Below are 217,354 nucleotides of genomic sequence, written 5' to 3' on the forward strand. Positions count from 1 at the left end.
GGGATGCTGGATTTTGAAGCGGCGCTGGTCCGCGCACAGGCATCCTGCGGCACCGTGCCGCAGGATGCTGTCGCCCCCATCGTCAGCGCCTGCCAGCATTCGGCCATCGATTTTCCGGCCCTCGGGCTGGCTGCCGCCAGCGCGGGCAACCTGGCGATTCCGCTGGTGAAGCAGCTCACCGCGCGGGTGAAGACGCAGGATGCCGGTGCGGCACGCTACGTTCACTGGGGGGCGACCAGCCAGGATGCCATCGACAGCGGGCTGGTCTTGCAGCTGCGCGGCGCGCTGGACGAAACGGAACGTCTGTTGCAACAGCTGATTGACGGCTTCGCCACCCAGGCTGAACGCTATCAGAACACGGTAATGCCCGGTCGTACCTGGATGCAGCACGCGCTGCCGGTCACCTTTGGCCTGAAGCTGGCGGGGACGCTTGATGCGCTGCTGCGCTGGCAGCAGCGTTTGCGGGAGATGCGTCCGCGGGTGCTGGTGCTGCAGTTTGGCGGCGCGGCGGGTACCCTGGATTCGCTAAAGGCCGATGCATCGCCGGTTGCGGCGGCGCTGGCCAGCCTGCTCGGGCTGACTCTGCCGGATACGCCGTGGCACAGTCAGCGTGACCGGTTGCTGGAAGTGGGGGCCTGGTTTGCGGGACTGTGCGGCACGCTGGGCAAATTTGCGAACGATTTTTCCCTGCTGATGCAAACCGAAGTGGCGGAAGTCAGCGAACCGGTTGCGGAAGGGCGCGGCGGATCGTCGACCATGCCGCACAAACGCAACCCAATCGCCTGTAGCGCGATTTTAACCGCGGCCCAGCGCACGCCTGGACTGGTGGCGACGCTTTACGCCGGCCAGATTCAGCAGCATGAACGCGCCCTTGGCGGCTGGCAGGCGGAATGGGAGACCCTCCCGGAGCTGATTATGCTGGTGGGTGGGGCACTGGCGCAAAGCGATGCGCTGGTTCGCGATATGCAGGTCTTCCCGCAGAAAATGCGGGCCGACCTGGAGATAACCCACGGACTGATTATGGCCGAGGCGGTGACGCTGGCGCTGGCGGCGTTTATTGGCAAAGCCGATGCCCATCACCGTATTGAGGCGCTGTGCCGCCAGGCGATCGACGAATCCCGCCCGCTGCAGGCGTTGCTGGAGAACGACCCGCTGGTCAGCCAGCATCTTTCGCCCCCCCGTTTAACGCAGCTGCTGGATCCGGCCACGGCCACCGGCAGCGCCGAACGTTTTGTGCGCCAGGTCGTGGCGCGTTACAAGGAGCAACGTAATGAACCTTGATTATCAGCTGGACGGGCCGGAAGGCGCGCCGGTCATTGTGCTTTCTAACTCGCTCGGGACCACCCGCGCAATGTGGCAGCCGCAGATGGCGGCCTTAACCCAACGGTTCCGCGTGCTGCGCTATGACACCCACGGCCATGGTAAAACCCAAAAGTCGGGCAAGGTCACGCTGGCGCAGCTTGGGGAAGATGTGATTGCGCTGCTCGATCATCTCAATATCGCCAAAGCCTGGTTTTGCGGCATCTCGATGGGCGGCCTGACCGGGCTATGGCTGGGGCGTTTTGCCGCGGATCGTTTCTACGGTATCGCGGTGGCCAACACGGCGGCGCGGATTGGCGATCAGGCCAGCTGGCTTTCCCGTTCGCGTGCCGTGCGCCAGGAGGGAATGGACGTGGTGGCCGCCGGTGCGGCGGACCGCTGGTTCACGCACGCCTTCCGTCAGAAGGCGCCGGAGGTGGTTGAGGCGCTGTGCCATCAGCTGACCCATAGCAATGCCGAAGGGTATGCCGAGTGCTGCGAAGCGCTGGCGGCAGCCGATTTGCGCAGCGAAGTCGGACAAATTAGCGTGCCGACGCTGATTATTGCCGGTGAAAGTGACCCTGTCACTACCGTTGCCGATGCGCATTTTTTACATCAGCAGATCCCCGCGTCGCAGGTGGTGGTGGTTTCCGCCTCACATCTGTCCAGCATCGAGTCGCCGGGGGCCTTTAGCGCGGCGCTGTTGGCTTTTTTGCAGGAGGGCGATCGTGGACGATAAAACCCGTTACCAGCAGGGCATGAACGTTCGGCGCAAAGTGCTGGGCGATGCCCATGTCGAGCGCACGCTGCACAATCTGACGCCGCTCAATGACGAGTTTCAGGATTTCATTACCCGCTATGCGTGGGGAGAAACCTGGACCCGACCGGGGCTGGATCACCATACCCGCAGCATGATAACTATCGCCATGCTGATTGCGCTGAACCGTGAAGCGGAGCTGAAAATGCATTTGCGCGCGGCGTTTAATAATGGCGTGACCCGCGATGAGCTGAAAGAGTTGATTATGCACTCGGCGCTGTACTGCGGGCTGCCTGCTGCCAATGCCACGATGCATCTTGCGCAGCAGGTGTTTGATGAGCTGGACGGGAAACCGGCCTGATGCGGCTCTGCTGGCCGGTCTTTACCGGCCAGCATCGTGATTTATCCCTCTGTTGTCTGCGGGTCTTGCGCCGCCGGCGCGGCGTACCAGTCCTCTTTCGCCACCATCACGGTTCCCTTCGGCTGCATGACAAAGTTCGGCGACATGATCTGCACGCCAAATTCATTAAATACATCCTGAATATTGCTGTGCAGTGCGGTACGCCCGTCGGCCAGCGAGGTTTCCGCCAGTAGCAGGACCTGCAGCTCATAGGAGACGTACCAGTCCATCAGGCCAAGCTGACGCACCAGCGGCGGCTGACGGTGGTCGATACCCGGCGCGCGGCGGGCCGCCAGTTCCAGCATCGCCTGAACCTGTCGCCACGGCGTGTCGTAGCCGATGGTGACGCCGGTGGTCAGGTTAAGGCCGGCTTCGCTGTTTTGGGCGCTGAGGTTGGTGATTTTTCCGCTGACTACTACGGCGTTTGGCACCGTCACGATATAGTTTTCCCGGGTGACGATTTTGGTGGCCAGCATCCCAATTTCACTGACCTTACCCTCATTATCGGCAATCCGAATCACATCGCCTTTGCGCAGCGCGCGCGAGTAAATCAGCACCAGACCGCTCATGGCATGGTTCATGACTCCCGCCGATCCCAGGGTTAACATCAGACCGAAAAAGACGCTAATGCCTTTAAAAGCCAGCGAGTTGGCGCCAGGCAAAAAGGGGTAAGCGGCGGAGAGGGCGAACAGCCAGATGACCACCGAGATAAGTTTACGCGTCGCGCCTACCGTTTCCGGATGCAGACCCGGAATTTGCAGACGACCGGCTTCCACCTGACTGAGCAGCAGTTTTACCAGACGGATAATAAACCAGGTGATCAGCAGGATAATCAGAACAATCAGCAGGCCGGGTAGCGCCGAGACTATCGACAGCGCAATCTCCTGCAGGACGCGGACCGACCACTCTCCCAGCGATTCGCTCCACACGCGCGTCCAGGGGAACAGGCCGAAGGCCCAGCTTAGCCAGGCATAGAGCGCCACCGTACCAAGCAAGACCATCAGCAGGGCATAGAGTCTGGTTTCGATATTGCCGAGAAACCGCCGCCAGCTCTGGGGGATCCAGCCGCGCTTTTGCAGAATCTGCAGCAGAAAATAGCGGCGAACCCGACGCCAGGAGCGCCAGGCGACGTAATAAAAGGCGGCCAACAGCAGCGCCCCGACCACCACTTTAACCACCGCCAGCGCCAGGTAGGGGGTGTTGTACTGTTCCCGAAGCGCACTGCGCTGTGCCTCCATACGGGCGAGAACCCGTTGGCTGGCCTGGTCGAGGGTCAGGTCGTCACCTTCGTCGAGGTCGGCCTGGCTCAGCAACATAATGGGTTTACCGTTCATAAGGAACAAACGACCCGGCAGGTTGTAGCGCGTGACCGGAACAACCTGCAGCGGCTGGCTGATATCCGCCTCGGTAAAAGCACGTAGCGTATTCCGAATCCGCAGCACCCGCTCTTCGGGCGTCGTCTGGCCGAAGGTCGCCTGTAACATCACAATCGGCTGGTGGAAAATTTTTACCGTACGGGCCTGTTCACGTTCTGTGGGCTGTTGGCGCGGTTCTGCCGCCGAAAGGGGGAACGCCAGGCATAGCGCGAGGGCGGCTAAAAAAAACGCCTGTATCTTGTTCATATGCAGCACCCAAAAAAAGAGAATTATCGTTATTTTTCAGGTGGTCAACGGCACTCCCTGACCAGGCCCTGCTTTGAGCATAGACCAGCGATAAGCGAATACAAGCGCGGCGGACAGGTCGCGAATATCGAGGATGAGGCCGGCAAACGGCGTCGGGGGCCGCGTCATAATGTACTGAGCGGTGGCCTTGGCGCTGACAAAATGTGCGATCTTCTTGACACTACGTTGACAAATAGATGCCTGGTCAGTAGTTTCAATTGTAATTACTGACCAGGCAAATATCATGAATAACCATCCGGGTATTATTAACAATAGATTTCACTTAGGTTTGTTGATCCATCTGGCTAACCAGTTCAAGGACCAGCTGATTAGCCAGCACTTCTCCGGCATGGACATTACCGCCGCGCAGTTCAAGGTGCTGATCAGTATTTATAAAGGCTTTAACAGCCCGGTCGAAATCAGTAAAAACCTGGTCATGGACGCCGGCGCCATGAGCCGAATGGTGGATCGAATGGTCAAGCGTGAGCTGATCAGCCGCTCCCCAAATCCACAGGATAAACGCCAGGTGATTCTGGCATTGACCGACAAAGGGCTGCTGATTTGCGAGCGCTTTGTCAATGAAGCGCTGGTGTCGATCATCAGCGAACTCACCGCCCGACTGACTCCCGATGAATCCCGACAGCTGGTCGATCTGATGACCAAAATGTTGCCAGACGAGATCGTCGCCCCTCATCGCTAATGCATTCAAAAAGGTCCTGACAAGATGGAAACCACTGCGGTACAACAGGCTGAGCGCGGCAGCAAGCGCAAACGAAACTTTATTATTTTATTGATTATTCTGCTTCTCGCCGCCGGAGGCGGGGTGGCGTGGTATTTGCTGTACGCCCGCTACTATGAAACGACCGACGATGCCTATGTCAATGGTAACCAGGTGACGCTCACCCCGCAGATTGGCGGTACGGTCACTCAGGTGACGGTGGATGAAGGCGACTTCGTGCAGAAGGGGCAGCCGCTGGTGCTGCTCGACCCCAGCGATACCGAAATTGCGCTGCAGCAGGCGGAGGCCAGTCTGGCGAATACCGTTCGCCAGGTTCGCGGCCTGTACAGCACCGCGGATAACTACCGCGCCCAGGTCGCCGCAAAAAAAGTGGCGTTGCAAACGGCGCAAAACGACTATGCGCGGCGGCAGAAAATCTTCCAGAGCGGGGCGATCGCCGCGGAAGACCTGGCGCATTACCGCGATGCGGTCACCAGCGCGCAAAGCGATCTTCTGGCCGCTCAGGAAGCGCTGCGCACCAATATGGCCATGGTGGATGACACCGTAATCGACAGCCACCCGGAAATTAAAAGTGCCGTCGCCACTTTCCGTCAGCGCTATCTCGACAACTCCCGCAGCACCATCGTGGCTCCGGTCAGCGGCTATGTGGCGAAGCGGGCGGTGCAGCTTGGCATGCGCGTTGATTCCGGCACGACGCTGATGGCTATCGTGCCGCTGAACGAAGTCTGGGTGGATGCCAACTTCAAAGAGAGCCAGATGAAGGGGATGCGCCTCGGACAAAAAGTCACGCTCAGCGCGGATCTGTACGGCGATGATGTTGAGTATCACGGCACCATCGAGAGCCTGGGTATTGGCACCGGCAGCGCTTTCTCGCTGCTGCCGGCACAGAACGCCAGCGGTAACTGGATCAAAATTGTCCAGCGTCTGCCGGTCCGTATCGTGCTCGATCCCCATGATATGCAGAAAAACCCGCTGCGCGTCGGCCTGTCGATGAACGTTAGCGTCGATATTCGCGACGCTGACGGGCACCTGCTGCCGCAGCAAACCGTTAGCAGCCCGCGTTTCACCACCGATGTGTATCAAAACCCGCTGGCAGAAGCGGACAAACTGGTGGCTAAAATCCTTCATGACAACAGCAAAACGATAGCCGCCGGCGCCCGTTAAGAGAGACGTTATGCACGATAAGGCTGCCTTTACACCGCCCAATATGTGGCTGGCGGTGCTCGCGCTGTCTCTGGCCACGTTTATGCAGGTGCTGGATTCCACTATCGCCAACGTGGCGTTGCCGACGATTGCCGGCAACCTCGGGGTCAGCGCGGATCAGGGGACATGGGTGATCACCTCATTTGCGGTGTGTAACGCTATCGCGCTGCCGCTGACCGGTTGGTTTACGCGCCGCTTCGGGCAGTTAAAGCTGTTTATTGGCTCGGTGATGATGTTTACGCTGACCTCATTCCTGTGCGGATTTGCCCACAGTATGACCGAGCTGATTATCTTCCGCGCGCTACAGGGCTTTTTCGCCGGCCCTATGTTCCCGATGTGTCAGACGCTGCTGCTGGTTATCTTCCCCGCCAGTAAACGCAGTATGGCCCTGGCGCTCCTGTCGATGGTGACCGTGGTGGCGCCGATTGTCGGGCCGATTACCGGCGGCTGGATAACGGACAACTACTCCTGGCCGTGGATCTTCTACATCAACGTACCGATCGGCATCTTCGCCACCATCGTCGTCTGGACGCAGATGCGTGAACGGGAAGAGACCACCACCCACGCCCCCATTGATTACATCGGGATTGCGCTGCTGGTGCTTGGGGTTGGGCTGCTGCAGGTGGTGCTTGATAAAGGTAACGATCTTGACTGGTTTGCCTCTTCGCAGATCGTTGTGATGTCGACGATTTCAGCCATCTCGCTGGTGTCTTTCGTTATCTGGGAGCTGGGCGAGCGTCATCCGATTGTTAATCTGCGCTTGTTCAAAGATCGCAATTTTGCGATTGGTACGCTCTCGCTGACTCTGGGCTACGCGGCTTTTTTTGCTATCAATATTATTCTGCCGCAGTGGCTGCAAACGCAGATGGGCTACACCGCGATCTGGGCCGGACTGGCCGCCGCGCCGATGGGGATCCTGCCGCTGATAATGACGCCGATTATTGGCCGCTACGCCAATAATTTCGACCTGCGTATTCTGGCTTCGCTCTCGTTCCTGACGATGGGGGCCTCCTGCCTTATTCGCGCGCAGTTCAATACCGATGTCGATTTCCGCACTATCGCCGAAGTGCAGCTGTTCATGGGAATCGGCGTGGCGTTTTTCTTCATGCCTATCACGACGATTGTGCTGTCAAACCTGAACGGCGCAGAAGTGGCGGAAGGCTCCGGTCTGGCGACCTTCTTCCGCGTGCTGGGCGGCTCGTTCGCGTCGTCGCTCACCACCTGGATCTGGTCGCGGCGGGAAGTTTTCCACCATGCCAACCTGACGGAAAGCGTCTCCGCCTACAATCCCGCTGCGGTGGACTACATCGACAAGATGGGCGGAGCCACGCAGCAGCATATGGCGCTGATTGATAAGAGCATTGAGCAGCAGGCCTACATGATGTCGACCATCGACTATTTTTGGGTGCTGGGCTGGGGCTTTATGGCGCTGATCGTGGTTATCTGGTTTGCCCGGCCGCCGTTCAGTCGTGCCGGAGCGCCGGGCGCCCCCTCGGCCGGTCACTAGCCGCGGGGTGATAAAAAACGAGCCCGAGCTGCGTCTGTTAATTCGATCGTTGCCTGCTTTTTCCTCGACCGTTGTTGCTCTCCGCAGTGATGGACATTTTGGGATGAAAAGGCGTGCAGCGGGGCCCTGGACCCCGCTGAAATCGGCGAACCGAAGGCCGGAAGACAAGGGCTGGCCGCCAGGGATGGCGGCAAGAGGCGAATCGAGACAGGAGCGAGCCCCGGAACGGGCGAGCAGGTCGAGTTGAGCCGACCGCAGGCTGCAGGCCGGGAGGTGAGCGCAGTGCGCAGCACCGATTTCCGTGCGGGACCGCGGGGATTGTTAAGGGGAAGACGGTTATCTTCCCCTTAACCCGGTCACCTCGCACTGAGGCCGCATGTTCTGCCTGACGTAGGGTGAACGGAATACCTCTTAGCTCAGCGCCCGGCTTTAGCCGGCAACACTACCGCTGGGCACAGCCGTTACACTGCTTGTTCTGAATCTGCTGGAAGAAATCATTGCCTTTGTCATCCACCAGGATGAAGGCCGGGAAATCTTCCACTTCGATTTTCCAGATAGCTTCCATCCCCAGTTCCGGATACGCCACGCACTCCAGGCTGCGGATACTCTGCTGCGCCAGCACCGCCGCCGGGCCGCCAATGCTGCCGAGATAGAATCCGCCGTGTTTGTGACAGGCGTCGGTCACCTGCTGGCTGCGGTTGCCTTTTGCCAGCATCACCATGCTGGCGCCGTGGGACTGCAGCAGATCAACATAGGAGTCCATGCGCCCTGCGGTGGTTGGGCCGAGTGAACCTGAGGCGTAACCTTCCGGAGTTTTCGCCGGACCGGCGTAGTAGATCGGGTGATCTTTCACGTACTGCGGCAGCGCTTCACCGTTATCCAGCAGCTCTTTCAGCTTCGCGTGGGCGATATCGCGCGCCACGATGATGGTGCCGTTCAGCGTCAGACGGGTGGAGACCGGATGGGCGGACAGCTGCGCCAGGATCTCGCTCATCGGCTGATTCAGATTAATGCTGACCACCTGGCCTTCACCTTGCTCACGCAGCGCTTCCGGGATGTACTGGCCCGGGTTGCTCTCCAGCTTTTCAATCCAGATACCGTGGCGGTTGATTTTGGCTTTGATATTGCGGTCAGCGGAGCAGGAGACGCCCATGCCGACCGGGCAGGAGGCCCCGTGACGCGGCAGGCGAATCACGCGGATATCGTGGGCAAAGTATTTGCCGCCGAACTGCGCGCCGAGGCCGAGATTCTGCGCTGCCAGCAGCAGCTCTTGCTCCAGCTGAACATCGCGGAACGCCTGGCCGTGCTCGTTACCTTCGGTGGGTAAACCATCGTAGTAGCGCGTGGAGGCCAGCTTCACGGTTTTCAGCGTCGATTCCGCCGAGGTGCCGCCGATCACAAAGGCGATATGGTACGGCGGACAGGCCGCGGTGCCGAGGGTGCGCATCTTCTCAACCAGGTAGTTTTTTAGTTTCGCCGGGGTAATCAGCGCTTTGGTTTCCTGATACAGATAGGTTTTGTTGGCTGAGCCGCCGCCTTTCGCCATGCACAGAAATTTGTACTCGTCGCCGTCGGTGGCATACAGATCGATCTGCGCCGGCAGGTTAGTCCCGGTGTTGACCTCTTTGTACATATCCAGCGGAGCATTTTGCGAGTAGCGCAGGTTATCTTCGGTATAGGTGTTGTAAACGCCGCGGGCCAGCGCCGCTTCATCGCCGCCGCCGGTCCAGACGCGCTGACCTTTTTTACCCATGATGATCGCGGTACCGGTATCCTGGCAGGTCGGCAGCACACCTTTCGCCGCAATTTCCGAATTGCGCAGGAACTGCAGGGCGACGTATTTGTCGTTTTCGCCGGCTTCCGGGTCGAGCAGGATTGACGCAACCTGCTTTTGATGGGAAACGCGCAGCATAAAGGCCGCATCGTGGAAGGCCTGCTGGGCCAGCAGGGTCAGGGCTTCAGGTTCAACCTTCAGGATCTCCTGGCCTTCAAATTCGGCCACGGAAACATGTTCTTTGCTCAGCAGATAGTATTCGGTCTCATCTTTTGCCAGCGGAAAGGCTTCCTGGTAAACAAACGGTTTAGTCGACATAGCTTTGCTCCCTAAGAGTAAAACCGCCGGAGGAGAACCTCCGGCGGTTATGAATCAGAACATCATAGACATCCACGGATAGCCAATCAGCAGCAGGGCGGCCAGGAAGATGGCGCCGAAGATGGTGCCGAGGCGCCAGTAGTCTTTGGTTGGCAGGTAGCCGCTGCCGTAGTAAATCGGGCTTGGACCGGTACCGTACGGGGTGATGATGCCCATCACGCCGAGCGAGGTGACCATCAGCAGGACGAAGACCTGCATATTCATACCCGGAATGGTGGAGGCGATAGTCAGCATCGCCGGCAGCAGCGCGGTGGTGTGCGCGGTGGTGCTGGCGAACAGGTAGTGCAGCAGGTAGAACGCCAGCAGCAGCACGATAGTGGCGACCCCCGGGGAGATGCCGCTCATCAACGCGCCACCTTCTTTACCCAGCCAGGCGATAAAACCGGTCGAGGAGAGGCCGTCGGCCAGCGCCACCAGCGTGGCGAACCAGACAAAGGTGTTCCATGCCGCTTTATTGTTGGTGATATCGCTCCACGAAAGTACGCCGGTCCACAGCATCAGCACAATCACCAGCAGGGCGGCCAGCGCCGGTTCAATCCACTCGGCGGCGAAAATCCACATGGTCAGGGCGAAGCAGACGAACACCAGCAGCAGGATCTCATTGCGCGACAGCTTGCCCAGTTTTTCCAGCTCACGAGCGGCCCACAGCGGCACTTCGTTGTTGACTTTCACTTCCGGCGGATAGAACCAGTAAGCCAGCAGCGGCATAGCCAGAATCAGCAGGATACCCAGCGGCAGGAAGGCGATAAACCAGGTGCCCCACGAGATATTGATGCCAACGATGCTTTTGACCAGCGCGAGGGCCAGCAGGTTTGGCGCCAGCGCGGAGAGGAACATCGAACTGGTGATACAGGCGGCGGTAATGGCCACCCACATCAGGTAGGAGCCGATTCGACGCGCGCTGGGATCGTTTGGTTTAGAACCGTACAGCGGCGGCAGGTTGGCGATAATCGGGTAGATTGTCCCGCCGCTGCGCGCGGTATTGGACGGGGTAAACGGTGCCAGCAGCAGGTCAGCAAAGGTAATGGCATAACCCAGCGTCAGGCTGCGGCGGCCCAGATACTTCACCAGGATCAGCGCCAGACGGCGACCAAACTGGGTTTTATCGTAGCCAGCGGCGAACATGAAGGCGCCGAAAATCAGCCAGACGGTGGAGTTACCAAAACCGCTGACCGCCCATTTAAACGAGGCGCCGGCCAGTTTGAATTTAGGGTCGGCCAGTTGCGCCGGGTTGAAGAGCAGCCACTGGCTGCACAGGGCGATGACCACCACCCCGGTGATACCGATCACGGCGCCCGGCAGGGGTTCAAAAATCAGCCCGACAATAACGCCAACGAAGATAGCAAAGTAGTGCCAGGCATAAGGCGGTAACCCGTCAGGCACCGGCACGAAGAGTAAAAGAACTGCAACAATAATGGGCAGCGCCATCATCAGCAGGCGGTTTTTATTTGCAGCCTTGGGACTGGCGGCACCGGCAGGCGGTATGGTTGTCTGTTTCTCTTTCATAATGAGTATCTGCGAGTAGTTGAAAATACGGTTGCGTCACGTCATAACCGGTGATTTTTTTAATTTCAAAACTTTCTTTACTTATTAATCTTTGGTTTTGATGATTTTCGTGACGGTTATTTAACGCCTTTTTCTGTGCGTTAAATTTAATTTGTTGGTTATTTATATATTGCGCTTTGTTGCTTTATTGCAATTGATCAAGATCAATAAACACGGTGTGTGAAGGTGTTTTTTTTATTTTCAAAATAACCCTGACGGATGAGGTGTTTATTTGTTTAAAATATAGATAAATGTTAATGGATAATTGATTTATAAACGTTCGTTAAAACAAAATCTATCCTATCTATATGATATTGATAAGTTTTATTTTGTGTCTGGTATGTTTTGTTATTTAACAAAAGTGGCGGGTATGTTATCGGTGTTTTGCTTTGTGTGAAAATTGTATTTTTAATTAATAATACAATGGAGGTACTGATGTTATTGGTGGTATTAAATAGTTTTTTAACTAACGTAATTGGTTTGGTAACTAAAAATAGCGCTATATTATGGGCATGACAACAGGAATTAAGAAACACAACCAAAAACAATTCCGTCACCCAATTCTGAATTTTCAATATTTAAAATCTGGAGTGTTAATATGACCAGTAACCCACGTATATTGCGTCCTTTTACCTTACCGAATGGTACTGAGTTAAAAAACCGTTTGTTAATGGCACCGATGACCACCTGCACCGGCTATTTTGACGGCAGCGTCACCAGCGAACTGGTGGAATACTATCGCGCTCGTGCCGGCAGCATTGGCACCATTATCGTTGAGTGCTGCTTTATTGATAATTACGGTCTGGCTTTCCCCGGCGCCATCGGCATCGACAATGACGAGAAAATTGCCGGTCTGGCTAAAATCGCCGACGCCATCAAAGCCGAAGGGTCAAAAGCGATTCTGCAGATCTATCACGGCGGGCGTATGGTCGATCCGCAGCTGATCGGCGGCCGTCAACCGGTGGCGCCGAGCGCGCTGGCGGCACCGCGTGAAGGTGCCGCGATGCCGCGTGAGCTGAGCGGTGAAGAAGTTGAGGGCATGATCGCCAAATTTGGCGACGGCGTACGTCGTGCCATTCTGGCCGGTTTTGATGGCGTGGAGATTCACGGCGCTAACACCTATCTTATCCAGCAGTTCTATTCCCCGAACTCCAACCAACGCGATGACCAGTGGGGCGGCAGCCGCGACAACCGCGCGCGTTTCCCGCTGGCGGTGCTGGACATTACCCACAAAATGGCGAGCCAGTACGCCGACGATGCCTTTATTATCGGCTATCGCTTCTCCCCGGAAGAGCTGGAAGAGCCGGGTATCCGTTTTGACGACACCATGTACCTGCTGGAAAAACTGGCGGCGCGCGGTCTCGACTATCTGCACTTCTCCGTCGGCGCGTCACTGCGTCCGTCGATTGTTGATACCCGCGATCCGACGCCGTTGATTGAAAAATATTGTGCGCTGCGCTCTGACACCCTGGCTCAAATCCCGGTGATGGGCGTTGGCGGCGTGGTGAACGCCGCGGATGCGGAGCAGGGGCTGGATCATGGTTACGATCTGATTGCCGTGGGCCGCGCCTGCATTGCCTATCCGGACTGGGCGGCGCGGATTGCTGCGGGAGAAAATCTCGAGCTGTTTATCGATAGCACCCAGCGCGAAGCGCTGAATATCCCGGAGCCGCTGTGGCGCTTCTCGCTGGTAGAAGCCATGATCCGCGACATGAGCATGGGCGATGCGAAGTTTAAACCCGGCCTTTTTGTGGAAACCGTTCAGGACGATGCCAACGAACTGGTCATCAACGTCAGTCTGGAAAATGACCGCATCGCCGATATTGAACTGGCTGCCGGCCCGGTCCAGAACGTGGAGTTCACCACCAGTTTCGAAGAGATCCGCGAGCGCATTTTGACCGCCAATACGCCGCACGTGGACGCGATTTCTGGCGCGACCAGCCAAAGTGAAGCGGTGAAAAAAGCGGTGTCGAAAGCGATGCTGAAATCAAGTAAAGCGCTGGCGCTGGAAGAGGGCGGCGCAGACCTGACGCCGAAAAGCTATGACGTGGTGGTGGTCGGGAGCGGCGGCGCCGGCCTGGCGGCAGCCATTCAGGCGCACGATGAAGGCGCAAGCGTCCTGATCGTAGAGAAAATGCCCACCATCGGCGGTAATACCATTAAAGCCTCTGCCGGAATGAACGCCGCGGAAACGCGCTTCCAGCGGGTAAAAGGTATTGAGGACAGCAAAGAGCTGTTCTATCAGGAAACCTTAAAAGGCGGGCAGAATAAAAACAATCCGCAATTGCTGCGTCGGTTCGTGGAAAACGCCCCGGAGGCCATCGAATGGCTGGCGCGTCGTGGGATCATGCTGAATGACATCACCACCACCGGCGGGATGAGTATCGACCGTACTCACCGTCCGCGTGACGGATCTGCGGTTGGTGGCTATCTGATCAGCGGTCTGGTGCGCAATATCACCCGACGCGGCATCGATGTGATGCTGGATACGTCGGTGGAAGAGATCCTGATGGCTCACGGCGAAGTGAGCGGCGTACGTCTGCTGAATGATGAGCAGGAAAGCATCGAGGTGCAGACCAAAAGTATCGTCATGGCGACCGGTGGCTTCAGCGCCAATAGCGCGATGGTGGTGAAATATCGCCCGGATCTGGCGGGTTTTGTCACCACCAACCATAAAGGGGCGACCGGCGGCGGCATTGCGCTGCTGGAACGGATTGGCGCCGGTACCGTTGATATGGGCGAAATTCAAATCCACCCGACCGTTGAGCAGAACACGTCGTATCTGATTTCTGAATCGATTCGCGGCGGCGGCGCCATTCTGGTCAATCAACGGGGTAACCGCTTCTTCAACGAAATGGAGACCCGCGATAAAGTGTCTGCGGCGATCATCGCGCTACCGGAGCATTATGCTTACATCGTCTTTGATGAACATGTCCGGGCAAAAAACAAAGCGGCCGACGAATATATCGCCAAAGGTCTGGTGACCAGCGCCAGCTCGCCGCGCGAACTGGCGGAGAAACTGGGGATGGATTACCATGCCTTCCTCGCCACGCTGGAACGCTACAACGGGTTTGTTGAAAATCAGCGTGATGAAGAGTTCGGTCGTACCACCGCGCTGCGCGCGCCGGTTAACCAGGGGCCGTTCCATGCGATTCGCATCGCGCCGGGGGTTCACCACACTATGGGCGGTGTGACCATTAATACTGACACCGCGGTCCTGGATACTCATCATCAGCCGATTGTCGGCGCTTATGCCGCGGGCGAAGTGGTCGGGGGTATCCACGGCGGCAACCGTATCGGCGGCAATGCCGTGGCGGATATTATTATCTTTGGCACCCTGGCGGGCCACCAGGCGGCAAAACGCGCCAGAGGCTAACGCTCAGTGATAACAGGCCGGGTCCGCCCGGCCGATTCCCGGCGGCGTCTGCCTGTCCGGGTGACACAGAGGAGCTTCAATGATGTCTGGTATCTCTGGCGATCAACGCCTCTATAGCTACTCCGCTGTTTTGATGGGGTCTCCCATCCTGCTCAAACTGTTCTCCCACGATGAAGCCCTGGCTTCCCGCACGTTTCAACTGATTAAACGCTACGAAGACCTGTTTACCGTCAACCGCGCACACTCGGAGGTGATGGGGATTAATCATGCCGCCGGCCGCCATCCGGTCAGCGTCAGCCGCCCGGTTTATCAGCTGATCAAATGCGCGAAAGCGGCCAGCATGGTGCAGGAGAGCGCCTTTAATCTGGCGATTGGCCCGCTGGTGAAGCTATGGCGCATCGGTTTTAACGGCCACAGCGTTCCGGCGGCGGCGGATATCGCCGCGCGCTTAGTGCTGACCCGCCCACAGGATGTGATCCTCGATGACGCCGCAGGCAGCGTTTTTCTCGCCCAGCCGGGAATGGAGATCGATCTTGGGGCGATTGCCAAAGGCTACATTGCCGACCGGGTGCGCGATGACCTGCAGCGCCAGGGCGTCGACGCGGCGCTGATTAACCTCGGCGGCAACGTGCATACCTTGGGGGCGTGGTCGATTGGGCTGAAAAAACCGTTCGCGGCCGATAATGCGCTGGTGGGAAGTATTGATGTCGTCGGCCAGTCGGTGGTGACGTCCGGCATTTACGAGCGCTATTTTGAGCAGGATGGTCGACGCTGGCACCATATTCTCGACCCGCGCACCGGCTATCCGCTTGATAACGAGCTGGAGAGCGTCACCATTATTGCCGATGATTCGCTCGACGGCGATATCTGGACCACGTTGATCTTCGGTCTTGGGGTGGAAAAAGGCTGTGCGGCGCTGCGCCATCGCGAAGACATTGAGGCGATTTTCGTCACCAAAAATCGCGACATTATCCTCTCATCACAGCGCCGCTTTCGTTTTCACTTACTCGACGACAGCTACCGGCTTACTGACTGTACTGCTTAAGCAGGCTGTACTGCTCGGCGACCAGCCGGTAGCGATAGACCGGCCGCCCGGTCGCGCCGTAGTGAATGCTGGTGTAGAGAATATTAATCTGTGCCAGCCAGATCAGGTATTTCCGGCAGGAGACGCGGGAAATATTGACGGCCACCGCCAGTTCATCGGTGGAAAACTCGGTACCCGGATGGGCATCAATCCACTGGCACAGCGTGCGCAGCGTCTGCGCGGTTAAGCCTTTCGGCAGCTTGCGCGCGTCGCTGGCTTCCGGCGCGTTGCCGTGGAGCAGGCGGTCAACATCGGCCTGTTCATAATAGGGCTGTCCGGTCATCAGTTTGCGTTTTTCGCGCCAGGCGGTCAGCGCCTCTTCGAAGCGCGGAAACTGGAACGGTTTGATCAGATAATCGACGACGCCGTAGTGCATCGAGGTTTGCACGGTGGCGGCATCGGCGGCGGAGGTAATCATAATCACGTCGATAGGGCGACCAGAGGCGCGGATGGTCGGCAGCAGATCCAGGCCGCTGTCATGCTGCATGTAGACATCCAGCAGCACCAGATCGATCTCCTGTGCGCTATCGTTAACCATCTCCTGGGCCTTGCTCAGCGTAGACGCGGTGCCACAGCAGCGGAAGCCGGGAATTCTCGCCACATACAGGCGATTCAGTTCGGCGACCATGGCATCATCGTCAACAATTAATACATTTATCACGCACGTTTCCTTTTACTATCCCAGGGAAGATGAACAAAAAATTGGGTAAAGACGCCAGGCTCAGACTCGACGGCCAGCGTGCCGCCCAGTTCACGGAGCTGCTGGCTGGCGAGAAACAGGCCAACGCCGCGATTCTCACCCTTGGTAGAGAAGCCTTTATTAAAGATGGCATCAATATTCGCCGGCGGGATGCCCGGTCCGTCATCGCTGACTTCGCCGCTCAGCCAGCCATTCTGATAGTGCAGCAGCAGGCCGACTTCCCCCTCGCTTTGGCCGCTCATGGCATCCAGCGCATTCTCAATCAAATTACCCAGCACGGTGACCAGCACGGTGACCTGCTTTTCATTTGGGCAATCGGGCACCAGGCTCTCTTCGGCTAAGTTAAGGGTGAAGCCGCGCTCTTTGGCGCGCTGGATTTTACCAATCAGGAAGCCCGCGACCACCGGTGATTTGATACGGTGCTGAATTTCGCCAATGTCCGCCTGATAAGTATGGGCGGTTTGCAGCACATACTCCTCCAGCTTGTCATAACTTTTCATGTTTAACAGGCCGAGGATCACATGCAGCTTATTCATAAATTCATGCGAGGTCGTGCGCAGCGCATCGACATAGTTAACCATACCGTCCAGCCGCTGCAACAGCTGGCTGACTTCCGTTTTATCACGGAAGGTACTGATGGCGCCGACGATAGCGTTCTGGCTGCGTACCGGCACGGTGTTGCTGATCAGCAGGAAGCCGTTGCAGCCGAGTTCGCGGTCGTAAATCGGCTCGCCGGTCTGCAAAACCTCCTGCAGATCCGCCAGCAGCGGGGTGTGGGCAATCTCTTTGCCGGGGCCGCTAAGCAGGATCTCGCTAGCGGCCGGGTTGATCAGCGTGACGCGACCCTCGACATCCACCGCGACAACCCCTTCTTTTAACGAATGGAGCATCGCCTGCCGCTGCTGAAACTGCGTAGAGATCTCCTGCGGTTCCAGTCCCAGCAGCACGCGCTTGAGTCCGCGCACCAGGCTCCAGGTACCGATTCCGCAGACCAGGGCGCTGAACAGCACGGTTAACAGCACATCCCAGCGGCCTTTGGCAATTTGCTCATCCACTTTACTCAGCGAAATCCCGACCACCACCACGCCAATTTGCTGCTGCTGGTCGTTGAATACCGGCGTAAAGACGCGCAGCGCCGGAGCCAGCACCCCGTGATTGACGGCGACATTCTCTTTGCCGTTAAAGGCGGGTTGAATATCCTCGCCGATAAACTGTTTACCAATAAGCCGGGCGTTGGGATGCGAATAGCGCACGCCATGCATATCGGTCACCACCGCATACAGCAGATCGTTCCGCCGGGTAATGGCCAGCGCCAGCGGCTGGATGAGTCCGCTCTGCGGCGGCAGCGTCAGGGCCTGTTTCACTTCCGGCATATCGGAGAACGTGCGAGCAACCGCCAGCGCCGTATCTTTTACGCCGTCGCGGGTGGTATCGCTGATCTGTATAAACCACAGCGCGTAGACCAGCAGCAGTACCGAACCAATCACGCTGCTAATCATGAGCGTCACGGCGGTACTCAGCTTCATACTCATCAGTCGTTTGCGCGCGGGCGGAATTGACTCCGCGATATCCTTCATACCATCCCCTGAACTGTTCGGCGAAGGGCTATTATCGCTGAAGGTAACCATTTCTTAAAGCTATGTAAAAAAGCAAAAAGACGCTGAAAGAACCGGGAAGCGTGACCTCACTCGCAGGACCTCGCAATAAATATCCTTATAGTGAATATGGAGTTATTTAAAAGGAGGTTTTTATGAGCAGTAAGCCAACCGCATCAATGATGGAACGACGCCACCCTGAAACTCACCACATCGACACTCTCGCCACCCTCGATATGCTGACCCTGCTGCATAAAGACAATCGGCAAATTGCCGACGCCGTCGGGGCCTGTTTACCGGAAGTTGCCCGTCTCGTCGATAATGCCGCCGCAGCCCTGAGCCGGGGAGGGCGGCTGGTGATTGTCGGCGCCGGAGCATCCGGCCGCGCGGCGCTACAGACGGTCAGCGAGTATACGCCGGAAGAGAAACATTCGCTGGTTGGCCTCATTGCCGGCGGCCCCGCAGCCGCGCTGCAGGAGATGGAGACGGCCGCTAACGATTACGATCTCGGGGCGCTTGAGCTGCAGGCTATCCGTTTCACCAGCAACGATATGCTGCTGGCGCTGACGGTTAGCGGACAAACGCCGTGGGTGTGGGGCGCGATGCGTCACGCCTGGTCGCTCGGTGCGCCAATTGCGGTACTGACGCAGCAAGCGGAGAGTGAAGCTGCCCAGCTGGCGGATATCATTATCGCGCCGCAAACCGGGCCAGAAGCGGTGGCGGGGTTCGGTAACCCGAAAGCGCAGCTGGCGCAGCGGCAGATCCTCACGATGCTGACTACCGGGCTGGCGATTCGCAGCGGCAGGGTTTACAGCAACCTGCGGGTCGATCTGCAGGCCATTAGCCCGCGCTGGACTGAGCGCCAGATTGCCATCGTCATGACGGCCACCGACTGCTCGCGCAGCGAGGCCAAAGCCGCGCTGGCCAGCTGTAATCAGCATGTGCGCACGGCAATCCTGATGCTGATGACCGGGCTCGACGCCTGGCAGGCGCGGGATCTGCTGGCGGAAAATAACGATCGTTTGCGCCTCGCGCTGCAGGAGACAAAGCGTTCGACGCTGAGCAGCGTAAATTGAATGATGCGGCGCGCAATCGCGCGCCGTAATGCCGCGAGGGCGACGGGATGATAAATAACTAAATAAACCGGCGGGAATTATTTAACCCCTTAATTGCCGCCGTTATTTTCTGATTTTTATTTTTTCGCGCGATATTTTACTTTTTTAAGTTAAAAAAGTATTTGTCAGAAATTGATTAACTGTGCGGAAAATGTAAATGATATTTTAAAATATAATAGAAATGCGTTAACATGTTTGCACTTATTTCATTGTGCTATGCGATAATTCTATTATGCCTGCAATAAAAAAATCTATCTTATCTGTGACTGCCCTGGCGATGTTTGTCAGCACCGCGTCGTATGCGAATACTGATACCGCTCAAAAAACCGATTTCCTGCTGATCGGCGGCGGAATTATGAGCGCCTCCCTTGGTACCTGGCTGCAGGAATTACAGCCGGACTGGAAACAGGTGATGGTCGAGAAGCTGGATGGCGTTGCGCTGGAATCCTCTAACGGCTGGAACAACGCCGGGACCGGCCACTCAGCGAATATGGAGCTGAACTATACGCCGGAGCGTGCGGACGGTTCCATTGATGTCAGCAAAGCGCTGGATATTAACGAGCAGTTTATGATCTCCCGCCAGTTCTGGACGGCGCAGGTCAAACGCGGCATTTTGCACGATCCGCACGCCTTTATTAATTCCACGCCGCATATGAGTTTCGTCTGGGGTGATAATGTGGAGTATCTGCAAAAGCGGTATACCGCATTGCAGCAGACGACGTTATTCCAGGGTATGAAATTCTCCACCGATCACGCGCAAATTAAACAGTGGGCGCCGCTGGTGATGGAAGGGCGCGATCCGCAACAAAAAGTGGCGGCGACCTGGACTCCGGTTGGCACCGACGTCAACTACGGCGAAATTACCCGTCAGCTGATCGGCAGCCTGAAGAAAAATAATAATTTCTCGCTGCAGACCTCTTCTGAAGTCACCGGGTTTAAACGCAATGCCGATAATTCATGGCACGTGACGATCAAAAACGTCAATAGCGGTCAGGAACAGGCGATCGATGCGAAATATGTCTTTATCGGTGCCGGCGGCGGCGCGCTGAAATTACTGCAAAAAACCGGCATTCCGGAAGCGGATAATTACGCGGGCTTCCCGGTCGGCGGCTCCTTCCTGATGACGGAAAATCCGGACGTGACGAAGCAACATCTGGAAAAAGTGTACGGTCAGGCCTCCGTTGGCGCACCGCCGATGTCGGTTCCGCACCTCGATGCCCGTTTCATCGATGGTAAGCGCGTGGTGCTGTTCGGGCCGTTTGCGACCTTCTCGACCAAATTCCTCAAAAATGGTTCCTTTATGGACCTGCTGAGCACCACCACTACCGATAACGTACTGCCGATGACCCACGTGGGGCTCGACAACTTCGATCTGGTGAAATACCTGATTAGCCAGGTGATGTTGAACGATGATGACCGTTTTGCGGCGCTGAAAGAGTACTATCCGGACGCGCGTAAAGAAGACTGGAAACTGATCCAGGCCGGCCAGCGCGTGCAGATTATCAAGAAAGATGCCGACAAGGGCGGAGTCCTGAAGCTGGGTACCGAAGTGGTGGTCGATCAACAGAAAACCATCTCGGCGCTGCTGGGGGCATCGCCGGGGGCATCCACCGCGGCACCGATCACCCTTAACGTCCTTAAGCAGATGTTCCCGGAGCAGTTTGCTTCTGCGCAGTGGCAGAACCGCATTCATGCTATCGTACCGAGCTACGGGCAGAAGCTGAACGATAACCCGGCGCTGACGCAGCAGGTGTGGGATGATACCGCCGCGACGCTGCAGCTGGTGAAACCGCCGGTCATCGACATGAGCAAGACTCAGCCAGCGGTGACCACCGCGAAGCCGGCCGAAGCAAAACCTGCGGAGTCAGCACAGCACGATATGGCGCTGTAATCTGACATAACGTCCGTCACAAAGCATGCCAGTTGGTCTGTCGCCAGCTGGCATTTTTTTGCGGATACGCCTGCCATCCACGCGGTGTACCCTCTGCGCGCCTATTCATGAATGCGGCTCATAACCTCGATACGGTGGCAGGGGATTATTCGTCGCTCCTTTCTCGTTAACATACCTCGCTCTGTATCACTCTCTCCTGACGGATATCTCACATGACTGTGCCGCAAAAAAACGCCGCCAGCGGACCGCTGTTTATTTTGATTTTAAGCGGGCTGATGGCGTTCGCTTCGTTATCCACCGATATTTATCTGCCCGCCATGCCGGTGATGGCGGCGGAATTGCAGGGTGACGCCGAACTGACGATTACCGGTTTTTTAATCGGTTTTGCTCTGGCGCAGCTCATCTGGGGGCCGGTGAGCGACCGTCTTGGTCGTCGCACGCCGCTGTTTATCGGTATGGTGCTGTTTATCATCGGCTCCGCGGGTTGCGCGCTCTCCGACAGCATCGATCGGATTATTTTCTGGCGCGTTTTTCAGGCTCTGGGGGCCTGTACCGGGCCCATGCTGGCGCGGGCGATGGTACGCGATCTCTTTGCCCGGACCCGCGCCGCGCAGATGCTCTCGACGCTGACCATTGTGATGGCCATTGCACCGATTATCGGGCCGCTGATGGGCGGGCAGATGATAAGAGTCACCAGCTGGCATGCCATTTTCTGGCTACTGGCGGGCATTGGTCTGGTGATGCTGCTGGCGCTACGCTGGCTGCCGGAGACGCTGCCGCCGGAGCGACGCCAGCAGGGATCGCCGCTGAAGGCGTTTCATCACTACGGGCAGCTGCTGCGCAATCGCATTTTCATGCGCTATACCCTGAGTCTGACCTGTTATTACGTCGCCGCTTACGCTTTTATTACCGGTTCGCCGGATGTCTATATTCGCTATTTCGGCGTTGAACCGCAGCACTATGGCTGGCTATTTGCGGTCAATATTCTCGGCGTGATGACCATGAGCCTGGTTAACCGCCGTCTGGTTCAGCGTTATGCATTGGGGGATCTGCTCAAAGCGGCGCTGGTTGTGGCCTCTCTGGCGATGGCGGCGATGGCGTTCAGCGTCAAATTGCATCACGGCGGTCTCGTTGGAATCGCCCTGTGCGTGTTTCTCTTTTTCTCCATGAACGGCGTGATTGCCGCCACCTCAACGGCGGCAGCGCTGGATGAGGCGGGGGCGTTTGCCGGTTCGGCATCGGCCTTCATCGGCTCGCTGCAATATGGCAGCGGAATCGTCTCTTCACTGCTGCTGGCCGGATTACATGATGGTACACCCTGGACGATGACGTGGATTATGGGGGCCTTTACGCTTGCCAGCCTGCTGCTGGCCTGGACGCCGTCGGCACCGTTGCCTGATGAATTAAACGCCTGATTTCAGGCCGGTTCAGGTTTATCACCGACGGCGGCAGCGGTTCTCGCCGCGAGGAGATGCGACAGGCCCTGAACTTGCGCCCCGTTAAAACTTTCGCCGCGGATTGTGGTTATACTGGCTTGAATTGACAAGAAAAAAGCGGAAATACGGGGCGAAAATAATGAAAGACGACATTAATCAGGAGATAACCTTCCGCAAACTGTCGATATTTATGATGTTTATGGTTAAGGGGAATATTGCCAGAACCGCCGAAGCCATGGAGCTCAGCGGGGTGAGCGTTCATCGGGCGCTGCATACCCTTGAAGAGGGGGTTGGCTGTTCGCTGTTTGTACATAAGGGGCGAAATTTACTGCCGCTGCCGGCGGCCTGGACACTGCTGGAGTATTGCCAGGATGTCACCAGTTTAATGACCCGCGGGCTGGAAGCGACGCGCAAGGTGGCCGGCGTCGGCCAGGGGCGTCTGCGCATTGGCACACTCTACTCGCTAACTCTTGAGACGGTGCCGCGAATTATTATGGGTATGAAGCTACGACGGCCCGAACTGGAGCTCGATCTGACCATGGGATCCAACCAGATGCTGCTGGATATGCTGGAAGACGATGCTCTCGACGCCATTCTGATCGCGACCAATGAAGGGGAGTTCAGTAATACTGCCTTTGATGTGGTCCTGCTGTTTGAAGACGATATTTTCCTCGCCGCACCGGCGGCGGAAAAACTCGACAGCGTGCTGCCTGCCGACCTGCGCGACTATGCAGACCGCAAATTTGTCTCGCTGGCCGAAGGATTTGCCACCTATGCCGGGTTCCAGGAAGCCTTTCAGGTAGCGGGATTCGAACCCGAAATTGTGACCCGGGTGAACGATATCTTCTCAATGATTAGCCTGGTGCAGGCCGGCGTCGGTTTTGCGCTGCTGCCAGGACGCATGAAGAAAGTGTATGAAAACGATGTGCAGCTGTTAAAGCTGGCGGAACCCTACCAGATGCGCCAACTGATCTCTATCGTCTATGCCCACCATCGTGAACGTGACGCCGATCTGCTGGCGCTGGCGGCAGAAGGGCGAATGTACGCCCGCAGTCTTAACCGTTAAGCCGCTGCGCCAGATGACGCACGACCGCCACGCCGCTACTCTCAAGCGCCAGACTCTCTCCCTGCCAGCCCGCCTGGCGGGTGAGGCAGGTGAGTACACCGCCGGGCGGCATCTCTATTGCCAGCCGGGCGTCGCGCTCCTGGGCGGCGACGACGGCATCCTGCCAGCGTACCGTCCGCGCCATATTCATCGCCAGATCGTCGGCGATCCGCTGCGGATCCCACAGTACCCGCGCGGTGGAACCGCTCAGGTAAGCGCAGCGCGGGCGCTGTAACGAGACCTGTGTGAAGGCTTGCGCCAGCGCGGCTGCCGGGGCGTCCAGCAGCGCGCAGTGCGAGGGAACGCTGACCGCCAGCCGCTGTGCTTTAGTGGCGCCGATGGCCAGCGCTTTCTGCGCTACGCGCGCCATCGCCTCATCGGTGCCGGCAATCACAATCTGCGTGTCGGCATTGAGGTTAGCGATGTAGGTCTCTCCCGCGATCAGCAGCGCCTCCACCCGATCCCGCGTCAGCCCCATAATCGCGGTCAGGCCGTAACCGTGCGGATAGGCCTGTTCCATTAAATCGCCGCGTCGCGCCACCAGGCGCAGTGCGCTGGCGAAATCCAGCGCCCCGGCGATGACTGCGGCAGGAAAGGCGCCGATCGACAACCCGCTGACGATATCCGGCTGGACCCCCTGGCGCTGTAGTTCCCGTGCCCAGGCGACGCCGGTGATAAGCAGGCACAGCTGCACGGCCCGGGTGTGCCTGAGCGCCTCGACGCTATCTAAGGTGACGATCTCTTCCCCGAGTACGCTGCGGGCCTCGGCGAGGATCGCCTCACGGTGAGGGATGACGCCGAGCATACCCGGGCGCTGGTTTCCCTGACCGGGAAAGGTAAAGAGAATTTTCATGCTTCCTCCCTGTGCCAGGGCGTAGTGGTCAGGCGCGCGCCCCGGGACGTTTTCAGCAATACGCGGCCATCGCGCAGCCATTCATTCAACGCAAAGGCGCCGAACGGCGTTTCAATCTGGGTGTCGGCCCGACACGGCAGTTTCGCAACCTGCGTCTGCCACTGCCGTAGCTCATCCCCGGTCAGCGGCATAGGGGCGCGGATCAGCAAATCGAGATCGCTGTCGGCGTGCAGAACGGGAATTTCGCTGGCAAGCGCATAGCCGGTGCTGCCGGTAATGCCCCACAGCCACGGCCACGCGAAGGTCGTCAGTAAAATAGCCGCCTGAACCGGCGGCTGGGAAACAAACGGTGAGTGCAGCAGGCGTTCGCGGTCGGTGAGCGCTTCCGGCGTCACCACCCGGGAAACCGCCTCTGCCTTCACCCATCCGGCGGCGCGCTGTTCGCGCTTCATGCCGCGCACGCCCACCGGAATATCATGGTTTTCATTTACATCGCGCCGCACCACCACCGGCAAACCGGGGTGCCACTGGGTGGCCACCCACGCCTCCTCAACGGTCAGTAAGGCGTTGGCGTTGTTCAGCCACAGTAAATCGTGCGGGCGCGGGGTAAAGGTCATATCAGAGTCCGGAAGTCAGAGTAATAAACAGCGGTAACGACAGGATACACAGAACGGAGCTCAACAGCAGCACGGCTTCGGCATCCGGTGACTGGACGCCAAAGCGGTTGCCGAACACCACGCCGAAGAAACCGGCAGACAGCGCAATCATCAGGATAGCGGTGATCGCCACCGAACCGTGCAGCCCGAATGCCAGAACGATACCCCAGGCGATAAACGGCTGGATCAGCAGCTTGGCGATGGTTGCGATGCCGACCATCGCGTTCAGCTTCAGCTTACGGGCAGACAGAATGACCCCGGTCAGGAACAGCGCGGCAGCCGTTGCTGAGAGGCCCAGCGGTTTGATCGCCGCCAGCAGCAGGTCTGGCATGGTGATGCCAATCGCCGAAAGGATCACGCCGAGCAGCGGGCCCATGACGATAGGTTTTTTCAGCGAGCGCCACATCAGCACCGGTAGCATCGCCAGGGTAGAACCGCTGTTTTCCCCGGCGGCGCGCGCTTTTTCACGTTCGAGGATCAGCAGGCAAAACGGGGTCATCAGTACCGAGCCGCAGGCAATGGATACCGCCACGGACAGCGAGGTGGCGGAGCTTTCGCCCAGCACGCTACCGAGTATTGGCAGGCCGAGTGCGGCATAGTTCGGCAGCGCCACGGTGAGGGTCAGCACCGCCGCGTCCTGCGGCGACTTTTTAAACATGCCGGTGGCCAGGAAGTAGATCGCCGCATAGGTCACCCACATGGCGCCGGTCAGCACCACAATCAGCGGGGATTGCGCGACGATTCCCGCCCACGGCGTCTGTACGGTGGCGCTGAACAGCGCGGCCGGCAGGGCAAAGTCCATCACGAAGATATTCAGCAGCGACACGTTTTTATTGTCGACCATTTTGGCTTTGCCGGCCCAGAAGCCCAGCAGCATGATGAGAAAAATCGGCGCCAGGGCATGAACAATTACATAAGTCATAGAGTACTCACCTGTAGATAAAAAAAGAGATACGCGTCGTCCTTCACGCTGCCTGTGCGTTGGCTGCCTTCCCGGCTCCCGGTCACTGACTCAACTCAGCTCATGGGGATTGACTCAGCTGCCGCCTTGGGCCAGCGTGAATGATTCAGCGTATTGGGCTAATTGCGATGTTTTTAGTTTTCTAAAAGCCGCGAGCCGTGGGCGCTATGCTGCGCCCGACGGTAGCCGCTTTCGGCAGGTCTTTTTTTACGTACTTCTGATGTTGCCCGTTACCAGCTGGCGCGCATCCGCTCGCGGACCAGGGCTGAGCTACGGCGATTTTCCGCGCCGAGACGGTTTTTCAGCGTTGGGTCTTTGCGCGCATCGGAAATGGCCTTTTGCACGCTGATCTCCACCAGTGCCAGGTCAGCATCAGACGGGGCATCCGGATTGCTGAGATTGAGCAGGTCGGAGAGCAGACCGAGCGTGGCGTAATTGCTGACGTCGTAGGCCATGGGGGGAATGGTCGCCGCCAGTTTTTCCAGCGCCTCGACGGTGCGTAGCGTGATCCGCGCGGCGGACGCTTTGCCCATCGCATGCACCAGCACGCCTTTGTCGTTGATGGCAATCAGGCGGTTAGCCTGGTAGCCGTGCGCCAGAAACGCGCCGGACATTGCCTTACCAACGATCAGGCCGATCACCGGATGACCCGCCAGGCGCGCCTTTGCATACGCGCCTGCGGCACCGGCCAGCGCCTGGTGGATACCGAACGCCTCTTCGCGGCGGCCATAGGCCTGGCTCGGGACGTCGATGACCGCCACTATCGGGCGTTTTACGTCGCTGTTGGCGTCGGCATCGATGGTTTCATTGACCACTTTCGCCAGCGTCCAGCCTTCCAGCAGACCCACTTCGCCTTTGGCGGCGCGCGGGTAGTGGTTGTTGGCATCCGGCACCACGGCGATGAAGCGCACGCTTGCGCCGTTCAGTTCACCGTCAGCGACCTGTACTGAAGGGCACAGGCCGTTCATGCGCGGCGCGTTCGGCGCCAGTTTTTCCAGCCATACGGCCCCACGGCTATTGGACTGAGTCATCATTTCACCTCCCGGGCAAAAAGCTGTTTGATCTGCGCGGTATCCGCCTGCTGGCGGGTATCGAAGTGGGTCAGGCGGGCCAGGTAATCCGCATATTTATCGCTGCGGTGTTGTGCCGGGACGCCTTTGGCAATGGCCTCATTCATTGCCGATTTCACCGCATCGATGCCGTCACCGACCAGCGCATCGACCAGCCCGCTTGCATAACGGATTTCGCCGCCGGTCATGCTCCAGATAAACGGGCGATCGCGGGAGTCGTACTCTTCGATTCCGGCTTCCTGCTCGATAACCTGCGGGCCGTTGAGACCCAGACGCGCCTCGCGGGTGACAATCAGATAGCTGCACAGGGCGGCGGCGATAGACATCCCGCCGAAACAGCCGACGGTGCCCGCGATAATGCCGACCACCGGGGTGTAGCGCCGCAGGTCCACAATCGCCGCATGAATGTCGGCAATCGCCGCGAGGCCGAGGTTGGCCTCCTGCAGGCGCACGCCGCCGGTTTCGAGGCACAGAACCGCCAGCGTCGGGATGCCGTTGCGGTTGTCTTCGGCCGCCAGTTCCAGTGCCGCCGCCATTTTCGCGCCGGAGACTTCACCCATGCTACCGCCCTGGAAGGTACCTTCGATGGCAATGACCACCGCAGACTGGCCGTTGATGGTGCCGCGAGCGACCACCATGCCGTCGTCGGACTGCGGTACCACGCCCTGCGGCGCGAGCCACGGCGACATCATGCCGGCGAACGGATCGATCAGTTCGCGGTAGCTGCCTTGATCAAGCAGCGTCCGGGCACGTTCACGGGCGCGTAATTCAATAAAGCTGCGGTCGTTACGCATGGGAAACCTCCTCAAAAACCTGTTCGATGCGAATGCGCGCCACGCCCGGCGTCGCGCCGAAGTCGTGAATAATCAGCGTGCCCGCAGGCAGGCCGTTGATCAGATTCAGACGGTCAAACAGCGCGTTCCAGCGGTGAGTGCTGTTGTCTACGGAGGTGGTGATATCGATGTTGAGCGTGTCGCCGATGGCCGCGGTGAACAGCACTTCCATATCACCGGAGCCTACGACGCCTGCCAGAGCTTTACCGCTGAGGGTACGGCTGGCAGGGAATGACAATGTAATGTGTTCCATAACATCCTCTTTAAATTGAGCAAGACGCGGGCTGGCTGACCCTGTCGAGAAACAGCGTGGCGGCGAGCAAATCGGCGGCGCCGCCGGGCGAAGCGTTGAGGGCGAGCATCTGCGCGTCGAGTTCGGCGAGCGCTTTGCTGCCCTGAACCGTGGCGCTGCCGCCGGCACGCAACACGGCGCGCGCGCCGGTCTGCATCGCGTTGAGACCGGCCATTCCGGCGCGTGAAAGCACGCAGGTATCGCTGAGCGAGGTCATGATTGCTATCAGCGCGTCAAGACGAGCGGCGTTTTCATCCGCGCCCTGTGCGCGGCTGCGCAACAGCTGGGGCAGCGCCAGTTTCATCACGTGCGGGAAGGCCTGCTGCGCCTCTTCACGCGCGCCCGGTACCCGGTAACGGTGCGTCGCCTTCAGCCCTTTGCTGAAGACCTTCGGCGCGGCGCTGTCCGGCAGACGGGCGAGCAGGGCGGCAGTGTCCGCAATCTGCTGCGCGCTGGCGTTGGCGCTTAACATCGCGTTCGCGCTCACCAGTAATCCCAGAGCCCAAATTGCGCCGCGATGGGTATTCACGCCGTCGGTGGCCGCCATCATCAGCCGTTCGCCTTCGCGTCCTAAACGGCCAATGGTTTCGCGCAGGGCGATGTCGGCCGGGCGCTGCCAGCTCTGCTGGGCCAGCTGCAGAAACGTCGGGGTCAGGCTGTGCGCCGAGCGCTCCATCAGATCTAACGACAGGTCGTGATGGGCGCCGTTTCCCCGGCTGTCCACCAGACCCGGCTTCGGGCTTAATCGCGCTTCGTCGATCAGGCAGTCGCGGGCGATCCACGCCAGCGTCTCGGCCTGCAGCCCGGTATGAGTCTGTGACAGGAGTTTCATTACCAGCTCCGGAATTTGGCAGGTGGGTTGTAAAGACCGTCGGACCATTCGACCAGATCGGCAACGCTGCCGGCGGCGAGCAGGGAACGGGTCGCATCGCTGCGGCGAATACCGATATCTTCCGGATAGACCACTTTGCCGCTGCGACGTAGTTCGGCGACGCGTCTGGCATCGACGCCCAGACCGATGTCGGTGATGCCGGCCACGGCGGCGACCATTGCCCGCCGCTCTTCGAGGCTTTCCGCGCGATAGAGATAGGCGATACCCTCTTCGGTCAGCACGTGGGTGACGTCATCGCCGTAGATCATTACCGGGGCTAAAGGCATGCCGGAGGTTTTCGCCACCTCTACCGCATCAAGTTTTTCCACAAAGGTCGGCTTCACGCCGGCCTGGAAGGTTTCGACCATCTGCACCACCAGCTTTTTGCCGCGCTGCATCGGGTCAGGTTCGGTGATCATGTTCAGCCAGGCCGGGGTCGCGTGGCGGCGACCGTGCGGGTCATGACCCATGTTCGGCGCACCGCCGAATCCGGAAAGCCGTCCGCGGGTGACGGTTGAGGAGTTTGCGAGGCCATCAACCTGTAGGGTGGAGCCGATAAACATATCGACCGCGTACTGACCCGCCAGCTGGCAGAAGGCGCGGTTAGAACGCATAGAGCCATCGGCGCCGGTAAAGAACACATCCGGGCGGGCGCGGATGTACTCTTCCATCCCCAGTTCGCCGCCGAAGCAGTGGACGCTTTCCACCCAGCCGCTTTCGATGGCCGGGATCAGCGTCGGATGCGGGTTAAGCGTCCAGTGCTTACAGATTTTGCCTTTCAGCCCCAGCTGTTCACCATAGGTCGGGAGCAGCAGCTCAATGGCGGCGGTGTTAAAGCCGATCCCGTGGTTGAGAGACTGCACCTGATGTTCCGCGTAGATGCCTTTAATCGCCATCATCGCCATCAGAATATGTTCTTGTTTAATCAGGCGCGGGTCGCGGGTAAAGAGAGGTTCAATAAAGAACGGCTTATCGGCCACCACCACGTAGTCTATCCACGAGCCGGGGATATCGACGCGCGGAAGATCGCACTCGTCGTCGACCAGTTCGTTCACCTGGGCGATAACGATCCCGTCGTGGAAGGCGGCGGCTTCGACCAGCGCCGGGGTATCTTCGGTGCTGGGTCCGGTGTAAAGGTTGCCTTTGCGGTCGGCTTTATACCCGGCGATTAACGCGACGTTGGGTGACAGGTCGACATACAGGCGAGAGTAAAGTTCGATGTAGGTGTGAATTGCGCCGATTTCCAGCAGACCATCTTCCAGCAGCTGCGAAATCCGCAGGCTTTGGGTACCGGAGAACGAGAAATCGAGCTTACGGGCAATCCCTTTTTCAAAGAGATCCAGATGTTCGCTGCGCCCGACGCTGGGCATGATCATATGCAGGTCGTGGATAGTTTGCGGGTTCACTTCCGCAAGCATGCGGGAGAGAAAATCGGCCTGTTTCTGGTTATTGCCCTCCAGTACGACGCGGTCGCCCGGTGCCAGCAGATGTTCCAGCGCCTCGACCAGCTGGTCGGTGGGGATAACCTTACCGGAGACGTTCGCGGCGGCCAGTCGCCGCTGCTTTTCCGTACGACGACGGTTCCAGACGCGCCCCGGCGATTGTTCGGCATTCATTATTAACCTCCTGATTCGACAGATCGTTTTGATTGTCCTGGTGTGGAAGTTAGTGTGCGACGCGCCGGGCAGCGCATCAATTAAGCCCGCTAAAGGATTGTTAGCCTGAGAGTAATAATTCTAAGGGAAATTATGTGACGGCGATCGAAGCAGAGGTTCAAGGTGTCGGCTAGAGGAGGACCCGAAGGAGAGGAATTAAAGGGCAAAATGCAGACATGCGAGGGCGTGCCAGCAGGAGATATCATGCGTTGCCGGGCGGAATCGAGCTGATTGCATGAGCGTGAACATCTTTGACAATGCGCAAATGCCGGGTGTCGGCAACGCTTTCCGTCGGCCGACGATGCTCCGCTCGTTTTGCCAGACAGCGCTAAGAAGAGGCGGGGGGCGGATGTCAGAAGCATGAGGTCGGGATCGTCTGGCATGAGAAATTCGCCAACAGCAGCGTGTTTACGCGTCGACGAAGGGAAATCTGCCGCTGGCGGCCTTGTACCGCCAGCGCGAACAAAATCTATTTACTTAAATCACTCAGCAGCACGGCGATACTCCGCCCGCCGGGGCTCTGCTCAAGCGCGATTTTGACAATGATTGTCAATGGGACGGAAAGCAGCATGCCTACCGGTCCGAGCAACCATCCCCAGAAAATCAACGACAGAAATACCACCAGCGTCGATAGCCCCAGACCGCGCCCCATGATCCGCGGCTCAAGAATATTCCCGAACACCAGGTTAATCACCAGGTAGCCTGTGAGTACCACCAGCGCGTCGTACAGTCCGCCGAACACCAGCACCTGCAAAATAGGCGGAATGGCGGCCAGGACCGAGCCAATATTTGGAATATAGTTGAGGGCAAAGGCCAGCAGCCCCCACATAAAGGCGAAGCGAACGTCCAGCAGTACCAGCATGCCCCAGACCACCATCCCGGTGACCAGACTGATGGCGGTTTTTAGCACCAGGTAGTGAGAGACGCTGTCGATCGCGCGCTGTATGGCGCCCATACCTTCCACCGGTCTGGACATCAATTGTTGCAGCTTGGCCGGCAGCTGGGGCACTTCCAGCAGCATAAAGACCACCGTCAGCAGCAAGAGAAAGATTGAGGACATTGCGTTCGACAGCTGGGTAAGCAGGCTGGTTACCATCGTCATGACCGCGTTGGGGTCGATGTATTTATTCAACTCGACAACGGAAACGGTAAACCCAAATCGCTGTAGCCAGGGCGTCACGGTTTGCACCGGCTCGCTGAGGGAGGTGCGGTATTGCGGCAGCGTGCGCGCCAGTTCATTCAGCGAGGTACCTAATGAGGCCAGCAAAACCACCGCCAGCATGACAATCGCGCTGATTAATAACGAAATGGCCAGCACGCGCGGTACCCGACAGCGCATCATCAGCCGGACCACCGGGTTAATGACCACGGCGAGGAACAGCGCAAGGATGAACGGGACGATGATATCCGCGGCGAAGCGAATACCGGTGAGGATGATGACCAGCATGCCCAGCATGATGACAATCTTTAATCCATTAAGCGTAATGATGGGTTTAGCCATGTGTGTCCCTGAAAAAATGACCGGTTTTCCTCACAGTGTAGACCCGAATGCCGGGGTAAAATCAGCAAAAACTGCCTCGCTCAGGCAGGATGACTGCGCCGGCTAAAACGTCTACGGTGGTGAAAACAATTCGGTGGCGAAAATAAAAAAGTGAAGCGCCATCATAATGGCGATTGCCATCAGTAAAAGCTAATCAAAATCAAATGTCAGACGTAAAGAAGTGCAAAGACTTTGAGTATAATGTAGCATTATGGTACAAATTTACTGTGTGTAACTACCGAGGACAATACTCATCCGCAATGACGAGAAGCAATACCGCGGATAATTGTAATTTTATGGACAATCAGTTCAGGATGTATATTTCGACTCACCCTGCCGTTTCCTTCCCTGGCTGCCGCTTTGCCGGCGAGCAACACTGGCGCTCCGCGCTTTAGTCCTTTCTCTCTGCCTGAGCTGGCGCCCTGCGCACGGCTAAACAATCTCAGAATTTTTCCGGTTTACCTTCGCTGTAAGCCGCGGTGGATTATATTCTCTAGCAGGAGAAGGATTATGTTTTATTGGATCTTATTAGCGTTAGCAATCGTTGCTGAAATTACCGGCACACTTTCTATGAAATGGGCCAGCGTCAGCGGTGGACACACCGGCTTTATTTTAATGCTGGTGATGATTGCGCTTTCCTATATATTTCTGGCTTTTGCCGTTAAAAAAATCGCCCTCGGTGTGGCCTATGCCCTGTGGGAGGGTATCGGTATTTTGCTGATCACTTTATTCAGCGTCCTGCTGTTTGATGAAGCGCTTTCGCCGATCAAAATGGCGGGGCTGGCGACGCTGGTGGTCGGGATCGTGTTAATTAAATCCGGTACCCAAAAAGCGGTGAAGCAGCCAACGGAGGCGGCCCATGCAACAGTTTGAGTGGATTCACGGTGCCTGGCTGGCGCTGGCCATCGTGCTGGAAATTGTCGCTAACGTCTTTTTGAAATTTTCAGACGGTTTTCGTCGTAAAGTATACGGCATACTGTCGCTGCTGGCGGTGCTGGGTGCCTTCAGCGCGCTCTCGCAGGCGGTGAAGGGCATTGACCTGTCGGTGGCCTATGCGCTGTGGGGCGGTTTCGGTATTGCCGCCACGATTGCCGCAGGATGGATTCTGTTCGGCCAACGCTTAAATCATAAAGGCTGGATTGGCGTGATATTGCTGGTGACCGGGATGGTGCTGATTAAACTGGCGTAATGTGATGCCGCCTGCTCCCGCGGGCGGCAAAATTTGTTCTCTGTATTATTCTTTAAAAAAGAGTACTGGCGGCGCGTTTACCTTTAGCCGTGATGAGGACAAAGAATGGTTAATTTGCCTGGCTGGCGCAATCTTCCCTCGGCCAAAACGCTTTCGGTCATGATCTTCCTCGCCGGTATCGGCCTCATTGTTTCTGTTATTTCTTTAATCTATCTTTCCCAGCATCTGATTAGTATTAAAACAAATGAAATCGACAGACATCGCTCCGTTCTTTCGGTGGATGGCGCGGTGCAGACATCGGTGAACCGCGTTCTCTCGCTGGTACTGGATAACTCGATTTGGGACGACGCGGTTAAACAAACCTACGCCCCGGTATTGAATACCGGCTGGCTGTATGACTCCTGGGGCTCGGGCTTCAAAATCAACAATCTTTACGACGGTACCTTTGTGCTCGATCAGCACTATCGCGTGCTGTGGGGATCGTTTCGCAGCCAGGCCTTTAACGAAACCGACATACGCTTTTTTGGCAGCGGTTTGCAATCGCTCATCGCCCGGCATGCTGAAGCATTGCGCAGCGGCAAAGGCGCCTACGCCGGTATTACCCGCACCCGTGAAGGCATCGCCTTTATTGGTATCGGACTGATTCGCCCGACGCTGGGGCGCTTACAGGTGCATGATGATACGCGTCGCTACCTGGTGGTCACCCGGCATATCAATGCCGAGATGCTGCAAAAACTGGGGAATACTTTTCAGATTAACGGCCTGCATGAGACGGAGGGCAGCGGTGAATATAGCATTCCGCTGCGTACCCATGGCGGGGAGATCATTGGCTATCTCAGCTGGCAGCCGCGTCTACCCGGCGCGGAGGCGGCGCATGCGGCGTCGAACAGTATCCGGCTTATCGCCCTGGTGGCCGCCAGCCTGATCCTGCTGTTTATTCTCTTCAGCTGCCTCGGGCTGTACAAACTCTCCTGTGGAGAGAAGCTGGCGCGTAAAATCGCGTTGACCGACTGGCTCAGCCAGTTGCCCAACCGCCGGGCGCTGATCGGGCGATTGAATCAGGAGTGCGATAAGTCGCAGCATGAGACCCAGTGCGTGGTGTTTATTGATCTCGACGGGTTTAAGGATGTCAACGACAACTATGGGCATGAGGTCGGCGACGCGCTGATTGCCCATATTGCGCGGGAGCTGCAGGAGCGGGTGCCGGGCGACGGTCTGCTGGCCCGTATGGGCGGCGATGAGTTTGCCATGACCATCAGCGGGGAGCAGGCGGTGGATCATGCATCGGCTTTTGCGTGGGCGGTGCTGGAGATGCTGAAGTCGCCGGTGAAGCTTAATGAGCGGAAAATTTACATCAGCGCCAGCATCGGTATTGCCAGCGGCACGCCCGCATCCTGTCCGAGTACCTAGCTGTTTCGCCGGGCCGATATTGCGATGTATCACTCGAAAAAATCGGGGAAAGGGCGTACCTCCTGGTATGACGAGACCCTCAACGATACCCGGCAGTATCAGCTGAATATCGAAAACGGCATTCGCCAGGGGCTGGAAAACGATGAATTTGATGTCTGGTACCAGCCGATTGTTAACGCCGATACCCTGGTGATGGAGGGGGTCGAAGCGCTGTTGCGCTGGCCGCGTCGGCCGGAAGGGCCGCTGCCGCCGGATGTCTTTATCGGCATCGCGGAAAGCAGCGGTCTGATTTATGCGCTGGGGCAGTTTGCGCTCTACCGGGCCTGCTGCGATCTTCAGTCCATCGGGGAATTGATGCTGTCGGTGAATATCTCGCCCGCACAGTTTCGCGACCCGGAGTTTGAAACGCGAGTCGTCCAGGTGCTCGCCCGCTGCCATTTTCCGGCCCGCCGTTTGCAAATCGAGGTAACCGAGAGCTATGTGATGGAAAATCCCGCCCGCGCCCTTGCGGCGATTGAAAATTTGAAAGCGCTGGGGGCCGCGGTTGCGCTGGATGATTTTGGCATTGGCTATTCCAGCATCGGCTATCTGCGCAGTTTTCGCTTCGACACGCTTAAAATTGATAAATCGTTGGCCGGGCTGGTGGATGTAGATGCCCAGGCCGCGGAACTGGTTCGCGGGACCGTGCGTATCGCCGGAGCGCTGGGAATGACGGTGGTGGCCGAAGGGGTTGAGAATCAGCAGCAGCTGGCTCTGCTGCGGCGGGCGGGATGCGATCGGTTGCAGGGTTTTTACTTCAGCGAACCGATGCCGATCACATCATTGCTACAGCTGCGCCAGCAGCAGGGCTGATCGTTTACTCACCGGCCAGCGCTTCCAGCTTGTCACGAAAACCGGTCACCGAAATCGCCCGGTTATCCGCCCGCCAGCGATCTTTCGGACCGGGCGCTGAACTCTGTACGGCAATGACCTGCCAGCCGGTATCGGTTTTCAACAGCAGCGGCGAACCGCTGTCGCCGGGTAGCGTATCGCACTGATGAGACAGCACCGTGGTCTGCGCCCAGCCGGTCACAATGCAGTCCTGATGGCTGTATAAATTATCCAGATGGTCTTCCGGGTAGCCGGACTGGGTGACTTTTCTCTCAGATACCTTCAGCGCGGCGGTGAGATCGGCTTTATCGCCGCTAAACAGCGGGATCGGCGTGATGCCGCCCGGCGCGTAGCGTAAAACGATTAAGCCAAAGTCCCAGGGCGCAGCGGCCGACGGGACAATCCAGCCGTCGCCATCGGCTTTGAGCCGCTTACCCAGCGACGGGTCGACGCGACCTTCAATGCCGTGAATCTCATACACCCAGCCGCCTTTGCGGGAAATAAAGCGCAGCGCAACGGGTTTATCCGGCTTGCCTTTTGGCGGCGTCAGCAGACAGTGACCGGCGGTCAGCGCCAGATGCGGCGAAATGAGCGTGGCGGTACACAGATTGCCGCTGGCCGTTTCTAATTGACCAATGGCATCCCAGGGTTCCTCGGCAGGATTGTTGACCGGTTTGCGATCGTCATGACCGAAAAAAAGCGTCTTGATATCTTTCGCACTCATGCTGTCATCATCAGCGTGAGCAAACGGGGACAACAAACAAAATGAACACAGCAATAACAGTACGTCTCTACGCATATCACTCTCTGGGGAGAAATTATGTTTCTACATTGCATCCTTTTGCGTACTTCATGCGAATGAAGCCGCCGGGATGATTTTGTCTATATTGACAGTAGCAGGAGATTTAAGTTTATGAAAGTTAAGAGTAATTTTAATCAAAGCCCACGGCGGACAAAATTACCTCAAAACGGCTCTTTTTGGCGGAAGAATGAAGATAACTCAACCGGTTAGCACGCATCTTTCCATCGCGTTATTTCCGCAGAAAGCGCTAGCGGAAGCAACATAAATCGGGTTACGGAAAGTACCAAATCAGACGAAAAACAGGCAAGCGGGCCGTGCGGAGGGATCGGGAGTGTCATGCGCAGACCGCGACGGCGAGCAGTAAAAACAGACATTTCTTCAGCGGAAAATGCACTTCTTTACAGCATTCTCAGTTGCTTTCAATGTGAAACATTTTCTCACCGCAAATATTGTTATTCCTCTCTGCCGTTGAACAAACAGAGATGTTACCCCGGCGATGATATCCGCTAATTCTTATCTCCGGTTTCGGGAGGATGTATGTCTAAAAAAGGTATTCGTGCGTTAGTTTATGTTTCTCTCGCGTCGGTTTTTATCTGGGGCGCGGCGGGATATCTGGTTGTGCAGGCGGTACATGTTATGTAAACCGCCAGGACCGCAGTCACTTTGGCGGCTGACCCAGGCGGGTTAATCCATCCGGGAACGGCGCCGGGATGTGTTCGAGTAAAAAGTGATACAGCAGGGCGACAGGCTGTGGATTAAGCCTCTTTTTGGGCCACACCAGGTAATAGCCCTCGCCGGTGGCAACGGCCTGCGGGAACGGAAGCGCCAGCAGGCCGCTGCGAATCGCTTGCAGACTCAAAAAGAGATCGCCCACCGAGACCCCGTGCCCGCTCATGGCCGCCATCGTGCCTTGTTCCAGACTATCAAAGACGATTCCCTGGTTTATCCCGGTCTGCGATAACGCTCCGGCATGCTGTAGCCAACGTCGCCAGTCCCGGCGATCGGTCGTCGGATGAATCAGCGGGCAGGCGGATAATCTCTGGCGAGCGGCCTCGACCATGGACGGGGCGCAGATCGGAACCAGCCATTCGGCAAACAACAGCCTGTGGCAGGTCTCTTCGCCGAAATGACCATCGCCGAGCAGAATCGCGCAATCGTAAGGCTCGCGGCTGAAGTCTACGCTGTCTCTGTCCATCCACACGCTGCTCATCTCTATGACCGGTCGCGGATGCTGCTGGCGAAAGCGCTGCAACACATCCAGCAGCCAGCGCATGGTGAGTGTCGACGGCGATTTCAGCCGCAGCTTGCCCGCCTGATGGCGCAAGGTCTGGCAGGCGCTGTCAATGGCAGCAAAGTTTTCCGCCAGCGCGCTGGCGAGCTGCCTTCCCGCGTCGGTGAGCACCACTTTTGGCCCCTGACGGGTAAACAGCTGGCAGTCAAACCAGGTCTCGAGCGTGCTGATATGGCGGCTGACCGCCCCGGGGGTAACGTGCAGCGCCGCAGCGGCTTTGCTAAAGGAGCCAAGGCGGGCGGCGGTTTCAAAAGCGCGGAGGGCATACAGCGGCGGCATCGACATATCGGTCAGCTTTCTATATTGAGTTAAACTCACATTCAAACTCACCATTTGTCGTTTTTCAATCCTGAAATCTAAATAGAAAATGCGCTGACCTGAAAAAAAAGAGTGAGTCAGTATCATGAACTATGCATTGATGGCGGGATACAGCATGACGGTGCTGGCGCTGATTGCTACGCCGGGGCCGGTGGTGCTACTGGTGACCGGCTGCGCCGCCAGAGACGGGGCTTCATCGGCAGTGCGTACGATGATAGGCAGCAATCTCGCGTCGCTGGTGTTGATGGCCGTTGCGGCGGCAATGTTGACCGGCGCCGTGGCGATCCATCCCGACATTCTGCTGCTGTTGGCGGCGCTGGGGTCCATCTATATTACGTGGCTTGCTCTGAGTATGCTGCGTCCGTCGCCTGTGACACCTGGCGCGGCGACCGCGCGAGGCGGCGTGTGGTCGGGGTTCGTGACCGCCCTGAGTAATCCCAAGGACATTCTGTTCTTTGCCGCGTTTTTCCCGCAGTTTATCCAGATTACCAGTGATGTTGGCCTGAGCCTTGGTCTGTTGAGCATCATCTGGGTGGCTATCGATCTTGGGGTGCTGTCGTTCTATATCCTCGCCATTCGGCGCTGGCTGGCCCCGGCGCATGCCCATCGCTTAACGACAATTGCCGCCTGCTTTTTGCTGATTCTTGGGGTGTATGGCGTGGGGTATCATTTCTGGCTGCTGGCAGGTCATTAGTGCTTTCTCGCTACGGGAGGAACAGCGGTCTGCTGGCGTGACCTTGTGATGAAAATCAGCGCATTGATGCGGTATTCACCGCGCAATCCGACGGGGCGGCAAGGAGGAGCAACGTAGACGGTGACAGCATGGTGAGATGTCGGGCCGGAGAGTCGCTGCGCAGAGTGATGAAGCGCCGTCTTATTCAGTAGAGGAAAAAGCGGGTCGCAATCAGCGCGCAGAGAATTAACAGGATCAGGATGAGCTCAAAACGATAGCGCCGCAGCATAAGTGCCCTCCAGAAAAAAACGGCGCTGAAACAGCGCCGGTTTATGATTAACCTGACTTGCCGGAAGAATTAAGCAGCCGGTTGTGCAGCAGGTTTAGCGGCCTGATGTTTAGTAGTTTTGTGGTGTTTTTTAGCAGCCTGAGCTTTCTGGGCTACTGGCTTGGTTGCCGCTTTGTGGTGTTTTTTAGCGGCCTGGGCTTTCTGGGCTACTGGTTTGGTTGCTGCTTTGTGGTGTTTTTTCGCGGCCTGGGCTTTCTGTTCAGCGGCCGGTTTGGCGGCGGCTTTGTGATGTTTTTTCGCGGCCTGAGCTTTCTGTTCGGCGGCCGGTTTGGCGGCGGCTTTGTGGTGTTTTTTCGCGGCCTGAGCTTTCTGCTCAGCGGCCGGTTTGGCAGCGGCTTTGTGATGTTTTTTATGATGAGTGGTTTTGGCAGTGGTGCTGTGAGTTGCAGCAGCCGGAGCCTGAGTGGTGCTTACTGCGTCAGCAGCGAAAGCAGCAGAAGACAGACCCATAGCAGCGGCAACGACCAGAGCTAATACTTTTTTCATTCTGATATCCTCGAAATTGTTTTTTCAGTGAACCCCACTGCGGGGCCGTTGAAAGAACTATATGCCTCTCTTTTCTGGCTTTCCGTGAGTGTTTGGTATCGGCGTGTAACGATATGTACAACCGAAACTGAGACGAGGATATTTCGGTGAGCGCCGGAGAGTGCCCCGGCGCGACGGAGGCATTTACAGGTAGCGTGCGCTGAGATGCTGGCGGAAATAGTCGCTGTTCAGATCTTCCCCGGTGGCGTTAATGATCAGCTGTGAGGTGCTGAACCGGCTGCCGTGCTGCCAGATATTCTGCTGTAGCCAGGCAAACAGCGTCGTGAAATCACCGTTGGCAATGTTGGCCTCCAGCTGCGGCAACGCGCGCTTCGCGGCAGCCATCAGCTGCGCGGCGTACATGGCGCCGAGGGTGTAGGAAGGGAAGTAACCAAACCCGCCATCGGTCCAGTGAATATCCTGCATACAGCCATTACGATAATTGCCGGTGGTAGAGAGTCCCAGCCAGCTTTGCATTTTCTCATCCCACAGCGCGGGAATATCGTCTACCTCGATGTCACCATCGATCAGCGCCCGTTCGATCTCATAGCGCAGGATAACATGGGCCGGATAGCTGACCTCGTCAGCATCCACGCGGATATAACCCGGCTTAACGCGCTGGTTCCAGGCAATGAAATTCTCAGTGCTGAAGGCCGGCTGTTCGCCAAAACGCTGACGCACGGCCGGCAGCAGGCGTTTCAGGAAGGCATCGCTGCGTCCGAGCTGCATTTCGAAGAACAGGCTTTGCGATTCGTGGATCGCCGTTGAGCGGGCCAGCGCCACCGGTTGATCGAGCCATTTACGCGGCAGGTTTTGTTCATAGCGCGCATGACCGGTTTCATGAATCACACCGAACAGGGCGCTGAGCAGATCCTCTTCGTTATAGCGCGTGGTGATGCGCACATCCTGCGGCACGCCGCCGCAGAACGGATGGGCGCTGATATCCAGACGCCCGCCATCAAAATCAAAACCCAGAATCCGCATGGCTTCCAGTCCCAGCTCACGCTGTTCAGCGATCGGGAACGGCCCCTGCGGCGCAACCGGCGGGTTCAGGGACTGCTTTTCGACGACGCTGGCGAGCAGAGCCGGCAGCCAGGATTTGAGATCGGCAAACAACACGTCAAGCCGCGCGCTGGTCATATCCGGTTCGAAAATATCCAACAGGGCATCATAGCGAGAGCACCCTTTCGCGCCGGCGCGAATCGCCGCTTCTTCACGGCTCAGCTTCACCACCTCGCGCAGGTTTTCGGCGAAACCTTCCCAGTCGTTCGCCGGGCGCTGGCTGCGCCAGGCATGTTCGCAGCGGCTGCCTGCCAGCGATTTGGCCTCAACCAGACTTTCCGGCAGCAGCGCCGCCTGTTCGTACTGGCGAGTCATTTCGCGCAGATTCGCTTGTTCAACGTCGTTCAGATTTTCCTGGCGTGCGTTGCGCAGCGCTTCAGCCACGCTCTTATCCGTCAGGATTTGATGCTGCAGCACGCCCAGTTCTGCCAGAGCCTCGCCTCGCGCGGCGCTGCCGCCCGGCGGCATCATGGCGAACATATCCCAGCCGGCGATAGCGCCGAGATGCGAGAAGCGGGAAAGACGCTGGAAAGTGCGGGTAAGCTGCTGATAGTTTTTGTTGTCAGTCATGTTTAGTTTGGCCTGTTGCGAGTGAACGAAAGGCGTTGCCCGTTGACCTCTACACTATCCTGATCCGCGCCAATCTTCCACACGAGACGCAAGGCTCGCCGGGCCGTCCGGCAGAGCGATCGGTGGGGACGGACTATCGCGCCAGTTTTTTCGCCTGGCCGGGAGCAGGATCGAAATATTGTCACATTGATGTGGTCAGAATAGCGGATTCTTTTTGAGCAGCGGCTAAACTTATTTTGGGCACAGGCCGTCGTTCGGGAGTCATTATGAATCCGTTCACTATGCTATTTATTGCACTGCTGTCTATCGATGCCGTCAGAGAGCTATTGGGGGCGTCGTCGGTACTGGGCATGTGGTGAAAGACGTGGCCGATAAAGGCCACGTGAAGAGAGATTATTGCAGACGTTTGTGCAGGCAAACGCCGGTAAGCAGTGCGGCCATTAGCATCAGCGCGATAAAGCCACCCACGCCGTTCCAGCCATAGTTATGCCAGAATACCCCGCCTAATGTCCCCGCAATACTGGAGCCGAGATAGTAGCTGAACAGGTACAGCGACGATGCCTGGCCGCGGGCGCGGCGCGCACGAGGACCAATCCAGCTGCTGGCGACCGAGTGGGCGGCAAAGAAGCCGGCGGAGAACAGCAGCATGCCCGCAAATATCAGCCACAGAGAGGAGAACAGGGTCAGCGTCAGCCCGGCCAGCATAACGGCGGTAAAGGCAAGCATCACCGGGCCGCGGCCGTAGCGTGCGGTCATTGCCCCGGCCTTCGGGGAACTCCAGGTCCCGGTCAGATATGCGACGGAGAGCAGGCCAACCACCGCCTGACTCAGCGACCAGGGCGACATCATCAGGCGATAGCCAATGTAGTTGAAGAGGGTGACAAAAGACCCCATCAGCAGGAATCCTTCGAGGAACAGCAGCGGCAGCCCGCGATCGCGCCAGTGCAGGTGCAGGTTAATCAGCAGGGTTTTGGGGCGCAGCGAACTCGGGCGGAAGTGTCGCGATTCCGGCAGGATTCGCCAGAACATAATGGCCGAGGCTAACGCGAAGCAGCTGATCACCGCCAGCGCCACGCGCCAGCCGAAAAAGTCGGTGAAAACCCCGGTCAGCAGACGGCCGCTCATTCCGCCAATCGAGTTGCCGCTGATGTACAGTCCCATGGAAAAGGCGACGACGCTGGGGTGGATCTCCTCACTCAGATAGGTCATCCCGACTGCCGCCACGCCGCTTAGCGACAGGCCAATCAGCGCCCGCATAATCAAAATGCCGTGCCAGCTCGACATCATCGTAGACAGTAAAGAACAGCATGAGGCCAGCACCAGCGCGGTGACCATCACCTGTTTACGGCCGATAGCATCCGAAAGCGGGCCGGTAAACAGCAGGCCAACGGCGAGCATCGCGGTGGAAATCGACAGCGAAACGCTGCTGCTGGCGGGAGTCACGCCAAATTCGGTCGAGAGCACCGGCAGAATCGGTTGAACGCAGTAAAGCAGGGCGAAAGTGGCCAGACCGGCGGAGAAGAGGGCGAGAGTAACCCGAATAAACTGGGGGGTACCGCGCTTAATAAACTGATTTGGCTGGGATATAACATTGTCGCTGACCTCGCTTGCCGGCACGGTATCAACGGTAGTTGTACGACTCACGGAAAAATCCTTGCTGAGAACACAGAGTTAGGAAACATCACAGATCACATTTTAAGGGTATGAAAATGTAAATATTCTGTCTAATATATTAATAATCTCAAATAAGACGTTTTAGATATGAATATCGAGCTGCGTCATCTCCGCTACTTCATTGCCGTCGCCGAAGAGCTCCATTTTGGCCGGGCAGCGGCACGGCTGAACATTTCACAGCCGCCGTTAAGCCAGCAGATTCAGATACTTGAACAACAGATTGGCGCACGCCTCTTCGCCAGAACCAACCGCAGCGTGAGTCTGACGGCGGCGGGTCGCCAGTTTCTTGCCGACAGTCGGCACATTCTCAGTCTGGTCGACGATGCGGCGGCGCGCGCAAGCCGTCTGCATCACGGTGAAACCGGGGAGCTACACATCGGCTTTACCTCCTCCGCACCGTTCATCAAGGCGGTTTCCGATACGCTGTCCACCTTTCGCCGGCGCTACCCGGACGTGCATATCCAGACCCGGGAAACCAATACCCGCGAGCAGATTGTGCCGCTGAATGAAGGCGCCCTCGATCTGGGGCTGATGCGCAATACGCAGCTGCCGGAGACCCTGGTCTGGGAACGGGTGCTGCGCGAACCGCTGCTGGCGATGGTGCCGAGCGACCATCCCCTCGCGCGTCAGGAGGCGGTAAGCCTGATCGAACTGGCCCGCGAACCGTTCGTCTTTTTTGACCCGCACGTCGGAACCGGACTGTATGACGACATTCTGGGGCTGATGCGACGCTATGGTCAGACGCCGATGATCGCTCAGGAGGTGGGCGAGGCGATGACGATTATCGGCCTGGTGGCTTCCGGGCTGGGGGTATCGATATTACCGGCGTCGTTTAAGCGGGTGCAGCTCAACGAGATGCGCTGGCTACCCATTAAAGAACAGGATGCGGTTTCGGAAATGTGGCTGGTGTGGTCGAAGCATCATGAACAGAGTCAGGCGGCGCAACGCTTTCGTGAATACCTTCTTGCCGCCGCTGCGGTGAATAATTAAGACTAAAAACAGTCAAAAACGTGCGGTAAATCACAAGGCTAAGTAAAAATTTGACGAGTGCTACCGAAGTGCTTCACCATAGCTAAAAGTTTATTTCGAAGCGCGAAAATAAAGGGAGTCAATGGTGGTAGCGGACAGTCAGCCAGGCCATATCGATCAAATAAAGCAGACCAATGCAGGAGCAGTATATCGCCTGATTGATCAGCTTGGCCCGGTGTCGCGCATCGACCTCTCGCGTTTTGCGCAACTGGCGCCGGCCAGCATTACTAAAATCGTGCGTGAAATGCTCGAAGCGCATCTGGTTCAGGAGACGGAAATCCAGGAGCCGGGGAGCCGCGGGCGTCCCGCCGTCGGGCTGATGGTCGAGACCGAGGCCTGGCACTATCTCTCCGTGCGAATCAGCCGCGGTGAAATTCACCTTGCGCTGCGCGATCTCAGCAGCAAACTGGTGGTTGAGGAGCAGCTCGAGCTGGCGCTCCAGCACGAACAGCCGTTCCTGACGCGCGTTGTTGAGCATATCGACCAGTTCTTTATCCGCCATCAAAAGAAACTGGAACGTCTGACCGCCATCGCCGTCACCATGCCGGGCATCATTGATACCGAAAACGGCGTGATTCATCGGATGCCATTTTATGAAGAGGTCAAAGATCTGCCTCTTGGCGAGGTTCTGGCGAACCACACCGGCGTCTCGGTCTATATTCAGCACGATATCAGCGCATGGACGATGGCGGAATCGCTGTTTGGCGCGTCCCGCGGGGCGCGGGATGTCATTCAGGTGGTGATTGATCATAACGTCGGCGCCGGGGTGATTACCGATGGTCGCCTGCTGCATGCGGGCAGCAGCAGTCTGGTCGAGATCGGTCATACTCAGGTCGATCCCTACGGCAAGCGATGCTACTGCGGTAACCACGGTTGTCTGGAGACTATCGCCAGCGTCGAAAGCGTGCTGGAACTGGCCCAGGTACGAATGACTAAATCAATGAGTTCGATGCTGCATCAGCAGCCGCTGAGCGTGGAGTGGCTGTGCCAGGCGGCGCTGCAGGGCGATTTGCTGGCGCAGGATATTATTAGCGGCGTGGGCCAGCACGTCGGGCGGATTCTGGCGATCATGGTCAATCTGTTCAACCCGCAAAAAATCCTCATCGGCTCCCCGTTTAGTCTGGCGGCCGATATCTTATTTCCCGCCATTTCAGATTGTATTCGGCAACAATCTCTGCCCGCCTACAGCCGGCATATTAGCGTTGAAAGCACGCAGTTTTCTAACCGTGGAACGATGGCCGGCGCAGCGCTGGTGAAGGATGCCCTCTATAACGGATCTCTGCTGATTCGACTGTTACAGGGTTAACATTTTTTCATAGTCACACCAAAAATTGCGCTATCTCAAGCTGGTATCCGGCGGCTTCGCGTAGACTTTTCCCACAGTTTATTCCTTCTCTTCTGTATAAATCATCAACATAACTGTGGGGTTAATGATGTTTAAGCGTTTCTTTATAACAGGTACTGACACCTCTGTCGGGAAGACAGTGGTTTCTCGTGCGCTGTTGCAGGCACTTGCTGCCAGCGGCAAAAGCGTCGCGGGATACAAGCCTGTGGCGAAGGGCAGCAAAGAGACGCCGGACGGATTGCGTAACAAAGATGCGCTGATTTTACAAAGCGTGTCGTCGCTGGCGTTACCGTATGATGCTGTCAATCCCATAGCATTAAGCGAAGATGAGAGCAGCGTGGCGCACAGCTGCCCGATTAACTACGGGCTGCTGTCGGATGGTCTTCAGCGCCTCAGCGGGCAGGTCGATCACGTTGTGGTTGAGGGGACCGGCGGCTGGCGGAGTCTGATGAACGACCTGCGTCCGCTTTCAGAATGGGTGGTCCAGGAGCAGCTTCCGGTGGTGATGGTCGTTGGCATCCAGGAAGGCTGCATCAACCACGCTCTGCTGACCGCCCAGGCCATTGCTAACGACGGTCTGCCGATGATTGGCTGGGTGGCAAACCGCATTAACCCGGGCTTAGCGCATTACGCTGAAATCATCGAGGTGCTGAGTAAAAAGCTGCCTGGGCCGCTGATCGGCGAACTTCCTTACCTGCCGCGCGCCGAACAGCGTGAGCTGAGCCAGTATATTGACTTAACCATGCTCGGCGACATGATGGCGGTAGATAGAGTCCTGGCGTAACGTCCGGGAGAGCACCGATGCCAGTACGCAGGCAATCAATAAACCGGGCAGTAGCAGGTATTGCCCGGTCATTTCACAGATCATCAATGTCGACATAATCGGCGCATGCGTTGTGGCCGCCAGAAAGGCCGCCATTCCGGTCAGACCAATCATAATTGCCAGTCCTTGATCGTGGTGCAGCCACAGCCCGCTGAAGCTGGCAAACAGCATGCCCATCGCCAGCCCGACGAACAGCGTAGGGGTAAACACGCCGCCCGGCGCGCCGGATCCGCTGCTGGCCAGCACCGCTATCAGTTTGCACACAAAGACCACCGCGATGGCGCTAAACAGCGGCGGCGACTGCAGATAATGCTGTACCGTGCTGTAACCATTGCCCCACACCGCAGGCGTGATCAGCGACAGCAGGCCGACAATCATTCCGCCGAGCGCCAGCTGCCACGGCGGCGAGAGCCTGATGCGTAAAAAACAGCGGTGGCTGTAGCTCATCATCGCGATAAACAGCGGTCCGCAAAGCCCGGCTAACAGTCCGGTAGCCAGCATCAGCGCATAGTGGAGAGCGGTCAGCGTCTCATGAAACTCCACCTGATACAGCGGCGATGCGCCGCCGTTGATCAACTGCGTGAGCAGCAGGGCGATAACCGCGGAAATCACCACCGGACCCAGTGACGCAAGCATCAGCGTGCCAAATAAAATTTCGGCAATAAACAGACTTCCGGCCAGCGGCGCGTGATAGGCGCTGGCCATCCCGGCGGCGGCCCCACAGGCGACCCACAGCTTCCATTCTGCTTTTGGCGTGAAGCGGCGGGCGAACAGCGACGCGGCCAGTGCGGCCAGCAGAATCATCGCGCCTTCGCGACCAATCGCGCTGCCGGTAGTCACCACCAACAAGGAAGCCAGGGATTTAACCAGGCTGGCGGGGGTATCAAACTGACCGTCTCCGCTATCGAGCGCCTCCATATAGTCGGTGGGCGCATGCGGGCGCTGGCGGGTCCGACATTGCCAGAACCAGAGCAGTGCGCCGGCAGCCAGTCCGCCAGCCGCCGGCGTGAGCAGACGTCGCCAGCCGGGTAGTCCTTCGGCGGCATTGACCAGACTCCCGCTATGATCGTTGAGAAAAAGCCCTTCCAGGATCGCCAGCGCCGCCAGTATACCGACCAGCGTCGCAATCAGCAGGCGACGAAACATGACCTGAACATCAGGATAATTGTGCAGACGGTGCATCAGAGGTTACGGTGAGCGGGAAACATAGACTTATTGTGATAGGAAATAAGCTTAGACGCAAAAGCTATAAATGCCGCTTGCGCTGAAAACGGGCGGATGAAGGGGCTTAAAAATCTGTCTGCGTGACGTTGTCACTGAAAAGCCGCCATGCCAGTTCTCCCGGCATGGCGGTGCGTTTAGCGATAAAGCGGTTTGTCGGCGACGGCTATGGGGAGCTGGCGTTGCCATTCGGCGAGCGTCGCCTGCGCCAGTTGTCCGAGGGAATGATAAAAGGGGTGTTCGGCTCCGGCGATAAACACCTCGAGGAACCGGCCGGACCAGGGCAGCAGATGCCAGGCGAGAAGCTGCGAAAACGCCTCCTCCTGCGCGGATTCGCACAGCCAGGCGGCCAGCAGCAGGAGCGTACCAAAATGATCTTCCGGCTCCTGGCCTTGCGTTGCGTGACCAATTCCGTTCGCGCGCATCCACTCCCGCAATGCCAGAGTAGAGTCGCCGAACAGCACATTCTCTTTATCCAGCCAGACCGAACCCCACGGCGGGGCGGGCAGCGCCCAGGGACCAATAAACAGGCGTTGCCAGGCCTGGGGGAGCGGTTCATCGCTGGCGGCGGCGAACCCGGTCACCAGCGAATCGGCTAGCGGATAAGGCCATTGAGCCTGCCAGCTGCCGTCTTGCAGAGCCGCTACCAGCGGCGCGGCCTGCGCGCTTTCCGGGGAAAATGAAAACAGGGCGCCCAGGGTGCGGGCGCTCAACGCGACGGCATCGCGGTAGTGAGCTTGTATCATGTACTCTTCCTTACTGCGGCGGGACGGTGCCACGCCTGAATATTAACCAGCAATCGCCACGCCGACGGTCATATGCAGAGCATAAAACAGACCGCGGCCAATAAGTTCTGCGGCCAGAACCAGCAGCAGTCCGAGGAACAAACTGGTCGGGCGCGGGGTTTTGTTCCGGCAAAGCGGGCAGATCCAGCAGCCGAGGCCAAGCGCCAGCAGCGCGATGCGCCAGATCTGTAACGCGGCATAATTCGGCACCAGCGCGCCGGCGCGCTGCACTGAGCTTTGAATGTCGCTGAGTTCAACGCCCTGCATAATCACCAGAGCAATGCTGGCAAACAGCGCCAGCACGCTCAAGGAGGCGAAAAAACGCCCGTTGAACTCAACATTCGCAGCCCGCAATAACAGCGCGGCGAACAGCGGCCCGGTCAGCGCCATTGTCAGAAAGAAGGATGTTGTCGTGACGCCACTATACCATGTCGGGACGGTTTCAATCTGGTAAACCCGGGTCATCGCCAGCACAAAAATGAGGCCCAGCAGCATGCTCAGCAGCAGCCAGGGGCGGCCGAGGGCCGCAGGCAGTTTGCCGAGCCTCGCCAGCCACCACCAGAGGCCGCCGACGGCGAAGAACAGGGCGCCGCTGGCGATTTCATTACTGAGCGCCGAGGCGCCAATGCGATGAAGAGAGTTGAATGCCCGGAGCGGCGATCCCAGATGCAGAACCGATGCCAGAAAACCGACCCCCATAATGAGCCAGAGAAAGACCATGCGTTTGACCAGACGCTGCCGGGCCTCGGAGTTATCTGTCAGCGATATCCATCCCAGACCGCTGACGATAGTCGCTCCCGCCACGCATTGACCGAGTACCGTAAACAGCACCAGCGGCCATTCATGCCATCCACTACCCATGGGCGATCTCCTTGCTGGCTGTTGGCTCGTCTGCGCCTCCTGGCAGCCAGGAGATCATGACGCCGTGTCCTCGACCCTGGCGATGTCAACGAGGTTCGTATGCTGTGGATTTCCTTTTGCCAGCGGAGAGGGCCGCTGGGTGGTCAGGGTATTAATGCAGGCGCCGCGATCGATGCGATCACCGTCCATGTTGGCGTCATGCCATGCTCCCTGGCCCATAGCCGCAACGCCGGGCATGATACGCGGCGTGACTTTCGCCGGAATACGCAGTTCGCCGCGCGGGTTGAAGACGCGCACCAAATCGCCGTTTTTAATTCCACGCTTCCCGGCATCAAGCGGATTGATCCACACCTCCTGGCGGCAGGCGGCCTGTAGCACATCGACGTTGCCGTAGCTGGAGTGGGTTCGGGCTTTGTAGTGAAAACCGAAAAGCTGCAGCGGGAACTGGTCGCGCAGCGGGTCATCCCAGCCTTCGAAAGTGGAGGCGTAGATCGGCAGCGGGCTGATTGTTTCATCCTTCTGCAACTGCCAACGGGCAGCAATATCCGCCAGTTGACTGGAGTAAATCTCAATTTTGCCGGAGGGCGTTTTTAAGGGGTGCGCGATCGGGTCCGCGCGAAAATCGCGATAGGCGACAAAATGGCCGTCCGGATCTTTACGCTTATAAATCCCCATTGCTTTCAGGGCTTCATAGGTGGGTAGCGCGGGATCTCTGGCCAACATTTTGGCGTACAGATACTGGAGCCACTGCTCCTGGGTGCGACCTTCGGTAAATCGTTGATGAATATCGTCGCCGAGGCGTTTTGCCACTTCGCTGAGGATCCAGTAGATCGGTTTGCGTTCGAATTTCGGCGCGGTTGCGGGCTGAATAAAAATCAGGTAGCCCATGTTCCCGGCGTAGTCGTTAGGGATGATGTCTTCCTGTTCGACGGTCATCAGGTCCGGCAGCAGAATGTCGGCATACTTCGCCGAAGAGGTCATAAAGTTCTCGATCACCACGATCATTTCGCATTTTTTCTCGTCCTTGAGAATTTCGTGGGTTTTGTTGATATCAGAATGCTGGTTGACGAGGGTATTCCCGGCATAGTTCCAGATAAACTTAATCGGGACATCCAGCTTATCTTTGCCTCTGACGCCGTCACGCAGCGCGGTCATCTCCGGGCCGCGCGCGATGGCGTCGGTCCAGCTAAAGCAGGAGATGGCGGTTTTGACCGGATTGACCAGCACCGGCAGGCGCTCAATGGTCAGGGTATAGGTCGATTCGCGCGCGCCGCTGTTGCCGCCGTTAATGCCGACATTGCCGGTCAGAATCGGCAGCATGGCGATCGCCCGGGAAGCCAGTTCCCCGTTAGCCTGGCGCTGCGGTCCCCAGCCCTGGCAAATACAGGCGGGTCGGGTGGTTCCAATTTCCCGGGCCAGCTTAATGATTCGGTCGACGGGGATCCCGGTGATACGCGACGCCCACTGCGGCGTTTTGGCGGTCCCGTCCTCGCCGTGGCCGAGAATGTAGGCTTTGTAGTGGCTGTCTGGCGGGGCGCCGGCGGGAAGGGTTTTTTCGTCATAGCCGACGCAGTATTTATCGAGGAACGGCCGATCGACCAGATTCTCACTAATCAGTACCCAGGCGATACCGGCCACCAGCGCGGCATCGGTGCCCGGACGGATGGGGATCCATTCATCTTCCCGCCCGGCGGCAGTATCGGTATAGCGGGGGTCAATGACAATCATCCGCGCGTTGGAGCGTTCTCTGGCCTGCTCCAGATACCAGGTGATACCGCCGCCGCTCATGCGGGTTTCCGCCGGGTTGTTGCCGAACATCACCACCAGTTTGCTGTTTTCGATATCCGAGGTGCTGTTACCCTCGTTGCTGCCGTAGGTGTAGGGCATGGCGCAGGCAATCTGGGCGGTACTGTAGGTGCCGTACTGATTCAGCGACCCGCCATAGCAGTTCATCAGACGGGTGACCGGCGAGGCCGAAGGCGAGGAACGGGTCATATTGCCGCCGACAATTCCCGACGAATAGTTAATGTAAACCGCCTCGTTGCCGTAGTCTTTGACGACTCTTTGCAGATTGCCGGCAATAGTCTCCAGCGCCTCTTCCCAGCTGATGCGCGCAAACTTGCCTTCGCCGCGTTTGCCGATGCGTTTCATCGGGTAATTCAGGCGATCCGGGTGGTTGATTCGCCGGCGAATGGAGCGGCCGCGTAGACAGGCGCGTACCTGATGGTCGCCATAATTGTCCATCCCGGTATTATCCGTTTCTACCCAGGTGACTTCATTATCGCGCACGTGCAGACTCAGCGCGCAGCGACTGCCGCAGTTTACCGAACAGGCGCCCCAGACGATACGTTCTTCACTCTGTGTCGCCTGCTGAACGGCCGCCGCAGCGGAGCGCAGACTAAAAGGAAGCGAGAGTCCACCGGCGGCAAGCGCCAGTGAGCCTATCGCAGACGATTTGATTAACGTGCGTCGGCTGACGCCGCCAGAATGTTCCTGACTGGACATGGCTCACCCCATCGTTGTGTTGCGGCAGAAAGATCGCCGGTATCATTTTCCGGTGTATGGGGGAGCAATCATACCCAAAGTGGGGTAGAAGGATATTATCCCTGGTCAACTCAGGGATAATATCCTTCGAATGAAAATAAGAGGTTAACGGGCGTCGCTGTCTGAATCGGCGCTGCGGGTATAGGTAATTTTGAAGGTGTCGTTAGCACAGTGGCCGACAACCTGGGCACCGGGCTGATCGGGTTGATCGTTGGGCACGATCGCTAAAGTAAAGCCTGAGGCCGGCACGCCGTTATTGACGATCTTTTGTTGAATATCGTTCTTCACGCGTTCGCAGGAATCGGGCGCGGCGAGCGCTGAGGTTGAACCCAGCAGCAGCGCGGCGCATAGCCAGAAAGAGCGTTTCATCATAGACTCCTTATTAATGTTATCCAGATTTAAGCATAGCAGAACTGGTGTAAACAATTGTATTTGCTAATATGATTGCAATGTATACAAAAGGGATTCGGCGTGAAAAAACGGTTATTGCTGATATCGGCGGTGATGGTGCTCAGCGCCTGCGATGCGCAGAAGAAGCCAGAAGCATTTACGCCGGAAATGGCGAGTTTTTCCAATGAGTTCGAGTTCGATCCGCTGCGTGGTCCGGTGAAAGATTTTAGCCAGACGCTGCTCGACGAACACGATGAGGTGGTAAAACGGGTGAGCGCGAGCCTCTCGAGGGAGGGCTGTTTTGATCTGCTGGACCTGGAGGACCGGGAAAATAATACCGGCGCGACGCTGATGCTGGATGCCAACTTCTATCTTGACGCCCGCACCCGTGAGAAACGCCTGCGCCTGCAGGGAAAATGCCAGCTCGCGGAACTGCCGTCGGCCGGCATTATCTGGGAGACGGATGATAACGGCTTTGTGGTGGCCGCGCGTGGCAAAGAGACGACTGCCACCTATCAGTATGACAGCGAGGGTTATCCGACCGGTAAAACCACCGTGGCGAAAAATGAGCGTTTTACGGTGATCTCCACGCCGGCGAAGGATCCACGTAAAAAGCTGGACTACACGGCGACCAGCACCTTCAACGATCGTCAGTTGGGGAACGTGCGTCAAACCTGTGACTACGATAGCCACGATAATCCGGTTGATTGCCAGCTGCAGGTGGTCGATGAAAGCGTCCAGCCGCCGCTGACCCGTCGTTATACCATCAAAAACAGTATCGAATATTACTGAGCCGTGGGCTTCAGCAGCGACTGTCCCTGAGTGCGATGTTCGCTAATATACTGGTGCTGGAACAGGCACATACGAATGGTGTTGCGGTATTCGCCGTTGATGAAAAATTCATGAATCAGCTCCCCCTCTACCATAAACCCAAGCTTGCGGTAGATGTGGATGGCTTTTTCATTTTCGCTGTCGACGATGAGATACAGTTTATACAGATTGAGAACGGTAAAACCGTAGTCCATCGCCAGCTTCGCGGCGCGTGTCGCCAGACCTTTTCCCTGATAATCCGGTGAAATGATGATTTGAAATTCGGCGCGGCGATGGACGTGGTTGATCTCAACCAGTTCCACCAGCCCGGCTTTTTCACTATTACATTCGATAACAAACCGGCGTTCGCTCTGATCGTGAATGTGTTTATCGTAAAGGTCGGAGAGCTCAACAAAAGCTTCGTAGGGCTCTTCGAACCAGTAGCGCATCACGCTGGCATTGTTATCGAGCTGGTGGACAAAACGTAAGTCTTCACGCTCGAGCGGACGAAGTTTGATTGAGTATGCGTCGGTCATGGCTGTTCCTGTCGATAAAAGCTAAATATCGCGCCCGCGGGCGCCATGGATGCGTGACGGATTAAGGTGCAATAGCGCGACCGGTGCGGCGGTCGAGGCAGCGCAGGGTGTTCGGTTCCCAGTACGCGTTGACGTTCGTGCTTTTCTGGCAGTTGTCCTGCGCATCAAAAGCGACGTCAGCCTTGTCCCACTCTTTTTCGGTGCGGGTGTTGACCTTGTGACGCAAAGAGCGGGTGTCGTTCCACTGCTCTTTTTCCATGGCGGCCTGCTGGCGGCTTTGTGCGCTATCGCCGGATTCAATCACCAGCTTGCTGGTTTGCGCGAAAGACGATGCGGTAAAGAGTACGGCGCTCAGCGCCAGCATAGCCGTCAGGCAGTAACGTGTGTTCTGTGTCATTTTCATCACGATTTCCTTTGAGTGATAAAAAGGGGAAGCCCCTGCAATCTGCAGGCAGTTTACTACATCTCTTTTCGCCGGCATACCCGACAAAAGAGTGTGGAAGAGGCAGATTATTGCGTAAAATGGGCCAACAACCTGCTCTCTTTACGTGTCTTTAATGTTCAAAACAACGCTGCTTTTCTTCGCCACCGCGCTCTGTGAAATTCTCGGATGTTATTTACCCTGGCTATGGTTAAAACGCGGCGAAACGCCGCTGCTGTTAATTCCGGCAGGTCTGGCGCTGATGATGTTTGTCTGGTTGCTGACGCTGCATCCAGCAGCAAGCGGGCGGGTTTATGCCGCTTACGGCGGCGTGTATGTCTGCACCGCGCTGCTGTGGCTGCGTTTTGTCGATGGCGTTAAGCTTAGCCATTATGACTGGGCAGGGGCGCTGATTGCGCTGTGCGGCATGTTGATTATTGTCGCTGGCTGGGGACGCGCTTAACGCGCGTTCTTCTGTGATCGTTCACGCTAATTTTAACCTTTATTCTTGTATGGTAGTCGGCTTGTTGTCTTACTGTTAAATGCATATCGTCAATTACAGTAAGGAACAACTATGGCTATCCAGACTCTCGCCAGCCAGACTGGCGCCAAACCGGCTCGCATTCGCCGGGTACAGAATGTGACGCTGGTGCTTCTGTTTATCGCTGGCATCGTCAACTTCCTCGATCGTTCGTCGTTAAGCGTCGCGGGAGAGGCTATTCGCGGTGATTTGGGGCTGAGTGCGACCGAGTTCGGTGTGCTGCTGTCGGCGTTTTCACTATCCTATGGTTTCGCTCAACTACCTTCAGGCATGCTGTTGGACCGCTTTGGCCCGCGCATTGTGCTCGGGGCCGGACTCATCTTTTGGTCATTAATGCAGGCACTGACCGGGATGGTGAACTCATTCAGCCATTTTATTCTCCTGCGTATTGGTCTTGGCATTGGCGAAGCCCCGTTTATGCCCGCGGGCGTTAAATCGATCAACGACTGGTATGTTCAGAAAGAGCGCGGAACGGCCGTGGGGATCTTTAACTCATCGACGGTATTAGGGCAGGCGATTGCGCCGCCAGCGCTGGTGCTGATGCAGATTGCCTGGGGCTGGCGGACGATGTTCGTGGTTATTGGTCTGGCGGGTATTGTGGTGGGTCTGTGCTGGTATGCCTGGTATCGCAACCGGGCGCAGTTTGATCTGCAGCAGGATGAGCGGCTCTACCTTGCGGCGCCGGTGCAGGCGCGTCCGACGCTGAATTTTAGCGAGTGGCTGGGGCTGTTTAAACGCCGGACGACCTGGGGCATGATTCTGGGTTTTTCGGGCGTGAACTATACCGGCTGGCTGTATATTGCCTGGTTGCCGGGATACCTTCAGGCGCAGCAGGGACTCAGTCTTGCAAAAACGGGGTGGGTGGCGGCCATTCCTTTCCTGGCCGCTGCCGTTGGCATGTGGGTTAATGGTATTGTCGTCGATGCCCTGGCGCGCCGGGGATATGATCTGGCGAAGACACGCAAAACCGCGATTGTTGTTGGTCTGCTGCTTTCCGCGCTGGGCACGCTGCTGGTGGTGCAGTCCTCATCGCCGGCTCAGGCCGTGGCTTTTATCTCGATGGCGCTGTTCTGCGTTCATTTTGCCGGAACCTCGGCGTGGGGGCTGGTACAGGTGCTGGTCAGTGAGCAGAAAGTTGCCTCGGTGGCGGCGATTCAGAATTTCGGCAGTTTCGTTTTTGCCTCTTTTGCCCCGGTCGTTACCGGTTGGGTCGTCGACACCACCCACTCATTCAATCTTGCGCTGGTCATTGCCGCCTGTGTGACTTTTACCGGCGCACTTTGCTACTTCTTCATTGTAAAAGACCCTATTCATTAGCCTACAGAAGCGGCGCTCAGCGCCGCTTCACCTCGTCTGAAGAATGTGACCGAACGCGTCTTTTTCTAATTTCATACTTGTATGGTAGTAGGTCTGATGCTTTAATTTTGATCACTTATCGTCAGAATGGAAGGAAACAGAGATGAAGATCGTTGCCGCTGAAGTTTTCGTCACTTGCCCCGGACGTAACTTTGTCACCCTTAAAATCACCACCGATGACGGGGTTGTCGGGCTGGGGGATGCGACGCTGAACGGACGTGAGCTCTCCGTGGCATCGTATCTGCAGGATCATCTCTGTCCGCAGCTTATTGGCCGCGATGCGCACCGCATTGAAGACATCTGGCAGTTTTTCTACAAAGGAGCGTACTGGCGCCGTGGGCCGGTCACCATGTCGGCTATTTCTGCCGTCGATATGGCGCTGTGGGATATAAAAGCGAAAGCGGCGGGGATGCCTTTGTATCAGCTGTTGGGCGGTGCATCGCGAGAAGGCGTGATGGTTTACTGCCACACCACCGGGCATTCCATCGATGAAGTACTGGAGGACTATGCCCGCCACCAGGAGATGGGCTTTAAGGCCATTCGCGTGCAGTGCGGCGTTCCGGGTATGAAAACGACCTATGGAATGGCGAAGGGGAAAGGCCAGGCGTACGAGCCGGCGACCAAGGGCCAGTGGCCGGAAGAGCAGCTGTGGTCAACGGAGAAATATCTGGATTTTACGCCGCAGCTGTTTGCCGCCGTGCGTGAAAAGTTTGGCTTTAACGAGCATCTGCTGCACGACATGCATCATCGGCTGACGCCCATTGAAGCGGCTCGCTTTGGTAAAAGCATCGAAGAGTATCGCCTGTTCTGGATGGAAGATCCTACCCCGGCAGAGAACCAGGCGTGCTTCCGCCTGATTCGCCAGCACACCGTGACGCCCATTGCCGTCGGTGAAGTCTTCAACAGCATCTGGGATTGCAAGCAGCTGATTGAAGAACAGCTGATCGACTACATCCGCACCACTATCACCCATGCTGGCGGGATTACCGGCATGCGCCGCATTGCCGATTTTGCTTCGCTTTATCAGGTCCGTACCGGTTCGCACGGGCCATCCGACCTGTCGCCGATCTGCATGGCTGCGGCGCTTCATTTTGATCTGTGGGTGCCGAACTTCGGCGTCCAGGAATATATGGGTTATTCCGGGCAGATGCTGGAGGTTTTCCCACACAGCTGGACCTTTGACAACGGCTATATGCATCCAGGAGAAAAGCCGGGGTTGGGTATCGAGTTTGATGAAAAACGGGCAGCAAAATACCCGTATGAGCCCGCCTGTCTGCCGGTAGCCAGACTGGACGACGGCACCTTATGGAACTGGTAAGGAGATAAAAATGAAAAGCATCGTGATACGACAACCCAATGAGCTGAAGGTGGAAGAGAGAGACAGGCCGGAACCTGCACCTGGAGAAGTGCGGGTAAAAGTTAAGCTGGCGGGGATTTGCGGTTCCGATAGCCATATCTACCGCGGACATAATCCTTTTGCTCAATACCCTCGCGTTATTGGCCATGAATTCTACGGCATCATCGATGCCGTTGGCGATGGGGTGCTGGACAGGAAGGTCGGCCAGCGGGTGAGCGTTGACCCGGTGATTAGCTGTGGTCATTGCTATCCGTGCTCAGTGGGCAAACCCAACGTCTGCACTTCTCTGGTGGTTCTGGGGGTCCACCGGGATGGCGGTTTTAGCGAATATGTGGTTGTGCCTGCTCAAAATTGCTGGTTAGTGCCAGATACGGTACCCGATCGGCACGCGGTGATGGTTGAGCCTTTCACCATTGCTGCCAACGTCACCGGACAGGTTAAACCGACGGCACAGGACATCGCGCTGGTATTTGGCGCCGGGCCGATGGGCTTAACTACGATTCAGGTGCTGAAGCGGGTCTATCGGGTTAAGCAAGTGATTGTGACTGACCAGATCGACGAACGTCTGCAAATGGCGAAGCGCAATGGTGCTGACTGGACGATCAACAACGGTCAAACATCATTAGCGGAATGCCTGCAGGATAAAGGCATTAAACCGACGCTGATTATTGATGCGGCCTGTCATCCGTCAATTTTTCAGGAGGCCGTGACGCTGGCCTCTCCGGCGGCCAGAATTGTGCTCATGGGATTCTCAACGGAACCCTCGCAGGTTGCCCAGCAGGGTATTACCGGTAAAGAACTGTCTATATTTTCATCGCGGCTGAATGCGCATAAATTCCCCATTGTATTGGCGTGGTTAGAGCAAGGGTTAATTGATCCTGAAACTCTCATTACTCATGTTTTTGACTATCAGAATATTATCGACGCTATCGAAACTTTTGAAAAAGACAGAAAGAGCTGTTGTAAGGTTTTACTGACCTTTTGACTCTAATAATAAATGCAGGCTCGACTTCTAACAATTAGAGAAAATAATGATGACTACAGTAAATAATGAGAGAACAACGGCCGATCTCATCCGTGCGGCTGTGTCTGGGTGGTTAGGGACCGCTCTGGAGTTTATGGATTTGCAGGTTTATAGATTACATCTTCATGAATTTAAATGACTTTATCCAGTCTTTAAAATTTCATGGGGCATCAGTGGGGCAAATGCGCCCAATTTCGAGTTAAGTATTGCGATCTGGACGTCGTTATTTTCACTCATCCATTTTCCGTAAACCTGAAAAAGCATCTGAGCATCAGCGTGACCCATTTGCGATGCGATAAAAGAAGGGTTAGCCCCCGCCGTCAGTGACCAGCATGCATATGTGTGTCGCGTCTGATATGATTTCCGGTGTCGGATGCCAGCTCTTTTAACTGCGGTATCCCAGGTCTGTCTTATCGAGTCGACCGTGAAGTGATCACCATGGCGTAATGTCCTGGCGGTGACGCTTGGCAGAAAAACAAAGGTGCATTTTTGCGTGTCAGTACGGCCATACTCACGCAGTTTCACCTTAACCGAATGCTCCTTCCCCAGCCTTGTTAACTCCGCCTGACTTCTTAATGCCTGGATCGCCGGTTCGATTAGGTGAATGACCCGGTTTGTACCCGCCTGGGTTTTCGGTACGGTAAATTCGCCTCTGGCAAAATTCCTCCTCACCATTAGCGTACCTGCTTTCAGGTCGATATCTTCCCAGGAAAGGGCGCACAGCTCCCCGGGCCGGATGCCGGTATAAACAGCTACGGACATCATATTTTTCGTCTGTAGGTGGCGGCACGCATCGATCAGTCGAATAAACTCATCTCTCGATAACGGGTCCGGCTTTACTCGTTCCTCACGAAGCGGCGATACACCTTTAAAGGGGTTTTCTTCTAGATAGCCGTTTTCCAGCCCAAACTGGAAAATAGCGTACAGGTTCGTCATGTAGTTGTTGACCGTTACCGCGGAACGGCCCGGATCCTTGACCTCATACTGTGGCCTTGGCAGATGATGTCCGGTAAGGAGTTCTTTGCGGATCTCCAGCAGCTTCTCTTTGTTGACCGCTGATGCCAGGATATTGCTTCCGGCGACAGCCAGGACGTTTTTGATGATTGCCCGATAGGTATTGATGGACGTATCGGCAACCTCTGTTTCTTTCAGCGCAAGGAAGCGCTCAGCCAGTTCCTTCAAAGTGAGGTTTTGGGTGGCCTCGCCGAATTTGGCGAGATTTGATGAGTCCGGGAACTGGGAAGCGTAATTAAAATTGCCGGTTTTAATCGCGTAGCAGATCGAAGTTCTCAGTTCGCCGGCGGTTTTTCTGTTTTTGGGGGTGTCAGGCACCCCCAGGCTTTCACGCACTCTGACACCCTTGTAGATAAACCAGATCCGTAGCGTGCCGCCATGGTTCTCTACTCCAGTTGGGTATTTCATAACGATTCCTCGTTGGTTGATGGTCAGAGTATTTAATCAGTTTTCGTCTGCTTTAGCAGGAGTCTTACGACTTGGCTTTGCCGGACGCTGGCCGGCGATCCAACGGTCAATAGCCTTTATGTTGTAGAAGCAGGGGCTGTTATCAAAAGGCTCACCGTCAGCGGCAACATGTTTGTATTCGCGCCCCTCCAGAAAACTCTTCTTCCTGGCGTTCTTTAACGTGCCTTCCTTCAGTCCTTTAAGTGCCATTATCTGTTCTTCGGAAACCCATTCGCCAGGATCTGCGATGATATAGGTGGTTTGCGATGTCTGATTCATAACCCCACTCCTTACTCATGCTGCGCGCTGAGCGCGCAGCATAATTAACTGTTCAAATGAGTGCCTGGCGAGGCAGGTTTCGAAGTCTACGGGCACAGTTCATTGCGGTGGCCACGTAGCTACATTTCCGATTAACGACTTCCACGGTGATTTTTGAACCCTCAACGATGACCGTATAAGTCCGTTTCGTCTTCTGGCGCCCGTAGGCGCCGTAGAGTTCAACATGCTTGGCCAGTGCTGCATCGCATGCCTGGCGCCCGAGCGGAGATTGTTTGCTTCGGTTTATTAGTCGCATGGCCACCTCACACAAAGACGTCAACGGGGTCGCCGGCAGCGCGAGCGTTATCGTTCGCTTCCCGGCGGAGTCCAAGCACGTAACCAACCGGATCCCAACTGGACAGAATGGCGTTGAGTTCTTTCTGGCTATGCCAGGTGGTCAGACGCTTTTTCAGTTCAGTGGCGCAGGCGCGTACATTCGCCCGGGTGGGACCGGCCATCTTCATGCACAGGCAGAGAGTCAGCAGCAGATCGGAATACTCATCAGCTGCTGCGCGCAAAGCGGCAGGATCAATGCTGGCTTCGAGTTCCGGTAAACGGTGCTTTAGGCTCATTGACCACCCCACTCAACAACAGGTATTGCCAGGTCTACCGACCATGAGATGAGTTCACGTTCTTCGGGATTCTGGCATTCCCCGTAGACGTAATTTCTGGCACCATCGCGACCTTTAGCCGGGTCGAAAATTTCGACCACGGGACCTTCTTTTACCGCAGCAAGAATCTGATGCTGGCCGCCGACGATATTCAGTGACGGAACTGTGAGGAAATAAATAAAGCCCGGTAGCAATTCGGCCTTCTTCGGATGCCCATAGAAATAAGGAATGCGGTAATGGTCCATAGCATCATCAAGCCACGCTTCTTTGCTGTGAAACTTCTCATGCCATTGAGCGACGACTTCAGATACCGGCTGGCTTGATATCATTGCTACGCAAGCAGACATGCAGCTATTGTGTGTTGGTTGTTGCTGGTGTTTAAGGCTCATGCTGCACTCTCCTCAAACAGAACTTCACCTTCGATACCGCCCAGTGCATAAACGATCGAACCATCGTCACGATATTCCATCGGTGCAGCGCTCCAACCTTGACCGTCTGGCTCATCGTCATCCCCAACCAGAACAAAACCGCCGGGAGCAGCTACCGCTTCGTAATATTCGCCTTCGGTCCACCAACCCTCGGTATCTTTGATGCATTTAACTTTCATGCTGATACTCTCCCATATCCTGCATATGGTTTTTCTCCGACAAAGGCATCCAAGGCTGAAATGTCTTCAGGATTTTTGACGGCATACTCCACAGGCTTATCGTCATACGTTGTGCGGTTCTTCTGAACCTTCCAGCCACCATCCGTATACGGGCAGCGGCGAAACTTCACCCCATCGCCGCCAGTGACATACCAGATCCGGAATTCACCAGTTCGTGACCCACTGTAAGTACCGCCTTGAATTTTCTCGGCACCTTCTGCGACAAAGCGCCATTTACGTTGTTTGCTCATCTCTTTACCGGGAGGGCGGACCCTCCCGCCTCCCTTAGCTCACGTATTCCGGTTTCATGTCGTCCAGGGTGATGCGGAACTGGTCGTACAGTTCATCGCCCAGATGACGCTTGGCTGCATTGAGGGTGCCTTCAGCTTTGGCGAACAGCTCAGAAGCTTCCGGGTCACCAGGGTTTGGAAGTGAATTGATCGCGGCTTCAATCTTGTTGCGAGCATCAACCAGGTAGTAGCGCTTCACTGCCTTATTTTTCAATTCAGTAAAGAGAGCAGTGCCCAGCAAAGCTTTCTGTGACTCGATATCAGCGCGGATGGCTTTAGCCTGATCAACGGAGTCTGCTGTATCAATCCGGTCGCGTAGTTCGTCTGCAACAGAGTCAACGTTTGATGCAGGCTCTGGCACGCTGGTGGGGGTGTCTACGGAACTTGTTATCTCATTCAGTGTGATTTTTTCTGTCTGAGCCGGGTTAATAACCTTTTCTTCGCGCTCGTCAATCTCGTCAGCGGTATAGACGCCGAGGATCACATCTGGGCAGTACAGCCGCGCCCAGCGCTTGACGGCAAGATAGGCCAGTTGTTGGCGAGGGTCACTTGCCCACAGTGTTGAATTGCGGACTTGCGCCTGCGAAAGCATCAGCACCAGTTCGCGAGGTTCTGATTCTCCTTTGAGTGTTGCCCAGGCGCGTACGCCCACACCAGCTTCATCTCCCAAATCCCAACCAGGAACAATATAATCATTGCCCTTGCTGCTCGTTTTTTTAACGAAGCGGCCAACGATGTTTTCCCACGAGCCAAACCATTCAAAGTGAATACGGTCTTTTGTGGGGGCCATGGTATTGATCACCGCATTAACCAACTGAGCTTCATAACCAAGCACACCGGAATTACCCACGATGAATGTTTTCTGCGCAACTGCGAACGGATCCATGTTCCAGCGTGCCGCCTGCATAACTACGGCCATACACGCGTCAGGTTTCCCGCGGTAATGTTCGGGAACGAAGTTTCCACTGTTAGCCATTACCTCGGAAATTTTGAGCAGACGGTTGAATAAGTCGGCGTTCGTCAGGATAGAAACGTTGTCGATTCTCTGAGTCTGGTTGTCAGTTGTGGCCACTAAATTGGACATAGTTTTTCCCCCTTATGCCTGTACGCGCAGCGCTTCGAGACGGCGCACATCAAAATCGTTGAGTTCTTCGGCGTAGTCTTCCGTGATCGGCGCCGGCCATTCTCCAGTGTCGAAACCGTTCGCGATGGCGCGCATCGCTTTGCGGTATTCGAGCATCCCCAGCTCCAGCAATTCGGCCGATGCCTCGATGATGGCGATCCAGTGGTAGTTCTCGTCTTTGTTGACGAAAATCCAGAAGAACTGGTCAAGCGCTGCGGTTTCGCAGTACATAGCCGCGCTCAGGTGGTAATCACGCTCAATGATTTCCCTGTGCAATTTCGCGCGCAGGCCTTCCTGCTTGATGTTCCACATGCTTATGGTTTTCAGGTCGGCACCGATACGCGGGCCGCCCATGTCGATCTCAAGGTCAGGGCGCACACGAATTTCCAGCCCGGTTTCCTCATCAATACCGAAATAGCTCACCTCGACGGCTCGGCTCGGGTGCGTCAGCAACTTGCCGGCGGTCGGGTGATTAAGGAGGGCTTTCTGAATGGCTAACGCCGTAGCCAATTGCTGACGGGTAACCAGCACTTTTGCTTCGGGGTTATCGCGCCAGGCATCCAGGAGTTCGTCGGCGAATACTGCGTCCGGATTTACCGACTTAACGGACTGCATCAGATCTGCTTTGGTACCCGAGACTTTCAGTGGTTGTGGTTTCTGGGCTTCCTGCGCGACGAGGTCAGGGTTAATAATTGCCAGTTGTTCCAACAGAGCATCGCGGCTGCCGCTGGTTTTAACTGGCGCAGGCAGGGTGGCGTTGTATTCTTTGATGCAGGCCTTCATTGCCGCTGCGGTAAAGTTCTTATCGTCCCCGACAATTCGCTTGAACTCGTCGGGTAATTCCAGGTACGCAATGCCAATTGCATCTTTGTCGCCGCCCAGCGATACAGACGCAGGCAGGGTGGCGTTGTGCGCCTCCAGCAATGCTTTGATATCGTCACTGCTCAACAGTGGCGGCAGGGTGGCGTTGTACTCATCGATAAAGGATCTGATGGTCGCAGTGGTGGTAAACGCACCTTCCGGGATTTCCGGCTCAACGCTAAATTCTTTGTCCAGGTCGTCCGGCTGCAGAGCCAGCGCGTGCACCAGGTTGCCCATATCCAGTACCGGGGATCGCACCTTCTGAATAGTTCTGGAAACGTGGCGTGCTTCGAAGTACATCAGCGATACACGGGCATCTTTAACCATCGTGGAGCTGGTGCCGTTCGCCGCGTGATAAACCTCATTTGGCACGCCTTCATAACGTCCAGGCTCGAAATATTCCGGCCATGCTGGCGCTGCGGATACCTGTTCGGTTTCTGCGTTAACTTCTTCGACAGATTCTCCGGCAGTGCTCGCGAGTTCCCGGTCTTTCAAAACGGCTGCGGCCAGTTCAGGGCAGCGCTCAGCCATGATTTTTCGTGCGTCTACGGCATCTGTTTGCGGAGCAGTTGCATCAGAGCTTTTGCCTGCTGATATCGCGTTATCATTTTTGCTTTCGACCTGGACAGTCGTTTCCATCTGCACATTGCTGGTGGCCTCTTCATTAGTGCTCGTTGTGGCAGGAGAGGCCATAAGGCCTTCAATAGAGAACACGCCGGCGCCAGGGTTGGCGACTTGCGGTTGCTCTTTTTTCGCCAGGTCTTCAGTGACCCACTTAGGATCCGCTGGGTCGCTAATGCCCTCGACAAATTCACCACGATCAGCAGCGAGCTGGCGACCAACATTATCAGCGGCGATACTTTCTGGTGAGTGATACGCAGCATTTACGGTTTCAGCTTTCGGTTTGTCGTGTTGAGATTCCGTCAGATTCGCGTTGATGTACGTCCGGAGGCTGGTCGGGAAATGATGGACGTCAGCATGCGCGCCGCGGATCAGCGCAAAAATAGATGCGCGGGAATAATCCAGAATACCTGAGGTGCAGCGCAGCGCTGCCGACCACTCCTTCCACGGGCTTTCTTTGGCTTTGATAATGTCTTTTGCGCGACGATGAACTGAAACCGGGAAATCGTAGATGTCGAAATCCATTGGCAGCGTGGCCAGTGCAATCTCCTGATCCAGAGTATCCAGGGTATGCTCATAATCCGGGTTGCGATCCGTAGCAATGCCGCCGCCGGCGTTGGTACCGACATCTGTACGCTGCACCGCGGTAATGCGGTTGCCAGAAACCCATTCTTTTACCAGCAGGCCGCGATCAATATGCGGGGTGTCCATCCAGGCTTTCAGGAAATTAAGCAGCAAACCAAGCTCAGTCCGCTTGTCTTCAGGAAATACCTTTTTGACGGCGTCAGTTAATTTCCAGAGGTTGGCTGTCGTAAGTTCATCGATCTCAGGGATGCTTCGTGTCGCCAGTAACAGGTTCTGGATGTAGTGGTTATCTGTATCCATTTCCAGCGCGCCAATCTGGATCCGCTGTATCCGGGTGACATGGTGAGTCATGGCATCACTGATGAATTGCGAGATAACGCGCTGCGGGCGGCGGAGCTGCGCCACCGGATAGTGGGTGTTGTTGTCGTCGTCTTCAGTGATATCGGCATTGCCATCGCCGGGCTGAATGCCAACAACTTCACCGGTCGTGGTATCGACACCATCGACGATGACAGCTTCATCGTCAGACGTCGTTTCTTCCTGGTGAAATCCGTCGGCCGGAACGGCTCCTGCCTTCAGTTGCCAGGTGCGACCGTCGTCGGCGAGTTCGTAACGCGTGCACCATTCGAAATCAAGCACGCCCTCAGCTGGCAGGTCGTTAAACACAGGGAAATCGGTGCGGATTGGCTTCATATAGTCATGACCGCGGCCAGTTTCGATACCAGCATCTTCCAGATCGACGTCGAGCTGCAGGTTAGCGCGGGATTCAGATTTTGCGGTGCGCCAGATAACGCCGTCAGGCTTGCCTGATTTTTGAGTGGCCTTTATCAGATTAAAAAATTGCATGTCGTAGCCTCGATTTTGGATGTTAGAATCCACGGGCCATTGATAGCGCCCATTGGGTGTTCTTTGGTTTTGGGTAATTTCCGGTGGAACTTTGGTCGGTGTCACCGGACGTACAGCCCGCTTCGGCGGGTTTTACGTTATGCCTCGTTGGCCATGGCGTCGTATTCGCCACAACGTTTCGAGCAATACGTTCTTTCTCGTGGTGCCAACTGCGTGCCTTGAATAATCAGGATGGTCATTTTTACTTCCTGGCCTTCCTCAATCGGTTTGCGGCAGTACGCACATTTCTTCTGCATTAGTCCTCCTACATCTGTGCCGTGAATCCGGCAGGGTGCTCTTCCAGTAGTCCTTTAAGTGGATAACACTCACCTTTTACGTCCTGCTCATCTGCTGCGCTCTGACAGGCCTTCTCGCTCTCATACACACCAAGTAAAACTTCCTGCGTGCCTCCTACTGTCATGCTGATGGAAAGCACCAGGGCAAACAGCGAACTCATGATGGGTCGCCTTTCTGTGCGAGCAGATAGCACATCCGGCGGATGAACGCGGTCACTGGGCCCAGTCTGACGGCCTGCTGACAAGCGGGCTTACGTGCGAAATCAATCATTGAAATAACCCCATAGTTCGATGGCTAGCACCGTCCAGATTAAGAGCCCGATAAATGCCGAAATGATCATGGCTCTGATGCCTTTCTTACTCATTTCAACCTCAGCCATTACGTGGCCAGCGGAACGTTTGAACCTACTGCGCGTTGATAAATCCACCTCATCCCGGTCTTCGTTTGCGCCGGGCCGCTACTTCGTGGGCGTCCTGCCTGGGTGGTTTGTTGCGATGGATTAATTAAACACAATGTTTATTATTGTGTCAACTAAATGAGTTGTTTTAGATAAACAAAAAGTTTACTCATGCGGTGTGTGCGGACGTCGGCAGTGTGTTTTTCATACATGTGGTGTGCTCAAAAAAACATCAAATGGGGGGGCTAGTATGGACTACGAAGAAGCCGCACAACTGCGCTATCAGGAGATGTGCCGTATCGTTGGGGATGTCGTGTTTGCCATGATCGCCGAAGGTCACGAAACCAGACGGGTAGCCATAGCTGACGTGATAAGAACGGAGATTGCAAAGGGGATTGATAAGTGGGACTTGGATCAGATTCAGGTAATGGAACTGGCTGTGAAGATGCTGGAAGAGTAGGGCAATAAAAACCCGGCTCGGTGGCCGGGTCAGGTTATGAAAATTTTATGTTCACAGCGATTAACGAGTAGTCATCTGCGGGGCCTTTAGTCTCTATTCTTTTGATAAGACTTGCAGCAAACCTTGACGATGCAGATAGCGTGTTAATAGAAAAGCGGGGGCGCTGTTCCCAAAAATTATGAGCGCCATCGGACATAATAAACATCGACAATATCCCATCTTCTAAGGGAAGTTCATTTTTATGAATGTTTAGAATTTGCTGGTTAAGCGGAATTTTTGCCGATATCGCAGTTGTTATGACGTTTTTTCCTTTGGCGTTTTTAAGCTCTTTAGCTGTATATATACCGCTATCAATTAACATTTGATGCTGAGTGTGATCGGTTGTTACTTGACGTAGTTTTGTTCCATCTTTTAAATAGACACGGCAATCTCCAATGTGACCAATAGTTAAACCATTCTCATGGAGGAAACATAATGTCAAGGTAGTTGCCGCAGATGATAGAGTCTCATCTACTTTAGATAACGAAGCAACTGCATTTTTTAGAGGATTAAAAACCGAAAAAACATCATCGTTATTGATTATATCTAATGAGTGGAGATGCTTTATTACAGTCTCCGATGCTTCTTTACCGCCTTTGTATCCACCAACCCCATCAGCTATCGCCATCAGATAACCCCCTGATGTTTGGGTAGGGTGAAGGACGCTATCTTGATTTTCCCTGTCTTTGTTTTTTGGCAAGGAAAAAATTGATGATGATAGGATGCTAATCATGAGCGCTTCATCTCCAATTCTTCAATGATCTGCTCTACAGTTAGAAATCTTTTATTAAGCTGTCGATGTGTACATTTGGTTACTATATCATCAAATCCATCTATGCTTAAGTCTTCTATCAGTACGCCTATAGAATAAATATCTGACTGGTTAGAATAACCATTTAGGAATACATTGTAATCAAAATATTTTGGGGTTGCGGGATACTGACCGATTTGGGTTAAGAGTTGGGTGTTGGCGTCTGGTGCTACATTTTTTGCCAAGCCAAAGTCTGAAAGTTTGTACGTTCCATCACGAAACTTTAGAACATTTAATGGTTTAATGTCACGGTGAAGATAACCCTTCTTATGAATCAACCCAACTGCATTCAATACCATTTTGACTATTGATATTTTTTCATCATTAGAAATGGTTCTATTTTTAAGTTCCTCTTCAAGGTTAGACTCAGCAAGCTCCATAACGAACCAGGGACGATCATTATGAAGATGACATATAAATATTTGCACAATATTGGTGTGTAGGCATTCAGTCTGATATCTTACTTCTCGCTCGAATCTTGCGAAGAGCTCGGGGTCCGAGGCGTCCGGGCGTAGAATTTTTCGCGCATACAATCCACATTCATGCTTTTGTGAGTTGTACAGCCTTATTTTTTCTACCAGGCCAAATCCGCCTGAACCTATCTCTTGAATTGGCTCGATTAAATAATTCCCACGCTCTTCCATACATAGTTCCTTCAACTAACACACGAAAGAAAACACTGACTCAATAGAAAAAAATTTTATATTTCATATCATTAAATGTTGAGACTTCATCATAAGTAAGAGGGCGCTTTACAGTGCCGAATAGTCCAGTTACTCAACATCACCCTTAATCCGCCGCCCCATGTACTTCGCGTACAGTTCGTCGAGCTCCTTCAGCCGCAGAGATACGATCCGTAACATGTTCTGCTGCTCTTCTTCGTTAGGCAGCTGGTTATAGAGCTCTAGGAGTCTCCGCTCGTCTGGTCTCAAGCCATCTTTGGAATCCACATCCTGGCCTAACACCCACTCAAGACTTACGCCTAGTGCGTCAGCCAGTTTTATTGCAGAACTCTTCCCGATCGCTCCTCTGACAAACCAGTTGTTAACCGATTGGGAGCTCACACCGCAAATCCTCGCTATATCCGCTTTAGATATGCGCTTTTGCTCGATGATTTCGTTAAGCCGCTGTACCTGCGGGTTATCTGCTTGGTGCGTATTTTTTCTCATATATCACGATTTTAAACTAAATGTTTACGCCCACAACATTCATAAAGTTGACATTAAAATAAACATAATGTTTAATTCATAAGACAACCTTAATGGAGTGGTTTATGAACGCACTTGAAAAAGCCATACATATCGCCGGAGACGCAACAAAGCTGGCAGAAAAATTAGATGTTTCGTCAATGACAGTTAGTCATTGGAAACATCGTCATGCCGGTGTTGTGCCGCAAGGGCGGGTTTTCCCGATTTTTCACGCAACAGGCGTCACCCCGCACGAACTTCGCCCGGATCTCTATCCGAACCCCAATGATGGTTTGTCTTCGCAAGAGTTGGGAGGCTAAGCATGCACACTCTTTCTTTTCAACAAAGTACCGGATTCAACGCCGGCGCTCTGATAAAGCGAAATCAGCCGAGAGTGGCTGAGCATGACAACATTCGTTCTGCCGTTCGTGCCTGGGCGTCGGTTGCCGGGCAGGATGTTGTCTCCGCATACATCATCGAAGAATGGCGCCAGAAGGGCGGCGAGGGCATCGATTTTCCTGAAGACCTCAGCCGGGCGCGGCAGAAGCTCTTTCGCTATCTGGATAACCCGGCCGAATCGGAGAAATACCGTGAGCATGTGCGCCAACTGACACCAGCCATTCTGGCCGTTCTTCCTCTGGAATACCGTCACCGCCTTCTACCCGAAGACAATTTTATGTCTCGTCTGGCTCGTCTGGAGAAAGAGACTAGCGAAGCAAAGGTGGCTGTTGCTATGGGAGCTCCACGCCATCAAAAACTGAAAGAACTCAGTGAGGGAATTGTCGAGATGTTCCGGGTAGATCCGGAGTTGACGGCGCCACTGATGGCCATTGTGACCTCGATGCTCGGCGCGATGTAAGAGGGGAGCCATGAACCATATCGAATTCATTGAGAAGAACGTCCGCGAAGAGCTGCTTCGGCAGGGATTCACGCAGGCAGTGGCTCAGGGGGGGCATACCGGGCGGTCGATATGTACAAGCGTATGTCACAGGCAAGTCGTAAAGGGGGGATGTTTGACGATGTTATGCGATACGCAAAGTTATGGGCAGAGAAACAAACCAGCACAGCTGAACGGCGCGAAGCTAAGCGCGCGGTGCGAAAGGGAAGTAATCAGGCAGGGTTGTTCTGAAAGGGTGAAGACCGTTGTGCTCGAACACAGCCGGTCTTCGAGTGAATCAATTTGGGCAATTCACGGGATTAAGTATGTCAAATACCGCTGAAGTTATCAATTTTCCAATCAATACCGAACTAACGGGAGGTCGCATGGCCGACCTGTCCAATGGCTACACCAGAATCGCCAATGAGATACAAAAACTCAAGCCGCGGCTTCGCATGTCCGGCCGAGAGTGGCAGTGCCTTGAGGCGGTGATCTGGCTTACCTACGGCTGGAACAAGAAAAGTGACCGTGTAACAAACACGGTAATTTCTGAGTTAACAGGACTGAGTGACTCGCACGTTTCTGATGCAATTAAGCTCCTCGCTGCGCGGGAAATAATCTTCAGTCATAAGCATGGAGTGATGAAAACTGTCGGGATAAATACTGAGCTATCTGCCTGGATTTTAGACAAACCGAAAACGGGAAAACTCTTCCCGAAAACGGGAATTTCCTTCCCGGAATCGGAAAAAACCTTCCCGGAAACGGTAGACACCCAAGACTATAACAAAAACAATATTAAAAGATCTTCGTCTCGGAATTCTGAAGAATCCCGAAACGAGAAAACTCAAAAATTTCTCTCTCGCCATCCTGAAGCTGCGGGCGGAATTTACACCCCCGCTGGAAAGTCATGGGGAACTGCTGACGACCTGAAGGCCGCTCGCTGGATTTTCGACAAGGTCACCACTGTCAACGCCTCCCTGTCAGAACCTAACTGGGTTGAGTGGGCAAACACCATCCGCCTGATGCGCCTGCAGGACAATCGCAGTCACTACGAAATCTGCGAGTTGTTCAAATGGGCCAACGAAGACGAATTCTGGAAGGAAAATATCCTCAGCCCATCAAGCCTTCGCAAGAAGTGGGATCAGCTCGCGACCAAACGTCTTCGTAGACCAGGTCCATCAAAAGCCAAATCCGGCGCCAGTGCGCTGGACAATACCGACTGGATCGATGGGGTACTCGAATGAAATCTATCGCTGAAAGCATGCATAACTTCGATCGGAAGAACTTCCAACGTATCGCCGCCGGAATGCCAGAACAGCAGGATGCGCAGAGCTTTGCACATCAGGCGACAAAAACGGCTGAGGTATTCAACGAGCTGTTTCGGCAGTTGCTCGCGGTGTTTCCTGCACTGGCCAGTAAATCCCCGGAAGACTTCAACGAAATGCGTCGGCAGTGGCTCCTTGCGTTCAAAGAAAACGGGATCACCACGGTCGAGCAAATCAACGCCGGGATGCGTGTAGCCCGCAAACAGGAAAAACCCTTCATGCCGTCGCCTGGACAGTTCGTCGCATGGTGCCGTTCTGAGCAAGCCATCGCGGCAGGACTACCCGATGTCGGCCAACTGGTGGAAATGGTTTATCGCTATTGCCGAACTCGAGGCCAGTATCCCGACGCAGAATCTTACCCGTGGGAAAACAACGCGCATTACTGGATGGTCACTGGGTTGTATACCGACATGCGAGCAAATTCGCTCAGTGATGCTGAGTTGCGTCGGAAAGCTTCGGATGAACTCTCCCGCATGGTACGCCGCCTGAACGCAGGTGAGGTTATTCCGGAACCAGTGAAGCGGATCCCCTTACTCGGTGGGAAACCGCTAACCAATGAGCAGGGGCTTAATAAAATTGCGGAAATCCGCGCGAAATTTGGTTTGGGAAGAGGGCGCAACCATGGCTAGAGCTTTGTCAGTTGCAGAGCGCCGGGAGTACGTCCGTGCGGTTATTCGGATCACCAAACATCAGGGGCGCCTGACAGCCAACGACGCAATGAAAAAACTGGGCTTGTGCCGTAGCACTGTCCAGAAATACTTCCTCGATGCGGAAGCTACCGGCGAAGTAGTTCGCCACGGGCGGCTGGGCTTATTCCGCGATCAGCGCGCCGTTATCGATTTTGACATGAAACGGTTTGGCCTGGTGCCTAAGGCCGCTACCGGGATGAATTACAGCCTGCTTGGCAGCCCTGTATTTCAGCGTGTTTTGGATGTGCAGGAGGCTATGCATGGCTAACGAAACAGAATTCAAATTTGGCGATTACGCCATCATTGAGCAGAAGCGTCATGGTGTACCTAGCGAGATGTTCGTACACAAGGTTATCGGCATTCGGCGCTCTAACTCATGGGTCGATGTTCCGGTGCAGAGTCCGGCAACAGAGACGTTGCACTGTGGTATGGAGGTTGTATGCCTGTGTATCTGCTGCGGAATTGACGAGACTAAAGTTCGCCAGTATCGCGTTAAAGACATGCAGCGCTCAAGTCGTTCACCAGACAGCGAGCCAACCGCAGCACTGGCGACTATCGAGAAGTGCCGCGAAGTATCAGGCAGCCCGGCTGGCGTAGACCTGCAGGACCATTTACGGCTGCTGGCTGCTGAGAATGTGGGGCTGCTGGCAGCCGCTGAATTTGCGACCGCACCCGATATGTGGATTGAGCAGGCCGATGGAATGCTGGATTACCGGTACTGCGATTGGTACGTCGATGTTCTGAAAGCTGCTATGGAAACCCCCGCCACCTCCGCTTATCTGGCCGGGATTAAGGCTGATGGGGTGGAAGAGTTTGCGGCAAAGCTTGAGTCACGTGGAAGACATCAGGACTACGTTGAAATTGCCAACGCATTCGCCAAGCAGCTGCGCGAGGGGGCCAAATGACCGAACAAACCATTCTCGACATGTGCTGTGGCTCCCGCATGTTCTGGTTCGACAAACAGGACCCACGAGCAGTGTTCGCCGACATTCGCGCCGAGCAGCACACTCTGTGCGACGGGCGCAGCCTGGTTATCAGCCCGGACATTTTCGCCGATTTCCGCCAACTGCCGTTCGCTGATGACTCATTCCCTGTTGTGGTTTTCGACCCGCCGCATCTTGAGCGCGTTGGCGAAAATGCCTGGATGGGTAAGAAATATGGGCGCCTGAACAAAGACACCTGGCGCGATGACCTGCGAGCCGGGTTCAAAGAGGCGTTCCGTGTGCTGCGGCCACACGGCGTTCTCATCTTCAAATGGAACGAAACCCAGATACCGGTTAGCCAGATTCTGGCACTGACCGATGCGAAGCCGGCCATCTGGCAACGAACCGGGAAAGCTGACAAAACCCATTGGGTTATTTTCGTGAAGGGAGGTGCTCAGTGAGCGACGCATTACTCGAGTACGCTTATTATCGGATTGTTGAGATGGAAAAATGCTGTTAGTGGCGATTGTGATAATCTAAGGTATTGTTTCATGGAGTGTAACGGCTGCAGCATTACGCTACAGCCCGTTAGGTTTCACTTGCTATTTTCTTTCGCTCTACGCATTGCGTTGTTATACATAATATGAACACTGCCCATTTTAGGGGGAGGAACATTATTTTTTCTCGGTGCCTTGGCAAAAAACTCAGTTGTGAAAGGCAATATACATGTTCTGGCTAAGTCGAATTTAGTATCGTAGCTTAGCCCGGACAAGCCAAAAGCCTCATCGCCATCAGTCTTCGCAATAAGAAATTCAGATGGATACAGCTTATGCGTCTTTTGGCTTGTACCGAACGCAACAATGACTTCATGTTTGCGTTTTGATACACCCAATACGACGCCTGGTCTCATTTTTGAATCATCGGGATGAAGAAACCAGACGATATCACCCGGATTTGGCAGTTTTATCTTCGAATGCACTTTTATACCTACAAAAGCATTTCGAAACTCTCATCCGGTACTTGGTCGGTTTTTGACCTTTCTTTTAACATCCGGAATTGAGCCTCAGTTAAGGGCCCTTCATCTTGCTCATAAGCTGGAACGTATTTATCCATCAGGCTCACAAGAGCAAAATGCATGAGGTCTGTTTTGCTCATGCCGGTAGCTTTCATTAATTTTTCAAAGGACTCAGAACTGATACCATTGATACCATCTTCTTCTTTGAATCTAAGGAGGAAGCTATCAGGCTTTTTTATGCTTGACATAAATTCTCCTTGAAGATTTCGGATGTTAAAATTTTGTTTAGAGCTAAAAGGTCGCAATGCTGATTTTTGGTCATTTTAGAAATGACTTTATATTCCATTGTCTTATGTTTCATAACCTTATACATGATCGCAATCTTGAATACGATCAGGCGAGTTATTAAGCGTATCAGTGCTATCAAGGGAATACTGATGCTGAATTTCTCATTTTTGACGGAAAGTTTCTGCACCACCCGCGTGCTTTTAAAATTATCAATAAAATCAAAGAATTTAGAATATAAATCAGACATCCGTTCAAAGCTTTTTTGGAGTTCCTCCATGACGCTGCGAGTAATGCTAACTTTCAGCCTATCGCAAGATGGTTTGTACAGATTATTGATAGGGTGCATACGTTTGACTCCTGATTAACTCACTGCCAATGATGATATCAAAAAGATATCAATGCAAGTTTTTTCGGGCGCATTTTGATTTGCATCCAACAATTGCTCATAATTGCTAGGCTGGAGCCTGAACAACTCTGGTGACCTGTGCGCATTTGAGGAGACTTAAATGCGCGAACAATCTGAACACGCTTCTTTGCCGTCAGTGTCCTGCGATGCTGAGGGTTTTCTGCATTCTGCGTTTTGCCTCTTTGGAGGTGAAGCGTGAACTCCCCCCCAAAAAAGGCATACAGCTGCATAACGGCAATTTCACAGCTATAAATCAGCACCTGAAGCTGTTCCTTGCCAATGGCGATACCTACCGACTAATGCTCAAACCGCGGCGTGAAATATGCCAAGGATAAGCAGGTAGCACGTTGTGGGAATGCCGTTCCACCGCCGTTTGCTGAGGCTCTGGTGAGGGCTAATTTACCGGAAATGTGTCAGGCGCGGGAGGCTGCATAGTGGCTAAATCCTCCGCAGAACGCAAAGCCGCGCAGGAGGTAATGAGTTGTTTAGCTGGGAATGTGAGCATGATAATGTGGTTTCTCTTTTCCTTGCCTGCTTAAGGGGCGTAAAAGTGCTATACACCGTGACGTTTAATGAGACTGGACGAAAAGAAGATTTTGAACTTGGCGATGACGTTAGACCCGAAGATTTGTTGTCATTAACACTCGATGGCGTGAAAGATGACTACATGGTAATGACCGTAGGCGGGCCAGTTATTGGTGGCGTAGGCGTGCCATCGGTCATCAGGGTCAAAAAAGCTGGGAAATAATGATATATAATCCCCTCCACACCAGAGGGGATTTTTCTTATGTCGAAGTGGAGCCGCACCCTCCGGATTTACATGCAAAATGCGCATTAGTGAACTTTGGACGCAAGGAAAACAACAATTGGTATCGTTTATGAGAAAAACATTACTTCTGGTTTGTGCTGTCCTTATATCAAACGTGGCGCTTGCTGTTGAAAAAAAAGAAATAGTACCTGTTCGCATAAACTGTCCTGCGCCAGTGATGCCAGTCAAGGCTCAGGCATTGAGGATTGAGGGGAGTGTCGATTATGCGGCGTGGGTTAATGACAAAGGCGATGTTTACTCAGTAGACATAACGGGCGATGAGGTTTTTTTCAGGGAAACTCAGATTGCCATTAAAAAATGTAAATTTAAGCCGGGCCACCCAGGTGTATATCGGGATTCGATAAAGTTCAGCCTAGTCAAGCCCTAAGAAGGGGGGTTGCGGCTTTATGGCGAGTGACTGCAGTGTGCAGGAAGAGCTTGTTAGGATGACTTACTGAGTGGATGCAGCTGAACCGCTTAATAGAACTCTAATAACTCAACCCGCTACGGCGGTTTTTTTGCCACTCATCATAGCTGCCTCCCTTAAAGACACTCACAACAAGGTAGAACCAAAGTTTCTGCCATTGCCCTCGCCAGTGACTCAACACTGACTCATCAATAATCCGCTTAGGCATTTTTTTCATTTGTTAAAGATTTCTAATACTGCTCAATTTAAATAGGGGCTTGCGCACTACACAAAATGTGCATTCTTTGTCGCGGCAGTGATTTCTGCTGCTCCATTTTACATGCAATTAATTAAATTCTGAAATTGGCTGGGTTCTTCTATCTGAGTGAAATAGGGGGTTGCGCCAGAGAAAAAATGTGAATGACTTTTCTATACACAGTGTTTTTCAATAACTCATTGAATTTAGTGTTGTTTGTGTTTTTATTATCACTCTCTTTTGTCCGTGAAAATAGGGTCTTGATGGACGATCTAAATATGTCATTGTATTCCAGAACGTCGCGAGTTCATTTTTAGCCATCCCTGTACAGGAAAAGAAAAAACTACGAATTATGAAATATTCACAAGGTGCGGACTGATGAATAAGAAAGAAATGAATGAAGCAACGGACGTTTTGGGGGCGTATGTCGCTCAGGGGGATAATGTGGGGGATGGGATTGAGGTTCCTGATGATCATTCCTGGTATGATGTTGTTAGGAGATCAGACGGTGCCATTATATGCAGCTTCCCGGCCGAAGGAAGGCATCTGATTTACAGAGGTAATGGCATAATCTCGATGCGCCCATTATTACCAGATGAAGAGATTTTTACGCTGAATGGATTTATGAAGTTTGCAGAGCGACTTGGCTACCGAGTTTTGCCACCTTCTGATATTATGTAATCAACGGCCTGAACAACCGTTAACCTACTGCGCCACCGGAGAAAACGATGGCGCAGCAATTACACCTGATAAAGCAGTCTCAAGGCATACTGATCCCTGCCACGCAGGAGACCAGCGATTTCCTGCAATCAAAATGCAAGCTCGGTGCCGTCCTGGAAGCCGAGTATAGACTGGTCCGAAATCCAGCGTTTCACCGCCGCTTCTTCGCTTTACTCAACCTCGGATTTGAATACTGGGAGCCTACCGGCGGGGCGATCTCATCCAATGAACGCCGACTGGTGACCGGGTATGCAAAATACCTGGCAGCGTATGGTGGCAATGAATCAGCGTTACTCGATGCCGCGGAGCAATACCTCGACCGGATAGCCGAGAAACGGGCCGGGAGCATCAGCATCTGTAAATCCTTCGACGCCTATCGGGCGTGGGTCATTGTTGAAGCTGGCCACTATGACGCCATCCAGTTGCCGGACGGCACGCTAAAAAAACATCCCCGCAGCATTTCTTTCTCAAGCATGGATGAATGCGAGTTCCAGGAATTATACAAAGCATCGCTCGATGTTCTCTGGCGCTGGATCCTATCCCGTTCTTTTGGCAACCAGATGGAAGTCGAAAACGCCGCAAACCAGCTTCTGAGCTTCGCGGGGTGATGCCGATGAAATATTCGTGGTTTCACCATAGCGACTGCACAACGCAGCAGGCCGATGAGCTGATGGCGAAATATCGTCAACGTGGTATCAGTGTTGAACGCAGCCTCAATCAAGACTTCCTCACCAGGACCGTCAGCGCGCAGCTGGTGGAGGACAATAAACCACCTCGCCCGGATTCCCGCTGGCGCAACCGGATGTGGGGTGATGATGGCTAATCTGCGCAAATCGGCACGTGGCCGCGAATGCACGGTCAGGATCCCGGGCTATTGCAACGGCAATCCGGACACCAGCGTACTGGCGCATTACCGCCTGGCGGGAACATGCGGTATTGGCTGCAAACCTGATGACACCCAGGCGGCGATCGCCTGCAGCAACTGCCACGACCTGATCGACGGTAGAAAGAAAACCACCGATTACACCCATGATGAATTGCGCCTGATGCACGCGGAGGGAGTAATGCGCACTCTGGAAATCTGGCGGAAAGAGGGGCTAGTTAAATCATGAAAATCTACGATATCACCCCCATGGGCAAGCCCCGAATGACACGAGCAGATAAGTGGAAACAACGCCCGGCAGTTATGCGTTACCGGGCGTTTTGCGATGAAGCCCGTCTGCGAAAAATTCACCTCCCGGTGTCCGGTGCCCACGTTACGTTCGTTTTGCCCATGCCGCAAAGCTGGAGCCAGAAAAAGAAGGACCAGTACGCCGGTCAACCACATCAGTCAAAGCCTGACTGCGACAACATGCTGAAAGCCCTGATGGATGCTCTCTATGATGATGATTCGCACATCTGGGATTGCCGCATCACCAAAATATGGGGAGAGAAGGGGCAAATCATCATTGAGGAGTGCGCGGGATGACCAGAGAAGAGATTGTCAGATACCAGGAAGAAAGCGTTAAGCGCGCCAGCATGACGCCAGTAGCAAAGCACAACCAGAACCAGACCAAAACCAAACAGCCAAAGAGGGCCGCAGCGTGAATCTTGAAAACACAGTGAAATACCACTTCGCAAAATCCACGCTGATTAGCGATTCTCCGCGTGCTACCGGCTCTGATTCATTGACCGGCACTGACATCATGGCGGCAATGGGGATGACGCAAGAACGTGCTGCGATGGGGTATAGCGCTTTCCTCGGAAAGATGGGCATAAGCAATAATGACCGGGAGCGGGCTATAGGACTACTGGCTGAATACGCGCTCACAAAATGCGATAAAGTAGCCGCGTTGCGAAAGCTCTCGCCAACCTTAAAACCCCAGGTTATCCGGATCCTCGCAGAGTACGCCTTTGAGGATTACTCTCGCAGCGCTTCCAGCAAAAAAACATGTGACGGCTGCTACGGGTCTGGATTCATCGATGCAGAGGTGTTCACCAACAAAGTAACGTATCCGGACGGTAAACCGCCGAAGTGGGTTAAAGTTACGAAGGGGATCTACCCATCATACTGGGAGGAGGTGAAGTCGGTCCGGGAGCAGGTTCGGGTGCTCTGCCAAAAGTGCCATGGAAAAGGGACCGTCAGTGCCGCCTGTAATGACTGCCACGGCCGGGGCCGGGTGGTGAACCAGGTCGAAACGGAAAGGCAGGGCGTACCTGTCATGGGTAACTGCAAACGCTGCGGCGGTCGAGGGTATGAGCGAATCCTCTCCACTGCTGTGCACAGTGCCATTTGCCAGATAACGGATACCATCACCATGGATACCTGGAAGAAGTCGGTTAAGCCGTTCTTCGACGTGCTGATCACTAAATTCGATATAGAGGAGGCCTGGGCAGAGGCACAACTCAAACAAATAACGCGCTGAGATATTTACTTTTCCCGAATCCGTGTTAATTTGTTCTAACGATGGGCATTGTATGTTCACCGTTGAAGACGAAATTTAAGAGCCTCGGCAAACGCCGGGGCTTTTTGTTTTCCGGCGATACGACAGGGGATTCGCGAGATGCATTGCATCAGTACCCCTGTCACATCGCCGTATTGTATTGAATCTAGAATTGCCAGATGTTAAATTTCTGGTGTGGTGAATCCCCCTATGCGGAGGGGCATTGCCAGTCTGATATGTTTTTTTGCGCATTGCGAGTCGTCTGTGGACTGGCGGCGACTTACCGGGAGGCACCCGGCACCACACTCCATGTTTTTCTTGTTTTACGTACTATACTTTTTGTGTGGTTGCATCGTTTCGCTAAATCCTGAAATAACGTGCATAAGACGTTGTGGCAGAGCTGGCAGTGTAACCTCCACTGAACAAACTACCATTTTGCCCACTTCGACGAGTGGGCTTTTTTTTGCTCAGACATATAAAGGCCGCGCATTTGTTCGGCCTTTTCTATTTGTGCCGCCAGAACGTCACTCACTCTGTGTGTTGTCGTAAATCCATCTGGCGGCCTTTCTCTATACACACAGCGCCATCCGTCATCAACGGAGGTGAGGCTATGACCAGAATGAGCACCATTTACAGCAGACTCTCATACGGCACCGGGACCGCATTAACGGGCTGCGGTGTTTCAGCAAAGGCGTATGCCGACGTATCGAGAACAGAGGTATGGATTTTGGCCGACAAAGTGGCGGGTATGAGCCTGAGTGACTGGGCGATCGTTGTCGGTATTGCATGCACTGTTATTACCTGCGGCGTGAACTGGTATTACCGGCGGAAGGAGCGGGAGGATCGGCTGAATGGCTATGTCACCAAAGCTGAGGAATAGTGTTATTGCTGCCTTAGGTGGCGGGGCTATTGCCATTGCTTCTGCGCTCATCACTGGCCCGACCGGTAACGATGGTCTTGAAGGTGTGCGATACGACCCCTATCAGGATGTGGTAGGCGTCTGGACTGTCTGTTATGGCCACACTGGCAAAGACATCATGCTCGGCAAGAAGTACTCCGAGGCAGAGTGTCGGGCGCTACTCAATAAAGACCTCAACACCGTCGCCCGCCAGATTAACCCGTATATCAAACAGCCGATCCCAGAAACGATGCGTGGGGCGCTGTACTCGTTCGCGTACAACGTCGGTGCTGGTAATTTCCAGACCTCTACGCTGCTGCGCAAAATCAACCAGGGCGACCAGAAAGGCGCATGCGACCAACTGCGTGTCTGGATTTATGCCAAGAAGGTTGTCTGGAAGGGCTTGGTAACTCGGCGCGAGATTGAGCGCGAAGTTTGTCTGTGGGGGCAGAAATGAGCATGGTTTGCTTCTTTATTGCAGCGCTTCTCGCCTTCAATGGCAACGATGCATGGCCGTGGTTTCTGGCTGTCGGAGTAATCACGTCATGAGCCGCTTAACCGCCATTATCAGCGCAGTTGTCATCTGCCTGATAGTCAGTCTTGGTTGGTTAGCTAATCGCTACCACACCAACGCCACCGAGTTCAAAAGGCAGCGCGATGAGAAAACGAAAGCGCTCAATCTGGCGAGCGCCACCATCACCGACATGACAACCCGCCAGCGTGACGTAGCTGCGCTGGATGCCAAATACACAGGAGCATTGGCAGATGCTAAAGCCACTATCGATCAGCTTGAGCGTGATGTTGCTTCTGGCAAGCGTCGGCTGCAGCTCAACGCCACCTGCCCAACGAACGGAACGACCGGCACCGGCGGCGTGGGCAATGCTTCCGGCCCCCGACTTACAGACTCCGCTCAACGGGATTATTTCACCCTCAGAGAGCGAATCGTCACCATCACCGGGCAAGTGAGCTACCTGCAGGACTACATCCGCACGCAGTGCCTTAGGTAGGACATTACAGCAGGCATTCACCGGGTGCATGTGATAATGTCCGATTACACTAGGGGCAGTTACATATTCTCGTGTGATGAAGTGTAAGAGCTATGGAAGGTCAGATTTTCGGATTTTTGGGGTAAATATGATTATTCACAGCGGTATCGAGGCTTACTTATTGCTTTTACTCAGCATGTGGCCAGTTTTGATAGTTCTGTGTATCGGGATGTCATTGGCATTTTACGGTGTACTAATGCGTAAAACAGCAATCACGTTTATCGTTATTGCAATTATTACTGGTGTATTAGGATGGTTCTATACATGACTGAACCAGTAAGGTTTCGAATAAAAAATACAAAGACTAAGGTCGCTGATGCGGCCTTTTTTATTGGGCATTACAGGAGCCATTCAGCGAGTGGCTTCGATAATGTCAAGGCGAGGACAAAATTATGGCAACACCGGACTGGGAGGCCATCGAGTCGGCATACCGGGCCGGGATGATGTCCCTCCGTGAAATTGCAGCGCAACACGGCATTAGCGAAGGCGCTATCCGTAAGCGCGCCAAGCGTGACGACTGGTCTCGTGACCTCGCAGCGAAGGTAAAAGAGCGCGCTGACGATTTGGTACGCAAAGCAGAGGTACGCAAACAGGTACGCACTGAAGCGACCTTATCGGAACGCGTACTGATCGAGGCTACAGCCGAGGTGATTGCGACGGTACGCATGGAGCACCGCGGCGATATTAAGCGAGCCCGACAGATAACCAATGCCCTGTTTGATGAGCTGGGTGCTGAGTGCGCCGACATTGCCTCTCTGGAGAAGCTCGGAGAGCTGATGTATGACCCTGACGATAAAGGGCAAGACAAGCTGAACGAGATTTACCACAAGGTGATCAGCATGCCGGAGAGAGTGAAATCAGTGAAGGCATTGAGCGACGCGCTGAAGAACCTGATAGGACTCGAGCGCCAGGCTTACGACATCGACGGGCCGGAAGGCGACAATTCGGTTAAACAACTCTCTGACCTGATGGATTCCTTGTCTCAGGGGGCGTAATGAAACCTGAGCACCTCAAGCTGCTGGGCGATAAAGACTGGCGGCTGAATAACCTTTACTGGATCACCGACAAAGAGGGAAAGCCCACGCGCTTCCGGATGACGCCGGAGCAGCGGGAATACTTCGAGGGGATTCACACCCGCAACATCATCTTGAAAGCTCGTCAGCTCGGTTTCACGACTGAGGTGTGCATTATCCAGCTCGACGCTGCGTTGTTCGAGTCAGCGAAGTGCGCGCTGATCGCCCACACGCTGAATGATGCAAAGCGCCTGTTCCGCGAAAAGGTGAAATATGCCTACGACAAGCTACCGGCCGAGATAAAGGCGGCCAATCCGGCGAGCAACGACTCAGCTGGCGAGCTGGTCTTTAAGAAGGGCGGATCACTCTACGTCAGCACCTCATTTCGTGGCGGTACGCTGCGTTACCTGCACGTTTCCGAGTTCGGGAAGATATGTGCCAAGTATCCAGATAAAGCCCGCGAAATCGTCACTGGGGCATTTGAGGCGGTATCAACGGGATGCTTCGCGACCATCGAGAGCACGGCGGAAGGGCGTGCCGGGTACTTCTTCGATTATTGCCAGACGGCAGAGAAAGCGCTGCTTCAGGGTAAAGCCCTTTCTCCGCTCGACTGGAAGTTTTTCTTCTTCTCGTGGTGGAAGAACCCGCAGTACGCAATCGATCCGGTAGAGCCACTACCGCAGCGCCTGGTCGATTACTTCGCTGAAATGGAAGCGAAACACGGCGTAGTCGTTAACGAACGGCAAAAGGCGTGGTATTACGCCAAAGAGAAGACGCTCGGCGACGACATGAAGCGCGAATACCCGACCATTCCGGCCGAGGCATTCCAGCAGTCGGTCGAGGGTGCTTACTACGCCAAACAGTTCCGCTGGCTCTACACCAATAAGCGGATCGGCCAGATTCCTGATAACTCGCATCTACCGGTTCACACGTTCTGGGATATTGGTGTTGGCGACTCTACGGCCATCTGGTTTGTTCGCGAGGTCGGTGAAGAGTTCCACATCATCGACTACTACGAAAACTCTGGCGAGGGCCTGAGGCACTACATGAAGGTGCTGAAAGACCGCGGCTATGAGTACGGTGAGCACTGGGGGCCGCACGACATTGATAACCGTGAATTCGGTGCTGATGCCAAATCCCGCAGAGAGCTTGCCCGCGAGGGGTATGAGATCGATGGTCAGGTTTACAGCATGACATTCCAGGTGGTGCCAAAAGTCGGTGTTGATACCGGCATTGAGTCGGTGCGTGAAATCCTCCCATCCTGTGTTTTCGATGAAGAGAAATGCGCTGAAGGCATTTCCCACCTTGAGGGCTATCGCAAGGAGTGGGATGACAAGCGCGGGTGCTGGAAAGATAAACCGCTTCATGACTTCACATCACACGGTGCTGACGGCTTCCGTTACTTTGCAGTGGCGAAGAACAACCACAAGCAGGTCGGCGCAGTATTCTTCTAAGGAGCTCATCAGTGAGTGAATTAAGCACCGGGGAACAATTCCTCGTTAATGCCCTTGCTGATGCTATCGGGCGCCAGCGCATGCTCTACGCAGGGCGTAATGGCAACGTCAAACGGACCAAGTTATGGGATGAGTTCGGTTACCCGGACACGCTCACTTTCGACAATTTCTATCGCCAGTATCGCCGCGGCTCAACCGGTTTTGCAGCTGTCCATAAATTGCTGGATTCCTGCTGGATGGACAGGCCGACCATTATCGATGGTGACGAAGACAAGGAGTCGACCAAAACTACTCCCTGGGAAAAGTCAGTTACCAAACTGATGAAAAAGCACTGGGCAAAAATCAAAGACGCCGATCGCCGCAATATGGTCGGGCGTTACTCAGCGCTTCTGATTCAGGTTAAGGATAGCCGAGACTGGAGCGAGCCTGTTGATGTGGAGCTGGTCCAAAAGCTTGGCATTGCTGCGCTGGTTAAGCTCATCCCGGCTTGGGAACCGCAAGTCAAACCCGGCAACCTTGATATTGATACCTGGTCAGAAACCTACGGGCAGCCGGTCAGCTATCAGTTCAATGAACAACCGATAGGCGACGAGGGCACATATAGCAGCCCTCGTTCTGTTCAGGTGCATCCGGACCGCATCATTCTGCTCTGTGAAGGTTCCGAAGATGAAAATATCCTGTCGGGAATCCCTCTTCTTGAGGCCGGCTACAATGACCTCCTTGATATCGAGAAGACGAAAGGCGGCAGTGCTGAGGGGTTCCTGAAGAACGCCAGTCGTCAACTGGCGATGGAGTTCGACGCCGCCACCCAAATTGACACGCTCATCAAGCAAGCCAAGGATGCTGGATATGACAGCCTCGGTGATGCGATGAATGACAAGGTGAATAAGCTTAACCGCGGTACGGATGCGGCAATTGCTATGCAGGCAGGGAAAGCTAGCGTTCTCTCTGTCGCTGCTGCTGACCCAACCCCAACCTGGACAGTATCGGCAAACTCATTCGCTTCGACGATTCAGTGCCCGTTTAACATCCTGTTTGGCAAGCAGACCGGTAACCTCGCATCAGAGGAAGATAAAACGGCCTGGGCTAACCGATGCAACGCGCGTCGCTGGGGTTTTATGTCCGACGTAATCACGCGTGTGATAGAGCGATTTTGGACTATCGGCATTATCGACCCACCGAAGTCTGGTGAGGTCACTCTGGCATGGTCTGACTTACTGGCTCCGAGCGAGAAAGAAAAGCTCGCAAACATGGCGACTATGGCTGATGTGGCACAGAAAACTCAGCAAGCCTACGGCACCCCGGCGGTCGATGAGAACGAAGTAAGGGCAGTCGGTGAGCTTGAACCCCGCAAAGAGGTCACTCCGCCCAACCCCGACGACAAGGTGACAACCGATGATCCTCTTTCCGATGAACCAGGAGCAAAAGAGTAAAGTCGGTACGCCGATAATCCCCCGCAGCAAAGTCGACCCCACGCAATCAGCTAAACCAGTCAGTAGGATGTTTCAGGATATCGAAGGCCGGTATCTGGATATCAAGCACCGGCTGAAAGAGTTGTTTGACCAACGTCTGACTGGCCGGCAGCGGGAGGTTAACGGCGAACGTTCATGGTTGATCTGCAATAACGAAGGTGCTGAGCCGTCGATCTACCAGGTTAACGCCGGCACCTACATTTACGACATGACAGCGGCGCAGTTAGCCGACCTTCTCCAGATTGTGCAAACGATTCTGGACGATGCTCTGCTGGGCGGTGGCAGCCAGAACCTCTGGGCGCTGGATTATGTCGCCGCAGAGTATGAGCGAGGAACTCAGCAGGCCTTCACGAATCTGTCGGTACAGTCTCCGGCATACGCCAGCCAGACGACGCTGCAGCAACTACTGTCCAGTCCGGCGTACCAGAACCAGATCGCTAGTGCCTACATCAGCACGTACAGCGACTGGAAGGGGATAAGCGATTCGGCGAGAGCCGATCTCGCTAACGTCATTGCCGACACGATAGGCCGGGGAATTAACCCCCGAGAAACGGCCAGCATCGTCAGCAAGCGCCTTGATGTTTCGATGTCACGGGCGAAAAGCATCGCCCAGACTGAGCAGGTCGGCGCACTGCGACAGGCACAATGGAACGAAACGGACTGGGCGGCGGATCGGCTTGGGCTGAATACTGGACTGCTGTGGCTGTCGGCGCTCAAGCCAACGACGTGCAGCTGGCACGCCAGTCGTCACGGCAAGGTGTACACCACCGAGCAGGTGCGAGACTTCTACGCCGAGAACGGCAACCGGTACAACTGCTATTGCAGCCAGATTCCGGTGCTGCTTAATGACGACGGAAGCATTTTCAATCAGGGGCTTGCTGAAAAACTGCAGAAAGAAAGAATAAATTGGAGTGGCCAGTAAGTTGCCTTTATAGTCCATTTGCACATGATTTCATATCTAAGTGGAGTGAACTATGGAAGATGTTATCCAGGCAACACTGAAAAGTTTTATTTGGCTCGAGGGAAGAACCCAGTTTCGCGTAGAACTCTCAATTGATACAGGTGATGAAGAGATCTTCGATGTTTCGGTTTACTTCTATAATGGAGAAGACGCTTTCTACACGAGATACTTTAAGACACTCACTGAAGCTTGTGCTGAATTTAACGGGATTGTAACTGCGGCGAAGAGCAAGCTTTAGCAATCGTTATTTTATAAGGTCGCTTCGGCGGCCTTTTTTATTGCCCGAAATCCACCAATGAGGACCCAGCATGAAACGCAACCGCGTTAACGTGCTGACCGTCGTCAACTCCGCTTCAAACATCACAACTGAAACCATCGACGGCAAGCCACATATCGTGGTTCGCGGCATCACGCCTGTCGTGGACGATATTGTGATGAACCGGAAGTTGTACCCGGCAGCAGAAATCGAAAAGGCCTACAACACGCTGGAGCGCAACCCGATGCCGCTGGGCCACCCGAAGGTGGATGGCAAGCATGTTTCTGCGCGCGATGTCCGGGCGGTGAATAACTACCATGTCGGCGCATGGCTCCAGAACGTCAGCCACAAAGACGGAAAAGTCAGCGGCGATATGTATATCGACCGCCAGTACGCCGAATCCAGTGAGAAGGGCAAGCGCCTGATTAACCGCCTGGATGAGATGATCGCCGGCACTAACTCTGAACCTATCCACATCTCAACCGGCCTGCTGTATTCCGGCATCGCCGCCAACGGTGAGTCGAAAGGCAAAAAGTACAACGAGATCGCCACCAACATGATGTTTGACCATGTCGCGGTGCTGCTCGATGAGCCTGGCGCTGGAACGCCATCTGAGGGCGTAGGCATTTTCGTGAACTCCGAAGGCGAAGAGGTGGAGATTGAGGTTGCTCTGCTCTCTGACGCCGCGGACTGCACCCGCGAGGGCCTGCTCAACAAAACGAAGTTCTTCTTTACCAACGCCTCGAATTTCTCTTTCGACGATATCCAGCGCGCCATCAGCGACAAGCTCCACGAAGGGCGGGCTGATGATAAGTGGCTCTGGCCCGAATCGGTATGGCCAGACAACTTCATCTACCGCGATGAAGCCAAGTATTTCAAACAGAAGTACCTAATCGATGACGACGGTAAAGCCGTGTTCGTCGGCGAACCTGTAGAAGTCGTGCGCAAACCCATTGAGTACGAGATTAAAACCAACGGAGAGAACGATCCGATGAAAGAACTGATTATCAATGCGCTGCAAGCCGCGGGTAAGCCGACTGAAGGCAAGTCCGATGCCGAGCTGATGGATGCTTACAACCAGTTAGCGGCAGAGAAGGCGGCAGCCAAGAAAGAAGGCATCGACGAAATCGACCCCGCCACCGGCAAGCCTAAGAAAAAAGAGCAGGCCAGCAACAGCGAAGAAGCACCAGCATGGTTTAAGCCCTTTGCTGACGATCTCGCGGCGGTTAAGTCTGGTCTTACCGCCAACTCTGACAAAGAGAAGGGCGAAAAACGCGCGGTCGTAAAAGCGAAATTTGGGCTGGACGACCTCGCTGTGAATGCTCTCGACGGCGCCGCCCTTGATGGCCTGTTTGCTCAGTGCCAGACCTCTACCGGCCTGAATGGTGCATTCCGCCAGGTCAACAACAACGATTCTTTCAGCGAAATGCCGGAGTAAAAAATGGCTAAAGACGGAAAACACGTAATTCACGCAGGCGGTATCTTCGCGAACCCACAACTTCACCGTGAAGGTGCTGCAGCCGCTGATACTCCTCCCGGTACGATTGGCTTCTTCGACAACACCACGAAGAAATTCACCGCCTCCGTGGATGGCAATGAAGCCGCGATCCTCTACGTAGCCAACTATGACTACCTGCGTTGCAAAACCGTAGATGACGTCATCAAGGCTGGCGACTGGGTTGTTGCTTTCCACCCAACCCCTGGCGTTTTCTTCAACGTTCCCGCTGCAGCAGGCACTTACACAAAAGGGCAGCCTCTCTCTGTGGCCAACGGTCGCGTTAAAGCTGTCGGCACTGATGAATCGGTCCGCTGCTACGTAGAGGAAGACCGCTCATACACCATTTCGACAGCAGGCCAGCTCCTGCGCGTTGTCATTAAATAAGGAGCACCTGAATGTTTGTATTCTCCACTAAGCAGGCGACCGAAACCGGGAACCTCGAAGCCAACATGGCTCAGTTCAATGAACTGACGTTCGCTCGTAATTCCAGCGCTCAGGCCGTGGCAGACTTTATTGCTCGTACCCGTGTTCGCGGTGAAGCGGCAAATGCGCCGGTACTGGACGCAGTAAACGCAGTCGACGATATCCGCCGTCTGTACAAGGCATATGACCAGACCGTGCTGAAGCAATTCGAGCCGAACACCGAATTCACGCTGCTGAACGACCTGATGCCGCTGTCTCGTTCTGTTCGTCTTGAAGAGTCTGTGTACGAGTACGCTCGCACCGGCGGCCGAGGCTGGGCGCACACCTCAATGTCCGGTCAGATTGGTGCTGCGCTGGATGCGAAGTCTTACACCTTCGATGGCACCATGGTGCCGATCCACGACAGTGGCTTTAAGTTCAACTGGCGTGACCCGGTATTCAACAAAGGCTCCGCGCTCTCATCCCTGGCGGATGCTCAGGCCGGTTCAGTAGATGATGTGCGTCGGCAGTATGTCGACTACATCTGGGAAGGTTTCCGCGATGCGGCAGGTAACTACATCAAATTCGATGACAAAACCTGGAAGGGGCTGCGTCACGATGAGCGTGTGGCGCAGGTAACGCTGACCGTTAACTTCGCAACCAGCACCGACCCGAAAGCCATGCGTGCGGCGGCGATCGCCCTGCGTGACGTCCTCAAGCTGCAAAACAAGCAGTACGGGCAGCAGACGTGGTACGTCTCCAGCGAAATCATGTCCAACTGGGAACAGTATTTCGATGTGAACTCTCTCCGCACTGTGCTGGAAGAGATCTCCAAGCTGTCAGGCATCACGGCAATCAAAGAAGATGCTGAGCTGACCGGCAACGAAATCGTAATCGTGCCGCTGCAGGCTGGCGTGATTGCTCCTATCGTCGGCCAGGCGTTCGGTACCGTCGCTGATCCGCGTCAGTTCTACAACTCAGATTACGTTTGGCGTACCTGGGGGGCTGCTGGCCTGATGGTTAAGCAGGACATCAACGGTCACTACTCTGTTATTCACGCTTCAAGCTAAGGAAACAACATGGCACTCGTAAAGGTATTGGTAGCAAACCTCTTTGCCGGTGCCAGCCTTCAAAAGCTGGAGGCTGGACAGATTTATGACGTCGATGACTCGATCGCTGAAAAGTGGATTGAGCAGGGCAAGGTTGAGAAATCCACCGAGAAGAAGGGTGAAAAGCTTGTCTTTGAGGTGGCTACTCCGTCTGCGCCGGTAAGTAAAGATGCATCCGGCATCCTGAAACAACTCGACGAAGCTCTCGACCTGGTGAAAACGCTCACTGATGAAGCTGAAGCGAAAGATAAGGCCCACGCAGACGCTCTGGCAGCTGAGGTTAAGCGAGCTGACGAAGCTGAAGCGGCACTGGCAGCAGCGACCAAAAAGGACAAGTAACCATGGCTGACCCAATCACGGCGGCAGACGTGCAGGCGTTCCTCGGTGAGTTGGGTTACGCCATTCCCGGCGCGCTGCTCGATCCGATTCTCTGCGTAGTGAACAAAATTATCCCGTGCCTCGATGGTGCGGGATATGACGAATGCACCGCAAAGCTCATCCTGATGTATGCCGCCGCGCTCATGGCGACTTCTTCCGGTGCCCGGCGAATAAAATCGCAGGGGGCGCCATCAGGGGCGTCGCGCTCATTCGATTACGGCGAAGACGGGGTTACCTGGTTGCGTGACTCGCTGGCGAAACTGGATACCAGCGGCTGCACCAGTGAGTTGCCTATAAGCGCCGGTAACAGCGTGGGCCTGTTTCTGGTCGTCGGCGGCTGCTGATGGCCTGGATTTCAGTACAGCAGCGGCTGCCGCGCACGTTCACCCGGGTGTGGGTCATGACTGATACCGGGCAGCAAACGACGGCATACGTTAACGGTGCCGGGCAGTGGATGATTAACTGCCCTCGCATACAGGCTACAGGCGCAAAGGTGTTGAGGTGGAAAGATGACTGAGCGAGTGAGGAAGGCGAGCGATAACCGATTGTCGTTCATGTGTCCTGGATGCGGCAGTCGCCATGTAGTGCAGGTTGGCAATGGCGAAGGCCCTCGATGGGGCTGGAATGGAAGCTTGGATAAGCCGACGCTTACTCCCAGCGTTTTGGTTACTGGCTTCATGCCCAGTGATGACCCAGAACAATTTGATGACGCCACGAAAGACAAGCCGTTCACTTGCCATTCATTTGTGACCGACGGGCAGATTCAATATCTGAATGACTGCACACACAGCATGGCAGGCATGACGGTGCTGCTACCAGAGCTTTGAGGAGTGAGCGATGTCTAGCGTTGCTAATTGGTCATACACTGCGACAGCGACAATCTGGCGGCGCATACGCGATGCCGACGGTAGTGATACCGACGGCGGAGGTCAGCCGTACGGATGGGAAGCGCCGATCGCTATCCTCTGCGACTACCAGGGCGGCCTGTCTTCGAAGATTGGCGACATCGGCCGGGAAATCGTGGTTAAAAACACGATATGGACCGAGTACGCAACTGCGCGGGAGGGGGATTACATCCTGATTGGCGCGTCTTCAGCAGTGGCGCCACCGGACGAGGCCGACGAGATACGCCAGATTGTTCAGTTCGCCGATACGTTCGAACGACTGGCTGATGATTTTGCGCTGATTACGGGAGTCTGATCATGGGCGCTAAAGTTCGCGGTATCCGCCAGGCTAAGGCCAATCTCGACCGCATCATTAAGGATGTGCAGGGGCGAAAAGTTGTGCGCGCGTTGCAGTCGGCGATGCTCATCGGTAGTGCTCAGGCATCACTTTACACCCCGATCGATACGTCGACGCTCATCAATAGCCAGTTCCGGGAAATCACTGCTAATGGTGTGCGGGTGACCGGGCGCGTTGGCTACACGGCGTCTTATGCGGTGTTTGTTCACGACCCGGAAGTGAAGCAAACTTTCCGGCGCGCATCGGCGCAGAAAGAGTTCTTAACGAAGGGCTTCGAGGATACCCGCAGCCAGATTGATGCCGCGGTTAAAAAGGAGCTTTCGCTATGACACCTGCGATGTATATGCGCCTGAGGGACCTGTTTGTAGACGAAGGGCTAACTTCCGGGTTTAAGGTGCAGTGGCGGCAATGGCGCGACACCGGCAAGGATGCCGATCAGTTCATCGTATTTCGACCTTCTGGCGGTACCAATATCGAGTACGACCGCGGCGGTGACTGGTATGTGATGGTCGATGTCGTTTCATCGAAATCGAATCCTGACGCTGCTGACGCCGCGGTTAACGCCATCGTCGAATACATCAGTGCACAATCTGGCGCGGATGACTGCGTAGGCGCGCTGAGTCTTGTCGGCAATGTTCCGGCGCCAATATCCACCGAAGAGGGCCGGTTAGTAACCCGGCTGCTCGTCTCATGCACATACGGCGAATAATCGCCAGAATCACTAGCAGGCTGCCATCTGGCGGCCTTTTTTATTTGAGAGGTACACATGCAAGGCTGTGCTAATGATACCGGCAAGCTGATCGGCAAAGTGGCGGTGCTCCGCGCGGCTATGGGCTGTGCTGATACTATTCCGGCTCTTTCCGAATATAAGCGCCTGGGCGCGCTAACCACGAAAGGTTTCGACTACTCCATGAATACCGTCAGCTCTGAGGCAGACGATACGAAAGGGCTGGTTGAGAACCTGGTCAACAACATGGATTTCACCATCTCCGGTGAAGGTGAGTTCCGCAAACAGGACAAAACGACGGAAGTCGGCGCCATCGCAATCTCGAAATATATTTTCGATGAAGTGCAGGCCGGTCGCCAGCCGACACTGTGGCTCCGCTTCGACTTTGTGGGCGAGGATGCCGGAACCTACATCATGGGGTACTTCAACACCACATCCTGGTCTGGTGACTTCGGTACAACCGATATTTCCACTTTCTCTGGTGAATGGAAAGTCTACGATGCTGACACCGTCGTATTTGAAGTCGCTGGCCCGGCACTGGCGTTTACCACGAACCTGACGGCGTCAAAATCTGTTGCTACCGGCTCCGCTCTTAACATGCCGGTGGTCGTCGAAGGCGGCACGTCTCCATACACCTATGTGTGGAAAAAAGACGGCACCGTTGTCAGCGGTCAAACCACAGCCACGTTTAACAAGGCCAGCGCCGTGTCTGGTGATGCAGGAGTATATACCTGCGAAGTTACTGACTCTGCAGCGACGCCAGTCAAAATCACCTCAGTGGCATGCACGGTCACGATCAGCTAACTGCCGCGTGAATAGTACAAAGGGCGTTCTGCGCCCTTGATACTGTTTATGGAGCGACTATGACCCCCATTAAAGAATTAGGCGAATGCCTTATTGGTACCGATGACCGGGAATTCTTTTTCAGACCGTCATTCCGCAATATGGCGCGTATCGGCGAGCCTGCCGAAATCGTTCAAACGTTCTATGACCTGTGCAACGATGAGGCGACGCCATTAGTGCAGCGCGCGGCAGAGGCCTATATCCGTGACGATTACAGCCGTCTCCCTGATTGCGTGCTGCGATACATCCAAAGTGGGCTACTGACTCGCAAAGCAATCATGGCGGCACATACGGTGCTCACGGCCTGCTGCGACGACGACATCGGTGATCTGGTCGGCTGGATGCGCCCAGGGAAAGGGCGCAAACGCGGTTTCGTCTGGCGCCCTGGCAGCATGCCGCCGGAGAGCATGGTCATCGTCGCGCAAAACCTGATGATGCACGGCATCGTTGGCAAGGCGAAGATTCGCCAGCTGCAGCGCCATGAAAGCAACGAAACTACCTCGGAATTCCGCGCTGCCGATTACATCATGGCGGCCCGCAACCACTTCGGCATAAGCCGGGAGGAGGCCGAAAACCTGACGATGACGGAATTCGCGATGATGCTCAACGCCAAATACCCGAACCAGAAAGGCTTTACGCGCGAAGAGTACGACACGGTTATGGACGAAGACGATCGCCGGTGGCAGGCGATGATGGAGAAAGAAAAGCCACGATAACGACCAAATTTGTGGGCTTGTTGCCAGAAACAACCCTGTTAGGATTTATCCCGACAATACCATTGGGATGATTATATAAAATGAAGAAAATTTTTATCGCAACTGCGATTGCTTTAACTCTGGCTGGCTGTGCTTCATCAGGAAATCAGCAGCTCAGCAAAGAGTCTGAAACCAGCGTCCAGTCAAAGCTTCAGGAAGGAAAAACCACCAAGGCAGAGGTTAAGAACACCTTCGGATCGCCTGATAACGTGTCTTATACCGACGGCGGTAATGAAATCTGGAAGTATTCCTTCGCTAAAGTGAAAGTTAATGGCACCTCATTCATTCCGTTCTATGGGCTTTTCCATAACGGTACGAACGGGACAAAGAAAGAGCTCACGATCCTGTTTAAGGATGACGTTGTGGCGAAGTATACGATGGCTGAGTCGGCGATTAACACAAAGACAGGCTGGGCCGACTAAGCACAAAGATAACCTCACTTCGGTGAGGTTTTTTGCTTCTGGTTGCATTGAATCCTGAGACATCCCTGCTAATCTGTTCCAAAATAAACCAATGGAGATAGGGATGTGAAAAAATTTATTTTTGCAGCAATAGCTTTGGTTGCATTTAGCACACACGCAAAAGATTGGACGCCTTCATATCAAAACGATGAAATGCGTGGTACAGCTCAGAAGTTTCTAACACTTGACTCTGAAAATTCTGCCGATTTTGATTTTCCCTATAACGGTGGTTCTGAACTGTCAATTGTCCTACGCTCCAAAAAGACCACTTTGAAAAAGGGTCAGAAGCCGGAGGAGTTGATGCCAACAGAGGCGCTGTTACTTATAAGTAAAGGCCAGTTTTTATGTAACTCGTATGATGGTTGCCATGTGTCTGTTAAGTTCGATCAAGACAAGATAAAAACATATTCAATGAATGAAGCTGCTGATGGCAGCGCTGACGTGATTTTCTTCTCAGCACCCTCTGGATTCATAAAAAACATTAAATCTCATAAGCAAGTAATTATCGAGGCTGAATTTTACCAGGAAGGGAAAAAACAGTTTAAGTTCAATTTAGATAATTATCCTGGGTAGTACCTTCACGCGAACTCATAGAATTCTATCAACCCGCTCCGGCGGGTTTTTTTATCCCCGGAGAAAAGCAAATGGCAGAGAACGCCGGCGGCATTTATTACGATATTGAGATGGATGTACGCGGTCTGCTGACTTCGCAGCAGCGTGTAAATCAGCGCCTGGATCTGATGGAGCGTGGTTTTGATAAAACATCACGCTCTATTGACACCACGGAGCGATCGATGTCGAGCTTGTCCCGTGTTGCGGTTGCACTGACAGCAGCTCTTTCTGTCCAGCAAGTGGCTGAATATGCTGATGCATGGGCCACGGTTAATAACAAATTATCTAACTCCCTTCGCCCGTCTGAACAACTTGCTGATGTAACCGAACGCGTTTTCAACATCACGCAGCAGACTCGCAGCAGCTTGGATGCTACTGCATCCCTATATGCACGTTTAGAGAGAGCCACCAGGCAATACGGAACCAGCGCTGGAGATCTGGCAAAATTAACCACGATTATCAATCAGGGATTTGTGGTTTCGGGCGCAACGGCACAAGAGGCTGAAAATGCCATTATTCAGCTATCTCAGGGCTTGGCCTCTGGCGCGTTGCGCGGTGAGGAATTCAACTCTGTAAACGAGCAGGGTAACCGCCTTATCGTAGCCCTTGCTGACTCTATGGGGGTCAGCATCGGCCAGATGCGCAACATGGCGGCACAGGGAAAGCTAACGACAGATGTTGTGGTTAACGGCCTGCTTTCCCAGGGTAGTGTAATCGGTGCTGAATTTGCCAACACCACTACGACTATCAGCCAGGCTCTTCAGGTTGCTGGCAATAACATCACGAAGTTCTTCGGCGAAAATTCTACGGTTAAAACAGGCGCGGCAATTTTCAGTGATGCAGTCGTCACCATCAGTGAAAATATCGGCGGATTGAGCGCTTTACTGACAGGTGTCGCTGCGATTCTTGGGAGTCGATATGTCGGCGCCTTAACTATGGCCACTGCGGCCAAAATTAAAGCAGCTGCCGCATCTCGTACGCTTTCAGCAGAAGAATCACTAGCAGCTCAAGCTGCCGCGAATAAAGCAGCGGCAGACCTCATGGCTGCGGCGGTCGCAAAAGAACGGGCCTTAGATGAAATAAGGCTCGCAGAAATGATGCGGCTTACTGCTATCAGCGAAACCAACGCTGCGGCAGCTGAGCAGCGCTTGTCCGTTGCCAGAATTGCGGCAGCCGGTGCAGTTGATAATTATAATCGTGCATTGGCGGCAAACAGGGCTGCTCAACTGGCTCTCTCATCTGGTGCGGGCCTTGCTAGCAGAGCGCTTGGGTTAATTGGTGGACCTGCTGGCGCGGCAATGCTTGCTGCAAGTGCCATTCTCTACTTCTCTCAGCGTGCAAAAGAAGCGAGGAATGATGCTAATGCTCTTGCCGATAGCGTTAACGAACTGAGTTCCAAATTCCAGACGATGTCGCATACAGAGTTGGCGGCGACGATAGGGAAATTAAGTCAGAGTCTGCCTGAGTTAAGTGATGCGGTATCTGACGCACAAAAGGAATTCAATGACGCGACATCTGCGGTCCAGCGCCAGCAAAGAGAAATTGCAAACTGGGGTACCAATACAACGAGAGGGCGGCAGGCTGCCGAGGCTCTTGGCGGAGCGCAGGATAATCTGGCTATAGCAACCCTTGAACTTGAGAAGGCGCAGAACAGACTAAGCCAGACCCAAAACGCCATTAATATTGGTCGAGCTACGCTAAACGGAACTATGAAGCAAGGTATTGATTTGCTTCGCAGGGATGGTCAGGAAGCGGGAATTGCTGCCGGCATGATGAGCAAGTTGGGGGATATGATTAATTTTGCCGCCAAGGCAAAAGACAAATTCAATTCCAGCAGCCTCATGGTTGAGCGCCCAAAAGATGTTCAGGAATACTTGGATAAGTTACAGGATCAGGTAACGCTGCAGAGCGAGCTTAATGACAGGAAACGAGCGCAATTAAGAGCTGAGCAGGATATCAGGAAGCTCGGAGGCTCTGAAGCAGATGTTAACCTTGCTCGTGACAGGGCGGCCGCTGAATATGATGCCCAACAGGCGCAGCAAAACAGCAAAAAGGTGACTAAGGAAGCAGCATCAGAAGCCAAAAAGCTGGGAAATCAGCAGGAGTCTGTTGCTCAGAAGCTTGCAAATCTTAAACAACAATCTGATTTAGCGGCAGATTCGACGACGGAGTTAAGTAGAGAGCAGGCTATATTGACAGCCCAGCTTTCGCTCGGCAAGGGTGCGACACAAGAACAAGTAGCTTTGGCCGGTCAGTACGCAGCAACAAAATGGGATACAGCGAACGCCATCAGGGCTCAGGCAGCGGCTGAAAAACTGCTCCCTGAAGCCCGAGAAAATGCATCTTACACGCAGGATGTAAAGGACCTACAGACTGCACTGGCCGCAAAAAAAATTACCCAGCAGCAGTACGATCAAACCAGTGAACAACTGGAGGCCCAGCACCAGGCTAATCTCGCGAAAATCCGTTCTCAACAGGCTGTAACACCGCAGCAGCAGGCCGCTGGAGATGTGGATCCGGTCCAGAACTTGGCTAACCAGCATGCTCAGCAACTTGCGCTAATTCAGCAGTATGAACAGCAAGGTGTTATTGCTCACAACCAGGCTTTGATGCTGAAAAATGCAGCTGATATGCAGTACGAAAAAGACAGGACGGATGCGCAATGGGCGTTGTTCACCCAGCAGAGCGTAGGTTATGAGGCCCTTGGCGCTGCGGTCGACGCATTTGGCAATCAGGCATCCAATGCGCTTACCGGAATAATCACCGGCAGCATGTCTGCATCGGATGCACTCCAGTCGATCGGCAACACCATTCTGAATGATGTTATCAACACGTTCGTTCAGATGGGGATCCAGCAGGCCAAATCTGCAATCATGGGGGCTACGGCGCAGAATGCTGCAATTGCTACCACAACAGCTGCACAGGTCAGTTCATTGGCAACGACGACCGCGGCCAGTACATCATCAGCAGCGGCGACAACAGCGGCGTGGACGCCAGCGGCACTTGTTGCGTCTATCGGCTCGTTTGGCGGCGCTGTTGCGATTGGACTCGGTGCGTTGATCGCTGCCCTTGCTGTTGGATCTTCGCTTGCCGGAAAGCGCAAAAACGGCGGGCCAGTCTCTGCGGGCGCGATGTACCAGGTAGGCGAAGGTGGCATGCCTGAAATTTACAAGGCCAGTAATGGCAGCCAGTACATGATCCCCGGCGATAACGGCTCCGTCATCAGCAATAAGGATTTGCGCGGTTCTGGCGGAGGCGGGGCACTGCAGGTGACCAATAACGTCTACAACTACGCCAGCGGCGTGCAGGTTGACACTCGCAGCACTCAGAACGGTAGCGAGTTGCTGATTGAGACGTTTGTTACTGATCTGCAAAGCGGTGGGCCCATGTCTGGACAGATGGAATCGACCTACGGCCTCCGCCGGCAAGCATCAGGCGACTACTAAACCAACCCGCTTCGGCAGGTTTTTTATTGCCCGGAGGAAACGTGGCAACAGTTTCATACCCGGATATGCTGCCGCTTCCTCAGCGCGCAGACCAGAACATGACGCAGGATACTGCGTGGCAGACAACGCAGACGGCAATTGGGCCCGCTATCTTCACGCCGCTAACCACTGACCTGAAATCGACCTGGTCTCTGCAGTGGAAATTCACGCTGCAGCAGGCTGAACGGTTTAAATCGTGGCTACGATCGCCGACGTACTGCGACCGCGGGCGTAACTGGTTTCAGATGCCGATCGATCTCGGGGATGCTCAGGGAGTACAACTGCAGACGTTGCACTTTATCAGCATGCCAGTGCAGACCAGCAAAAACGGCAATATCGTAACCTGGACTGCCAACGTCATCTGTAACGGTATTGAGGACATCACTGAGGACTACGACGACTGGATCGTCGAGGCGCCAGAGAACTACGGCTACTGGCTGGATTATCTGGTGACGTCCGTTATGCCGAGGGCCGAATAATGACGACATTGAGAGAATGGAAAGAGCGCAGGCCGGCGAGTGACATCAAACAGACCATCGAGTTTTATCACCCGGCGTTCGGCTATTACCGAGTGATCAATAAGCTGTTTCGTGAAGCGACGTTCGGCGGGAACGTTTACCAGCCGGCGGCCTTCAGCATTATTGAGCCGAAACAGGATGGCTCGGCAATTATCTCAATGGCGATCACCTTTGAACAAGGCGCGGAAGAGGTCAGGAGCACGCTGAAGAGCTGGAAAGGAGCGGGGCGCATGACCCCCATAATTTGCAAATACCAGCAATGGAATGCGATCGGTGATTCTGATGCACTCAAGACTTGGTCACTGTTTGTGAAGGACGTCGGCGCCGATGGCAGCAACGTCACCGTGAACTCTGGCAAGACCAATCCGCTCACGCTGGCTAACCCCATCATTTACACCACGAAAGACTATCCCGGACTGATCAACATATGAATCAGAGCGACTTTATCGGGCTTGTTAATGGCAAGCCCTGGGCTAACCGCGCCTGCACCTTTGATGAGGTGGATTGCTGGGGGCTAGTGGTGCTGTATTACCGGCATGTTCTGGGTCTGGAGCTCCACCACGTCGCCGGCTATGAATCTGGCTCCGATTTCATCACATGCTACGAAGAAGAACTCGAACACTGGCGCCGGGTTCCTGTGCCGGTTTCCGGCTGCCTTGCGGTGTTCTATTACGGCAATCAGCCGGCGCACGTCGGCGTGATGATTAATCCGGGGAAGTGCCTGCACTCCCGCGGCGAGTTCGGTTTTGTCCGCACGGACAGTGCCGTCATCCTTCAGAAAATCTATAACAGAGTGGAGTATCTGGTGCATGGTTCGATATGAGCTTCAGCGCCTTCCTGGCGCACCTAAGCAGCGCGGGACCACTGAATCCGGTACGACTCTGATAACGCTCCTCGACTCGCTGAGGCTGCATAATGACGTTGTGGTTAAGCTTAATGGTCGCAAGCTGGCGGATGACTTCGATCTGGGCTATCGGCTGCGCGCTGGCGACGTCATTGCGATATTTGACCAGCCACAGGGCGGCGGACTGATTAAGACACTGCTTAACCCTATTGAGCACCTGAACCCGATCCGGTTCACCAAGAAGGTACTGGCGGGAATCACAGGGCAACAGACTGCATCATCACCCTCGATTTCAACCGGCGAGTCTCCGAACAACGACGCAACAGGGCAAACTAACCGGGCGCGGCTCTACAAGGGGCGTCCGAATATTTACGGTCAGTGCCGTGTCTTTCCGGACCTGATTCAGCAGGTGCTGTTTGAGTTTATCGACAACAACAAATACATCACTGAATGGTTTGAGGTCGGCTACGGGAAATACACGATTTCCTCTGTGCGCTACTCAGAATCAAACCTCGGCAGCCTGGCAGGCGCTAGCTACCAGACGTTTGACCCGGGCGTGACGATCGGGAGTATCGATGTCGGCTACCAGTTTGACGACGTCGATAACGAAGAAGTCCCCGGCCTGAACGAGAGCGAGGATTTTCCGGCGCAGACTGCGACGACTTCAGCGCCGACGGCAATGGCGATCGAGAGCAATCAGCTCAAGGCAACGGTGCTCTCGAATGATGACAACTTCACGTACTTCGCTGCGCTGGCCGTTCCGCACCCGGTGACGTTCGTGATTAATGCGACCTGGAACGCCGGCGGCAGCCCGGTAACCCGAAACGTGACCGGCAGCGGGAATATCGTTTATTCGGAAAGCTTCATCGGTACGGACACCCTTTCGTACACCACGTTCTATCTCGGCGATATGACCGGGGAAATCACCACGCTGCCGGCGGACGCAACCATCAACCTGACGCTGTTCACTCTGAACGACCAGACACCGCTGGTGATTGGCCCGTCGGTTTCACCATTGGTGTCTTCTCAGGTATGGGTGCACGTAATGGTCCAGCTCGGCGCAACGGCCGGAACGTCACGCTATCGGATCCGTTTCTGGAAGGTTGACGATAGCAACAACCAGATACCGGGCACTTCCGAGCAGTACGATTATTTCTTCGATAACGACTTTCAGGTGACAACCCGGTATTTCCGCACATCACACAAATATACCCCGGCTGCCGGCGCCGGTCGGTACGCTGTGACGATTGAGCGCCTGGATAACAGCAACGACGGTAATGTCGTGACGCTGATGGCGATTCATGCGGTCAACACGCGTACCGGCGTAGTTTACCCGGATGACACGATCGCCAAAGTCACCATAAAGGGTCCGAATAACAGCAACAGCAACCGCGAGCAGAAATACAATATGCTCGCCCAGCGCCATACCATCAGTTATGACCGCGCAACCGGTCAGATTGACTATACGCTGCGGCCGAGCCGTTCGTTTGCTGATGCAGCTCTGCACGAGTGGATAGTCATCGGTAAGCAGGACATTTCGAGCATCGATGTCGCGACTCTGTACGCCATTGCTGACTCGATAACCGTTCCGGAACTGAGTTACTTTGATTACACCTTCTCGGATGAAAAGCTTTCCCTTGGCGAGCGAATCAAAACCATCTGCAATGTGGCCCGCGTAGACGGGAACAATATCGGCGATGTGCTGACATTCTGGCGTGATGAGAAAGTGGTGAATCCGGATGCTGTTTTTGCGCGCTCAAACATGTTCTGGGACGAGTATAAGGTCACATGGACTATGTCACTGCCGGGCGGCTATGACGGCGTCACGTTGGATTATGTCGACCCGCTCACCAATAAAAAGTCGTACATCTATCTGCAGATTGACCAGAGCGGCATTGTTGAGGTCGAGGACGCGACCATCAACGCGCTGCAGATCAGCCTTGATGGCTGTCGTAATAAAACGCAGGCGGAGGACCGGGCGTGGCTGGAAGCGCGCCGCATTCTGCTCTCGCGCGTCGGTATGACGGTTAAAGTTCTGGAATCGACGCAGGTTATCCGCGGCGCAGTGGTGCAATGCCCGGATATGTACGACAACAAGCAGCAGAACGGCTATATCACCGCCCGCAGCGGGGATGTGTTTTCGACGTCAGAACGTATCGACTTCTCTCTCGGCGATATGTGGGTGGTGATGACGGATAGCCTCGGTAATTATCGCGGGCGCTGGCGAGCATACCCCGTAGCCGGAAGGCCTAAAGCGTTTCAGGCTGCAGCTGACGCATTCGACCTGAACATTTACGACCGCACGATGGTGCAGAACGCAAGCCGGTATTTCATCGCCACCGATACAGAACTCAACGCCACCATCTGGCGTGTCGAAACAGCCAAACCAAATGGCGACGACACCCAGACATTAACCCTCTCTGAATATTCAGACTCGATTTATCCGTAACGCACAGCAGTAATATCCAACCTTCGCGCACACCAGCAGATTAATTTCTGAGGGTTTCGTGCGCCATTTATAGGGCGACAAGCACAATGGCAGAAGTTCCACTCCCGACACCTACGCAGGCTCCTGTCCCGAGCACCGATATCCGTAACGCGGTATTTGCTGGCGCTAAGCTTGACGAAGAGGTTACTGGCTCTGGTGAATTCTATACGGATCGCCTTGGCATTAAACGCCTGACCAATACGGGGCGAAATAACCAGTTCAATGCTGCGCAGCAAGAAAGGGCCGACCAGTTCCAGCAGTTCCTCCTTTCGTCCGGTTACGTGTTCCTCGGTGACTATGAAGACGGTCCGTTTCAGTTCAGCGCCCGTAACCAGTACATCCGGTATAACGACCAATATTACCGCCTGAATGCCACCACGGATGTCGGATTTACGACGACCGGTACCGACGCGATCAGTTTTGCGAATGATGTGGCTCACTTCGTTCTGATGGATGGCGATACGCTTCGCCAAAACCTGGGTTCAGGCGACGGCCAAAAACTGATAGGAGAATACTCCAGCATCAGTGAGCTGAGAGCGACCACGCTGGACCATCACGGGCAGAAAGTAAAAGTAAAATTCTGGGACATAGAGCTGGGCACGGCGCTTGTTAACGTATTTTATGTTTACGATGCCAATGACCATATCTCTGTCGATGATGGTTACAGGACAATTGTCAATGCAGCGGGCCAGCGCTTTAAAGCATTGCTCAACGATACCCTTGATTTACGTATCGTAGGGTTGCGTTCGTACGGCGATAACCTGGGCACTGCCTTTAATCGCGCTCTGAATGCGGAGCTGGCACGTGTATTTGCCGCCGACTCCGCAATGAAGATGGCGACAATTAAACTCCCGGCGCTGACCTCGTTTGATGACCCCAACGTTTCAACATATAACGCTATTCTGAATGCCTCCATCGTGATGCCGTCATATACGCCCGTTGAGTGTGACGGGAATTATTTCTGCAAATTTAACCCGATTAACGATGTCGCCATTCGCATTACGAACACCATCGAAGGGGTGAAGCCGTCCCAGACCGTATGGCGAAACATGCAAGGCGTGAAAATGTTCGCCAATAAATCGGGGCAATTTCAATTAGTCGGGCCGGGCGCTACGGTCAGCCAGTCGGCCGGTATTCGGGTCGGTAATGACCGCGCTGGTGATGATGTACTCGATCTGCGGGACTTATGCCTGGAAGATGTCCAGATCCGTGCATTCCGGTATGGTCTGGATTGTATCTGGAATGACACCTATCTCCTGACCTACCGGAACCTGAAGTTAACCGGAAACTATTTCAACCTGTCATCCCTGCTGGCGGCAAAGCAGAATGCGGGGGAAAACATCCGAGTGGAAAACTGTCTTCTGGCGGATTCTGTTTCACATCAGGTTTACTGGAACTCCCCTGGCATTAACGTCACGATTGATAAGGTCAGTATTGACTACGCTGGCGGGAGTGCATTCTATTTTGACAACGGGGCGCGCGGGTGCGACTTTCATACGCACGGTGGGCATATCGAAGGCTGGGACGGTATGCTGGTATTTCAGGTGGCTCAGCTGGTTGCCTGGTACAATCAGGCTAACGCCATCACCTTCAGCAACACCCCGATTAAAGCCGCCGGTACCTCACCGGGCGTCTGGGCACCACGCCGTAAAATTCTGCATTCCGGCCAGGTACTCCCCGGTCTTGGAACGCGGGTCACGTTCGAGAATAGCCCGGTATACTGGCCCGCCCCAGCTTCTGAGCCGCATGTAGCGCTGATGGGTTATACCGACCCGACGCCAGAGAATATGAAGGCGATATACCACTGCCCGAACTCGCCTTACCCGGATTGCCTAGTGAACTACCGCCAGTCAATGAACAAGGGACTTTACCGATTCGGCGGCACAGAGGGTGTTTCCGTTAAGGACCTGACAGACCCGTTAACCGGATTTACCTTCTCAACCAATGGCAACCCGTCAATTGTCTATGGCGGTGAAGACGCGGACGGTCTGCGACATATCATCATTAATTTCGATGCAACAACAACATGGGTTGAGTTGCGGAATAAAGGTCTTTACTACGCACTTGAGCGAGAAGCTGAAATTAATACGGCGATTTCCGTCATGATGGAAAATATCACTGAGGGAGACCTGACGCTGAATACGCGGTTCCATTATTACTACGGCGCAGCAAAAGCCTATGACGGTTACGAAGACGGAAGAACTAAAAGCCTGACTGCACTGCTGTCGGCAACGTATAACGGCATTAACACCCCCCTGACGACATCAAAATATGTTGGTGAGCAATCCGCCATGTCATATGTCCGTCAGGACAGCGCCCACCCGACGCAGGCGGAATACGTTCAGGCAGCAATTGTCCTGCGGGGTGCGAAAGGTCAGGCGCGTATCAAGCTCCCTGCAATCTGGACAACCAAAGGCAGAGGCGCCGCCTTTGCTTTCAGCTAAATGAGGTAAATGATGGTTACTGCAAAATTTATGTGTTCGTACCTGTACCAGGCTTCTGATAATTCGCGGCTTGATGTGTATCTCGATCCCGTTCTTGAGGACGGGAATCCAACGGGAAACGTGTCATTAACCCTGACAAATCCTGATGCTTATTCTGCATTCGAGCAGGGTAAAATTTACAAGCTAAGCTTTGAGGAAGTTTCTGCATAACAAATTCCCGCCAGTAATGGCGGGATAACTTTAGGATTCAGTTGCACCGCTGAACTCGTCCAGTGTTTTCAGCCAGGTGTAGGCCTGAGTTACCGGGTCTACTCCGGTGATATCGTACGGGCAGTTATAGGTTGTTTGCCTGAAGAACTCTGAAGAACCCGGGGCTGACCAGTTGGCTGTTATAGACAACACCGCATGTCCGTCAGCAATATAAATATCACCGATGGTGACTTTCGCGCTCTCAACAGAAATACCTTTAAAGGTTGTATCAACAATTAAAGACATTAGTCCCCCTTAACCTTGTGTGAGTGTGTATGTTGTGACTGTTCCGGCGGCGTTTTTGAACTGTATTTTGAGGACGCCGCCGGATTCGTAAAACATTGCAGTACCGTTATCCAGATAGGCGGCGTTGCTCTGCGAAGGAACTCCCATAATAGCCATCCCGCCATTCTCTCCCCTCACTCTGAGCCCTTTAGTGAAAACCCCATTAAAAACTGGTAGCAGGGCGGCATTTCCACGCTCACTTCCTGATGTGCCGTACGTCAGTTCAAACAAAAGACGCCCGATGGCATTTGCCAGAAATGCCCCTCGCGGATGCCCGTCAATCCATACCTGCGTTTCCGTTGATGAATACGAGCCAAGTGACATACTCGACATCTCACTGAATGATGGCAGGCTCGGCAATGTGCACCAGTCTTTATCAATGTCAGTAGCCATTGATGATGGCGCATACAAGCCATACCCGCCGGTAATGACCGTATCATCCACGATAATGGTGATTTTGCTGACCTTGTTATTTTTGCCAGGCACTTTGATCTGGGCGACCGGGTCAGATACGGTACCGTTCTTCCGGTTATTGTTTTTCGAGAACACATCATCAATGATGTTATATTCGCCAATAAAGTTGGTCCCCGAGCTGTAACAATCCTCTATGTGAAGGTTCCTGTAGGTACTGCCCTGACCGTCTCCCCATGCTCCTGTCCCGTGACAACCGATAGCCGTCAGATTGGTAACTTCATGTTTAAGCGGAAGCAGATTCCAGGCAAATTGCGCCAGCGTGTAATCATCCACGCGCTGTGCGGCTTCACCATAATCTGACGCGAGGTCAAAGCCATCGTAATAACACTGCTCTGCGGTGAGGTTATCCCACTTCACACCATAGCAACGAGCTGAGCGGCCATTGACTTCATTCTGATACGTTTTAAATCCGGACTCACCACAGCGGTAGGCACTAGTACCATAAATACGATTAGACTTTCCTTTATGGCGCATATACACCACTCCGGATGTTGAACCGTACCTGACTTCACCATCGATAACTTTATTTCCCTTACCCCATGCGGTTGTCCCGGTGTTATTGAAAAGAATGGTGCCGTACTGGTGCTTACCGCCCATAACCGATGGCTCTGATACAGTACAGAAATTACAATCCATGAAGGTGATCGCAATATATCTCCCCCTTGGATTCAGCACACTGACACCCCGTGAGGTATGAATGATGGGACCGCCGCAAATCTGTTGATTCTTTACTGTGTCAGACAATAAAGGCCAGACATCTTTATCGCTGGCGGTTGGTTGATATCCTGCTTCTTCATTCGTCTGAACGACTGAATTGGCAATGGTTTCTGCGTTATCTATCCAGTTTCCGTCCGTATCCCAGCGATTAATAACCCAGGGGGCTGTGATGTTCTGAAACCACATATCTTTGAGAATGGATTTAGGGCCGAGATTATGCAGGTTAAATAACTGCGTATCGCTGTTAATCGGCGCTTCCCAGCGCAAATGAATATTTGAGAACTGCGCATCGAAATTAACAGCAACAGTTAAATTCACCACGGTATCAACAATGCACTCACGGCCAGACGCTGCGGCGTATGCCAGAAAATTCAGTAGCCCTGTTGCCGTGGAGCCGTAAAACGATAGCTTCTCCCGCTCCAGATATTTGATGTGCTCCCGGACTGTTTTGCCGTCAGAGTGTGTAACAATATCATCGCCCATTCCCTCTTCGCTTGAACCCAGGTTTGAGCGAATAACATCAGCATTTTACAATCTGTATTTTCAGGGAGTTACACAGTGCTGATTGGTTATGCCAGGGTCTCAACTGGGGATCAAAACCTCGATTTACAGAAAAACGCACTGATTCGCTCAGAATGTGAGCTGATTTTTGAAGATACAGCGAGCGGGAAGAATGCCCGGCGCCCGGGATTAAAGCGCGCGCTGCGGCGACTCCGCCCGGGTGATGTGCTGGTGGTCTGGAAACTGGATCGACTGGGTCGCAGCGTGCGCGATTTGATAACGCTGGTGTCGGAGTTGCAGGAGAGGGGAATACATTTCCGCAGCCTGACCGATTCGATAGATACATCAACGGCCGCCGGCCGCTTCTTCTTTCACGTCATGAGCGCCCTGGCAGAAATGGAGCGCGAATTGATAGTAGAGAGGACCCGCGCTGGCCTGGCAGCAGCGAGAGAGCAGGGGCGTATCGGCGGACGTCGCAGAGTGATGACCCCTGAGGTTGTCGAACTGGCGCGACGAATGCTGGAGAACGGTGCAACCCGGCAGCAGGTGGCTGATGTGACAGGCGTGGACGTGAAAACAATCTACAAGTACCTCCCGGCGACTTGAAGACAAAGATTTCACTACTTTTCCTGATATGTTACGTTTGGCTTAATCAATTCATTCAGCTTTGAAAACAGTTTGGTTTGTTCGTGAACGGTAAGAAAACAATAAGTTTTGAGCAATTTTTAACTATTAACAGCAATCTTGTTTCCATCTCAGATACATGGGCTGACTTGTGGGCGTTAATTTTTCACACGGGTTTAAGCGCTGGAAGGCTGCTGAGTATTCGATATGATGATATTGATGGTGGCTTGATACTGATACGAAAACAGGGTCACCTGAAGGAGCTACGTGTTGAATCAACCCCTCCAGTGGAGGCGATGATTGCTCGTAGAAGAGAACGCTATCCAGAAGATGTTTTTTTATTTCAGAGTCATTCTAACCGTGTGAAGTACCAACGCCGGCCGGTCACTATAATTGCTTTCAACGCCGCTTTACGTCTCGCCGCTAGATCATTACCAGACGTTAAAGTAAGTAGTCGTAGCGCGAGAAACATACCGGACTAACCGCCTGTCCAGTAGCGTGTGGCCGATGCGATCGGTGTGGGGGTGAAGACTATTTTCAAATATTTGCCGGTACAATACGGCGGTAAAAAATCCCCTTGAGCAGGCACACTCAAGGGGAAAATACTACATAACATCATTGCTGTGTGCGTCTTTGCGCTCATCTATCTTCCAAGAAGATGCCTAAAGCTTCCAGATATTTCTGGTCTGAGCAGTTAAAACATTGGATCGGCGGCCTATGTGATAGGAGGGGGTGAAGACGATTTATAAATATTTTTCGGCGGATAATCCGCACCATCAACATGTTACGCCTGTCAGGGGTATTGATAGTCGTAACCTCTCTTGATCTGAACTTCCGATAAAAATACTGTATATAAAATCAGTATTATTGAGAGGTTCAGATCATGCCACGTCGATACGAAATAGAAGCAGCCTGCCGGGCGGCGATAGTTATCGAGCCCAACGGAAGGCGCACCATCACTACGCGCCGATTCCTGGCGGAGCTGGAGCGGTATAACTGGCACTGGTCGCCACGGCAGGCCAATCAGTGGATAGAAGGTTACGTGACGACGTTCCGGGATGTTTCAACACAGGAGGGTGATGACCGCACGTTCCAGTTATTCAACCCGAACGGAGGACTGTGATATGGGCTTCCCGTCTCCAGCCACTGACTATATCGAGCGCAGGATCAGCATTACCAGTCTGTGCAACCTTGGTGCCAATACGCTTGTAGTTGAAACCAGTGACGGATATGCGGTCATTGACGTGTCTCGGCGGCCGCAGCAGGGAGATACGGTGCTTGTTCGATATGACGGGCGCGCTGAGTTTGCAAAGCTGATGGGAAGGGCGCTTATAACGGCTGACGGGGAGGCGATCGAGGGAGAGGCTCTCGACGACGTTGAGGTTTGCGGCGTAGTGACGCATACAATCATCGATCTGATGCAGGATGAGAACCCTGTTTAAAAAAATCCCCAGGAGCAGGCACTCTCTGGGGTAAATGCTGCATAACATTATTGCTGTGTGCGACTTTGCACAATGACCATTTTCTAAGAAAAATCGTAGGTTATCGAGATAAATTTAACAGGTAGGAGGAGAGGCTGGGCATGTTCTCGGGGTAGTGACGCTTACCATTATCGATGTGAGAGAGGATCGTTCTCCGGTGTGAGCCAGGTAATGGGGCATGGATGGGGCATAAAATTGACATGGTTCCGCAATGCTTATGCCCGGTTAGTGATTTGGTGCACCACAAAACGTTGAAAAATCCCCGGTTATAACGGGATATTACACGGTTAGTGAAAATAGCCCGCTAAATTATGGACTTTCAACTCTATTCTTTAGGGGCTGCGCTGGTTTTTCATGAAATCTTTTTTCCTGAGCAATCAGCCGCAATGGCGCTTATTCTGGCGATGGGGACCTATGGCGCGGGATATATTGCGCGAATAGTCGGTGCTTTTATCTTTGGCCGGATGGGTGACAAAATCGGACGTAAACGCGTTCTCTTTATCACTATTACGATGATGGGCATTTGTACCACCCTGATTGGGGTGTTGCCTACCTATGCGCAGGTTGGCATTTTTGCGCCAGTGTTACTGGTGACTTTACGTATTGTCCAGGGGCTGGGCGCCGGGGCTGAAATCTCCGGAGCAGGTACCATGCTGGCCGAATATGCGCCGAAGGGGAAACGCGGCATCATTTCGTCGCTGGTCGCAATGGGGACCAACTGCGGCACGCTGAGCGCAACAGCTATCTGGGCGATAATGTTTTTCCTGCTTGACCGGGAGGAGCTGGTGGCATGGGGATGGCGAATCCCGTTCCTTGCCAGCGCCGTGGTGATGATATTCGCTATCTGGCTGCGGCTGAACCTTAAAGAAAGTCCGGTATTTGAACAGGTCAACGAGGGAAGCGAGCTGCAAACCGGCGCGGCGGATCGGGAGACTACTTTTGGCGCGATGCTGAAAAGTAAATCCTTCTGGCTGGCAACCGGGTTACGTTTCGGGCAGGCGGGTAATTCAGGTTTATTGCAGACGTTCCTGGCCGGCTATTTGGTACAGACCTTATTATTTGATAAAGCTATTCCAACCGATGCTTTAATGATTAGTTCCGGCATCGGTTTTATCACCATCCCTCTCCTCGGGTGGTTATCCGATAAAATCGGTCGCCGTGTCCCTTATATTATCGTGAATATCACCGCCATTATACTGGCCTATCCGATGGTCTCGATCATTGTTGATAAGAGCTACAGCGTCGGCGCAATTATGGCGTCGTTGATTGTCATCCATAATATTGCTGTGCTGGGTCTGTTTGCGCTTGAAAATATCACCATGGCGGAAATTTTCGGTTCGCGTAACCGCTTTACGCGAATGGCGATTTCAAAAGAAACCGGTGGTTTAGTTGCCGTAGGCTTTGGTCCGGTACTGGCCGGTATTTTCTGTAATATGACGGAGTCATGGTGGCCGATCGTTGCCATGCTTATCTGCTACTCGTCTATTGGCTTGCTCTCCGCTCTCCTTATGCCAGAAGTGCGGGACCGCGATCTCAGCTTGCTGGACGATGCGGCAGACGCCGTTCCTCAACATCGCGAGGTGAGAAGCGGTCAGTTAACCTGAACCGTTGACAGACCGACGTGCAAACTGGCCGGGTGCGGAACCCGGCTTTTTATTTCCTCTATTCACCCGTAGTGAAACAGACTGTGAATGGCAAAATCTTCTTGTATGGTAGTTGATGGAAATCAAAGATGTCATACCAATTGCATGAGATGGTTTACCTCACAGAGGCATTCTCCTCGAGAATGGTTGATTAGTAATCATAAAAATGAGAGTCACCATGGAAAACACGCTTTTAACAGCCAAGGCAACGCTTCCTTCCTACGATCGCAGCAAACTGGTTTCGCGCATTGTCCATCTCGGTTTTGGCGCATTCCATCGCGCGCACCAGGCGGTCTATGCCGATATTCTGGCGGCAGAACAGGGCAGCGATTGGGGCTACACCGAAGTTAACCTGATTGGCGGCGAGCAGCAGATTGCCGATCTGCAGAAACAGGATCTCCTGTATACCGTTGCCGAAATGTCGGCGGATGCCTGGACGGCCCGCGTGGTCGGCGTGGTTAAACAAGCCATGCATGCAGAGGTCGATGGCCTTGAGAGTGTGCTGGCGAAGATGTGTGAGCCTCAGGTGGCCATTGTATCCCTGACGATTACCGAAAAAGGCTATTGCCACTCGCCGTCCACCGGCGAGATACAGCTGGAGCATCCGCTGATCGCGGCGGATATTCTGAATCCGCACCAGCCGAAATCTGCGCCGGGCGTTATCGTTGAAGCCCTGGCGCGGCGCAAAGCTGCAGGCTTGCCGGCATTCAGCGTGATGTCCTGCGATAATATGCCGGAGAACGGTCATGTCACGCGCAATGTGGTTTGTGCCCTGGCGCGCGCAATTGACGGCGATCTCGCCGACTGGATTGCGCAACAGGTGACCTTCCCGTCGACGATGGTTGATCGCATTGTGCCGGCGGTGACGGCCGACACGCTGGATAAAATTGAGCAGTTGACCGGCGTGCGCGATCCGGCGGGCGTTGCCTGTGAGCCGTTCCGTCAGTGGGTCATTGAAGACAACTTTGTGGCGGGTCGCCCGGCGTGGGAACTCGCGGGGGCCGAACTGGTCGCTGACGTCGTACCTTTTGAAGAGATGAAACTGCGTATGCTCAACGGCAGCCACTCTTTCCTCGCCTATCTGGGATATCTGGCCGGCTATCAGCATATCAATGACTGTATGCAGGATCAGAATTACCGCCGTGCGGCGCGCAGCTTAATGCTCAGCGAACAGGCGCCGACGTTGAAAGTCCAGGGCGTTGATCTGGAACGTTACGCCGGGCTTCTCATCGACCGTTACAGCAACCCGGCACTGAAGCACCGCACCTGGCAGATTGCGATGGACGGCAGCCAGAAACTGCCGCAGCGGATGCTGGATTCCGTGCGCTGGCATCTCGCGCAGCGTACCGACTTCAGCCTGCTGGCGATGGGGATCGCGGGCTGGATGTGCTATGTCGGCGGCGTTGATGAGCAGGGACAGGCGATTGAGATCTGCGATCCGCTGCTGCCGGTGATTCAGCAGGCGGTCCAGAACAGCGCTGGGGGGCCGGAACGAGTGAAAGCGTTGCTGGGTATCGAAGCCATCTTTGGCCGCGATTTGCCGCAGAACGGTCGTTTTGTCGATGCCGTAACGAGCGCCTGGCTGTCGTTGAAAGCGCGGGGCGCGAAGGCGACCGTTGCGGCCTGGGCCCAGACTCACTAGCGGCACCCGTCCCGCTCGACCTTGTGGAACAATATTAAGACACCCATCCGGGTGTCTTAATTTTTGCAATCACGTTCGTTAACATCCTGGCAGGGCGTTTTCTTCGGCGGTAAAAATATTTATTGTGGCTTTTATACAAATATTGATCGAGAACATTGAATATACATAACTTTAGCTATCCAGAGCTAACTATATATAATTGATGTTTATTTTAATGAATATGCCAGATTACAGGGTTATTAGTTGTGTGGGACTGAAAATAAATATGTCATGATGTGCGCAGTGAAATTAAGTACTTCGGAAAAAGGAGCCGCATATGTACAAGAAAATTCTCTTGCCGGTCGATGTATTTGAAATGGATTTGAGTGATAAAGCGGTTCGTCATGCTGAGTTCCTGGCGTCGGCTGAAGAGGGCGAAATTACGTTATTAAACGTATTGCCAAACAGCAGTCGTTCCGTTTTACGCGGCTTCGCTGCGGATATTCAGAAATTCGAAACCTTTATGAAAGCAGAGTCAGAAAAGAAAATGCAGACGCTGTCCCGTCTGTTCTCGATTCCGGCTGAGCGGATTCATACCCGGGTAGTATTTGGCAATGTCCGCGATGAAATACTGGCTATCGGCAATGCCGACGAGTTTGACGTGATTGTTGTTGGTTCACGCACACCGGGCCTATCCACGCATCTTCTCGGCTCGAACGCTGAATCAATTCTGCGCTACGCAAAAATACCGGTGCTGGTTGTCCGCTAGCGTATTTAGCCATCAGGGCGGCAGCGTTGCTGTTTATTTGGCTGCCGCCGAAATCATTTACTCTTCACTAAACCAGTCGCGGTTTTCCTGACGAATTAATAATACCGATTCACTGATTTCATGCAGGTGAATATTCATCGCGGTCCCGACCGCTTCCGCATCACGATTTTCCAGAGCCTGAAAAATTTGATGGTGTTGGCGCAACAGCATCTCCGGCGAGGTAATGTGATCGAGGCTCATGTAGCGGACCCGGTCAATTGTCGCTTTAATATTCTCGACGGTATCCCACGCCAACTGACAGTCGGCAATCAGCGACAGTTTTTGGTGAAATTCATCATCCAGCTGAAAAAAATCATTTAACTGCTGACGCTCAACCGCAATACGCTGCTGGTTAAGATTTTGCTCAAGCTGATAGATTTGTTCAGCGGTGATCATTCCGGCGGCACGGCGCACCACGGCGCATTCGATAGCCTGGCGAACGAAACATCCGTTGCGCACCTGAGACAGTGAGATCTTATTGACATAGCTGCCGCGCTGCGGGCGAATTTGAATAAGACCATTCTCAGCCAGTTTGATAAAAGCCTCACGCACCGGTTGGCGGGAAACGCTAAAACGCACAGACACTTCTTTCTCAGACAGCGGGGTACCCGGCGGGATCAAACAATGAACGATATCATGGCGAAGGATACGATAAATTTGCTGGTTTACAGGCTGTGTCGGATTAAGTTGCAATTCTGCGGCCATTGATGGTTACTTTTATTGGGGGATATGCGCTATTTTACGCGTTATTTGTCCATTCGCCCATACCCGGCCGCAAAGCGACCGGGCTGCCGGTTTTAGCCCGCGCGATGGACGCTCAGGCCGGCAAAGCTTTGGCTGACCGGCATCATTTCCAGCGTGTTGATATTGACATGCGCGGGCAGGGTGGCGACCCACCATACCGCTTCGGTCACATCTTCCGCTGTTAATGCCTGGGTATTCTCGTAGGCTTTACTCGCTTTAGCATCGTCGCCTTTAAAACGGACGTTAGAGAACTCAGTACCGCCGACCAGGCCAGGCTCTACATCGGTCACTCGAATGGCTGTACCGTGCAGATCGGTACGCAGGTTCAGGCTGAACTGACGCACAAAGGCTTTGGTCGCGCCGTAGACGTTGCCGCCGGAATAAGGCCAGCTGCCGGCGGTGGAACCGATATTAATAATATGACCGCGGTTACGCTCAACCATACCCGGCAGCACGGCACGGGTCATATAGACCAGCCCTTTGTTGTTGGTGTCGATCATGTCTTCCCAGTCTTCGACGCTGGCTTTGTGCGCCGGCTCAAGGCCCAGCGCCAGACCGGCGTTATTGACCAGCACATCGATGGCCTGCCACTCGGCCGGTAGTCCGGCAATCATCTCTTCAATCGCGGCACGGTTGCGGACATCCAGCTGCGCGATGTAGAGATTCGCGCCCAGCTCATCCTGCAACGTTTTCAGGCGCTCTTCGCGACGCCCGGTGGCGATCACCTTGTGACCATTAGCGATAAAACGGCGAGTCATGCTTTCACCAAAACCTGCTGTTGCCCCGGTAATCAGAATAATCATTATCGCTCCTGTCAATGTTCTCATCATGCCCCAGCCGTCTTATGTCGGGGCTTTCCATACCGTCTTGCTTAATATTTTGCGTAAAAACGGTTCGCCGGCGTATTGCTGCGCGCCAAAGGACCCAATCCGGAGAAAAAGATTAAACAATGACGATAACCGCTCGTTACCAGCACTGTAGCTACAAAAGAAAAGAGAGTCTACATCCGTGGAACAAGCAATACGTTTCCAAAACAGGTAATTGCGACGGCGAGCGCGGATGAGCGCCTTTCCGCCGGGATAAACATCGCTGTGGCAAGAGTGGGCGAACCGGCGCTGTTGGCTAACGGAAAAAGAGGTGGCCGGCTGGTCAGTTATGCGAACCTTGTGGAAAAATAAACAAGAAAGCATTCATGGCATGAATTGATCATCGACGACATTATGGGGATTGTTATTCTGCCGCCACACGACAGAAGAGCACAGGATTGACACCTAAATCCTTGTCGCGCCGGCCCTTTGCGGCGGCGCTTTTTTGCCTGAGGAGGGTTCCGATGAACGAATGGGAAGAAGAAGAGAGCATTCCGACGCACGCCACCATAATCAGCACGGCAATCGATATTCTTGGCGTAACGGGCGCGCTGCTGGTGGCCGGCGTTTTCTTTTTTTTGTTATGACCGCATTCGGGTAGCGCCACTCGCCAGCAGGCGGAAATCATTGCGGTCAATCAATGAGTTGCCTAATCTTACTGGATTACCGAGTCCAGGAGACGATGATGGCCGACAATAACCCCTTTTTGCGCGTCAGTCTGTTGCCTTATCAGGCACCCCAGTTTGATCTGATTGACGATACCCATTACCGACCGGCCTTTGATGAAGGCGTTCGCCGTCAGCGGGAAGAGATTGCCGCGATAGTAAATAATCCGGCGCCGGCGGACTTTGCCAACACGCTGGTCGCGCTCGAGCAGAGCGGGCAACTGCTGGCGCGCGTTACCCGGGTATTTTTTGCCATGGCCGGGGCGCATACCAACCCGACGATCCAGGCGCTTGATGAGCAATTTTCTGCTGAGCTGGCGGATCTGGGAAATGATATCTGGCTTAACGCGGCGCTATTCGAGCGCGTGAAGCAGGTATGGCAGCAGCGTGACACCTTGCCGCCAGATAGCGAGTCCCGCAGGCTGCTGGAGATCACCTGGCAGCGTTTTACGCTGGCCGGTGCGACCCTGGCCGATGCGCAAAAAACGGAGCTGCGGGCTTTGAATACCCAGGCTGCGGCTTTGCAGAGTCAGTTTCAGCAGCGGCTGCTGGCGGCGGTTAAATCCGGCGGTCTGGTGGTTGACGACCCGGAGCAGTTAGCCGGACTCAGCGATGAAGAGATTGCTGAAGCCGCAGATGCCGCGCGGGAAAAAGGGCTGAGCGATCGCTGGCTGCTGCCTTTGCTGAACACCACCCAGCAACCGGCGTTACTCGCTTTACGCTGCCGCCAGACGCGTGAAAATCTGTTTGCTGCCGGCTGGAAACGCAATCAGAAGGGCGATGCGAATGATACCCGCGAGCTGGTGCTTCGCCTGGCGGAGATTCGCGCCCGGAAAGCGGAACTGCTGGGCGTGGCGGATTACGCCAGCTGGTCGATGGCCGACCAAATGGCGGCAACGCCCGAGGCGGCATTTGCGTTCATGCGTCGGATAGCCCCGGCCGCCCGGGCAAGAGCGGAACGGGAGCTGGCGGATATCCAACGGGTGATTGATGGTGAGGGCGGCGGTTTTAAGGCTGAAGCCTGGGACTGGTTGTACTACGGCGAACAGGTGCGCCGGGCGACATTCGCCATCGATGAAGCCCAGTTAAAACCCTACTTCTCCCTCGACCGCGTTTTAGAGGATGGCGTGTTCTGGACGGCGTCGCAGTTGTTTGGTCTGCGCTTTGTCGAACGGTTTGATATTCCGGTTTATCATCCGGACGTCCGGGTATGGGAAATTTTTGACGCCAACGGGGAAGGTCTGGCGCTGTTTTACGGCGACTACTTCTCGCGGGATTCGAAAAGCGGCGGGGCGTGGATGGATGTCTTCGTTGAACAATCCACGCTGCTCGCCCGGCATCCGGTGATTTACAACGTCTGCAACTACCAGAAACCGAAGGCCGGCCACAGCGCGCTGCTCTCCTGGGATGAGGTCATCACCTTATTCCATGAATTTGGTCACGCGCTGCACGGGCTGTTTGCCAGTCAGCGTTACGCCAGTCTGTCGGGGACCAATACGCCGCGCGATTTTGTTGAGTTTCCGTCGCAGATCTTTGAGCACTGGGCCAGTCAGTCTCAGGTGTTCGCCCACTATGCGCGCCATTATCAGACCGGGGAAGCGATGCCGGATACGCTGCGTGAGCGGATGCTGCGCGCGGCGAAGTTTAATAAGGGCTATGACATGAGCGAGCTGCTGGCGGCGGCGCTGTTGGATATGCACTGGCATAGCCTCTCGTCGGCAGATATTCCGCGCGATGTCGATAGCTTTGAAGCGCTGGCGTTGCGTCAGGAGCAGATGGACCTCGCCGCGGTACCGCCGCGCTACCGTAGCAGCTACTTCTCGCATATCTTCGGCGGCGGCTATGCCGCAGGTTATTACGCCTACCTGTGGACGCAGATGCTGGCCGATGACGGCTATCAGTGGTTCGTTGAGCAGGGCGGGTTAACCCGCGAAAACGGCCAGCGCTTCCGCGAGGCGATTTTGTCCCGCGGTAACAGCACTGATTTAGCAGAACTTTATCGCCAGTGGCGCGGGCACGATCCGAAGATTGAGCCGATGCTGGAAAACCGCGGACTGAGTGCATAGGCTAACCGTGTGTCGGAAACAGAACCGGGCCTGAGGCCCGGTTTTTTGTCCACTTTTTGTACCTCAACATCGCTCATGCATGTCGGCGGTATGGGTAAAATCTTGTCCGCAGGCCGGTAGATTCACCCCCTGGGGACAATGACATTTTCTCTCTCCGTCACTCCTCGACCATCCACATATCAGCCTCTTCAAACATTTCCTGCACAGCACGGCTGATTTGTTCTTTTTCGTGCTTGCTGGCATCGGTGTTAATTGCCGGTAGCGTCATCATCGGCTTTACACGTACATCAGCATCGGGAAAGATACGGTGAATTCGCTTCGATAGTTCAGCTGCAATCGTCTCTTTCGCCCCGGGAAGGCCCTCAAAGTTCCGCTTGTCATAAATCAGTTCCACAAACATATTTCATCTCTCAGCGTTAATTGTTGGCGCTATTTTTACTGTATTTGCATACAGTATCAAGTTGCGTGGACGACGGGAAGGCCAATAGCGCGATGCAGCGATGGTTTGTTGTGTGTCGCTGGCGAAACCGTCACACGGTTCGTCACGAAAAGAGCCGCTGATTAAACGTAGCCAGACGTCGGCAAACAGAATCGCCCGGTGTTATCTCTTCTTCATCCTGCAGACCTCTTGCGGCGCTGTCCTTAGTGACGCCCTGCGCTCTGAACGACGTTGTTAAACAACTAAATATTAACTCTTTGTAATTAATATTTTTTTTGCTGTTTATTTGCCCCCGCTTAGACGAGAATATCCTCCCCGATAATGAAATGGCTGAATGTTACGAGGGAAATCATTTGATATTACCGGGAAGAGATGGGATCAAGCGGGAACCCGCGGGATTGCTGGAATGCCTAGTTTTGGCATTTGATACCAACTCAAGGGAAGATGGCTGGTTTTGGATTAAATTTGATACTGGTGCTTTATTAGTGTTAAGTCACTTCTGATAGCGTTCAAACGGGCTGCTAATGCCTTTTAGACGTTAGTGCGGTTCGCTGCTCAATGGTTTCTTTAGCGCTCCCTCAAAAGAACATCATCGTTCTTATCATTTTGATGTTTCTTTGCGGCTGATAATAGCATAACCATTTGTCATAGAATGATTTTCTAAAGCAGCCATCTAAAGGAACTCATTCTCTAAAAGAAACAATCTCTTTTGCTTTGCTAACTATTGACTCTGCCAGACGTCCCTATCCGGCCTTTTTGTCATTTTTTGATGGGGATGGTGTAGTTATGATCCCACCAGTTTCAACATCGCCCCCTTTTACCTGGTTATAAAGTCTGAGAATCCGCTCTCTTTCGCTTTCAGGCAACTTCAAGAAGTCACTAACGTCATCGGCGCTATTGATTGCAGAAATGATGCCTGCCACTCCATGAATTATGATGGCATCCGCTAGCTGCTGACCTTGCTCTTCTGGCAACCGTTTTATAATGGCCTCTAAAATTGAATCAGTATGAGCCTTCGTCTCAACATTACCTTCCTCGTCCTTTTGTTCGATACCGCAAATCAACCATACAAGTGATACACCGCATGCCTCGGCAACAAGCGCGGCACTATCAATACCAGGGTAAATGTCACCACGAAGGTACTTTCTTATGGTTGTTTCCGACATACCACTCTTCCTGCCTAGCTCACTGTTGCTCATGCCATTCATGGCCTTTTTTAATCGTGCCCCAAAACAGTTTATTCCACTCGACATAAAAATCCGATCTCGATTTTTTGCACTAGCTTCGGTTTTTTCTGTGTAAGTCATTGATGTATACCTTTTTATTTATTTGAAGTTATTGCCATAAAACCTCGACTAAAAATCCGATCAAATTTATTGATTTCGGATTATTGTTCGAGTAGTCTTTAATGAATCCGATAACCGTTTTTAATTATCGAATCAGATAAACCAGAGAGGATCACATGATGCAGCTGTTGAAGCAAGATCTGACCAAAGTATTCATCGAGCCAGGACAGGACTGGTCCAGCAAGGCGATCATCGCAGCACTGGACAAAAAAGGTTTTGATTTACAGGACATTGAGAAAGAACTCGGACTGAAAAGCGGTGCTGTTCGAAATGCCTTTTATCGTAAATGCGTTCGTTATCAGGAAGTGATCGCACAAAAAATCGGAGTTACGCCAGAGACTATCTGGCCTAGCCGTTATGTTTCTGACAAAGAACTGAACGACTGACGGAGGAAATGGAATGTCTCTCTGGTTAACTGCGCGGGAGTGCGTGAATTTACCTGGTCTTCCGGGTCGCGAGCATAACATCCGTATCAAACTGAACAAGTTTGCTGAGGGTAATTCAAGCCTCGTCCGTAAACGTGCCGGTAGCAAGGCTTTTGAATTCCATATTGATTGCCTTCCAGAAGTGGCGCAGCAGGCACTCCGTGCTCGCCAGATAAAAGAACTGATGAACGGTTCACCGAAAGAACTGCCTGCAGCCCCGGTTGGTTCGTCGCTGACTCCGCGAGCCAAAGGTACCGAGGAAAGCAAAATCGCGGTATACCGCAAATGTCCTGCTCTGATGGAGAAGAAGCTCAACGGTCTGACAAATGCACAGCGCCAGACTGCTGATGCACGTATGGCGCTGGTCGTTGAAGTGCTGCGCCTTGGTGAACTGCCGGGATACAGCCGGGCAAAAGCTATCCGCGAGATCGTACGTCAGGCACAAAATGGCGAACTGCCTGAGCGGTTGAGTGCAGCGGTCTCAATGGCGAACGCCAAAAAAGGCGCGTCACGGTCGCTGAGTGAAATATCACTCAAGCGCTGGGTGGCGGATTTTAACAAGACCCGCTCCGCCGCAGAACGTCTTCTTTTACTGGCTCCGGGTAAACGTCAGGTCGTTAAGCCTGAAGAAATCAGATGGTTGCCCGAATTCCTGAGTTTTTATCGTCGCCCTGACGGTCGCGGTATTCAGGAGGCTTACGATGATTTTGCAGCTGAATGGGCTGAGCGTTACCAGGATGATTCGATGATGGCCGCAGCCATCCCTTCTTACGATCAGGTGTGCTATGCCATGAATAAATTACCCGTTGTTGTTAAGCAGAAAGGCCGCATCACTGGTAGCGAGTTCCGTCAGTATGAGGGCTTTGTCCGTCGTGACTGGGAGTCATTACCGGTTAATTACGTCTGGATTGGTGACGGCCACGGCATGAAGATGAAGGTTGCCCACCCTGACCACGGCAACCCGTTTTCGCCGGAGGTGACGTTTATCCTGGATGGTAGTTGCCGCTATATTGTCGGCTGGAGTCTGGCGCTGTCTGAAAGTGTGATAGCTGTTGCCGACGCCCTGCGCCACGGCATTAAAAACCACGGCAAACCGTTCCTGTACTATTCCGATAACGGTGGCGGCGAGACCAACAATACCTTCGATGCTGAGCTGACAGGTATTCTTCCCCGCCTCGGTATTGATCACCGTCTGGGTATCCCGGAAAACCCGCAGGGTCGCGGTATTATCGAACGCCTTAACCGTTCGCTGGCCATGCGTATTTCACGCCAGTTCGCCACCTATTACGGCACCGGCGCAGACCGCAGCACCGTTCGTCGCATGACAAAAGCGCTGCAGTCCGCGACGAATGCAGCGAACAAAGGGAAAGAGCTGACTGCAAAACAACAGCAGACCCTGCGCGATCTGCCCTCATGGGAATCTCTCATTGAACACATCGAGGCCGGTGTTGAGTGGTACAACAACCGCCCGCATGAGTCTCTGCCGCTTCGTGGTGATGGTGAGCACTTCACTCCGGCGCAGTTCCGCCGCTATAAGCTGGAGAAAGAAGCGACAGAAATTGAGTGGCTGTCGGAGCTGGAACTACGCGAAATGTTCATGCCGCAGATAGAGCGTACCGTCAACCGCTGTGAGGTCCGTTTATTCAATAACCTGTATTACTCCGCTGAGCTGAATAACGAGCACGGTAATAAAGTGCTCGTTAATTACGATATTCACGACGCAACAAAGGTTGTTATTCGTCGCCCGGATGGTTCATTTATTTGCGAAGCTGTCTGGGATGGCAATAAACAGCAGGCATTCCCGGTTACTGCCGAATATCACCAGCGCCAGCAACGTATCAAAGGGATGCGTCAGCGCGGCGAGGAGAAAGTCCGCCTGGCCGAGGCCGAGAACGTCCACACCCTGCCAGCTCCGACAGAGCAGGAATGGCTGCATGGCAACGTCTATCGCCCCACTCGTGGTGCTGCGCCTGTAGCGCTGGCAGAAATGGAGGAAGAAGAATACAGCGAGGATGAGTATCTGAATAACTCGCTGGATATGCTGGAATCAAATAAACGTAAAAACGCTATTTAAGGCCGTTTAAATACCCTTCAAATAATGGAGAAAATTATGTCAGAGGTGAATATTTCCGATATTCGCGAGGTTCTGCGCAACCTTGTCGATGGTAACCGCTTTACTTTTGCTCAGGTTGCCCGTGAAACCGGCTTATCAACCGGTGTGGTTAGTGGCTTCATGAACAATAAATATGCCGGTGATAACGCTCGCGTCGAGAAAGCGCTGCAGCGCTGGGTCAATAAACAGCATTCTGCCGCCGAGTTGCCAGCGCCACCGCGCTTTATTGAGACCCCAACAGTTAAACAAATCTGGACAGCTTTCCGCTATGCCCACCTGACGGAGTGCATCGGCGTGGTCTGCGGTAACCCTGGCGTCGGGAAGTCCGAGGCCGCGCGGGAATACCGTCGCAGTAACGACAACGTCTGGATGATAACGATCACCCCATCATGTGCGAGCGTGCTGGAGTGCCTGACCGAGCTGGCCTATGAGCTGGGGATGAATGATGCGCCGCGCCGCAAAGGTCCGCTGGCCCGCGCACTCCGCCGCCGTCTTGATGGCACTCAGGGCCTCGTCATCATTGATGAAGCTGACCACCTTGGCGCTGAAACGCTCGAAGAGTTGCGCCTGCTGCAGGAGGCTACCCGCGTCGGGCTGGTGCTGATGGGTAACCACCGCGTCTACAGCAACATGACCGGCGGCAATCGTACCGTTGAGTTCGCCCGCCTGTTCTCGCGTATTGCCAAACGCGTGGCGATTAACAAGACCAAAAAGGCGGATGTGGAAGCCATTGCTGATGCCTGGCATATCGACGGCGAAAAAGAGCGTGATCTGCTTCAGAAGATTGCGCAGAAGCCCGGCGCACTGCGCATCCTCAGCCACTCACTGCGGCTGGCGGCGATGACGGCTCACGGCGCAGGTCAGGCTGTCAGCGAGAGCTACATCCTCAAGGCGCTGCGCGATCTGGATCTGGATGTTGATGTTTCGACGTTATTAAGGGGGTAGCGGCTTATGGAAAGCAGCAAAACAGTGAAATGTACCCGATGCCGGAATGTTCACAAGGAAAGCGAACGCTTGAGCGTCCGGGACAAGTCGTATCGGGGCATCAAAGTATTCGTTCTTGTATGTCCACGCTGCGGCGGAAAAAGCTTCTATGACCTGACGAAGGAGAGTTAAGAGCATGATTACTGAACGTATTGCTGAGCATGTTGGAATGGCCACCGCTGCGCAGGCATGGCTGCAGGCGCGCGGTAGTCGTGTTACGGAGATGCGGGTGTGGATGCGCCGCCCGTGTCTGGAAATCACCTGTCCGCCGAATGAGCTGGTGAACAGGGCTAATCATCTGATTGAACGCTGCCCCACCGGGACCCGTTCCGTGTGGATGGCCACTCTCGAAGGTTGTCATGTTATCTGGAGGTAGTTATGCAAAAGCGCCGTAAGTGGACCCAGTCCGAAATTCAGTTTGTCTGTGAGAATGCCGGAAAAATGACCGCGCAGGAGATGGCTGAGAAACTCAACCGCAGCCGCCAGGCAATCTGCTCCCAGGCGAATCGCTGGGGTCTGTCGGTTCAGGTTCAGACTGCAGAGGATCATGATATCTATCTGTGTCGCGAACTTTATAAGGAAGGGCTTACCATTCCGGTTATTGCCGAAAAGATGGAATTAAGCCTCCGTGCCGTTTCAAACATCGTTTATTCAGGCTGTTATTAATTTAGCGAGGGTTTTATGAATACTTTAAATATCATCCCGGAAGGTTACCGGATTAACTCTCAGGGGCATTTAGTTCCTGAATCACAGATTAAACCGCTTGATAAGCTCCGCGATGAAGTGGTGCTCGGCATCGTTGAGGCAGCTCGTATGCAGCGTCAGTCGCTGGTCGAGTTCAAGCTCGGCTCTATGGCGAAAATCGGTGATTTTATCGACCTTTCAGCAGCGGAATACGGTGTTGAATATGGCGGAGCTAAGGGCAATGTCACGCTGGCCAGCTTTGATGGCCGTTATAAGTTGGTTCGCGCCGTAGGCGAGCATCGCATCTTTGATGAGCGCATTCAGGCAGCGAAAAAGCTGATTGATGACTGCATTCATGAATGGTCTGCCGGGGCTAATGAAAAGATTATGGCAATGGTCGATCATGCCTTCCGTGTCAACAAACAGGGCCGGATTGATATCAATCAGGTTCTGGGGCTACGCTCACTGAATATTGACGATACCAAATGGAATGAAGCAATGGACGCAGTGGCCGATGCTATTCAGGTCACCGGAACCAGCCAGTATCTGCGTTTATATGAGCGTCAGGATGATGGCACTTATAAACAGATATCACTGGATTTAGCCAAACTCTGAATATTCGTTAATTGACTTTGTTTAATTTCCGGCGTCAGCGCCGTGGGGTTGCTCACGCCGAAATCCAGTAAGGGCATATTATGAATCCGAAAGCAAAAGGTATTTTTGAGGCTGCATTCGCCAAATGGGGATTTGAATCACAGGTACTTGTTCTTTCCGAAGAGGCCAGCGAATTATCAGCTGCCTGCTGTCGTTTTCTAAACCATAAAACCGACAGCAGCAAAGTGGCCGAAGAAGCGGCGGACGTTGAGATCATGATTGAGCAACTGCGTCATAACGGGATGGGCCCGATGATTGACCATGAAAAGAACCGCAAGATGGCGCGTCTGGCTCAGGTTGTTGGTGTTGAGTCACAACCTGTCAATCCCTTTGGCCCGTCCGTTATGGGGCTTCTGGAGGAAGCGACAGAACAGATGGGGCTGGCAGAAACTCTCTATCGCGACACCAAAACCAGCAATCGCTATGCCGCCGCCCGCGCCCGTATGGCCGTCAGTCTGCTGATGCAGGCGGCTCAGAAGATGATGCGCGAGCAGCAGTATGCCGAACGTATGCGGGCGGAGGATAAATCTCATGGTTAATTTAGAGCAGATTAAAGCTGATATTGCGGCCCGTAAGGCGATGCCAGCATGGGGGCCTAATACTTCCATCGAGCGCATTAAGACCATTAATGTAACGCTCCCCAGCTTTTCTCTGAAAACGGTAGAGGCGCTGATAGAGGCGCTGGAGAAGGCGCAGCAGCGCAACGCAGAGATGGAGTCCTGCGCCGTGAAGCTGCCTCAGCGTCACAGCATGCTGCTTCGCGAAGACTTCAATGAGGATTATCACACCGAAATGGCCTACAAAGCGGATGAAGTACAGGCATCGCTGGCCGCCGCTGGCATCAAGTGGGAGGTCTGAATGATGACCCGCTCAAACGCAATCCAGATTATCCATATCGCCAAAGGCCAGCTGGCGCTTGACGATGACACTTACCGCTCCCTGCTGGGGGCGGTAGTTCCGGGTAAGTCGAGCTGCCGCGAGATGACCGTCATCGAGCTGCGGAGCGTCATTCAGGCGCTGGAGGCTAAGGGGTTCAAAAGCAAACCTCAGCGCCGTTCCAAGCGCCGCATGTCTGCCCCGTCTGACGTGAGCCTGAAAATCCGCGCGATATGGAAAACGATGTTTAACGAGGGTTTTATCCGGGATGGTAGCGATATTGCGCTCGACCGTTTTGTCCAGCGCCAGACTCGCATCCGTAATGGCGGCGCTGGCGTCTCCAGCCTGGAATGGTTGCGCGGTGATGCCGAAGCGAATTTCCTTGAGAGCCTGAAGCAATGGCACATCCGGTCGATGAGGGAGGCTATGTTGGCGCACCACGTCCGGCTCCCTGAAAATCCGGTTACCGGCGAGGAAAGCCGGGACTATGACACAATCTGCAGCGCTTACGCTGATGCAGCCAGAAGGTGGATAAAATGAGTGGCGATCTCTTTGGTGACGTGCAGGACGACAGTATTCTGGACCATATCGATGATGAGATGGAGAGTTCCCGTTTCCCCTCGTTGTTGGCTGAACTGAATGCGTTATTGCGTAAGGAACTTGAACGCTTTGGCTATGACCCGCGTCATTCTATCGAGCTGGTCGCAGCCATCAGCAGTAAAATCGGTGGGATGCAGGTTTACTTTCCACGCGGTCAGGTGCTTGAGCAACTCATCAGGGATATGCGTATCTGGCGTGATTTTCAGGGAAATAACATCCCTGAACTGGTTGAGCGCTACCAGGTGACCTACAAAACGGTGTATAAAGCTATCAAGCGAATGCGAAGGCTTGAAGTAAGTAAAAGACAATACTCTTTGGATATGGAGTGACAATAATGATCGGTGGGTTACTAATTGATGTGATTGTTGTTGTATGCGTTTTTTGGGTTTTTTTTGATGCGGCAAATAATAAAATCGGGACCTATGTTGCAACTGAAGGACTACACAAAGGCTACAAGCGAGGTATGCCCCCTGTTGTATGGGGACTATTTTGTATGTTTATCATTCCTTTTTTTATTTACCTTTTTCGCCGGAAGGCACTGATATCAATTGCTCAACAAAATCCCGTTGAAACAGATAAAAGTCGTGGCTTTATTTTGCTTTTTCTTATGGTAGCGGTTATGGAACTATACAGTTACCGAGAATTTCTTTTTTACTATTAACCATCAATGAAGCCGGTAAATCCGGCTTTTTTTATGCCTGCAGCAAACTGGGATTAAGTCAGATTGACTTAATCCCAAAGGTGCAGGCATGACAACATCATTTACCCCCGCATTTTCTCACGCGCTCGCTTTCGTTCTCGCCCGCGAAGGTGGTTATGTTAATGACCCGACCGACAAAGGCGGCGAAACCAAATACGGCATATCCGACAGGCGCGATGGACTTGCCGATGGCAAAGCCGACGTCGATGGCGACGGCAAACCCGATACCCGAATTAAGGACCTGACCGAAGAACAGGCCGGGCAAATTTATTTCCGCGATTACTGGTATTCCTCCTACTGCTCACAGTGGCCTGATGGCATCTCCCTTTTTGTGTTCGATTCTGCAGTACAGCACGGCGTTAAAAAAGCGATTCAGCTCCTGCAGGATGCCGTCGGTGTCACCGCTGACGGCATTATCGGCCCCAAAACCCGCGCCGCTGTAGCCTCAACTGATGCCGAATGGCTTCTCCTGCGCTGCTTCCTGCGCCGTTCCCGCTATTACGCCGACATCATCAAAGCCAATTCCTCGCAGGGTAAATACCTCAATGGCTGGTTTAACCGTCTCGATGAACTGGCGAACGCCTGTCAGGAGGTCATCGGCGGTCAGGTATCGGTTCCCCGGAGCTGAGCATGGGTAAGGGCTGGGATTCGTCGTTACGCGCGGGGCGGCGGGACCGTCTCCGTCAGGAGGTGCTTCACAGGGTTGCCGGTGGCCCTCCGCCCGTTCCACAGGACTACACAGGCTGTGACGGTACTCATGCCAGTTATTACCGCAGGGGCTGGGACTCCGTCGATACAAGAGACATCGTCTGGCAGTGCCAGCGATATAAGGAAAAACATCATGTTTAAATCGTTGAATACCGACTGGCTGAAGCTGGCATTACTCCGGGTATTTCAGTCCGGCTGGACGGTGGTGATTCTGGTGGGATTGTCGCTGCTGTTCTGCAGCTTCACTGGCCGTCAGGCGTTTATTGTCTGGTGGCTGACATTCGCCGGGGTGCTGTTAATTGGGGCGAGCGTATGGCTCGGCAATCTGCCTTACCGTCTGCTGCAGCCGGGTAATTCTGCTCGCCGGTGGTCAGGTGTGTTGTCCTGGATAATCTGGGGAGCTGGTTTCCTGTTGCTGGCCGTCGCTCCCGCGAATGCAAAAGACCCGTGGATCCTGCTGTTTAATCCGCTGGCTGGACTGACTGCATTCCTTCTCTGGTTATGGGCTTCACATAAGGAGCCCCTCAAATGGATCCGATAACCCTTTCCACCGTGGCCTCCGTGTTGCTCAAGGCGGGCCCCTCACTGGTCCGCACTGTCGGTGGCTGGTTCGGCAGCGATACCGCCAGAGCCGCAGACTCGGTGGCCAGTATTGTCGAGACCGTCAACGGTGCCATCAATCCAGCCGACCAGCAGCGTGTTCTGGAGCAGAAGCTGGCACAGTTGCCCCCCGAACAGCTGGTACAGCTGGAAACCCTCAAGGTACAGCTGCAGCAGTTCCAGCTGGAGCGGGACAAGGCGCAGATGGCCGACCAGCAGGCCGCGCAACATGAACAGCAGGAAACCATCCGCAACGGCGACAATGCCACGGACGAATATGTCCGTCAGACCCGCCCGCTGATGGCCCGCTTATCCCTCTACAGCAGCATTGCCTACGTGATGATCATGTCTCTGGGTCAGCAGGCTGGCGCGGTGGCCGGTGCTTTCGGCCATGCGTTTACCATGCCCGAACCGGACTGGGATATCGCGCTGATGCTGGCAACCCCGGCGCTGGGTTATCTGGGTTTCAGGACGCTGGACGGTTTCGCTCGCTACAGCAAATCCAGCAAACACAAGGTCATGGTGGGTAAATGACTAAAGCATTTGATCGCGCCAGCGACCTTGAAATGGAAGAACGGGAACGGCTCTTAAACCAGCATTTAAAGCGCGTTAAAGAGCTGCCGGATGAGTACGGGTTCTGTAACGACTGCGGCGCAGCGATTCCGGCGAAGCGACTCCGGGCGCTGCCGTACGCAGTGACCTGCTTCACCTGTCAGACCATCAGAGAACATAAGGAGAAGCATGGGCTGGGAAATCATTAAGGGTAACTGGGCGATCATCTGGGCGCTGTTTATGTCCGCCGTGAACGTTATCCAGCTCCTGCTGGCCAAAACCTACGTCAAACGCGAGGAGCTGGAATTGTTGCGTACCCGTCTGCAGGGCATCGAAAACACCATCGCAGGACTTCCCAGCCAGAAAGACCTGCATCAGTTGCAGCTGGAAATGAGCAACCTGCGGGGCGATTTGCGCGAACTGGGCCCGGCGATTCGCCAGGTAAAACACGTCAGCGATCTGCTTCTGGAAAACGAGCTGAAGGAAAAATAAGAGGTGACTATGCGTGACATTCTCGACCAGGACCAGCGCCTGGTTATTCTGCGATCCCTTGTCGAATGCGGTGACAGCGCCAACGAGTCGATTCTGCAGACGTGCCTGCAGACTTATGGCCATCGCGTTTCCCGTGATACCGTGCGCACGCATCTGGCGTGGCTGCGTGAGCAGGGTCTGGTCAGTCTGACGGATGTTTCCGGCTGTTATGTGGCTGAAATCACCGGTCGCGGTGATGACGTCGCCAGCGGTCTCGCCACAGTTCCGGGGGTGAAAAAGCCCCGCGCGAGGGGGTAATTATGGATAAATCAGCCCTGCAGAAATTGCTGATGACATGCCGTGAGCAGGCCGAACAGTTCCGCCGCTTATCACGGCTTGCTCATCATAGCCCGGCAGAGGAACTCACTTTGTCGTGGCATTCACTGTTAACAGCAGCAACCTCACTGGAATCGCTCTGTTGTTCATGCGACAAGCTCCTTGCTGAACTGGGACAACTCGACCGTTCTGAAACGCAGCTTATTGTTGAGCGCGATGCTGCTCAAGAGACACTCAGCGCCATTTACGAAGCGGTGACAGGCGCAGCCCCGGAATGGAGCAATGTTTTTACCTACATGGACGCTATTGATGAAGTTAATGAGTTGATGGCCGCAGGGGAGAAAACATCGCATGTCCACTGAACAAAAGCCGACCCGTGGTCGCCCCTCCAAAATCGACCTGCTGCCGGATGGTGTACGCGATCAGCTGCATCAGATGCTGCGTGAGAAACGCCACACCCAGGAAGAGATCCGCGAAGCGATTAATGAGCTTATCGACAGCCACAACCTGCCGGAGGATATGAAGCTCAGTCGCACGGGCCTGAACCGCTACGCCAGCCGTATGGAAGAGTTCGGGGCCAAAATTCGCGCCTCCCGCGAAATGGCGGAAATCTGGGCCGCGAAGCTGGGTTCCGCGCCAACGTCTGACGTCGGCAAATTGTTGATGGAGTTTGTGAAAACGCTGGCATTCGAAACGTCTATGTCACTAGCTGAAGAAGAAGGTCCGGTTGAGCCGAAGGCCCTCGGCCAGCTGGCGCTGGTTGCTCAGCGTCTGGAGGCGGCAGCGATGGCCAGCCACAAACGTGAGAAAGAGATCCGCCAGGCCTTCGCCGAGGAAGCCGCCGCGCAGGCGGAGAAAATCACCAAAAGCGCCGGGCTGTCTGCGGAAACCGCCGCTGATATCCGTCGCCAGATTCTGGGGATCGCATGATGGCCGGACCATTGTCAGCGCAGGAACAGTTACGTAATCAGTCCGCCAGCGCCATTCTGGCGGGAGAATTCGACGCGGATCAGGTGCTGCTGCCTTATCAGCGTCGCTGGATTGCGGACACGTCCCAGCTCAAGATTGCCGAGAAATCCCGTCGTACCGGCCTGACGTGGGCGGAAGCCGCCGAGGCTGCGCTCAGCGGGTCAATGTCACCGGAAGCCGGAGGAACTGACACCTTCTATGTCGGCACCACTAAAGACATGGCACGTGAGTTTATCGACGCCTGCGCCATGTGGGCGAAGGCATACAATCTCGCGGCCTCCGCGATTGGCGAGGAAGCGCTGGAGGATGACGACAAGGACATACTGGTTTACGTCATCAACTTTGCCAGCGGCTTCAAAATCAAGGCGCTGTCGTCAAACCCCTCTAACCTGCGCGGTATGCAGGGTAACGTCATCATTGACGAAGCGGCATTCCAGAAAGACCTCGCTGCCGTGCTGAAAGCGGCGCTGGCGCTCACCATGTGGGGGTCTAAGGTCCGTTTGATCTCCACCCATAACGGCATTGAAAACCTGTTCAATACCATCATCACTGACAGCCGCGCGGGCAAAAAACGGTACTCCGTTCATCGTATTGATATCGAGCTGGCCATCAGCGAAGGGCTGTATCGTCGTATCTGTCAGGTGACGAAAAAGCCGTGGTCACCGGAAGCCGAGGTGGAGTGGCTGGCGAACCTGCTGAGCGATACCGCCACCGAAGAAGACGCCCGCGAGGAATACTACTGTGAGCCGAAGAACGGCGGCGGCACCTATCTCGCCCGTTCCATTCGTGAGCGTGCTGCGCGGGGGGCCGGTCCCGTTCTCCGCTTCACCGGCACCGCCGGATTCAATGCCATGCCGGAAATTATCCGAGCGCTGGATATGCAGGAATGGCTGGATAAGCAGGTTCTGCCTGTGCTGAACACGCTCCCGCAAAACCTCCGCCACTGCCTCGGCGAGGACTTTGCGCGGTCGGGCCACCTGACCGTTTTTGCGCCGATGACCGTCAACGATGACACCACCCGTACCGTACCGTTCCTGGTCGAGCTGGCCAACGTTCCCTACAAGCAGCAGGAGCAGGCGTTGTTCTTTATCTGCGATCGACTACCGCGCCGCGACGGTATCAAGCTTGATGGTCGCGGGAACGGTAACTATCTGGCGGAGCAGGCAGCGGAGAAGTACGGCGCTGAAGTGGAGGTGGTTATGCCGTCCGTCGCCCACTACCGCGAGAACATGCCGCGCTTTAAGTCAGCGTTCGAAGACGATGAGCTGATACTGCCAAAGCACGAGGATGTGATCAGCGACCTCGGGCAGATTGTCGTTCTGCGCGGTGTACCGGGAATTGACGACCGGGAAAACACCGGCAGCGATGGCCACAAGCGTCACGGCGACAGCGCGTATGCGATCTTCCTCGCCTTTCTCGCCAGTAAAGAGGACTGCCAGCGGTACGAACTGCACCGGCTTAACACTCCCCAACAGCAGCGCAACAGCGACAGTCATCGTCAGTTGCGTATCACCCGTGGTCTTAAAAATCAGCGAGGACTGCTCTGATGTTAAAAAAACTTACCGGGGCCATCCGCAGCCTGTTGAGTCCCTCAACGGGTGAGCCGGTCACTGTCAATGAATCGGATATGAAACAGGCTGAAGCGAGGGCCGGGAGCATCAGCGTCAGGCGACCCTCTCCGGGCATCAGCGTGGCGAGTACCTTATCTCCGGCCAGACTGGCCGGGGTGTTACGTAATGTGACCGAAGGCAATGCCAGCGATTACTTTATCCTGGCCGAAGAAATGGAAGAGCGTGACCTGCACTATTCCAGCGTCTTACGTACCCGCAAGCTGACCGTCGCCGGTATTCCTCCGGCAGTGGAAGCGGCGAGCGACGATGAACATGATGTGATGCTGGCTGATGCCGTACGCGATCTGATTGAGCAGCCGCAGATACCTGAGCTGCTGTTTGACCTGCTTGACGGGCTCGGCAAGGGTGTGGGTGTCTGCGAAATCCTCTGGGACACCCGTGACGGCTGGAAACCCCGCGACTACGAATGGGTTGACCCGCGTTTCCTCAAAACTGACCGTGAAACCCTGCGCCAGTTCCGCCTGCTGACCGATGAGCAGCCGGTTGATGGTATCCCGCTGACGCCAGGTAAGTATGTTATCCATTATCCCCGCCTCAAGTCCGGTCTGCCCCTGCGTAACGGTCTGGCCCGTCTGGTGGCGGTGATGTATATGCTGAAGTCCTTCACCGTCCGTGACTGGTGGGCGTTCGCCGAGAAGTTTGGCATTCCCATCGTCGTCGGCAAGTACGGGACCAATGCCTCCGATGAGCAGATTAAGATCCTCATTGACGCCATCAGTTCCATCGCTTCCGATGCCGGGTGTGCTATCCCCCAGAGTATGCAGCTTGAGATGCAGGAGACGGCCAGCCGTAACGGCGGTGGTGCTCTCTTTAAAGAAATGGCGGAGTGGTGCGACGCCCAGACCAGTAAGGCCGTACTGGGGCAAACTATGACCACCGATGACGGCAGTTCGCGGTCTCAGGCCGACGTACATGACCGGGTGCGCATGGATATTGCCCGCTGGGATGCCCGTCAGCTTGAGAACACCCTCAATGAGTTTCTGGTACGCCCGTTTATCCAGTTCAACTACGGGCCGCAGGAAAAGTACCCGCGAGTGAAGCTGACCATCAGCGAACCGGAGGACCTAAAAGCTTTTGTCGATGCGCTTATCCCCCTGGTTGATCGTGGTCTGCGGGTGCAGGAATCTGAGGTTCGGGACAAGTTCGGTCTGGCCGAACCAGAGAACGGCGCGGCGGTACTATCACCCTCTAACAGCTTCTCCGCCTTCAGCCCGGCACCGGCACTCAACCGCGAGCAACTTGCGCTTAACCGTTCACAGGACGATGAAATTGATGTGATGGCCAGCGAAGCGCTTAAGGACTGGGAGCAGACCGGCGATGCCTTTACCAGTCCGGTGCTGCAGCTGGCGAAAGAGGCTGGGAGTTTTGAGGAGTTTCTGGCGCGTCTGCCGGACCTGCAGAAGACGCTGGAGCCTGCCGCATTCGTCGAGCAGCTGGCGATGCTGAGCTTTAAGGCGCGGACACTGGGAGATGCGAACGATGGCTAAGGCTCCCGATATTATCCCCAAAGAGGCACTCGCCTGGCTGAAGTCCAAAAAGCTGATGCCGGGCTTTGATTACCGTGATGTGTGGAAGCAGGAGCACAGCATCGGTTTCACTGTGGCGAAGATGACGCAGCTCGACCTGCTCTCTGACGTCAAAACGCTGGTTGATGAGGCAATGGCCAGCGGCCAGTCGTTCGCCGAGTTCCGCGAGGTACTGAAGCCGCTGCTGGTGAAGCGTGGATGGTGGGGTCAGCAGATGATGGATGACCCGCTGACAGGTGAGACAAAGCCGGTGCAGCTCGGTAGCGATCGTCGTCTGCGCACTATTTATGATACCAACATGCGCACAGCCCGCAGCGCCGGGCAATGGGAACGCATTGAGCGCACCAAACGTGCGATGCCGTATCTGCTCTATACGCTGGGGCCGTCACGCGAGCACCGTGCCGAGCACCTGAAATGGGAGGGCCTTTGTCTACCCGTTGACGACCCGTTCTGGCAGACACACATCGGCCCCAACGGCTGGGGCTGTAAATGCGGCGTTCGTCAGGTCAGCAAATACGAGTACGATCAGTTGCAGAAAAATGGCGTCCCGCGCAACGTGCAGCAGCTCGATGACAGCGGCCAGCCAACCGGCCACGTTATCCGCCAGACCGTCCCGGTCCGCACCGAAGCGCCTCCCATCAAACGGGTGAAGTGGGTTAACAAGCGCACCGGCGAAGAGGAGCTGGTGCCGGAGGGAATTGATCCGGGCTGGGACTATAACCCCGGCATGCGCCGTCAGGCCGAACTTGAGCGCCAGCTGGCCGCGAAGCAGAGCGCCTTCGACAGTGATAATGAAACGAGGCGGTAATCCGTCTCAAACGCACTCAGGGACTTTACCGGCATTTGTGGTACGATGATTCTCTGAAAAATACTTAAACGCGCCACGGCGTTTTTGAACGTGGTTTGAACGGGGGTAAGCTATGGAGTTCGTTAATAGTTATAGAGTAGTGTCGACTTTGATATTTCAGAGGCCTAACGAAAGTGCTTTTAAGTATGAGATTGTGCAGTCTTTAGGAGAACAACCTGAATTAATTTTTAACATTCATATCTTAAGGAAGGTTACTGTACACAAAAAACCTCAGCCTTTTGATGTTTCTCATCGTTCGTTTGATAATCCAATTACAGCTAATTCATGGATTTTTGCACTTTCGAAAAAAATTGATGGTGTAAAGACTATTGAAGATGCTGAAGCTGCAGCAAAAAAGGATTACCTCCAGAACTCTTTCTTTATTGAGAATGGATTTAGATAGCAGGGAAAGCGGTTAATCTACTTTCTCCTTCCCCATCACCGACACTGTCCGTCAGTTACCTTTAACGACGGACAGCACCATGCCAAAGCCTGCAACACAACTCGAATTTCTGGCCCTGTGCTTCGAGCTTCCCGACCTGTCGGATGCCAGCACGCCGCTGCCGGAATGGTTGCCGATGATCCCTGCGGGCACATTCACTGGCCGGGATGGCCGTACGTGGGTAAACGACAATCCGCAGGCCATTATTGCCACGTCCTTTCGTTACCCGACGTTGCCGTTTGATGCCGAACACTCCACCGAGCTGCTTGGGCCTAAAGGTGAAGAAGCTCCGGCTTATGCCTGGATTGATGCCATGCGCGTCAACGCCGACGGCAGCATTGACGGTCATATCGAATGGACGCCTGACGGCGAAGCGCTCGTTCGCGGTAAGAAGTACCGCTATTACAGTCCGGCTTTCCGTCATTTCCCTACCGGTCAGGTCTCGCATCTTTCCAGCGCTGGCCTGACCAACAAACCCAACCTGTATTTACCCGCTCTTAACTCGGAGAACACCATGCCTTTACCTGTGCAGATTGCCACGGCACTGGGGCTGGCTGAGACCGCGTCGGTTGACGATGCCGTATCAGCGATCCAGACCATCAAGAACAGCGAACAGACCGCGCTGAACCGTGCTCAGAACCCGGACCTGTCAAAGTTCATCCCGCAGGAGACCTATCAACTGGCGCTGAACCGCGCTCAGACAGCGGAAGATCGTCTGAAGACACTGGATGAGAAGACGGCCACCGCGCTGGTTGACGATGCCGTAACCGCCGGGAAAGTCGCGCCCGCTAACCGCGATATGTATCTGGCCCTTTGCCGCAGTGAAGAAGGCCGTCAGCAGTTTGCCGAGTTCGTGAAAACTGCGCAGCCGCTGGTCAATCAGGACCCGTCCAAAGGTAAAGAGAACAAGGGGCAGCAGACCACGCTGACCGAAACCGAACTGGCGATGTGTCGCAGCATGGGTCTTACCCAGGAAGAGTTTCTCGCCGCTAAACCGAAACAGGAGCAATAAGAATGCCGCAACCGTCAGCAGAAATCCTGCACGCGCTCACGACCTCCCTGAGCGCAGCTTTCACCCGAGGTCTCGCAGGTGTGACTCCGCAGTACCTGCGCATTGCTACCGAAGTGCCGAGCGGCTCCGCGTCCAATACGTACGGCTGGCTTTCGGACTTACCGACCATCAAAGAGTGGGTCAGTGAGCGCCAGTTCGCGCAGTTGTCTCAGTACGGCTACACCATCGCCAACAAGACCTGGGAAAACTCGATCCGCGTCAAGCGTGAAAACATCGAAGACGACCAGATTGGCCAGTACAGCGTCATTGCGCAGGCGTTCGGTCAGCAGGTCGCCGAATTCCCTGACACGCTGAGCTTTCCGCTGCTGGTTGCCGGTTTCACCACCCTGTGTTTTGACGGCCAGAACTTCTTTGATACCGACCATCCAATGGCGGGTGGGACCTACAGCAACATTGTGGGTGATATCGCGACTGACAAAGGTGAGCCGTGGTTCCTGATTGATGAAAGTCAGGTGCTGAAACCCATCCTTTACCAGAAGCGCCGCGCCTTTAACTTCCAGGCACTGGATGACCTCAGCAGCGAACACACCTTCAAGAACAATGAGTTCCTGTATGGCGTGGATGGGCGCTGCAACGTTGGTTTTGGGTTCTGGCAGACCGCCTGCGGGTCCCGCGCACCGCTGACTGTCGCCAACTATGAAGCGGCGGTGAAGGTGCTGCAGGGCATGAAGCGCGATTCCGGTTCGCCGCTGGGGATCCGTCCGACCACGCTGGTCGTGGGTCCGAACAACCGCGCAGCCGCGAAGAAGATCATCGACGCAATGCTGGTCGATGGCGGTAACTCCAACATCTATTACAAGGATGTGGAAATCGTCGACAGCCCGTTTATCACCACCCCGGCGTAATCGCCAGTCTGCGTTTTAAAACCGTTACAGCGGGCGTTAAACCCGCTGTAACCCACCTTTAAAGAGGATGGAACAGTGAGTGGAACGAAAGAAAAAGCAACGGGTAAGCAAAGCGCTAAAAGTCGCGCTGGCAAGGTTTCAGCGCCGGAAGTGGCACAGGCTGATGCATCTGACCTGCCGGGAGCTGAACGGTCAGTCACATTACCAGGGCATTACGTTGCGGTGGGTGCGTCCCCCGTCAGCCTGAAGCCTGGCGATGCTGGTGCGCCTCCGTCATCTGATGACGTCATTACCCTGACCGGGGACAACGTCAGCATTTCTGCCCCTGCGATTCACATTTCAGCGGAGCACCTTAATTCCGTACAGCGTGAATTACAGACAAACCTGACCCCCGAAGGTCTGGCCGCCGGTGGCGGAAGTGAGAACCTTATCACCGCGTCCCCTGCAACCGACGATGTTGTAGTGCTGGAGGTTCGCGCCAGACATGAGCGCGGGTTCTGGCGCTGTGGCCGCTTCTGGCCGCGTGAGCCGGTGCATGTGTTTGTCAGCGACGATCCCGATGGCGAGAACGAGGCGAACGCGTTGGAGGGTGATGTGGTGGTGGAGTGCTTCATCAGTCACGAAACCGCCGAGCGACTGAAGGCTGAGCCTCATCTGGTGGTGGCGGTAGTGCCGGTTCTGCAGGTGGCGGAGAAAGACTGATGGGAATTTACGTTACCCGTGATGACCTGCTGGCTGCGGACGGGTCGCTGGTCTGGACTATGGCCATCGACAAGGCAACGAACCAGCTCGACGAGACGAAGATAGCCACGGCCATCGAGGATGCCGACGCGGAGATCAACTCGTTTCTGTCAAAGCGCTATCAGTTGCCGCTGAACATCACCACCGTTCCGCGCCCGCTGCACCGGGTGGCCGTATCCATCGCCATTTACTGGCTGTCCGAGCGTGACAATCAGATCACCGACCTGATTCAGAAGCGCTACGACAGTGCTGTCCAGACCCTGAAGGAGATGGCGAACGGTACCCGCGACCTCGGGCTGCCGACCGACACTCCGGCCCCGGAGACCGATAACGGCAGGATGATTGTTGTCTCCGATAACAAACGCCTGTTCACCCGCAACAACCTCAAAGGGGTGCTGTGATGGGGATTTCGGTTGAGGTTATCGGCGCTGAGAAGCTGCAGCAGATGCGCATGGCCATCGAGAAACTTTCCGACAGTTCGCTGCAGCAGGAGCTGCTGGAGAGTATCGGTGCTGTCGTGGAATCGCAGACCCGCCGCCGCATCAGTGACGAGAAAACCTCACCGGCTGGCGAGCGCTGGGAGGAGTGGTCCGAGGGTTACCGCAAGACCCGCAGCGGGAATCAGAGCCTGCTGCAGGGCAATGGCGATCTGCTCGACAGCATCCAGTACATCGTCGAACGTGGCCGCGTTCGTGTGGGTTCGCCGCTCAGCTACAGCGGCGTTCACCAGGACGGCTTTGCAGGTAGCGTCCCGGTCAGCGCTCACAAGCGTCTCATTCATCAGGCGTTTGGCCGGGCGCTCAGGCATCCGGTCTGGCAGACGGTGGGCTCCCATACCCGCCAGATGAATATTCCGCAGCGCGAGTACCTCGGGCTGTCCACCGCAAACAGTGATGAGCTGATGCATGTCATCGGCGACTTCTGGAAAGAGGTATTACCGTGACTAACGAACGTCCGCCGCTGCTAACCACCGGCTCCACGGTCTCCGCCGCTGAGAACATTGTGGCGTGGCTGAAGCCGGAGCTGCTGAACGAACCTCAGCAAAACAAACCTGACCGCGTCAGCGTTATCGAGCGCCATATCGGCCAGTTCAGCACCCCGGCAGAGGTCAAAACCTACCTGACGGATCGTGATGGTTGCATCCGTCTGGCCGCACTCCGCGTGCGCAATGTCCGCGCTCAGGCTGGCGGTACTGTCGGCGATGTCACCTGGGCGGCCTACGTCATGGCCACCGATGCATGGGGATATACGCGCGATACCCGCTGCGAGGTGCTGGTCGGAAAGCTGGTGCGCCGTATTGTCCAGCGCGGAGCCGCTAACGGTATGAAGGCCGAGCGTCTGGCCACCTCCGTCAGTGCCGACAATATCTATTCCGGCGGGCTTAACGAGCTGGGCCTGACCATGTGGGCCGTGACGTGGGAACAGGAGTTCCGTCTGGATGATGAAATCGACCTTGCCACCCTCCCGGACTTCCTGCGACTGGGGGCCACGCTGCAGGTCGGCGATGGCACCACCCCGATTGAAGACGTTATTAACGTAAGAGAGCCGTAACGATGAAGAAACATATCAAGCCCGCCCGCGCGGGGCTGCAGGTGCGAAAAGCTGATGGCCAGCGCCTCAGTCCTGAAGGGGAAACGCTCCTCATGAGTGCATGGTGGCATCGCCGAGAAGCTGAAGGTGATGTTGTTATCACCGATATCCAGGCTGAATCCGTAACCGAACCGGCGGAAGTCCGCCAGGCCCGAACCGCAAAGGAGAAGTGATATGTCTGCACTGGGTGATATTCCTGCTGATGTCCGCGTCCCGCTGGTGTACATCGATATCGACAATTCTCAGGCGCTCGACAGTGCCCCGGCACAGTCGCGCAAAATTATCGTCATCGGCCAGCAAAGTGCGACCGGCACCGCTGCCGTTCTGACGCAAAACCGCATCACCAGCGACGGCACCGCTGACCAGCTCTACGGTAAAGGCTCCATGCTCGCCGGGATGCTCAAGACCCTGCGTAAGGCCAACAGCTATACCGAAGTGTGGGCGATGGGCCTGGCTGATATCGCTGCCGGTGCTGCCGCAAAAGCAGAGCTGACCATCACCGGCCCGGCCACCGCGGCAGGTACGCTGGCCCTGCTGGTGAACGGTATCTCAGTGCAGGTCGGTGTCAGCGCCGACGCGACAGCGGACACCATCGCTGCGGCTGTCGTCACCGCCGTCAACAAGCTGCCTGACACGCAGGTTACTGCTGCACTGAAAGCGGACTCCACCACTGCCGTCACCCTGACCACCAATTGGAAAGGCGTGACCGGCAATGCGATGGACGTCCGTCTCAACTACTACACCGGCGAGCAGACACCGGCAGGCGTTGCGGTGGCCATGACCGCTTTCACCGGCGGCACCGGTACGCCGGATATTGCGGCAGTCGTCGCGGCGCTGGGTGATGACTGGTACACCGATATTGTGTTCCCGTACAACGATACGCAGAGCCTGAACACCATCCGGGATGAACTGCTCGAACGCTGGGGACCGCTCAAAATGATTGAGGCGCAGCTCTGGACGGCCTTCCGGGGCACCCATGCCGAAAGCGGCACCTTTGGCGAAACCCGCAACGACTGGCTGATTTCCTGCATCGGGACCAACATCGCCCCGCAACCGCACTGGCTGTGGGCGGCATCCTACGGCGGCATCGCGTCCTGGTATCTGGCTAACGACCCGGCCCGTCCACTGCAGACGCTGGTGCTCCCGGGCATCCTGCCGCCGGTCAAAACGGTGCGCTGGGATATGCAGGAGCGCAACCTGCTGCTGCATGACGGTATCGCCACCCATTACGTTGACGCCAGCGACAACGTCTGCATCGAGCGTGAAATCACGATGTACCGCGTCAACCAGTACGGCGATACCGATACCTCGTACCTCGATGTGCAGTCACCGGCGACGCTGGGGCGTATCCGCTACGTCATCAAAAACCGGTTCACCAACCGCTACCCGCGTCACAAGCTGGCCGGGGATGATGTGCTCGACCTGCTCGATCCGGGCCAGCCGGTGATGACGCCGAAGATTGCCCGTGCCGAGCTGCTGGATATCGCGCTGACCGAGCTGATTCCGGCTGGTCTGGTTGAAGACTTCGACGACTACAAAGACACGCTGGATGTCTATCTCGACGGCGACGATAAAAACCGCCTGAACTTCATCTGCCACCCGAACCTTGTCAACCAGTTACGAGTGCTGGCCGGTCTCGTCCAGTTCAAACTTTAAGGAGCCTTTATGAGCATTCTGGGTCAGGCGGCCATCCGTATTAATGGCCGCGAAATCAAGACAGAGGGTAAGTCCACTCTCAATCCAGGTGGTAAAACGCGCACCCAGCATATGGGGGGCGGCAAGGTCTGGGGTACGTCCGGCAAGATGGCGGGCCCCTCGATCCAAATGACTATCGCCGCAGCGCAGGATATGGACGTTATTGAAATCAGCAACTGGGAGAATGTCACCGTGATGTTTGAAGGCGATAACGGCCTGACCTACATGATGACTGGCGCGGCGACGGCTGAACCGGCCACGCTTGATGAGGATGGCGGCACCATCAGCGCCAACTTCATCGGGACCAAACTGGTGAAGGTGTAAGTCATGGCTGAGATGAGTGTCACCTTAAAACATGGCTACATCGCCGGTAAAGGTACTGACGATGAGATCCGCTACAAAGAAGTCACGTTCCGTGAGCTGACCTCCAAAGATGTTATCGACGCCCAGCTGGAGGCTGAGCGTGTGGTTATTGGGGAGAACGGCAAAGCGGTTGCGTACTGCTCTGAGGTGCTTATGGGGCTGGGTATGCTGAGGCGACAGATTGCGTCAGTGGGTGAGATTCCGGGGCCCTTGTCCCTCAAGCAAATCTACGCCTTTCACCCGGAGGATTTGGAATTACTCAGCAGTAAAGCTGCCGCACTCGATGAGCTGATTTCGGAGACCGCTGGCCGGGGGCGACCTGATGCCGCTGGCGACGGCGCTCAGTAATCTCATCGTCAATTTGTCTCAACGTTTTGATATGTCCTACCTGCAGCAGTTGCCTCTCCGGCAGCTGCTGCGCCTGACAGAGCAGCTGAGGAAGCAATATGGCAAATCGCCTCACCACTGAAATACTCATCAACCTGTCAGGTAACCTGACCGCGAAAGCCCGCCAGTACGGAGCCAACATGTCCGAGTTCGCCCGCACCAATCAGCGGGCAATGTCGGTTGTCAAGGCCACCACGGCTGCAGCTGGTCGAGGTCTGGATGCACTGGGTAACCGCTACACTACGATGATTGCGGGGTTTGCTGGTAGTGCCATGCTAAAAGACTTTGCTGCGACTGACCGCCGTATCACCCGTATGGGGCTGGCAGCGGAAAAAACCAAAAAAGAAATGTCCGAAATGTTTGGCGGTATGCAGGATGCTGCGATCAAGTTTCGTGTCGATGACAGCGAAGTGGTCAGCGCGATTGAGAAAGTCGGGACAGTTACCGGTGATATCGATTACGGCTATAAGAACCGAAACATCATAGCGCCGTCTATCGCTGCATCAGGTGCTGATGGTGAAAGTATCGGGGGGCTCTTCTCTCAGTTCACAAAGTTTAACCTGAGCAACGAGAAAGACACCCTGCAGGCAATGGATACCCTGAATCAACTCGGTAAAGAGGGAGCCTTTGAGCTGAAGGATATCGCCGAACGCGGTGTAAAAGCATTCTCAATGTATGCCGCTGCAGGGGGAACGGGGGTACGGGGCGTGAAGGACGTCGGTGTCGCGCTTGAGAGCGCGGTCGACGCTACCGGTGATACCACCACAGCTTCTACTGCAGTCGAGAACCTGATCCGCGATCTGCAGCTTCCGAAGGTTGTGAAGGAGTTGCGCCGGAATGGGATAAATGTTTTTGGTAAAGACGGAAAAATGCGATCACTGCCAACACTGATGGAAGAGATTGCAAAAAAATCAGGGAACAAAGGTGCAGAGACCCAAAGCGCCCGCTTGCTGGGGGCCGGGTTTAACCAGGACAGTATCCTCCTGCTTAGCAGCGTGACGTCCGGTAAAGGGGCTGAAAACCTCAAGCGCTACAACGGTGTAGTAGCCGATGGCCAGGGCATTATGAAAGATGCCGAGTATGCATCTAAAGATTTCACATCAGCCGTCACTGCACTAACCACCACCTGGAAAAAATTTGCAAACAGCAATCTCGCAAAACCAGTCCAGGAGCTGGCTGATGCAATTAATTCCGTTGACCAGGAAACCGTCCAGCACTGGCTGGAGATTGGTAAAAATATCGCCATCGCAGTCGGGGGGGTTATTGCAGCCCGCAAAGCGTTTCAGTTTGGTAAAGGTGTCTGGGATGTACTTAATCCAAATAAAGGTAAGGGTATACCTAATGGTATCGCTGATGTGTTTGGTTCAGGTGTAATGCCAGTTTATGTGACCAACTGGCCAGCAGGTGGGCTGGGTGGAACAGGAGAAGATAAGGTTAACGATCTTCTTGATACTACCGCCGACCTTCCAGGTTGGCCTGGAATGCTTGCCCGGGGTGGGTTAATTGCCAGTAAGTTGATGGGGTTAACTGATATGGACCCTTTTTCGGACGAGGGACGCGAAGAACTCCTTAAAAGGGTTCAGCAGAACAATGAGCGTTCAACGATGTGGGAGGACATCAAAAACTTTTTCACGTCTTCCTCGCCGTCACCTGCGGGTTACCAAGACCCGTCGCCGTGGGCGTCTATGCAGCCGCAAAACCAGCCGGGCTACCCGTTCCTGCAGCAGCCTGAGCTAAAAGGCAGTATCGAGGTCTCCGTAAAAGATGATCGGGTACAGGTGACCAGCGTTAAGGTCAACGCCCCCGGTGTCACCATGAGTGCGTCCAGCGGTGTTCGTAATATGGAGCAGCAGTAATGGCCACTCAATGGGAAGACCTCCGCGATGCCTCATTCCGGGGCGTACCTTTCTTTTTCCGCGACGTCGAGGGGACTGGCGGTCGCCGCGCTATCCCTCACGCTTACCCTAAAAAAGAAGTGGGCTGGACGGAAGACCACGGCGCGGTGCTGACTCAGCAGCAAATTAACGCGATCCTGCTCGGCAGTGACTACATCGACCAGATGAACCGTCTGCTGGCCGCGCTAAATACTGCTGGTCCCGGTGAGCTGGTGCATCCGTGGTTCGGCGTGCAGAAGGTTCAGGTGGGCCGCGTCACACATCGTCTTTCCACCGAGGAAGGCGGGATTGCTTACGTTTCCTTTGAGGTGTACGAGGCTGGCGAGCAGCTGTTCCCGTCCGGCACCGAAGACACCAGCGCCACCACGCTCAGCGCGGCGGACAAGGTCAGGGAAGCGCTGGCCAGCGGTGATTATTTTGCGGCACTCGATGGCGTCGGCAGCATGGTGGACACACTTCTTGAGGACATGGAGGGCTTTGTCACCAGCCTGCCGACACTACCGGATGCGCTCAGCGGGTGGATGGACCGCCTCAACCGGTTTAAGGATCTCGCCGGTATTGTGGCCGCCGCGCCTGGTGAAATGATCCGCGATATCACCGGCCTCATCAGCGATATGAAGGACCTGGTCTCTGAGCCGCCGTTCGCCCTGCGGGTCTATGACCAGTTGCGCGATAAGTGGGAAGGCGACCGGGCAGCGCAGTCTGCGACCAAATCCCTGGTCGATAACATCAGCGTGAACACCGATACCGGCTTTGCCAGCAGCGTCACACCGGCATCGACGCCGGAGACCACCGCAGCGATGGAGACCAACATCGTAGACTTCCGCCGTCTGGTCATTATCTCCACGCTGGTCGCTCAGGCTGAAGCGGTGGCCACAGCGACCTTCGAAACCGGTCAGGACGCGCAGAACACCGGCGACCAGCTGGCGGAGCGTCTCGGCGAGACTGCAGCGGAAGCCGTCGAAAGCGGTCTCCGTGAATTGTGGCGTACCCTTCGCGAGCTGCGGTTCGCGGTGGTCAATGATGTGCGTATCCGCAGTATCCAACTGCCGGAGCTGCGCCGCATCACCTCGGCCCGGACAGTACCTGTGATGCTGCTGGCCTACCGCGAGACCGGCGACGCGGAGAACCGGGATGAACTGGTGACCCGCAACCGGCTGCGTTATCCCTCTTTTATTACACCTTCACAGACGATTGAGATCATCAGCAATGACTGAAGAGTTAACCCTGAACGTTGACGGCAAGGTCTGGGGCGGCTGGACGGACATGACCATTAACCGCTCACTGGAGTCTGTAGCGGGCGAGTTCGACCTGACAGTTACTGCCCGATGGTCATCTGCCACGCCGCGCTCTATCAAGCCAGGTCAGTCCTGCACGGTCTCCATCGGCAGTGACCGCGTCATGACCGGCTACATTGACGACTTCATTCCCAGCTATGACGCGGAGAACGTCTCCCTGCGCGTGATGGGCCGCGACAAAACCGGCGATCTGGTGGACAGCTCGGTGGTCGATAAGTCCGGCCAGTGGAAAGGTCAGAAACTGGAACAGCTGGCGGCCACCATCTGCAAGCCCTACGGCATTGAGGTGGTTAACGAGACCGACACCGGCGATGCCTTTGGCAGCATCACCCTCGAACAGGGTGAAACCGGCTTTGAACTGCTCGACCGTCTGGCCAAACAGCGCGGCGTTCTGGTGACTTCAGACGCTTACGGTCGGCTGGTTATCACCCGCGCATCCACGCTACGGGCCGGAGTGACACTCACTCTCGGCGACAATATTCTGGCTGCACGTGGACGCTTCAGCTGGCGCGAACGTGCCAGCCAGTACATCGTCAAGGGCTCCGCCAGCGCGGGCGGTTCAACATGGGACGACCAGCCGGTGAAGATGATCGGCGGCCGCCAGACGGTAGTCAGCGACCCGGAGATCACCCGCTATCGTCCGAAGATTCTGGTCAATGAAGACAGCCTGACGGTCGGCGGTGCCAGCGCCCGTGGTGAGTGGCATAAGGCGTATGTGCTGGGCGAATCCAACACAACCGAAATCACCGTGTCGGGCTGGCGTGAAAACGGTGCTACAGGTCCACTGTGGGAGACTAACCGACTGGTGCCGGTCACCGATGAAATCCAGCAGCTCGACGTCACTTGGCTGATTAAATCTGTGTCATTTATGGAAAGTGACAGCGGTCGTCTGACGGTACTGACCCTGGCACCGCCTGAGTCTCTGGACATGCCATCGCAGAAGGCGAAGAAGAAAGGCAAAAAAACATCCGTGGGGGTCACGTGGGACTGAAAGACGCGAATTTCGGGCGTTCCTTTGCTGAGCTGGGTCGCCGTCTGCGCTTGATGGTGGACCGTGCGCTGGTGCGTATCGTGACGGACAGCCTCGGTCGGCAGAACCTGCAGGTGCAGTCGCTGGCCGATGAGACCAATGACGATGTCGAGCGTTTCCAGAACTATGGTTTTTCCAGCGTCCCGCCTGCAGGCTCCGAGGCGATTGTCGTTGCTGTCGGTGGCCGTCGCGGCGGCATGGTGGCCATCGCCGTCGAGGATAAAGGGAGCCGTCCCCGTGGCGGTGAAGAAGGCGACGTTTTTATTTATCATCAGGAAGGCCATATTATTCGCCTGAAAAAGAATGGCGTGATTGAAATAACAGGGAAGACGGTAAATGTGGTTGCCGAAGAGAGCTGTGACATTATCGGTAAACAGATAAATGTCACCGGCCCCACTAACTTTACTGAAGATATTACGGTTAAGGGTAAAAGCTTCCTTAAGCATTTTCATAAAGACGGGGATGGTAATGATACTTCCGAGCCCAGATGACCATCAGAATAAACTGGCACCTGCCTGCAGGTGGAGATATAGAGATTGAACACAATGGCCTTTCGTTTGACGAGGGCCTTGTTTCTTTGGTGTATATCTGCCTGTTTACTGATGCGCGGGCAGATACCAGCGACGAAATACCCGACGGCACCGATGACCGTCGCGGCTGGTGCGGTAATTCCTTCAGCGATTTCGAATGGGGCTCAAAGCTCTGGCTGATTGACCGTGAAAAGCTGACCGAAGAGGTCAGGCTCCGCGCAGAGAATTACGCCCGTCTGGCCATGCAGCCGTTATTACGCTACGGCTATGCGCGAAATGCGCAGGTCATTGCGACCATTCCCCGTATTAACTGGCTGGCATTAACCATTATTCTCACCCGCCCGGATAAAACCGAGTTAACCGTCGAAATAAAGAAACGCTGGGAGGCGGTAGAAAATGGCTACATTTAATGTCCCGACGCTCCGCCAGCTTATTCGTGCCGGTATTCAGGATTTAGAGATTGAACTCGACCAGGAATTACCGATTGTCGGCGTTGAACGCGCGTTAAATACGGCTTTCAGTGGCGCTTTACGCGACGTCTACGATTATCAGACGTGGATTAAAAACCAGATCATCCCGTCAGAGCAGTCCGCTGACGAAACCATTATTGATACCGCCCGCTATGAGGGCGTTATTCGTAAGGCTGCATCTTATGCCAGCGGACCTGTCGCCTTCACCGGCACCCGACCGCTGCCGCTCGATACGGAGATGCAGACGCAGGACGGCGTACGCTACCACGTCACCGCCACCAGTGACCCGTCAGCGGGTAAAATCACCGTCACCGTGCAGGCTGACGAGACGGGCCTCAGCGGCAACCTGAAAGCCGGTGACGTGCTGACCCTGATTTCACCGGTGGCCGGGGTGAACAGCGACGGCGTGGTGGCGGATGCCGGGATTTCCGGCGGCGCGGACGTCGAGTCCGTGGCCGAGCTGCTGACCCGTCTGCTGTACCGCAAACGTAACCCGCCCACCGGCGGCGCACTGCATGATTACGTTATCTGGGCCACCGAGCTGCCGGGCATCAGCCGGGCATGGGCCTTTGACTGCTGGCACGGGCTGGGAACGGTGGGCCTTGCGTGGGTCTACGACCAGCGCACGGACATTATCCCGACCGGCACCGACCGCGAGGCGATGCAGGCGTACCTGTTCCGCCATCAGGACCCTGCAACCGGGACTTACGTCGGCAAGCCCGGCGGTATCGAGGTCTGGCCCATCCCGCTGACGCTCAAGCCGGTGCCGCTGACCATTCGCGTCATCCCCGACACTGCCGCCATCCGCTCAGCGGTCACCCTGAGCCTACAGGCGCTGTTCCGCTCGGTCTCGCCGGGCGACACGCTGCTGCTCTCCGCTATCCGCACGGCCATCGGCTCCTCGACGGGCGTCACCGACTACGAGCTGGACCTCACCACCAATCAGGCCAGCGAGAACTATGAGCTGCTGACACTGGGGGCAATCACATGGCGCATCGTGTAGAGGACTGGCAGGACGTCCTGCAGCAACTGATGCCGCGCGGTAAAGCGTGGCCACGCGACCAGACAGCGGCGCTGACGTCGCTGCTCCGGGGCTTCAGCTCCCGCCTGCAGCTGGCGGAGGCAAACGCGGATTTGCTGGTCACTGAGATGCGCCCGGAGACCACTGAGCTGCTGCTGGCCGACTGGGAAGATTATCTCGGCCTGCCGGACTGTAACGCCATCCCGGACGGCTTTGACCGCCGTCGCGATGCCGTGGTGGAGAAGTATCACCGCAAAGGCGGGCTGGCCACCTGGCAGATTGAGCAGGCTGTAAAAGATGCGCTGGGCTTCACCATTCAGGTGACCGAAATTCTGCCGCATCACGTCATGCGCGACATCATGTATCCGATTTATTCCCACAAATACCGCTACCTGCTGCAGGTGACGGTCACGGATATGCCGATGATCCGCTTTCGCAGTATCAGCAACGTCCTGACTCCGTTAATTAGTTTGCAGGCGCAGATACTGGAATGTTTTTTACGTCGTTACCGGCTTGCTGGCCACGATTACGATTTTCTTTACGAGGTTTAATTATGTATCACCTGGATAATGCCTCTTCCGTTCCTGATATGCCTGCCATCAAGCCGGTATTATTTACCGAGCGCCGCTGGTTTACCGAAGGCGGCGACGGTATTCAGCCGAGTTATCCGGGCGCGGACTGGTTTAATGCTATTCAGGCGGAAATGCTGAATGTGCTGGCGCTGGCGAATATTACGCCGGATAAAAATGCACTGGACCAGTTTGCCCAGGCCATCCGGTTATTTTCATCAGATTATATGCTCCCTCCGGGTATTCCACTTCCGTGGCCGGGGGCGACAGCACCGAACAGTTTTGCGCTGATGTTGGGCCAGAGCTTTAATAAAACAGCCTATCCGCGCCTTGCGGTTGCATATCCCTCTGGCGTTCTGCCGGACATGCGCGGGCAGACCATCAAGTTTTTACCGGCCTCCGGGCGGGCGCTGCTGTCTTATGAAGCTGACGGCGTGAAGGCTCACGCACACACAGGGAGCGTGGCCTCTACTGACCTCGGGACCGTACCCGCCAGTAACTTTGATCACGGTACAAAGCCCACCAGTTCGGATAACGAACACGACCACAACGGTGGTCTTGCTGCACCGGGTGATGCCTGGGACCCGGACTACGTCGTCGGGTCAGATAATGACTCCCACCGCACCCGGAATAAAACCAGCAAAGCCGCAGCCCACCGACATACCGTCGATATCGGCATTCACGGCCACACCGTTTATATCGGCCCGCATGCTCATGCTGTGACTATCAACAGCACCGGCAATACGGAAAACACCGTCAAAAATATCGCCTTTAACGCCATTGTGAGGTTAGCGTAATGTCATTCGAATTTTCTCATAGCCCCCGCGCTATCTGGCTTTATCAGTACGACGTCGATGGTGTTTATATCGGCTCCGTTTTTATGACGATTCCGGCAGGCACAGGCTTGCCTGCTAATACCACGCATATTCCCTGTGAGCCGGAAAAAGGCCAGACGGGCATATTTAAAAATGGTGAATGGGAATATGTGACCGATATTCGTGGGACCCGTTACTGGAATATTCACGGCACCGGTTTTGTTATTTCTTCTCTGAGTGAATCCCTGCCGGAATGTGCCATCACTACTGAGCCCCCTGTGGCGGATGCCGGTTATGTTCTGCTGTTCGCGAAGGGCCAGTGGACGCAGATTGAAGATAAGACCGGTCAGCTTTATTACGAGAGCAACGGGACTAAACACGTTGTTCCTGATGCGTGGTTCACACTGCCTGATGGCTGCACGTTTGTGGCCCCACCAGAGGACAAAACGACCTTCGTCACCCGCTGGAACGGAGCTGAGTGGGTTTATGTCAAAGACCTGCGCGGTCAGGTTATCTGGAACACCACAACCCGCGAGCCTCTGACCATCACCGATATTGGTCCTGTTCCTGATGGCTATACCCTCAAAATGCCAGGTCAGTTCGATGAATGGGATGGCTCAGCCTGGATTAAAAACGCCGATGCTGAACAGGTTTATCTCATCGCTCAGGCTGACCGTCAGAAGGCAAAACTGCTGTCTGATGCGTCGGAACAGATTTCAATGCTCAGCTACGCCGTCAGCAGCGGACAGGCGACTGACGATGAAGCCGCGCAACTGGCACGCTGGGAAGAATACCGCCTTGCGATAAGCCGCGTGGATAGCACTGCCCTTGATATTGTCTGGCCTGAGAAGCCGTAAGGAGTCGCTATGTACCATCTCGATAACACCAGCGGCGTCCCGGAGATGCCGGAGCCTAAAGAAACGCAGACAATTTCTACACGTTGGTTCGGAGAGAGTCAGGAACAAGGCGGTATAAGCTGGCCCGGTGCGGACTGGTTTAATATTATGCAGGCCGAGATGCTGAATCTGTTGGCTGCTGCCGGTCTGCAACCTGAAAAGCATGTGTTTGACCAGCTAAGTAAAGCGATTCCGGTTTTGGGGGATGCAAAGCTACGTGCTGACCTGTTGTTAAGTGGCGATACTCCCGGCGCGGCTCAGGTAAAGTTAAAGAAAGGAATGACCGTCCAGGCAGGAATTGATGACCTGAATGCTAATCGTCTGTCATTTTATGGGGATGATTCTGATGCGCTGCATAACTTGCTTCAATATGCTGCATCTTCAGCCCGGCAGTGCGTTATTGACACAGAGATAAACCTGACGACTCCTCTTTTCTTCAATGCTGACGGAGCGGTTATCAACCTTAAATTTACCGCTCCAGTTAACAGTGACACCCAATTACTAACCCTCTCAAACCTCGGAAGAAAATCAGTTATCGAGGATGCATGGTTTCAGAACATTACTGCTCCATGGATAATCACCAGATTTGATTCAGATGGTAACTGGCTGTCGACACCTGAGGAGGTTCTGGCAACACTCAGGCAGACAAATGAGGAGGTCGGATATCAACCAACCTCTTCAGATAAAGTTGTCTGGGATGGATTGTCCGATGAAATTAAAAACCAGTTTATATGTGCCGGGCTCATCATTGAGGACTCTGACGAAGTGACCCTGATACGCCCGAAGGGACGGCATATGGGACTTGTTTTCAATAACTGCAATTACTGCTGTGTGGAAAGACCTGATTTTATGCCTGGTCGCCATATGTATGGTGCGATCTTGTTTAACAACACCTTTTCACAGGATTATGGTCGTGGAAACAAGGTCGAAGGTGGTGTTCTGCGATACGGATCTGTATCTGGTATTGTTTTCATGCGTAACAAGGGATACGACGGCGGAGTTTTCAACTTTAAAAATCGCCGTGTTGGTGAATCAGGTGTAAAAACTTATCAAAATAACATTAATGGCGTTTCAGCCCGTAGCTATGAACTGACCTTCGATTCCATAACGTCAATTCAGCCTTTTTATGACGGCGTGGATGTCTTTTCTGATTATGGCGAGCAGGAAGAGCGTCTTTATGACCACAGCATCAGTGAGTATGCCTGGGGACTGTTGCCGACTAGGCACAGCCTGAACAACATCACTGTCAAGGATTGCCATGGAGCAGGTGTTACCGGGGATGGACAGTTTAATGAATTTACAAATATTCATATAGATGGTTCCTACAGTTCAGGATTCTTTAATTCCGGTGAAAATAACTATCTGACCAATGTTTTTGTTAAAGATGGTAATAGAAACAACGCAGATGCAGGTGCTCAAATTCGCTTTTTCGGTAAGGCGAGCATCCAGAATGCCAAGATTGTAACCACTGAAGGACTCATCACTAAGGGGAGTGCATTGTACTGTCCGTATGCGGGCAGCTCTCTGAAAAACATAAATACTGACCTGACTTCGCTACCTTCTGCGCCAAAGCACATCGCCGACCAGGACCTGTTTCTAGGTAAACCCAGCAGTACAGCATCGCGCTGCTCCGTTCGGGCCAATCCCCGACCAACACTGATGGCAAATGACTGTGCAGGACATCATTACGAACTCACCTTCGGAGTTTCCGGGGCTGAGCAGGGGCAACTTATCGGCTGGGTAACATACAATGGTGTTGAAATCCCGGTTTTCCGGGGGCGTGGTGAAAATGGCGGGTTCTTCATTGCGCGTGCTTCTTCGGGATATAACACTTCACTCCTGAACGCGAATGAATACCAGGTTACTCTGGAAAATGGTATGTTCTATTTTCTGGGCAAAAAAGCAGATGGCACAGTTGTGAAGCACGCGCTGGCCGCAAGTTAATATGAGGGTATCGTATGTCTTTAACGCTTGATATGATGTTCAAAGGCATCCTTGTGAAGGATGCCGTATGCACTATCCAGGAAATCAGTATCGCCACAGGTCATAGTTCAATGGGGTTCTCTGTGTACTACACTGCTCCGGGAGCTGAGGAATCATTTCATTCAGAGTACGTGATTTCTGCTTATGATCTTAATGGCCCTAACCCGCTGGTGCAGGCCTTCGCGTACCTGAAAACGCTACCGGCATTCAGTGAAGCAAAAGAAAGTTAACGCTTATCCCTCATGGTCGCAGGTTTCTAGCTATCGGACCTGCGATACCCGCACATTTAGTATCAATTGTTTTTTCCTCTCCGACAAATGCCAGTATCAATTGATTTTCAAAACGGTATCAATTTTTTTCGCGCGCTATATGAAAAGGATCCGCTATGTTAGAAAAATACTTTCAATTTGATGGCGATAGTGGCGACGCGGCTATCGAGAAACATAAGCGTCTGCTCGCTGTTCAGGCGGCATTAGAAATTTCGAAAGCCGCCGTCTCTTCATCCACCGCGAATTCCGGGATTCGTAGCCAGATGGATTTACGCAATGTGGCTCAGGAAGTCGCTTCCTTAGCCGATGCCATTCAGGATGCGCTCGAAGGTTACGAGGAAAACTAATCCCGGCCATCGCTGCGATCTCTCCGCGTCAGGCCTCGCGTTTGCGAGGCTTTTTTACGTCTGAGGTTTTGTCCGGGGATGTTCCGGATGGCGAGCGAGCGCTGACCGGCTAGGGTCTTTTATCGTCTTTGGACCAGTGCCTGACCAGCGTTTCACCGATGGCCGCAATCTGTTTATTGCGCTCATCCATTGAGGCCGGGGTTGCGGTTAAATAAATCACCACGATGCGCGCGGCTTTACCGTCCGGACCGAGAGCGGCGATGATTCCGCGCGAGCCGCGATTGCCGGCTCCGGTCTTATCGGCAATAAACCAGCCCGCCGGCAGCGCAGAGCGCAACAGCGGCCCCGCAACTTTGTCCTCTACCATCCAGCGTTGCAACTGCTGCTGCGAGGCGGGGGAAAGCACGCGGCCGGTCAACAGATTTCGCAGTGTCCTGGCCATCGCTTCCGGAGTCGTCGTATCACGCACATCGCCCGGCCGCGCTTCATTGAGTTCCGTTTCCCACCGGTCGAGTCGCGAAGTCTGGTCGCCGCTGTGGCGCAGGAACGTGGTCAGCCCCTGCGGGCCGCCGAGAGTGGTCAACAGCAGGTTTGCCGCCGTATTATCGCTCAGGGTAATGGCGGCCGCGCACAGTTCGCCCACGGTGAGCCCATCGGCAAGATGCTTCTCCGTCACCGGCGAGTATTCCACCAGATCCTGCTGCCGGTAATGGATACGGCGATCGAGCTGTTCTTCACCGGTATCGACGCGCGACAAGACTGCGCCGCAGAGCAGCACTTTAAAGGTGCTCATCATCGGGAAGCGTTCGCCAGCGCGATAGCCGGACAGCAGTTGGCCGGAAGCTAAATCCAGTTCGGCGTAGCCGACCCGGCCCTGCAGCTGGCTTTCGGCTTGTTTAACCGTCGTCACCGTGGCTTCATGCGCCCAACCGGGGAGCGCCAGGGCGGCTAACAATGGCAGAAGGGCGAATCGATATTGACGCATAGCGGAATGTTTCCCTGCAGGTTGTTGTCCACAAGTCGATCTGGCGGGTTTTGCGGACGTCACGGAAAATAAACAAAAAATAAAGACAAATAAGAGTTATGAAGATTCACAATTTCTCTTTTTTCCTTCATCATCTGCCAGCTTTTACCAGTAATAATCAATGCTTAGCTCACTATATGAAAGAGTTTTTTTCATTCAGGCTGGTATGAACTATAAGAATGTACTGAAGGTTGTATAAATGCTCTACGCCGTCGGCAATCACATATTAACCATTGATCCATCCGGGAGGAACATGGTGGACCCGCTAATTAAGGTCATGCTGGTGGGGGGAAAGGCGGATGGCCTGTTGGTCAGCGTCGCCGGTACCGCGACGGAACTGTCCGTCACCGCCGCGCAGTATGGCGCGAAATCTGGCAATCCGCTGAGCTATCGGATTGTTTCGCAAACGATCGATGATGAGCGCTACTTTTTCGGTGTGTTTAGCGAAACCCATGACGATGCTGACAAGCTCAAACGCGTGGCCCTGACCCGAGGCATGAAAAAGTCTCTCCGCTGAGTGCGTCCTTGCCGGACGATTGACCTTCGTCCGGCCTGACCGTGTTATCATTCCCCTTGTTTGCCACTGCCGCAGCACGGAGTTTTTTCATCGGGAGCACCATGATTCACCATATCCGCATACAAAATTTCAGGTCGGTCAGGGATATCGAACTGGAACTGGGCGCGCTCAATATCGTATTTGGGCCGAATGGCTGCGGCAAGTCCAACATCTACAAAGCGATTCACCTGTTAACCGCCTCCGCGGACGGTAAGTTCTCAAGCTATATCAGCGAGGAGGGCGGCCTGGAAAATGTGATGTGGTCAGGGCGAACGGCACCGACGGCGCGCCACCCGCGTCGGCTGCAAATTTCCTGTCTGACCGGGGATTTTGACTATGAGCTCCAGGTGGGTTTTCCGGAAAAGCTGCCTTATCCCACTCAGTTTATGCTCGATCCGATTGTCAAAGAGGAGTCCATCTGGCTGGCGGGATTCTCCCGGCGACCTTCTGCCAGGGTGCTGCAGCGGAAAAATCAGGCTGCGTTCCTGCTCGATGTCAACGGCGAGAAAAATACCTTCACCGACACGATTTATGAAAACGAGTCGATCTTTGGTCAACTGGGCGAGCCGCACCGCTTCCCGGAAGTTTCTCGCGTCCGGGAAACGATGCGCCAGTGGCGTTTCTACCATGAATTTAATATCGGCCGACATTCGGCGCTCCGACATCCGACGGTAGGTTATCGTTCACCGGTCCTCGACAGCGACGGGCATAATCTTGCCGCCGCTTTTCAGACGATTGTCGAAATTGGCGCCGAAGCGCTCCTGCACGAGATTCTGGCCGCCGCTTTTCCGGAGTGCACGTTCTTCTGCGAAAACGAAAACTCGCGTTTCTCGATTAAGATGCGGCGCAACGGGGTGTTTCGCCCGCTGCTGGCGGCGGAAATGTCGGACGGCACGCTGCGTTTTTTATGTCTGGCGGTAGCGCTGTTGAGCCCGCGTCCGCCGGCATTCCTGGCAATTAACGAACCGGAAAACAGCCTGCATCGGCAGATGTTCCCGGCGCTGGCCAGACTGATTGTCGAGGCCTCCCGCTATAGCCAAATCTGGTTGACCAGCCACTCTGCCGAGCTGGCGGCACTTATCTCCTCGCAGGCCGAGAGCCGGCTATATGAGCTGGAAAACAGCGACGGCGAGACGCGAATCAAAGCTGCAGCCGCCGGATAATGGTAGCGGCCCGTTGTGCGTAACGGGCTGCTAATTTGCGGTTTACGCGGCGTTGTTATAGCCGGCGGTCGGCAGCAGCGTTTTACTGCCTTTCAAGGTGAACAGTGAGATCACGGTAAAGCCCAGGGTAATCGAACCCAGAATCAAGTAAGCCTGGTGGAAGCCGACGGTGTCGTACATGCGGCCCACCCATGCCGACAGCACCACGCCAGAGAGCTGTTTCGATAAGTTAAAACCGATCAGAAACAGGGTGGCGGACAGTTTCGGGTTAAAGGCCGAGGAAATATATTTAAAGGTGCCGACCAGCAGGAACGGAACTTCAAACATATGCAGCATTTTTAAGATCACGACCTCGACCGCCGTCGTGGCGAATGAGGAGCCGAGAATACGCACGGACATAATTATTCCGGCGGTCAGCAGCGCATTTTTCGCCCCGATACGGTTCACAATAGCCGGGGCGCAGAACATGATCAGCGCATTCAGCAATTCGCCGCCGGTGGTGACGAAACCAAAGACTTCAGTTCCGCGCTGCGGATCGGCAAAAAAGCCTTTAAAAAAGTTAGCAAACTGCTGGTCGAATACGTCATAGACGCTGGCGACGCCGACCACATAGATAATAAATCCCCAGAATCGCGGCATTCTCAGCAGCTCAGCGGCGACGCGCAGAGAAAACGCCTGACGGTTTGCCCCTAAGGCGTCCATCACCTGGGCGCTGTTGCTGCTTTCCGGACGGGAGAACCACAGCAGCACCCCAAGCACCAGCGCAAAGCCGGAGGCGATCCAGAAGGTGATATTGGGATCAATACCAAACAAGATGCCGGTGATTGACGCGCAGAGCGCCCAGCCGACACAGCCAGCGACGCGAACCTTGCCGTATTCGAAACGGTTGGCGCGACTGACCCGCTCAATATAGGCTTCGACCGCGCCGGAACCGCTGGAGAAGACAATTCCCAGATAAAGTCCCCCCACCAGCGCCCCGGCGATAATATTGACCTGCAGCAGCGGCGAGAAGACAAAGATAAAGAACGGGGCAAACAGAATTAATAAGATGGTGATGGTCCACAGCAGGTGTTTACGCAGTCCCAGCTTATCGGATATCAGGCCAAATATCGGTTGGCAAATAATGGCAAACAGCGAAATAGCAGAGAAGACAATCCCGGTTTCCGTTTTAGTTAAATGGTTTACATCCGCCAGCCACACCGGAAAAAACGGGAAATAGGCCGACATAATGAAGTAGTAAAAGAAAAAGAACAGCAGGAAATAAACAAAATTATGCCGTTCGCGTGGCGCCAGTTCAGAGAATTTCATAGAGATGTTCCAGGGTTATTATACTCGTCATCATTCCAGCTGCCTGTTATTGGCGGCACGCCGTTCCCTTCGTGATACTCGCCATTCCTGGCCTTCGGCGCGGATTCTGTCCATTTCCGCCACGCTGCATCCCGAATATGCGGGTATAGCCGTTTTAAAGGGGGGCGATAGCCCCCGTTGAGGGTTTAGCGTAAAGACAGCGAGAGCTGGTACTGCCAGCGGGTCCCGAGCAGCAGCCACTGCGGCAGCACGCTTGGTGTCCACGAATCGTCGCCGCCGACGCCCATATGCGCGCCGTCGAGAGTGATCCAGACGCCTTTTTCCGGGGTCATCCGGTGCCAGTGATCGGTTTCCATGAGCTGCGCGGTGCTGTAGGGCTGAACCGAGAAGTGGAAGTCACCGGTCACGTGCCAGCGCCCCCAATCCAGCGCTTTGTTGTCGCAGCGCAGGCCGTTTTCCGTCGGGAAAATATAGGGCGTGCTCATCGCTTCCAACGGAAGCTGCCAGCGGGCGAAACAGGCGCTGCTCTTCCGGTCAGGGTAATTTTCATGCGGCCCGTAGCCGAGCCAGGAGACCGGCGACCGCTGGTCCGGGACCTGGAAGTGAAGGCCCACGCGCGGCAGCGGCGGCAGCGTGCCGGCCCGCTCTCCGCTCACCGCCAGATGCAGATGGCCATCGCTATCAAAGGTCATCCGCCACTGACTGACGATGACCACTTCATCGCCGCGCAGATAGTGCCAGCGGCTGTCGATGATGATCTCATGTGCCAGGCGCTGCGCGGTACAGTCAACGCAGCGCGCGTCGAGCGCATAGAGTCCGGCGCTTTTCCAGCGTTCAACCCAGGCGTTGGGGTCGATACGATCCGTTTCACTGACGCCGATATCGTTGTCCAGCGGAGCGCGAACGAACTGGTCGCGCAGCGGAGACAGCAGCTGCTCTATGCCTTCCGCCAGCCAATGAGTTAACAGACCGCTCTGACGATCGATAATCCATTGCTGAGATCCCTGGCGGACGCTGAAGGTCTCATCATCGACGGTCAGCTCTGGAGCCGGGCCGACGGCGGCGGGCGCGGGTAAGGCCAGCGGGGCGGCGAGGGCGAACTGCGCCCAGGCCACGCGGTGCCCGGCGTCAGACCACGTCGTCGCCTGCGGCTGGACAACTTCCAGCGTCAGCCAGACCTCCCTGGCGCCTGCCGGCAGGGTCAGCTGGTCGCACAAGGTAAAATCTTCCTCGCCCTGCGGCGCGAGGTTCAGCGTCAGGCTGCCGCTGGCGACGGTTTCACCGGCGGACTGCACCTGCCAGTTCAGCACTTCATTATCGCTGGCACGGAACAGGTATTCGCTGACAACGCTGACCCGCAGCGGGGAGTGCGCCAGCAGGGAAAACTGGAAATATTGCTGGGCATGTTTCGCTTCAATCAGCGAAGGATGAGGGCGACGATCCGGGAACACCAGCCCGTTCATGCAGAACTGCCGATCGTTTGGCGTGTCGCCAAAATCCCCGCCATAGGCCCAGCCTACGCTGCCGTCCTCGAAGGTCTTTTCAATTGCCTGATCCGCCCAGTCCCAGATAAAGCCGCCCTGCAGGCGCGGATATTCCCGGAAGGCCTGCCAGTAATCGGCAAAATTACCGAGGCTGTTGCCCATCGCGTGCGCGTATTCGCAGAGAATCAGCGGTCGCTGTTCACCGGGCAGGCCGATCCACTTTTTAATGCCCCATTTGGGCACGGCGGGAATCAGCTGATCGCGTTCCACGCGAGCGTACATCGGGCAGATAATATCGGTCGCCGTGCTGTCGGCGCCGCCGCCTTCGTACTGGACCGGCCGCGTAGGATCTTCACGTTTCAGCCAGTGATACATGGCTTCATGGTTCGCACCGCAGCCGGACTCGTTCCCCAGTGACCAGATAATAATCGACGGATGGTTACGGTGGCTTTGCAGCATCCGGGTGACGCGAGCGCTGTAGGCCGGCAGCCAGGCAGGATCGTCGGACAGGCGGTTCATTGGCACCATGCCATGGGTTTCGATGTTCGCCTCATCGACCACGTACAGGCCGTAGCGGTTACACAGTTCATACCAGCGTGCGGCGTTGGGATAGTGCGAACAGCGCACGGCGTTAAAGTTATTCTGCTTCATCAGCAGAATGTCCTGCAGCATATCCTCTTCGGTCACCACCTGGCCGCGCTGGTGGTGGTGCTCATGGCGGTTCACTCCGCGGATCAGCAGCGGTTTGCCGTTGAGCAGCAGCAGGCCGTTGCCGATCTCCACCCGGCGAAAGCCGATGTCCCAGGCTTCAGCTTCAACCAGATCTTCGCCGCGCCACAGGGCAACCACGGTGCGATAGCAGTGGGGCGTTTCCGCGCTCCATTGCCGCGGTTTTTCCACCGCCAGGACCAGCGTTGCCCGTTCGGCATAATGGCCCCGTTCATCAACTGGCGCAGAACCTGGCCGCTGGCGCCGGCGGGCAATCAGCTGCTCGCCGTCCCACAGACTGACTTCAGCCTCCAGCCCGGCCAGCTGCTCATCAGCGGCGGAGATGGCCAGATTGACCTGTAGTTCGCCGTCGCGATACAGCGCATCCAGCTGCGGGGAAATCTGCACGTCGCTGAGGTGCTGCTTTGGTTTGTTCAGCAGCCACACCGAGCGGAAAATCCCGCTCATGCGCCACATATCCTGATCTTCCAGCCAGCTGCCCGCGCTCCAGCGCATGACCATCACACACAGGCGGTTTTCTCCCGCCCGCAGATAGGGGGTCAGGTCGAAAGCAGCCGGCAGCCGGCTATCCTGGGAGTAACCGACCCACACGCCGTTACACCACAGGTGAAACGCCGAGTTAACGCCGTCGAAAACAATCTGCGTCAGGCCATCGGCCAGCCAGTGTTGCTCCAGGGTGACGTTGAGCGAGTACAGGCCGGTCGGGTTCTCTTCCGGGACCCGCGGCGGCGTCGTATCAATGGGATAACGGACGTTGGTATAGATCGGCGCATCGTAGCCTTCCATCTGCCAGTTAGAGGGCACCGGCGTGCTGCGGCTGGTGTCGAGATCGCGCTCGATCCAGCGGCCATCGACGGCAAACGGGCTGGGTGCCCAGCAAAATTGCCACTGCCCGTCGAGCAGGCGGAGGCGGTCGGAAGGGCGGTTGTCCCGGGCGTCGTCGAGCGATCGCCAACTGGCAAACGTGGGGTGAGCCGCTAAGCGATTAAGGTGAGTAATGGTCTGATTTTGCCAGTCTTCACGGGCCAGCACGTCCTGAAACGTCAACGAGCGAACCGCGTTTGAGTCATGTTGTTGCATAGGCATACCTGACGGATAAGTGGAAAAAATGTCATTCGCTAGACAAGGATGATGTTGTTATCAGATATTTTCTATCAGGCCGCAATAATGGCGAAAATGAAACCGACTCACGATCACGAAACTGCAGAATCAGAGCTGATTTTTGTCGTCAGTTAGACATAAAATGTTAGCGGACGACATTTAACGTAATCAGACGAGTTTTGCGCAGACAGGGGGGATTATGCAGCGGCGTTCAGCAACCTTAGACGATGTGGCACACGAGGCCGGCGTTTCACAGCAAACGGTCTCCCGGGTGCTGAATCGTCCCGATGTCGTCTCCGCGCGGACTCGCGAGAAAGTGATCCGCGCGATGCAGGCGCTGCATTATGTGCCCAACCGATCGGCGCAGCTGCTGGCGGGGAAAGCCGCACCTTCAATCGGGCTGATTACGGCGTCACTGACGCTACACGCGCCGTCGCAAATCGCCTCGGCGGTAAAAAGCCATGCCGGGGCTCATCAGCTGGAAGTGTCCATCGCCATGCCTGAACGCAGCGATTACGCTTCTCTGCAGACCCGGTTGGATGAGTTTCGTGCTCAGCATATACGCGGCGCGATTATCAGCCTGCCGCTGGAGAGCAGCATCGCGGAACGGCTGGTGAAGGAAAATCCCGATATCGCCTGTCTGTTTCTTGATGTGTCGCCGGAGACCGAAGTCTCCTGCGTGCGCTTTGATCATCGTGACGGCTGCGGCGCCTGCGTTCGGCATCTCTGGGAACTCGGCCATCGCGAATTTGGCCTGCTGGCCGGTCCGGAAAGCTCGGTCTCTGCCCGGATGCGCCTCGGTAGCTGGCGGGAGACATTGCATCGCCTGGGCGTAAGCCAGGCCGTGACGGTTTTCGGCGACTGGAGCGCCGCCAGCGGCTGGCAGAAAACCTTTGAACTGCTCCACCTGCAGCCGCGGCTCAGCGCCATCGTCGTGGCCAATGACCAGATGGCATTAGGGGTACTTAGCGCGCTGGCGCAGCTTAATCGTACCGGTAACAGCGCCGTTTCGGTCACCGGCTACGACGATACGGCGGACAGTCTTTACTTTCAGCCGCCGCTGACGACCGTGGCGCAAAACTTCGATTTGCTGGGGAAACGGGCGGTGGAGCTGCTGATCCAGCAGATGGCGGCGCCGCAGGTGCCGATCCGCGAACTGCTTCCCACCCGGTTGATTGTCCGTCAGTCAACCTGGCCTCGTGAGGGGGAGTATCCGCGCGATCCGCTGATTGCGCAGCTCAAAGCGCTGGTGGATAAACTGTAAGCAGATGTCGGTTTAACTTTCATTGAAGATAACTATGCTAGCGTATGGCCAGGCGTAGAAGGAGAGGGAAAATGCCTCTACGTAAAATGCAAAACACAATCTATCCATGCAAGCATTTATTCACCGCCAGCTATCTGGCGGTTTTTTTTGCCGCTATTCCCGCATCAGCTAGCGGAATTTTGCTTTATTCCGCCAGTTGCGCATTAAGCGCGCAGCCAACAGAATAAATACGCTGTTTTTCAGGGTGGTGGTGCGGCGGCTCTCGCGGGTTGTAGTTTCTTACCCAGCATAAAATGCTGCTGAAGAGGGGCGGCCATCCAGCTCTCTGTGCCGATAGAAATGGCGCAATCACCAGCGGATTATTGTCCAAATTTAAATTTAACTCTTTGTTACAGAAGGCTTTCATTTTGAGAGCAATAATCAAATCTCTTCTTTTGCACATTAAGGATAATTGATTGTGAATAAACTTTTCCGTAACACCCTGCTTGCCGTGGCGATGACCGCGGGTTTCTCCATGGCCGCACAGGCAGCCACCGCTAACGAAGTCCCGCCGGTTTCTCAGGACCCGGTGGTGCAGCACCTTAAGCTGAGTAACGATCAGGTGACAAAAATTAAGGGCCTGCATCAGGAGTTTGAAACTAACGTCAACAATATCAAAATCGAAGGTTTCAAAGATGGCGCGCTGATCGATGTGATCCAGTCCGGCAAGTGGGATGAAGCGAAAGTGAAGCAACAGCTGGCCGCTTTTGGACAGTTAGATCAGCAGGTACGTTACTACCGCGTGAAATACTATTTTGGCGTCAACCAGGTGCTGACGCCGGAACAGCGTACCCAGGTTAAAAAAGATCTCCAGCAAGCGCTGAATTAATTGCAAACCCGCCAGCAATGGCGGGATTCTCTTTTTGCAGGATCGCATCACCCGCGACAGAACGAAAAATGAGCCATTATGAAGAGATTCCTGTTCATCGCTCTCAGCTTTCTCGCCTTTACCAGCCAGCCCGGCTTTGCGGGGAGTAAAACCGTGGTGGATTACGGCGTTGTGCAACAAAGTCAAATCATCACCAGCCAGGCCCGTAACCAACCGCTGCGAACGCTTGCCGCCGGCGCGGTTGGCGGGGCCATCGGCCACCAGTTTGGTAACGGGAGCGGGCAAACGGCGATGACGGCGGTGGGGGCGGTTGCCGGAGCCAGCGCGTCGCATCACCGGCAAACGCAGCGCCAGGCCGCCCGGCAGATCGAACTGACGATCAAAACGCAATCTGGCCAGCTAATCCAGGTGCTGCAGCCGTATGATGGTCAACTGACCTTCAATAAAGGCGACAAAGTTCGTATCCTGACCTCCGGTACAAATACCAACGTCGATAAATCCGTTTAACGCACAGGCCGCCAGCGGATAAACGCAGGCGGCCTCTCTCTTTACCGCCTGTCGGTTGCGCCTTCACTGCTCACAAGCAGAGGAAAAAAACCGCGCAACATCAGCCGTCTGTGATAGTATTGAGAATTATTATCAATATGGAAGCTGATGATGAAACTATCCCGGGCATTTCTGTTTGCCGGCTGCTGCCTGATATCAGCCTGTACCAGCCAGATGAAAGGCGTTGCGCCTCAACAGCTTGTCTCCACGCTACCCGATTATCCCTATTACGCTCTGGCCAACCATCTCGACGGGGAAGTGACGATCCGTTTTGATGTCGGGGCGAACGGTAAAGTGGAGAAAATGTGGATACTCACCTCTGAACCACAGCATCTATTCGATGATGCCGTCATTTCCGCCGCGGCAAAATGGCGCTTTGAGAGCAATAAGCCCTATAAGGGGATGACCAAAACCATCCGCTTTAAATTAAACAATGCCGGATAACGCTAATTCGGCAGCCGATCTCTCTGCTCTGGATTCACCCGGCAATCGTTCAGTATCTCTTTGCTGTTGGCCGTCCTTCGTCATTCAGTAAAACATCTGCGTGCCGGGACAGCGATGGCAAAGCAGGGGGCATGACCGTGCCTGAACGGCTGGACTCCCCGACGCCTCTTCATGGTAACGTGCGTTAGTTTGCCGCTATTTTGCGCTAAGAACAGGGTTAATGACGATTTTTGCCGGCGAGAAACGTATGCCGAGAGAAGGTAACGCATTGACCTGACGAGCAAAGAGATACGAATAAAAATTGTTCTCATAGACAAAAGTGTGATCGCGATCAATATGGCCGGTCGTGAGTAACATTAAACATAGCTAATGTATTCATTCTAAAAATAATCAGGTGGTAATCGATGGCTATCAAGGACTTCTTTGCACAAACGGAACCCGGGCGCCGGCGTTATGGCGTGGCAACAGGCGTTGGGATCATTGCGGGTATTATGTCGGCATTTGTGAAGTGGGGGGCTGAAGTTCCGTTACCGCCCCGTACTTTCTCCGGCGGCAGGGATGAATTTAATCCACCCTATCTTTTTTTACGTGATTACCTGGGGATTGATCCTACTCACACCGTTTATACCTTCTCAGAGCACATCATCAATCCGGTGATGGTGACGCATATTATTTTCTCGCTGGTATTTGCCATTGGCTATTGCGTGGTGGCAGAAGTTTTCCCCAAAGTAAAATTATGGCAGGGGGTATGGGCGGGTATTGTTGCTACTATCGCCGTTCACTGGATCTCTTTCCCTTTATTAGGTCTGACGCCTTCTCTGCTTAATATCCCCGCCGATGAATATATTTCGGAACTGGTCGGGCATATTTTCTGGTTCTGGGCGATAGAGATGATCCGCCGCGATCTGCGAAACCGTATCACTCATGAACCTGATGCTGAAGTTCCGCTGAATTCACCGTTCAGATAATTGCCGGAAAAGCGATGGCAATGACGGGCTCGCGACGGCGGGCCCGTTTTACGTCATCAGAGGAGTCTCAGGCGCAGACCTAAATCCTGGGGATAGGGATTAAAGTAGTTTTGCGTCAGCAAATAGCGGTCTGGAAATTCGCCCAGATAATGTTTGAGCAATGTCATCGGCGCGAGTATTGGCAGCAAACCGGCGCGATAGTTGAGGATCACCTCGCGAAGTTCGCCGCGCTGACGACTATTGAGCCGATCGCGAAAGTAGCCCTGGATATGCATCAGCACGTTGGTATGGTTTTTCCGCGAAGCGGGTTGTTTAAGAATCGCCATCAGCTTCGCGCGATAAGCGACAAAGAAGGCATCCAGATCTTCCCACTGGTGAAGGGAGGCAACGAAAGGCCCAATTTCGCGATAGCCCGCCTGGTCGTGCGCCAGCAGCTGCAGTTTGTACTGGCTATGGAAATCCAGGAGCGCACGGCGGCTAAGTCCCTGCGCTCGCAGGGTAGTTAACTGGTGCAGAGCGAAAACGCGCTCAACAAAGTTCTCCCGCAGCACCGGATCGTGCAGGCGGCCATCCTCTTCTACGGGCAGCCACGGGTAGTGCATCAGCAATTGCTGCGTGAAAAGACCCACTCCCTCTTTACGCCCACGGTGACCATTTTCGTCATACAGCCGTACGCGCTCCATACCGCAGCTGGGCGATTTAGCACAGACAACAAAGCCAGAGAGGGCGTCCACGCGGGGGAGAAATGAGGCGCTAAATTCGGCCATTTTCTCCGTCACATCATCGTGGGGCGTTTGGCTAAAACGCATCTCAATGGCTCCTTCGTTGGTTTGCACCAGACGAAGGGCCGGGCGAGGAGCGGGCAGGCCGATGGCCATCTCCGGACAGACGGGTTTGAAGGCGACCCAATCCGCCAGTTCGTCCATGACAAAGCCCATACGTTTATGCCCGCCGTCAAAGCGTACGGCTGAGCCGGTTAAACATGCGCTGATGCCGACTGCGGGTTGCGTGTTCATGGTGCCATCCTCTTAGTGCATTGGTTGTAGGAAGAACAGGGGGACCGCCGGTTGCCGGCCCGCGCGACGTCTCCACATACTTAAAACTTACACAATAACTAATATTTGTCCAAGTATTAGCGAGGATATTTATTATTATCTATTTAATTCAAGTGGTTATATTTAACGGTTTTCATCGGTCCTTTTCCGTCAGGCGATGTACTAAAGTCCGGAGGACTCAATCTCTTTGACTGGTATCGGCGGTCGCGTCCGGCGAGATATCGCCGGAGGAAAGGGAGATAACGTCGAGGGCGCTGACCTGCTGCCGCCAGCATGCGATCTGTTTTTTGCGGGCAGCGGTCAGTGTTCCGGAGGTGACCAGCAGCCAGTTTCGCTGCGGGAAAACCTCGGGCGCCAGAGCCGCCGGCGGGACGGGAAGGAGATCGATACGCTGGCCCTGGCCGGTACGGGCGAGGGCCTCCAGCCAGATTTCGCAGGGGTCGGAGAGATGCCAGCCGGCTATCAGCCAGTTATCTCCCGGCGCTTTTTTATCGCCTTCGAGGCAAAATGAGGTATAGGCGATAATGATCCCGTCGAGAATTTCGCGCAGCGTCATCATTGTCGGGATGCGGGCAGACAGTTTACCGCGCAGCGGACGCAGTACTTTCGTAACCAGCTCCGGGCGCGGGGACTCGCGGCCTGCATCGTAGATTAGCTGGCGCAGGGCGTCGATTTTCCCCTCTTTAAGCCGCTGCAGCATGGTTTCCTGCAGGCTTGACCAGTTGTCAGTCCGCCCCGCGACGGGGCTATCCAGCAGAGGTTTCACCTGGCTGACGGGAACCCCTTTTTGAATCCAGTCGAGAATTTTGAGCGCCAGCTGAACATCATCATCACTGTACAGACGGTGTCCACCCTCTGTACGCCGCGGTTTGAGCAGGCCATATCGGCGCTGCCAGGCGCGAAGCGTAGTGGGGTTGATCCCGCAAAGCCGGGCAAATTCACCGATGGAGTAAGACATGAAGGAGACCTGCTAAGAGAGAAAAGTCCCAATATACTATGAATTATTACCGGGTAAATGTTAAATGACCGACGCCCGCGTTGCCCTGCGCGGTCGCCGCGATTGCGCAGATGACATCAGGTTCCGCTCATGCCGCCGAACGGCGTTATTTCAACGTTCGCGATGACGTTAAATTCCGCTTCCCGCCACCGCGTTACTGTCGATTCCGGGCGCCCGTCGGTTATCGGTCTCCGCGAACAACCGCAGGCGCTTGCGCGGATCCTGAAATGGAATAAATTGATAATTTCACTGCGGCTTTAAGGTTTCGTTAATTAACCGCAACGATACTGATGAAATTAACTTTCCCGTAAACAAAGTGGTTAAATCATGAAAGACCGGTTATGTCAGGCGCTTCCTCACCGCGATACCCCTTTTTTTCGCGCGCTACATATCAGCGTCGCGATATTGGTTTTATTGCAGATTATTAACTCTGACTTCACTGAAAGTGAGGCCCTCGGCGAGGTTAACCTGGCTGGGTTCGTGACCTGGTTTCACGTTATCTCCGGATTTACATTGATTGCTCTGGGGATTGTGATGCTTATCTGGATGCTGACACAGCGTGGTTTTCATTACTATTTTGCCTGGCTGAAGCTCGATTTTCGCGGCATGGTTGTCGATTTCAAGACGCTGATTTCATTACGTCTTCCTGACGCGCATGCCGGGGGAGTGGCGGCATTTATTCAGGGGCTGGGGGTTCTGGCACTGCTGGGCGTGGCTCTGTGTGGCGGGCTCTGGTTTGTGCTGAATACAGCGCTTGGTCCATCCTCTGCGTTGGCACATGATGTCCTGGGCTTGCATAAATTCCTGACCGTATTTATTGAGACATATTTCTGGGCCCACGGCGCAATGGGATTACTGCATATTTTCCTGAAAGTCCGCAGCCAAAGGAATAATCCCGTGACTGAATAATCATGTTACCGCGAGAAAGGGGCTTCATTATTGTGCCCGACAAAAAACGCCGTCAGGATTTTACCTGGTGGCCATGTGCGAGACGTGAATTGCGCATCAATATTTACGGCTTATATTGTAAATTCCATTCTTTCTTCAGAAGAGCATAAATACAGGTATTGTCATATCGTCGTTCGCCGCTGGCGGTCACAAACGAAACAAACTCTTTAAAACAGCCTTCCTGGCGCATCTGAAGACGTTCACAAAGTTTCTGAGAGGCCTGATTGTAGTCTTCAACATAGGCATACAAACGGCGGGCTTCTTTCGCCGTAAACAGATAGTGAAAAAGCGCGGAAACGGCTTCCGTCGCAAAGCCCTGACCCTCATAACGTTGATTAAAATGCCAGCCCACGGACCAGGTATTGTGGTCCGGCTCTTCGTCGTTGTCGGCAAACAGGTGCCCGATGAGCCGATCGCTTTCCTTGAGGCAAACTGCAAACTGGCTTGCGTCACTGGCCCTTTTGATGACGTCTTCCTTGGCTTGCGCAATGGAATTGAGCTTTTCATCCTGAAAACAGGGCACGCGAGGGGAAGACAGGTATTCCAGCAGCGGCAGGGCATCTTTTTCTTTAAAAGAACGAATAAAAAGTCGTGAAGTCGTCGCTACGATCATGATGGGATAAGTCGCCGGGATAAGTTTGTGCCTAAACTAACATTCATCCAGGGATTGCCTCAATGCCTTTCGAAAACGCTGAACATCTCTCCGGTTAATGATGCCCGGTTTATCTGCTGAAATATCGATGGGAATTGATGATGGCTGCAGAATCATCCAAAAATAAGAAAACATGAAATTGTTAAGGGTATAGCTTTGTCATATGTTTTAAGTGTCAACGTAATCTTAAGGAACAGTTATCATGTTTAAGCGTCGCACTCTCAAAACTGCACTTGCGGCGGTTATATCTCTTGTTGTTCTTGCTGCGCCGGTTTATGCCAACCCAGGAAACGGAAACGGCGGTGGGCATGGCAATGGCGGGGGGAACCACGGGAACAGCGGCAATCATGGCAACAGCGGAGACCATAGCAACCAGGGCCAGGGGAAATCGGCTGAGGATCATGGCAACCGCAAGAACTATGGGAAACCAGACCATGTTGACTCCGATATCAGCTTCTCGCGGGCGCGCTCCCTGGCAGTAAATTATGGTCTGGTGGGTTATAAGGCGCTCCCTCCGGGTATCGCCAGGAATTTAGTCCGGGGCAAGCCATTGCCTCCGGGGATTGCGAAGAAAACGCTCCCGGCATCCATGATTAACGATTTACCCTATTATCCAGGATATGAATGGCGTGCGGTGGGCCATGATTTGGTGCTGGTCGCATTAAGTACGGCCATCGTTACATCAATCATTAATGGTGTTTTTGACTAACGGTAAACCGTTTGCTCTGAGGCCCCGCAAATGCGGGGCTTTTTTATCCGCGAAACAGCAAAGGGCAGCCAGGGCGAAGCGTCTTACGAGCGGCTGATTTTGTCCTCATTGGCTTAACGGGAATATCCCGGTAACGTCTGCCTCTGGCACAAGGCGGGTATCGTGACCCGGGCCATTATTTACCCGCAGACCCGATCATAAGGTGGATGGGCTGACCCCAGAAATATCCGCTGTCAATGTCCCGAGGCCAGGTCGTGGCACAAGCGACCGAGTTGTTCCACAGCCTTCAAAAGATGGCGGGTGGGTTCATTGGCACCGTTCAAGCGCAGGAAGTTTTGCAGTTCTGCCGCCCCCGGGGAAAACAACGGTCCCGGACTGACGCCAATGCCAAGGGCGAGTGCGCGACGATGTACCTCCAGCGCATCTATCTTTGACGGAAGCTTTACCCAAATCAGAAAACCGGCTTCTGGAGCGGCTACCCGCGTGCCCGGTGGGAAGCTTGTTTCAACCTGTGCGATGATAGCCTGCATCCCTTGCGCAATGCGGAGCTTCAGCTGCCGCAGATGCCTGTCATAATCACCACTTGCCAGGAGCTCGCTCGCCGCGGCTTCAATCAGCGGCGCGCCGGCCCACTCTCCGGCCATTCGGGCCTGCAATACCGTTGAGTGATAGCGTCCGGCTGCAATCCAGCCGATTCTCCAGCCCGGCGCCAGGGTCTTAGACAGTGAGCTGCAATAAATAACATTTCCGCACCTGTCGAAGGCTTTACACGCAGGCGGACGCTGCGCATCCCCGGCCAGATCGCCATACACATCGTCCTCAATTAAAGGGATGCCCATGCCGGCAAGCAGGGCCACCAGATCCCGCTTGCGCGCGACGGGCATGCTGGCACCTAACGGATTCTGCACCGTGGGTGAGGCAAGAACGGCCGCAGGACGGTGGCGCTGAAGGGCTTCTTCAAGCGGCGCCAACAGTAAACCTTCAACAGGGTCAGTGGGGATCTGTAATGCCTTCAGGCCCAGATCCTCCAACAGCAGGAGCGTGCCGAAGTAGGCAGGCTGCTCAATTGCCACGGCATCACCCGGTTGGCACACGGCGCGGAGAGCCAGGCGTAGCGCCTGGGTTGCCCCTGCGGTAATGATAAGGTCATCCGCGCCAAAAAGTGCTCCCCACTGTGCCGCGCGCGCGGCAATCTTTCTGCGCAGGTCTGCTCTCCCCGGGGGCAGGCTGTAGCTCTGCCCGCGCGCATCAAGCCGACGACCTGCAGTCTGCAATGCCCTTTGCAGAGTATCTACGGGAAGCCAGGCGGGATCCGGTAGCGCGGCGCCAAGCGGGACCAGGCGCGCCTCGGCGCTCCCGAACAATGAGCGGGCTATTGCGGACATGGTTACCGGCACGGGGACGGGTAAAGAGGCGGTGCCCGGCCTCTCCCCGGCGGAGATGATCTGGTGGACAAAGTAACCTGAGCGTGGTCGCGCGATAATCAGCCCCTCCGCCTCAAGATAACGTAGGGCCTCCAGCGCCGTGGGAAGGCTGACCTGCTCGCGCTCGGCCAGTTTACGCGCGGAAATAATCCGATCTCCTGTGCGCAAAGCGCCTGAAGTCAGCGTCAGCCGCAGCAATTCGGCTATTCGGCGATAGTGGGGAGTCGGCGGGGACGGGTCGGACATCGTAATCTGTATAGTCTGATTTTTGATAAATCTGACTATACAGGCGATACGAGGCGCCATCTATAGTGTGGGCAACACAAACCAGCCAAGGAAGTCCCATGCACAGCGACAATTTTGATCTTTCCCTCTACTTCCGGCGCATAGGCTATAGCGGGCCTGCGGCTGCCGATACCGCCACGCTACAGGCGCTCATGCGCCACCAGCTCTTTGCGCTCCCCTTTGAGAATCTGGACGTACAGGCAGGTAAAATCGTTTCGATGGAGCCTGATGATATTGCCAACAAATTATTACAACAGAGCCGGGGCGGCTACTGCTATGAACTCAACGGACTGTTTACGATGGCGCTGGAGACGCTGGGTATAACCTACCGTTTTGTCGCGGCGCGGCCAATGTTCTATCCCGCGCGCCGGCCTAAAACCCATATGGCGGTCATTGCCGAAGTTGATGGCCGTCAATGGCTGTGCGACCTTGGGTTTGGTAGCTACGGTATCCGCGCGCCGCTGGCCTTAGATGAACTGGATACGGACATCATTCAGGATTTTGATACGTTCCGGCTGAGTCGCGATGCGAGTGGAGACTATCTGCTTCAGGCCATGGTTGACGGAGACTGGTGCGATCAATACGGTTTTGACCTGTCGCCTCAGGAATGGATTGATTTTGTTCCGGCTAATTACCTTAACTCCACGCACCCCGATGCGGTCTTTGTACAAAAGCTGCTTGTCATCCAGCATCGACCCGAGGGGCGCTATATTCTGCTGGGCAATATGCTTAAGACCATTACTGCAGACAGGGTAGAAAAGCAGTGGCTGACAGAAGACGAAATTGCGCATGCGCTGGAAAACCGTTTCGCGCTTGTGCAGACCGTTCAGGTTTAAGCTATTTCATCATCGAGAAGCTGACTTTAATGTTACCGCGCCCAACGGCATCTTGCAGCTTATTCGCCGCAACGACCTTGCCGATCGGCGTATAGCTGTAGGATGTGCGAAAGGTCTCGTAAAAAAGAACAACAGTATGACCACCGTATAACATGAGATCCCCCTGATAGAGGGTTTCAGGGCGGATGGGATTGGGGGGTAAAGGATGGGGTAAGTCAGCGAATTTCTCATTGCCGTTAAGCTCCTGCATCGTCAGCGTTAACGGCAGCTGTTTGATAAACGCCTTCGCTGTCGGATTATCAGCAAGCTCAACGTCGTAACTCTGTTGATGGAGGGTCAATTTCACAATCATCGGCTTCTCCTTACCTGACGGAACAGCACCCCCGGCATAAACGGGAAACACACAATGATTAACCAGGACAAATAACAGCGCTAACGGTTTATTCAACATGGCTCTCCTGTAAATTTTCCGCTCCCTTTATGGGAGCGGCGGGTAGCACTATTTCAGATTGGTTTTAAAGAATGACGTCAGCTTCGCAAAAGGGATCAGATCCGTTCGGTCGTACAGATCGACATGGCCTGCACCAGCAACGATATAGAGCTCTTTCGGTTGAGCTGCGCGCGCATAGGCATCCTCGCTAAACTCTTTTGAATGCGCATTGGCGCCGGTAATAAACAGCATTGGGCGCGGGGCAATGGTTTCAATATCGTTGAATGGATAGAAATTCATAAATTTGCCAATGCTGCTTAACAGCGGTTTGGTGGTCAGCGCCTCTTTCTCGCCCTGCGGGGTATAGCCGCCTCGCGCTGTACGATAGAAATCAAAAAACTCACGCTGTATGGCCGGTGTGGCGTCATCCAGCTTGTTTACGGTCCCCGGAATATATGCCTTCTCTGCACCGTTAAATTCGGCCTGTCGCTGTTCGATGGCCGACTGGATGAAGGACTGACGTTGCTCTGGCGTCTGGGAATGATTCAGGCCATTGCGGAAAGCCGAGCCCATGTCATACATGCTGACAGTGGCAATCGCTTTCATCCTGGGGTCAATTTTGGCCGCGCTGATAACAAAGCTGCCGCTGCCACAAATCCCCAGCACGCCGATATTCTCAGGATCAACGTACGGCTGGCTACTGAGGTAATCAACTGCCGCGCTGAAGTCATCAGAATATATTTCCGGCGAAATCAGATGACCCGGTTTACCTTCACTTTCACCCCAAAAGGAGAGATCGATTGCCAGCGTCACAAAGCCCCGATCCGCCAGTTTTTGCGCATACAGATTCGAGCTTTGCTCTTTTACCGCCCCCATCGGATGTCCGACAATAATTGCCGGATTTTTGACATTCTGATCCAGCGTTTTCGGAATAAATAAATTGCCTACAACGCTCATCTGGTACTGGTTTTTAAACGTCACCTTTTGCTGGATAACCTTATCGCTTTTATAAAAGTTGTCGGCGCCTTTTGACATATCCGCCGCAGAGGCGGCAAACGAGCTGATTAACAGCCCCAGCGCCAGCGTCATATTTTTCATGGAGTTTTATCCTCTATTGTGAGTGGTGTGTTTTACGTGATGTCAGAATGGTTAACCCCGCAGCGACAATCAGCAGCCCGCTACTCAGCGCAAAAGTGCTCTGCCAGCCGGTGTGATCAAACGCCAGGCCGCCAAGCGTGGAACCCAGGGCGATAGAAAGCTGGATCGCCGCGACCATCAGGCCGCCGCCGGCTTCGGCATCATCAGGCAGCGTACGCGCGACCCAGGCCCACCATCCGGTTGGTGCAGCTGTCGCCATCAGTCCCCAGAACCCCAGTAGCGGCACGACAAACCAGAGGTGTTGGCCCGTGAGTATGAGCGTCACGGCGACGACAGCCATGAGTGAAGAGATGGCTGCAAGCGTTGAATAAAGGCCCCGCTTTAAAAAATGACTGATCACCAGCGTGCCAATAAAACCCGCTATCCCGATGGTCAGCAAAATGAGCGATAAGGCGCTGATATCCACCCGGGTGACGGTTTCAAGAAACGGCCGTACGTAGGTGAATAACGAGAACTGCCCCATAAAGAACAGCCCGCAGGCTAGCAGGCCAACGGCAACAACGGGACGGGAGAGCAGATGAAAAGCAGAACGCCCGGGCTGCCTGTTGTTGTCGGGGGCCATCGCGGGGAGGCTGAAGCACTGCCAGATGAAGGCGGCGATCGCTACCGGAACAAGGCAGAGGAACGCTCCGCGCCAGCCCATTACGGCGCCGAGATAACTGCCGAGCGGTGCCGCGATAACGGTTGCCAGGGCATTACCGCCATTGAAAATAGCTAATGCGTGAGGGACCCGGCGCCGTGGCACCAGACGCAGCGCAGTGGCGGCAGACATCGACCAGAAGCCACCGATCGCAATGCCAATCAGGGCGCGACCCGTCATATAAATCAGGTAGCTGGGGGACAGGGCGACCATAGTTGCCGATAAAGCCATTAATGCCGTCATGCCCAGCAGCAGATATTTACGATTCAGATTCCCGGCAAGAGTCGAAAGAGACAGGCTGGTCAACACCGCCAGCGCCCCGGAAATGGCGATCCCCTGTCCAGCCAGCCCTTCACTCACCCTGAGGTCGGCCGCGATGGGCGTCAGCAGGCTAACAGGCATAAATTCTGAGGCGATAAGCACAAAGACGCAGAGCGTCATCGCCAGCACACCGCTCCAGTATGCGCGCTCCTGGTGATGTGAATTTTCATGACTGAGTGTGGACATAAACGGCTACCTCTGAATATCGACCCGGCTGAATTCAGGCAAGCCGGGGCCGGACGCTATTCACGGGAATAACGACAAAAAAACGCACGCATAAACATGCTGTTGACGCTTATCAATTGCTGAAAGTTTTACATGACTGGTGTAGCCTGACTAGCTAATGAATACTTAATAGGCTTATAAGCCTGAGTTATTAATCGGGAGTGTCAGCCGAATGAAACGCAACCTGAATGACCTTCTTTATTTTGTCACTGTTGCCCGTGAAGGGAGTTTTACCCGAGCGGCGGCGCATCTTGGTGTGACGCAACCCGCTCTCAGTCAGGCGATTTCAGCCCTGGAAGAGCGCATGCAAATTCGTCTCCTTACCCGAACCACCCGCAGCGTGTCGCCCACCGCAGCCGGAGAGCGGCTGCTGCAGGCCATCGGCAATCGTTTTGATGAAATTGAAGCTGAACTGGATATGCTCACGGAACTGCGTGACAAACCTGCCGGTACGGTACGAATTACCTGCGGGCCGGATGTGTTACGTACCACCTTATTACCCAAACTGACGCCGCTTCTGCGTGAATACCCGGATATTCATATTGAGTTCGATGCTAATCACGGTTTCCGCGATATTGTTGCCGACCGCTTTGATGCTGGAGTGCGTCTGGGCGACACCATTGATAAAGATATGATTGCGATACCGATTGGCCCGGAATTACGCATGGCGGCCGTGGCTTCGCCGGAGTATTTTTCACGCTACCCGATTCCGCAAACTCCGCATGAACTGACGCAACACTGCTGTATAAACCAGAGAATGGTCAAATCCGGGGGGCTGTACGTCTGGGATTTTGATCAGGAAGGTGGTGATTTGAACGTTCGGGTGAACGGGCAGGTGACGTTCAACACTTCAGAGCATATTGTCACCGCCGCACTGGCCGGATTAGGCATCGCTTTTTTACCTGAGCAAGAGTTTGGCGCACATATTGAAGAAGGTCGGCTGATTCGGGTGCTGGAAACCTGGTGCCAGCCTTTCCCTGGCTACTATCTGTATTACCCCAGCCGGAAGCAAGTTTCTCCCGCATTTTCGCGGGTGATCGATGCTCTGCGTGTTTACCGTCGGCGCCAGCCCGTAGACAAGAACCGGTAATTCTGTTTCCTCATGCCCGGACGGCTTCTGGTATGAATACCTGAAGCCGTCATGCTACAGGGGGATGCCTGGGCGGCTGTAGAGTGACGCTCTTTCGGTCTGTTTCTCCGATCTATTTAGATATCTCTGGTAAACGATGTTTGCCTGAAATATGCCAGACGCGGGTGGTTGCTTAAACTATAATCCCCGGCATTTATTGTGGGGGAACTTAATGAAAAGTATGACAGCAGTATTGAGTATTGTGCTCGCAGGAACGTTATCAGGGTGCGCAGCAGTCCAATATAACGATGGTGAAAAGGTCAGCATTCAGGCTGATGCGTGGTACGGTCTCGATAGTTTGCATTCTACGGCCGTTAAAGCCTGTCAGCAGTATGGCAAATCAAAAGCAGTATATGTCCATAGCGCAAATATGAACCCGAATTTGCCGAAGGGCAGCGGGGTACAAAATACCATCTGGAAATGTGAGCCATGATGAGGCCGGGTTGCTGAATCTGTGCCAGACAGAAGGTGATATTCGGCGCGTAAGGCAGGGAATAAGAATGCCGTTCCGGTACGGTTTGCTGAATATCGGCTATGCAGTAGCTTGCCAGATATTTAGTCGCCGGTGCCGCAGCGGCATTGCCGTCTTTAGTGTAGGCCAAGACGGATCAGTTCAACGGGTTCGAACTTACCTTCATTCCCTTCAACTTCAACGGTTTTGCTGCGACGTAATTGGGCGGGGGTGAGTCCACTGGCGTGGATAGCAACAATTTTACCCGTTTTACCTGTCCCATTAATCATCACCTGGCTTCCGTTGGTAATAGGATTGCGGTTACGATCGTAAGTGACCATGGGTATTTCTCCTTTTTTCTCTGTGCATCAAAAAAAACCGTATTGCGTACAAGGCCGGGCCCTGGCAACGGACGTAATATAAATACGCCTTTGCGCCTGCCATGTTTTGAGTTTGATCAATGTCACACTTTTTAGCCGTTAAGAGGCGACTCTTCTCCGGGTGAGCGGTATTTTAATAGTTAAAGAACGCATAACACTTACTTTTTTATAAAAAAACATAATATCAGCGTGTCGCTTTTTATCTGTTGATAGCGATAAACGCGAATATTCTGTTGAACTAATAATCGATACCGCCCTGGGTAATTTCCCGGATAAACCCATGGACCTTCTGCCAGAAATTATTTTCGCTTTTAGCCCTTCTTCCCGGGAGAAGTCAGACTTGATACCGCAGGGTTATTGCAGGCCAGGGCGATGCCGGTAAACGGTGGTTGGCGCGAAAGGGGTCTTCGTACGCTGGCTCGCGTGTTCTGTGGAATATTCCGTTCACGTGAGGTTCCGCACGCTGCTTTTTCCTGCGCGACAGGTTAACGGCCCAGGGCCGGTTTCGCCCGGCCCTGGGAACCCGGCATTGCGGCAAGAAAAATCGTCGCGACGCGATACCTTCATCTCCGCCGTCTGGCTGTTCGGGGACGGCAAGAGGTAACCTCCCTGTAAGGCTTGCCTCCGCCAGGTTATTCGTCCCATCCCTGGGACTCACCCCTTCGGGGCCGACGTCAACGTCGTTCAAAAACGCTCCGGGCGTTTTTGTCCATGCTGGCGGCCCCGGCTCAGCGATTTTCAGCCGCGCCAGCCCCCTGCGGCATGTCCCGTTATTCCATGCTGACCATTCCGCCGCTGAAAAACCTTCAGCAAGGATATCGCAGCGTGGCGGCCACGGGAGGGCAGCGCAATGCCGGGGGCAGCCGACCTTAAACGATCGGCATTAATCTGCGGGTGGCTTGATTAACAGCTGTAACAAAATGGCCTTACCACCTTAGCGAAGATCTGGCCCGTGAAAGTGTCCACCACCAGGACCACCGCCGGGTCCGCCTCCGTGGCCTCCCGGCGGAAGGATGCATCCGGAAAGAGACATGACTCCGCAGAGCACAAAAATGACAAGGATAATTTTTTTCATAATAAACTCCTGAACTGGCGAGCCTCAATTCCAAACCAAAAATGTGATTATTTTATGGAGAATCAATAATTCCCCTTCGCGACACACCTTAATTAGGAATATTCCATGAGGAAGCCTGGCCGCGAGGTCATCAAAGCGATGTGTTGACCTGAGTGATATTTCTGCTGACTCACCGAAGGGGTGTCCAACACCGCTATTCTTCTGTTGAGAATCGACAATTAGCACTATCGCGGGGCATGAGACCAGGAAGACTAGCTCTCACGCTGTGCCTGAAGTCGGTAGGACGGCAGAGCTTCCGCGAAGGGCGGCGATAATCCTCCCCACATCGTACCGAAGTACGGCATAGCGCCAAGTACCGAAGTACGGCATAGCGCCAATCACCGCGTCCGAACCGAGTCGTTATGACGAAAAAATGTGGGATCTTACCGCCAGCAGAGAGAGAGCATTGTCAATGCAGGAAAGCTTTCGAAATTCGGTGGCGGGAGCGGTAGTGCGTGGTCATGCACGATGCCATTACGCCATCGAACGACATGCATTTATCTTGAATAATCCGTGAGGAGGGTCTGTTTAAAAATACGCCGGCTAGCAATGTGAGCAAAAAAGCTAGCAACGGAATAGCTATATGGGTTTTCACTGGCAAGGAATCCGATATCGCGAATAATGCTGAATAATCTACACCCTCAGTATGAAGGTAAAGTGACGATCCTCGTTGCCATCAGGGGGCCGGGTACGGCGGAAGGAATGAATTTCTCACAATGAAGCTAATACTATGTTCGGAAAGCTAAAAACGGAACGCCCCCTGGTGCAGTCAGCAACAGGGGGCGGTTACGGGTGGGGATTATCGTCGTTCATCAGTCATCCCATTTGTGGCTTAGATACGCGGCAAGAAAACCAAAGAACAGAATTGTTCCCAGTACTGCCATAAATACATGCATATTATCCAGCTTAATCGCATCCCATTGAACTAATTGAAATTAATTTTATTAATTTTTTCTTTGGGGCACCCATGGGGCACAGCGGTTGGCAACGTGCTGTTCAGCAGCTCTACCTGGTTGCGGTCCATCCCTCCGATCCATTTTGAGTAAATCTCATAAACCATCTTGGCATTTTCGTGCCCGAGCTGGCTGGCAATGAATGACGGGTTCGCACCCGCAGTTAATAACCAGCAGGCGAATGTATGTCTAGACTGATAAGGCCGGCGAGGTCTTATGCCGGCTTTCTTTAAACCGGCGTCCCAACTGTAGCCCAGGGAGGACTTGCTGAAACTAGTGGCCTTTGTCCGGGAACGAGCGCCCGGGATAAAGACAAACCGTAAATTCTGCTGCTCAGTTAAACCATATTCCCGGTGGTTGAACGTGATTTCTGTTTTGCGGAGTGCCCCTGTTTTCTGAAACTGAAGCCGAAGCGCATCCACTGCAGGCTGTAATAGGGTGACAGTCCGATTACCTGCGTCAGTTTTAGGTGGGACGAATAGCCCTTCGTTGGTTTTGTTTCTACAAACGTGGATCTCTCCTCGTTCGAGGTCTACATCTTCCCATGCAAGCGCTGACAGTTCGCCGTGACGAAGTCCCGTGTGGATTGCTACTGTCCATAATAATGCTGCAGGAGGTGGCAGCGCTTGGATGAAGGCGTAGTATTCGTCATGCAGTAGCGGATCTGGCTCTTTACGCGACCGCTTCAGCATTTTTAAACCTTCATGCGGTGTGTGGCTGATGAAGTTACTGCGTTGGGCCAGCTTAAGCATCTCCGTTAGCGTGTTCATCAGCCCGTTAACGGTGGATACTGCCCGTCCTGTTTTATTAAGCCAGGGGGAGTGTGGTGATACTGACTCTCCGGTCAACAGCTGATTTCGATAATTCAGCAGGTCACTATGCTGAATGTCTGCAATATGGGTATTGCTTCCGACCACGGTCTTCAGGGTTTCTAATCTGGAGGCTATACCGCGATATGACGCTAAGGATACCTCAAGCTTCTTTGCTTTGAGGTATGTTTCGCACAGCTCGCCATATGTGCGGATCATTTTCGTTGTGGTGAACTTTTTTATTGCATTCGACTCCGGGAAGTGTTCCGCGTAGTCAAATTTTCCCTGTTGTATTTCACTGACGATTAAAGCACGGAGATTGCCTGCTTTACGGATATTGCTGTTTGAAACAGTCCAACCCCGTAAAATTTCGCGGCAACGAATGCCGCGATACAGAAAGCTAATTCTTATTCCCTTCCCATGCAGTTCTACGCCAGTAGGCATATTCATTACGTATCCCCGACAAGCCTATTAATCCTGGTATAGTTATAGAGAAGTGTTACTCTTCCTTCTGAGGCAGAAGGATTAGGCGAGTGCTTCTTATAATGAACCCCCTCAATCCATCTCCCTTCCCGATAAGATTTAATTTGCCGGGGAGTCATATACATCTTCGCTACTATTCCCTTTTCCATCACCCATTCATCTTCTTGAGCAATATCGGCCATAAATAACCTCATGGCCGGGAAACTATAATCAGTATCCCGGCTTAATGTTGATTATTAGAAATCATGCAGTGTGCTGTCACATTGTTTGAACTGAATTAACCTGCTTGTGAATTATTAAGCGCACTTCTGAGTGTTTCTTTAGCGGTTTCCCAGTCCTGATTTAAGGCTTCCTTGATGGACTGGTACAGCCATTCTGCATCCCCTTGCCAATCATCGGCGCGGCTTTCTGCCTCTCTGGCGTCGTCCTCCGCATTTGAAATGCGATCCATTAGCTCGGACTCGACCTCATTTTGAACCTGTTGACGGATACGTAGCCGCATCAGCTCGACAACCTCTTCCAGAGGAATGACGCCTATCAGTTGCTCAGGTTCGGCGTTTGAGTATTTAAGAATTAGCGCCTGGCACATGGCGCGCCTCCTTATGCGCTTCCGCATCATATTTTCTACCCTGATACCACCCACGCCGCAGCCAGCGACGAATGGTACGCATAGCCTTTGCATCACCACGCACAGGCTCAGGGAAACCACCGTATTTCACAGTTTTAGGCCCATGCTTGCGCTCTGACTGCATCATTCCGCACTCAATGATGTGATCGCGGTAGAAGGCCAGCCACTGCTTGCGATTACAGACAGGGCAAGGAATGTCACCACCATTCGTCAGCATGCCATCTTCGTATGCGTCGCAATCCCACAGGTAGCCATCACAGCAAAGGCTGTCCGGGTAATGCGCCCCAAACTCATAACCTTGATATCCGCAACTCATGCTGCACCCCCAAATATCCATTGATTGCCAGCGTGAGCCTGGAACTTGCACGACGTATCCGGCAGTAGAAGCTCCTGAACCACTTCACCGGTTTCAACGTAGTAATAATTGCTATCGGTAACATTGTTAATAAACAGGGCTTCACGCTCGCGCTCTGTCATTCCGCCGATGACTTTCATCACTTTTTTAGAAACATGGCGGAAATCCGGCTCTACGCCCGCCAGTTTTGCTGCTGCATAGTTGTGATGACCATCCATCAGGATGCTGTACTGGACACCACGCAACACGATGGGGTAGACAGATACAACGAACCGCTTAAATCGCAGTGCTCTGTCGGTTACTTTTCCCCTGTCCAGGTACCGCTGGCTGCTGATCAACTGGCCTTTGATAGTGCTCATCGTATGGCCTCCCGGATAAGGTGGTTATAGGCTCTAAGAGCGTGTTTTGTTTTCCCGCTCAGGATTGTTCGCATAATGAAGAAACCGCTGCTTCTACTGGCCATCTCTGGAGTAAGGAACAGGGCAATATCAATCACCCGGTTGTGTCGTCTGAACTCAAAAGCCGAGCTGGTCACAGTAACTGTTGAAACAGTTCCCTGATCGTTAAATTCGATTTTCATTATTTCTGTTTCCTGTCTTTAAGTTGGTTGTATTTTTCGTGACTCATTACTTTCCAGCATCCACCATCATCATGTGACAATAAGCGCCACTTCCGGCCAACCTTTAAACTTAAATTCCCGCATTTAATACGGCATGGGTTTATTTTGCCACTGGCATACATTTTCAGAACATTCGATGCCTTCTCATTAATGTGCGGAGGTATGCGATTAGATGTTATGATCATTTATCACCTACCAGCGTTTATGGCTCATGTAGCCTGGTCTGGCTGGCAATGATTTTCGGAATGATGATACAGCTGAGGTCAGAGTGTTTTTCTTTATCTCTTTCTCATTGCATGTCGGGCAGAAGTATTTTTCTTTACGATATGCACCTCTACCGGAAGGGCGGTATTGTAATTCTTCACGTACAAAGGAGCCACCGCAGCCGTAGCAACGAAGTTTTGGATCTTCCATTTTTATCTCCTGCCTTTCATGTAACAGGCATATTTAGATTGAGTTTATCCCTGCCAGTTAAGGCATGAATAACGATTGGTGTTTATGATTAATAAAAAATATCAGTATTGATTTTTGACTGAGCCAGAAGTAAATCACCGTCAATAATGGTTAAGTCACCATATATTTCGTAGTTGCAAATTACATCATCAACTTTGAGGCTTGAGAGAAGGTTTATATGACCTGAAAGCATTCTATCTTCAGTTTGTTTGACAGAATCATATTCGTGCTTCATTGATGCCATAGCCTGAGCCCACATCACGCTATCGCCGACAGCCTGCGCGATAACCAGTTTATTTTGAGCAGACAACAAGTTTGCACTAACCATCAAACACCCCCGTAACATGCAGAATCTTGATAATCGTCGCTGACCAGGCAACAAGGCAGATAGTCAGAACGATAACCAGTGAACGAATACCGTTTCGGCTCATTTGCCACCCCAGCATGCAAAGCTGAGAACGGCGACCGCAGCCAATAAGGCGATGACCTTAACCCAGAACAGGTTCCATGCCGGCTTGTCTTCTTCTCTAATCATCCCATTACCCTCATGTGATATTGAGTACCGAACAGACTTTGCAATGCAGTGCCGGGTGCCTCCCGGTGATACCAGCCAGTTAACAACTGGTATCGGCCTGCTTTTTCCCCACAACATGAATGACCGTTGTTGTACCGCTTTAACTGAACCGCGTGCGCATAGCCGCATTCACTGCATTGCAAGGTCTGTTATTTGCCTGTCTTTTCACCACTTCAGGCTCGGTGGTATGCTGGAGTTCTCACACAACCAGCAAAGGTAAATCATGAATAAAGATGATAAGGCTTGGCTTTTGGCCGTTGTTTACGCATCAACTCAACCCAAAGAAATCACCCCTGAAGAGTTCCTTTCTGAAGTCGACCGCTCTGAGGTTGATTTTCTCTCCCTGCTTACAAAGCGTGAGGAAGAGGAAAGTGCGAAAGCGATCAAGACTTGGGAGCAACTAGGCTCTTCAAACTAATTGCCGATATAGCGGCTTCAACTACGGTTGTGGCTGCTTCTTTCACTTCATCCTTGGATCGCCTGTCCCTCACCTTTTCAGCCACCACCACAAGAACGGTAGGTAAAACCTTCTCAATAATCAGCAGGGCAACGTCTTTGCTGCATAGCTGACCGTTAATCACTACCAGATCTTTGCTTTCCATATTCACCTCGTTAGTTAGCCCTTATCGCCGGGTAGCGGAACGTTTATCTATGGCACCGTTGATAGGTGTTGATGGGATTAATAATACAACCTGAAGTTATGTTGTCAATAACTTCAGGTTGTATTTTTTATGGTGGCATGTTTGTGTTGAAAGGCAATGCAAAGTGGTATGCTCACAAAAACATCAAATAGGGTTACTGGTATGGACTACGAAGAAGCCGCGCAACTTCGCTATCAGGAGATGTGCCGTATCGTTGGGGACGTCGTGTTTGCTATGGTCGCCGAAGGGCATGAAACCAAGCGGGTAGCCATAGCTGACGTGATAAGAACGGAGATTTCAAAGGGGATTGATAAGTGGGACTTGGATCAGATTCAGGTGATGAAACTGGCGGTAAAGCTGCTGGAGGAGTAGAGGAATATTAAAAAAATGACCCATGGCGGGTTAGCGGCGTTCTGTAACGGGTAGAAGTTTTTGTATGGCCGTTTTAAGGTCGTTTTGGTTGATAAAGATGAAAAAACCATCGTCGTAATGTGCGCATTCAACTAAAGATATTTGATATTCTTTCCAAATCTTACGGGCAGGCTCGCGTTTTTTTCTTGGGAGCATATCTAAAAAATACTCAAATTCACCATTAGATATGCCATTTCTTTCATTTGGATAATACCCGAGATCGACCGCCTCAAGTTGTTCTCTTAGCTTTTTGCGGAGGGCGTCGGCGATGGTGTTGTACTCCTTGCGCTTTTCCCCCTTAATCGCATATTGGTAACTTAGATAGCCACTTGCTGGAACAGCCACTATGGCTACAATCATGGCAGAGGTTGCTACTAAATCACTATAAATCAAGGAAATATCCTTATGTCAGATGTGTATACTTTCTCTGATTTACTATCCTCTGTCGCGTTAGCTATCTCTCTAACTAACGCAGCATGGCTTTTCTTTTTCTGGATGTTTGTAAGGCGCATGTAGCGCCTTACGCTTTATTGCCCTTTTGGGCGGCAAGCCACCGAGCAACGGTCTTATCCATAGTTTCTTTTCGCTCTTTCATCTCGTAGAGCATTTGTTGCTGATCTTCTTCCGGGAACGCATTGAAGGTTTTAAGCAGGTCTAACTGCATAGGGCCTAACTTCATTGTGTCCGGAGTCACCACCTGGTCGCCTTCGTCTGGCGGGAGCATGAACCAATATGGTGGATGTCCTGTAATCTCCGATAACTTATCGACGTTCTCCATAGAAGGGCTGGTTTTACCTTTCGCCCATTTCTGAATGGTTTGCTGCGTAACGCCCATCCTCTGGGCGAGATCTGTTTGGCTCCAATTTCTTTCCTTTAGGAGCCTGTTTATGCGGTAGGTGGTGATGTCGATGGTCTTCATTTTCATACCCAAATAATACAACCAAAGATTGTTACTTGCGATATGAACCTAAAGTTGTTGCATATCACGCCTTGAAGTTGTGTTTTTAAAATGTGAATAACAGGAGATGCACCATGAAAAAAGAAATTAAAGCGCTAGTAGCACGGCGCTTCACCCAGGCCGAAATTGGTCAGCACTTAAACGTAAGCCAGCAAACTGTCTTCAAGTGGTTAAAAAAACAAGTTCCATCTGGTCGGGTAATTCCCCTCTGCCAACTAATGGGATGGGAAGTAACCCCGCATGAATTACGCCCGGATCTGCACCCAACCCCTATCAGTGGCATACCTGAAGGCGTGATTCTGCCTCAGAAACAACAAGGAGTCTGATTGATGGAAATCAAACACGAGCACGTAGAAATGGCCTTGTTGGCTTGGGCCGCTGAAGTTGGCCAGGCCTTCGCCGCAAATGCGATCGCCGAAGAGTACGTGCGCATTGGTGGTAATCAGCTGCGCCTGGTGCCCGGTAAAACCTGGAGCAATCAGCAGAACATTTTCCACCGCTGGCTTAAGGGAGAAACCGAGCTGCAGCGTGAAAAAATCCGGCTCCTTCTCCCGGCGATTTTGCGTGTTCTCCCGCGTGAAATCCGCCACCGACTGAGCATCTACGACACCATTGAACGTCGTGCGCTGCTTGCTGCTCAGCACGCTATCGGAACGGCGATTGACGCTCATGACGATGCTATCGAAGCCGTATACAGCAAAGCGTATCAACCCGGTGCTGTTGAAGTAACGAAATACCACTGATTCCGGAGGTGACTATGTGTAACCAGTCTGCTGCTGAATTGATTGCTCGCCTGAAGCGAGCTTATCCGGCGTATGTACCTTCTGAAGGGGATAACGCCTGCAATGGTATCCCTGAAGCCGGTTCGCGTTTCCAGCACAGGCACAAGGGACACATGGTGACGGTAATCACTGCGACTAAGACAGATGTTTCCTACCGCAAAGCCTGCGGGAGTGTGGGCTGGGTGGGGTTAAGAGAGTTTTTACGGTTACACAATGAGGTTTCGGTATGAGCAAGGTTTTCGAAATTGTTCAGGCCCTTTCGGGACAGGGGAATTGCGTCACGATCCCCGGACCGTATCTGGATTTATTTGCCGGTGACCGGCAGCAGCATTTGCTGGCGGCCATCCTGAATCAGCTGGTGTTCTGGTCGGGCAAGTCAAGCCTGGACGATGGCTGGTTTTACAAAGAGCACGCAGCACTGGCGAAAGAGATTCGCGCTAAAGATGGCGATGTGGTCCGGAAGGCTATGTTCAAGATTACAGAGCAGTATCTTGCGGGGGTTATTGAGGAAGAACTTCGGCAGGTAAACGGCACTCCTAAGAAGCATTATCGGGTCGATCAGGATGCGTTAGTCGCCAAAATATTCCCACAACAGGGAAATTACATTAATCCATTGAAATATATGGAAACGGCTCAAGAGCCGAATGGATATGGCTTAAGAGCCGAATCGAAGCAAGTGATTGAAACTAATGGAAACGGCTCTCAAGCCGAATGCATTCGTCCCAAGAGCCGAATGGAAACGGCTCAAGAGCCGAATGGATATGGCTTAAGAGCCGAATCGAAGCAAGTGATTGAAACTAATGGAAACGGCTCTCAAGCCGAATGCATTCGTCCCAAGAGCCGAATGGAAACGGCTCAAGAGCCGAATCCTGGAAACGGCTCTCAAGCCGAATCCATTCTCTATACAGATCTTAAAAACAGATCATTACATACAGATCATAAAAACCACGCGGGAGAGATTTCTCCTGTGGATAACTTTGCTGATTCAAGTCCGAAAACACTCCTCCCGGAGATGGCTCTCCCGGACGCTACCGAAGACAGCAACCTGGCTACCGATGACGACTTCGATCTTGCGATGTGGTTCTGGTCGACCATCATCGAAATGTACGAACGCGCAGCAGAGTTTGACGGCTCTCTGGCAAAACCGAGAGAGCCAAACTTTGTCGCCTGGGCCAACGAAGTTCGCATGCTGCGGCAGGAGCACGGCTGCAACTATGACCAAATTCGCACCATGATTGAGCGCATTCAGCGCGATCAGTTCTGGTGCTCAAAAGTTCAATCCATGAAGACACTGCGCAGCAAATGGCCCGAGCTGGCCCTGAAGCTGTGCCCGGTAAACCTTGCAGTAGGCGGCAATCTTGGGTTTAGCGGAAAAGTTGATACCAACATCCCGAAAGGCTTTCGGGGCTAAGGACTTCTCATGAAAACAACAAAATCCAAAACACAGCAGACTAGCGAAATCCCGATGCTCGACTTTATCGCGGCCAATCCAGACATGACAGCGGCAGAGATTGCCAGCGCACTGAACCGCCGTATGCCGTCAGTATCCGGCCAGATTCGGCAGTTACGGGGGATGCACCGCATCATTCCTGGTGGACTCCGCGATGGCGTGACCGTATGGCGCATTAACGACATGCCATTTGGCTGCGGCAACCGGGAGCGTCTGATGTTTGAGACCCTGCTGAGAGAACACCGAGGGGCTGCGCGATGAAATTACCTGTTTGCCCCAACTGTGGACTTGCTCCGGAGTTTTACTGGCGAGACTACCGGTTTGGTTCCTGCTCAGGAGCACTGAAATGCCCGTATGACCACTATCGCGTTCAGGAAAGCTACTGGGCTGGTAGTCGGAAAAAAGCGAAGCAAAACCTCGAAGAAAAGTGGATAGCGGAAACTGGAGTGAAAAATGGCTAAAAATTCGATCGACGCATACGGCGCCAGCGGCAAAACGAACGTCCTGATGTTCGAGCCGGAAAATCTGCACCTGGTGACTGATAAGGCACACCCGCTTTACGATGAGCGTATTCATTTACCTCTCAGTGAAGCCATGGTGCTGAACATCATGGACCAGGGTGTGCTTGAGCCGATCATCGTCTGGAAAGATCCTGAAACTGGCAAATCCTGTGTAGTCGATGGTCGTCAGCGCGTCCGCCACACGCTGGAGGCTAACAAGCGCCTGGCAAAAGAGGGCAAAGCCCCGCTACTGGTCCCGGCGGTTACTAAACGTGGCTCTGCCGTTCGTATGGCTCAGGCGATGGTTTCAGCTAACGAAATCCGCCAGGCTGATACTCCGTTGGGCCGAGCTAAGAAGATGGCCGACGCACTGGTGCGTGGTCACGATGAAGAGGACCTGGCGCTGATGTTCGGGGTTAGCATCCAAACCGTACGCGCAACGCTCTCTTTGTTGGATGCAACCCAGGCTGTTAGGGATGCAGTGGAGCAGGGAGCCATAACCGTAACCCAGGCTCGCCAGCTTACATCTCTCACACCAGATGAGCAGCGGGAAAAGGTCCAGCAGATCGAAACGGCAACTGCTGGCACAACCGGCCATGAAAAGGCCCGCCGCCAGCGCCAGGTTCTCGGCGAAACAAAACCACGCCTTAAAACTCGCAAAGAAATAACCAAAGCCCTCGAAGGCGCCAGTGGCGATTATGCCGAAGCTCTGCGCTGGGTGTTAGGGGAGGCTGTATGAACATTGAAACGGTAAACGAGCTCATAGCCTCTCTGGAGAGCGCAGGCGAGCTGTCAATCAAAGAGCGGAAGTATCTGGAGCTGGCGAAGGCCTACCAGCAGCTGACTGCGGAGAACGTGGGGCTGAAGGCTGCAATCAATGCGGTAAACAGGACCGCGGAGGAGTGCGAGGTTAACGGCGATGAATTGAAATACGTTGTCGAGCCGTCAGAGTTTGAGGCGTTGATTGATTTTATGGACGAAACCCCCGCCACCGATCGCATCGTAGCCGGGATTAAGGCTGATGGGGTGGAGCAGGCTGCAAACGAATGTTATGGCGCTGGTTATATCTGCGAAACATTGCTGGCTTATGCCCAGCAGCTGCGCGAGGGGGCCGACAAATGAGCATCGCCACTTATCTCAATACCGGTCTAGCCCTTCTGGGGTGGGTATACATCATGTTCAAAACAGGCCAGTGGATTACCAAAAATGCTCTGAGGAAGTGGGACAAGCGTCGTAAGGAATCTCGCCGCCAGAAAGCCGTGAATGAGTTTTATGACGCCTTTGAGCTTAACAGCCTGGAACCTGGCTCTACCGTTCGCCTGGCCACTAAAGGCGACCTGACAATCATGATGTTCCGCAGCGAGGGGGACGACAAATGATAACCGGGACTACTAATTATGACGATGTGGCAGAAGTCCGCTGCAATTTGTGCGGCGGTTATTACAAAGCCGACGATCCGGAAAGTCACGAATGTGAGGATGCAGCATGACTGATATCACCGAACTGGCGCAGAGCCTGAAGGCTGCAGCAGAGAAAGCAAAACATGCAGGGGAGGCTCCGATAATGTCTTTCGATGCTCGAATCTCCGCGCTTAACGAATACCAGATTACGGCATGCCCAGATAATGTTCTCACGCTGGTAGAGGCGCTGGAGAAGGCGCAGCAGCGGATTACTCAGCTGGAGTACCGAACCGTGAAGCTACCGAAGCTCAAAATGCTCGAAGACTATCTCGCAGAGGTAGCCATTGAAGAGAGAAAACAGATTTTGGTCGGCGTGAAACTGGAGTTTCATCGTGCGTGTGTTTCCGCTGGCGTCAAGGTGGAGGCTGAGTGATGTTCAACCCAAATGATAATTTCTGCGCTGTATTTCTCGTCTTGGGGATAATCTGCGGCGTTGTTGGCTGGGGAGTAATTGAGTTCATCCTCTGGCTGTTCTCGTTCGTTCACATTTCTTTCGGAGGCTGAGTGATGGCTGAAAAATCATCTTTGGAACGTTTGCGGGAAATCAATGCGGACAATCAACGCAGGGTCACGGTCAGCGTCGGGGTTCTCAAGGCGGCTCGAAGCGAAATTAACGCCCATGTCTCAGTGAATGGAAAGGGTATCATGACGGATATGGTTCTCAACGCCCTGAATGCGATTATCGAAGGAGATAATTAATGACCAGTAAATTAACCCGAGAAGAACTACGCAAACGGGCAAAAGAAAATATCAATAACTTGAGGTTCGCATCAAAGCAGCGAGCCTTCGAAAGCGCTCGTAAAGAAATCCTGGCCGATCTTCAACTGGCAGAATATGCACTGGAAGCAATGGAAAGTGAGCCATACGGTTTCACTGAAGGTGAGCGTTTTGGAATGGTTTTAGAGCCGCGACAATGGCCTGCTCCAAAAGACGGAGAACCGCAACTGCATATCAAAGAGCAACCAGGGCCAGATATCGACACGTTACGACATGCTTTCGAAACGGAAGAGCGAGAGGAAACTGGCGGATTTAACCTACACAAATCTGGTATTGACTATGTGGATAAATCAACTCAAGCGCAGTGGGAGGCATGGTTAGTCTGCCGCGCCGCCATGCTCCAGGCTGGCATCTCCGCGGTAATTCCGGATGGTTACGTGATGGTGCCGAAGGAACCAACGCAAGCCATGTGCGCTGCATTTAACGATAGCGACTACGGACGCAAGTCTTTGCGCGAGCGTTATGTCGCCATGCTCGCAGCCGCCGCGCATGATACCCCCGCTCTGAACTCTGTACAGAGCGTCGCTACCGTGCCGGGCAAATGGGTTCCGGTAAGCGAGCGGATGCCGGAAACGGACGGCAATTATTGGGGGTGGTGGAGTGAGAGCAAAAGGCAAGGGCCCGTGTGGTTTATCAAAAGCGAACTGCAGGCGCAGTTTCAGAGCCATGAAATAACCCACTGGATGCCGCTGCCAGCCGACCCGCAGGAGGTGAATCATGGCTGAGTTACGCGCAGGTGGGTTGGCTATAATTATCGGTCTAAAAATAAACGTTAATCTCAATGGTAAGTGCGTAGTGCTCCAGCAGCTGGTGAGGCACCTGGATGAATTTATTTCGCCAGTCAATGACTGCATATGGATTCATGATGACCCACGTAATGCGTGGATTGTTACTGGAGATGTTACACACCCAAGTGGGGAATATGGTTGGAGCTCATTATCTCCGGCAAACCTGATACCTATCGACGGCGACGACTTCAGCAATGAAGACGAGCACCAGAAGGAGCGGGAGCATGCCTAAATCCCCCGCAGAACGCAAAGCCGCCCCTGGAGATGAAACCATAAAACGCAAACACGCTATTTGTAATCAACAAATCTAAGGTTTGTAATTTATGCGAATGATAACCAGAAAGAAACCCGCCTTTACTGAGTTGTATCAGACCGGTGTACTGACTCGCATAGCTGCCGTAAAAAGCCCTGATGGCGGTGGTTGGAGATTGTTCGGATTGTGGCGGGATAAGGATATTGCCGTTTTTGTCGAGGCTGCCCGCGGTGGTGTTCGGGAGTGGTCAGGTCTGGATTACCTGGCTAACTTCTGCGGTAGCTGCGGAATCAGTCGCTGGGAGATTCACAGTAAGGTCGAACAAAAGTTACCAAATTGATAGCTCACATGCAGCGAGCTGATTTATAATAATCACATCGGCTGAACACCGAATCTATGGCGCCATCACCGGAGTATAGTGATGACGCAAAAACGCAGCAACACCATTCTACGCCGTGCCTTTGTGCGCGGTGTTTCTGTTTGTCTGTCGCGCCCAGGCGGTGCGATATGAGCAAATCAAAAAACAAAGCTGAAAAGCTCCATCTTAGCCGTGTGGCAGCACTTGGCTGCATAGCTTGCCGAAATCTTGATTACGGTGAATCACCGGCAGAAATCCATCACTGCAGTTCTGGCACTGGCTTGTCTGTTCGCGCTGATAACTTCCATGTAATTCCTCTATGCCACACCCATCACCGCACTGGTGGTTACGGTGTTGCCATTCATGCTGGCCGTAAGTCATGGGAAGAAAAATTCGGTACCGAGGCTGAATTGCTTAATCAGGTTCTCCAGGAGTTGGGGGAACCAGCGCATGACTAACCCTTACTGCGAATCCCTGGCTGCTCAGCGTGTAGCGGTATCCCATAAGTTAAAAGAGATTGGCGACCAATGGCGCACCCCGGATCCGCTGTTCTGGGGCATTAATGCGATGTTTGGCCCGTTGGTTCTGGATCTGTTCGCCGACGACAGCAACGCAAAATGCCCAGCCTGGTATACCGCTGAAGACAATGCGCTGGTGCAAGACTGGTCTGGCCGCTTGGATGAACTTGGCGGCGCGGCCTTCGGAAACCCTCCATATAGCCGCTCTCAATATCACGAAAAGCAAGCCATCACTGGCATGACTCACATCATGAATTATGCGGCTGTGCAACGTGAGAAGGGCGGGCGCTACGTATTCCTGGTTAAATCAGCAACGAGTGAAACGTGGTGGCCGGAAGATGCGGATCATGTCTGCTTTATCCGTGGGCGAATTGGTTTCGATCTGCCTGTCTGGTTTAAGCCTGCGGATGAAAAACAAAAGGCGACTAGTGCATTTTTCGCAGGTGCTATTGCCGTGTTTGATAAGACCTGGCGAGGAGAGCGTTTTAGTTACATCAATCGGACAGATATCGAAGCAAAGGGCCGCGCATTTCTGACACTGGCGCAGTTTGCTACTGGGCAGCAGAAAATCAAAAATGAGGTGAATGAATGATCAACCCTTCTGAAGTTGGTAAGTCAGGTGAAATGGTTCGCCTCCGCACACTGGAAAGTATCTGGATACAGGGAAAGCTGCGCATGTGGGGCCGCTGGTCATATATCGGAGGCGGTAGCGGCGGCAATATGTTTAACCAGCTACTGGCATCCGGGAAAATCACTAAAACCGCTATCAATGATGCTTTGCGACGTATGAAGAAATCAGGTATTACCAAACCCGAGTTAGAAGCGTTTCTAAAAGAGATCCTCAGCGGCAAAAACAAAAGCGGTCTGGCGTTCTGTACCGATGAAGAGGCGCTGATCATCAATTCAGTGCTCGGAGAAATACTGGTTCGCTCAGGGCATAAGAGTCTGTATGCGCTTATAGAAGACCGGTATATCAAGAGGCTTAGCAAAAAGGCGATGGCTCGCGACCTTAACGAAAAACACCCAGAGTGGTGCCTGAGAACGTGTGAAAGCAGGATCGATGTTTGGTTAAATCTTGCAGAGTCGATGCTTTATGCGCGAATGTGTGACGCTTTCGGCACAAATGGCGACAAGTTTTACTTGAACTCTTGCGCGGAAAGTGCTTTTATTGTGATAGGCTCGGGACGTTAAAGCGAACTGAGCAGCAAAACATTATAAAACCCGCAGTTAGCGGGTTTTATTTTAATGCGGCGTATGATGTGCTGGCTCTCACTGAGGACCACCATGGACAAATACGGACCCGTGCTAGATATTGTTTTCACTCTTGTACATTTTCTTCCTGACGGAAATACGCGAAGTTTTGCAGTAAAAATCACTAAGCATCCAGACTCTGACGGTACTAGATATGCCACTTATCCCAATGGTGTTGGTTTAGTCATAGGGCCGTCTCAATTTGATCGATTGATGGTATCGAGGGTAGGGTTACCAACACCTATGCCACAAAGACTACGCGAATCACTTGATCTCATGTAGAAATCAAATATCACCAAACCCAGCCATAGCGGGGTTTTTGCTTTCCGGTGATCCGACAGGGGTATTCGCGAGATGCATTGCACCAGTACCCTTGTCACATCGTCATATTGCAACATTGAAAACCAACACGCCTCGCCATCGTGCGGGACTTTTTTACTGGAATTGATGCTGAACCTGAAATAAAATCTAAGCGAACTTATGGATGGTGGATTGAATGAAAAAAATCATTTTAGGGATTATCGCAATTATTGTCGTTTTATTTCTCTATGGCGTTTACACAGCCAAATCGCAATTGAGCAATGGCGTTTCTTTATTTCAAGTCGCAGTGACATACCAGTCAATGAATCCTGTTAGCCAATACGGTTATCAATGGGTGATGCGTAACGATTCAGGCATGCTCGGTGCAGTTCAAAAAATGAATGAATCATATGAAAAGTTAAAATCAGAATAACCATACTCAGAAACACTAAAGGTCACCATCTGGTGGCCTTTTTTATTTTCAGGCTCACGGGAATCATCCTCGACGCGTGTTGTTGTTAATCCAGCCCGTGAAGCCTGACCTTTTCAAACACACAGCGCCATCCGTCATCAACGGAGGTGAGGTTATGACAAAAATGAGCACCATTTACAGCAGACTTTCATACGGCACCGGGACCGCACTGACGGGATGCGGTGTCTCAGCAAAGGCGTATGCCGGGGCAGTTAAGGCAGAGGTATGGATTTTGGCCGACAAAATAGCGGGGATGACCCTGAGTGACTGGGCAATTATTGTCGGTATCGCCTGCACCATTACCACCTGTGGGGTGAACTGGTACTACCGGCGGAAAGAACGCGAGGATCGGCTCAATGGCTATGACACCAAAACTGAGGAATAGCGTTATCGCTGCCGTCGGCGGTGGCTCCATAGCCATTGCTTCTGCGCTCATCACCGGCCCAACCGGGAACGATGGTCTTGAAGGTGTGCGTTATGACCCCTATCAGGATGTGGTAGGCGTCTGGACTGTCTGCTATGGCCATACTGGCAAAGACATCATGCTCGGCAAGAAGTACACCGAGGCTGAATGCCGTGCGCTGCTCAATAAAGACCTGAACACCGTCGCCCGCCAGATTGATCCGTACATCCAGAAGCCAATCCCGGTAACAATGCGCGGGGCTCTGTACTCGTTCGCCTATAACGTCGGTGCTGGGAACTTCCAGGCCTCCACGCTGCTGCGCAAAATCAACCAGGGCGACCAGAAGGGGGCGTGTGACCAACTGCGCCGCTGGACCTACGCCAAGGGCAAGCAGTGGAAAGGCCTGGTAACTCGCCGCGAGATTGAGCGTGAAGTTTGTTTGTGGGGGCAGAAATGAGCCGATTAACCGCCATTATCAGCGCCATTGTGATCTGCCTGGTTGTTTGCCTTGGGTGGCTGGCCAGTCACTACCACGACAACGCTACCGAGTTTAAAAGGCAGCGTGACGAGAAGGTTAAAGAGCTAAACCTTGCGAACGAGACCATCACCGATATGACAACCCGCCAGCGTGACGTAGCTGCGCTGGATGCTAAATACACTGGAGAGTTGGCAGATGCTAAAGCCACTATCGATCAGCTTGAGCGTGATGTTGCTTCTGGTAAGCGTCGGTTGCAGCTCAACGCGACCTGCCCCAAAAACAGAAGCAGCAGCCCGGCCAGCTCCACCGGCGTGGATGATGCAGACCGCCCCGGACTTACTGACTCCGCTCAACGGGATTATTTCACCCTCAGAAGTCGAATCGAAACCGCCGGAAAGCAAATAGCCGGTCTTCAGCAGTACATCAGAGAGCAATGTCTTAACTAAGGAAAAATGAAATGACCTTTTATGAAACTATCATGCTGTGGTTCTCGACCATCGTTTCCGCACTGTATCTCATTGCCGGTGGCTGGGTAAAAATCCGGGATTACATTAAGGCAAAAGCGCAGGCTAAGTCTGATGCAATTGAGGAAGAGGTGCAGACGCGACTGAAGGCCGCGCAGGCTGCCAGCGCTGATGCTCCGGCTGCTACAGCCACCTCAGTTGCTGGCCCGGTGGCTGAAAGCAAAACTGCTGCATAAGCAGGACATCACAAGGCGCATTTACGAGTGCGCCTGATGATGATCTAAATTTAATAAAAATGCATTTAACCAATTGAAGGTGAATTCTATTTAATATCAACCACCACCATGCTGTCCTTCCATTTCTGGTAAGTAGTCGCGCGAATTTGATCATCTCCTAACCCATAGATTGATGCTCCACCTAAATGACGATAAAAAAGCATAATCTCGTCACCGGACGAACAGTCAGGCCATTGAAAACCAATGACTAAGTTACGTCCTCGATTCACCACTGGGTTTCCACTTAAATCTTTCGGGTTGTTAGACCAAATCATGCGGTCATTAATCCATTTACGAATCTCTAGACTTTGGTCGATGAATTCACTGCGCTTATTTTCCTCCAGTTCAGAAAGCACAGCGCCCATATCCTCTGGTGATTCCTCTTGAAAACCCTCAGGCAGTGGAGTTGAAGCCAAATGCACATTTTCCAGATACAAAGCTAAAGCTTTACAGATAATTGAGTTTTTAGTCTCTCCTGTTTTATAGGCAATGTAGCCAATTTGGTCGTCAATATTTTTTGGCAAACGCACGGAAATCATCGGCAAACCTCGCATACAATGTAATCAAGAATACAATGTATGCATAATGATAAGTTAAAGCAAGAGATTAATATGGCAACACCGGACTGGGAGGCCATCGAGTCGGCATACCGGGCCGGAGTCCTTAGCCTCCGTGATATAGGTGAGCAATACGGCGTTACTGAAGGGGCTATCAGGAAGAGGGCTAAGAAGTTTAGTTGGGTACGCAAGGCTGGTACGCAGGTACGCAAAAATGGTACGCAAACTGGTACGCAAAAAGGAAAGGTGCGTACCACCGAGAAGCCCGTCAGTTCAGGCGGTACGCAAAAAAGCGCACAACCAAAAGCTGAACCCCCACAAGATACGAAACCGATACGTGGAGTGCGTACCAACCCACCAACCAACCCATTCCAGCGCGGCAATCAGGAGGCGGTAAAGCATGGTGGCTATGCGCGCCGAATGCTTTTCAAAGATGACGTCATTGAAGATGCCAGGGTGCTGCAACTGGAGGATGAACTCTTTCGCCTTCGAGCTAATAACCTCACCGCTGCTGAGAATATAGGGCGCTGGTTAACACTGATGGAAGACGCTGAAAGTGATGAGGCGCGCGATAAGTTGGCAGCCCTTATGGTTGCGGCCGACAAGGCGATGATGCGCAACACAGTGCGCATTGAATCCATTGTGGGCACGCTTGCTACGGTCGGTAAAATATTTGCTGATACTGATTATCGAAAAGCTGCTACTGACAAGGTATCTCTGGAGGCCGATCGCCTGCGTCGTGATGCTGGTATTGATGATGGCAATGGAGAGCGTGACCTCAATGACTTCTACTCAGACATCCAAGCCGACACTGAATCCGGCGCTACGTCCGTTCTGGACGAAGAGAGCAAGGAATAAAGTGCTTTATGGTGGCCGGTCATCGTCAAAGTCGTGGGATGCTGCCGGAATTGCAATATTCCTGGCAAATAAATACAGCCTTCGCTTTTGTTGTGCTCGTCAGATACAGAACAAAATTGAAGAGTCGGTTTATACCCTGCTGAAAATTCAGATTGACCGGTTTGGCCTGCGGCATCGTTTCCGCATTCTGAACAACAAAATCATTAACCGGGTGACCGGGTCTGAATTCGTCTTTTATGGGCTCTGGCGCAACATTGAAGAGATTAAGTCTCTGGAAGGTATCAGCGTTCTGTGGCTTGAAGAGGCCCACGCGCTGACGGAATACCAGTGGAAGATACTGGAGCCTACCATCCGTAAAGAGGGCTCAGAGTGCTGGTTTATCTTTAACCCCGGACTGGTGACTGATTTCGTGTGGCGTAACTTTGTGGTCGATCCGCCAGAAGATACGCTGATACGCAAAATCAACTACGATGAAAACCCCTTTTTGTCCGACACTATGCTGAAGGTTATCGAAGCCGCTAAGCGCCGGGATCCGGATGGGTTTAAGCATGTCTACGAAGGCGTGCCAGAGTCGGATGATGATGCGGCCATTATCAAGCTGTCATGGATTGAGGCGGCCGTTGATGCCCATAAAGTCCTTAATTTCGAGCCGAGCGGGCGCAAGCGTATTGGCTTCGACGTTGCTGATAGCGGCGCCGATAAGTGCGCTAACGTCTATCGTCACGGCTCCGTCGTGTACTGGGCGGATGAGTGGAAGGCGAAAGAAGACGAATTGCTGAAGAGCTGCCAGCGTACCTATCAGGCGGCACTGGAGCGTGATGCTGATATCGTCTACGACTCAATCGGCGTTGGGGCATCTGCTGGCGCGAAATTCTCAGAAATTAATGAGGATCGTAAGCGCGAAAACATGAATGCATCCCGCATCAACTATCAGCGTTTCAATGCTGGCGCTGGTGTGAATGAGCCGGACTACGAATATATTGGCATCCCGAACAAGGATTTTTTCGCCAACCTCAAAGCGCAAGCCTGGTGGCTGGTAGCGGATCGCTTCCGTAACACCTTCAACGCGGTAAAGAACGGCGAGCAGTACCCGGTAGATGAGCTGATTAGCATTGACTCATCCTGTCCGCTGCTGGAAAAGCTCAAGCTGGAACTTACCACCCCGCACCGTGATTTTGACAAGAATGGTCGCGTAATGGTGGAGAGCAAGAAAGACCTCGCTAAGCGTGATGTTCCGTCACCGAACGTGGCTGATGCATTCATTATGGCATTCGCCCCGACTGATACGGCAATGGATATCTGGGAAGCCCTGGGAAGAGGTTAAACATCAGGAAATAGCCACCTCACGCCGAAAAATCCCTATTCACTTTTTGACCCTGTTTATGCACGTTTTATTCACGCACTTTCTGCTACTTATCCTGACGAAATAAGCCTTTGGCGGACATTTCATCATGGGAGGGATCCGGCTGGTGCGGGTAACAGTCATTATGTTAAATCGGGCCATTTTTAACAAATTATCTGATCCGTCACGGGTATCGAAAAACCGGAGCATCATCACCATGGCGAAAAAAACGGGACGAGTCGCCACGGCGGATTCGTACGATAACTTTATGGCCCGCGTCGGCATGCAGCAGCCTAACCAGCACGCTGCATCGACATACCGGGCGAACTATACCAGCCGTAACCGGCTGCTGATTGAGTATGCGTACCGCTCCTCCTGGATTATTGGCGCCGCTGTCGATTCGAAAGCGGACGACATGACCAAAAAGGGCGTTCGCATTACCAGCGAGATTGACCCGAAGCGTCGGGGAGTGCTGGAGTCACGTTTTGATGAGCTACAACTGTGGGACTGCATCAACGAGACGTTGAAATGGTCCCGGCTATACGGCGGGGCTGTTGCACTGATCCTTATTGAAGGGCAGGCACCGTTAACGCCTTTGATGTTGGATAAGGTCGGCAAGGGAAGTTTCAAAGGACTGGCCGTCCTCGACCGCTGGATGATTAATCCGCAACTGACCAGACGCATAAAAGCGCTTGGGCCTAACCTCGGCAAGCCAGAGTTCTACGATATTGTGACGACAGCGCAGGGTCTGCCTGCCTGGACAGTTCATCACAGTCGCCTGATCCGCATGGATGGTGTGAAGCTGCCATATCAGCAAAAAATCACCGAAAACGAGTGGGGCATGTCCATTGTAGAGCGCATTTTCGACCGTCTGACCTCCTACGACAGCACCAGTGTCGGCGCAGCCCAGCTCGCGTATAAGGCGCATCTGCGAACAGTTAAGATTAAAAAGTTACGTGAAATTATCGCGTTGGGCGGCAAGCCATTCGAAGCGCTACTCAAGAACATGGAAATGGTCCGCCAGTTCCAGACGAATGAGGGAATGTCCCTCTTTGATTTGGAGGATGAATTTGAAACTCATTCTTATTCTTTCGCGGGCCTCTCTGACCTCCTGGGGGAGTTTAAAGAGGATATCGCGGGTGCTGTTGGTATCCCTCTTGTTCGCTTGTTCCGACAGTCACCAAAGGGGTTTTCAACCGGCGATGCTGATTTGGCGAACTACTACGATGACGTGGGGACGCTACAGGAGCGAGATTTACGGCCTCACATCCGCCTGCTATTCGATGTACTGCATCGCTCGGAGTTTGGTGAGCCGCTGCCGGACGATTTCACTTTCGAGTTTAATCCACTGTGGCAGATGAGTGACACCGACCGATCAACTGTAGCGACCAATACCGCCAATGCCCTGGCAACGGCTGTGCGCGATTTGGGCATGTCTCCAGCAGCTGCGCTGACTGACCTACGTGAACTGGCCGATGTAACAGGCATCGGGGCATCAATTACTGACGAGGATATCCAGAATGCGGCGAAACAGTGGGAGGAGACTGAATCTGAAACCCAACCTCCGCCGCCGGTCGGAGCGCCAGTATCAGAAAAGCCTACTGGCGATAGTCGACCAGATAAACCAAATCGTAACGGGTTCATACGATGGTTCACAGGCAAGCGCTGAGAGCATTGCTAAATCTCTGGTTGACTACTCCGGGGTGATCGACGACTGGGCCGAAATGGTCGGCAGAAAGATGTTTGCCCAGGTAGAGCAGGAAGAGTGGAACCAGTGGCGGTCTGTCTCGGAAGAAATTTCCGCAGGGTTGCGTGATGTGGTTGGCAATACTCCTGTTGGTATGGTCGCACAGGACATCGTGTACCGGCAGATTCGCTACATGAAGTCGCTGCCTTTAGAGGCGGCTGGCAGGGTCAGGGAAATTCAGGAGAGAGCGATACAGGCGGTTATCAACGGTGAGCGACCTGACCAGCTCTACGAGATGATCATGCAGTCCGGCGATGTGGCGGCCAGCAGGGCGCGAATGATAGCGCGCACTGAGATAGGTCGCGCCACTGGCGCACTGACACAGGCGCGGGCTCTGGCAGTCGGATCGGAGGGCTACTGGTGGCGCATTGAGGGTGCTGGCACCCGTCCATCACACCGCAAAATGAAAGATAAGTTCGTGCGCTGGGATAACCCGCCGACTCTCGACGGCATGACCGGACATGCCGGGTGTCTGCCTAACTGCAAATGTTGGTCGGAAGTGCAGATTCCTGACCCGGGAAAATGAAAAAACAGCGGCTATCCCTGTGATTCTTGCTGAACAATCAAACCCGCGAAATGTTACCAAAATGTTGTGATAAAAAAGAGGCCAAAATCGCCAGTCAAACTGGATCTTTTGCGGCTTTAATGTGGCGTTTTGGTTGAGTTCATTTTTGCTGGTGCGGGTAAGAACCATTATGTTAAATAGCCCGCTATTTTGAACAATTAACCCTTAACCGAAGGTCGCCTCTGAGCGGCCTTTTTTGTTGCCCGAAGAGGTGAGAATGAAAAAGGTCCATATCGAATCAAAGCGAGCCGGCGACCGCAGGATTATCGAAATGTCGATAGGCGGCATCACCGCGCGTTATCGCGCCGCTGGCGAGATCCAAGAGTTAAAAGCCACAGGTCGCGGTAACGTCCGCCAGGTTAAGGCGCTGCTCCGTGAGTTTATTCGCAACGCTGACCCCGCGCTCATTTAGCGAGGCACCATGAAATATTTCTTTAAAACCCGCCTGGGGAATACTCGCTTCCAGCTCGCTGATGGCTCGGTGCTATTCAAAGACGTACCGATCGGACGCACTGGAGAGCAGGTCTACGGCGCGGAAGAATTGCCGGGGATTGAGCCAGATACTCAGGGGTTGATCGTCGTTCGCCGGACTCCAGAAGAGGTATTTAGTGAGCGCACAATAGCCTCTTTTGAGGGGATGGCAGTCACTATCGGTCATCCGAAAGATTTCAACGGCAACATCATTTTCGTGACGCCAGAAAACTGGCGCCGACTGGCAAACGGCCATATTCAGAACGTCAGGCGCGGTAGCGGAGATCAGGCAGACCTGCTCCTGGCTGACGTTATCGCAAAAACACCGGAAGCTATCCAGGCGGTGGCAGATGGTGATGACGAGGTTAGCTGCGGGTATGACGCAGACTACCGCCAAATCTCGCCGGGTATCGCGGAGCAGTACGCGATCACCGGTAATCATCTGGCTTTCGTCCCTAACGGGCGGGCCGGTTCTCGCTGCGCACTTGGAGATAGCATGCCAAATAAAGCCAAAAACTGGTGGGAGCGCCTTGTGCGCGCTCGTAAAACCAACGACGCCGCCGAAATGGCGAACCTTATTGATAATCCACCAGAGAGCGTTACGGGTGATGATGACGTGAGTTCGACGCTTACGCCTGGTGGGGTGGTGATTAATCTCTCACCTCAAAGCCCGCTGCCGGGTCCAGCTCTTCCGGGGACCGGTGATGCAGAAGAAGAAATTCCCGACTGGGGTAAGGCGCTGATTGAAGCGGTTGCCAAACTCACCCCGGCAGCTGCGACCGGCGATGAGGAGGAGAAGAAAGAGGAAGAGGGTGCGGTTACCGGCGATGCCGCCTATCGTGCCGATCTGATTCAGCCAGGCATTCAGTTGCCCGCCAAAGCAAAGCCTACCGCATTCAAGCGCTCAGTGCTGGCAACTGCCGATCAGGCGATGGTGCGCTCTATCGTTGGTGATGCCGATATCACCAAACTGAAAAAAGCTACGGTAGATATGGCATTTAACGCTGTATCTGAACTGGCGAAGAATCGCAATACCGCGGCTAAAACTACCGATAGTTTCCGCTCTATCAACTCCAACACCACTAAAACCATCGCGGAGATTAACGCTGCCGCGAAGGAACTCTGGGCTAAACGCTAACGAGGCATTCAATGGATAACACTTTTCTTTACCGGATGCCTGCGGGCATCGCCGGCGCAATCTCTCGTCCGCAGGATCTGACGGTTGAACCTCAGACGCTGGACAGCACAAAGGCATTCGCCGCGTACGGTCTTGCCGGTAAGTTTTCGGCAGGTAAGTTTGTGCCGATTGAGGCGGCTGATACGGCTGCTGTTGTGGTGGGTATCTATGTTCGTCCTTACCCAACTACAACTCAGCCCGACAAAGTGCGCCAGATCGGGAGTGGCTATAACTTCGCGGGCGACTGCATGAAGCGTGGTTATGTCACGGTCAACCTCGGCGCTGATGCCAGTTCTGTAACGCTTGGTGGGGTTGTTTTTATGCGCGTGGCCACGCCGACAGCATCAAGCCCGCTGGGTGCCTTCCTTGCCGCTGCTGATGGCGAGAACACGGTGCAGATCACCAACGCTTACTTCAATGGCCCCGGCGACACGAACGGCAACATTGAACTGGCCTTTAATATTTAAGGAATTCGCAAATGCCAATGACATTTGACCAGGCAACAGTAGACAGTTCTGGTGCCTTTCTCATCGGAGAACTGGAGCGCCTCGACCAGACGCTGAATCTGCCGCTGACCTCGCAGACGTGGAGTCGCGATATTCGGTTGCGCGAAGACGTGTCTATCGCTGACGAAATCAGTTCTTTCACCAACACCACCTTTGCTGCGGCTGGCACGCCTAATGCCAACGGCAAGAACTGGATCAGCCCGCTGGCAACAGCAATTGCCGGTATCAACGTTGATATCGAGAAGAAAGGCTTCCCGCTCGAATTGTGGGGCATGGAGCTTGGCTGGACTGTTATTGAGCTTAATGCTGCTGCGCAGGTCGGTCGCCCCATCGACACCCAGAAATACGACGGCATGCAGCTTAAGTGGAACATGGACACCGATGAGCAGGTTTATATCGGTGACACGGCAAAAGGCGCAAAAGGGCTGCTTAACCTGTCTCAGGTAACGCCGACCAACGCGACCAAAACGTGGGCTACCTCAACCGCCGACGAAATCCGCGCCAGCATTAACCAGGTGCTGAGCAATGCATGGGCCCGTTCCGCTTACTCCAAAGTGCCGGAAGATTTGCTGATCCCGCCTGAGCAGTATTCGTTCATTGCTAGCACCATCGTTTCCAGCGCCGGTAACCAGTCTCTGCTGACCTACCTGGAAACGAACACTATCGCTTACCACCAGAACGGCAAGCCGCTGAACATTCGTCCGGTTAAATGGATGAAAGGTCGCGGTGTGGGCGGTACTGATCGCATGGTCGCCTACACCAATGATAAGAAGTTTGTTCGCTTCCCGATGGTCCCGCTGCAGAGCGTCCCGATCCAGTATCGCGGCCTGTATCAGCTGGTGACCTATTACGGCAAGCTGGGTGCGGTTGAACCGGTTTACCCGGAAACCCTGAACTACATGGATGGCATTTAATCCAGATACAGCCCCTTCACAGGGGCTTTTTCTAAGGAACTCCGATGAAGAAAATCTATGTACTGACCGCGTTCAACTTTAACGACGGCGACAAAATCACTCCGTTTGCGGCGGGGTTTCATGACGTTGATGATGCCGTTGCAGAGCATTGGTTTGTGAAAGCGCATTGCTCACCTGATGGTGAGGCCCCGGCAGTGGTTGAAGACCCGCGTATTGCTGAGTACGAAGCGCGTATTGCAGAACTCGAAGCGAAGCTGGCGGAGACTACCACTAATGGCAAGAAATCAAAGTCTACCGACGCCTGAGAAGTTCAGGGCAGCATTCCCGCAGTTCGCTGACGAAACAAAGTACCCAACCACAATGATCCAGGCGCGGCTTGCCCTCGCTGATGTCCTGCTGAGTGAATCGCGTTTTGGTGAAGATATTTTCCCCTATGTTGTTGGTCTGTATGTCGCGCACTACCTGTACCTGTACGCTGCTGATATGCGTGGCGTTGCTGTTGGTTCGGCTGGTGGTGCAAATAGCGGTGTGCAGACGTCAAAGTCAGTGGATAAGGTTTCGGTAAGCTACGATGCCAGCGCGACGCTTGACCCTAATGCGGGCTTCTGGAATAACTCCCGTTATGGGTCTGAGTTCTGGGAATATCTGATGATTTTCGGTGCGGGAGCAGTTCAATTGGGGACGCCGTAATGAAAAGCGGACTCACGATACGCTCTGACAATTACGCCGATGTTCTCGACGCACTGAATAAGCTATCTGGCACCGATGTGCTGGTGGGCATTCCCGCTGGCCCTCCACGTGAAGATTCCCCACTGAGTAATGCCGAAATTGGTTACCTGCAGTCCACCGGGGCGACCGTGGAGATTGACGGCGAGATCGTCACGCTCCCGCCACGGCCTTTTCTCGATATGGGGATAGAGGATTCTCGGGATAAAACCACCGCACGGCTGAAGCTTGCCGCACAGGCTGCTCTTGAGGGTAATTCTGGTGTGGCAGAGCAGCATCTTGAAGCCGCTGGACAGATTGCCCGAGATGCGGCAAAGGCGGTTATTGGTGATGGTGATCGACTAGAGCCTTTATCCGAAAAGACGCTTAAGCGACGTCGTGCTGCTGGTTTGAGAGGTATTAAGCCGCTGTACGCTCATGGCTTCCTGTTGCGTGCGATTCAATACGTCGTAAGGAAAAAATAATGCCTTTACTCGATGTGACAGAGGTTCTTCTGGACCCGGATTTTGTCGATCTGACGTTGGTATGTCACCGACAGGTGCAGACGGTTGACGAAGATAACTTCCCGATCAATACGCCGCAGGATATCCCGTTCTCCGGGGTGGTGACCGTTGACCGCTCTCTGGAAGCTAAACGTATGGCCGCCGGACAGAACATCAACGGCGCAATCCTCATCGTTACTCAGTTCAGGCTTACGCAGGGTCAGCCCGGACTGGATGCTGACACAGTGACCTACCAGGGGCGCGACTATCGCGTGACGTTTGTCGATCCGTATACGGCCTACGGCGCCGGGTTCGTCCAGGCACATTGCGAACTGCTGGAATTTGACGGAGGTACGCCAGTTGAGTAACGACAGCACAAAGGCGGGTTATCTGACGCCAGTCGGTGATTCTCCGCCCTACGATGAGGATCTGGAGCGGTTAATTAGCCGTTGGATACGGGGTGTGACAGGGCTGGATGCCACGCTGGTTTACCCGCGGTGGACCGACCCGCAAAAGCAGATACTCAAAAACGGCATTACCTGGTGCGCGTTCGGTATCACCGGCATTCAGGAGGACTTCAACCCGGCGTACGTGCAGGGCGAAGAGAACACAGAACAGTGGTCGCATGAGACCGTGAGCCTGATCTTGTGTTTCTATGGCCCGCAGGGGCTGGCAATGGCCACGCGCTTTCGTGACGGTCTGCTGGTATCGCAGAACAATGACGAATTGAACCGCTCAGGCCTGACATTCCTTCAGATGGGCCGGATCCTCAACCTTCCCGAACTCATTAATAACCAGTGGGTGCGCCGGTACGATATCAGCGTTGACCTGCGCAGAAAAATTACCCGCACCTACAACATAGCTTCCGTCATCGACGGCAGTGTCACAATCACCACCGGAGATTAAATCATGGCGAAAGGTTTGCCATTAAGTCGGGTCGCTAACGTGGCCGTGACACTTTCCGCTCGCGCTGCGCAGGGTCGTAACTTCGGATCTATGCTGCTGCTGGGCGACTCAACCGTTATCCCTATTTCTGAGCGCATACGACTGTATTCAAGCGCCGATGATATTGGCGATGATTTTGGTGTAGATAGCCAGGAATATGCGGCAGCGGTTATCTGGTTTTCACAGCAACCGCAACCGACGCAAATCTACGTTGGTCGCTGGGCTAAAACGCTGGCAAGCGGTGAAGATGGTGCGGCGGAAACGCTGCTGCAAGCCGTTAATGCACTGATGGATTACAACTCATGGTACGGTTTGCATCTGGCAGTACCTGAGGCTGATTACCCCGCTGATGCGGATATTATCAGCGTGGCCGCAGCGGTTGAAGCATCAACGGTATCCCGCATCTTTGGCATCACCACTGATGAGGCTACGATTCTGGATGCTGCAACGACAACGGATCTTGCTTCGAAACTGAAGGCCGCTAAATACAGCCGAACCTTTATCCAGTATTCGACCAGCAGCAGCTATGCAGCGCTGTCAGCCTTTGCGCGTGCGTTTACTGTTGATTTTACCGGCAGTAACACGACGATCACCCTGAAGTTCAAACAGCAGCCAGGAATTACCTACGAAACCCTGGGCACATCGCAGGCCAACAACCTGGAAACGAAGAACTGTAACGTGTACGTGTACTACGAAAACGATACGGCAATTCTTGAGCAGGGGGTGATGAGCAACGGTGACTTCTTCGACGAGCGCCACGGGCTGGACTGGCTGCAGAACGCTGTTCAGACCGCCGATTTCAACACGCTTTATACCAGCACAACCAAAATCCCACAGACCGATGCCGGTACCACAACCCGTATCGCCAATATTGAGCTGGTACTCGATAAGGCTGTCACCAATGGCCTGTTTGCTCCGGGTAAATGGACTGGTGGCCCGATGGGGCAGTTAAGTACTGGGGATACGCTGACGAAAGGCTATTACACCTGGGCCGAAAACGTCGACGACCAGCTGCAGGTCGATCGCGAAGCGCGTAAAGGGGTGCCGATTCAGGTCGCCGGTAAACTTGCGGGTGCCGTTCATTACGGGACTGTTGCCATCACGGTTGTGCGCTAAGGAGCCATAAATGTCTACGTATTCTTTTATTGATGTTTCGGCCTCTCTCGCAGGTCCTACAGGTTTACTTGAGCTGGGGTATGGCTCAGGGAACTCCGAAGAGGGCATTACGATCACGATGACCGAGGCGAAGAACACCATGACCGTCGGTGCTGATGGTGAGGTGATGCACAGCCTGCATGCCGGAAAGAGCGGCACCATCACGGTGACTCTGTTAAAAACCTCCCCGGTGAACAAAAAACTGTCGTTGATGTATAACGCACAGAGCCAGTCCTCAGCTACCTGGGGAAACAACGTTATTGTCGTGCGCAATAAGGCATCAGGCGATATCTCTACCGCGCGATCCTGCGCATTCCAGAAACAGCCAGACCATTCCAACGCGAAAGTGGGTAACACTGTTTCGTGGGTCTTTGATTGCGGCAAGATTGACCAGTTACTGGGGGAGTTTTAACAGATGGAATTTCAAATCAAAGGCGTTAACTACCGCTCCGCCAAACTCGATGTTTTCCAGCAGTTGAAGGTCAGCCGTAAACTTCTGCCGGTGCTGGCCGGGCTGGTTAGTGAATTTTCGACGCTGAAGGCACAGGCTGTTGCCGGGAACTCTGGTGCTGTAGTGGAAAGTGTGCTGCCGAAAATCGCCGACACGCTGGCGGCATTGCCGGATGAGGACGTTAACGCGGTGATTTATCCGTGCCTGGGCGTCGTTTCCCGCCAGCATGAAAAGGGATGGGTGAAAGTCTTCGATCAGGGCGTGCTGATGTTCGACGACATCGACCTGTTCACGATGCTGCAGCTGGTGGCGCGGGTGGTCGCCGACAGCCTGGGAAATTTTTTGAAAGAACTCCCCGCCAGCGAGACGCCCACCCCGCCAGCGGCCTGACGCTTGAGTCCTTACCTGAAGGCGAAAGCTTCCTGATGCGCCCGGTGGAAGCCGGGTATATCCCCTATACCGCCCTGAAGGACGGGTCAGTCGACCTGGCCGATATTGCCCGCATGAATGACTGGCTGGACCTCAAAGCCGATAACGATTACCGCATAGCGAAATGGAGAGAGGCTAATGAACGCTGAAACGCTCAAGGACTTTCTGATCTCGCTTGGGTTTAACGTTGATGAGGCTGGTGCCAGAAAATTTGATTCGGTGGTTACCGGGACGACGCTCAAGGCGATCGAGCTTGGTACCAAAGTAGAATTGGCCGCTGCATCGGTCGTGGCGTACACGGCCAAAATCGCCAGTAGTCTGGATAACCTGTACTGGGCTTCTCAGCGTACTGGCGCGACGGTGCAGGGCATTAAGCAAATCGGGTATGCCGTCAGCCAGATGGGTGGCAGCGTGGACGCAGCCCGAGGCTCACTTGAAAACCTGTCACGATTCGTGCGTAACAACCCCGGCGCTGAAGGCTTCCTGAATCGTCTTGGCGTGCAGACCCGTGATGCTAAAGGCAACATGCGGGATATGGCCAGCATCTTCACCGGCGTCGGCCAGCGTCTTAGCAGCATGCCGTACTACCGTGCAAACCAGTACGCACAGATGCTGGGTATTGATGAAAATACCCTGATGGCAATGCGTCGCGGTATCGGTCAGTTTAGCGGCGAATACACCGCCATGGCGAAGGCTATCGGCTATAACGCTGATGCGGCCGCTGTCAGCTCAAACAAGTTCATGACCTCGCTGCGCTCTTTTGGCCTTATGGCCGGTATGGCGCGGGATAAAATCGGGTCCGGCCTCGCTGATGGCCTGGCGGGCTCGCTGGACCGACTGCGGCGCCAGATACTGGACAATTTCCCGAAAATTGAAGGTGCAATCACTGCGACGGTTAAGGGGATTCTCTGGGCTGGTGAAATGGTCGGCAGGATGATTTACCGGCTCATGCAGTTAGGCCAGGGCATCAGTGACTGGTGGGATTCTCTGGATAAGCAGTCTCAGGAGCTGATAGAGCTCCTCGGGGCGCTTACTGCTGCCTGGTGGCTATTGAACCGCGCCATGATGGCGTCACCTATTACCTGGGTGCTTGGCCTTGCTGGTGCCATAGCGTTGCTTTGGGAGGATTACCAGACCTGGAAAGAGGGCGGCAAAAGCCTCATTGACTGGGAGAAATGGAAACCTGAAGTTGATGCCGCGCTTAAGATGGTTGGCGACCTGAAACAAACGGTCATCGATCTCGGGAAGGCGCTGGCGAAGCTTCTGAACATCGACCCAAAATCCTGGTCACTTAAGTGGGACTTCAGCAATTTCATTACCCAGATGGGTGAGTTCAGCAAAATGCTGAGCATGATTGGTGACCTGCTTAACGCCATCAAAGACGGTCGCTGGTCTGATGCAGCAAGCATCGGCAAGGCTCTACTCAAACAAGGGAGCGATCAGCCCGATGCGTTGCCAGGCGTAACCAGTAGCGCCGTCAACGCGCGAGGTAAGGTGCTGGGCTTCTGGGAGGAGGTTAAAACCCGCTTCAGTGATGGCGGATGGTATCAGCATGAGCAGAAAACGCTTGCCGATCGCAACAACAATCCTGGGAACATTCGCCCTGTCGGCGGTGGTGGCTTCCGTGCGTTCGGATCAGCTCTGGAAGGCTGGTCGGCGATGAAAAACCAGCTGATGCGCTACTTCACGGGGAAAACGACAGGTCGCCGCCTGCAGTCCATTATGGATATCGTCAGCACCTGGGCCCCGGCGGGCGACAATAACGACCCGCAGCAGTATGCCCGACAGGTAGCAGGTTGGATGGGGGTGTCGCCGACGGCGGCGCTTAACCTGTCCGATCCAAATACGATGGGGGCCCTTATGCAGTCAATGGCTCGTAAAGAGGGCTATTCGAACTGGAACAGCCCACTGGCTCATCAGGCGGCTGGTGCACAGGTTCAGCAGCAGAACACCTACAACATCTACGGCGCAAACGCTCAGGAAGTCGGCCAGGAAGTCGGGCGCCGGCAGCTTGAAGCGAATGCCAGGGTGTTGCGGGTTAATCAAAGCGGGGCAGGCTGATGGATATCCTCTCTACGTTGTTTCAGCAGCAGAGCCGTCGCATCGGGCTGATCGTTCCCAGTGTCGTCATTTCTGAAAAGCACAATGACACGCTGGAAATTACCGAACACCCGGTAGAGGTCGGCGCTGCAATTTCTGACCACGCCTACCGACGTCCGTCAGAAGTGGTTATGCAGGTCGGATTTGCTGGCGGTGGATCGCTGCTCGACTTTCTTGATACCACGTCTTTCGGATTGAGTGTGGGCCTTAGTCCGAAAGAAACGTATCAGGAACTATTGGACCTGCAGAACAGCAGGGTACCTTTCGATGTGGTGACCGGTAAGCGGATTTACTCAAACATGCTGATCCGTGCGCTGGAGGTCACGACCGACAGGACGTCAGAAAATGTGTTGTCTGCTGTACTTACGCTTCGCGAGGTCATTATCACGAGCACGACCACCACGCAGGTAGCAGTCAAAGAAGACATGAAACTGGGGGCGAATACTTCAGCAGTGCAGAACTCAGGAGTAAAAACGCCGGCGGCGAAAAATGAGTCCCTGTTAAGCCGGCTGGCTGGCTACGCAACCGGAGGATAAATGGCCGTATCAGAAATCCCGCTGTCACCAGAAAATCAGTCGTTTTCAATATCACTGGCGGGGCAGAGTTTTCAGATGGCGGTTACCTGGCGTGCTGCGTTCTGGTGTCTGGACATCATGGACAGCAGCGGTGGCGACCTGATTAAAGGCGTACCGCTCATCACCGGCGCTGACCTGCTGGCGCAGTACGATTATCTCGGGCTGGGGTTTTCGCTTTATGTCGGCTGTGATAACCCGGCGAATGAAAACCCCACCGAAACCGATCTCGGAATAAACAGCCATCTTTACGCGGTAACGGAGTAATCATGTCACAGAACTGGATGCGGCATTTTGAGCTGCAGCTTGTCGACTCGAAAGGTAACGCTACCGACTTCGGTAGCTTCAAGGTCACGTTTACCATCGACTGGTTCAATCTGAGCAGTGAAACGCGGGTAGGGACCTTCAAGGTGTATAACCTGGCCGCTGATACCGTTAACCGGATTGTTGGTGATGAATTTACCCGTATCCGGGTAATTGCCGGTTACGACGGGATTGCAGCAGATGTTTCCGCCAGCCAGGTCGGTACAGCGCAAAGGGTAAACCCCGATGACGTGGGTCAGATGGACGGGCGGAACTACGGGCTTATCTTTGATGGCGAGATCCGCTACACCATCACCGGCAAAGATAACCCCATCGACAGCTTTGTGCTGATTCAAGCGGCCGACTCAGACCGGGCATTTGCAACCTCGATCACGACGCAGACGCTTGCTGCGGGCTATACGGTTGCAGATGTCAATGCGGCACTGATGAAGGATTTCAACGCAAAAGGTGCGACTGAGGGAAGCACTCCTGCTATGCCCGCTACGGTCTTCCCACGTGGGCGGGTGCTGTTTGGCATGACGCGTCACCTGATGGATAACGTTGCCGATCAATGCCAGGCTGACTGGATGTTTGTTGATGGTAAGCGTGAGATGGTGGCGAAAAACGAAGTCGTTCACGATGCCATTAAGCTGAACAGTGCCACTGGCCTCATCGGCATGCCACAACAGACTATCGGCAGCGGCGTTAACGTACGCTGCCTGATTAACCCCAACATCCGGGTTAACGGGTTGATAGAGCTGAATCAGGCCTCTGTCTACCGCACGGTGCTGGGCAATAACGACATCACTATGACTCAGGGGCGCATCACCGACCAGAATAACAACGGCAACATCACCGTTGAGGGTACTACCGCACAACCCGCGAGCATTGCGACCGACGGCGTTTATATTGTGCGTGGCATTATGTACACTGGCGATACAAGGGGCCAGGCGTGGTACATGGATATGATGTGTGAAGCGCGTGGTGCGGCGGATTTCCTATCGTCCACAGCCATTCAACGCGGTGCGTAAAAATGAAAAAATTGGCGTTTATCCTGTTATCGTTTCTGTCTTTTACAGCTTCAGCAGCTGATGGTGGTGTCACCCTTCAATGCTCTGGCTATAAACTAGAGTTGATTCCAAACTCGATGTTTAAAATAAACGGTGAGACAGTGACATCTCAAAAAATAAAAACCCTTGGGGATGGTGACGGGATGAAGGTTGATATGGCCCTGATGCCAGCTAAAGACGGAAATAATTACGGATTTCAATATATCCGGCGTCCAGGTACTGAGTCCCGATTTTTGAACGTTCAACTTCTGCAAAACAACATGGATGCACCGAAGATCATCGGGTCTTTCCCATGCAATAAGGTTTAAAACTAAGGCGTTACCCTAGCCATACGTATGGCGTACCGAAGAAGAAATCATGTATATTTCGGATGATTCCTATCTTTAACTCTGGGGTAACTGTAAATGGAAGCGCTGTATCCAATCCTCATCGTCTTAGGCATAGGGGCTGCAATTGGCTCGTACGCTACTTATAGATATCTGATTAAAAAGCATAAAAAGGTAATAGAGTATCTTGAACTTAGAAATCAAAACTCTCTTGCTGATGAGATTCAGGAAAAAGAAGACGTAATTAAAACATACAGCCATAGAGAGGCGGTGCGAGAAGCAGAACATAAAACCCTGCAAGAACAGCTCAGGCAAACCATAGAAATAAATAGGATAAAGAGCAAAGAGGTTCTTGGGAAAGCTGTTGATTTTGCTTTGGATTTTGAAAATATTTTCCGTGAGCAACACCATTCAGCACAAGAAGAAATACAGAAGGTTCTTGATGATACCTATCGCTATAAACGAAAGACGTTGCTAGGTTCCGTAACGCTGAAGAACTTTGAGAAAAAACTCGAAGATATCAGAAAAGAAAAAGCGATATATCAGACCTTAATTGCGAAATATGATTTCTTCCAACTTCATGACCGTTCTGACTGGAAAACGGTAGAAAAAGAGTTTCGAGATAAGGTACTGGAACTTCAAGCCGCACAAGATGAAAGGGATGCTCAGAACGAAATCAAGCGACAGATGCGTGAGGAGCGCCAGCGTGCAGAAGAATTGGAAAAACAGCAACAAGAGGCTGAAGCCAAAGAGCAAGAGCTTGAAGCTCGGCGTAAAGCTGTAGAAGAAGCCTTGTTGGCAGCTGACGAAGAGCATCGCCAAGAGCTTGAAGAAACCAGACGTCAGTTAGAACAAGAAATTGAAGATGTTCATAAGCAATATGAGCGTGCGAAATCTATGGCACAAATGACTAAGCAAGGGCATGTGTATGTCATTTCTAACATCGGGTCGTTTGGTGAGAATGTCTTTAAAATCGGCATGACACGTCGTCTCGAACCTCTGGATCGCGTAAGTGAATTAAGTGGTGCAAGCGTGCCATTTGAGTTTGATGTTCACGCTATGATTAGCTGTGATGACGCTCCTGCACTTGAATATGCATTACATAACAAACTTAGCAGCGAGCGAATGAATAAAGTCAACCTGCGGAAAGAATTCTTCAAGACTGATATTGATAAAATAATTCAATGTGTTGAAGAAAATCATGGGAAGGTTGAATATGTGGCTGATCCTGCAGCCCTTCAATATTACCGATCTCTGGAAATTGGTGAGGAACTCCAAAATAATAAAGAGCTCGCTGTTGTGTCATAGATATCATCCACCCATTTAAGACCCGCTTCGGCGGGTTTTTTAATGCCCGGAGTAAACCGAATGGCAGTATCCGATAAAACCCGTAGTGGTGCGCTGGCGGAGGTTCTGGCGTCAGAGCGAAAGACTACCAGTGAACAACTACGCGTAGCGCTACCCGGCATCATCCAGTCATTTGATCCTGATGCCGTCACTGCTGTTGTTCAGCCGGCAATCCGCTACGTCGAACGAGATAACGACGGCAACAAAAGCACGAAGGATTACCCGCTGCTGGTGGACGTTCCTGTCGTCTTCCCTCGCGGTGGTGGCTGTACGCTGACTTTTCCCGTTAAAGAAGGTGATGAATGCCTGGTGATTTTTGCCGACCGCTGCATTGATTTCTGGTGGCAGAGCGGGGGCATACAGGAGCCGGTAGACGGTCGCATGCACGATTTATCGGATGCGTTCTGTATTGTCGGCCCGCAGTCGCAGGCGAAGAAAATCGGCGGCATCAGCACCAGCGCGATAGAGCTGCGCAGCGATGACGGGTCTGCAAAATTGAGCCTTAACCCCGCAAGTGGCGAAATCAGCGGTACGGCTCCGGGCGGGTTTAACCTGAACGGTCTTCAAATTCTTCCTGATGGCCGCCTGCAGCTGGTGGATGGCTCAATCGTCGATAAGCATACGCATGGTGGCGTTGAATCTGGTGGCAGCAGCACAGCACCACTCGGAGGGTGATATGCGATATCGAAGAGAAGACGATGACGGTGATTACACCTTTGGCCAGGGCGATGATACCTGGCTGGTAAACTCTCCTGAGACCGTCGCGCAGGCTATTAAAACGCGCTTCCTGCTCTGGTACGGTCAGTGGTTCCTCGATACCACAGAGGGAACACCCTGGATTCAGTCTGTGCTGGGTAAGCAAAAGCCTGATACCTACAACCTGGCTATCCGACAGCGCATCCTGGAAACGCAGGGCGTTAGCTCTATCACCGAATTTAATACCGAAGTTGATGGGCGTACGCGCCGTGTAACGTTCACAGCAACGGTAGAAACCCTCTACGGGACAACCACAGTAACCTCGGAGGCGTAATGTCTTTGGACCTCGATACACTCGGCTTATCGGCAACGGTAACCGCTGAGGGGATAAGTGCGCCAGACTATCAGACCGTGCTGGATACTATCACCGGCTATTTCCAGCAGATTTATAGCAGTGATGCCTATCTCGATCCTGACAGCAAGGACGGCCAGATGGTGGCGCTGGTGGCTCTGGCCATTCATGACGCGAACAACACAGCCATTTCGGTTTACCGTTCGTTCTCGCCGGCGACGGCCCTGTCAGATGCACTGACGAGCAACGTCAAAATTAACGGCATTACCCGGCGTGCAGCGACTAATTCGACGGTCGATCTACTGCTGACCGGCACTATCGGCACGACCATCACAAATGGTTCGGTACGCGACACAAACAGTGTGGTGTGGAATCTGCCGGCGACGGTAGTGATTGGCTCTGATGGTACCGTGGTGGCGACGGCCACGTGTGCGAATGCTGGCGCCGTAGCTGCGGTGGCGGGGTCGGTAAATGGCATCAACACGCCGACGCGTGGATGGTCTTCGGTGACTAACCCTCTGGCGGCCACGGTAGGTGTCGCTGCTGAGACGAATGCGCAGCTACGCGTAAGGCAGGCGCAAAGCGTCGCGCTGGCCTCTCTCACGCCGTTTGACGCGGTAGATGGTGCAATTGCTAACGTTGAAGGCGTAACCCGTCACAAGCTGTTTGAGAATGATACCGAGATTACGGACGCTAACGGGTTACCAGAGCACTCTATTTCTGCTGTCGTTGAGGGTGGGGATGCAACAGAAATTGCCAGTACCATCCGAAGCGTGAAGGGGCAGGGAGTTTCCACCTACGGCACAACGGCCGTGGTAGTCACAGATAAGTATGGAAATCCTTATACCATTCGCTTCTCTCGCCCGGTAGATGTTCCGGTATATGTGTCAATTACCCTGAAGGCGTTAACTGGCTACACCTCTGACATTGGCGATGAAATGAAAGCCGCTGTTGCTTCGTACATTAACTCTCTCACTATTGGTGATGGTGTGCTGCTGAGCCGGGTTTATTCCCCGGCGAACCTCGGCGTAGTCAGCGGAGGGAATGCGCGATATTACGACATTATGGAGCTGTTAATAGGTCGGTCGGCTGAGTCTGTCGCAGCAGCTAATGTCACAGTCGTATATGACGAGGCCGTTTCATGTAGCGTGGAGAATATAGAGATAACGGTGACAGCATGAGCAAATACACCGATCTTATTTCCAACTACCATGCAGGAAAACCAAAATTTGTAAAACATGTTGATCTGTCGACAAGGCCGCTAATTGATGTGTCTGGTTCAGTGTCCGGTCTTATCTCTGCGTTCGATATAGATACTGGCGTAGGGGCACAACTTGATATTCTTGGTCAATGGATTGGTGTAGCCCGGACTGTTGCCGCGCCGATATCTGGTGTTTTTCTTGAATGGGACAAAGAGCGAGTTGGCTGGGATCAGGGGATCTGGCTTGGTCCGTATCAGTCTTCTGACGCATTAACCTACCTGAGCGATGACGTATACCGGGTCGTGTTAAAGGCCAGGGTAGGGATTAATAACTGGAATGGTCAGAACGGAGCGCTGCCTGACATTTTGGAAACAGCGCTTGCTGGTACTGGGATTAAAATGATCATCCTCGATAATCAGGATATGACGATCTCAGTTCTCATCGTCATTGATTCTGAATATTTAATGTCTGTAACAGACCGGTTGATATTTGATTCTGGAATGAACCGTGGTCCTTTTATTTCTCTTCCTGATGATTACACACCATCGCGATATGACATTAACCCAATAGATAAACTCCCGGCTGAGTTTGTTTTTGTTGTACGTGCTGGGCTCCTTACTGTAAAGGCCGCCGGGGTAAGAGTCAGGGAAACAGTTACGCCTTCTAATGGATATAAATTCTTTGGATTTGATGTCGAAAATGACTATATCGCTGGCTTTGAGTCCGGCGCATGGGGAGAAAACTTCTGATGCCAGTTAATAACTTTAAACCGTTTGCCATCGCATCTGGCTCAAATGTGACATCTCAGACGGAATGGGAAGGTTTGATCGCCCTTTCTACAGGATTTACAGCGGGGCTGGCCCGGTCCGCGCAGATTAATAAAGCCCTGCGCCAGGGGACGGTTATGGCGAGCGTCTTAGCTCAGTTCATGGCTGAGACAACCGGAGAGGATGTGCTTGATGATGGAGATACGGCAAAACTGGTATCCCTGCTGATCGGTTCAGTTAACACGGTTGCGCGGAGCGCTCTGCCAGTTGGCACCCCCATACCATGGCCCTCTGACATTTTGCCGGCAGATGGTAATTTCGCTTTCATGCAGGGGCAGGCATTCAGCCTTACGGCATACCCGTTACTGGCTACAGCTTACCCGTCAGGTGTAATTCCAGACATGCGAGGCTGGACCATTAAGGGGAAGCCGGCCACCGGGCGTGCGGTGCTGTCTCAGGAACAGGATGGCGTTAAATCACACTCTCATACAGCGTCGGCCACATCGACCGATCTCGGTACCAAAACGACAAGCAGCAATGGGGACCACAATCACACGTGGGGATCGCCAATGCAGAAGCAGGGCGGAAGCGATCAGGAAGTTGGTAGCAACGGCGGGAGCACCTTTGGCACAACATCCACTGCAGGCGCACACACTCACTCCGTGGTAATTGGAGCCCACTCACACACCATCACGGTTGATTCTGCAGGTAATGCAGAAAACACCGTTAAAAACATCGCATTTAACTACATCGTGAGGCTCGCATAATGGCTTTTGAAATGTCTGACAAAACTCAGGTGGTAACCGTTTACCATATCAGCGACGATACGGGTGAGTTAGTGGGCGTTGAAGAATTGTCGATCCCGCCTCACACTGGCTTGCCTGCCTGCAGCACTCAAAGTTCACCACCCGAAATAGCCTCCGGAGAAACAGCGGTTTTCAATGCCGCTGCGGGCCAGTGGTCCCTTATCGAGGACCATCGCGGGCAGATCGTGTACAGCACTGCATCTGGCGAGCCTGTTGAGATTGCAGCGCTTGGGGAATTACCAGCAGGGGTAACGACAAAAGCGCCTGCTGGCAGCTATCAAAAATGGGATGGAGAAAACTGGGTTAACGACGCGGAAGCTAAACACCAGGCTGAAGTGAGTAGCGCTATTGAGCTGTTAACCGAGTTGATGCGAGAGGCAAACGCAAAAATAGCCCCTCTAAACGACGCTGTAGAACTTGGTATCCAGACCGACGAAGAAGTCATGCAACTGACTGAGTGGAAAAAATACCGCGTTGCCTTGAGCCGCATTGATACATCTACCGCTCCCGATATCGCCTGGCCTGAAATTCCTGCCTGATCTGTTTCTGAGGTAATACCCCTATGCCATTTTATTTAACGCGGGATCCGGTCCCGTCGGCAGACATGCGCAACGTTTTTGATAACGCTCAGAATCTTGACCTTGCCCTGAACGATATTACATCCTCTTTCTGGAGTGATCGGCTCGGTCGTAGCCGCATGTCATGGTTCGGACTGGAGTCTGCGTTTACGGTAAAACTGAGTGACTTTGAGTCCCGTTTTTCCACCCAGATAGTCGAACAGGAAACCACTTTTGATGCTTCCCAGGCTGAAAAGGAAAACCGATTCCAGGCTTTTCTTGATAGCTCCGGTTACGTGTTCCTCGGTGACTATGAAGACGGACCGTTTCAGTTCAGCGCCCGCAACCAGTACATCCGTTATAACAACCAGTATTACCGCCTGAATGCTGCTACTGATGTCGGCTTTACCACGACTGGCGTCGATGCAATCAGCTTTGCGAATGACGTTGTTCACTTTGTTTTGATGGACGGTGATACGCTTCGCCAAAACCTGGGTTCAAGCGAAGAGGGAATGGGCGATGATATCGTTACGCATTCTGACGGCAAAACAGTCAGGGAACACATCAAATATCTGGATCGGGATAAGCTGTCATTTTACGGAACCACGGCATCCGGGTTGCTGGCATTTCTGGCGTACGCCGCAGCATCTGGACGTGAGTGCATTATTGATACTGAGGTTAATTTAACTGTTGCAGTTAATTTCGATGCGCAGTTCTCAAATATTAACTTACGCTGGGAGGCCCCGATTAACAGCGATACGCAGTTATTTAACCTGTACAACCTTGGCCCAAAATCCCTTCTCAAGGATATGTGGTTTCAGAACATCACAGCCCCCTGGGTTATTAACCGCTGGGATACCGACGGGAACTGGATAGATAACGCAGAAACTATTGTCAATTCAGTCGTTCAGACGAATGAAGAAGTTGGTTATCAGCCGACCTCCAGAGATAAGGATGTCTGGTCTTCATTACCAGAGGCAGTACAAAACCAGCAGATTTGTGGCGGCCCCATCATTCACACCTCCCGTGGTGTCACGGTGCTGAATCCGAGGGGGAGATATATTGCGATTACCTTCATGGACTGTAATTTCTGTAAAGTCATCCAGCCATCAGTAATGGGCGGGAAGCACCAGTACGGCACCATTCTTTTCAATAACACCGGGACAACTGCATGGGGTAAGGGAAATAAAGTCATTGATGGCGAAGTGAGATATGGCTCTGTATCAGGAGTGGTATATATGCGCCATAAAGGAAAGTCGAGTCGTATTTCTGGCACCAATGCCTACCGGTGCGGAGAGTCCGGATTTAAAACGTATCAGAATGAGGTCAATGGCCGCTCAGCGCGTTGCTACGGCATGAAGTGGGATAACCTCACAGCGGAGCAGTGTTATTTCGACGGTTTCGACCTGGCGTCAGATTATGGTGATGCCGCTCAGCGTGTAGATGATTACAAGCTGGAGCAATTTGCATGGAACCTGCTTCCGCTCAAACATGAAGTTACCAATCTGACGGCTATCGGTTGTCACGGGACGGGAGCCTGGGGAGATGGTCAGGGCAGCACTTACAAGGGCCTTCACATACAGGATTGCTACAGTTCGGGAACTAATTTTATCGGCAGGTATAACATTATTGATGACGTGTTCTCGAAGAACAACAACCGGAAGAATGCAGCAATAGCTGACCTCGTCGCTCAGATTAAGGTTCCGGGACAAAATAACAAGGTCAGCCGCGTCACTATCATCGTCGACGATACGGCAATTACCGGCGGATATGGGCTCTACGCACCATCGTCGATGGTAACTGACCTCGATACTGACTGGTGCACCTTCCCGAGCCTCCCTTCGTTTAGTGAGTTGTCCAACCTGTCACTGGGCTCCTATTCCTCGACTGAAACACAGGTATGGATTGACGGGCATCCGCGCGGGGCATTCCTGACGAACGCGATAGGGAGACTCCTTTTCGAGTTGACTTACGGTGTTGCAGGAAGTGAGCGAGGGAATGTGAGTCTCCGACCGGTTTACGGTGGTTTATTCACAAATGGTCTGAGGGCCAGGGGGGAATATGGCGGCATGGCAATTTTAGGTGTCGGCTCACAAAGCAACAGCGCATATCTTAATCCCGGAGAGATGCAGCCTTATGA

Annotated in this window: 264 protein-coding genes and 2 pseudogenes (2 of these 266 only partly in view); 188 read left to right on the forward strand and 78 right to left on the reverse strand. The window is 54.0% G+C overall.

Features of this window, described 5'->3' with window-relative positions; all coding sequences use genetic code 11:
• The 3 genes in view from Q1L34_RS11510 to pcaC are tightly spaced (each overlapping or abutting the next) and all read left to right on the forward strand, a layout consistent with a single transcriptional unit that may run on beyond the window.
• Positions 1-1,281, forward strand: the 3' portion of a protein-coding gene (locus Q1L34_RS11510) for a 3-carboxy-cis,cis-muconate cycloisomerase (RefSeq protein WP_015584223.1). The gene continues 72 nt to the left of window position 1, outside the view; the window shows 1,281 of its 1,353 coding nt (coding positions 73-1,353); its start codon lies off the left edge, out of view; it ends in the stop codon at positions 1,279-1,281.
• Complete coding sequence (gene pcaD, locus Q1L34_RS11515; protein WP_032717526.1) at positions 1,271-2,038, forward strand: 3-oxoadipate enol-lactonase; 768 nt, start codon at positions 1,271-1,273, stop codon at positions 2,036-2,038. The genes Q1L34_RS11510 and pcaD overlap by 11 nt, the downstream gene beginning before the upstream one ends.
• Positions 2,028-2,417: a 4-carboxymuconolactone decarboxylase gene (gene pcaC, locus Q1L34_RS11520; RefSeq protein ID WP_004862525.1), complete on the forward strand. Its 390-nt coding sequence runs from the start codon at positions 2,028-2,030 to the stop codon at positions 2,415-2,417. The genes pcaD and pcaC overlap by 11 nt, the downstream gene beginning before the upstream one ends.
• 41 nt (positions 2,418-2,458) lie before the next feature.
• On the opposite strand, the gene Q1L34_RS11525 is transcribed toward pcaC, so the two are convergent.
• Together Q1L34_RS11525 and Q1L34_RS11530 are read right to left on the reverse strand one after the other, a co-directional pair.
• Positions 2,459-4,078, reverse strand: coding sequence for a mechanosensitive ion channel family protein (locus Q1L34_RS11525; protein ID WP_004862522.1), 1,620 nt, complete (start codon positions 4,076-4,078; stop codon positions 2,459-2,461).
• Between the two features lie 36 nt (positions 4,079-4,114).
• Positions 4,115-4,363 (reverse strand): hypothetical protein, encoded by a 249-nt coding sequence (locus Q1L34_RS11530; protein WP_327204515.1) that lies wholly within the window; start codon positions 4,361-4,363, stop codon positions 4,115-4,117.
• Between Q1L34_RS11530 and Q1L34_RS11535 the strand changes: the two genes are divergently transcribed.
• The 3 genes from Q1L34_RS11535 to Q1L34_RS11545 are packed head-to-tail and all read left to right on the forward strand — an operon-like array spanning position 4,362 to position 7,566.
• Entirely contained in the window at positions 4,362-4,817 is a 456-nt protein-coding gene (locus Q1L34_RS11535; protein ID WP_015584227.1) for a MarR family transcriptional regulator, read from the forward strand. The genes Q1L34_RS11530 and Q1L34_RS11535 overlap by 2 nt on opposite strands.
• A 24-nt stretch (positions 4,818-4,841) precedes the next feature.
• A complete protein-coding gene (locus Q1L34_RS11540; protein ID WP_113991055.1) occupies positions 4,842-6,020 on the forward strand; it encodes an HlyD family secretion protein in 1,179 nt (392 codons plus the stop codon).
• A 10-nt stretch (positions 6,021-6,030) separates the two neighbouring features.
• Positions 6,031-7,566 carry a DHA2 family efflux MFS transporter permease subunit gene (locus Q1L34_RS11545; RefSeq protein ID WP_004862517.1) on the forward strand — a complete coding sequence of 512 codons (1,536 nt, stop codon included), beginning with the start codon at positions 6,031-6,033 and terminating at the stop codon, positions 7,564-7,566.
• Between the two features lie 442 nt (positions 7,567-8,008).
• Here the strand turns inward: Q1L34_RS11545 and fumA are convergent, their stop codons facing one another.
• Both fumA and Q1L34_RS11555 read right to left on the reverse strand, forming a co-directional pair.
• Positions 8,009-9,658, reverse strand: a complete 1,650-nt coding sequence (fumA, locus tag Q1L34_RS11550) for a class I fumarate hydratase FumA (RefSeq protein ID WP_327204516.1) — start codon at positions 9,656-9,658, stop codon at positions 8,009-8,011.
• Positions 9,659-9,712: 54 nt separating this feature from the next.
• Complete coding sequence (locus tag Q1L34_RS11555; RefSeq protein WP_004862511.1) at positions 9,713-11,224, reverse strand: anion permease; 1,512 nt, start codon at positions 11,222-11,224, stop codon at positions 9,713-9,715.
• A 637-nt stretch (positions 11,225-11,861) separates the two neighbouring features.
• Here Q1L34_RS11555 and Q1L34_RS11560 point away from each other — a divergent pair.
• Both Q1L34_RS11560 and Q1L34_RS11565 read left to right on the forward strand, forming a co-directional pair.
• Positions 11,862-14,639 carry a flavocytochrome c gene (locus tag Q1L34_RS11560; protein ID WP_004862509.1) on the forward strand — a complete coding sequence of 926 codons (2,778 nt, stop codon included), beginning with the start codon at positions 11,862-11,864 and terminating at the stop codon, positions 14,637-14,639.
• An 82-nt stretch (positions 14,640-14,721) separates the two neighbouring features.
• Complete coding sequence (locus Q1L34_RS11565; RefSeq protein WP_325958357.1) at positions 14,722-15,684, forward strand: FAD:protein FMN transferase; 963 nt, start codon at positions 14,722-14,724, stop codon at positions 15,682-15,684.
• On the opposite strand, the gene dcuR is transcribed toward Q1L34_RS11565, so the two are convergent.
• Both dcuR and Q1L34_RS11575 read right to left on the reverse strand, forming a co-directional pair.
• A complete protein-coding gene (dcuR, locus tag Q1L34_RS11570; RefSeq protein WP_004862505.1) occupies positions 15,665-16,384 on the reverse strand; it encodes a two-component system response regulator DcuR in 720 nt (239 codons plus the stop codon). The genes Q1L34_RS11565 and dcuR overlap by 20 nt on opposite strands.
• Positions 16,381-18,000 carry a sensor histidine kinase gene (locus Q1L34_RS11575; protein ID WP_004862503.1) on the reverse strand — a complete coding sequence of 540 codons (1,620 nt, stop codon included), beginning with the start codon at positions 17,998-18,000 and terminating at the stop codon, positions 16,381-16,383. Before Q1L34_RS11575 ends, dcuR begins: the two co-directional genes overlap by 4 nt.
• A gap of 173 nt (positions 18,001-18,173) precedes the next feature.
• Between Q1L34_RS11575 and Q1L34_RS11580 the strand changes: the two genes are divergently transcribed.
• The 4 genes from Q1L34_RS11580 (at position 18,174) to Q1L34_RS11595 (ending at position 23,526) form a co-directional block, all read left to right on the forward strand.
• The gene (locus Q1L34_RS11580) at positions 18,174-19,094 is read left to right on the forward strand and encodes an N-acetylmuramic acid 6-phosphate etherase (protein WP_004862501.1); all 921 of its coding nucleotides are present in this window, start codon (positions 18,174-18,176) and stop codon (positions 19,092-19,094) included.
• Positions 19,095-19,410: 316 nt separating this feature from the next.
• Entirely contained in the window at positions 19,411-21,024 is a 1,614-nt protein-coding gene (mqo, locus tag Q1L34_RS11585) for a malate dehydrogenase (quinone) (protein ID WP_230132543.1), read from the forward strand.
• A gap of 212 nt (positions 21,025-21,236) precedes the next feature.
• The gene (locus Q1L34_RS11590; protein WP_004862496.1) at positions 21,237-22,439 is read left to right on the forward strand and encodes a multidrug effflux MFS transporter; all 1,203 of its coding nucleotides are present in this window, start codon (positions 21,237-21,239) and stop codon (positions 22,437-22,439) included.
• Positions 22,440-22,599: 160 nt separating this feature from the next.
• The gene (locus tag Q1L34_RS11595) at positions 22,600-23,526 is read left to right on the forward strand and encodes a LysR family transcriptional regulator (RefSeq protein WP_327204517.1); all 927 of its coding nucleotides are present in this window, start codon (positions 22,600-22,602) and stop codon (positions 23,524-23,526) included.
• On the opposite strand, the gene mdcH is transcribed toward Q1L34_RS11595, so the two are convergent.
• The 9 genes from mdcH to Q1L34_RS11640 form a co-directional block, all read right to left on the reverse strand.
• The gene (mdcH, locus tag Q1L34_RS11600; protein WP_048024979.1) at positions 23,516-24,418 is read right to left on the reverse strand and encodes a malonate decarboxylase subunit epsilon; all 903 of its coding nucleotides are present in this window, start codon (positions 24,416-24,418) and stop codon (positions 23,516-23,518) included. The two genes, Q1L34_RS11595 and mdcH, sit on opposite strands and share 11 nt — an antisense overlap.
• A complete protein-coding gene (locus tag Q1L34_RS11605; protein WP_004862489.1) occupies positions 24,415-25,035 on the reverse strand; it encodes a malonate decarboxylase holo-ACP synthase in 621 nt (206 codons plus the stop codon). The genes mdcH and Q1L34_RS11605 overlap by 4 nt, the downstream gene beginning before the upstream one ends.
• Before the next feature lies 1 nt (position 25,036).
• Positions 25,037-25,996, reverse strand: a complete 960-nt coding sequence (locus Q1L34_RS11610) for an AEC family transporter (protein ID WP_239614414.1) — start codon at positions 25,994-25,996, stop codon at positions 25,037-25,039.
• A 269-nt stretch (positions 25,997-26,265) separates the two neighbouring features.
• Entirely contained in the window at positions 26,266-27,066 is an 801-nt protein-coding gene (gene mdcE / locus Q1L34_RS11615) for a biotin-independent malonate decarboxylase subunit gamma (protein ID WP_064359421.1), read from the reverse strand.
• On the reverse strand, positions 27,066-27,899 hold the full coding sequence (locus Q1L34_RS11620; RefSeq protein WP_004862483.1) for a biotin-independent malonate decarboxylase subunit beta: 834 nt from the start codon (positions 27,897-27,899) through the stop codon (positions 27,066-27,068). Before Q1L34_RS11620 ends, mdcE begins: the two co-directional genes overlap by 1 nt.
• Positions 27,892-28,191, reverse strand: coding sequence for a malonate decarboxylase acyl carrier protein (gene mdcC / locus Q1L34_RS11625; RefSeq protein WP_004862481.1), 300 nt, complete (start codon positions 28,189-28,191; stop codon positions 27,892-27,894). The genes Q1L34_RS11620 and mdcC overlap by 8 nt, the downstream gene beginning before the upstream one ends.
• A gap of 10 nt (positions 28,192-28,201) precedes the next feature.
• Entirely contained in the window at positions 28,202-29,062 is an 861-nt protein-coding gene (locus Q1L34_RS11630) for a triphosphoribosyl-dephospho-CoA synthase (RefSeq protein ID WP_088402580.1), read from the reverse strand.
• Entirely contained in the window at positions 29,062-30,717 is a 1,656-nt protein-coding gene (gene mdcA, locus Q1L34_RS11635; protein ID WP_004862476.1) for a malonate decarboxylase subunit alpha, read from the reverse strand. The genes Q1L34_RS11630 and mdcA overlap by 1 nt, the downstream gene beginning before the upstream one ends.
• 508 nt (positions 30,718-31,225) lie before the next feature.
• The gene (locus Q1L34_RS11640) at positions 31,226-32,257 is read right to left on the reverse strand and encodes an AI-2E family transporter (RefSeq protein ID WP_004862473.1); all 1,032 of its coding nucleotides are present in this window, start codon (positions 32,255-32,257) and stop codon (positions 31,226-31,228) included.
• 353 nt (positions 32,258-32,610) lie between these two features.
• Here Q1L34_RS11640 and Q1L34_RS28525 point away from each other — a divergent pair, with 353 nt between their 5' ends.
• From Q1L34_RS28525 to Q1L34_RS11655, 4 genes and pseudogenes are all read left to right on the forward strand, one after another.
• Positions 32,611-32,691: a hypothetical protein gene (locus Q1L34_RS28525; RefSeq protein ID WP_463732742.1), complete on the forward strand. Its 81-nt coding sequence runs from the start codon at positions 32,611-32,613 to the stop codon at positions 32,689-32,691.
• Between the two features lie 115 nt (positions 32,692-32,806).
• Positions 32,807-33,169, forward strand: coding sequence for a multidrug/spermidine efflux SMR transporter subunit MdtJ (gene mdtJ / locus Q1L34_RS11645; RefSeq protein WP_004862471.1), 363 nt, complete (start codon positions 32,807-32,809; stop codon positions 33,167-33,169).
• Complete coding sequence (gene mdtI / locus Q1L34_RS11650; protein WP_004862469.1) at positions 33,156-33,485, forward strand: multidrug/spermidine efflux SMR transporter subunit MdtI; 330 nt, start codon at positions 33,156-33,158, stop codon at positions 33,483-33,485. The genes mdtJ and mdtI overlap by 14 nt, the downstream gene beginning before the upstream one ends.
• A 105-nt stretch (positions 33,486-33,590) precedes the next feature.
• Positions 33,591-35,747 (forward strand): annotated as a pseudogene (locus Q1L34_RS11655) (putative bifunctional diguanylate cyclase/phosphodiesterase).
• A gap of 4 nt (positions 35,748-35,751) precedes the next feature.
• Here the strand turns inward: Q1L34_RS11655 and Q1L34_RS11660 are convergent.
• Positions 35,752-36,564, reverse strand: coding sequence for a trypsin-like serine peptidase (locus Q1L34_RS11660; RefSeq protein ID WP_004862464.1), 813 nt, complete (start codon positions 36,562-36,564; stop codon positions 35,752-35,754).
• A 661-nt stretch (positions 36,565-37,225) separates the two neighbouring features.
• The gene (locus Q1L34_RS11665) at positions 37,226-38,143 is read right to left on the reverse strand and encodes a LysR substrate-binding domain-containing protein (protein WP_075808510.1); all 918 of its coding nucleotides are present in this window, start codon (positions 38,141-38,143) and stop codon (positions 37,226-37,228) included.
• Between the two features lie 118 nt (positions 38,144-38,261).
• Here Q1L34_RS11665 and Q1L34_RS11670 point away from each other — a divergent pair, with 118 nt between their 5' ends.
• Positions 38,262-38,870, forward strand: coding sequence for a LysE family translocator (locus tag Q1L34_RS11670; RefSeq protein ID WP_004862458.1), 609 nt, complete (start codon positions 38,262-38,264; stop codon positions 38,868-38,870).
• A gap of 184 nt (positions 38,871-39,054) precedes the next feature.
• Here the strand turns inward: Q1L34_RS11670 and ydgU are convergent, their stop codons facing one another.
• From ydgU to Q1L34_RS11680, 3 genes are all read right to left on the reverse strand, one after another.
• On the reverse strand, positions 39,055-39,138 hold the full coding sequence (ydgU, locus tag Q1L34_RS28530) for a small membrane protein YdgU (RefSeq protein WP_099130682.1): 84 nt from the start codon (positions 39,136-39,138) through the stop codon (positions 39,055-39,057).
• A 69-nt stretch (positions 39,139-39,207) separates the two neighbouring features.
• On the reverse strand, positions 39,208-39,684 hold the full coding sequence (gene asr / locus Q1L34_RS11675) for an acid resistance repetitive basic protein Asr (RefSeq protein WP_015584237.1): 477 nt from the start codon (positions 39,682-39,684) through the stop codon (positions 39,208-39,210).
• A 183-nt stretch (positions 39,685-39,867) separates the two neighbouring features.
• On the reverse strand, positions 39,868-41,355 hold the full coding sequence (locus Q1L34_RS11680; protein ID WP_064357009.1) for a carboxypeptidase M32: 1,488 nt from the start codon (positions 41,353-41,355) through the stop codon (positions 39,868-39,870).
• A 266-nt stretch (positions 41,356-41,621) separates the two neighbouring features.
• On the opposite strand from Q1L34_RS11680, the gene Q1L34_RS11685 reads away from it, so the two are divergent.
• Positions 41,622-41,714: a KPN_01571 family protein gene (locus Q1L34_RS11685; RefSeq protein ID WP_004862449.1), complete on the forward strand. Its 93-nt coding sequence runs from the start codon at positions 41,622-41,624 to the stop codon at positions 41,712-41,714.
• Positions 41,715-41,748: 34 nt separating this feature from the next.
• Here the strand turns inward: Q1L34_RS11685 and Q1L34_RS11690 are convergent, their stop codons facing one another.
• A complete protein-coding gene (locus Q1L34_RS11690) occupies positions 41,749-42,999 on the reverse strand; it encodes an MFS transporter (protein ID WP_004862448.1) in 1,251 nt (416 codons plus the stop codon).
• Between the two features lie 117 nt (positions 43,000-43,116).
• On the opposite strand from Q1L34_RS11690, the gene Q1L34_RS11695 reads away from it, so the two are divergent.
• From Q1L34_RS11695 to bioD, 3 genes are all read left to right on the forward strand, one after another.
• On the forward strand, positions 43,117-44,019 hold the full coding sequence (locus Q1L34_RS11695; protein ID WP_004862447.1) for a LysR family transcriptional regulator: 903 nt from the start codon (positions 43,117-43,119) through the stop codon (positions 44,017-44,019).
• A gap of 124 nt (positions 44,020-44,143) precedes the next feature.
• Complete coding sequence (gene mlc, locus Q1L34_RS11700) at positions 44,144-45,364, forward strand: sugar metabolism global transcriptional regulator Mlc (protein ID WP_327204577.1); 1,221 nt, start codon at positions 44,144-44,146, stop codon at positions 45,362-45,364.
• Between the two features lie 127 nt (positions 45,365-45,491).
• Positions 45,492-46,187 (forward strand): dethiobiotin synthase, encoded by a 696-nt coding sequence (gene bioD, locus Q1L34_RS11705; RefSeq protein ID WP_015584240.1) that lies wholly within the window; start codon positions 45,492-45,494, stop codon positions 46,185-46,187.
• Here the strand turns inward: bioD and clcB are convergent.
• The 5 genes from clcB to Q1L34_RS11730 all read right to left on the reverse strand — a co-directional run bounded on the left by clcB (position 46,140) and on the right by Q1L34_RS11730 (position 52,006).
• Complete coding sequence (clcB, locus tag Q1L34_RS11710) at positions 46,140-47,408, reverse strand: voltage-gated ClC-type chloride channel ClcB (protein ID WP_327204518.1); 1,269 nt, start codon at positions 47,406-47,408, stop codon at positions 46,140-46,142. The genes bioD and clcB overlap by 48 nt on opposite strands.
• A 176-nt stretch (positions 47,409-47,584) precedes the next feature.
• On the reverse strand, positions 47,585-48,193 hold the full coding sequence (gene dmsD / locus Q1L34_RS11715; RefSeq protein ID WP_015584242.1) for a Tat proofreading chaperone DmsD: 609 nt from the start codon (positions 48,191-48,193) through the stop codon (positions 47,585-47,587).
• 42 nt (positions 48,194-48,235) lie between these two features.
• Complete coding sequence (locus tag Q1L34_RS11720) at positions 48,236-49,093, reverse strand: DmsC/YnfH family molybdoenzyme membrane anchor subunit (RefSeq protein ID WP_327204519.1); 858 nt, start codon at positions 49,091-49,093, stop codon at positions 48,236-48,238.
• A gap of 54 nt (positions 49,094-49,147) precedes the next feature.
• A complete protein-coding gene (ynfE, locus tag Q1L34_RS11725) occupies positions 49,148-51,598 on the reverse strand; it encodes a selenate/tellurate reductase subunit YnfE (RefSeq protein WP_327204520.1) in 2,451 nt (816 codons plus the stop codon).
• Positions 51,599-51,742: 144 nt separating this feature from the next.
• Positions 51,743-52,006, reverse strand: a complete 264-nt coding sequence (locus Q1L34_RS11730) for a DUF1161 domain-containing protein (RefSeq protein ID WP_004862440.1) — start codon at positions 52,004-52,006, stop codon at positions 51,743-51,745.
• 135 nt (positions 52,007-52,141) lie between these two features.
• Between Q1L34_RS11730 and Q1L34_RS11735 the strand changes: the two genes are divergently transcribed.
• On the forward strand, positions 52,142-52,819 hold the full coding sequence (locus Q1L34_RS11735; RefSeq protein ID WP_054829311.1) for a YnfC family lipoprotein: 678 nt from the start codon (positions 52,142-52,144) through the stop codon (positions 52,817-52,819).
• On the opposite strand, the gene speG is transcribed toward Q1L34_RS11735, so the two are convergent.
• Both speG and Q1L34_RS11745 read right to left on the reverse strand, forming a co-directional pair.
• Complete coding sequence (speG, locus tag Q1L34_RS11740; RefSeq protein WP_088912135.1) at positions 52,813-53,373, reverse strand: spermidine N1-acetyltransferase; 561 nt, start codon at positions 53,371-53,373, stop codon at positions 52,813-52,815. The two genes, Q1L34_RS11735 and speG, sit on opposite strands and share 7 nt — an antisense overlap.
• Positions 53,374-53,434: 61 nt before the next feature.
• Entirely contained in the window at positions 53,435-53,776 is a 342-nt protein-coding gene (locus Q1L34_RS11745; protein WP_004862434.1) for a DUF1283 family protein, read from the reverse strand.
• A 154-nt stretch (positions 53,777-53,930) separates the two neighbouring features.
• Between Q1L34_RS11745 and Q1L34_RS11750 the strand changes: the two genes are divergently transcribed.
• The 4 genes from Q1L34_RS11750 to Q1L34_RS11765 all read left to right on the forward strand — a co-directional run bounded on the left by Q1L34_RS11750 (position 53,931) and on the right by Q1L34_RS11765 (position 58,033).
• Complete coding sequence (locus Q1L34_RS11750; RefSeq protein WP_327204521.1) at positions 53,931-54,257, forward strand: YnfA family protein; 327 nt, start codon at positions 53,931-53,933, stop codon at positions 54,255-54,257.
• 111 nt (positions 54,258-54,368) lie between these two features.
• Entirely contained in the window at positions 54,369-55,652 is a 1,284-nt protein-coding gene (locus tag Q1L34_RS11755; protein ID WP_015584247.1) for an MFS transporter, read from the forward strand.
• Positions 55,653-55,794: 142 nt separating this feature from the next.
• On the forward strand, positions 55,795-57,009 hold the full coding sequence (manD, locus tag Q1L34_RS11760; RefSeq protein ID WP_004862427.1) for a D-mannonate dehydratase ManD: 1,215 nt from the start codon (positions 55,795-55,797) through the stop codon (positions 57,007-57,009).
• Between the two features lie 10 nt (positions 57,010-57,019).
• Complete coding sequence (locus tag Q1L34_RS11765) at positions 57,020-58,033, forward strand: Zn-dependent oxidoreductase (RefSeq protein WP_015584248.1); 1,014 nt, start codon at positions 57,020-57,022, stop codon at positions 58,031-58,033.
• Between the two features lie 180 nt (positions 58,034-58,213).
• Here Q1L34_RS11765 and Q1L34_RS11770 read toward each other — a convergent pair whose 3' ends face one another.
• The 11 genes from Q1L34_RS11770 to Q1L34_RS11820 all read right to left on the reverse strand — a co-directional run bounded on the left by Q1L34_RS11770 (position 58,214) and on the right by Q1L34_RS11820 (position 65,930).
• Positions 58,214-59,494: an Arm DNA-binding domain-containing protein gene (locus tag Q1L34_RS11770; protein ID WP_046852396.1), complete on the reverse strand. Its 1,281-nt coding sequence runs from the start codon at positions 59,492-59,494 to the stop codon at positions 58,214-58,216.
• 36 nt (positions 59,495-59,530) lie between these two features.
• Positions 59,531-59,812: an excisionase family protein gene (locus tag Q1L34_RS11775; RefSeq protein WP_046852397.1), complete on the reverse strand. Its 282-nt coding sequence runs from the start codon at positions 59,810-59,812 to the stop codon at positions 59,531-59,533.
• Between the two features lie 52 nt (positions 59,813-59,864).
• Positions 59,865-60,107, reverse strand: a complete 243-nt coding sequence (locus Q1L34_RS11780) for a DUF4060 family protein (protein WP_072067801.1) — start codon at positions 60,105-60,107, stop codon at positions 59,865-59,867.
• 7 nt (positions 60,108-60,114) lie between these two features.
• Positions 60,115-60,423, reverse strand: coding sequence for a DUF7740 domain-containing protein (locus Q1L34_RS11785; RefSeq protein ID WP_032413642.1), 309 nt, complete (start codon positions 60,421-60,423; stop codon positions 60,115-60,117).
• A complete protein-coding gene (locus Q1L34_RS11790; protein WP_155417119.1) occupies positions 60,420-60,851 on the reverse strand; it encodes a hypothetical protein in 432 nt (143 codons plus the stop codon). Before Q1L34_RS11790 ends, Q1L34_RS11785 begins: the two co-directional genes overlap by 4 nt.
• Positions 60,848-61,069, reverse strand: coding sequence for a hypothetical protein (locus Q1L34_RS11795; RefSeq protein WP_046852398.1), 222 nt, complete (start codon positions 61,067-61,069; stop codon positions 60,848-60,850). The genes Q1L34_RS11790 and Q1L34_RS11795 overlap by 4 nt, the downstream gene beginning before the upstream one ends.
• Positions 61,066-61,359, reverse strand: a complete 294-nt coding sequence (locus tag Q1L34_RS11800) for a hypothetical protein (RefSeq protein ID WP_046852399.1) — start codon at positions 61,357-61,359, stop codon at positions 61,066-61,068. The genes Q1L34_RS11795 and Q1L34_RS11800 overlap by 4 nt, the downstream gene beginning before the upstream one ends.
• A gap of 34 nt (positions 61,360-61,393) precedes the next feature.
• Positions 61,394-62,482: a RecT family recombinase gene (locus Q1L34_RS11805; RefSeq protein ID WP_046852400.1), complete on the reverse strand. Its 1,089-nt coding sequence runs from the start codon at positions 62,480-62,482 to the stop codon at positions 61,394-61,396.
• 12 nt (positions 62,483-62,494) lie between these two features.
• Positions 62,495-65,434, reverse strand: coding sequence for a RecE family exodeoxyribonuclease (locus Q1L34_RS11810; protein WP_327204522.1), 2,940 nt, complete (start codon positions 65,432-65,434; stop codon positions 62,495-62,497).
• 137 nt (positions 65,435-65,571) lie between these two features.
• Complete coding sequence (locus Q1L34_RS11815; protein WP_046852402.1) at positions 65,572-65,730, reverse strand: YdaE family protein; 159 nt, start codon at positions 65,728-65,730, stop codon at positions 65,572-65,574.
• Positions 65,731-65,738: 8 nt separating this feature from the next.
• A complete protein-coding gene (locus tag Q1L34_RS11820; protein WP_046852403.1) occupies positions 65,739-65,930 on the reverse strand; it encodes a DUF1482 family protein in 192 nt (63 codons plus the stop codon).
• 487 nt (positions 65,931-66,417) lie between these two features.
• Between Q1L34_RS11820 and fumD (Q1L34_RS11825) the strand changes: the two genes are divergently transcribed.
• Positions 66,418-66,627: a fumarate hydratase FumD gene (gene fumD / locus Q1L34_RS11825; protein WP_046852404.1), complete on the forward strand. Its 210-nt coding sequence runs from the start codon at positions 66,418-66,420 to the stop codon at positions 66,625-66,627.
• Positions 66,628-66,661: 34 nt separating this feature from the next.
• Here the strand turns inward: fumD (Q1L34_RS11825) and Q1L34_RS11830 are convergent, their stop codons facing one another.
• The 3 genes from Q1L34_RS11830 to Q1L34_RS11840 form a co-directional block, all read right to left on the reverse strand.
• Positions 66,662-67,399 (reverse strand): PP2C family protein-serine/threonine phosphatase, encoded by a 738-nt coding sequence (locus tag Q1L34_RS11830; RefSeq protein WP_046852405.1) that lies wholly within the window; start codon positions 67,397-67,399, stop codon positions 66,662-66,664.
• On the reverse strand, positions 67,396-68,121 hold the full coding sequence (locus tag Q1L34_RS11835; protein WP_046852406.1) for a serine/threonine-protein kinase: 726 nt from the start codon (positions 68,119-68,121) through the stop codon (positions 67,396-67,398). The genes Q1L34_RS11830 and Q1L34_RS11835 overlap by 4 nt, the downstream gene beginning before the upstream one ends.
• A gap of 129 nt (positions 68,122-68,250) precedes the next feature.
• A complete protein-coding gene (locus tag Q1L34_RS11840) occupies positions 68,251-68,646 on the reverse strand; it encodes a helix-turn-helix domain-containing protein (protein ID WP_046852407.1) in 396 nt (131 codons plus the stop codon).
• Between the two features lie 104 nt (positions 68,647-68,750).
• Here Q1L34_RS11840 and Q1L34_RS11845 point away from each other — a divergent pair, with 104 nt between their 5' ends.
• The 7 genes from Q1L34_RS11845 (at position 68,751) to Q1L34_RS11875 (ending at position 72,939) form a co-directional block, all read left to right on the forward strand.
• Complete coding sequence (locus tag Q1L34_RS11845) at positions 68,751-68,984, forward strand: transcriptional regulator (protein WP_046852408.1); 234 nt, start codon at positions 68,751-68,753, stop codon at positions 68,982-68,984.
• A 2-nt stretch (positions 68,985-68,986) separates the two neighbouring features.
• On the forward strand, positions 68,987-69,523 hold the full coding sequence (locus Q1L34_RS11850) for a toxin YdaT domain-containing protein (protein WP_046852409.1): 537 nt from the start codon (positions 68,987-68,989) through the stop codon (positions 69,521-69,523).
• 344 nt (positions 69,524-69,867) lie between these two features.
• Positions 69,868-70,785 (forward strand): phage replication protein O, encoded by a 918-nt coding sequence (locus Q1L34_RS11855; protein ID WP_046852411.1) that lies wholly within the window; start codon positions 69,868-69,870, stop codon positions 70,783-70,785.
• Positions 70,782-71,495, forward strand: a complete 714-nt coding sequence (locus Q1L34_RS11860; RefSeq protein ID WP_046852412.1) for a replication protein P — start codon at positions 70,782-70,784, stop codon at positions 71,493-71,495. Before Q1L34_RS11855 ends, Q1L34_RS11860 begins: the two co-directional genes overlap by 4 nt.
• The gene (locus tag Q1L34_RS11865) at positions 71,488-71,823 is read left to right on the forward strand and encodes a DUF977 family protein (RefSeq protein ID WP_046852413.1); all 336 of its coding nucleotides are present in this window, start codon (positions 71,488-71,490) and stop codon (positions 71,821-71,823) included. Before Q1L34_RS11860 ends, Q1L34_RS11865 begins: the two co-directional genes overlap by 8 nt.
• Entirely contained in the window at positions 71,816-72,460 is a 645-nt protein-coding gene (locus Q1L34_RS11870) for a hypothetical protein (protein ID WP_181950489.1), read from the forward strand. Before Q1L34_RS11865 ends, Q1L34_RS11870 begins: the two co-directional genes overlap by 8 nt.
• Positions 72,457-72,939, forward strand: a complete 483-nt coding sequence (locus tag Q1L34_RS11875; RefSeq protein WP_046852414.1) for a class I SAM-dependent methyltransferase — start codon at positions 72,457-72,459, stop codon at positions 72,937-72,939. The genes Q1L34_RS11870 and Q1L34_RS11875 overlap by 4 nt, the downstream gene beginning before the upstream one ends.
• A gap of 134 nt (positions 72,940-73,073) precedes the next feature.
• Here the strand turns inward: Q1L34_RS11875 and Q1L34_RS11880 are convergent, their stop codons facing one another.
• Genes Q1L34_RS11880 through Q1L34_RS11890 form a run of 3 tightly spaced genes read right to left on the reverse strand, consistent with a single transcriptional unit; the run spans position 73,074 to position 74,127 of the window.
• On the reverse strand, positions 73,074-73,457 hold the full coding sequence (locus Q1L34_RS11880) for a hypothetical protein (RefSeq protein WP_072067802.1): 384 nt from the start codon (positions 73,455-73,457) through the stop codon (positions 73,074-73,076).
• Between the two features lie 8 nt (positions 73,458-73,465).
• Positions 73,466-73,741 carry a hypothetical protein gene (locus Q1L34_RS11885; RefSeq protein WP_046852415.1) on the reverse strand — a complete coding sequence of 92 codons (276 nt, stop codon included), beginning with the start codon at positions 73,739-73,741 and terminating at the stop codon, positions 73,466-73,468.
• Positions 73,729-74,127, reverse strand: coding sequence for a hypothetical protein (locus Q1L34_RS11890; RefSeq protein ID WP_046852416.1), 399 nt, complete (start codon positions 74,125-74,127; stop codon positions 73,729-73,731). The genes Q1L34_RS11885 and Q1L34_RS11890 overlap by 13 nt, the downstream gene beginning before the upstream one ends.
• A 541-nt stretch (positions 74,128-74,668) precedes the next feature.
• On the opposite strand from Q1L34_RS11890, the gene Q1L34_RS11895 reads away from it, so the two are divergent.
• The 35 genes from Q1L34_RS11895 to Q1L34_RS12075 all read left to right on the forward strand — a co-directional run bounded on the left by Q1L34_RS11895 (position 74,669) and on the right by Q1L34_RS12075 (position 103,706).
• The gene (locus tag Q1L34_RS11895) at positions 74,669-74,935 is read left to right on the forward strand and encodes a hypothetical protein (protein WP_046852418.1); all 267 of its coding nucleotides are present in this window, start codon (positions 74,669-74,671) and stop codon (positions 74,933-74,935) included.
• 130 nt (positions 74,936-75,065) lie between these two features.
• On the forward strand, positions 75,066-75,383 hold the full coding sequence (locus tag Q1L34_RS11900; protein ID WP_048619430.1) for an energy transducer TonB: 318 nt from the start codon (positions 75,066-75,068) through the stop codon (positions 75,381-75,383).
• 652 nt (positions 75,384-76,035) lie between these two features.
• Positions 76,036-76,338, forward strand: coding sequence for a hypothetical protein (locus Q1L34_RS11905; protein WP_406947160.1), 303 nt, complete (start codon positions 76,036-76,038; stop codon positions 76,336-76,338).
• Positions 76,339-76,385: 47 nt separating this feature from the next.
• Entirely contained in the window at positions 76,386-76,985 is a 600-nt protein-coding gene (locus Q1L34_RS11910) for a DUF1367 family protein (protein ID WP_046852420.1), read from the forward strand.
• Positions 76,985-77,200: a hypothetical protein gene (locus Q1L34_RS11915; RefSeq protein WP_327204523.1), complete on the forward strand. Its 216-nt coding sequence runs from the start codon at positions 76,985-76,987 to the stop codon at positions 77,198-77,200. Before Q1L34_RS11910 ends, Q1L34_RS11915 begins: the two co-directional genes overlap by 1 nt.
• A complete protein-coding gene (locus Q1L34_RS11920) occupies positions 77,193-77,489 on the forward strand; it encodes a DUF1364 domain-containing protein (RefSeq protein WP_046852785.1) in 297 nt (98 codons plus the stop codon). Before Q1L34_RS11915 ends, Q1L34_RS11920 begins: the two co-directional genes overlap by 8 nt.
• Positions 77,486-77,845, forward strand: a complete 360-nt coding sequence (locus Q1L34_RS11925) for a RusA family crossover junction endodeoxyribonuclease (protein WP_046852422.1) — start codon at positions 77,486-77,488, stop codon at positions 77,843-77,845. The genes Q1L34_RS11920 and Q1L34_RS11925 overlap by 4 nt, the downstream gene beginning before the upstream one ends.
• Positions 77,846-77,960: 115 nt before the next feature.
• Positions 77,961-78,782, forward strand: coding sequence for an antitermination protein (locus Q1L34_RS11935; RefSeq protein ID WP_046852423.1), 822 nt, complete (start codon positions 77,961-77,963; stop codon positions 78,780-78,782).
• A 628-nt stretch (positions 78,783-79,410) separates the two neighbouring features.
• On the forward strand, positions 79,411-79,680 hold the full coding sequence (locus Q1L34_RS11940) for a phage holin (RefSeq protein ID WP_327204524.1): 270 nt from the start codon (positions 79,411-79,413) through the stop codon (positions 79,678-79,680).
• Positions 79,658-80,155, forward strand: a complete 498-nt coding sequence (locus Q1L34_RS11945; protein WP_160873169.1) for a lysozyme — start codon at positions 79,658-79,660, stop codon at positions 80,153-80,155. The genes Q1L34_RS11940 and Q1L34_RS11945 overlap by 23 nt, the downstream gene beginning before the upstream one ends.
• An 88-nt stretch (positions 80,156-80,243) precedes the next feature.
• Positions 80,244-80,705, forward strand: coding sequence for a lysis protein (locus tag Q1L34_RS11950; protein WP_160873131.1), 462 nt, complete (start codon positions 80,244-80,246; stop codon positions 80,703-80,705).
• Positions 80,706-81,136: 431 nt separating this feature from the next.
• Positions 81,137-81,739: a hypothetical protein gene (locus Q1L34_RS11960; protein ID WP_200555983.1), complete on the forward strand. Its 603-nt coding sequence runs from the start codon at positions 81,137-81,139 to the stop codon at positions 81,737-81,739.
• Positions 81,739-83,211, forward strand: coding sequence for a terminase (locus Q1L34_RS11965; RefSeq protein WP_327204525.1), 1,473 nt, complete (start codon positions 81,739-81,741; stop codon positions 83,209-83,211). Before Q1L34_RS11960 ends, Q1L34_RS11965 begins: the two co-directional genes overlap by 1 nt.
• Before the next feature lie 11 nt (positions 83,212-83,222).
• Complete coding sequence (locus Q1L34_RS11970; RefSeq protein WP_434064499.1) at positions 83,223-84,644, forward strand: DUF1073 domain-containing protein; 1,422 nt, start codon at positions 83,223-83,225, stop codon at positions 84,642-84,644.
• The gene (locus Q1L34_RS11975) at positions 84,607-85,605 is read left to right on the forward strand and encodes a phage minor head protein (protein WP_327204526.1); all 999 of its coding nucleotides are present in this window, start codon (positions 84,607-84,609) and stop codon (positions 85,603-85,605) included. The genes Q1L34_RS11970 and Q1L34_RS11975 overlap by 38 nt, the downstream gene beginning before the upstream one ends.
• Positions 85,606-85,657: 52 nt before the next feature.
• Complete coding sequence (locus tag Q1L34_RS11980) at positions 85,658-85,882, forward strand: hypothetical protein (protein WP_327204527.1); 225 nt, start codon at positions 85,658-85,660, stop codon at positions 85,880-85,882.
• A gap of 70 nt (positions 85,883-85,952) precedes the next feature.
• On the forward strand, positions 85,953-87,338 hold the full coding sequence (locus Q1L34_RS11985) for a DUF2213 domain-containing protein (RefSeq protein ID WP_237184846.1): 1,386 nt from the start codon (positions 85,953-85,955) through the stop codon (positions 87,336-87,338).
• A gap of 3 nt (positions 87,339-87,341) precedes the next feature.
• Positions 87,342-87,782 (forward strand): hypothetical protein, encoded by a 441-nt coding sequence (locus tag Q1L34_RS11990; RefSeq protein WP_063159381.1) that lies wholly within the window; start codon positions 87,342-87,344, stop codon positions 87,780-87,782.
• Positions 87,783-87,793: 11 nt separating this feature from the next.
• Positions 87,794-88,870 carry a major capsid protein gene (locus tag Q1L34_RS11995; protein ID WP_088911433.1) on the forward strand — a complete coding sequence of 359 codons (1,077 nt, stop codon included), beginning with the start codon at positions 87,794-87,796 and terminating at the stop codon, positions 88,868-88,870.
• A gap of 9 nt (positions 88,871-88,879) precedes the next feature.
• Entirely contained in the window at positions 88,880-89,248 is a 369-nt protein-coding gene (locus Q1L34_RS12000; RefSeq protein ID WP_325065657.1) for a hypothetical protein, read from the forward strand.
• A 2-nt stretch (positions 89,249-89,250) separates the two neighbouring features.
• Entirely contained in the window at positions 89,251-89,631 is a 381-nt protein-coding gene (locus Q1L34_RS12005; RefSeq protein ID WP_132468088.1) for a DUF7370 family protein, read from the forward strand.
• A 210-nt stretch (positions 89,632-89,841) separates the two neighbouring features.
• A complete protein-coding gene (locus Q1L34_RS12010; RefSeq protein ID WP_249415881.1) occupies positions 89,842-90,114 on the forward strand; it encodes a ubiquitination-like system serine protease family protein in 273 nt (90 codons plus the stop codon).
• 10 nt (positions 90,115-90,124) lie between these two features.
• Positions 90,125-90,487 (forward strand): hypothetical protein, encoded by a 363-nt coding sequence (locus tag Q1L34_RS12015; RefSeq protein WP_316935722.1) that lies wholly within the window; start codon positions 90,125-90,127, stop codon positions 90,485-90,487.
• A gap of 2 nt (positions 90,488-90,489) precedes the next feature.
• A complete protein-coding gene (locus Q1L34_RS12020; RefSeq protein WP_132468084.1) occupies positions 90,490-90,858 on the forward strand; it encodes an HK97 gp10 family phage protein in 369 nt (122 codons plus the stop codon).
• Positions 90,855-91,238, forward strand: a complete 384-nt coding sequence (locus tag Q1L34_RS12025) for a phage tail termination protein (protein ID WP_049264433.1) — start codon at positions 90,855-90,857, stop codon at positions 91,236-91,238. The genes Q1L34_RS12020 and Q1L34_RS12025 overlap by 4 nt, the downstream gene beginning before the upstream one ends.
• Before the next feature lie 57 nt (positions 91,239-91,295).
• Positions 91,296-92,060, forward strand: coding sequence for an immunoglobulin domain-containing protein (locus tag Q1L34_RS12030; protein ID WP_327204528.1), 765 nt, complete (start codon positions 91,296-91,298; stop codon positions 92,058-92,060).
• A 59-nt stretch (positions 92,061-92,119) separates the two neighbouring features.
• Positions 92,120-92,815: a DUF6246 family protein gene (locus Q1L34_RS12035; protein ID WP_327204529.1), complete on the forward strand. Its 696-nt coding sequence runs from the start codon at positions 92,120-92,122 to the stop codon at positions 92,813-92,815.
• A gap of 80 nt (positions 92,816-92,895) precedes the next feature.
• The gene (locus Q1L34_RS12040; protein WP_071359933.1) at positions 92,896-93,276 is read left to right on the forward strand and encodes a lipoprotein; all 381 of its coding nucleotides are present in this window, start codon (positions 92,896-92,898) and stop codon (positions 93,274-93,276) included.
• A gap of 105 nt (positions 93,277-93,381) precedes the next feature.
• Positions 93,382-93,888, forward strand: a complete 507-nt coding sequence (locus Q1L34_RS12045) for a hypothetical protein (RefSeq protein ID WP_071359451.1) — start codon at positions 93,382-93,384, stop codon at positions 93,886-93,888.
• 71 nt (positions 93,889-93,959) lie between these two features.
• Positions 93,960-97,373, forward strand: a complete 3,414-nt coding sequence (locus Q1L34_RS12050) for a tape measure protein (RefSeq protein ID WP_327204530.1) — start codon at positions 93,960-93,962, stop codon at positions 97,371-97,373.
• Between the two features lie 41 nt (positions 97,374-97,414).
• The gene (locus Q1L34_RS12055; RefSeq protein WP_327204531.1) at positions 97,415-97,891 is read left to right on the forward strand and encodes a hypothetical protein; all 477 of its coding nucleotides are present in this window, start codon (positions 97,415-97,417) and stop codon (positions 97,889-97,891) included.
• Positions 97,891-98,361, forward strand: coding sequence for a hypothetical protein (locus tag Q1L34_RS12060; RefSeq protein WP_241181380.1), 471 nt, complete (start codon positions 97,891-97,893; stop codon positions 98,359-98,361). The genes Q1L34_RS12055 and Q1L34_RS12060 overlap by 1 nt, the downstream gene beginning before the upstream one ends.
• Positions 98,358-98,753 carry an NlpC/P60 family protein gene (locus Q1L34_RS12065; RefSeq protein WP_327204532.1) on the forward strand — a complete coding sequence of 132 codons (396 nt, stop codon included), beginning with the start codon at positions 98,358-98,360 and terminating at the stop codon, positions 98,751-98,753. Before Q1L34_RS12060 ends, Q1L34_RS12065 begins: the two co-directional genes overlap by 4 nt.
• On the forward strand, positions 98,740-101,223 hold the full coding sequence (locus tag Q1L34_RS12070; protein ID WP_327204533.1) for a MoaD/ThiS family protein: 2,484 nt from the start codon (positions 98,740-98,742) through the stop codon (positions 101,221-101,223). The genes Q1L34_RS12065 and Q1L34_RS12070 overlap by 14 nt, the downstream gene beginning before the upstream one ends.
• Positions 101,224-101,309: 86 nt before the next feature.
• The gene (locus Q1L34_RS12075; protein ID WP_071359445.1) at positions 101,310-103,706 is read left to right on the forward strand and encodes a putative phage tail protein; all 2,397 of its coding nucleotides are present in this window, start codon (positions 101,310-101,312) and stop codon (positions 103,704-103,706) included.
• Between the two features lie 240 nt (positions 103,707-103,946).
• On the opposite strand, the gene Q1L34_RS12080 is transcribed toward Q1L34_RS12075, so the two are convergent.
• Together Q1L34_RS12080 and Q1L34_RS12085 are read right to left on the reverse strand one after the other, a co-directional pair.
• On the reverse strand, positions 103,947-104,201 hold the full coding sequence (locus tag Q1L34_RS12080; protein ID WP_071359443.1) for a hypothetical protein: 255 nt from the start codon (positions 104,199-104,201) through the stop codon (positions 103,947-103,949).
• Positions 104,202-104,210: 9 nt separating this feature from the next.
• Positions 104,211-105,914, reverse strand: a complete 1,704-nt coding sequence (locus tag Q1L34_RS12085; RefSeq protein ID WP_201405730.1) for a tail spike protein — start codon at positions 105,912-105,914, stop codon at positions 104,211-104,213.
• 75 nt (positions 105,915-105,989) lie between these two features.
• Between Q1L34_RS12085 and Q1L34_RS12090 the strand changes: the two genes are divergently transcribed.
• The 7 genes and pseudogenes from Q1L34_RS12090 (at position 105,990) to Q1L34_RS12120 (ending at position 112,070) form a co-directional block, all read left to right on the forward strand.
• Positions 105,990-106,538 carry a recombinase family protein gene (locus Q1L34_RS12090; protein ID WP_118860667.1) on the forward strand — a complete coding sequence of 183 codons (549 nt, stop codon included), beginning with the start codon at positions 105,990-105,992 and terminating at the stop codon, positions 106,536-106,538.
• Between the two features lie 77 nt (positions 106,539-106,615).
• On the forward strand, positions 106,616-107,038 hold the full coding sequence (locus Q1L34_RS12095; protein ID WP_081351920.1) for a site-specific integrase: 423 nt from the start codon (positions 106,616-106,618) through the stop codon (positions 107,036-107,038).
• Positions 107,039-107,439: 401 nt separating this feature from the next.
• Positions 107,440-107,679 carry a hypothetical protein gene (locus Q1L34_RS12100; RefSeq protein WP_064368081.1) on the forward strand — a complete coding sequence of 80 codons (240 nt, stop codon included), beginning with the start codon at positions 107,440-107,442 and terminating at the stop codon, positions 107,677-107,679.
• Entirely contained in the window at positions 107,636-107,998 is a 363-nt protein-coding gene (locus Q1L34_RS12105) for a LexA family protein (RefSeq protein ID WP_081351919.1), read from the forward strand. Before Q1L34_RS12100 ends, Q1L34_RS12105 begins: the two co-directional genes overlap by 44 nt.
• Before the next feature lie 350 nt (positions 107,999-108,348).
• Positions 108,349-109,641, forward strand: a pseudogene (locus tag Q1L34_RS12110) (MFS transporter); the annotation flags it as partial.
• A gap of 217 nt (positions 109,642-109,858) precedes the next feature.
• Positions 109,859-111,322, forward strand: coding sequence for a mannitol dehydrogenase family protein (locus tag Q1L34_RS12115; protein ID WP_151333628.1), 1,464 nt, complete (start codon positions 109,859-109,861; stop codon positions 111,320-111,322).
• A gap of 316 nt (positions 111,323-111,638) precedes the next feature.
• Complete coding sequence (locus Q1L34_RS12120; RefSeq protein WP_015584251.1) at positions 111,639-112,070, forward strand: universal stress protein; 432 nt, start codon at positions 111,639-111,641, stop codon at positions 112,068-112,070.
• A gap of 57 nt (positions 112,071-112,127) precedes the next feature.
• Here the strand turns inward: Q1L34_RS12120 and Q1L34_RS12125 are convergent, their stop codons facing one another.
• Together Q1L34_RS12125 and ydfG are read right to left on the reverse strand one after the other, a co-directional pair.
• Complete coding sequence (locus Q1L34_RS12125; RefSeq protein ID WP_004862416.1) at positions 112,128-112,814, reverse strand: GntR family transcriptional regulator; 687 nt, start codon at positions 112,812-112,814, stop codon at positions 112,128-112,130.
• Between the two features lie 92 nt (positions 112,815-112,906).
• Positions 112,907-113,656, reverse strand: a complete 750-nt coding sequence (gene ydfG / locus Q1L34_RS12130) for a bifunctional NADP-dependent 3-hydroxy acid dehydrogenase/3-hydroxypropionate dehydrogenase YdfG (RefSeq protein ID WP_044351728.1) — start codon at positions 113,654-113,656, stop codon at positions 112,907-112,909.
• 527 nt (positions 113,657-114,183) lie between these two features.
• On the opposite strand from ydfG, the gene Q1L34_RS12135 reads away from it, so the two are divergent.
• Both Q1L34_RS12135 and dcp read left to right on the forward strand, forming a co-directional pair.
• Positions 114,184-114,306: a hypothetical protein gene (locus tag Q1L34_RS12135; RefSeq protein WP_004862412.1), complete on the forward strand. Its 123-nt coding sequence runs from the start codon at positions 114,184-114,186 to the stop codon at positions 114,304-114,306.
• 98 nt (positions 114,307-114,404) lie between these two features.
• Positions 114,405-116,450 (forward strand): peptidyl-dipeptidase Dcp, encoded by a 2,046-nt coding sequence (dcp, locus tag Q1L34_RS12140; protein WP_064357013.1) that lies wholly within the window; start codon positions 114,405-114,407, stop codon positions 116,448-116,450.
• A gap of 157 nt (positions 116,451-116,607) precedes the next feature.
• Here dcp and Q1L34_RS12145 read toward each other — a convergent pair whose 3' ends face one another.
• Together Q1L34_RS12145 and Q1L34_RS12150 are read right to left on the reverse strand one after the other, a co-directional pair.
• Complete coding sequence (locus Q1L34_RS12145; RefSeq protein ID WP_004862406.1) at positions 116,608-116,850, reverse strand: DinI family protein; 243 nt, start codon at positions 116,848-116,850, stop codon at positions 116,608-116,610.
• Positions 116,851-117,632: 782 nt separating this feature from the next.
• Complete coding sequence (locus Q1L34_RS12150; RefSeq protein WP_194813326.1) at positions 117,633-118,196, reverse strand: helix-turn-helix domain-containing protein; 564 nt, start codon at positions 118,194-118,196, stop codon at positions 117,633-117,635.
• A 155-nt stretch (positions 118,197-118,351) separates the two neighbouring features.
• Between Q1L34_RS12150 and Q1L34_RS12155 the strand changes: the two genes are divergently transcribed.
• The 46 genes from Q1L34_RS12155 to Q1L34_RS12380 all read left to right on the forward strand — a co-directional run bounded on the left by Q1L34_RS12155 (position 118,352) and on the right by Q1L34_RS12380 (position 151,169).
• Positions 118,352-118,621, forward strand: a complete 270-nt coding sequence (locus Q1L34_RS12155; RefSeq protein ID WP_077268068.1) for a helix-turn-helix domain-containing protein — start codon at positions 118,352-118,354, stop codon at positions 118,619-118,621.
• A gap of 13 nt (positions 118,622-118,634) precedes the next feature.
• On the forward strand, positions 118,635-120,734 hold the full coding sequence (locus Q1L34_RS12160) for a Mu transposase C-terminal domain-containing protein (protein ID WP_327204534.1): 2,100 nt from the start codon (positions 118,635-118,637) through the stop codon (positions 120,732-120,734).
• A 36-nt stretch (positions 120,735-120,770) separates the two neighbouring features.
• Positions 120,771-121,718, forward strand: a complete 948-nt coding sequence (locus Q1L34_RS12165) for an AAA family ATPase (RefSeq protein WP_110228127.1) — start codon at positions 120,771-120,773, stop codon at positions 121,716-121,718.
• Positions 121,719-121,893: 175 nt separating this feature from the next.
• Positions 121,894-122,133: a hypothetical protein gene (locus Q1L34_RS12170; RefSeq protein ID WP_016807480.1), complete on the forward strand. Its 240-nt coding sequence runs from the start codon at positions 121,894-121,896 to the stop codon at positions 122,131-122,133.
• Between the two features lie 2 nt (positions 122,134-122,135).
• Positions 122,136-122,423: a helix-turn-helix domain-containing protein gene (locus Q1L34_RS12175; RefSeq protein ID WP_110228128.1), complete on the forward strand. Its 288-nt coding sequence runs from the start codon at positions 122,136-122,138 to the stop codon at positions 122,421-122,423.
• A gap of 15 nt (positions 122,424-122,438) precedes the next feature.
• Entirely contained in the window at positions 122,439-123,056 is a 618-nt protein-coding gene (locus Q1L34_RS12180; protein WP_110228129.1) for a DUF3164 family protein, read from the forward strand.
• A gap of 80 nt (positions 123,057-123,136) precedes the next feature.
• Positions 123,137-123,634 carry a nucleoside triphosphate pyrophosphohydrolase family protein gene (locus Q1L34_RS12185; RefSeq protein ID WP_064169526.1) on the forward strand — a complete coding sequence of 166 codons (498 nt, stop codon included), beginning with the start codon at positions 123,137-123,139 and terminating at the stop codon, positions 123,632-123,634.
• Complete coding sequence (locus Q1L34_RS12190; RefSeq protein WP_064169527.1) at positions 123,627-123,953, forward strand: hypothetical protein; 327 nt, start codon at positions 123,627-123,629, stop codon at positions 123,951-123,953. Before Q1L34_RS12185 ends, Q1L34_RS12190 begins: the two co-directional genes overlap by 8 nt.
• Positions 123,954-124,511 (forward strand): gp16 family protein, encoded by a 558-nt coding sequence (locus tag Q1L34_RS12195; RefSeq protein ID WP_227661601.1) that lies wholly within the window; start codon positions 123,954-123,956, stop codon positions 124,509-124,511.
• Entirely contained in the window at positions 124,508-124,900 is a 393-nt protein-coding gene (locus Q1L34_RS12200) for a Mor transcription activator family protein (RefSeq protein ID WP_064169528.1), read from the forward strand. The genes Q1L34_RS12195 and Q1L34_RS12200 overlap by 4 nt, the downstream gene beginning before the upstream one ends.
• A gap of 5 nt (positions 124,901-124,905) precedes the next feature.
• Positions 124,906-125,232, forward strand: a complete 327-nt coding sequence (locus Q1L34_RS12205) for a hypothetical protein (protein ID WP_064169529.1) — start codon at positions 124,906-124,908, stop codon at positions 125,230-125,232.
• Between the two features lie 88 nt (positions 125,233-125,320).
• Complete coding sequence (locus Q1L34_RS12210; protein ID WP_131034719.1) at positions 125,321-125,899, forward strand: glycoside hydrolase family 108 protein; 579 nt, start codon at positions 125,321-125,323, stop codon at positions 125,897-125,899.
• Between the two features lie 2 nt (positions 125,900-125,901).
• The gene (locus Q1L34_RS12215; protein ID WP_071786705.1) at positions 125,902-126,120 is read left to right on the forward strand and encodes a hypothetical protein; all 219 of its coding nucleotides are present in this window, start codon (positions 125,902-125,904) and stop codon (positions 126,118-126,120) included.
• On the forward strand, positions 126,113-126,520 hold the full coding sequence (locus tag Q1L34_RS12220) for a hypothetical protein (protein ID WP_110223673.1): 408 nt from the start codon (positions 126,113-126,115) through the stop codon (positions 126,518-126,520). The genes Q1L34_RS12215 and Q1L34_RS12220 overlap by 8 nt, the downstream gene beginning before the upstream one ends.
• Positions 126,508-127,113, forward strand: coding sequence for a hypothetical protein (locus Q1L34_RS12225; RefSeq protein ID WP_064365545.1), 606 nt, complete (start codon positions 126,508-126,510; stop codon positions 127,111-127,113). The genes Q1L34_RS12220 and Q1L34_RS12225 overlap by 13 nt, the downstream gene beginning before the upstream one ends.
• A complete protein-coding gene (locus Q1L34_RS12230) occupies positions 127,110-127,340 on the forward strand; it encodes a TraR/DksA family transcriptional regulator (protein ID WP_004114564.1) in 231 nt (76 codons plus the stop codon). Before Q1L34_RS12225 ends, Q1L34_RS12230 begins: the two co-directional genes overlap by 4 nt.
• Positions 127,321-127,623, forward strand: a complete 303-nt coding sequence (locus Q1L34_RS12235; protein ID WP_004114566.1) for a DUF2730 domain-containing protein — start codon at positions 127,321-127,323, stop codon at positions 127,621-127,623. The genes Q1L34_RS12230 and Q1L34_RS12235 overlap by 20 nt, the downstream gene beginning before the upstream one ends.
• Positions 127,624-127,632: 9 nt before the next feature.
• On the forward strand, positions 127,633-127,920 hold the full coding sequence (locus Q1L34_RS12240; protein WP_016807465.1) for a VpaChn25_0724 family phage protein: 288 nt from the start codon (positions 127,633-127,635) through the stop codon (positions 127,918-127,920).
• Positions 127,921-127,922: 2 nt separating this feature from the next.
• Positions 127,923-128,300, forward strand: a complete 378-nt coding sequence (locus Q1L34_RS12245; protein ID WP_080816242.1) for a hypothetical protein — start codon at positions 127,923-127,925, stop codon at positions 128,298-128,300.
• Positions 128,290-128,868 (forward strand): DUF3486 family protein, encoded by a 579-nt coding sequence (locus tag Q1L34_RS12250; protein WP_064169534.1) that lies wholly within the window; start codon positions 128,290-128,292, stop codon positions 128,866-128,868. Before Q1L34_RS12245 ends, Q1L34_RS12250 begins: the two co-directional genes overlap by 11 nt.
• On the forward strand, positions 128,865-130,454 hold the full coding sequence (locus tag Q1L34_RS12255) for a terminase large subunit domain-containing protein (protein WP_064169535.1): 1,590 nt from the start codon (positions 128,865-128,867) through the stop codon (positions 130,452-130,454). Before Q1L34_RS12250 ends, Q1L34_RS12255 begins: the two co-directional genes overlap by 4 nt.
• On the forward strand, positions 130,454-132,025 hold the full coding sequence (locus tag Q1L34_RS12260) for a DUF935 domain-containing protein (protein ID WP_064169536.1): 1,572 nt from the start codon (positions 130,454-130,456) through the stop codon (positions 132,023-132,025). The genes Q1L34_RS12255 and Q1L34_RS12260 overlap by 1 nt, the downstream gene beginning before the upstream one ends.
• Complete coding sequence (locus tag Q1L34_RS12265) at positions 132,018-132,872, forward strand: phage minor head protein (protein ID WP_064169537.1); 855 nt, start codon at positions 132,018-132,020, stop codon at positions 132,870-132,872. Before Q1L34_RS12260 ends, Q1L34_RS12265 begins: the two co-directional genes overlap by 8 nt.
• Positions 132,873-132,984: 112 nt before the next feature.
• Positions 132,985-133,314 carry a hypothetical protein gene (locus tag Q1L34_RS12270; RefSeq protein WP_064169538.1) on the forward strand — a complete coding sequence of 110 codons (330 nt, stop codon included), beginning with the start codon at positions 132,985-132,987 and terminating at the stop codon, positions 133,312-133,314.
• Between the two features lie 79 nt (positions 133,315-133,393).
• On the forward strand, positions 133,394-134,365 hold the full coding sequence (locus Q1L34_RS12275) for a phage protease (RefSeq protein WP_049082011.1): 972 nt from the start codon (positions 133,394-133,396) through the stop codon (positions 134,363-134,365).
• Positions 134,366-134,367: 2 nt separating this feature from the next.
• Positions 134,368-135,270, forward strand: a complete 903-nt coding sequence (locus Q1L34_RS12280) for a Mu-like prophage major head subunit gpT family protein (RefSeq protein WP_019704461.1) — start codon at positions 134,368-134,370, stop codon at positions 135,268-135,270.
• Positions 135,271-135,345: 75 nt separating this feature from the next.
• Positions 135,346-135,972, forward strand: a complete 627-nt coding sequence (locus tag Q1L34_RS12285) for a hypothetical protein (RefSeq protein ID WP_327204535.1) — start codon at positions 135,346-135,348, stop codon at positions 135,970-135,972.
• Positions 135,972-136,412, forward strand: coding sequence for a gp436 family protein (locus Q1L34_RS12290; protein WP_032751414.1), 441 nt, complete (start codon positions 135,972-135,974; stop codon positions 136,410-136,412). Before Q1L34_RS12285 ends, Q1L34_RS12290 begins: the two co-directional genes overlap by 1 nt.
• A complete protein-coding gene (locus Q1L34_RS12295; RefSeq protein ID WP_064169540.1) occupies positions 136,412-136,954 on the forward strand; it encodes a phage virion morphogenesis protein in 543 nt (180 codons plus the stop codon). The genes Q1L34_RS12290 and Q1L34_RS12295 overlap by 1 nt, the downstream gene beginning before the upstream one ends.
• Positions 136,951-137,562 carry a hypothetical protein gene (locus Q1L34_RS12300; RefSeq protein WP_327204536.1) on the forward strand — a complete coding sequence of 204 codons (612 nt, stop codon included), beginning with the start codon at positions 136,951-136,953 and terminating at the stop codon, positions 137,560-137,562. The genes Q1L34_RS12295 and Q1L34_RS12300 overlap by 4 nt, the downstream gene beginning before the upstream one ends.
• A 2-nt stretch (positions 137,563-137,564) precedes the next feature.
• The gene (locus Q1L34_RS12305) at positions 137,565-137,774 is read left to right on the forward strand and encodes a DUF2635 domain-containing protein (RefSeq protein ID WP_049082007.1); all 210 of its coding nucleotides are present in this window, start codon (positions 137,565-137,567) and stop codon (positions 137,772-137,774) included.
• Position 137,775: 1 nt separating this feature from the next.
• On the forward strand, positions 137,776-139,257 hold the full coding sequence (locus Q1L34_RS12310) for a phage tail sheath subtilisin-like domain-containing protein (protein ID WP_064169542.1): 1,482 nt from the start codon (positions 137,776-137,778) through the stop codon (positions 139,255-139,257).
• Between the two features lie 9 nt (positions 139,258-139,266).
• Entirely contained in the window at positions 139,267-139,620 is a 354-nt protein-coding gene (locus Q1L34_RS12315) for a phage tail tube protein (RefSeq protein ID WP_019704455.1), read from the forward strand.
• A gap of 3 nt (positions 139,621-139,623) precedes the next feature.
• On the forward strand, positions 139,624-140,007 hold the full coding sequence (locus tag Q1L34_RS12320; protein WP_049082005.1) for a phage tail assembly protein: 384 nt from the start codon (positions 139,624-139,626) through the stop codon (positions 140,005-140,007).
• A 98-nt stretch (positions 140,008-140,105) separates the two neighbouring features.
• On the forward strand, positions 140,106-141,902 hold the full coding sequence (locus tag Q1L34_RS12325) for a phage tail tape measure protein (RefSeq protein WP_064169543.1): 1,797 nt from the start codon (positions 140,106-140,108) through the stop codon (positions 141,900-141,902).
• On the forward strand, positions 141,902-143,158 hold the full coding sequence (locus tag Q1L34_RS12330; RefSeq protein ID WP_327204537.1) for a DNA circularization protein: 1,257 nt from the start codon (positions 141,902-141,904) through the stop codon (positions 143,156-143,158). The genes Q1L34_RS12325 and Q1L34_RS12330 overlap by 1 nt, the downstream gene beginning before the upstream one ends.
• Positions 143,151-144,230: a phage baseplate assembly protein gene (locus tag Q1L34_RS12335; RefSeq protein ID WP_327204538.1), complete on the forward strand. Its 1,080-nt coding sequence runs from the start codon at positions 143,151-143,153 to the stop codon at positions 144,228-144,230. The genes Q1L34_RS12330 and Q1L34_RS12335 overlap by 8 nt, the downstream gene beginning before the upstream one ends.
• Positions 144,221-144,760 (forward strand): phage baseplate assembly protein V, encoded by a 540-nt coding sequence (locus tag Q1L34_RS12340; protein WP_327204539.1) that lies wholly within the window; start codon positions 144,221-144,223, stop codon positions 144,758-144,760. The genes Q1L34_RS12335 and Q1L34_RS12340 overlap by 10 nt, the downstream gene beginning before the upstream one ends.
• Positions 144,757-145,209 carry a phage GP46 family protein gene (locus Q1L34_RS12345; protein WP_019704449.1) on the forward strand — a complete coding sequence of 151 codons (453 nt, stop codon included), beginning with the start codon at positions 144,757-144,759 and terminating at the stop codon, positions 145,207-145,209. The genes Q1L34_RS12340 and Q1L34_RS12345 overlap by 4 nt, the downstream gene beginning before the upstream one ends.
• On the forward strand, positions 145,196-146,272 hold the full coding sequence (locus Q1L34_RS12350; protein WP_110228139.1) for a baseplate J/gp47 family protein: 1,077 nt from the start codon (positions 145,196-145,198) through the stop codon (positions 146,270-146,272). The genes Q1L34_RS12345 and Q1L34_RS12350 overlap by 14 nt, the downstream gene beginning before the upstream one ends.
• Positions 146,257-146,841, forward strand: a complete 585-nt coding sequence (locus Q1L34_RS12355) for a YmfQ family protein (RefSeq protein ID WP_004114605.1) — start codon at positions 146,257-146,259, stop codon at positions 146,839-146,841. The genes Q1L34_RS12350 and Q1L34_RS12355 overlap by 16 nt, the downstream gene beginning before the upstream one ends.
• Before the next feature lie 2 nt (positions 146,842-146,843).
• Positions 146,844-147,656: a phage tail protein gene (locus Q1L34_RS12360; protein WP_135713597.1), complete on the forward strand. Its 813-nt coding sequence runs from the start codon at positions 146,844-146,846 to the stop codon at positions 147,654-147,656.
• Positions 147,656-148,531: a tail fiber assembly protein gene (locus tag Q1L34_RS12365; RefSeq protein WP_151385087.1), complete on the forward strand. Its 876-nt coding sequence runs from the start codon at positions 147,656-147,658 to the stop codon at positions 148,529-148,531. The genes Q1L34_RS12360 and Q1L34_RS12365 overlap by 1 nt, the downstream gene beginning before the upstream one ends.
• A gap of 9 nt (positions 148,532-148,540) precedes the next feature.
• A complete protein-coding gene (locus Q1L34_RS12370) occupies positions 148,541-150,514 on the forward strand; it encodes a tail spike protein (RefSeq protein WP_327204540.1) in 1,974 nt (657 codons plus the stop codon).
• Between the two features lie 14 nt (positions 150,515-150,528).
• Positions 150,529-150,783, forward strand: a complete 255-nt coding sequence (locus tag Q1L34_RS12375) for a hypothetical protein (protein WP_151385089.1) — start codon at positions 150,529-150,531, stop codon at positions 150,781-150,783.
• Between the two features lie 155 nt (positions 150,784-150,938).
• A complete protein-coding gene (locus tag Q1L34_RS12380; RefSeq protein WP_004862401.1) occupies positions 150,939-151,169 on the forward strand; it encodes a hypothetical protein in 231 nt (76 codons plus the stop codon).
• Between the two features lie 109 nt (positions 151,170-151,278).
• Here the strand turns inward: Q1L34_RS12380 and Q1L34_RS12385 are convergent, their stop codons facing one another.
• On the reverse strand, positions 151,279-152,154 hold the full coding sequence (locus tag Q1L34_RS12385) for a broad-spectrum class A beta-lactamase ORN-1 (RefSeq protein ID WP_004862397.1): 876 nt from the start codon (positions 152,152-152,154) through the stop codon (positions 151,279-151,281).
• Positions 152,155-152,446: 292 nt separating this feature from the next.
• On the opposite strand from Q1L34_RS12385, the gene Q1L34_RS12390 reads away from it, so the two are divergent.
• Together Q1L34_RS12390 and Q1L34_RS12395 are read left to right on the forward strand one after the other, a co-directional pair.
• Positions 152,447-152,710 (forward strand): hypothetical protein, encoded by a 264-nt coding sequence (locus Q1L34_RS12390; protein ID WP_015584254.1) that lies wholly within the window; start codon positions 152,447-152,449, stop codon positions 152,708-152,710.
• 101 nt (positions 152,711-152,811) lie between these two features.
• Positions 152,812-153,912, forward strand: coding sequence for an AAA family ATPase (locus Q1L34_RS12395; protein WP_004862388.1), 1,101 nt, complete (start codon positions 152,812-152,814; stop codon positions 153,910-153,912).
• 42 nt (positions 153,913-153,954) lie between these two features.
• On the opposite strand, the gene Q1L34_RS12400 is transcribed toward Q1L34_RS12395, so the two are convergent.
• Both Q1L34_RS12400 and Q1L34_RS12405 read right to left on the reverse strand, forming a co-directional pair.
• Positions 153,955-155,220, reverse strand: coding sequence for an MFS transporter (locus Q1L34_RS12400; protein WP_004862386.1), 1,266 nt, complete (start codon positions 155,218-155,220; stop codon positions 153,955-153,957).
• Between the two features lie 185 nt (positions 155,221-155,405).
• Entirely contained in the window at positions 155,406-158,513 is a 3,108-nt protein-coding gene (locus Q1L34_RS12405; RefSeq protein ID WP_325958171.1) for a beta-galactosidase, read from the reverse strand.
• A gap of 220 nt (positions 158,514-158,733) precedes the next feature.
• Between Q1L34_RS12405 and Q1L34_RS12410 the strand changes: the two genes are divergently transcribed.
• Positions 158,734-159,798, forward strand: a complete 1,065-nt coding sequence (locus Q1L34_RS12410; RefSeq protein ID WP_004862380.1) for a LacI family DNA-binding transcriptional regulator — start codon at positions 158,734-158,736, stop codon at positions 159,796-159,798.
• Positions 159,799-159,982: 184 nt separating this feature from the next.
• On the opposite strand, the gene Q1L34_RS12415 is transcribed toward Q1L34_RS12410, so the two are convergent.
• Complete coding sequence (locus tag Q1L34_RS12415) at positions 159,983-160,222, reverse strand: hypothetical protein (protein WP_327204541.1); 240 nt, start codon at positions 160,220-160,222, stop codon at positions 159,983-159,985.
• Between the two features lie 72 nt (positions 160,223-160,294).
• Between Q1L34_RS12415 and Q1L34_RS12420 the strand changes: the two genes are divergently transcribed.
• The 4 genes from Q1L34_RS12420 (at position 160,295) to Q1L34_RS12435 (ending at position 162,624) form a co-directional block, all read left to right on the forward strand.
• Positions 160,295-160,666: a Spy/CpxP family protein refolding chaperone gene (locus Q1L34_RS12420; RefSeq protein WP_044351110.1), complete on the forward strand. Its 372-nt coding sequence runs from the start codon at positions 160,295-160,297 to the stop codon at positions 160,664-160,666.
• A gap of 78 nt (positions 160,667-160,744) precedes the next feature.
• The gene (locus tag Q1L34_RS12425; protein WP_044351101.1) at positions 160,745-161,173 is read left to right on the forward strand and encodes a glycine zipper 2TM domain-containing protein; all 429 of its coding nucleotides are present in this window, start codon (positions 160,745-160,747) and stop codon (positions 161,171-161,173) included.
• Between the two features lie 147 nt (positions 161,174-161,320).
• Complete coding sequence (locus tag Q1L34_RS12430; protein ID WP_004862374.1) at positions 161,321-161,656, forward strand: TonB family protein; 336 nt, start codon at positions 161,321-161,323, stop codon at positions 161,654-161,656.
• 404 nt (positions 161,657-162,060) lie between these two features.
• Positions 162,061-162,624, forward strand: a complete 564-nt coding sequence (locus tag Q1L34_RS12435) for a YagU family protein (protein WP_004862371.1) — start codon at positions 162,061-162,063, stop codon at positions 162,622-162,624.
• A gap of 56 nt (positions 162,625-162,680) precedes the next feature.
• On the opposite strand, the gene Q1L34_RS12440 is transcribed toward Q1L34_RS12435, so the two are convergent.
• Positions 162,681-163,640 (reverse strand): YbgA family protein, encoded by a 960-nt coding sequence (locus tag Q1L34_RS12440; protein WP_004862370.1) that lies wholly within the window; start codon positions 163,638-163,640, stop codon positions 162,681-162,683.
• A gap of 217 nt (positions 163,641-163,857) precedes the next feature.
• Entirely contained in the window at positions 163,858-164,637 is a 780-nt protein-coding gene (locus tag Q1L34_RS12445; protein WP_015584260.1) for a MerR family transcriptional regulator, read from the reverse strand.
• 366 nt (positions 164,638-165,003) lie between these two features.
• On the opposite strand from Q1L34_RS12445, the gene Q1L34_RS12450 reads away from it, so the two are divergent.
• Positions 165,004-165,585: a cytochrome b/b6 domain-containing protein gene (locus tag Q1L34_RS12450; RefSeq protein WP_004862365.1), complete on the forward strand. Its 582-nt coding sequence runs from the start codon at positions 165,004-165,006 to the stop codon at positions 165,583-165,585.
• A gap of 103 nt (positions 165,586-165,688) precedes the next feature.
• Here the strand turns inward: Q1L34_RS12450 and Q1L34_RS12455 are convergent, their stop codons facing one another.
• Complete coding sequence (locus tag Q1L34_RS12455) at positions 165,689-166,237, reverse strand: GNAT family N-acetyltransferase (RefSeq protein WP_004862362.1); 549 nt, start codon at positions 166,235-166,237, stop codon at positions 165,689-165,691.
• 241 nt (positions 166,238-166,478) lie between these two features.
• On the opposite strand from Q1L34_RS12455, the gene Q1L34_RS12460 reads away from it, so the two are divergent.
• Positions 166,479-166,985, forward strand: a complete 507-nt coding sequence (locus Q1L34_RS12460) for an anti-virulence regulator CigR family protein (protein WP_015584261.1) — start codon at positions 166,479-166,481, stop codon at positions 166,983-166,985.
• A 233-nt stretch (positions 166,986-167,218) separates the two neighbouring features.
• Here Q1L34_RS12460 and Q1L34_RS12465 read toward each other — a convergent pair whose 3' ends face one another.
• The gene (locus Q1L34_RS12465; protein WP_015584262.1) at positions 167,219-168,715 is read right to left on the reverse strand and encodes an aminotransferase-like domain-containing protein; all 1,497 of its coding nucleotides are present in this window, start codon (positions 168,713-168,715) and stop codon (positions 167,219-167,221) included.
• A 38-nt stretch (positions 168,716-168,753) separates the two neighbouring features.
• Between Q1L34_RS12465 and Q1L34_RS12470 the strand changes: the two genes are divergently transcribed.
• Positions 168,754-169,530, forward strand: a complete 777-nt coding sequence (locus Q1L34_RS12470; RefSeq protein WP_004862355.1) for an arylamine N-acetyltransferase family protein — start codon at positions 168,754-168,756, stop codon at positions 169,528-169,530.
• Between the two features lies 1 nt (position 169,531).
• Here Q1L34_RS12470 and Q1L34_RS12475 read toward each other — a convergent pair whose 3' ends face one another.
• The 3 genes from Q1L34_RS12475 to Q1L34_RS12485 are packed head-to-tail and all read right to left on the reverse strand — an operon-like array spanning position 169,532 to position 172,265.
• On the reverse strand, positions 169,532-169,981 hold the full coding sequence (locus Q1L34_RS12475; RefSeq protein ID WP_004862353.1) for a cyclophilin-like fold protein: 450 nt from the start codon (positions 169,979-169,981) through the stop codon (positions 169,532-169,534).
• A gap of 48 nt (positions 169,982-170,029) precedes the next feature.
• Complete coding sequence (locus Q1L34_RS12480; RefSeq protein WP_032717502.1) at positions 170,030-171,058, reverse strand: alpha/beta hydrolase; 1,029 nt, start codon at positions 171,056-171,058, stop codon at positions 170,030-170,032.
• Between the two features lie 13 nt (positions 171,059-171,071).
• Entirely contained in the window at positions 171,072-172,265 is a 1,194-nt protein-coding gene (locus Q1L34_RS12485) for an MFS transporter (protein ID WP_325989717.1), read from the reverse strand.
• Between the two features lie 211 nt (positions 172,266-172,476).
• Here Q1L34_RS12485 and Q1L34_RS12490 point away from each other — a divergent pair, with 211 nt between their 5' ends.
• On the forward strand, positions 172,477-173,394 hold the full coding sequence (locus Q1L34_RS12490) for a LysR family transcriptional regulator (RefSeq protein WP_004862346.1): 918 nt from the start codon (positions 172,477-172,479) through the stop codon (positions 173,392-173,394).
• 211 nt (positions 173,395-173,605) lie between these two features.
• Positions 173,606-173,866, forward strand: a complete 261-nt coding sequence (locus Q1L34_RS12495) for a hypothetical protein (protein WP_004862343.1) — start codon at positions 173,606-173,608, stop codon at positions 173,864-173,866.
• Between the two features lie 155 nt (positions 173,867-174,021).
• Here the strand turns inward: Q1L34_RS12495 and ydfZ are convergent, their stop codons facing one another.
• The 12 genes from ydfZ to Q1L34_RS12550 form a co-directional block, all read right to left on the reverse strand.
• A complete protein-coding gene (ydfZ, locus tag Q1L34_RS12500; RefSeq protein ID WP_004862340.1) occupies positions 174,022-174,225 on the reverse strand; it encodes a putative selenium delivery protein YdfZ in 204 nt (67 codons plus the stop codon).
• A 1,965-nt stretch (positions 174,226-176,190) separates the two neighbouring features.
• Positions 176,191-176,274 carry a protein MgtS gene (gene mgtS / locus Q1L34_RS12505; RefSeq protein ID WP_088402565.1) on the reverse strand — a complete coding sequence of 28 codons (84 nt, stop codon included), beginning with the start codon at positions 176,272-176,274 and terminating at the stop codon, positions 176,191-176,193.
• A gap of 29 nt (positions 176,275-176,303) precedes the next feature.
• Positions 176,304-177,590 (reverse strand): tyrosine-type recombinase/integrase, encoded by a 1,287-nt coding sequence (locus Q1L34_RS12510; RefSeq protein WP_327204542.1) that lies wholly within the window; start codon positions 177,588-177,590, stop codon positions 176,304-176,306.
• Positions 177,590-177,805, reverse strand: coding sequence for an excisionase family protein (gene xisR / locus Q1L34_RS12515; protein WP_047664977.1), 216 nt, complete (start codon positions 177,803-177,805; stop codon positions 177,590-177,592). The genes Q1L34_RS12510 and xisR overlap by 1 nt, the downstream gene beginning before the upstream one ends.
• A gap of 95 nt (positions 177,806-177,900) precedes the next feature.
• On the reverse strand, positions 177,901-178,212 hold the full coding sequence (locus Q1L34_RS12520; RefSeq protein ID WP_127673626.1) for a hypothetical protein: 312 nt from the start codon (positions 178,210-178,212) through the stop codon (positions 177,901-177,903).
• The gene (locus Q1L34_RS12525; RefSeq protein ID WP_134937009.1) at positions 178,190-178,567 is read right to left on the reverse strand and encodes a hypothetical protein; all 378 of its coding nucleotides are present in this window, start codon (positions 178,565-178,567) and stop codon (positions 178,190-178,192) included. The genes Q1L34_RS12520 and Q1L34_RS12525 overlap by 23 nt, the downstream gene beginning before the upstream one ends.
• Complete coding sequence (locus Q1L34_RS12530) at positions 178,564-178,965, reverse strand: ParB/RepB/Spo0J family partition protein (protein ID WP_127673624.1); 402 nt, start codon at positions 178,963-178,965, stop codon at positions 178,564-178,566. The genes Q1L34_RS12525 and Q1L34_RS12530 overlap by 4 nt, the downstream gene beginning before the upstream one ends.
• A complete protein-coding gene (locus Q1L34_RS12535; protein ID WP_327204543.1) occupies positions 178,962-179,186 on the reverse strand; it encodes a hypothetical protein in 225 nt (74 codons plus the stop codon). Before Q1L34_RS12535 ends, Q1L34_RS12530 begins: the two co-directional genes overlap by 4 nt.
• The gene (locus tag Q1L34_RS28480) at positions 179,186-179,410 is read right to left on the reverse strand and encodes a ParE family toxin-like protein (protein WP_127673623.1); all 225 of its coding nucleotides are present in this window, start codon (positions 179,408-179,410) and stop codon (positions 179,186-179,188) included. Before Q1L34_RS28480 ends, Q1L34_RS12535 begins: the two co-directional genes overlap by 1 nt.
• Positions 179,411-179,417: 7 nt before the next feature.
• A complete protein-coding gene (locus Q1L34_RS12540; protein ID WP_127673622.1) occupies positions 179,418-179,639 on the reverse strand; it encodes a hypothetical protein in 222 nt (73 codons plus the stop codon).
• Between the two features lie 88 nt (positions 179,640-179,727).
• On the reverse strand, positions 179,728-180,006 hold the full coding sequence (kil, locus tag Q1L34_RS12545; RefSeq protein ID WP_044350725.1) for a host cell division inhibitory peptide Kil: 279 nt from the start codon (positions 180,004-180,006) through the stop codon (positions 179,728-179,730).
• Positions 179,999-180,109, reverse strand: a complete 111-nt coding sequence (locus tag Q1L34_RS12550) for a hypothetical protein (RefSeq protein ID WP_227818850.1) — start codon at positions 180,107-180,109, stop codon at positions 179,999-180,001. The genes kil and Q1L34_RS12550 overlap by 8 nt, the downstream gene beginning before the upstream one ends.
• Before the next feature lie 366 nt (positions 180,110-180,475).
• Between Q1L34_RS12550 and Q1L34_RS12555 the strand changes: the two genes are divergently transcribed.
• Positions 180,476-180,670: a hypothetical protein gene (locus tag Q1L34_RS12555; RefSeq protein WP_074189305.1), complete on the forward strand. Its 195-nt coding sequence runs from the start codon at positions 180,476-180,478 to the stop codon at positions 180,668-180,670.
• Here the strand turns inward: Q1L34_RS12555 and Q1L34_RS12560 are convergent.
• The gene (locus Q1L34_RS12560; RefSeq protein ID WP_327204544.1) at positions 180,636-180,854 is read right to left on the reverse strand and encodes a hypothetical protein; all 219 of its coding nucleotides are present in this window, start codon (positions 180,852-180,854) and stop codon (positions 180,636-180,638) included. The two genes, Q1L34_RS12555 and Q1L34_RS12560, sit on opposite strands and share 35 nt — an antisense overlap.
• A 201-nt stretch (positions 180,855-181,055) precedes the next feature.
• On the opposite strand from Q1L34_RS12560, the gene fumD (Q1L34_RS12565) reads away from it, so the two are divergent.
• A complete protein-coding gene (gene fumD / locus Q1L34_RS12565; protein WP_165634198.1) occupies positions 181,056-181,265 on the forward strand; it encodes a fumarate hydratase FumD in 210 nt (69 codons plus the stop codon).
• Between the two features lie 30 nt (positions 181,266-181,295).
• Here the strand turns inward: fumD (Q1L34_RS12565) and Q1L34_RS12570 are convergent, their stop codons facing one another.
• Together Q1L34_RS12570 and Q1L34_RS12575 are read right to left on the reverse strand one after the other, a co-directional pair.
• Positions 181,296-181,697: a hypothetical protein gene (locus Q1L34_RS12570; protein WP_118860296.1), complete on the reverse strand. Its 402-nt coding sequence runs from the start codon at positions 181,695-181,697 to the stop codon at positions 181,296-181,298.
• A 127-nt stretch (positions 181,698-181,824) separates the two neighbouring features.
• Positions 181,825-182,223, reverse strand: a complete 399-nt coding sequence (locus tag Q1L34_RS12575; RefSeq protein ID WP_134935289.1) for a helix-turn-helix domain-containing protein — start codon at positions 182,221-182,223, stop codon at positions 181,825-181,827.
• 113 nt (positions 182,224-182,336) lie between these two features.
• Between Q1L34_RS12575 and Q1L34_RS12580 the strand changes: the two genes are divergently transcribed.
• The 20 genes from Q1L34_RS12580 (at position 182,337) to Q1L34_RS12675 (ending at position 192,752) form a co-directional block, all read left to right on the forward strand.
• Positions 182,337-182,588 (forward strand): transcriptional regulator, encoded by a 252-nt coding sequence (locus Q1L34_RS12580; protein WP_086893324.1) that lies wholly within the window; start codon positions 182,337-182,339, stop codon positions 182,586-182,588.
• 3 nt (positions 182,589-182,591) lie between these two features.
• Positions 182,592-183,005: a toxin YdaT family protein gene (locus tag Q1L34_RS12585; protein ID WP_047664973.1), complete on the forward strand. Its 414-nt coding sequence runs from the start codon at positions 182,592-182,594 to the stop codon at positions 183,003-183,005.
• A gap of 265 nt (positions 183,006-183,270) precedes the next feature.
• Positions 183,271-184,455, forward strand: a complete 1,185-nt coding sequence (locus Q1L34_RS12590) for a phage replication protein O (protein WP_327204545.1) — start codon at positions 183,271-183,273, stop codon at positions 184,453-184,455.
• A gap of 9 nt (positions 184,456-184,464) precedes the next feature.
• The gene (locus Q1L34_RS12595) at positions 184,465-184,755 is read left to right on the forward strand and encodes a MarR family transcriptional regulator (protein ID WP_327204546.1); all 291 of its coding nucleotides are present in this window, start codon (positions 184,465-184,467) and stop codon (positions 184,753-184,755) included.
• A complete protein-coding gene (locus Q1L34_RS12600; RefSeq protein ID WP_072046546.1) occupies positions 184,752-184,955 on the forward strand; it encodes a hypothetical protein in 204 nt (67 codons plus the stop codon). Before Q1L34_RS12595 ends, Q1L34_RS12600 begins: the two co-directional genes overlap by 4 nt.
• The gene (locus Q1L34_RS12605; RefSeq protein ID WP_327204547.1) at positions 184,948-185,733 is read left to right on the forward strand and encodes a ParB/RepB/Spo0J family partition protein; all 786 of its coding nucleotides are present in this window, start codon (positions 184,948-184,950) and stop codon (positions 185,731-185,733) included. The genes Q1L34_RS12600 and Q1L34_RS12605 overlap by 8 nt, the downstream gene beginning before the upstream one ends.
• Positions 185,730-186,116 carry a hypothetical protein gene (locus tag Q1L34_RS12610; protein ID WP_327204548.1) on the forward strand — a complete coding sequence of 129 codons (387 nt, stop codon included), beginning with the start codon at positions 185,730-185,732 and terminating at the stop codon, positions 186,114-186,116. The genes Q1L34_RS12605 and Q1L34_RS12610 overlap by 4 nt, the downstream gene beginning before the upstream one ends.
• A complete protein-coding gene (locus Q1L34_RS12615; RefSeq protein ID WP_237201746.1) occupies positions 186,113-186,373 on the forward strand; it encodes a DUF4752 family protein in 261 nt (86 codons plus the stop codon). Before Q1L34_RS12610 ends, Q1L34_RS12615 begins: the two co-directional genes overlap by 4 nt.
• A gap of 106 nt (positions 186,374-186,479) precedes the next feature.
• On the forward strand, positions 186,480-186,827 hold the full coding sequence (locus tag Q1L34_RS12620) for a hypothetical protein (protein WP_327204549.1): 348 nt from the start codon (positions 186,480-186,482) through the stop codon (positions 186,825-186,827).
• Between the two features lie 134 nt (positions 186,828-186,961).
• Entirely contained in the window at positions 186,962-187,153 is a 192-nt protein-coding gene (locus Q1L34_RS12625; protein ID WP_032717031.1) for a hypothetical protein, read from the forward strand.
• On the forward strand, positions 187,153-187,956 hold the full coding sequence (locus Q1L34_RS12630) for a DUF551 domain-containing protein (protein WP_241186480.1): 804 nt from the start codon (positions 187,153-187,155) through the stop codon (positions 187,954-187,956). Before Q1L34_RS12625 ends, Q1L34_RS12630 begins: the two co-directional genes overlap by 1 nt.
• On the forward strand, positions 187,949-188,251 hold the full coding sequence (locus Q1L34_RS12635; RefSeq protein ID WP_064360100.1) for a hypothetical protein: 303 nt from the start codon (positions 187,949-187,951) through the stop codon (positions 188,249-188,251). The genes Q1L34_RS12630 and Q1L34_RS12635 overlap by 8 nt, the downstream gene beginning before the upstream one ends.
• Before the next feature lie 528 nt (positions 188,252-188,779).
• The gene (locus Q1L34_RS12640; protein ID WP_327204550.1) at positions 188,780-189,088 is read left to right on the forward strand and encodes a Ref family recombination enhancement nuclease; all 309 of its coding nucleotides are present in this window, start codon (positions 188,780-188,782) and stop codon (positions 189,086-189,088) included.
• Positions 189,081-189,740, forward strand: coding sequence for a phage N-6-adenine-methyltransferase (locus tag Q1L34_RS12645; RefSeq protein WP_327204551.1), 660 nt, complete (start codon positions 189,081-189,083; stop codon positions 189,738-189,740). Before Q1L34_RS12640 ends, Q1L34_RS12645 begins: the two co-directional genes overlap by 8 nt.
• Positions 189,737-190,339 carry a DUF1133 family protein gene (locus tag Q1L34_RS12650; protein WP_327204552.1) on the forward strand — a complete coding sequence of 201 codons (603 nt, stop codon included), beginning with the start codon at positions 189,737-189,739 and terminating at the stop codon, positions 190,337-190,339. The genes Q1L34_RS12645 and Q1L34_RS12650 overlap by 4 nt, the downstream gene beginning before the upstream one ends.
• A 556-nt stretch (positions 190,340-190,895) precedes the next feature.
• Positions 190,896-191,132: a hypothetical protein gene (locus tag Q1L34_RS12655; RefSeq protein WP_327204553.1), complete on the forward strand. Its 237-nt coding sequence runs from the start codon at positions 190,896-190,898 to the stop codon at positions 191,130-191,132.
• Positions 191,133-191,286: 154 nt separating this feature from the next.
• Entirely contained in the window at positions 191,287-191,556 is a 270-nt protein-coding gene (locus tag Q1L34_RS28390; RefSeq protein ID WP_012542609.1) for an HP1 family phage holin, read from the forward strand.
• Complete coding sequence (locus Q1L34_RS12665; protein WP_327204579.1) at positions 191,534-192,031, forward strand: lysozyme; 498 nt, start codon at positions 191,534-191,536, stop codon at positions 192,029-192,031. Before Q1L34_RS28390 ends, Q1L34_RS12665 begins: the two co-directional genes overlap by 23 nt.
• The gene (locus Q1L34_RS12670; protein ID WP_327204554.1) at positions 192,028-192,498 is read left to right on the forward strand and encodes a lysis protein; all 471 of its coding nucleotides are present in this window, start codon (positions 192,028-192,030) and stop codon (positions 192,496-192,498) included. Before Q1L34_RS12665 ends, Q1L34_RS12670 begins: the two co-directional genes overlap by 4 nt.
• A gap of 11 nt (positions 192,499-192,509) precedes the next feature.
• Positions 192,510-192,752, forward strand: coding sequence for a DUF1378 family protein (locus Q1L34_RS12675; RefSeq protein WP_085846336.1), 243 nt, complete (start codon positions 192,510-192,512; stop codon positions 192,750-192,752).
• Positions 192,753-192,838: 86 nt separating this feature from the next.
• Here the strand turns inward: Q1L34_RS12675 and Q1L34_RS12680 are convergent, their stop codons facing one another.
• The gene (locus Q1L34_RS12680) at positions 192,839-193,330 is read right to left on the reverse strand and encodes a hypothetical protein (RefSeq protein WP_065809765.1); all 492 of its coding nucleotides are present in this window, start codon (positions 193,328-193,330) and stop codon (positions 192,839-192,841) included.
• A 72-nt stretch (positions 193,331-193,402) separates the two neighbouring features.
• Here Q1L34_RS12680 and Q1L34_RS12685 point away from each other — a divergent pair, with 72 nt between their 5' ends.
• The 30 genes from Q1L34_RS12685 to Q1L34_RS12830 form a co-directional block, all read left to right on the forward strand.
• Entirely contained in the window at positions 193,403-194,206 is an 804-nt protein-coding gene (locus tag Q1L34_RS12685) for a hypothetical protein (protein WP_110184479.1), read from the forward strand.
• Positions 194,130-195,530: a PBSX family phage terminase large subunit gene (locus Q1L34_RS12690; RefSeq protein ID WP_327204555.1), complete on the forward strand. Its 1,401-nt coding sequence runs from the start codon at positions 194,130-194,132 to the stop codon at positions 195,528-195,530. The genes Q1L34_RS12685 and Q1L34_RS12690 overlap by 77 nt, the downstream gene beginning before the upstream one ends.
• 235 nt (positions 195,531-195,765) lie before the next feature.
• Positions 195,766-197,217, forward strand: a complete 1,452-nt coding sequence (locus tag Q1L34_RS12695; RefSeq protein ID WP_103072854.1) for a DUF1073 domain-containing protein — start codon at positions 195,766-195,768, stop codon at positions 197,215-197,217.
• A 55-nt stretch (positions 197,218-197,272) separates the two neighbouring features.
• Complete coding sequence (locus Q1L34_RS12700) at positions 197,273-197,821, forward strand: phage head morphogenesis protein (RefSeq protein WP_103072900.1); 549 nt, start codon at positions 197,273-197,275, stop codon at positions 197,819-197,821.
• Positions 197,822-198,077: 256 nt separating this feature from the next.
• Positions 198,078-198,272, forward strand: coding sequence for a hypothetical protein (locus Q1L34_RS12705; RefSeq protein WP_099001189.1), 195 nt, complete (start codon positions 198,078-198,080; stop codon positions 198,270-198,272).
• Between the two features lie 9 nt (positions 198,273-198,281).
• Positions 198,282-199,469 carry a DUF2213 domain-containing protein gene (locus Q1L34_RS12710; RefSeq protein ID WP_327204556.1) on the forward strand — a complete coding sequence of 396 codons (1,188 nt, stop codon included), beginning with the start codon at positions 198,282-198,284 and terminating at the stop codon, positions 199,467-199,469.
• An 11-nt stretch (positions 199,470-199,480) separates the two neighbouring features.
• Positions 199,481-199,975 (forward strand): structural cement protein Gp24, encoded by a 495-nt coding sequence (locus Q1L34_RS12715; protein ID WP_099001187.1) that lies wholly within the window; start codon positions 199,481-199,483, stop codon positions 199,973-199,975.
• Between the two features lie 11 nt (positions 199,976-199,986).
• A complete protein-coding gene (locus Q1L34_RS12720) occupies positions 199,987-200,928 on the forward strand; it encodes a DUF2184 domain-containing protein (protein ID WP_099001186.1) in 942 nt (313 codons plus the stop codon).
• Positions 200,929-200,972: 44 nt separating this feature from the next.
• Positions 200,973-201,233 carry an STY1053 family phage-associated protein gene (locus Q1L34_RS12725; protein WP_047664963.1) on the forward strand — a complete coding sequence of 87 codons (261 nt, stop codon included), beginning with the start codon at positions 200,973-200,975 and terminating at the stop codon, positions 201,231-201,233.
• Positions 201,202-201,618 carry a DUF4054 domain-containing protein gene (locus tag Q1L34_RS12730; protein WP_075808592.1) on the forward strand — a complete coding sequence of 139 codons (417 nt, stop codon included), beginning with the start codon at positions 201,202-201,204 and terminating at the stop codon, positions 201,616-201,618. Before Q1L34_RS12725 ends, Q1L34_RS12730 begins: the two co-directional genes overlap by 32 nt.
• Positions 201,618-202,118, forward strand: a complete 501-nt coding sequence (locus Q1L34_RS12735; protein WP_049099210.1) for a hypothetical protein — start codon at positions 201,618-201,620, stop codon at positions 202,116-202,118. Before Q1L34_RS12730 ends, Q1L34_RS12735 begins: the two co-directional genes overlap by 1 nt.
• Positions 202,118-202,504, forward strand: coding sequence for a hypothetical protein (locus Q1L34_RS12740; protein ID WP_032419927.1), 387 nt, complete (start codon positions 202,118-202,120; stop codon positions 202,502-202,504). The genes Q1L34_RS12735 and Q1L34_RS12740 overlap by 1 nt, the downstream gene beginning before the upstream one ends.
• Entirely contained in the window at positions 202,497-203,042 is a 546-nt protein-coding gene (locus Q1L34_RS12745) for a phage neck terminator protein (protein ID WP_406811776.1), read from the forward strand. The genes Q1L34_RS12740 and Q1L34_RS12745 overlap by 8 nt, the downstream gene beginning before the upstream one ends.
• A gap of 3 nt (positions 203,043-203,045) precedes the next feature.
• Positions 203,046-204,197: a DUF3383 family protein gene (locus Q1L34_RS12750; RefSeq protein WP_103072855.1), complete on the forward strand. Its 1,152-nt coding sequence runs from the start codon at positions 203,046-203,048 to the stop codon at positions 204,195-204,197.
• Positions 204,198-204,207: 10 nt separating this feature from the next.
• Positions 204,208-204,648 carry a DUF3277 family protein gene (locus Q1L34_RS12755; protein WP_075808589.1) on the forward strand — a complete coding sequence of 147 codons (441 nt, stop codon included), beginning with the start codon at positions 204,208-204,210 and terminating at the stop codon, positions 204,646-204,648.
• A gap of 3 nt (positions 204,649-204,651) precedes the next feature.
• Complete coding sequence (locus Q1L34_RS12760; RefSeq protein WP_075808588.1) at positions 204,652-205,077, forward strand: phage tail assembly chaperone; 426 nt, start codon at positions 204,652-204,654, stop codon at positions 205,075-205,077.
• Between the two features lie 35 nt (positions 205,078-205,112).
• Entirely contained in the window at positions 205,113-205,265 is a 153-nt protein-coding gene (locus Q1L34_RS12765) for a DUF6889 family protein (protein ID WP_075808587.1), read from the forward strand.
• Positions 205,255-207,177 (forward strand): hypothetical protein, encoded by a 1,923-nt coding sequence (locus tag Q1L34_RS12770; RefSeq protein ID WP_136342509.1) that lies wholly within the window; start codon positions 205,255-205,257, stop codon positions 207,175-207,177. The genes Q1L34_RS12765 and Q1L34_RS12770 overlap by 11 nt, the downstream gene beginning before the upstream one ends.
• A complete protein-coding gene (locus Q1L34_RS12775) occupies positions 207,177-207,752 on the forward strand; it encodes a phage baseplate protein (RefSeq protein WP_047664955.1) in 576 nt (191 codons plus the stop codon). Before Q1L34_RS12770 ends, Q1L34_RS12775 begins: the two co-directional genes overlap by 1 nt.
• The gene (locus Q1L34_RS12780; RefSeq protein WP_095033306.1) at positions 207,753-208,055 is read left to right on the forward strand and encodes a phage baseplate plug family protein; all 303 of its coding nucleotides are present in this window, start codon (positions 207,753-207,755) and stop codon (positions 208,053-208,055) included. It begins immediately after the preceding gene.
• Positions 208,056-208,057: 2 nt separating this feature from the next.
• Positions 208,058-209,122, forward strand: a complete 1,065-nt coding sequence (locus Q1L34_RS12785; protein WP_327204557.1) for a hypothetical protein — start codon at positions 208,058-208,060, stop codon at positions 209,120-209,122.
• A gap of 2 nt (positions 209,123-209,124) precedes the next feature.
• A complete protein-coding gene (locus Q1L34_RS12790) occupies positions 209,125-209,469 on the forward strand; it encodes a hypothetical protein (protein ID WP_177334009.1) in 345 nt (114 codons plus the stop codon).
• 96 nt (positions 209,470-209,565) lie between these two features.
• Positions 209,566-210,795, forward strand: coding sequence for a GIY-YIG nuclease family protein (locus Q1L34_RS12795; RefSeq protein ID WP_327204558.1), 1,230 nt, complete (start codon positions 209,566-209,568; stop codon positions 210,793-210,795).
• A gap of 60 nt (positions 210,796-210,855) precedes the next feature.
• Positions 210,856-211,509 carry a Gp138 family membrane-puncturing spike protein gene (locus Q1L34_RS12800; RefSeq protein WP_327204559.1) on the forward strand — a complete coding sequence of 218 codons (654 nt, stop codon included), beginning with the start codon at positions 210,856-210,858 and terminating at the stop codon, positions 211,507-211,509.
• Between the two features lies 1 nt (position 211,510).
• Positions 211,511-211,864 carry a contractile injection system sheath initiator gene (locus tag Q1L34_RS12805; protein ID WP_118860257.1) on the forward strand — a complete coding sequence of 118 codons (354 nt, stop codon included), beginning with the start codon at positions 211,511-211,513 and terminating at the stop codon, positions 211,862-211,864.
• Positions 211,864-213,063 (forward strand): baseplate J/gp47 family protein, encoded by a 1,200-nt coding sequence (locus tag Q1L34_RS12810; protein WP_136342505.1) that lies wholly within the window; start codon positions 211,864-211,866, stop codon positions 213,061-213,063. Before Q1L34_RS12805 ends, Q1L34_RS12810 begins: the two co-directional genes overlap by 1 nt.
• Positions 213,060-213,833, forward strand: coding sequence for a baseplate wedge 1 family protein (locus Q1L34_RS12815; protein ID WP_047664950.1), 774 nt, complete (start codon positions 213,060-213,062; stop codon positions 213,831-213,833). The genes Q1L34_RS12810 and Q1L34_RS12815 overlap by 4 nt, the downstream gene beginning before the upstream one ends.
• On the forward strand, positions 213,833-214,618 hold the full coding sequence (locus Q1L34_RS12820; protein ID WP_065419744.1) for a phage tail protein: 786 nt from the start codon (positions 213,833-213,835) through the stop codon (positions 214,616-214,618). The genes Q1L34_RS12815 and Q1L34_RS12820 overlap by 1 nt, the downstream gene beginning before the upstream one ends.
• Positions 214,618-215,196 carry a tail fiber assembly protein gene (locus tag Q1L34_RS12825; RefSeq protein ID WP_180862627.1) on the forward strand — a complete coding sequence of 193 codons (579 nt, stop codon included), beginning with the start codon at positions 214,618-214,620 and terminating at the stop codon, positions 215,194-215,196. The genes Q1L34_RS12820 and Q1L34_RS12825 overlap by 1 nt, the downstream gene beginning before the upstream one ends.
• Before the next feature lie 23 nt (positions 215,197-215,219).
• Positions 215,220-217,354 carry the 5' portion of a tail spike protein gene (locus Q1L34_RS12830; RefSeq protein ID WP_327204560.1) on the forward strand. The gene runs 76 nt beyond the window's last position, so only the first 2,135 of its 2,211 coding nucleotides appear in the window; the start codon lies at positions 215,220-215,222; its stop codon lies off the right edge, out of view.

It is taken from the genome of Klebsiella ornithinolytica (assembly GCF_030505655.1).
Taxonomy (GTDB): domain Bacteria; phylum Pseudomonadota; class Gammaproteobacteria; order Enterobacterales; family Enterobacteriaceae; genus Klebsiella; species Klebsiella ornithinolytica.

Excerpts from the sequence above, each read along its gene's own strand:
- pcaD (WP_032717526.1), top strand. The coding sequence starts at position 1,271 with ATGAACCTTGATTATCAGCTGGACGGGCCGGAAGGCGCGCCGGTCATT.
- Q1L34_RS11525 (WP_004862522.1), bottom strand. The coding sequence starts at position 4,078 with ATGAACAAGATACAGGCGTTTTTTTTAGCCGCCCTCGCGCTATGCCTG.
- Q1L34_RS11535 (WP_015584227.1), top strand. The coding sequence starts at position 4,362 with ATGAATAACCATCCGGGTATTATTAACAATAGATTTCACTTAGGTTTG.
- Q1L34_RS11530 (WP_327204515.1), bottom strand. The coding sequence starts at position 4,363 with ATGATATTTGCCTGGTCAGTAATTACAATTGAAACTACTGACCAGGCA.
- Q1L34_RS11540 (WP_113991055.1), top strand. The coding sequence starts at position 4,842 with ATGGAAACCACTGCGGTACAACAGGCTGAGCGCGGCAGCAAGCGCAAA.
- Q1L34_RS11545 (WP_004862517.1), top strand. The coding sequence starts at position 6,031 with ATGCACGATAAGGCTGCCTTTACACCGCCCAATATGTGGCTGGCGGTG.
- fumA (WP_327204516.1), bottom strand. The coding sequence starts at position 9,658 with ATGTCGACTAAACCGTTTGTTTACCAGGAAGCCTTTCCGCTGGCAAAA.
- Q1L34_RS11555 (WP_004862511.1), bottom strand. The coding sequence starts at position 11,224 with ATGAAAGAGAAACAGACAACCATACCGCCTGCCGGTGCCGCCAGTCCC.
- Q1L34_RS11560 (WP_004862509.1), top strand. The coding sequence starts at position 11,862 with ATGACCAGTAACCCACGTATATTGCGTCCTTTTACCTTACCGAATGGT.
- Q1L34_RS11565 (WP_325958357.1), top strand. The coding sequence starts at position 14,722 with ATGTCTGGTATCTCTGGCGATCAACGCCTCTATAGCTACTCCGCTGTT.
- Q1L34_RS11575 (WP_004862503.1), bottom strand. The coding sequence starts at position 18,000 with ATGAAGGATATCGCGGAGTCAATTCCGCCCGCGCGCAAACGACTGATG.
- Q1L34_RS11580 (WP_004862501.1), top strand. The coding sequence starts at position 18,174 with ATGAGCAGTAAGCCAACCGCATCAATGATGGAACGACGCCACCCTGAA.
- mqo (WP_230132543.1), top strand. The coding sequence starts at position 19,411 with ATGTTTGTCAGCACCGCGTCGTATGCGAATACTGATACCGCTCAAAAA.
- Q1L34_RS11590 (WP_004862496.1), top strand. The coding sequence starts at position 21,237 with ATGACTGTGCCGCAAAAAAACGCCGCCAGCGGACCGCTGTTTATTTTG.
- Q1L34_RS11595 (WP_327204517.1), top strand. The coding sequence starts at position 22,600 with ATGAAAGACGACATTAATCAGGAGATAACCTTCCGCAAACTGTCGATA.
- mdcH (WP_048024979.1), bottom strand. The coding sequence starts at position 24,418 with ATGAAAATTCTCTTTACCTTTCCCGGTCAGGGAAACCAGCGCCCGGGT.
- Q1L34_RS11605 (WP_004862489.1), bottom strand. The coding sequence starts at position 25,035 with ATGACCTTTACCCCGCGCCCGCACGATTTACTGTGGCTGAACAACGCC.
- Q1L34_RS11610 (WP_239614414.1), bottom strand. The coding sequence starts at position 25,996 with ATGACTTATGTAATTGTTCATGCCCTGGCGCCGATTTTTCTCATCATG.
- mdcE (WP_064359421.1), bottom strand. The coding sequence starts at position 27,066 with ATGACTCAGTCCAATAGCCGTGGGGCCGTATGGCTGGAAAAACTGGCG.
- Q1L34_RS11620 (WP_004862483.1), bottom strand. The coding sequence starts at position 27,899 with ATGCGTAACGACCGCAGCTTTATTGAATTACGCGCCCGTGAACGTGCC.
- mdcC (WP_004862481.1), bottom strand. The coding sequence starts at position 28,191 with ATGGAACACATTACATTGTCATTCCCTGCCAGCCGTACCCTCAGCGGT.
- Q1L34_RS11630 (WP_088402580.1), bottom strand. The coding sequence starts at position 29,062 with ATGAAACTCCTGTCACAGACTCATACCGGGCTGCAGGCCGAGACGCTG.
- mdcA (WP_004862476.1), bottom strand. The coding sequence starts at position 30,717 with ATGAATGCCGAACAATCGCCGGGGCGCGTCTGGAACCGTCGTCGTACG.
- Q1L34_RS11640 (WP_004862473.1), bottom strand. The coding sequence starts at position 32,257 with ATGGCTAAACCCATCATTACGCTTAATGGATTAAAGATTGTCATCATG.
- Q1L34_RS28525 (WP_463732742.1), top strand. The coding sequence starts at position 32,611 with ATGTATATTTCGACTCACCCTGCCGTTTCCTTCCCTGGCTGCCGCTTT.
- mdtJ (WP_004862471.1), top strand. The coding sequence starts at position 32,807 with ATGTTTTATTGGATCTTATTAGCGTTAGCAATCGTTGCTGAAATTACC.
- mdtI (WP_004862469.1), top strand. The coding sequence starts at position 33,156 with ATGCAACAGTTTGAGTGGATTCACGGTGCCTGGCTGGCGCTGGCCATC.
- Q1L34_RS11660 (WP_004862464.1), bottom strand. The coding sequence starts at position 36,564 with ATGCGTAGAGACGTACTGTTATTGCTGTGTTCATTTTGTTTGTTGTCC.
- Q1L34_RS11665 (WP_075808510.1), bottom strand. The coding sequence starts at position 38,143 with ATGTCGATGCCGCCGCTGTATGCCCTCCGCGCTTTTGAAACCGCCGCC.
- Q1L34_RS11670 (WP_004862458.1), top strand. The coding sequence starts at position 38,262 with ATGAACTATGCATTGATGGCGGGATACAGCATGACGGTGCTGGCGCTG.
- ydgU (WP_099130682.1), bottom strand. The coding sequence starts at position 39,138 with ATGCTGCGGCGCTATCGTTTTGAGCTCATCCTGATCCTGTTAATTCTC.
- asr (WP_015584237.1), bottom strand. The coding sequence starts at position 39,684 with ATGAAAAAAGTATTAGCTCTGGTCGTTGCCGCTGCTATGGGTCTGTCT.
- Q1L34_RS11680 (WP_064357009.1), bottom strand. The coding sequence starts at position 41,355 with ATGACTGACAACAAAAACTATCAGCAGCTTACCCGCACTTTCCAGCGT.
- Q1L34_RS11685 (WP_004862449.1), top strand. The coding sequence starts at position 41,622 with ATGAATCCGTTCACTATGCTATTTATTGCACTGCTGTCTATCGATGCC.
- Q1L34_RS11695 (WP_004862447.1), top strand. The coding sequence starts at position 43,117 with ATGAATATCGAGCTGCGTCATCTCCGCTACTTCATTGCCGTCGCCGAA.
- bioD (WP_015584240.1), top strand. The coding sequence starts at position 45,492 with ATGTTTAAGCGTTTCTTTATAACAGGTACTGACACCTCTGTCGGGAAG.
- clcB (WP_327204518.1), bottom strand. The coding sequence starts at position 47,408 with ATGCACCGTCTGCACAATTATCCTGATGTTCAGGTCATGTTTCGTCGC.
- dmsD (WP_015584242.1), bottom strand. The coding sequence starts at position 48,193 with ATGATACAAGCTCACTACCGCGATGCCGTCGCGTTGAGCGCCCGCACC.
- Q1L34_RS11720 (WP_327204519.1), bottom strand. The coding sequence starts at position 49,093 with ATGGGTAGTGGATGGCATGAATGGCCGCTGGTGCTGTTTACGGTACTC.
- ynfE (WP_327204520.1), bottom strand. The coding sequence starts at position 51,598 with ATGTCCAGTCAGGAACATTCTGGCGGCGTCAGCCGACGCACGTTAATC.
- Q1L34_RS11730 (WP_004862440.1), bottom strand. The coding sequence starts at position 52,006 with ATGAAACGCTCTTTCTGGCTATGCGCCGCGCTGCTGCTGGGTTCAACC.
- Q1L34_RS11735 (WP_054829311.1), top strand. The coding sequence starts at position 52,142 with ATGGTGCTCAGCGCCTGCGATGCGCAGAAGAAGCCAGAAGCATTTACG.
- speG (WP_088912135.1), bottom strand. The coding sequence starts at position 53,373 with ATGACCGACGCATACTCAATCAAACTTCGTCCGCTCGAGCGTGAAGAC.
- Q1L34_RS11745 (WP_004862434.1), bottom strand. The coding sequence starts at position 53,776 with ATGAAAATGACACAGAACACACGTTACTGCCTGACGGCTATGCTGGCG.
- Q1L34_RS11750 (WP_327204521.1), top strand. The coding sequence starts at position 53,931 with ATGTTCAAAACAACGCTGCTTTTCTTCGCCACCGCGCTCTGTGAAATT.
- Q1L34_RS11755 (WP_015584247.1), top strand. The coding sequence starts at position 54,369 with ATGGCTATCCAGACTCTCGCCAGCCAGACTGGCGCCAAACCGGCTCGC.
- manD (WP_004862427.1), top strand. The coding sequence starts at position 55,795 with ATGAAGATCGTTGCCGCTGAAGTTTTCGTCACTTGCCCCGGACGTAAC.
- Q1L34_RS11765 (WP_015584248.1), top strand. The coding sequence starts at position 57,020 with ATGAAAAGCATCGTGATACGACAACCCAATGAGCTGAAGGTGGAAGAG.
- Q1L34_RS11770 (WP_046852396.1), bottom strand. The coding sequence starts at position 59,494 with ATGAAATACCCAACTGGAGTAGAGAACCATGGCGGCACGCTACGGATC.
- Q1L34_RS11775 (WP_046852397.1), bottom strand. The coding sequence starts at position 59,812 with ATGAATCAGACATCGCAAACCACCTATATCATCGCAGATCCTGGCGAA.
- Q1L34_RS11780 (WP_072067801.1), bottom strand. The coding sequence starts at position 60,107 with ATGCGACTAATAAACCGAAGCAAACAATCTCCGCTCGGGCGCCAGGCA.
- Q1L34_RS11785 (WP_032413642.1), bottom strand. The coding sequence starts at position 60,423 with ATGAGCCTAAAGCACCGTTTACCGGAACTCGAAGCCAGCATTGATCCT.
- Q1L34_RS11790 (WP_155417119.1), bottom strand. The coding sequence starts at position 60,851 with ATGAGCCTTAAACACCAGCAACAACCAACACACAATAGCTGCATGTCT.
- Q1L34_RS11795 (WP_046852398.1), bottom strand. The coding sequence starts at position 61,069 with ATGAAAGTTAAATGCATCAAAGATACCGAGGGTTGGTGGACCGAAGGC.
- Q1L34_RS11800 (WP_046852399.1), bottom strand. The coding sequence starts at position 61,359 with ATGAGCAAACAACGTAAATGGCGCTTTGTCGCAGAAGGTGCCGAGAAA.
- Q1L34_RS11805 (WP_046852400.1), bottom strand. The coding sequence starts at position 62,482 with ATGTCCAATTTAGTGGCCACAACTGACAACCAGACTCAGAGAATCGAC.
- Q1L34_RS11810 (WP_327204522.1), bottom strand. The coding sequence starts at position 65,434 with ATGCAATTTTTTAATCTGATAAAGGCCACTCAAAAATCAGGCAAGCCT.
- Q1L34_RS11815 (WP_046852402.1), bottom strand. The coding sequence starts at position 65,730 with ATGCAGAAGAAATGTGCGTACTGCCGCAAACCGATTGAGGAAGGCCAG.
- Q1L34_RS11820 (WP_046852403.1), bottom strand. The coding sequence starts at position 65,930 with ATGAGTTCGCTGTTTGCCCTGGTGCTTTCCATCAGCATGACAGTAGGA.
- fumD (WP_046852404.1), top strand. The coding sequence starts at position 66,418 with ATGGACTACGAAGAAGCCGCACAACTGCGCTATCAGGAGATGTGCCGT.
- Q1L34_RS11830 (WP_046852405.1), bottom strand. The coding sequence starts at position 67,399 with ATGATTAGCATCCTATCATCATCAATTTTTTCCTTGCCAAAAAACAAA.
- Q1L34_RS11835 (WP_046852406.1), bottom strand. The coding sequence starts at position 68,121 with ATGGAAGAGCGTGGGAATTATTTAATCGAGCCAATTCAAGAGATAGGT.
- Q1L34_RS11840 (WP_046852407.1), bottom strand. The coding sequence starts at position 68,646 with ATGAGAAAAAATACGCACCAAGCAGATAACCCGCAGGTACAGCGGCTT.
- Q1L34_RS11845 (WP_046852408.1), top strand. The coding sequence starts at position 68,751 with ATGAACGCACTTGAAAAAGCCATACATATCGCCGGAGACGCAACAAAG.
- Q1L34_RS11850 (WP_046852409.1), top strand. The coding sequence starts at position 68,987 with ATGCACACTCTTTCTTTTCAACAAAGTACCGGATTCAACGCCGGCGCT.
- Q1L34_RS11855 (WP_046852411.1), top strand. The coding sequence starts at position 69,868 with ATGTCAAATACCGCTGAAGTTATCAATTTTCCAATCAATACCGAACTA.
- Q1L34_RS11860 (WP_046852412.1), top strand. The coding sequence starts at position 70,782 with ATGAAATCTATCGCTGAAAGCATGCATAACTTCGATCGGAAGAACTTC.
- Q1L34_RS11865 (WP_046852413.1), top strand. The coding sequence starts at position 71,488 with ATGGCTAGAGCTTTGTCAGTTGCAGAGCGCCGGGAGTACGTCCGTGCG.
- Q1L34_RS11870 (WP_181950489.1), top strand. The coding sequence starts at position 71,816 with ATGGCTAACGAAACAGAATTCAAATTTGGCGATTACGCCATCATTGAG.
- Q1L34_RS11875 (WP_046852414.1), top strand. The coding sequence starts at position 72,457 with ATGACCGAACAAACCATTCTCGACATGTGCTGTGGCTCCCGCATGTTC.
- Q1L34_RS11885 (WP_046852415.1), bottom strand. The coding sequence starts at position 73,741 with ATGTCAAGCATAAAAAAGCCTGATAGCTTCCTCCTTAGATTCAAAGAA.
- Q1L34_RS11890 (WP_046852416.1), bottom strand. The coding sequence starts at position 74,127 with ATGCACCCTATCAATAATCTGTACAAACCATCTTGCGATAGGCTGAAA.
- Q1L34_RS11900 (WP_048619430.1), top strand. The coding sequence starts at position 75,066 with ATGAGAAAAACATTACTTCTGGTTTGTGCTGTCCTTATATCAAACGTG.
- Q1L34_RS11905 (WP_406947160.1), top strand. The coding sequence starts at position 76,036 with ATGAATAAGAAAGAAATGAATGAAGCAACGGACGTTTTGGGGGCGTAT.
- Q1L34_RS11910 (WP_046852420.1), top strand. The coding sequence starts at position 76,386 with ATGGCGCAGCAATTACACCTGATAAAGCAGTCTCAAGGCATACTGATC.
- Q1L34_RS11915 (WP_327204523.1), top strand. The coding sequence starts at position 76,985 with ATGCCGATGAAATATTCGTGGTTTCACCATAGCGACTGCACAACGCAG.
- Q1L34_RS11920 (WP_046852785.1), top strand. The coding sequence starts at position 77,193 with ATGGCTAATCTGCGCAAATCGGCACGTGGCCGCGAATGCACGGTCAGG.
- Q1L34_RS11925 (WP_046852422.1), top strand. The coding sequence starts at position 77,486 with ATGAAAATCTACGATATCACCCCCATGGGCAAGCCCCGAATGACACGA.
- Q1L34_RS11940 (WP_327204524.1), top strand. The coding sequence starts at position 79,411 with ATGACCAGAATGAGCACCATTTACAGCAGACTCTCATACGGCACCGGG.
- Q1L34_RS11945 (WP_160873169.1), top strand. The coding sequence starts at position 79,658 with ATGTCACCAAAGCTGAGGAATAGTGTTATTGCTGCCTTAGGTGGCGGG.
- Q1L34_RS11950 (WP_160873131.1), top strand. The coding sequence starts at position 80,244 with ATGAGCCGCTTAACCGCCATTATCAGCGCAGTTGTCATCTGCCTGATA.
- Q1L34_RS11960 (WP_200555983.1), top strand. The coding sequence starts at position 81,137 with ATGGCAACACCGGACTGGGAGGCCATCGAGTCGGCATACCGGGCCGGG.
- Q1L34_RS11965 (WP_327204525.1), top strand. The coding sequence starts at position 81,739 with ATGAAACCTGAGCACCTCAAGCTGCTGGGCGATAAAGACTGGCGGCTG.
- Q1L34_RS11975 (WP_327204526.1), top strand. The coding sequence starts at position 84,607 with ATGATCCTCTTTCCGATGAACCAGGAGCAAAAGAGTAAAGTCGGTACG.
- Q1L34_RS11980 (WP_327204527.1), top strand. The coding sequence starts at position 85,658 with ATGGAAGATGTTATCCAGGCAACACTGAAAAGTTTTATTTGGCTCGAG.
- Q1L34_RS11985 (WP_237184846.1), top strand. The coding sequence starts at position 85,953 with ATGAAACGCAACCGCGTTAACGTGCTGACCGTCGTCAACTCCGCTTCA.
- Q1L34_RS11990 (WP_063159381.1), top strand. The coding sequence starts at position 87,342 with ATGGCTAAAGACGGAAAACACGTAATTCACGCAGGCGGTATCTTCGCG.
- Q1L34_RS11995 (WP_088911433.1), top strand. The coding sequence starts at position 87,794 with ATGTTTGTATTCTCCACTAAGCAGGCGACCGAAACCGGGAACCTCGAA.
- Q1L34_RS12000 (WP_325065657.1), top strand. The coding sequence starts at position 88,880 with ATGGCACTCGTAAAGGTATTGGTAGCAAACCTCTTTGCCGGTGCCAGC.
- Q1L34_RS12005 (WP_132468088.1), top strand. The coding sequence starts at position 89,251 with ATGGCTGACCCAATCACGGCGGCAGACGTGCAGGCGTTCCTCGGTGAG.
- Q1L34_RS12010 (WP_249415881.1), top strand. The coding sequence starts at position 89,842 with ATGTGTCCTGGATGCGGCAGTCGCCATGTAGTGCAGGTTGGCAATGGC.
- Q1L34_RS12015 (WP_316935722.1), top strand. The coding sequence starts at position 90,125 with ATGTCTAGCGTTGCTAATTGGTCATACACTGCGACAGCGACAATCTGG.
- Q1L34_RS12020 (WP_132468084.1), top strand. The coding sequence starts at position 90,490 with ATGGGCGCTAAAGTTCGCGGTATCCGCCAGGCTAAGGCCAATCTCGAC.
- Q1L34_RS12025 (WP_049264433.1), top strand. The coding sequence starts at position 90,855 with ATGACACCTGCGATGTATATGCGCCTGAGGGACCTGTTTGTAGACGAA.
- Q1L34_RS12030 (WP_327204528.1), top strand. The coding sequence starts at position 91,296 with ATGCAAGGCTGTGCTAATGATACCGGCAAGCTGATCGGCAAAGTGGCG.
- Q1L34_RS12035 (WP_327204529.1), top strand. The coding sequence starts at position 92,120 with ATGACCCCCATTAAAGAATTAGGCGAATGCCTTATTGGTACCGATGAC.
- Q1L34_RS12040 (WP_071359933.1), top strand. The coding sequence starts at position 92,896 with ATGAAGAAAATTTTTATCGCAACTGCGATTGCTTTAACTCTGGCTGGC.
- Q1L34_RS12050 (WP_327204530.1), top strand. The coding sequence starts at position 93,960 with ATGGCAGAGAACGCCGGCGGCATTTATTACGATATTGAGATGGATGTA.
- Q1L34_RS12060 (WP_241181380.1), top strand. The coding sequence starts at position 97,891 with ATGACGACATTGAGAGAATGGAAAGAGCGCAGGCCGGCGAGTGACATC.
- Q1L34_RS12065 (WP_327204532.1), top strand. The coding sequence starts at position 98,358 with ATGAATCAGAGCGACTTTATCGGGCTTGTTAATGGCAAGCCCTGGGCT.
- Q1L34_RS12070 (WP_327204533.1), top strand. The coding sequence starts at position 98,740 with ATGGTTCGATATGAGCTTCAGCGCCTTCCTGGCGCACCTAAGCAGCGC.
- Q1L34_RS12075 (WP_071359445.1), top strand. The coding sequence starts at position 101,310 with ATGGCAGAAGTTCCACTCCCGACACCTACGCAGGCTCCTGTCCCGAGC.
- Q1L34_RS12080 (WP_071359443.1), bottom strand. The coding sequence starts at position 104,201 with ATGTCTTTAATTGTTGATACAACCTTTAAAGGTATTTCTGTTGAGAGC.
- Q1L34_RS12085 (WP_201405730.1), bottom strand. The coding sequence starts at position 105,914 with ATGGGCGATGATATTGTTACACACTCTGACGGCAAAACAGTCCGGGAG.
- Q1L34_RS12100 (WP_064368081.1), top strand. The coding sequence starts at position 107,440 with ATGCCACGTCGATACGAAATAGAAGCAGCCTGCCGGGCGGCGATAGTT.
- Q1L34_RS12105 (WP_081351919.1), top strand. The coding sequence starts at position 107,636 with ATGACCGCACGTTCCAGTTATTCAACCCGAACGGAGGACTGTGATATG.
- Q1L34_RS12115 (WP_151333628.1), top strand. The coding sequence starts at position 109,859 with ATGGAAAACACGCTTTTAACAGCCAAGGCAACGCTTCCTTCCTACGAT.
- Q1L34_RS12120 (WP_015584251.1), top strand. The coding sequence starts at position 111,639 with ATGTACAAGAAAATTCTCTTGCCGGTCGATGTATTTGAAATGGATTTG.
- Q1L34_RS12125 (WP_004862416.1), bottom strand. The coding sequence starts at position 112,814 with ATGGCCGCAGAATTGCAACTTAATCCGACACAGCCTGTAAACCAGCAA.
- ydfG (WP_044351728.1), bottom strand. The coding sequence starts at position 113,656 with ATGATTATTCTGATTACCGGGGCAACAGCAGGTTTTGGTGAAAGCATG.
- Q1L34_RS12135 (WP_004862412.1), top strand. The coding sequence starts at position 114,184 with ATGAACGAATGGGAAGAAGAAGAGAGCATTCCGACGCACGCCACCATA.
- dcp (WP_064357013.1), top strand. The coding sequence starts at position 114,405 with ATGGCCGACAATAACCCCTTTTTGCGCGTCAGTCTGTTGCCTTATCAG.
- Q1L34_RS12145 (WP_004862406.1), bottom strand. The coding sequence starts at position 116,850 with ATGTTTGTGGAACTGATTTATGACAAGCGGAACTTTGAGGGCCTTCCC.
- Q1L34_RS12150 (WP_194813326.1), bottom strand. The coding sequence starts at position 118,196 with ATGACTTACACAGAAAAAACCGAAGCTAGTGCAAAAAATCGAGATCGG.
- Q1L34_RS12155 (WP_077268068.1), top strand. The coding sequence starts at position 118,352 with ATGATGCAGCTGTTGAAGCAAGATCTGACCAAAGTATTCATCGAGCCA.
- Q1L34_RS12160 (WP_327204534.1), top strand. The coding sequence starts at position 118,635 with ATGTCTCTCTGGTTAACTGCGCGGGAGTGCGTGAATTTACCTGGTCTT.
- Q1L34_RS12165 (WP_110228127.1), top strand. The coding sequence starts at position 120,771 with ATGTCAGAGGTGAATATTTCCGATATTCGCGAGGTTCTGCGCAACCTT.
- Q1L34_RS12170 (WP_016807480.1), top strand. The coding sequence starts at position 121,894 with ATGATTACTGAACGTATTGCTGAGCATGTTGGAATGGCCACCGCTGCG.
- Q1L34_RS12175 (WP_110228128.1), top strand. The coding sequence starts at position 122,136 with ATGCAAAAGCGCCGTAAGTGGACCCAGTCCGAAATTCAGTTTGTCTGT.
- Q1L34_RS12180 (WP_110228129.1), top strand. The coding sequence starts at position 122,439 with ATGAATACTTTAAATATCATCCCGGAAGGTTACCGGATTAACTCTCAG.
- Q1L34_RS12185 (WP_064169526.1), top strand. The coding sequence starts at position 123,137 with ATGAATCCGAAAGCAAAAGGTATTTTTGAGGCTGCATTCGCCAAATGG.
- Q1L34_RS12190 (WP_064169527.1), top strand. The coding sequence starts at position 123,627 with ATGGTTAATTTAGAGCAGATTAAAGCTGATATTGCGGCCCGTAAGGCG.
- Q1L34_RS12195 (WP_227661601.1), top strand. The coding sequence starts at position 123,954 with ATGATGACCCGCTCAAACGCAATCCAGATTATCCATATCGCCAAAGGC.
- Q1L34_RS12200 (WP_064169528.1), top strand. The coding sequence starts at position 124,508 with ATGAGTGGCGATCTCTTTGGTGACGTGCAGGACGACAGTATTCTGGAC.
- Q1L34_RS12205 (WP_064169529.1), top strand. The coding sequence starts at position 124,906 with ATGATCGGTGGGTTACTAATTGATGTGATTGTTGTTGTATGCGTTTTT.
- Q1L34_RS12210 (WP_131034719.1), top strand. The coding sequence starts at position 125,321 with ATGACAACATCATTTACCCCCGCATTTTCTCACGCGCTCGCTTTCGTT.
- Q1L34_RS12215 (WP_071786705.1), top strand. The coding sequence starts at position 125,902 with ATGGGTAAGGGCTGGGATTCGTCGTTACGCGCGGGGCGGCGGGACCGT.
- Q1L34_RS12220 (WP_110223673.1), top strand. The coding sequence starts at position 126,113 with ATGTTTAAATCGTTGAATACCGACTGGCTGAAGCTGGCATTACTCCGG.
- Q1L34_RS12225 (WP_064365545.1), top strand. The coding sequence starts at position 126,508 with ATGGATCCGATAACCCTTTCCACCGTGGCCTCCGTGTTGCTCAAGGCG.
- Q1L34_RS12230 (WP_004114564.1), top strand. The coding sequence starts at position 127,110 with ATGACTAAAGCATTTGATCGCGCCAGCGACCTTGAAATGGAAGAACGG.
- Q1L34_RS12235 (WP_004114566.1), top strand. The coding sequence starts at position 127,321 with ATGGGCTGGGAAATCATTAAGGGTAACTGGGCGATCATCTGGGCGCTG.
- Q1L34_RS12240 (WP_016807465.1), top strand. The coding sequence starts at position 127,633 with ATGCGTGACATTCTCGACCAGGACCAGCGCCTGGTTATTCTGCGATCC.
- Q1L34_RS12245 (WP_080816242.1), top strand. The coding sequence starts at position 127,923 with ATGGATAAATCAGCCCTGCAGAAATTGCTGATGACATGCCGTGAGCAG.
- Q1L34_RS12250 (WP_064169534.1), top strand. The coding sequence starts at position 128,290 with ATGTCCACTGAACAAAAGCCGACCCGTGGTCGCCCCTCCAAAATCGAC.
- Q1L34_RS12255 (WP_064169535.1), top strand. The coding sequence starts at position 128,865 with ATGATGGCCGGACCATTGTCAGCGCAGGAACAGTTACGTAATCAGTCC.
- Q1L34_RS12260 (WP_064169536.1), top strand. The coding sequence starts at position 130,454 with ATGTTAAAAAAACTTACCGGGGCCATCCGCAGCCTGTTGAGTCCCTCA.
- Q1L34_RS12265 (WP_064169537.1), top strand. The coding sequence starts at position 132,018 with ATGGCTAAGGCTCCCGATATTATCCCCAAAGAGGCACTCGCCTGGCTG.
- Q1L34_RS12270 (WP_064169538.1), top strand. The coding sequence starts at position 132,985 with ATGGAGTTCGTTAATAGTTATAGAGTAGTGTCGACTTTGATATTTCAG.
- Q1L34_RS12275 (WP_049082011.1), top strand. The coding sequence starts at position 133,394 with ATGCCAAAGCCTGCAACACAACTCGAATTTCTGGCCCTGTGCTTCGAG.
- Q1L34_RS12280 (WP_019704461.1), top strand. The coding sequence starts at position 134,368 with ATGCCGCAACCGTCAGCAGAAATCCTGCACGCGCTCACGACCTCCCTG.
- Q1L34_RS12290 (WP_032751414.1), top strand. The coding sequence starts at position 135,972 with ATGGGAATTTACGTTACCCGTGATGACCTGCTGGCTGCGGACGGGTCG.
- Q1L34_RS12295 (WP_064169540.1), top strand. The coding sequence starts at position 136,412 with ATGGGGATTTCGGTTGAGGTTATCGGCGCTGAGAAGCTGCAGCAGATG.
- Q1L34_RS12305 (WP_049082007.1), top strand. The coding sequence starts at position 137,565 with ATGAAGAAACATATCAAGCCCGCCCGCGCGGGGCTGCAGGTGCGAAAA.
- Q1L34_RS12310 (WP_064169542.1), top strand. The coding sequence starts at position 137,776 with ATGTCTGCACTGGGTGATATTCCTGCTGATGTCCGCGTCCCGCTGGTG.
- Q1L34_RS12315 (WP_019704455.1), top strand. The coding sequence starts at position 139,267 with ATGAGCATTCTGGGTCAGGCGGCCATCCGTATTAATGGCCGCGAAATC.
- Q1L34_RS12320 (WP_049082005.1), top strand. The coding sequence starts at position 139,624 with ATGGCTGAGATGAGTGTCACCTTAAAACATGGCTACATCGCCGGTAAA.
- Q1L34_RS12325 (WP_064169543.1), top strand. The coding sequence starts at position 140,106 with ATGGCAAATCGCCTCACCACTGAAATACTCATCAACCTGTCAGGTAAC.
- Q1L34_RS12330 (WP_327204537.1), top strand. The coding sequence starts at position 141,902 with ATGGCCACTCAATGGGAAGACCTCCGCGATGCCTCATTCCGGGGCGTA.
- Q1L34_RS12335 (WP_327204538.1), top strand. The coding sequence starts at position 143,151 with ATGACTGAAGAGTTAACCCTGAACGTTGACGGCAAGGTCTGGGGCGGC.
- Q1L34_RS12345 (WP_019704449.1), top strand. The coding sequence starts at position 144,757 with ATGACCATCAGAATAAACTGGCACCTGCCTGCAGGTGGAGATATAGAG.
- Q1L34_RS12350 (WP_110228139.1), top strand. The coding sequence starts at position 145,196 with ATGGCTACATTTAATGTCCCGACGCTCCGCCAGCTTATTCGTGCCGGT.
- Q1L34_RS12355 (WP_004114605.1), top strand. The coding sequence starts at position 146,257 with ATGGCGCATCGTGTAGAGGACTGGCAGGACGTCCTGCAGCAACTGATG.
- Q1L34_RS12360 (WP_135713597.1), top strand. The coding sequence starts at position 146,844 with ATGTATCACCTGGATAATGCCTCTTCCGTTCCTGATATGCCTGCCATC.
- Q1L34_RS12365 (WP_151385087.1), top strand. The coding sequence starts at position 147,656 with ATGTCATTCGAATTTTCTCATAGCCCCCGCGCTATCTGGCTTTATCAG.
- Q1L34_RS12370 (WP_327204540.1), top strand. The coding sequence starts at position 148,541 with ATGTACCATCTCGATAACACCAGCGGCGTCCCGGAGATGCCGGAGCCT.
- Q1L34_RS12375 (WP_151385089.1), top strand. The coding sequence starts at position 150,529 with ATGTCTTTAACGCTTGATATGATGTTCAAAGGCATCCTTGTGAAGGAT.
- Q1L34_RS12380 (WP_004862401.1), top strand. The coding sequence starts at position 150,939 with ATGTTAGAAAAATACTTTCAATTTGATGGCGATAGTGGCGACGCGGCT.
- Q1L34_RS12385 (WP_004862397.1), bottom strand. The coding sequence starts at position 152,154 with ATGCGTCAATATCGATTCGCCCTTCTGCCATTGTTAGCCGCCCTGGCG.
- Q1L34_RS12390 (WP_015584254.1), top strand. The coding sequence starts at position 152,447 with ATGGTGGACCCGCTAATTAAGGTCATGCTGGTGGGGGGAAAGGCGGAT.
- Q1L34_RS12395 (WP_004862388.1), top strand. The coding sequence starts at position 152,812 with ATGATTCACCATATCCGCATACAAAATTTCAGGTCGGTCAGGGATATC.
- Q1L34_RS12400 (WP_004862386.1), bottom strand. The coding sequence starts at position 155,220 with ATGAAATTCTCTGAACTGGCGCCACGCGAACGGCATAATTTTGTTTAT.
- Q1L34_RS12405 (WP_325958171.1), bottom strand. The coding sequence starts at position 158,513 with ATGCAACAACATGACTCAAACGCGGTTCGCTCGTTGACGTTTCAGGAC.
- Q1L34_RS12410 (WP_004862380.1), top strand. The coding sequence starts at position 158,734 with ATGCAGCGGCGTTCAGCAACCTTAGACGATGTGGCACACGAGGCCGGC.
- Q1L34_RS12420 (WP_044351110.1), top strand. The coding sequence starts at position 160,295 with ATGACCGCGGGTTTCTCCATGGCCGCACAGGCAGCCACCGCTAACGAA.
- Q1L34_RS12425 (WP_044351101.1), top strand. The coding sequence starts at position 160,745 with ATGAAGAGATTCCTGTTCATCGCTCTCAGCTTTCTCGCCTTTACCAGC.
- Q1L34_RS12430 (WP_004862374.1), top strand. The coding sequence starts at position 161,321 with ATGATGAAACTATCCCGGGCATTTCTGTTTGCCGGCTGCTGCCTGATA.
- Q1L34_RS12435 (WP_004862371.1), top strand. The coding sequence starts at position 162,061 with ATGGCTATCAAGGACTTCTTTGCACAAACGGAACCCGGGCGCCGGCGT.
- Q1L34_RS12440 (WP_004862370.1), bottom strand. The coding sequence starts at position 163,640 with ATGAACACGCAACCCGCAGTCGGCATCAGCGCATGTTTAACCGGCTCA.
- Q1L34_RS12445 (WP_015584260.1), bottom strand. The coding sequence starts at position 164,637 with ATGTCTTACTCCATCGGTGAATTTGCCCGGCTTTGCGGGATCAACCCC.
- Q1L34_RS12450 (WP_004862365.1), top strand. The coding sequence starts at position 165,004 with ATGAAAGACCGGTTATGTCAGGCGCTTCCTCACCGCGATACCCCTTTT.
- Q1L34_RS12455 (WP_004862362.1), bottom strand. The coding sequence starts at position 166,237 with ATGATCGTAGCGACGACTTCACGACTTTTTATTCGTTCTTTTAAAGAA.
- Q1L34_RS12460 (WP_015584261.1), top strand. The coding sequence starts at position 166,479 with ATGTTTAAGCGTCGCACTCTCAAAACTGCACTTGCGGCGGTTATATCT.
- Q1L34_RS12465 (WP_015584262.1), bottom strand. The coding sequence starts at position 168,715 with ATGGCGCCTCGTATCGCCTGTATAGTCAGATTTATCAAAAATCAGACT.
- Q1L34_RS12470 (WP_004862355.1), top strand. The coding sequence starts at position 168,754 with ATGCACAGCGACAATTTTGATCTTTCCCTCTACTTCCGGCGCATAGGC.
- Q1L34_RS12475 (WP_004862353.1), bottom strand. The coding sequence starts at position 169,981 with ATGTTGAATAAACCGTTAGCGCTGTTATTTGTCCTGGTTAATCATTGT.
- Q1L34_RS12480 (WP_032717502.1), bottom strand. The coding sequence starts at position 171,058 with ATGAAAAATATGACGCTGGCGCTGGGGCTGTTAATCAGCTCGTTTGCC.
- Q1L34_RS12485 (WP_325989717.1), bottom strand. The coding sequence starts at position 172,265 with ATGTCCACACTCAGTCATGAAAATTCACATCACCAGGAGCGCGCATAC.
- Q1L34_RS12490 (WP_004862346.1), top strand. The coding sequence starts at position 172,477 with ATGAAACGCAACCTGAATGACCTTCTTTATTTTGTCACTGTTGCCCGT.
- Q1L34_RS12495 (WP_004862343.1), top strand. The coding sequence starts at position 173,606 with ATGAAAAGTATGACAGCAGTATTGAGTATTGTGCTCGCAGGAACGTTA.
- ydfZ (WP_004862340.1), bottom strand. The coding sequence starts at position 174,225 with ATGGTCACTTACGATCGTAACCGCAATCCTATTACCAACGGAAGCCAG.
- mgtS (WP_088402565.1), bottom strand. The coding sequence starts at position 176,274 with ATGCATGTATTTATGGCAGTACTGGGAACAATTCTGTTCTTTGGTTTT.
- Q1L34_RS12510 (WP_327204542.1), bottom strand. The coding sequence starts at position 177,590 with ATGAATATGCCTACTGGCGTAGAACTGCATGGGAAGGGAATAAGAATT.
- xisR (WP_047664977.1), bottom strand. The coding sequence starts at position 177,805 with ATGGCCGATATTGCTCAAGAAGATGAATGGGTGATGGAAAAGGGAATA.
- Q1L34_RS12520 (WP_127673626.1), bottom strand. The coding sequence starts at position 178,212 with ATGTGCCAGGCGCTAATTCTTAAATACTCAAACGCCGAACCTGAGCAA.
- Q1L34_RS12525 (WP_134937009.1), bottom strand. The coding sequence starts at position 178,567 with ATGAGTTGCGGATATCAAGGTTATGAGTTTGGGGCGCATTACCCGGAC.
- Q1L34_RS12530 (WP_127673624.1), bottom strand. The coding sequence starts at position 178,965 with ATGAGCACTATCAAAGGCCAGTTGATCAGCAGCCAGCGGTACCTGGAC.
- Q1L34_RS12535 (WP_327204543.1), bottom strand. The coding sequence starts at position 179,186 with ATGAAAATCGAATTTAACGATCAGGGAACTGTTTCAACAGTTACTGTG.
- Q1L34_RS28480 (WP_127673623.1), bottom strand. The coding sequence starts at position 179,410 with ATGATCATAACATCTAATCGCATACCTCCGCACATTAATGAGAAGGCA.
- Q1L34_RS12540 (WP_127673622.1), bottom strand. The coding sequence starts at position 179,639 with ATGGAAGATCCAAAACTTCGTTGCTACGGCTGCGGTGGCTCCTTTGTA.
- kil (WP_044350725.1), bottom strand. The coding sequence starts at position 180,006 with ATGGTTAGTGCAAACTTGTTGTCTGCTCAAAATAAACTGGTTATCGCG.
- Q1L34_RS12550 (WP_227818850.1), bottom strand. The coding sequence starts at position 180,109 with ATGAGCCGAAACGGTATTCGTTCACTGGTTATCGTTCTGACTATCTGC.
- Q1L34_RS12555 (WP_074189305.1), top strand. The coding sequence starts at position 180,476 with ATGAATAAAGATGATAAGGCTTGGCTTTTGGCCGTTGTTTACGCATCA.
- Q1L34_RS12560 (WP_327204544.1), bottom strand. The coding sequence starts at position 180,854 with ATGGAAAGCAAAGATCTGGTAGTGATTAACGGTCAGCTATGCAGCAAA.
- fumD (WP_165634198.1), top strand. The coding sequence starts at position 181,056 with ATGGACTACGAAGAAGCCGCGCAACTTCGCTATCAGGAGATGTGCCGT.
- Q1L34_RS12575 (WP_134935289.1), bottom strand. The coding sequence starts at position 182,223 with ATGAAGACCATCGACATCACCACCTACCGCATAAACAGGCTCCTAAAG.
- Q1L34_RS12580 (WP_086893324.1), top strand. The coding sequence starts at position 182,337 with ATGAAAAAAGAAATTAAAGCGCTAGTAGCACGGCGCTTCACCCAGGCC.
- Q1L34_RS12585 (WP_047664973.1), top strand. The coding sequence starts at position 182,592 with ATGGAAATCAAACACGAGCACGTAGAAATGGCCTTGTTGGCTTGGGCC.
- Q1L34_RS12590 (WP_327204545.1), top strand. The coding sequence starts at position 183,271 with ATGAGCAAGGTTTTCGAAATTGTTCAGGCCCTTTCGGGACAGGGGAAT.
- Q1L34_RS12595 (WP_327204546.1), top strand. The coding sequence starts at position 184,465 with ATGAAAACAACAAAATCCAAAACACAGCAGACTAGCGAAATCCCGATG.
- Q1L34_RS12600 (WP_072046546.1), top strand. The coding sequence starts at position 184,752 with ATGAAATTACCTGTTTGCCCCAACTGTGGACTTGCTCCGGAGTTTTAC.
- Q1L34_RS12605 (WP_327204547.1), top strand. The coding sequence starts at position 184,948 with ATGGCTAAAAATTCGATCGACGCATACGGCGCCAGCGGCAAAACGAAC.
- Q1L34_RS12610 (WP_327204548.1), top strand. The coding sequence starts at position 185,730 with ATGAACATTGAAACGGTAAACGAGCTCATAGCCTCTCTGGAGAGCGCA.
- Q1L34_RS12615 (WP_237201746.1), top strand. The coding sequence starts at position 186,113 with ATGAGCATCGCCACTTATCTCAATACCGGTCTAGCCCTTCTGGGGTGG.
- Q1L34_RS12620 (WP_327204549.1), top strand. The coding sequence starts at position 186,480 with ATGACTGATATCACCGAACTGGCGCAGAGCCTGAAGGCTGCAGCAGAG.
- Q1L34_RS12625 (WP_032717031.1), top strand. The coding sequence starts at position 186,962 with ATGGCTGAAAAATCATCTTTGGAACGTTTGCGGGAAATCAATGCGGAC.
- Q1L34_RS12630 (WP_241186480.1), top strand. The coding sequence starts at position 187,153 with ATGACCAGTAAATTAACCCGAGAAGAACTACGCAAACGGGCAAAAGAA.
- Q1L34_RS12635 (WP_064360100.1), top strand. The coding sequence starts at position 187,949 with ATGGCTGAGTTACGCGCAGGTGGGTTGGCTATAATTATCGGTCTAAAA.
- Q1L34_RS12640 (WP_327204550.1), top strand. The coding sequence starts at position 188,780 with ATGAGCAAATCAAAAAACAAAGCTGAAAAGCTCCATCTTAGCCGTGTG.
- Q1L34_RS12645 (WP_327204551.1), top strand. The coding sequence starts at position 189,081 with ATGACTAACCCTTACTGCGAATCCCTGGCTGCTCAGCGTGTAGCGGTA.
- Q1L34_RS12650 (WP_327204552.1), top strand. The coding sequence starts at position 189,737 with ATGATCAACCCTTCTGAAGTTGGTAAGTCAGGTGAAATGGTTCGCCTC.
- Q1L34_RS12655 (WP_327204553.1), top strand. The coding sequence starts at position 190,896 with ATGAAAAAAATCATTTTAGGGATTATCGCAATTATTGTCGTTTTATTT.
- Q1L34_RS28390 (WP_012542609.1), top strand. The coding sequence starts at position 191,287 with ATGACAAAAATGAGCACCATTTACAGCAGACTTTCATACGGCACCGGG.
- Q1L34_RS12665 (WP_327204579.1), top strand. The coding sequence starts at position 191,534 with ATGACACCAAAACTGAGGAATAGCGTTATCGCTGCCGTCGGCGGTGGC.
- Q1L34_RS12670 (WP_327204554.1), top strand. The coding sequence starts at position 192,028 with ATGAGCCGATTAACCGCCATTATCAGCGCCATTGTGATCTGCCTGGTT.
- Q1L34_RS12675 (WP_085846336.1), top strand. The coding sequence starts at position 192,510 with ATGACCTTTTATGAAACTATCATGCTGTGGTTCTCGACCATCGTTTCC.
- Q1L34_RS12680 (WP_065809765.1), bottom strand. The coding sequence starts at position 193,330 with ATGATTTCCGTGCGTTTGCCAAAAAATATTGACGACCAAATTGGCTAC.
- Q1L34_RS12685 (WP_110184479.1), top strand. The coding sequence starts at position 193,403 with ATGGCAACACCGGACTGGGAGGCCATCGAGTCGGCATACCGGGCCGGA.
- Q1L34_RS12690 (WP_327204555.1), top strand. The coding sequence starts at position 194,130 with ATGACTTCTACTCAGACATCCAAGCCGACACTGAATCCGGCGCTACGT.
- Q1L34_RS12695 (WP_103072854.1), top strand. The coding sequence starts at position 195,766 with ATGGCGAAAAAAACGGGACGAGTCGCCACGGCGGATTCGTACGATAAC.
- Q1L34_RS12700 (WP_103072900.1), top strand. The coding sequence starts at position 197,273 with ATGGTCGGCAGAAAGATGTTTGCCCAGGTAGAGCAGGAAGAGTGGAAC.
- Q1L34_RS12705 (WP_099001189.1), top strand. The coding sequence starts at position 198,078 with ATGAAAAAGGTCCATATCGAATCAAAGCGAGCCGGCGACCGCAGGATT.
- Q1L34_RS12710 (WP_327204556.1), top strand. The coding sequence starts at position 198,282 with ATGAAATATTTCTTTAAAACCCGCCTGGGGAATACTCGCTTCCAGCTC.
- Q1L34_RS12715 (WP_099001187.1), top strand. The coding sequence starts at position 199,481 with ATGGATAACACTTTTCTTTACCGGATGCCTGCGGGCATCGCCGGCGCA.
- Q1L34_RS12720 (WP_099001186.1), top strand. The coding sequence starts at position 199,987 with ATGCCAATGACATTTGACCAGGCAACAGTAGACAGTTCTGGTGCCTTT.
- Q1L34_RS12725 (WP_047664963.1), top strand. The coding sequence starts at position 200,973 with ATGAAGAAAATCTATGTACTGACCGCGTTCAACTTTAACGACGGCGAC.
- Q1L34_RS12730 (WP_075808592.1), top strand. The coding sequence starts at position 201,202 with ATGGCAAGAAATCAAAGTCTACCGACGCCTGAGAAGTTCAGGGCAGCA.
- Q1L34_RS12735 (WP_049099210.1), top strand. The coding sequence starts at position 201,618 with ATGAAAAGCGGACTCACGATACGCTCTGACAATTACGCCGATGTTCTC.
- Q1L34_RS12740 (WP_032419927.1), top strand. The coding sequence starts at position 202,118 with ATGCCTTTACTCGATGTGACAGAGGTTCTTCTGGACCCGGATTTTGTC.
- Q1L34_RS12750 (WP_103072855.1), top strand. The coding sequence starts at position 203,046 with ATGGCGAAAGGTTTGCCATTAAGTCGGGTCGCTAACGTGGCCGTGACA.
- Q1L34_RS12755 (WP_075808589.1), top strand. The coding sequence starts at position 204,208 with ATGTCTACGTATTCTTTTATTGATGTTTCGGCCTCTCTCGCAGGTCCT.
- Q1L34_RS12760 (WP_075808588.1), top strand. The coding sequence starts at position 204,652 with ATGGAATTTCAAATCAAAGGCGTTAACTACCGCTCCGCCAAACTCGAT.
- Q1L34_RS12765 (WP_075808587.1), top strand. The coding sequence starts at position 205,113 with ATGCGCCCGGTGGAAGCCGGGTATATCCCCTATACCGCCCTGAAGGAC.
- Q1L34_RS12770 (WP_136342509.1), top strand. The coding sequence starts at position 205,255 with ATGAACGCTGAAACGCTCAAGGACTTTCTGATCTCGCTTGGGTTTAAC.
- Q1L34_RS12775 (WP_047664955.1), top strand. The coding sequence starts at position 207,177 with ATGGATATCCTCTCTACGTTGTTTCAGCAGCAGAGCCGTCGCATCGGG.
- Q1L34_RS12780 (WP_095033306.1), top strand. The coding sequence starts at position 207,753 with ATGGCCGTATCAGAAATCCCGCTGTCACCAGAAAATCAGTCGTTTTCA.
- Q1L34_RS12785 (WP_327204557.1), top strand. The coding sequence starts at position 208,058 with ATGTCACAGAACTGGATGCGGCATTTTGAGCTGCAGCTTGTCGACTCG.
- Q1L34_RS12790 (WP_177334009.1), top strand. The coding sequence starts at position 209,125 with ATGAAAAAATTGGCGTTTATCCTGTTATCGTTTCTGTCTTTTACAGCT.
- Q1L34_RS12795 (WP_327204558.1), top strand. The coding sequence starts at position 209,566 with ATGGAAGCGCTGTATCCAATCCTCATCGTCTTAGGCATAGGGGCTGCA.
- Q1L34_RS12800 (WP_327204559.1), top strand. The coding sequence starts at position 210,856 with ATGGCAGTATCCGATAAAACCCGTAGTGGTGCGCTGGCGGAGGTTCTG.
- Q1L34_RS12805 (WP_118860257.1), top strand. The coding sequence starts at position 211,511 with ATGCGATATCGAAGAGAAGACGATGACGGTGATTACACCTTTGGCCAG.
- Q1L34_RS12810 (WP_136342505.1), top strand. The coding sequence starts at position 211,864 with ATGTCTTTGGACCTCGATACACTCGGCTTATCGGCAACGGTAACCGCT.
- Q1L34_RS12815 (WP_047664950.1), top strand. The coding sequence starts at position 213,060 with ATGAGCAAATACACCGATCTTATTTCCAACTACCATGCAGGAAAACCA.
- Q1L34_RS12820 (WP_065419744.1), top strand. The coding sequence starts at position 213,833 with ATGCCAGTTAATAACTTTAAACCGTTTGCCATCGCATCTGGCTCAAAT.
- Q1L34_RS12825 (WP_180862627.1), top strand. The coding sequence starts at position 214,618 with ATGGCTTTTGAAATGTCTGACAAAACTCAGGTGGTAACCGTTTACCAT.